This is a genomic window from Pseudoduganella aquatica (assembly GCF_020865585.1).
Taxonomy (GTDB): domain Bacteria; phylum Pseudomonadota; class Gammaproteobacteria; order Burkholderiales; family Burkholderiaceae_D; genus Rugamonas; species Rugamonas aquatica_A.
Genome location: NZ_CP086370.1, coordinates 4,161,445 through 4,386,092, shown reverse-complemented (window position 1 = coordinate 4,386,092; position 224,648 = coordinate 4,161,445). Strand labels below are relative to the sequence as shown.

The following is a 224,648-nucleotide window of genomic DNA, read 5'->3' as shown; positions in this document are numbered from 1 at the left end:
CCATGCTGATGGCTTCCCCGGCCGAGGTGATGGGGCCTGTTTCCAGGCGGGCCAGGGTGAGCAGCTCGCCCACCAGTTTGTCCATGCGCACGCTCTCGCGCTCGATGCGCTCCATGGTGGCGTGGGCCTTGTCCGGCTGCTGGTGCGCCAGGCCGATGGCGGCTTGCAGGCGTGCCAGCGGCGAGCGCAGTTCGTGGGAGACGTCGTGCAGCAAGCGGGTCTGGGCATCCATCAGGCTGCGCAGGCGGGCTGTCATGCGGTCGAAGTCGCGTCCCAGGTCGCTCAGTTCATCGCCGCGCTTGCCGGAGACCTGGGCGAAGCGGGGCGCAAGGTCGCCTTGCGAGGCGGCTTCGAATGCCTGCCGCAGCGAGCGGATGGGGCGCGCGAAGTACCAGGCCAGCAGGGCGGCGAACAGCAGGCTGGCCAGCACGGCGGCGGCGATGGGAATGAAAGGCGTCATGGGCTGGAAGCGCTGCGGCGGACCTTGCGGGCCGGCGTTGGGGCCGGCGCCGGGACCGAAGCCGGGGCCGGACCCTGGGCCAAAGCCGGGACCAGCCCCGGAACCGGACCTCGGGCCGCCGGGGCCGGCCGCCTGCGCGCCGCCGGGTGGGTCGCCGCGGCCGTTCGGGCCTGGGACCATGCCGGGCAGGGGGGCGCCGCCGTTTGATGGACCGAATGCCGGGTTGGGGCCGCGCCAGTCGTTCGGGCCTCGCCAGTCGTTTTGATTGCGCCAGTAGCCGGGGTTGCGGCCTTCGAAAGGCACGCTGGCTATGCCGGCCAGGCTGCCGAGCAGCGGCGCGCCGCCCAGGCGTTCGCCCAGATGCTCGCGGGACGGCAGGAACAGCGTGTAGCGGTGGCCGTCCGCCGCCCGCACTTCGCGCACCACGCGCTGCGCGCCGTCCTGTTTCAGCAGGCGCCGCGCCTCCAGTATCATGCCCGGCTTGACGATGCGTCCCAGCAGCTCGCGCCCTTGCTCGCTGACCGCATAGACGCGGTGCCGGTTCATATTCTCCAGCAGGCTTTGCAGCGCGCTCACGCCGCCGAATTCCAGCGTGGCGGCGGCCGATTCAATCGCGTCCTCGGCGCGCGGGCCGGTGTCGATATCCTGCTGGCGGGGCGGCGCGTTGTCGCGGTTCTTGAGCCAGATGGCGCCGCCTATGCCTACCGCCGCCACCAACTGCGCCAGCAGTATGGAGAAGAAGAACTTCCAGAACAAACGGCCCACGGCTACTCCTTGATCAGCTGGTAGCCCAGGCGGTAGACGGTCTGCAGGCAGGAGCGGCCGTCGGCGATGGTGCCGAGCTTGTGGCGCAAGCTGCTCAGGTGCACATCGATATTGCGGTCAAAGCGCGCCATGGGCCGGCCCAGGCCCTGCTCGGACAGCACGTTCTTGCTGACCGGCTTGCCCGCGTGGCGCGCCAGTACTTCCAGCAGATTGAATTCGGTGCTGGTCAGCTCCAGTGGGGCGCCGGCCCAACTGGCGCGGCGCTGCTCGGGCCACATGGTGAGCTGGCCCACGGCCAGCGGCTGGGTGCCGCCGGCGTCCATCGGTGTGCCCAGCGTGCGGCGCAGGATGGCGCGGATGCGGGCGGTCAGCTCGCGCGGCGTGCAGGGCTTGGCCACGTAGTCGTCCGCGCCCAGTTCCAGGCCCACGATGCGGTCGGTGTCGTCGCCGCGCGCGGTGAGCATCAGGATGGGCATGCGGCTGTGGCTGCGGATGCGGCGCAGCGTCTCCAGGCCGTTCATGCGCGGCATCATCACATCCAGCACGGCGATGGCGTACAAGCCGGACAGGGCGGCGGCCGCGCCGGACTCGCCGTCGTGCGCGGTGCTGACCTCGAAGCCTTCCTGCTCAAGGTATTCGCGGAACATGCCCACCAGTTCGATGTCGTCGTCTATTAACAGTACCTTGCTCATTGCCGCGTGTTTCGTGGTTGTCGATTTGCCCATCATAACAAACTCGATGCCGGCCGAAGCGTGCTTTTACCCCGATTTACACCCGCCGTCTTTACACCGATTTACGTTGTCCTAACTGCACTTTACATGGCCCGGCCGGACAATGGCTGCTCCTTACGAATCATCTGGAGCAGACATGAAAACCAAGAAAATCCACCTGCAACACCTCCTGCTGGCCGCCGCGCTGGCATTGCCGCTGGCGTCGCATGCGGCCAACGGCCTGTCCAGCGGCGACGAAGGCTTCGACGCGCCGCCGCCCGGCCCGCGCGCCGAAGGCGGCCCAGGCATGCCGCCCGGCGGCCCTGGTCCCGGCCCCCGCATGGGCGGGCGTGGCGGCCCGGATGGCGAGCGTGGCCCCCATGGCGGCCCGCATTTCATGCACGGCCTGGACCTGAGCGAAGCGCAGCAGGACAAGGTGTTCACCATTCTGCACACGCAGGAACCGTATATCCGCGAGCAGTCCAGGGCGCTGCGCAAGGCGCAGGAGGCGCTGGACGCGATGGGCAAGGCGGAGAAATTCGACGACGCCAAGGCGGTGTCGCTGGCGCAGGCCGCCGCGCAGGCCATCTCCAACATGGAATTGCAGCGCGTGCGCACCGAACAGAAGCTGCTGGGCGTGTTGACGCCCGAGCAGCGCAAACAGCTGGACCAGCGCAAGCCGCCGCGCCAAGGCTTCCCGGCACGCGAAAAACCATAAATCGAGCAAGGAGAAAAAGCATGACCATCAGTTCCCTGACTTCCAGCAGCGCAACCAGCCAGTTGAGCTATGTGAGCAAACTCGGTTCCGCCAATGCCAGCGGTGAAAGTGGCCAGGTGGGCAATGGCCCGCCGCCGCCACCGTCCGGCGGAGGCCTTATCGACGCCATTGCCAGCGTGCTGGAGTCGCTCGGCATGTCGGCAGGCGACAGCGCCACCGCCGATGGCGCCAGCTCCGACGCCAGCAGCAGCGGCAATGCCGCGCAGGCGCTGGGCAGCTTCCTGCATGAGCTGATGGGCGCCTTGCACGAGCAGGGCGCGTCGGCCTCGGAATCGTCTTCCTCGTCCAGCGACGGGCAGGCGTATGGCCCGCCGGGCGGCGCGGGCGGCCCACGCGGCCCGGGTGGCCCAGGCAAGCTGGAGGCGGATCTGCAAAGCCTTATCTCGAAGCTGGGCTCGTCCGGCGAGACCGCCGGCAGCGACGGCACGGAGGACAGCGGCAGCGCGCTGCAGTCCTCGTTCCAAAGCCTGCTCGAAGCGCTCGGCAGCGACGCCTCCAACAGCGGCAGCAAGCTGGCCAGTTTCCTGCAGGCGCTGTCGGACAAGCTGCCCAATGCCGGCACCAGCGGCAATTTGATCAACACTTCGGTATAAAGGACAGTCTATGCACACGCACGATCACAACCACGGCCTTGCGGCGGATCTGGACAAGATGATGCAAATGGCGGCCGGCCGCCGCCAATCCTTGCGCTGGCTGATGGCCAGTGCGGCGGCCTTGCCCATCCTCGGCTGCGGCGGCTCCAGCGGCACGGATTCCACGGCCAGCAGCAGCACCAGCTCCGGCAGCACCGGCACCGGCACCGGCACGGGCAGCACCGGCAGTACGGGTAGCACGGGTAGCACCGGCACCAGCGGCGCCTGCAGTGTCATTCCGGAGGAAACCGGCGGTCCGTATCCAGCGGACGGCACCAACAGCACCAGCGCCGGCATAGCCAATGTGCTGAACCAGAGCGGCGTGGTGCGCACGGACATCCGCAGCAGCTTCGCCGGCATGAGCGGCACGGCGGCCGGTGTGCCGCTCACCATCAAGCTGAAGATCATCAACGCCAACGCCAGTTGCGGCACGGCGGGCGGCATGGCGGTGTACTTGTGGCACTGCGACCGTTCGGGCAATTACTCGCTGTATTCCAGCGGCGTGACCAACCAGAACTACCTGCGCGGCGTGCAGGAGGCCAACAGCAGCGGCGAGGTGACGTTCACCACCATCTTCCCCGGCTGCTACGACGGCCGCATGCCGCACGTGCACTTCGAGGTCTATCCCACGCTGGCCAAAAGCACGAGCGCGTCCAACCGCATCAAGACTTCGCAGTTCACCTTCCCCATGGCCACGCTCACCGAGGTTTATGCGAACAGCGGCTACAGCGCCAGCGTGAGCAACCTGGCGCGCATCAGCTACGCCACCGACAATGTGTTCAGCGACGGCTATTCCCTGCAACTGGCCGCCATGACCGGCAACGCCACCGACGGCTACGTCGCCACGCTGACGCTGGCCGTGCTCGGCTAATCAAGCAAGCCGGCCCCCTCCGCGCGAAGTCCGCTTCGCGCAATTCCCCATCACGGCGGCCGCCGCGAAGCCAACTTCGGCAACGCGGCGGCCGTTCCGCCTCAAGCGCGCAGGCACGCGGCTTGCAATGGCAGGTGTACACACGCCTGACCGGAGCTTCGCATGAACCGCCTGCTCGACTATCTGCCAGAACTGGACATTGCCTTCCCATCCGCAGCGGCTGCCCCTGCGGCCCCGCCGCCGACGCAGGAAACCGACGCCGAAATGACCTATGGCGCCGAATTGCTGGAAGCCGGCGCGGGCAATGGGGCCGGGCTGGCGCCCTTCCTGGCCGGCCTGGTGGCGCGCTCCGGTGCGGCCGGGCGGGCCGCGCTGCGCGTGCCGCTGGGCCGCGCGCTGATGTCGGCGCTGCTGCAGGCGGCGACGGCGGCCATGCCTTTCGGCAGCAAGGCGGCGCAGCAGCGGGGCGCGGCCATCTTCGGCCTGGAGCTGGAGGGCCTCAGCCCGGAGGACAAGGAATTCGCGCTGGCGCGCCACTTCATCCGCCTGGCGCGCGAACTGATCAACAGCACGCTGGCGTCCGGCCCGGTCGGACCGGACGGGAACATGGCGGACGCCGAAAGCAGGGTGCAGGCGGCGCTGGCGCAGGCGGCGCGCAAGCACGCGCCGGGTCTGCTGCACAGCGCGGCACAGCAGGAGCCGGCAAGGGGACGCTGGCAGCGCAGCGGCAAGCGCATCGTGGTCCTCAACTGTTAACCACCATCGGGAGCTAATCATGCATGACATCGATCGTACCACCCTGGAATTCGGCCAGGAGATGGGCTATGAAGGCGAGCAATACGAGTTCGGCCAGGGCGAGTGGAGCGGCGAGGGCGGCCTGCTGTCCGAAGCGGACGAGATGGAATTGGCCAACGAACTGCTGTCCGTCACCAACGAGGCCGAGCTGGAACAATTCCTCGGCAACTTCCTGAAGAAGGCCGCCTCGGTGGCTGGCTCCGTGATCAAGTCGCCCATAGGCCAGGCCGTGGGCGGCGTGCTCAAAGGCGTGGCCAAGAAAGCGCTGCCGCTGGCCGGCGGCGCCATCGGCGGCTACTTCGGCGGCCCGCTGGGCGCCAAGATCGGCAGTGGCCTGGCCTCGGCGGCGGGCGGTGCGCTGGGACTGGAGGCCGAGGGCGAAATGATGGGCGAGGACCGCGAATTCGAAGGCGCCAAGACCTTTGTGCGGCTGGCGGCGGACACGGTGAACCGCGCCGCCCAGGCGCGCGGCGGCGATCCGCGCGCCGTGGCGCAGGCCGCCGCCACGGCGGCGGCACGCCAGCACGCGCCCGGCCTGCTGGCCAAGCCCGGCGCGCAGCAAGGCTGTGGCCCGCAGGGCGGCTTTGGCGGCGCGCAGCGCATGGCCGGCAACCGTGGCGGCGGCCTGGGGAACGGCGGCGGCGGGGCTGGCCTTGGCGGCGGTATGGCTGGCGGCGGCGCCGGCTCGTCAGGCCGCTGGGCGCGCCAGGGCCGCAAGATCATCCTTTACGGCGCCTGAGTGCCATGGCCATCAGCTCCTACGCCCGGTGGATGCTGGCGCAAGAGGCGCGCTCGCTGCTTACGCGCCTGCGGCGCGTGCGCCCCTTCGTGCTGATCGAACCCATGGTGCCGGCGGCGGCCCTGCTGCCGGCGGCGCAGACGGCGATCGAGACGCACCTGGCGCAGGGGCGGCGCGGGCTGCATGGCCTGGTGATGGCTTTCCTGGCATGGCTGCAAGGTCCGGGCTCGCGCCACGCGACGGCGGAAGAAGCGCAGCGCCGTTTCACCTTTTTGCGCCTGAAGTTCAACGCCGCGCTGACCCAGTTCGATCTGTTCAACGACGTCATCACGCAGCGCAGCGAAAACAAGAACGGCGTGTGGCTGTCCGGGCTGGACGTGGTGTCGGCCGACGCGCTGGCGCTGCCGGGCCGCTACTACCGCGCGCCGCCGGTGATCTGCTACCTGGACCGGGGGCCGGGCGCGGCCATCCGCCGCGCGCGCACCCGGCTGCCCGGCGGCGGCGACAACCCGGTGGCCATCGTGCGAGTGCCGCGCGAGCGCATGGTGGGCAGCAGCATCGCTTCCTCGCTGATCCACGAGGTCGGCCATCAGGGCGCTGCGCTGCTCGACCTGGTGAATTCGCTGCGCCCGGTGCTGCAGTCCATGCAGGGCGGCGGCAGCCAGGGTACGCCGGCCCACGTGTGGCGGCTGTGGGAGCGCTGGATCTCCGAAGTGGTGGCCGACCTGTGGTCGCTGGCGCGGGTCGGCGTGGTGGCCACCATGGGGCTGATAGGCGTGGTCAGCCTGCCGCGCGTATTCGTGTTCCGGGTAAACCCGGAGGACCCGCACCCGGCGCCATGGATACGGGTCAAGCTCAGCTGCGCGCTCGGCGAGCAGCTGTTCCCGCATCCGCAGTGGCGGCGGGTGGCGGCGCTGTGGGAATCGTTTTACCCGCTCACCGGCCTGCCGCCGGAGCAGCGCCGCCTGCTGCTGCAGCTCGAGGACAGCCTGCCGGCCTTCGCGGCGCTGCTGGCGCGGCACCGGCCGGCGCTGCTGCGCGGGCGCACCCTGCCGGACGTGATGGCGGTGCGCGCGCGCCAGCCGCGCCGCCTGGCCAGCCTGTACCGGCAGTGGAGCAGGGCGCCGCAGCAGATGTACGACGCCGCCCCCTCGCTGGCCTTCGCCGTGCTGGGCCAGGCCCGTGCCGACGGCCGCCTCAGTCCCGAGGACGAGAGCGTGCTGCTGGGCAGGCTGCTGACCCACTGGGCCTTGCGCAGCACGCTGGACCTGAACGCGCTGTGCGGCGACGCGGTGCAGCTGCCGCGCCCCGAATACCGTAGCACCATCCTTTAAGGAGATAGACATGGCAAACATCAAGAACGCGGCGGCCAAGGCGGATCTGCGCGGGGCGGTCCAGGTGACGGTGCGCGACAGCGTCACCGGCGCGCCGCTGGTCAACGCCGCCATCAAGCTGTACAAGGCGCACACCCTGCAGGGCGTGCCCATGGCGGACTGCGACGTGGACGAAGTGAAGAAGTGGCTGCCCGACGAGGCGCTGCTGGCGGCCACCGGCTTCACCGGGGCCGACGGCGCGGTGCTGTTCCCCGCGCTGGACGCCGGCGCCTATATCGCCGCCTATGACAACATCGTGCCGATGCGCATGGACGCGCTGTTCTACCAGTGCGCGGTGGTGCATAACAACTGCACCGAAAACGTGTGCTTCGATTTCGCCTTCAATCCCCAGGTCGACATCCAGTTCGAATCGAATTGCCGCGAAGTGGAGAACAACTGCGCCTTCGTCGGCGACAAGGCCAACGCCGAAGTGCACGTGGACGGCGACGGCCCGCTGGGCGAGGACGCGCTGCGCATCGTGGCGCGTTCGCCCTGGCAGCCGCGCGGCAACGACGGCCACCATTTCAGCACCACCATGCGCCGCGCCGGGCCGCAGCGCTTCGAGGCGCAGGTGCTGTTCGCGCGGCGCGGGCGTCCGGCCGGCGCGGCCGGCGGCGCCGGCATGCCGATGGCGCGCAGCGGCGGCCCCGGCGCCTCGCTGACGGCGGACCAGCTGGCGGGCGTGGTGGCACCGGGCTCCATGGCGTCGCTCGGCGTGAACTCGGACTTCGAGGCGGACCAGCGCGTGCCCCAGCCCATCAGCGGCAAGCTGGGCGTGTCGCTCACGCGCACCGAGACCGAGCCGACCGAGGATCTGCCGCTGTGGACCCTGATCCGCAACAGCACCGAGGCGCTGTCCTTCACCAACTACCTGGCCTTCCTGGACCAGCTGTTCTGCGACGCCAATGTGGCCGTGTCGGACTTCGAGCGGCTGCGCTTCGTGGGCAAGAACGCGGCCTTCAACGCCATCAAGTCGCGCCGCGCGCTGCCGTTCAACGATTCCGATTCCTACCGCGTGCTGAAGGCGGCCACGGAAGCCTTCGTGATGGTCAACTGCGGCGTATTGAGCCTGCCGCTGGCCTTCAACCCGGCCGAGGACGCGGCCTACCTGGACCGGCGCGACATTCCCAACGGCGGCAGCCTGGCCGACGTGCTGGCCAACGAATACCTGGAGACGGTGGACGGCAGCACGCTGGCCTTGCCCTACCTGGCGGTGATACGCCGCAAGCTGCCGGATATTCCCATCACCATCCCGGGCAGCGGCAGCGAGGCGGACCTGTGTTTCGGCATTATCCAGGAGCGGCTGTCCAATCCCTGCCTGATAGAGCTGATCTGGTCGTACTGGATGGAGGAGGGCATGCTGGTGCAGACCATGAACGCCATCACGCAGCGCTTCCAGAACCTGCGCCCGGCCGGCACCGCGCTCGGCCAGGACCCGCTGGCCAACACCGAGATCGACATGCTGCGGCCGCTGAACAATCTGCTGTGGGGCTACACGCAGGACGAGCAGCACAGGCTCACCGTGGTGCGCCGCAACTACGAGTACGACCACCACTACGGCGTGCGCCTGGACGGCAAGGCGGTGCAGCGCTTCCGTCCGGCCGACAGCCGCTCGAAATTCCTGGAGGCCTTCCACCATCTGCTGCGCCTGCTCACGTCCTTTTACCGGCAGGACGACGACACCACCGTCAAGGCGGACGCCTTCCCGGTGCTGAACGCGCTCAAGGAGGTGCACTTGATTTTGTCGCAGGGCGCGCACAACCAGTTCGGCGACCTGCCATCCACCGCGCGCATCGAAATGCTGATGCAGCAGTGGCTGCTGGGGCGGCCCGAGTTCCGCGAGTTCCTGCCCACGCGGGTGATGGTGGCCTACCCCGAGCCGTGGATGGACCGGGTGGATGCGATGAAGAAGCTGCAAGGCTGGACCGACACCAGCGTGATGCATTTCCGCTCGCTGGCCATGTTCGGCGAACAGCTGCTGCTGTCCATCCGCTACGGCAACTGGAGCGACATCTACGAATCGACGCAGGCGTTCAACTGGGCGCGCTTCTGGCGGCCGCAGGCGCAAGGCTATATCCACGCCTACCGGGCGGCCACCGGTGTCGATCTGTCGGTCGATGGCGCGGACACGGCCACCGACGCCACGCTGCCGTCCGTGCTGCTGCGCCAGCGCCTGGCGGCGCAGCAGGCCCGCGCTTGAGCCGATGCGATGCTGGACTTCACCAGCGCGCTGTATCTTGACATGCGGCACCCGTCGGCAGCGATGGAGCCGTGGGCGTCGCTCACGCTGGGCAAGCCGGCGGCGCTGGAACAGCCTCCCGGCGCCGCCGGCGTGGCGCGGGAGCTGGCGGTGCTGTTGGGCTGCGAGGCGGCGCTGCTGCTGCCGTCCACGCTGCATCTGTATTGGGACTTGTTCGCCATGCTGGCCGGGGAGGCGGTTGCGCTGCTGATAGATGGCGGCGCCTATCCGATAGCGCGCTGGGGGGCGCAGCAGGCGCTTTCGCGCGGCGCCCCGGTGCAGGTGTTCCGCCATGGCGACGCGGCGGGCCTCGCGCGCCTGGTGCGGCGCTGGCGCGCGCAAGGCAGGCGGCCATTGGTGCTGGCGGACGGCTACAGTCCCGGCAGCGAACACCCGCCGCCCCTGTCCGACTACGCGGACATCGCCGCGCGGGGCGGAGGCTGGCTGGTGCTGGACGACACACAGCCGCTAGGCCTGCTGGGCCGCCAAGGCGGCGGCTCGGTTCCGCTGCACGGCCTGGCCAGGCCGCAGCAAAGCCGGTATGGCACGCCGGTTTTGGTTGGGGCCTCGCTGGCGAAGGCGTTTGGTGCGCCGCTGGCGGTGCTGGCCGGAAGCGCGGCCATGCTGGGGCGCTTCGAGGAGCGCAGCCTGGTGCGCATCCATGCCAGCCCGCCCAGTGTGGCCGCGATCGCCGCGGCGCGGCGGGCCTTGCGCATCAACGCCGCTTGCGGGGGCGCTTTGCGGCAGGCTTTAAGGCGGCGCGTGCAGCAGTTTCGTGCCGGGCTGGCCGCCGCCGGCATTGCATGCTGTGGCGGCATGTTCCCGGTGCAGGTGGTGCCGCTTGCGCCGGAAACCAACGGCCCGGCATTGCTGGCCGCTCTGCGGTCCGATGGCGTGCTGGCGCTGCTGCAAGGCCATCGCGGCACGGCGCGGCTGACATTTCTACTGCGTGCAGGCCACAGCGCGCATGACGTGGCCCGGGCCGTGGCGGCCCTGGAACATCATATGAAGGAGCTGGCATGAATCATCAATTCGAAACACTGCCTTTCGAACGCGAGGGCGAAATGGAATATGAACGCGGCATGCGTCCTATGCGTGCCATGGGGGCCATGCGTGGCGGCGTGCGCGGCGGCGGCCGTGTCATTCCGCCGCGCGGCCGGTTCCGCCGGCCCTGGCCTTCCTGGCCCTACTACGGCCCGCGCTATGGCGGCTGGTGGCCCTACACCTCCGTCACCGTGCTGCCTCCCGATGCGGACAACCGGCCCGACGACGAGCCGGGCGAGATACCGCCCACCATCGCCGCCACCATAGGCCGCCTGCCCGCCGCGCAACGGCCTGCCTACGTGGCTCTGGGGCCCATCACCGGCGCGCTGCGCGACCCCCGTGCCACCGGGGCCGGTTTCTACCTGATTGAATTTACCGTCAACGGCGTTCAGCGCGCCTACAGCGGGCAGACCGGCAACCTGCGCCGCCGCCTCCAGCAGCATGCGCTGTGCGGGCAGATGATGGGACTGCCGCTGGCCTCTCACTCGGTCTACGTGGCGCAATCCAGTCTGCCCGAAGCCCAGCGCCGCGCCGTCGAATACCGCATCCACGACGACATGTTCCGCACCAGCGCCGGCGTGCTGACCAACCAGCGCCGCGAACTGGAAGCGGAGTTGTTTGGCCACGAATGGCGATGAACAAAGGAGAACACCATGTACTGCAAACAATGCAACTGCACTTCCTGCCGCAGCACCTCGGCGGGCGGCTTCGAAGTGATGGAATTCGCGTCCGCGCATGAGGGCCCGTTCAGCGAAGCCCGGGAAATGGAGCTGGCGATGGAATTGATGTCGGTCACCAGCGAGGCCGAGCTGGATCAGTTCCTGGGAGGCCTGTTCAAAAGCGCCTGGAAGGGACTGAAGAAGGTGGGCTCGGTGATAGGCAAGGTGGCCAAGCCGCTGGGCGGCGTGCTGAAGGGCATAGCCAAGACAGCGCTGCCCATGGTGGGCGGCGCGCTTGGCTCCTTCATCCCCATCCCTGGCGTTGGCACGGCGCTCGGTTCCGCGCTGGGCGGCGCGGTGGCCAAGGCGCTGGAGCTGGAATTCGGGGGCATGGAATATGAGCAGCAGGAGTTCGAAATGGCGCGCCGTTTCGTGCGCATAGCGGGGACGGCGGCGCAATTGGCCGCCGGCGGCGACGGCAGCCCGCAAGCCGTGCGCAAGGCCTTGAGCGAATCGCTGCTGCAGCACGTGCCGCACTACGAGGTGGCTGGCGAATTCGCCGGCGAGCAGGGCGAGGCGTATGGCGGACGCTGGCGCCAGCGGCGGGCACAGCGCGGCGGCTTCGGCTGCTGAGGCGGCGATGATTATCGACTGCCATTGCCACGCCGGCCCCGGCGACGGCCTGAGCGGCCCGTGGGACAGCGACGCGGGGCTGGGGCGCTACCTGCGCCGCGCGCGCGAAGCGGGCATAGACCGCTGCGCGCTGCTGGCCGCCTTCCACAGCGACTACGCGCTGGCCAACGCCGCTGTCGCACGCATTGTCGCCTCGCGGCCGAAGCAGTTTTATGGCTACGCCTTTGTGCACGCCGCGCGGGACCGTGGGCGGATAGCAGCCATGGTGCGCACTGCGGTGCAGGACTACGGCTTTATCGGTATCAAGCTGCACCGGCACGACGCGCGCATCAGCGGCGAAGTGTGCCAGGCGGCGCGCCTGTTTGGCGTGCCGGTGCTGTACGATCCGATGGGGGACGTGGCGGTGGCCGAGCTGCTGGCCGCGCAGTATCCGGATGTGGATTTCATCCTGCCCCACCTGGGCAGCTTTGCCGACGACTGGGGCGCGCAGCTGGCGCTGATCGACCATCTTGCGCGGCACAAGAACATCTACACCGACAGCTCGGGCGTACGGCGCTTCGACCTGCTGGAGCAGGCGGTGCGCCGCGCCGGCCCGCACAAGGTGCTGTTCGGATCCGACGGCCCATGGCTGCACCCCGGCCTGGAACTGGAGAAGATACGCCTGCTGCACCTGCCCGAACGCGACGAGGCCCTGGTATTGGGCGGGAATTTTTTGCGCCTAACCCGCCGTGCTCCAGGCCTTGCGCCGCAGCTGTAGCGCGCGGTCGGTTACGCCCAGCCGCGATGCGGCTCGCTGGTTGTTGTCGTTCTCCTGTTCGAGCACCAGCTGGATCGCCATGTCGCCCGCCGCCTGCGTGATGCGCCCCAGCCCCACGCCGAGGTCGACCGCGTGCCGGATGGCGCTGGCGAAGCAGCTGTCCGGCCAGACTGCGGCGCCGCGCGGGCGCTCGTCCGGCGGCACGTCGCCTATCGTGATCGGCCCCGGCCCGCAATGCCGGTGCCAGATGCGCGCCACGGTCTGGCGCAGGTCGCGCACATTGCCGGGGTAGTCGCGCGTGAGCAGGAATTCCTTGAGCGCCGGGTCCAGTTCGCAGCACACATCTCCCGGCGCCAGCAGGCGGATGAAATGCTGCGCCAGCGGCAGGATGTCGCTTTGCCGTTCGCGCAGCGGCGGCGGACGGCAGCGCCAGCCGGCAATGCGGTAGTAGAGATCGGCGCGGAAGCTGCCGTCCGCCACGCCGGCCTCAAGGTCGCGGTTGGTGGCGCACACCAGGCGGAAGCGGGTCGGCTGCCAGGTGTTGCTGCCCACCCGCTTGTACTGCTGCTCCTGCATGGGCAAGGGCAGTTCGCCCACTTCGTCCAGGAACAGGATGCCGCCGTCGGCCAGCGCAAAAGCGCCGTCGCGCGCGGCCGCCGCGCCGGTGAAGGCGCCGCGCTCGTGGCCGAAGAACTCGCTGCCCGCCAGCTCGGGCGACAGCGTGGTGCAGTCCACCACCACCATTTCACCCGCTGCGCCTGCCGCAGCTCCCCTGCCGAGGCGGTGTATCAGCTGCGCGATCTGCTCCTTGCCGGTGCCGGTTTCCCCGGTGATGAGCACGGACGACTGGGTGAACGCCGCCACCTCCACCACGTTGCGCACCAGCGCGCGCCACGCCGGGCTGTTGCCGACCAGGCTGGCCTGCACGGCGGCCGAGTCCATCAGCCGCTGCACCGCCTGCCAGCGCCGCAGCCGCGCTGCCGCCTGGGCCGCCACGTCGGCCGCCGCACCGCCGGCGGGCCACTGCAGCAGGTCCGACGCGCCCGCCGCCAGCGCGGCCCACATGGCGTCCGCGCTGAGGGCGGGGCCGCAGCACACGGCCAGCAGGGTGGCGCGCGCCGACAGCGCGGACAGCAGCTCGGCCAGCCCCTCGCTCCAGGCCTCGAACAGCACCACGCCCAGCGCGTTGCGCGGGGCGGCGCTTGCGTCGCCCAGGCTGGCGGTGATGCCGGCCTTGGCAAGCTCATCCACCATCGCCAGGCCAGCCTCCCGCCGGGTCTGTTCGACCAGGTGCAGCCATACAGCGAGCGCGTCCGGGCGTTCCATGACCTTAGGTGTAGGGGTGACGCAGCACTATAGATCCGCACGCGCCCGCTACGCTTGATGCACCGCAAAGGTGCGCGGCGCAGGCACAGCAACGGGCAAAAAAAAACGCCAGCCCGGAGGCTGGCGTTTCGCTGCGGCGGGACGCAGGATTATTGCTTCACGCAATCCACGAAGTAGTCGCGCTTGCCATTCACTTCGCGCTTGACCAGGCCGTGCACGTCGGTCTCGAAGCCGGGGAAGCGCTCGTTGAAGTCGCGTGCAAAGCGCAGATAGTCCACGATGGTCTTGTTGAAGCGCTCGCCAGGGATCAGCAGCGGAATGCCTGGTGGATACGGCGTCAGCAGGATGGAGGTGATGCGGCCTTCCAGCTCGTCGATCGCCACGCGCTCGATTTCGCGGTGCGCCATCTTGGCGAACGCGTCCGACGGCTTCATGGCCGGGATCATGTCCGACAGATACATCTCCGTGGTCAGGCGCGCCACGTCGTAGGCCTTGTAGAAGTCGTGGATCTGCTGGCACAGGTCGCGCAGGCCCATCTGCTCGTAGCGCGGGTTCGCTTGCGAGAACTCGGGCAGGATGCGCCACAGCGGCATGTTCTTGTCGTAGTCGTCCTTGAACTGCTGCAGCGCGGTCAGCAGCGTGTTCCAGCGGCCCTTGGTGATGCCGATGGTGAACATGATGAAGAAGGAGTACAGGCCGCACTTCTCCACGATCACGCCGTGCTCTGCCAGGTACTTGGTCACGATGGAGGCCGGAATGCCGGTTTCGCCGAACTGGCCGTCCAGCGACAGGCCCGGGTTGACGATGGTGGCCTTGATCGGGTCCAGCATGTTGAAGCCCGGCGCCAGCTTGCCGAAGCCGTGCCATTCCTGGCTTTCCTCGGTGAAGATCCAGTCCGCCTGCGAGCCGATGCCTTCTTCGGCGAACTCGTTCGGACCCCAGACCTTGAACCACCAGTCTTTGCCCCACTCTTCGTCAATCTTGCGCATGGCGCGGCGGAAGTCCAGCGCTTCCAGGATGGACTCTTCGACCAGCGCGGTGCCGCCCGGCGCTTCCATCATGGCCGCCGCCACGTCGCACGAGGCGATGATGGAGTATTGCGGCGAGGTGGAGGTGTGCATCAGGTAGGCCTCGTTGAAGGCGTCCCGGTCCAGCTTGACCGTCTCCGATTCGCGCACCAGCACCTGCGAGGCCTGCGACAGGCCCGCCAGCAGCTTGTGGGTCGACTGGGTGGAGAAGATCATCGATTCCTTGGCGCGCGGACGGTCCTTGCCGATGGCGTGCATATTCTTGTAGAAATCGTGGAAGGTGGCGTGCGGCAGCCACGCTTCGTCGAAGTGCAGCGTGTCGATTTTACCGTCCAGCATTTCGCGCAGGGTCTCGACGTTGTACACCACGCCGTCGTAGGTCGACTGGGTGATGGTCAGGATGCGCGGCTTCTTGTTCTTGGCGTCGCGCGCGAACGGGTTGGCGTCGATCTTGCGCTGGATGCTCTCCATGGAGAACTCTTCCAGCGGGATAGGGCCGATAATGCCGAGGTGGTTACGGGTCGGCATCAGGAACACGGGGATGGCGCCGCACATGATGATGGAGTGCAGGATCGATTTGTGGCAGTTGCGGTCCACCACCACGATGTCGCCCGGCGCCACGGTCGAGTGCCACACCATCTTGTTCGAGGTGGACGTGCCGTTGGTGACGAAGTAGGCGTGGTCGGCGTTGTAGATGCGCGCCGCATTGCGCTCGGACGCGGCCACGGGGCCGGTGTGGTCCAGCAGCTGGCCCAGTTCTTCCACCGCGTTGCAGACGTCGGCGCGCAGCATGTTCTCGCCGAAGAACTGGTGGAACATCTGGCCGATGGGCGACTTCAGGAAAGCCACGCCGCCGGAGTGGCCGGGGCAGTGCCAGGAGTAGGAGCCGTCGTTGGCGTAGTGCACCAGCGCGCGGAAGAAGGGCGGCGCCAGGCCGTCCAGGTAGGACTTGGCTTCGCGGATGATGTGGCGCGCCACGAATTCCGGGGTGTCCTCGAACATGTGGATGAAGCCGTGCAGTTCGCGCAGGATATCGTTCGGGATATGGCGCGAGGTGCGGGTTTCGCCGTACAGGTAGATCGGAATGTCCGAGTTCTTGTAGCGGATCTCTTCCACGAAGGCGCGCAGCGACTTCAGGGCGTGGTCGGTTTCTTCCACGGTGCCGCCGCCGAATTCCTCGTCGTCGATGGACAGCACGAAGGCCGAGGCGCGCGACTGCTGCTGCGCGAACTGGGACAGGTCGCCATAGCTGGTTACGCCCAGCACTTCCATGCCTTCTTTTTCCATCGCCGCGGCCAGGGCGCGGATGCCTAAACCAGACGTGTTCTCGGAACGGAAATCCTCGTCAATGATGACGATGGGGAAACGAAATTTCATTACTTGTCTCCAAAAAGAAGAACCGCCCCGGGCGAATATGGCCGGAGCGGGCTGGGCGAAAAAAAATAAGAACGGGATTCTCGCAGAAAATGCCGCCAACGGGGAAAAAAGTTACGTTGCTGGCAGCATAGTCTTTCATATCAGTGCTTGGTGGCGCTCTAATGGGGCAAAGCGGCTACGCCGCTGCCCGTCAGGGCGCCGATCGGATCGATGTGCAGGGCCGCGAACAGCCCCAGCGCGATCCCGGCGCCGGCCACCGCGTACGCAGTGTACAGCAGCCAGCGGCGGTGCGTCAGAAGGGTGATCGCCGCCAGCGAAATGGCGATCTGTTCGGCCGTGGTGGCCAGCGCCCACTGGTGGTGCTGGTGCAGCGCGGCGTCGGATTTCTTGTTCCATTCGGCCGACGATGCTTCCCATTTCTCGGCGTCCTTCTTGATGTCTTCCTTCTCGGAGCGGTAGCGCGCCACTTCGGCCTTGTATTTTTCCGGGTCCACGTTCGGCAGCGTCATGGCCAGCTCGGCCAGGTTCTGCTTGTTGGACTTGGCCTGGTAGTAGTTCCAGCTGTTGGCGGCCTGGGTCTTGTCGATGGCGGCGTTGTTCTTGTACAGCGCCGCTTCGTTCTGCGTGGCGCCGCCCTGGTAGCCGAACAGCGCGCCTACCGTGGCCAGGATGGCCGTGGTGACGGCGATATTGCCGGAGAATTTGTCGGCGCTGTGCGCGGCGTGCTCCACGGCGTGGTCGTGCGGGCCGTGGACGTGAAAACCGTGTCCTGACATTGATGGTTCCTTTGCTGCTTTGTTGAGATAACGAATGAGGGCTTACTGCGGCCGGCGCCGCAGGGTGACGAAGGCGTACGGCAGGCCGTTGGCGGAGGTGTACTGCTGGCGCTCCAGCTCCTGCCATTCTGCGCCCAGCGGCGGGAAATGGGCGTCGCATTGGAAAGCCCGGCCGATTTCGGTCTGGATCACCTGGTCCGCCAAGCCTGCGGCCAGCGCTTCGGCGTAGATCTGGGCGCCGCCGATGATGAAGGCCTCCTCCGCGTCCTGTACCAGCGCGCGCGCCTGTTCCAGCGACTGCGCCGTCTCCACGCCGTCGGCGCGCCATTCGGCGCTGCGGGTGACGACGATGTTGCGGCGGTTGGGCAGGGGCCGGCCGATCGACTCGTAGGTCTTGCGGCCCATGATGACGGGGTGGCCCGTGGTCAGGCGCTTGAAATGCGCCATGTCTTCCGGCAGCTTCCACGGCAGCGTGTTGTTGATGCCGATGCCGCGCTGGGCGTCGGTGGCGACGACGATGGTCAAGAGTGTCATGTGCGCTCGTGGGCAATGTTGCTTGGCCCGACATTATAGCTGGCAGCCAACAAGCCGTCTGCTTGCCGCGCGCCATTGAAAAAAAATGGCTTATTTTATAAATTTGCGTTTTAATTAATCATGCAGATTTCACCCATTTCTCGACGAACTGGAGGATACCGTGACGACGTCATGGCCAGTGGCTTGCGGGACTTGGCGTTCACCCCGTCGCCGCTGACGCAACTGGCACCGTACCAGCCGGTGCACAGCGTACTGACCGTTGAGGAGGCATGATGATCACATTGAAATGGATAGGCGCGCTCTGTGTGGCGGCCGGTATGGCGTTACCCAACGCCGTGCACGCGGTATCGGCGCGCGCCAGTGTGAGCGGATTCGGCATACAGCTGATCGACCTGAGCCCCACGGACGGCATCGCGCCGGCCATGCGGATGGACGGCGTGGCCATTGGCGCTTACATCAGCGTGTTCGGTCCCGATGGACCGGAAACCGCTCAAGTGGCGGACTATGGCGCGGTGCAGCGCGATTACCCGTTTGGCAGCGCTTTCAGTTCCGCCGCGCCCGATGCTTTCCGCAGCGAGATTACCTTGGATGTGCGCGGCTTCTACACCTCGGCGCACAGCAACCACTTTGTGCTGGAGTTCGAACTGACGCCTTACACGGCGGCCGTATTCAACGCCGACCTGGCCATCAGCACGAACGGCGAGTACGGCTACGCCAGCTACGCCGAGGCATTCATGGGGGCGCACATCTATGGGGCGGGGAACCTGGGCGGGAGTATCTCAACAGGCAATCCGGGCGGCGACGAGAGCAGCAGTGACGCGATTCGTTTTGAAGTGCGCACAGGCAGTCAGCCGACGAAGGGTGGGTTTAACGTCGGCACTTACGTCTATGCCAACGCCGTTCCTGTTCCCGAGCCGGGCACCTGGGCCATGCTGGTCGCGGGGCTGGGCATTGTAGGCACCGCAATCCGGCGGCAACGGCGCAGGCGCTGAGCAACATAATCGCCATTGCGCCATTGCGCCATTGCGCACCTGCGCCGCTTTGCGCAATGTCAAACACCGTAGTTTATTGCCGCTGGTGGACCAGGCCGGCGCCACGATGCAGGAGATCGTCACCAGCATCCAGCGCGTAACCGACATCATGAGCGAGATCACCGAGGCCAGCCAGGAACAGACCGCCGGCCTGGACCAGATCCACTCCGCCATCACGCAGATGGACGGCCTGACGCAGCAGAACGTGGCGCTGGTGGAGCAGGCCGCATCCGCCGCCGATTCGCTCAGCGAGCGGGCGCAGGGCCTGGCGCGCGTGGTCAGCGTCTTCAAGCTTGATGGCGTGCACGTCCATGCCAGCCGTCCGGCTGCTGCCGCCAGAGCGCCCGCGCCGGTGCGCAAGCTGTCCGGCGTGGCTGTCAAACCGGCGGCATCCAGGCCCAAAGCCGAGAGGCCGGTCCAGAAGCGGCGCGCAGTCGCAAACGGCGCCACCGGCGACTGGGAGGAATTCTGATCCTGCCTAGAATTTGTGGGTGATGCCGATACCCGCGCCGGACGGGTCCTGACCCGCAGCCAGCCCAGGTATCGGATTGGCTGACAGGTTGTAGGCCGCGCGCGCTTCGTTGCGCGTGCGCGTGTAGGCGGCCCACAGTTCGCTGCGCTTCGATAAGGCATAGCCGTAGCCCACCGTGTACTGCACCGCGCCCGTGTCCGGGCCGGGCTTGCCGGCGCCGCCCACGGCGCTGGCCGCATTGCCCCTGGTATCCAACGCGCGTGTCAGCGAAGCGCGCCAGATGTGCGGGCCGCTGGTATGCGTGGCGGCCAGTTGCCAGGCGTTGCGGCTCAGGTAGCGCCCCGGAGCCGGCTCGTAGCGCAAGCGCTCGAAGGCGGCGCGCAAGCGTGTTCCGCCCATGCTGTAGGCGGCGCCCAGCTTGTGGCCTATGTCTGTCGTGCCGGCGGCGAAGTAGTCGCGATGGCGCTCGACGCCATAGGCCAGGTAGAGCTTCTCGTCCTCGTATGTCACCAGTCCCGCTTCCATGCCGGGATTGCTGCCGCCACTCTTTTCCTCCCGCGCGCTGACGGCGAGGCGCGCATTCCAGCCCTGCCACGACGGCGTGGAGTACTGCACCAGATTCTTCTGGCGGCGGTCGAAGGACGCCGGCGATACAGCGTTGGCCGCCGTCGCGAAGCCGTTGCCCATGATGGCGTTGGAAGCGAAGATCCCCGCCGTGAACGGGTCCACCGCGTACACGGAAACAAAGCGGTAGGGCGATTCCCATATCCCCAGCAGCAACTGGCCGAAGCCGCCGCGCAGGCCCACCGCCGTGTTGCGCGTGAAGTCGCCGCCGCCGCCGGTATCCACAGCCACCGGCATCTCGATCTGGTAGAAGCTTTGCAGGCCGCCGCCCAGATCTTCCGTGCCCCGGAATCCCAGCACAGACAGGTCGTTCGATACCCGCTGCTGCCGCACACCGCCGGCCGCCACGCTTTCCACGTTCACTTTCAGGAAGCCATAGATGCTTACGTTGTCCGCCGCCTGCGTGGAAGCGGCGCTGCCGGCGGCCATCGCCGCGATTGCCCAAGCCTTCATTTTTCGTCTCCAGGTTGTGTTGTGGAGCCGATGATAGACCGTCTGTTTCTGTATGTATACGGATAAATACAAACGTATTTAAAAGTATACATATAAATTTCGGCTGGTTAGAATGGAAAAGCAGATCAACCACAACACTGGAGAATCCATGAGCACCAAGTTACGCCACATCGCCATTTCCGTACCCGATCCATGGAAAACGGCCGAGTTTTACGTCAACGCATTCGGCTTCCGCAAGGTCGGCGAAACCGATTCCTCGCTTGCGCGCGGCGTCTACCTGAGCGACGGCGTGATGTCGATCGCACTGCTGAACTACAAGACGGACGAAGCGGCGGGGGAGCGCGGCCGGGACTTCGTCGGCCTGCATCATATCGGCATGTGGGTCGATGAAATCGGCGCCGCGCGCGCCAGCGCAGAAGCGGCCGGCGGCACCTATTACATGGGCGAAGTGCCCGTGAAAGGCAACATTTTCTACGAGGTGAAATACCGCGATCCGAACGGCGTCATCGTCGACCTGACCGACCATGGCTGGGGCGGCGCCGTGAAGGACGTGGGCGCCGACGCAAGCGGCAGCGCCGGCCCCGCGCTGCGCCACCCGGACCTGGTGGCCGACCGCAGCGGTATCAGTTAAGCCAGCGCGTGCCGCAAAGGGCCGCCCGCGAAGTGCGCGGCGAGATTGGCCAGCAGGACTTCATGCTGCGCCAGCTGCGCCTCCGGCGAGCGGCCCGAGATATGCGGCGTCAGTATCAGCGTGTCCAGCAGCGCCGCACCTGGCGGCAGCGCCGGTTCGTCTTCGATGACGTCCAGCGCCGCGCCTGCAATGGTGCGCCGCTCCAGCGCCTGCATCAGCGCCGCCGTGTCCACCACGCTGCCGCGCGCGATATTGACCAGGAAGCCCTTGGACCCCAGCGCCTCCAGCACTGCCGCATTCACCAAGTGCCGCGTGGCCGCGCCGCCGGGGCAGGCCAGCACCAGGTAGTCGCTGGCGCGCGCCAGTTCCAGCACGTCCGGCACGTGCCGGTAGGGCAGCTCCGGCCTGGCGCCGCGCGTGGTGTAGGCTATCTCCATGTCGAACGCCGCCGCCCGCCGCGCGATCAGCGCGCCGATATTTCCCATGCCGACTATGCCCAGCCGCTTGCCGTGCACGGCGGGCCGCGCCATGCGGTGCGCCAGCCAGTGGCCCGCCTTCACGGCGCGGTCCAGCGCCGGCAGGCCGCGCGCGCAGGCCAGCATCAGCGCCAGCGCGTGGTCCGCCACCGTGGCGTTGTTCACGCCCGGCGCATGCGTTACCGCGACGCCGCGCGCATCGGCTGCCGCCAGGTTGATGTTTTCGTAGCCCGCGCCGTAGCTGCATACCAGCCGCAGCGCCGGCAGCGCATCCATCTGCGCCGCGGACAGGCCCGTGCTGCCGTTGGTGATCACCACGCGCACGCCTGCGAGCTGCTCCGGGCTGTTGCGCGCCAGCCGCTCCAGCGCGGCCGCATCCGGCAGCGCGGCCATGGGCCAGCGGCTCTGTATTTCTTCCACAAACGGCGCCGCCATGCTGATCAGCAGGAGCACCTGCGGCTTTATCGACAAGTCCATTTTTCATCCTCCCTGGTTTAAGTGAAGAAAATTTTCACACATTTAACTTGATATGTATACGGATAGAGATTATCGTATTCCTATCAACAACAAGGAGAGAGACGATGTGGCATGCAATCGCAAGATATGAACTGAAGCAGGGCGGCGCGGGCGCGAAACTGGCGCTGGTGGTGGATGAGGCCCTGTACGACATGGGCCAGCTGGTGGAAGCCGGTGCGCTGGGCGTGGTGGGCAAGCAGCCGCGCGTGGCGGCGGACCTGAACGCCGCGCTGGCGAACTGGGATGCGGCCGCGCCGCTGTTCAGCCAGATGGCGCAGGCGCTGCCGGAATTGCTGCGCGCCGGCCGCGTGGCGGCGCTGGCGCCACAGTCCTACACCATCGATGTGCCGTACACGCCAGGCCGCATCTTCGGCGCGGCATCCAACTTCTACGAGCATGCCCGCGAGATGGGCACCGAGCTGGCGCCGCGCGAAGAAAGCGCGCCGTTCTGCTTCATGAAGGCCGAGACCAGCATCACCGCCACCGATACCGATGTCGTCATGCCTGCCGATACGGAAAAGCTGGACTGGGAAGTGGAGCTGGGCGTCATCATCGGCAAGACCTGCCGCAACGTCAGCGTGGAAGAGGCTTATGACTACATCGCGGGCTATACGGTGTTCAACGACGTCACCGCGCGCGACCTGAACCGCCGCAGCGACTATCCCTTCAAGCACGACTGGTTCCGTGGCAAAAGCCACGACACCTTCGGTCCTATCGGCCCGTGGATGGTGCCGCGCGCCTGCATCGAGCGGCCGCAGGGCCTGCGCATGCAGCTCTCCGTGAACGGCGAGATGATGCAGGACGATACCGCGGACGCCATGATCTTCAACATCGCCGAGCAGATCGCCTACCTGTCCGGCATGCTGACGCTGAAGCCGGGCGACCTGCTGGCCACCGGCACGCCGAACGGCGTGGGCATGGGGCGCGGCGTCTACCTGAAACCGGGCGACGAAATGGTGGCCACCATTGAAAGCATAGGCAGCATCCGCAACCGCGTGGTTGCAGCGCCGGCGCGCAAGGAGGCTGCATGAGGTCCCGGCGCCTGCTGCGCCGCGCCGTCACAGCAACGGCGGCCGTTGCCGCACTGGCCAGCGCCGCGCCGGCGCTGGCGGCGGACACTGTGCGCTTCAACCTTGCCTGGCTGCCGCAGGGCAGCACCAGCGGCGTGCTGGTGGCCATTGCCAAAGGCTATTACGCCGAAGCGGGACTGGACGTGAGCGCCACGCGCGGCTACGGCGGCCAGCGCACCGTGAACGAAGTGGACCAGGGCCTGTTCGAGTTCGGCTACGGCGATCCGATCAGCGTGATGCTGAACCGCGCGCAAGGGGGCAAGACGGTCATGGTGGGCGCCATCAACACGCGCTGGCCCGCTGCGCTGTGCTACGTCGAGAAGCCCAACCGCAAGATCAAGACCATCGCCGACCTGAAAGGCCTGGTCATTGGCGGCGGCGCGGCGTCGCCGCTGCACAACGTGATCCCGGCCTGGCTGGCGGCCAACAACCTGCCGCCGGACTACGTGAAGCTGCTGCGCCTCGATCCGGCCGTGATCAACACCGCTTTCCTGGACGGCTCCATCGACCTGGCCGAATGCTGGGAAGGCGCGAACAAGCCGGTGCTGGAGCGCATGGCGCAGAAGAACGACATCAAGATCGGCGCGCTGCGCTACCGCGATTTCAAACTCAACCTGTACGGCAACGGCATCGTCACCAGCGAGAAGCTCATCGCCGCCAATCCGGACCTGGTGAAGCGCTTTGTGGCGGCCACGTATCGCGGCTATGAATACCAGGCGAAGAACCCCGCCGATGCCGTGGAACTGGTCGCCCGCCAGCAGAAGCTGATCGACAAGTCGGTGCTGCGCCAGCAGATCGAGGAGACCAGCGAATTGATGCACGCGCCCGAATCCTCTGCGAAGAAGACAGGCTGGATGCACGACGAGCGTATGCAGGCCACCGCCGATTTCGTGAAGAAGGCCTTCAGCGTGACCGCGCCGGTGAAGACGTCCGAAATCTATACCAACCGTTTTGTAGGAGAGTGAGATGGAAAAGCTGCGACCCAAGAAACTCGGGCACCTGGTGCTGATGGTGCGTGACATCCACAAGTCCGCGCGCTTCTACACGGAAGTGGTGGGCCTGACGGTATCGGACTGGATCGGCGACCAGATGGTGTTCCTGCGCGCCGGCCAGGATCATCATGACCTGGCGCTATCGCAAATCCCCGCCGGTTCGCCGGGCATGAACGACCTGCCGCACTATGGCCGTCCCGGCGTGGAGCACTTCTCCTACCTGGTGGAAGACCGCGCCGAGATCGACCGCACGGTGGAAGTGCTGAAGGCGCACGGCGTGGAGATCGTGCGCGGCATCGGCAAGCACGGTCCGGGCGAGAACCTGTTCCTGGTCTTCAAGGACCCCGACGGCAACAACGTGGAAGTGTATTGCGAGATGACGCAGATCCCGCCCGGCAGCGAGTACGAAGCCAAGGTCTGGGAGCGCAACATCGATTCCTTCGACCAGTACCGCTTCAAGCATTTCGTGGTGCCGCCGCCGCAAGCGGTGGTGGACGCGAAATCGGGAAAAAGCTGAGGAGGGCGCATGAAACGAACTGTGGAAACGGTACTGTTCTGGGGCGCGTTCGCGCTCCTGTGGGAGTGCGGCGTGGCGCTGAGCGGCGTGCGCAGCTATCTGATGCCGCCGCTGAGCAAGGTGCTGGCGGCCGGCTGGGAGCAGCGCGAACTGCTGCTGGCCGAGTGCTGGGTAACGCTGCTGGAAGTGCTGGCCGGCTTTGTGCTTGCGGTGGCGGGCGGCGTGGTGCTGGGCGTGGCGATCCATTTCAACGCCTTCGCGCGGCGCACGCTGTATCCCTTCATCACGGCGCTGCAAAGCATGCCGAAGATCGCATTGGCGCCGCTGATGATCGTGTGGTTCGGCTACGGTTTCGCCTCCAAGCTGGCGTCCACCTTCCTGTTCGCCTTCTTCCCGCTGGTGATCGCCACGCTGGGCGGGCTGTCGGGCATTGCCGCCAACCTGGACGAGCACTTCCGCGCGCTGGGGGCCTCGCGCTGGGACACCTTGCTGCGCCTGCAGCTGCCGTCCGCGCTGCCCAGCTTTGTGGACGGCGTGAAGATCGCCATGCCGCTGGCGGTGATCGGCGCCATCGTCGGTGAATTCATCGGCGCGGAAAAGGGACTGGGACATTTGATGACGCTGGCCACGGCCAACGCCCAGACGGATCTGATGTTTGCCGCGATCCTGGCGATTACCCTGCTGGCCAGCCTGCTGTACTGGGCCGTGGAGGTGGCGTCGCGCGCGGTGTGGTGGAGGGGGAAGTCGGCATGAACCTGAAGATAATGAACAAGCCGCAGGACGCGGCGGAACCCGGTACGGGCGCTGCGCCGCAGGCGGATGCGATACGCGTGGCCAACGTGGTGAAGCGCTTCCCCGGCAAGCACGCCGTCAACGCGCTGGAGGACGTGTCGCTGGCGATACGGGACCGCGAATTCGTCTCCATCCTTGGACCCAGCGGCTGCGGCAAGAGCACTTTGCTGCGCATCGTGGCGGGGCTGGTGCCGCACAGCGAGGGGCTGGTCCAGGTGTGCAACCGCGCCATGGTGCGGCCGGTGCCGGAGATCGGCGTGGTTTTCCAGACCAGTAATATGCTGCCCTGGCTGACCGTGGAGCAGAACATGCTGCTGGGCGCGGAGCTGCGCAAGCTGCCGCGCGAGGCGCTGGCGGGCAAGGTGCGCGAACTGGTGCGCACGCTGGGCTTGTCTGGTTTCGAGAACAGCTATCCGCACCAGCTGTCGGGCGGCATGCGCCAGCGCGCTTCCATCGGCCAGATCCTGGCCCTCGACCCGAAGATACTGCTGATGGACGAGCCTTTCGGCGCGCTGGACGCGTTGACGCGCGACCTGCTGAACGTGGAGCTGCTGCGCATCTGGCAGGAGCATATGAAGACGGTGCTGCTGGTGACGCACAGCATCCAGGAGGCGGTGTTCCTGTCCGACCGGGTGCTGGTCATGTCGGGCCGGCCGGGCCGCATCATCCACGACATCAGCATAGACCTGCCGCGCCCGCGCAAACCGGAGCATGTGAAGACCAATCCGCGCTACGGCGAATACATCGCGCAGCTGAGCCATATCATGGGGGTGTACTGATGCGGCCATTTGAAGGCCTGCCGGAGCAGGACGCGGCGGCGCTGCGGGCGATGGGGCCGGTGTGGGCGGACGACATCAACCGGCACCGCGAGCAGGTGGTGGCGGTCTACACGCCGCTGCTGGCGGCCACGGACCGGCGCGGCGTCACCGTCGACGCGGGGCTGGCCTACGGCAGCCATGCGCGCCAGCGGCTGGACATCCACCGCAGCGCGGCCACGCCGGCGCGTGGCGCGCCGGTGGCGGTGTTCGTGCACGGCGGGGCTTTCATGCGCGGGAATATGAACAGCAACGCCGAGATCTACGGCAATGTCGCGCGCTATATCGCCCGCCATGGCTACGTGGCGGTCAACCTTGAGTACCGGCTCGCGCCCGAAGCGCCGTTCCCCGGCGGTGCGGACGACGTGGCGCAAGCGCTGGCCTGGCTGCGCACCCACGTGGGCGCCTACGCAGGCAACCCGGAGCACATCGTGTTGATCGGCCATTCCGCCGGCGGCGCTCATGCGGCAAGCTACGTGCTGGGCATCGGCGAGGCGGGGGCCAGGGCGGGCACGCGCCACGGCCTGTCCGGCCTGGTCCTGGTCAGCGCGCGGCTGCGGGCGGATGCGCGCCCGGACAACCCGAACGCGGCCGGCGTGCGCGCCTACTGGGGCGACGACGAGTCGCTGTACGAGCAGCGCTCACCCGTCACCCATGCCGCCCACCTTGACCTGCCCACGCTGGTCGCCATCGCCGAGTACGAGAACCCGCACCTGGACGCCTACGGCGCCGAGTTCTTCCACCGCGCACTGCAAGCCGGCGCCAGGGGACTGCGCTTCCTGCAAGTCCCTGGCCACAACCACACTTCCATCGTCGCCCACCTGGACACGGCGGACCAAAGCTTTGGCCCCGCGCTGATCGGCTTCCTCGACAGCACGCGGCCGCAATCCAAACAGGAGACCTGAACATGGCACCACCACGGCTGAGCGGCGCCTTCGCGCCCGCCGTCACCCCTTTCACCCCCGGCCTGGACATCGACTTCGAGGCCTACGCCGCACACTGCCTCTGGCTGCAGCGCCACGGCGCAGGCCTGGCCATCTTCGGCACCAACAGCGAAGCGAACTCGCTGTCCCTGGCCGAGCGCATGATGCTGCTGGACCGCCTGGGCGGACGCGGCATCGACTTCGCCCGCACCTTGCCCGGCACCGGCTGCAGCGCGCTGCCGGACACGGTTGCGCTGAGCCGCCACGCGCTGCTGCACGGCTGCGCCGGCGTGCTGGTGCTGCCCCCGTTCTTCTACAAGGGCGTCAGCGACGACGGCCTGTTCGCGTATTATTCGGAAGTGATCGAGCGCGTGGGCGACGCGAACCTGCGCCTGTTCCTGTACCACATCCCCGCATTCTCGGGCGTGCCGATCAGCCTGGGCCTGATCGAACGCCTGGCCAAGCGCTACCCGGAGCAGCTTGCCGGCGTCAAGGACAGCAACGGCGACTGGGGCAACATCGAAGCCATGCTGCGCAACTTCCCGCAGTTGTCGATTTTCCCTGCCTCGGAGAGTTTCCTGTCGCGCGCCATGCCGCTGGGCGCTGCCGGCTGCATCTCGGCCACCATCAATGTGAACCCGGCCGCCATCTCCTCGCTGTGCGCCAACTGGGCGGAGCAGGGCGCCGCGCTGGCGCAGCAGCAGGTGGACCGGGTGCGGCAGATCTTCCAGAGGTATCCGATGATCGCCGCGCTGAAATGGGCCATCAGCCACTACCGCGACCAGAGACAGTGGCAGATCCAGCGCCCGCCGCTGTCGCCGCTGAGCGCGCAGCAGCAGGCCTCCCTGCTGGCCGAGCTGGAGGCCGCCGGATTCGCCATGCCCGCATTGGATACGCCATGAGCGCGGCCGTGCAGCACATTGCGCCGCTGGGGCGCTACCCGGCCTATTGCCGCGCCGGCGACTTTATCCACGTCTCGGGCATGAGCGCGCGCCAAGCCGACGGCAGCGTTGCAGGCGTGCGCCACCTGCCGCAGGGCGGCGTGGTGTTCGACGCCGCTCACCAGACCCGCATCGTGATCGCCAAAGTGGAGGCGGCGCTGGCCCAGGCAGGCGCGCGCCTGTCCGACTGCGTGGCGGTCACCGCCTACCTGACCGACATGGCCGACTTCCCGGCCTACAACGCCATCTACGGCGAGTACTTCGACGGCCGCGCCGCGCGCACCACGGTCGGCGTCCACCAGCTGCCGCATCCGCACATGGTGGTGGAGCTGACGGTGGTGGCCTACAAGCCGCAGGCAGCCGGGGAGGGCGCATGAACGCCGTGCCCCGCAACGCCGCGCCGGCCCGGCTGGCGGACGACGCCCTGGACCTGTTGTTCCGCCACGCGCGCTCCCACAACGCCTGGCTGGCGCGCGCGGTGGACGACGCGCTGCTGGAGCAGCTCTACGGCCTGGCCAGGCTCTGCCCGACCAGCGTGAACGGCTGCCCCGCGCGTTTCCTGTTCCTGCGCACGGACGAGGCCAAGGCGCGCCTGCTGCCTGCGCTCAGTCCAGGCAACGTGGACAAGGTGCGCGCAGCGCCCGTGGTCGCCGTCATCGCCTACGACACGCGCTTCCACGAGCACCTGCCGCAGCTGTTCCCGCACAACCCAGGCGCCGGCGCCATGTTCGAGGCCAGCGCAGCCCTGGCCGAGTCCACCGCCTTCCGCAACAGCAGCCTGCAGGGCGCCTGGCTGATGCTGGCGGCGCGCGCGCTAGGCCTGGACTGCGGCCCGTTGTCCGGCTTCGACGCCGCCGCCGTCAACCGCGCCTTCTTCCCGGACGGCCGCGTCAAGGTCAACTTCCTTTGCAACCTGGGCTACGGCGACCACGCCCAGCTCTTCCCCCGCAGCCCCCGCCTGGACTTCGCCCAGGCCTGCACACTTTTATAGAAACCATGGATATCCTCTTATATATTGCGCTTGGCGCGGGGGCAGGCGTGCTGGCCGGCCTGCTCGGCGTCGGCGGCGGCACGGTTATCGTGCCGGTGCTCACCTTCGTCTACACCGCCCACCATTTCCCGCCCGAATACACGCTGCACCTCGCGCTGGGCACTTCGATGGCTTCCATCCTGTTCACCTCCGTGGCCAGCCTGCGATCGCACCACAAGCGCGGCGCCGTCGACTGGTCTGTGGTGCGGCGGCTGTCGCCCGGCATCGTGGCGGGCACGCTGGCCGGTGTGTGGCTGGCGGCGCGCATGTCCACCAATGTGCTTAAATTGATCTTCATCTGCTTCGCCTACTTCGTCGCCATCCAGATGCTGATGAACATCAAGCCCAAACCCAGCCGCCAGCTGCCGGAGACAGGCGGCATGCTGGCGTCCGGCGGCGCCATCGGCGTGGTGTCCAGCTTTGTGGGCATAGGCGGCGGCACCTTGTCCGTGCCCTTCATGACCTGGTGTAACGTGCCGCTGCACACCGTCATCGGCACTTCCGCCGCGCTGGGCTTCCCCATTGCCGCCGCCGGCGTGGCGGGCTATGTGCTGAACGGCTGGCGCGTCGCGGCGCTGCCCGAGCACAGCCTGGGCTTCGTCTACCTGCCCGCGCTGGCCGCCATCGCCATCGCCAGCGTGCTCACGGCGCCGCTGGGAGCGCGCATGGCGCATGCGCTGCCGGTGGCCAAACTGAAAAAACTGTTCGCATGCCTGCTGCTGATCGTCGGCACCAGGATGCTCATCTCGCTGTTTTGAAAGGAATGATGATGCAAGCCCTGTTCCCCTTCCACCTGGCCTTCTTCGTGCGCGACCTGGACGAGGCGCGCGCCTTCTATGGCGGCGTGCTTGGTTTCACCGAAGGCCGCAGCACCGAACGCTGGGTGGACTTCGACTGCATGGGCCACCAGCTCTCGCTGCACCTGAAAGCGGACCTTCAGCCGGCGGCCGGCGCCGGCCTGGTGGACGGCGACGCCGTGCCGATTCCGCATTTCGGCATCGTGCTCGATATGCCGCACTGGAACGCGCTGGCCGGACGTACCCGCGCCGCCGGCGTGCACTTCGTGGTCGAGCCGCATGTGCGCTTCGCCGGCCAGCCCGGCGAGCAGTCCACCATGTTCTTCTGCGACCCGTCCGGCAACGCGCTGGAGTTCAAAGGACTGGCTGCCCTGAACCGCCTGTTCGCGATATAGTGTAGGGCGGACGATAATCACCAAAACAAAAAGATCGAGAACCATGGAAACCATTTCGATGCGGCTTTATCGCATCCTTGCAGACGAAATTATCAGCGGAACCGTTGAACCGGGTGCAAGCCTGGAAGAAAACGCCATCTCGGAGCGCTTCAAGGTGTCGCGCACGCCGGTCCGGCAGGCTTTGCGCGAGCTGGCCAACGCCGGCCTGGTCGAACTGCGGCCGCGCAAGGGCGGGGTGGTCATCAGCATCAGCCTGGACGAACTGGCCGACACGCTGGAAGCGCTGGGCGAACTGGAGGCGCTGTGCTGCCGCATCAGCGCCGAACGCATGAGCGCCGTGCAGAAAAAGCAGCTGGAGCTGTTCCACCTGCAGGGCGTGGAGTGCATGGAGCACGGCGACGAGGACGGCTACCTGGAACTGAACGCCAAGTTCCACCAGCTGATCTGCACCGGCGCGCACAACAAGAGCCTGGCCGAGAGCATAGAAAAGCTGCGCGCCCGGCTCAACCAGTTCCGCGCCGCGCAAGGCGGGGTGGAGCGCCGCCTGGCGCAGTCGCACGACGAACACGAAGCCATCGTCAACGCCATCCTGGCGTCGGACGCGGAGCGCGCCTATCTGGCCATGCGCAACCACGCCAACCGCCTCAGCGTGCACGTGCTGGAAGTGATGCGCGAACGCCAGGTCAGCCATGCGGCCTGAAGATACCGACCCGCTGCGCGCCGACGTGCCGCTGGTGGACGGCATGCTGCGCCGCCTGAAACTGAAGCCGCTGCTGATCTTCGACCGCGTGCTGGCCTCGCATTCCATCGCGCGCGCCGCCAAGGAGCTGAACCTCACGCAGCCGGCTGTCACCAAGGCCATCCAGGAACTGGAGGGGGATTTGGGCGTCGAGCTGTTCGAGCGCACCAACCGGGGCGTGGTGCCCACCTGCTACGCCACCTTGCTGGGCGCGCGCGTCAAGTCCGTGATCGCCGAACTGCGCTACCTCACCGATGAACTGAACGCCTTCCGCAGCGGCGATTCCGGCCACGTCATCGTCGGCACACTGATATCGGCATCCGCCCGCCTGCTGCCGCTGGCCATCTCCAAGCTCAAGGCAGAACGGCCCGGCATCCTCATCACCGTGCGCGAAGGCCCGCTGGACCGCCTGTTCCCGGCCCTGGCCACCGGGGAGCTGGACCTGGTGGTGGGCCGCCTGCCCGAGGCAGACCTGCCGCTGGCGCGCATGTACAGCTTCCGCCACACGGAGCTGTTCCAGGAAGCGCTGTGCGCGGTGGTGTGGAGCGAGCATCCGCTGGCCCAGCGCGCCAGCATCGACCTGCGCGAGCTGCTGGCCTGGCCCTGGCTGCTGCCGCCGATGGAGTCGCCGGCGCGCATCACCGCCGAGCGCCTGTTCACGGACGCCGGGCTGGCCATGCCGGGCAATATCGTCGAATCCTTGTCGCTGCTGACCAACATCGGCCTGATGCAGTCCATGCAGGCCATCAACCTGATGCCGCGCGCCGTGGCGCAGCACTTCGCGCAACTGAAGCTGCTGGCGATACTGGAGATGGGCGACATCGGCGCCTTCGGCCGCATCGGCTACTCGGTGCGCGAAGACCGCGCCAGCACGCCGGCCGCCGCGCGCTTCATCGCCTGCCTGACGCAGGCGGCGGGGGAACTCTAAGACCCTGGTATCAATTTCTGGAATATCCAGAGCCGAAGTATTCATTATATTTTATTGCCGTGTCTTTCTATACTCGTTTCCAAGCTGTACACGAGAACATAGGAGACCGACTTGAAACCTGCATCGCCAGCACTGCTGCGCAACTACGTCGACGGCGAATTCGTCGGCAGCGCGGCCACCTTCGATAACATCAACCCGGTGGACGGCAGCCTGATCGCCCAGGTCTGCGAGGCCGACCGCGTCACCGTGGAAGCCGCCGTGGCCGCCGCGCGCCGCGCCCTGCAAGGGCCGTGGGGCGCCATGAGCGTGCAGCAGCGCGCCGCCATGCTGCACAAGGTGGCGGACGGCATCGCCGCCCGCTTCGACGAATTCGTGGCCGCAGAAGTAGCCGACACCGGCCGCCCGCTGGAGCAGGCGCGCACGCTGGACATCGCGCGCGGCATCGCCAACTTCCGCACCTTCGCCGACCTGGCCGCCTGCGCCAACACGGACGCCTTCGAAATGGCCACGGCGGACGGCGCCGGCGCCCTGAACTACACGGTGCGCAAGCCGCTTGGCGTGGTGGGCATTATCTCGCCGTGGAACCTGCCGCTGCTGCTGCTCACCTGGAAAGTGGCGCCGGCGCTCGCCTGCGGCAACGCCGTGGTGGCCAAGCCGTCCGAGGAGTCGCCTGCCACGGCCACGCTGCTGGCCGAAGTAATGCGCGACGCCGGCGTGCCGCGCGGCGTGTTCAACCTGGTGCACGGCTTCGGCGCCGACTCTGCCGGCCAGTTCCTCACCGAGAGCAAGGGCATAGACGCGCTCACCTTCACCGGCGAATCGCGCACCGGCAGCACCATCATGAAGGCGGTGGCGGACGGCGTGAAGGAAGTGTCGTTCGAACTGGGCGGCAAGAACGCCGCCGTGGTCTTCGCCGACGCCGACTTCGACGCCGCCGTGGCGGGCGTGATGCGCTCGTCCTTCACCAACTCCGGCCAGGTGTGCCTGTGCTCCGAACGGGTGTACGTGGAGCGCCCCATCTTCGAGCGCTTCGTGGCAGCCATCAAGGCCAAGGTGGACGCGCTGAAGATCGGCTACCCGGACGAAGGCGGCGTGGACATGGGACCCCTGATTTCGCACGGCCACCGCGACAAGGTGCTGGGCTACTTCCGCCTGGCCGAGCAGGAAGGGGCCACCGTGGTGGCGGGCGGCGGCGTGCCGCACTTCGGCGACGCCCGCGACAACGGCGCCTACGTGCAGCCCACCGTCTGGACCGGCCTGCCGGACAGCGCGCGCTGCGTGACGGAGGAGATCTTCGGCCCGGTATGCCATATCGCCCCGTTCGATGCGGAGGATGAGGTAGTGGCGCGCGTGAACGCCAGCGACTACGGCCTGGCCTGCGCGTTGTGGACCACCAACCTGTCCCGCGCGCACCGCGTGGCGCGCCGCATCCACGTCGGCCTGGTGTGGGTCAACACCTGGTATCTGCGCGACCTGCGCACGCCGTTCGGCGGCGTCAAGCTCTCCGGCCTGGGGCGCGAGGGCGGCCGCTACTCGCTCGATTTCTATTCGGATGTGGCCAACATCTGCATCAAACTGTGAGGTCCGACATGCAACGCATCACCATCCAATCGCCCGCCATCGCGGCGCCGCGCTTCCGCTACAGCCCTTGCGTGCGCATCGGCGACACCGTCCAGCTGTCCGGCATGATCGCGCTGGACGCGGCCAGCGGCGAGCTGGTTGCCGGCGGCCCCGGCGCCGAAGCGGCCGCCATCCTGCGCAGCCTGCAGCGCGCGCTGCCGGACTACGGCGTGTCGCTGGACGAGCTGCTGATCGCCCGCATCTACACCACGCGGCTGGACCTGTTCGGCGAGATCAACGCCGCCTGGGAGGCCGTGTTCACGCCGGGCGTGATCCCGCCGGCGCGCACCTCCATCGGCGTGAGCGCGCTGCCGCTGGGCGCTTCGGTTGAAATCGAATTCACCTTCGTGCAGGCGGTGCAGCCATGAACGCCACCATCCAGCAGGCAGCGGACATGCTTTGGGACGCCCACCAGTACGGCGAGCCGTGCAAGCCGGTGCGCGAACTGATAGGCGACACCGACGTGGAAGCGGCATACGCGGTCCAAAAATTGAACACGGACCGCTGGCTGGTGCGCGGCCGGCGCCTGGTGGGGCGCAAGATCGGCCTTACTTCGCAGGCGGTGCAGAAGCAGCTTGGTGTGGATCAGCCGGACTTCGGCATGCTGTTCGCCGACATGGCCTTGTGCGATGGCGAGGAAGTGGCGCCGGGCCGCGTGCTGCAGCCCAAGGTGGAAGCGGAGATCGCGCTGGTGCTGGAGCGCTCGCTGCCGCATGAGCAGAACACGCTCGCCGACATCCTGCGCGCCACTGCCTACGCCTTGCCCGCCATCGAGATCGTCGGCAGCCGCATTGCCAACTGGGACATCAGGCTGGCCGACACTATTGCCGACAACGCGTCCAGCGGCTTGTTCGTGCTCGGCTCCCGGCCCGTGAAGCTGGACGCTTTCGACATCGCCGGCTGCGGCATGGTGATGGAGCGGCGCGGCGAGCAGGTGTCGGTCGGGGCGGGCGCGGCCTGCCTGGGCAACCCGCTGCGCGCGGCCATCTGGCTGGCCAACACCATGGCTCGCCTCGGCAGTCCGCTGCAGGCGGGCGACATTGTGATGACCGGCGCGCTTGGGCCGATGTGCGCGGCGCAGCCGGGCGATGTGTTCGAAGCGAATATCGAAGGACTCGGCAGCGTACGCGCCGCGTTCGGCGGCTAAAAAAAAACAGGAGACACTCATGGAACACACAACGCAAGACGATCAACGCTGGCCGGTCGCCATCATCGGCTCCGGCAATATCGGCACCGACCTGATGATCAAGGTGCTGCGCAATGCCAAGCACCTGAAAATGGGCGCCATGGTCGGCATCGATCCCGAATCGGACGGCCTGGCCCGCGCCGCGCGCCTGGGCGTGCCCATCACGCATGAAGGCGTGGCCGGCCTGGCCGCGCTGCCCGGCTTCGACAAGATCAAGCTGGCCTTCGACGCCACCTCTGCCGGCGCCCACGCCGAGCACAACCGCCTGCTGCAATGGCATGGCGTGCGCGTGATCGACCTCACCCCCGCCGCCATCGGCCCTTACGTGGTGCCGGTGGTGAACCTGGACGAGCACCTGGACAGCCCCAACGTGAACATGGTCACCTGCGGCGGCCAGGCCACCATCCCCATCGTGCGCGCTGTGTCCCAGGTGGCCAAGGTGCACTACGCCGAGATCGTGGCCTCCATCGCCAGCAAGTCCGCCGGCCCCGGCACGCGCGCCAATATCGACGAATTCACCGAAACCACCTCGCGCGCCATCGTCTCGGTGGGCGGCGCGGAGCAGGGCAAGGCCATCATCGTGCTCAATCCCGCCGAACCGCCGCTGATGATGCGCGACACCGTGTTCTGCCTGGCCGACGCCGCCGCCAATGAAGACGAAGTGCGCGCCTCGGTGGAGGCCATGGTGCAGCGCGTGAACGCCTACGTGCCCGGCTACCGCCTGAAGCAGCAGGTGCAGTTCGAGCGCATTCCCGCCGAGCGCCCGCTGAACATTCCCGGCATAGGCCTGATGCATGGCCTGAAGGTATCGGTGTTCATCGAGGTGGAAGGCGCGGCGCACTACCTGCCGGCCTACGCGGGCAACCTGGACATCATGACGTCGGCAGCGCTGGCCACGGCCGAGCAGATCGCCGCCAGCGCGCTGGCGCAGTAAAGGAGCAGACATGAGCAACAACAACCGCAAAGACGGCAAGATCTACGTCTCCGACGTGACCCTGCGCGACGGCATGCACGCCATCCGCCACCAGTATTCGCTGGAGCAGGCCGTGGCCATCGCCAAGGCGCTGGACGCGGCCAAGGTGGACAGCATAGAGATCGCCCACGGCGACGGCCTGCGCGGCTCCAGCTTCAACTACGGCTTCGGCGCCCACACCGACCTGGAATGGATAGAAGCCGTGGCCGGCGTGCTGCAGCATTCGCGCATCGCCACGCTGCTGCTGCCCGGCATCGGCACCGTGCACGACCTGGACGCCGCCTACAGCGCCGGCGCGCGCATCGTGCGCATTGCCACGCACTGCACCGAGGCCGACATCTCGCGCCAGCACATCGAGCATGCGCGCAAGCTGGGCATGGACACGGTGGGCTTCCTGATGATGTCCCACATGACCACGCCGCAGGCGCTGGCGCGCCAGGCCAAGCTGATGGAATCCTACGGCGCGCAGTGCGTGTACGTGGTCGATTCCGGCGGCGCGCTGTCGATGACGGACGTGGCCGAGCGCTTCTGGGCTTTCAAGGATACGCTCAAGCCCGAAACGCAGACCGGCATGCACGCCCACCATAACCTGTCGCTGGGCGTCGCCAACTCCATCGTTGCGCTGGAAAACGGCTGCGACCGCATCGATGCCTCGCTGGCCGGCATGGGCGCTGGCGCGGGCAACGCGCCGCTGGAAGTGTTCATCGCCGCCGTGGATCGCATGGGCTGGGAGCATGGCACCGATCTGTTCGCGCTGATGAACGCGGCCGACGACCTGGTGCGCCCGCTGCAGGACCGCCCGGTGCGGGTGGACCGCGAAACCCTGGCGCTGGGCTATGCCGGCGTGTACTCAAGCTTCCTGCGCCACGCCGAAGCGGCAGCCGCGCGCTATGGCGTGCCGGCCATCGACATCCTGGTGGAGCTGGGCAAGCGCCGCATGGTGGGCGGGCAGGAAGACATGATCGTGGACGTGGCGCTGGACCTGCTGCGCCGCCGCGGCGAGAAGGAGGCGGCATGAACGGCGCCACTGAAATGCTGCGCGGCGCGGACTGGCAAGGCGTGCGCGCCAGCCTGATCGCCGAGCTGGCTGCCACGCTGGACGACGCGGCCCGCCTGCGCCGCGAAACCGACCCGCTGGCGCCGGTGCACGGCTTCACGCTGGAGCAGGCCTACGAGATCCAGCGCGCCTCCATCGCGCTGCGCCACGGACGCGGGGAAAAGCCGGTGGGCGTGAAGCTGGGCTTCACCAGCCGCGCGAAGATGGTGCAGATGGGCGTGGACAGCCTGATCTGGGGCCTCTTGACGGACGCCATGCTGTACGAGGAGGGCGCCACGGTGCCGCTGGATCACTTCATCCATCCGCGCGTGGAGCCGGAGCTGTGCTTCCTCACCAGCCGCCCCATCGCCCGGCCGCTCACGCTGCTGGAGGCCGCAGGCTACCTGGCCGGCGTGGCGCCGGCGATGGAGATCATCGATTCGCGCTTCCGCAACTTCAAGTTCAACCTGGAGGACGTGGTGGCGGACAACTGCTCCTCGGCCGGCGTGGTGGTGGGCGAGTTCTCGCCGGACGTGGGCGATCTGGCCAACCGTGGCGTCACCATGCGCTTCAACGGCCGGCCTGTGGCCATGGGCAGCACCGGCGCCATCCTGGGCAATCCGCTGCGCAGCGTGGTGCAGGCCAGCCGCCTGGCCAGCGCCGCAGGCTTGACGCTGCCGGCCGGTTCGCTGATCATGGCCGGCGCCGCCACGGCGGCCGAGGCGCTGGCGCCTGGCCTGCATGTGAGCGTGGACATCGGCGGCCTGGGGCGCGCTGAATTTACAACCGGAGGCGCAATATGAGTACGCAAGCCCACCTGGTCGAAGGCAAAGCCCGGCCACGCGGAAAATTCCCGCACCTGAAGCGCGCCGGCGGTTTCCTGTTCGTCTCCGGCACCAGCTCGCGCCGCCCCGACAACAGCCTGGCCGGCGTGGAGGTGGACGCCATGGGCACCACGCAGCTGGACATCCGCGTGCAGACCCGCGCGGTGATCGAGAATATGCGCGACATCCTGGCCAGCGCCGGGGCAGGGCTGGACGATATCGTCGAAATCAGCACCTTCCTGGTCAACATGAACGATTTTGGCGGCTATAACGAAGTATATGGCGAGTACTTCGACTACACCGGCCCCACGCGCACCACGGTGGCGGTGCACCAGCTGCCGCACCCGCACCTGCTGATCGAAATCAAAGCCATCGCCTACAAGCCAGAATAATGGAAGCAACCATGTATAAATACGGCAAACCATTCAACTTCCAGCAGTGGATCGCGGAGCACGCGCACCTGCTCAAGCCTCCCGTCGGCAACCAGCAAGTGTGGCAGGACGCGGACTTCATCGTCACCGTGGTCGGCGGCCCGAACCAGCGCACCGACTACCATGACGACCCGCTGGAGGAATTCTTCTACCAGTTCAAGGGCAACGCCTACCTGAACATCATGAACGAGGGCCGGATCGAGCGCATCGACCTGAAAGAGGGCGACATCTTCCTGTTGCCGCCGCACGTGCGCCACTCGCCGCAGCGCCCGGAGGCGGGCAGCCTGTGCCTGGTGATCGAACGCCAGCGCCCGCAAGGCATGCTGGACGCCTTCGAGTGGTACTGCCTGTACTGCAACCACCTGGTGCACCGGGTCGAGACGCAGCTGCGGAGCATCGTCAAGGATCTGCCGCCGCTGTTCGAGCGCTTCTACGGCGACGCCAGCCTGCGCGTGTGCCCGCAGTGCGGCGAAGTCCACCCCGGCAAACTGGGGGCGAAATGACCGAGACGAACAAGGTAATCGACATCCACAGCCACTTTTTCCCGCCCATTACGCAAGCCGAAGCGGCCGCGCTGGACAAGCACAAAGCGCCCTGGCTGCGCGTGCAGGACAACGGCCACGGCATGATCATGACCGGCGACCAGCCGTTCCGCCCCGTCTATTCGGCGCTGTGGGACCCGGCGCGCCGTATCGAGGAAATGGACCGCTCCGGCGTGGACGTGCAGCTGATGTGCGCCACCCCCGTGATGTTCGGCTACAGCTACCCGATCGACCTGGCGCTGCCGTGGGCCGAGCGCATGAACGACTACGCGCTGGAGCTGTGCGCGCACAATCCGTCCCGCCTGAAGGCGCTGGCGCAGGTGCCGCTGCAGGACATCGACGCGGCCTGCCGCGAAGCCAGCCGCGCCAAGGCCAACGGCCACGTCGGCGTCCAGATCGGCAACCACCTGGGCAACCTGGACCTGGACGATGAAGGCCTGCTGCGCTTCCTCACCCACTGCGCGCACGACGGCATCCCGCTGCTGGTGCACCCCTGGGACATGATGGGCGGCGACGCCCGCATGAAGAAGTGGATGCTGCCCTGGCTGGTGGCCATGCCGGCCGAAACGCAGCTGGGCATCCTGTCGCTGATCATGTCCGGCGCTTTCGAGCGCCTGCCCGAATCGCTGAAGATCTGCTTCGCCCACGGCGGCGGCAGCTTCGCCTTCCTGCTGGGGCGCGTGGAAAACGCCTGGCAGCAGCGCGACATCGTGCGTGAAAACTGCCCGCAGCCGCCGTCGTCCTACGTCAAGCGCTTCTATGTGGATTCGGCCGTGTTCGACCAGCGCGCCCTCGGCCTGCTGGTGGACGTGATGGGCGAGGACCGGGTGATGCTGGGCTCCGACTATCCGTATCCGCTGGGCGAGCAGGATGTGGGCAAGCTGATACGCGACGCCGGCTTCGGCGCGCAGCGCACCGGCCGCCTCCTGGGCGGCAACGCCGGCGAATTTTTCGGCATCTGATCCATCCCCAACAAGAGCCGCGCGCACACCGCGCCAAGCGGCCAACCGGAGACACACATGACACACCCTAACAGCGGCTTCGCCGCGATCGCCGCGCGCGAGGACGGTTTGCAGCGCGGCCTGTCCAGCGGCCAGATGTCGATGATCGCCATCGGCGGCGCCATCGGCACCGGCCTGTTCCTCGGCAGCGGATTCGCCATCGGCTTTGCCGGTCCGAGCGTGCTGCTCAGCTATGCCATCGGCGCGCTGATCGCCATCCTGCTGATCGGCTGCCTGGCCGAGATGACCGTGGCCCATCCCACGGCCGGTTCCTTCGGCGCCTACGCCGAGCACTATGTCAGCCCCTGGGCCGGCTTCGCGGTGCGCTATGCCTACTGGGCGTCCATCGTGCTGGCGGTGGGCACGGAGGTGACGGCGGTGGCGCTTTATATGCAGTACTGGTTCCCCGGCACGCCCGCGTGGATGTGGATCGCGCTGTTCTCGGCGGCGCTGGTGTTCGTCAACGCCATGAGCGTGGACGTATTCGGCAACGTGGAGTACCTGTTCTCGACCATCAAGATCGCCGCCATCGTCGCCTTCATCGTCATCGGCTCCTGGCTGGTGTACGCGGCGCCGGCGGCGGGGCCGATCGGTTTCAAGAACTACCTGCAGCACCAGGGCTTCTTCCCCAACGGCGGATCCGGCATGTGGACCGGGGTGATCGTCTCCATCTTCAGCTACCTCGGCATCGAGATGGTGGCGGTGGCGGCCGGCGAGGCGAAAGACCCGCAGCGCGCCATCACCGGCGCCTTCAAGGCGGCCATGCTGCGGCTGGTGGTGTTCTACATGCTCACGCTGGGGCTGATGCTGGCCATCGTGCCCTGGACTTCGGCGGGCAACGGCCACAGTCCCTTCGTCATGGCGATGGAGGCGCTGCACGTGCCCGGCGCGGCGGGGCTGATCAACTTCGTGATCCTGGTGGCGGCGCTGTCGGCCATGAATAGCCAGCTGTACATCACCACCCGCACCATGTTCAGCCTGTCGCGGGCCGGGCAGGCGCCGGCGCGCTTCGGGAAGCTGAGCAAGCGCGGCGTGCCGGTGGCGGCGCTGTCGCTGTCGTGCGCCGGCATCGCCATCGCGGCGGCGCTCAGCATCCTGTATCCCAAGGGTTCCTTCATGCTGATGATGGCCATCTCCATGTTCGGCGCCATGTTCACCTGGCTGATGATCTTCGTTACCCACTACTGCTTCCGGCGGCGCTGGAACAGGGAAGGGCAGCCCGCGCTGGCTTTCCGCATGTGGGCCTTCCCGTGGCTCACGCTGCTGGGCGCGGCGCTGATGCTGGCCATTATGGCAACCACCGCCTTCACCCGCGAGTTTGAAATGACGCTGCTCACCGGCGTGCCTTTCATGCTGGTCTTGAGCGCGCTGTACTTCCTGCGCTACCGCAAGCGCTGACGCCTGGCGGGTTACGGCTGCGCCTAACCCGCCCTACGCAATGCCAACGTCCGACATAGAACGTAGGGCGGGTTAGCGCACAGCGCGTAACCCGCCGGGAGCCGCCACGTCCAAATCTGGAATAAAGAATTGGAATATCTGGAGCCGAACAATTCATTTTCGCTTATTGCAACACCTCTGCATACTAGATTCATCGATAGGAGCAACCGTAATGAAACTGACCAAGCAAGACTGCATCGACCTCGATGCCCGCGACCAGCTGGCCGCGTACCGCAGCAAGTTCACCCTGCCTGAAGGCGAGGTGTACCTGGACGGCAATTCCCTGGGCGCCATGCCCGCCAGCCTGCCTGCCCGCATGCAGGAAGCCGTGGCCAAGGAATGGGGCCAGGGCCTGATCCGTTCCTGGAACGACGCCGGCTGGATCGACCTGCCGCAGCGCGTGGCGGCCAAGGTGGCCCCGCTGATCGGCGCCACCGCCGCCGAAGTGATGGTGGGCGATTCCACCTCCGTCAACCTGTTCAAGGCGCTGGCCGCCGCGCTGCGCATCAACAGCGGCCGCAAGGTGATCCTGACCGAAAAGGGCAACTTCCCCACCGACCTGTATATCGCGCAGGGCATCGCGGAGCTGTTCGGCAGCGAGATCCGCTACGTGGACTCCGACCCGTCCGCCATCGCCGACGCGCTGGACGACAGCGTGGCCGTGCTGATGCTCACGCACGTGAACTACCGCAGCGGCGCCGTCTACGACATGGCCGCGCTCACCCGCAAGGCGCAGGCCGTGGGCGCGCTCACCATCTGGGATCTGGCGCACAGCGCCGGCGCGCTGCACGTGGAGCTGAACGATGTGAACGCGGACTTCGCGGTCGGCTGCGGCTATAAATACCTGAACGGCGGCCCCGGCGCGCCGGCCTTCGTGTACGTGGCGCAGCGCCACCTGGAGCAGGTGCGCCAGCCGCTGTCCGGCTGGCACGGCCACCAGAAACCGTTCGACTTCGTGCAGCAGTACCAGCCCGCGCCCGGCATCAACCGCATGCAGTGCGGCACGCCGCCGCTGCTATCCATGCTGGCGCTGGATGCCGCGCTGGACGTGTTCAGCGGCGTGGACATGCAGCAGCTGCGCAACAAGAGCAAGGCGCTGGGCGACCTGTTCATCCGCCTGGTGGACGAGCAGCTGTCCGAATACGGCTTCGGCATCGGCTCGCCGCGCGACTGCAACCAGCGCGGCAGCCAGGTGGCGCTTACCCATCCGCAAGGCTACGCCATCGTGCAGGCGCTGATCGCACGCGGCATCACCGGCGACTTCCGCATGCCCGACATCCTGCGCTTCGGCTTCGCGCCGCTGTATGTGCGCTATATCGACGTCCATCACACGGTGGAAACCCTGCAACAGATTATGGCCAGTGGAGAGTGGAACCAGGAGAAATTCTTGACCAAAAAAGCAGTGACCTGATTTTTTAGCTTGCCCTTGATACAAAATATAAAACGAGGAGACAAAGATGCAACTGAAAGCAACGGGATTAGCAGTACTGGCGGCGCTGTCCGCCATGGCCATCAGCGCGGAGCAGGCTGCGGCCAGCAACGTGACGATATCGGGCGTCATCGACGTCAACGTGGAGCGCTTGTCCACGCCGAAGGAAAGCGTGACGCGCGTTTCCACCGGCGGCTTGAGCAACTCGCGCCTGGAATTCAGCGCGGTGGAGGATCTGGGCGACGGCAACCAGGCCTTCTTCCTGCACCAGATGCAGTTCGCGGCCGATACCGGCACCGGCCCCACGCCGCGTGAAACCTATGTGGGCATGCGCGGCAACTGGGGCCAGCTCGCGCTGGGCCGCCAGAACACGCCGTCCTACTGGATCGTCGGCTACGCGGACCCCAGTTGGTCCGGAGACTACAGCCGCGTGAGCAACAACCAGTACTTCTACGCCCCGTGGCGCGAAAGTAACGCCATCTCCTACAACACCCCTGTATTCAATGGCTTCAAGGGCCGCTTCATGTATACGACTGGCCAGGAAACGGCGGACCACAACGGCCGCGTCGTCAGCACCGGCGTGGAATACCGCAGCGGTCCGCTGTACCTGGGCTTTGTGTCGGACCACAAGGACATCAAGAACATCGCCAGCCCCAAGATGGAAAGCTCGCGCGACAACTACGTCTCCGCCACTTACCGCTTGGACAGCGTCGAGCCGACCTTCATCTACCACACCTACAACGGCTACTACGCCTATCCTCCATACGTGGGCTTCCAGACCAAGGGCTGGGACGTGCAGCTGGGCGCGCGCTGGAAGATCGGAGGCCCGCACGGCGCCTACATCAGCGCCGTGCACCGCCACGACAACGTGGGCAAGGACCTGACGGACGCCGACAGCTTCCTGGTCGGCTACAACTACCGCTTCTCCAAGCGCACCGACGCCTATATCAATTACGGCCGTGTCCTCACCAAGGGCAATCCGAAAGTACCGTATCCGCTCACCTTCAACTACAGCGGCAGCGGCAACCCCGAACGCGGTACGCAAGTGGGCCTGCGCCACTCGTTCTGATCTCCGACCAACCTGAATAGAAAGCCCACGTTATGAAGACCAAATTTATTCCACAGCTGACGTTCACCCTGTGCGCCGCCGCCGTCGCGGGCAGCGTATTGGCCCAGCAGCCGCGCAGCGGCGCCAACCTGGGCGCGCCGGACGCGCCCGGCCCGAACGGCAAGGAGATCAAGCTGCTGCCCGGCGAACCGGCCATGCCGGCTCCGGGTTCCTGGGGCTACGACGCCAGGACCGGCAAGTTCAAAAGCCCCGACATCACGCCGGACGCCTACGGCGCCCACCCGGTCGAGGGCAGCCTGAGCTACCTGGACCAGAACCAGTACCTGAAGAACACCAAGGTGGAAAACTTCGTGCCGGAAGTGGCCGGCGCGGGCCACAGCTGGCAGGCCACGCTGGACTGGGACGGCCGCCGCTACCTGTACGACTATGAAACCTGGATGTACAACCTGTTCGACATCACCGATCCGAAGAACGTGAAAGTGGTGCAGAAGAAGACCTTTAAGACCAAGGAAGGCGAGCACCAGTTCGGCCCCTTCAACGTGAAGTTCAACAAGAAGCTGAACAAGATGATCGCGGTGCAGTGCTACGAGATATCGCGCTATGGCCTGATCTGGAACAAGTACACCAATCCGGAGCAGGTGGAGAACGCGCGCAAGAAACCCATGCTGCGCGGCTTCCGCATCTACGAGGTGACCAGCCCGCAGTGGACCGACTGGAAGCTGTTGTCAGAGACCGCACTGGATGAAAGCCATTCGGCCCAGGATCCGGTGCAGGAAGGCTCCGGCTGCCAGGACGTGCCGGTGTATAACGGCGACCAGTACCTGTTCGTGGCCGGCGCGCCGGACAACAGTTTCGCCAACACCGAATACAAGACCTATCTGCACGCCGGAGCGCAGCTGGTGTATGACGTGTCCGATCCGGCCAAGCCGAAGCGGCTGTCGATGTGGTGGGCGCCCGGCTCGCGCGTGGGCGAGGAAGAGGAATACAAGAAGAACCCGCGCGCCGGCAACAAGACTTCGTGGATGGGCGCGCGCATGCCGCTGTTCATTCCCAAGCCGGTGGAGCAGGGCGGCAAGTACGGCTACGCGGCCATGGGCGGCTTCGGCTTCTACGTGATCGACATTTCCGATCCGAAGAACATGAAGCAGGTGGCGCATATCGACATGCCGGTGAGCGTGACCGGCACCGAGGGCGACAACATCGACGTGACCAAGGTGGAATCGACCGGCATGGTCTACTACAGTGGCTATCCGATGTCCGAGGATTGCTTCGAGCCGTTGAAAGCGATCTACTCGATCGACGTGCGCGACCCGCTGCGTCCGAAGATCGTCAACGTGCTGCCGACGCCGACCCCGCCGAAGGACGCGCCGTTCACCGACTTCTGCCAGCGGCGCGGCAGCTTCGGTCCGAAGCGCAGCGGCTACGCGGCCATCCAGCCGGGCACGCCGAACCAGCGCTACATGCCGTACTCTTATTACAACGCCGGCCTGCAGATCTTTGACGTGAAGGATCCGAAGAACCCGGTGATCGCGGGCTACTTCGTGCCGAAGATGATCGATGCGGCCAAGAAGACCACCGACGGCCAGACGCTCTCCATCCGCGCGCTGCCCAATCCGGTGCACAGCATCTTCGTCGAGTGGGACCGCAACCTGGTGTGGGTGTTCTCCAACCACGGCATCTACACGGTGTCCACCGAGCTGCTGGGCAAGCCGGTGTTCGGCATGCCGCCCAAGAAGTAATACGCGGCCGGTCCTGGCGGGTTACGCGGACCGATGGTCCGCTCACCCGCCCTACGCGGTATCCCGATGCCGGGATGCCGCATTACGGGCGGCGCCGTGCCTCCTTCATATCAACTTTCCCCTAAAACCATGTTCGCTACCCTGCGCGGCCGGCTGATCGGCCTGTGCGTGTCCATCGTCGTGCTGGCCATGCTGGCCGTAGTGGCCGCCAATTACTTCACTACCCGCAGCCGCATGGCGGCTTCGCGGGACGAGCAGATGCGCCAGCTGGCCTCCAGCCAGGCCGCAGGCATCGGCGAGTGGCTCGCGGCCCGCCGCGCCATCGTCTCGTCGCTGCGAGGAGCCGCCGCCGGGGCTGACCCCTCTCCCGTGCTGAAGGCCGCCGCGCTGGCGGGAGGTTTCGACAATGCCTACATCGGCTACGCCGACAAGCGCATCGCTTCCTCGCGCGATGAGGCCGCGCCGCCCGGGTACGATCCGACATCGCGCCCCTGGTACCAGCTGCCGGTGGGCGCCGGCGGCCCCGTCATCACGGCGCCATACGTGGATTCCGGGCGCGGCGAGCTGGTCGTCACGTTCGCCGAGCCGGTGCGTGTCCCTGGCGCGGGCGAGATGCGCGGCCGTTCCATGCAGGCAGTGCTGGCTGCCGACGTGGCGCTGACTGCCGTGGTGCGCCAGGTGCGCGCCTTGCGGCCCACGCCGCACAGCTACGCCTTCCTGGCCGACCGGGAAGGCCGCCTGATCGCCCATCCCGACGCCGCGCTGGCCATGCGTCCGCTGGCGGACCTGGGCGGCGGCATCACACCGGCTGTGCTGGAACAGGCCGTGGGCGCGGCTGAGCTGGGTGTGCGGATAGGCGGGCGGGAAGCGCTGCTGCACGCCACTCCCGTGCCCGGCACGGATTGGACCCTGGCCGTGGTGCTGGACCGCGCCGACGCCACGCGCGACCTGGACGCGCTGCTGCGCAGTTCCGCCATGGCCGCGCTGCTGGCTGCAGGCGCCGCGTCTGTGCTGCTGCCTCTGCTGATCGCCCGCATGCTGCGCCGTCTCGGGCAGGTGCGCGATGCGCTGGGCGGCATCGCCGATGGGGAGGGCGACATGACGCGGCGCCTGGACGAAAGCGGCGGCGATGAACTGGCCGCGATCGCACGCGCCTTCAACCGCTTCGCCGGCAAGATCGGCACGGTGCTGCTGGAGATACGCAGCGCGAGCGACGAGGTGCGGCGGGCCTCTGCAGGTATCGCGGACGGCAATAGCGACCTGTCCTCGCGCACGGAAGTGCAGGCGGCTTCGCTGCAGCAGACAGCCGGCGCCATCCAGACCCTGGCCGGTACGGTGCGCCAAAACACAGGCAACGCGCTGCGGGCGGACAGGCTGGCGCGCAGCGCCGCCGACGTGGCGGCCAGCGGCGGCGAGGCCATGTCCCAGGTGGTTGCGACCATGGGCTCCATCAATCAGTCTTCACGCAGGACTGTGGACATCATTGCCGTCATCGACGGCATCGCATTCCAGACCAACATCCTGGCGTTGAACGCGGCGGTCGAGGCTGCGCGCGCGGGCGAACAGGGCAGGGGCTTTGCGGTGGTGGCGAGCGAAGTGCGCAACCTGGCGCAGCGCTCGGCGGCGGCGGCCAAGGAAATCAAGGCGCTGATCAACGATTCAGTGGACAAGGTGGACCGCGGCGCCAAACTGGCTGACCGGGCCGGCGCCACGATGCAGGAGATCGTCACCAGCATCCAGCGCGTGACCGGCATCATGAGCGAGATCACCGAGGCCAGCCAGGAGCAGACCTCCGGCCTGGACCAGATCCACGCCGCCATCACGCAGATGGACGGTTTGACGCAGCAGAACGTGGCGCTGGTGGAGCAGGCCGCGTCCGCCGCCGGTTCGCTCAGCGAGCGGTCGCAGGGGCTGGCGCACGTGGTCAGCGTCTTCAAGCTCGATCAATCGATTGTCTGAATTTCCAGCTTTATAGTATGCTAACTCCACGGCGTGCCGCACTGCGGCGCGGCCGTGGTTTTTCATTTATGCGAAAGGTTTTATATGCAGCAAGATCGAAAGCGCGCGGCGCGCAAGTGGCTGAACATGCTGGCCGCCTGCGGCCTGATGGCGGTGTCCGCCCTGGCCATGGCTGCCGCGCCCGTCGTCGCTGCCAGCGCCGCCAACCCTGCACCCAACGCTGCGCAGGTGAAAGCCGCGCATGACCTGATGGCCGCCATGCAGACCGAGAAGATGGCGCGCTCGGTCGGCGGCGGCAGCAAGTTCCCCAATGAGCAGCAGCGCCAGGAGTTTATGGCCAAGCTGGACAAGGTGCCCGCCGAACAGGTCTACACCCGCTTGTCGGCGCCGGTCGCCAAGCTGCTCACGCCGGAAACCGTGCTGGAGATGACGCGCTTCTACCAGTCCAGCTACGGCCAGAAAGTGCTGCAGATGGACTACAACAGCCGTCCCAGCATGTACGGCGCCATGCCCAAGCCCACGCCCGAGGAAAAGAAGGCGCTGGCCAAGCCCGCTTACGTGAAGGCCGACCAGGAGTTCCAGGCCGCCAGGTCCGCGATCAGGCATGAGGTGTTCGTGCTGGTGACCGAGGTGGCAAAAAGCAAATAGGAGTGCCCATGAAGATCTATCTGATTGTGCTCGATACGCTGGCCGACTGGGAGATTGCCTACCTGACCGCTGAGCTGCACAGCAAGCGCATGCTGGCCGATCCCGGCAAGGACTGCGAGATCGTGAAGGTGGGCGTGAGCGCCGCGCCGGTAGTGACCATGGGCGGCATGCGCATCGTACCCGACCTGGCGGTGGCCGACGTGCGCATGGAAAGCGGCGACCTGCTGCTGATGCCGGGCGCCGAAACATGGATGGCGCCCGAATCGGCGCCGCTGGTGGCGTTTGCGAAGGAAACGCTGGCGCAAGGCCACCTTGTCGCCGCCATTTGCGGCGCCACGTATGCGCTTGCGCAGAGCGGCGCGCTGGACAATCGCCAGCACACCAGCAACGACAAGGACGACCTGAAAGCCAACTGCCCCGGCTACACCGGCGAGCAGCGCTACCAGGACGCGCCCGCCGTCCGTGAAGGCAACCTGGTCACCGCGTCCGGCATTGCTCCGCTTGAGTTCTCATACGAAGTGATGAAGATGCTGGACATCTTCCGGCCGGCCACGGTCGAGGCCTGGTACCAGCTTTACAAGACCGGCCAGCCGCAGTACTTCCAGGCGCTGGTGGCGTCCATGGCCTGAGCCAAGCCGGCGCCGGCGCTATTGCCCGGCCTCGCGTTGCAGCTGGCTGGCGTCGAGCACGGACAGCCAGCGCCCTTGCACGCTGATGCCGCCGCTCTGTGTCAAATGCTGGAATTCCCGGCTGACGGTGGTGTCGCCCAGGCCCAGGAATGCGGCGATATCGGTGCGCGACATGGGCAGCCGGAAGTAGGGGACAGGGGGGCCGCCGGCCGATTCCATGCTGGCCAGTTCCAGCAGAAAGGCGGCGATTTTCTGCCGGGCGCGCGTGCTGCGCTGGATCTGCGCGATGCGATGCTGCCGGCCTATCTCCTGTAGCAATAGCGTCTGCAGCTGTTGCCGCAGCGCCTCGTCCTGTTCTGCGGCCTGCAGCACTCTGCCGATGGGGAATTCCAGCACGGTGCTGTTGCTCAGTGCGACGGCGCTGTAGCTGCGCCGCTCCGCATGCAGCTCGTCCAGACCCAGGTAGCCGCCTTTGCCATGGAAAGCGATTACGTCCTGCTCGCCATCCAGCGATACGGTGCCGCATTTCCAGTACCCGCTGTCGATGGCGTAGAAACGGTCGTAGACCGGGTCGCCCATGTGGAACAGGAATTCGTGGCGCCGCTTGTGCGTGCGCTGCATCCCCAGCGCCGCGAGCGGGCCGGTAAGCTCGGCTGGCAGCGGGCTGGGGGGAGTGGGGATGGCGGACATGCGGCGCTGCGCTCAGCTTTGCTCGGCCGGGCCATGGCGTCCCGTGTGCGCAGCCCCGCGCGCCAGTTCGCGCAGCACCGATTGCTTGTGCAGCTGGACGTGCTTGCCTTGCATGGCCAGGGTCCCGTCCTGCTTGAAGCGCAGCAGGCTGCGGCTGACCGACTCGGGCGTCATTTGCAGATAGCTGGCAATGTCGCGCCAGTTCATCGCCATGCGCAGCATGCGGTCCGAGTAGCCGCGCGCCGCCTGGCGCTGGCCGATATCGAGCAGGAAGGACGCCAGGCGCCGGCTGCAGCCGGACTGCCGCAAGAGCTGGTTGGTGGTCGCTTCCCGTTCCAGCGCCTGGTTCAAGGCCGGCAGCAAGCGCGGCGGACTGGCGCGCGGACCCTCTATCGCACACACCGTACTATCCTCGAGCGCCACGGTATAGCTGCCATGGTGCAACTGGTCCGGCAAGCATAATCCGACCAGTTCGCCGGGCAGATGGAAGGCGGTGACTTGCCAGGCGCCGCTGGGGTGCGGCGAAACGCGCTTGAAGCCGCCTGCGCGGACGATGTAGAGGCGCGTCTCGCATAGCTGGTCAGCGCGCAGCAGGACTGTCTCGCGCGGCACCCGCGTCGTCTGGACCGATCCGGCGGCCGCACTGCTGCCGGGGCACTGCGCATGCGCGCTGCACTCTGTGCAGGGCGCCGCGTGCGTTGCAGAAAGCTGAAAAACCGGTTCACGCGTTCCCATGAGGACTCCTTTCACAGGACAGTCCGCTCCGCCAGACAGGGAGGACTGCATCAAAGAAAAAAATTCATGCTGCAATGCAGTATAGCCGAAACTAGCAGGTTCTTAGTTCCTCGGTTGCAATCTCCGGCGGATTTGGCAGGCTGGCCAGCTCGGCGCAATTGCCGCCGCGCTTTTTGGCGCGGTACATGGCCTGGTCGGCCAGATCCAGCAGCCGTGCGGCATTGGCGTCCGGGGAGGGGGCAATGGCGACGCCGATGCTGGCGCCTATGCTGAGCTGCAAACCGCACAGCACATAAGGCCGGCTGATGCTGCGCGCCACGTCGGCCGCCAGCGCCAGGGCAGCCGCCGGATTGGTTATGCTGCGAAGCAGCATGGCAAACTCGTCGCCACCGAGCCGTGCCACCAGGTCGTCCTGGCGCACCGCAGCCTTGAGCCGCCGTGCCACGGCCAGCAGCAGCCGGTCTCCCATGCGGTGGCCATAGGTGTCGTTGACCGCCTTGAACCGGTCCAGGTCGATAAACAGGGTCGCGGCCAGGTGACCGTCGGTGTGGGCGCCGCGCAAGGCACGCCGTTGCTCGCGCAGGAAGCAGGCCTTGTTCGGCAAGCCCGTCATGCTGTCGTGGGTGGCCAGATGGCGCAGGCTGGCGTCGCTGCGCCGCCGGCCGGTGATGTGGTGCTGCAGCGCGATAAAGCAAGTGATCTTGCCTTCCTCGTCGCGCAGCGGCGTGATGACCTCGTTGACCAGGCGGGCGCCGCCGCGTTTGTGACGCACGATGGTCTCGCCCGACCAGGCCTTGCCGGCGCCCACGGCGTCCAGGATGCGCGCGGCGCGCGCATCCCAGCCGAGCTGCTGGCGCGATTTGCGCAGTGCTTCCCGTTCGGAATAGCCGCTCAGGCGCAGGAAGGCCTGGTTGACCCATTGCAGGCGGCCATCGGGACCGGCGATCAGTGCTGCGCTGGCGTTGGCGCTGAGCGCACGCGCCAGCAGGGACTGGCGTTCGGGGGGGGCAGTGGGCTTCGATGGCATTGTTCGGCTCCGTGGCTGGCGGGGCGGCATGGCCGCCGCTGGGGTTGTCCAAGGCAGTTCAGTCTGACTGCGCCAGTTTGCCAGCAGCACGGATGGGGGCTTTGCTTACGGTCACTTTTGATTTGAATTAATAACGTTGCGTTCCCAATATGCATTTTATTAATATAGCACAGGCCCGCGAGGGCCTGTCAGGAGTATGCTCAGACCGCCACCCGGCCGCAACAGCGCAGCGGAGCCAGCATGGACGGCGGCGGCTCGGGCGGCTGGTAGCGCGCCACGGTCGAAAAGATGCGCAGTACATCGTCGATAATTTCGCTGGCGACGTGGTCGTCCAGGCGGTCGATGTTTTGCTGCAGGGCAATCGAGGTCAGGGTCGGCGCGTCATGCAGGCGCTGGCGCAAGCCCTCGAACAGGTGGCGTGCTTCGGTGGGGACCTCGTTGGGCCGCATGCGCACCAGGCTGAGGGTGCAAGCCCGCTTGAGGCGGTCCTTCTGCGCGCCGTGGCCGGCCAGATGCCAAACGGCCACGCTGAATTCGGAAAATGCATGTGACATGGCAGCCTCCCGGTTTCATGCGCGCTTGGCGCCGTCTTGCAAGCGCCGCCGGCGCGGGCTGCGCCGCATGGCGCGCAGCGCGACCGGATCGAGTATCAATATGGTGCGGCCATTGATGCTGATCATCTCCAGGGCCTGCAGCTCGCTCAGCGTGCGGCTCACCGTTTCCATCGCCATGCCCAGGTAGTTGCCGATTTCGGCGCGCTGCATGACCAGGTTGAAGCTGCTGCCCGAATAGCCGGCGGCGGCGTAGCGCGCCGCCGTGTCCAGCAGGAAATGGGCCATTCGGGCCTGGGTGTTGAGGCCTGCGCGCATGCTCAGCAGTGCGTGGTCGCGCGCCAGTTTGTGGCTCATCACGCCCAGGATGGCGCTGGCGAACTCGCCATGGGTGCGGCCCAGCCGGGCCAGCGTATCGAGTGGTATCTCGATCAAGGTGGCGTTGGTCAGCGCAACCAGCTCCTGGTGGTAGCTGCGGTTCAGCAGGCCGTCTATGCCCAGCAGGTCGCCGCGCATGGGGAAACCCATCACCTGTTCCTTGTCGTACACATACGACGAGGTCTTCAGGATGCCGGAGTTGACCACGAAAATGCGGTCGCAAGTCTGGCCGGCCAGGTGGATGCGCTGGCAGTTGCGCACCCGCAGGCGGGGCAGGCGGTGTTCGTCGCTCAGGTCCGCGATCTGGTGCTGGATGCCGAGCAAGGCGCACAGCTCGCCGAAGCTGGCGTCCTGCTGCATCGTGCTGAGCAGCGGGCGGGCGGCCGCTGGGCCGGGGCCGGAGGTGGGATAGGGGCTCGATAACATGGTCTTCTCCTGGTGGCTACGATTTGCGTAGGTGGCGGACGCGCAGACCAATATGACTTTCTAGCAATAGTCAATCGGAAAACGCGCAAAATTCCTGTAGGAACTTTGGCCGATGTTGCTTAGGACTAATATCTGGTTATTAAGATAACAGGAGATTTGTTATTTTTTCTGCCACAGATCAAGTTGCACACCGAAAGTCGATCGTGTAAGGCCCGCTGGCCCGGCCTGTCCAGTAAAGCATGGCCGCCGCCGCCGCAGTTTGATTGCCATGCGCCCGGCGGATGTCCGCAATCAAACCGGCGCGCCCGCAGCTCGCTTATCGTGGGACGGCGCGGGGGCTGCCGCCTTCGCCTGACCTGACGACACAAAGGGCGATCTATGAGAATCACTGTTTTCGGTGCCGGCTATGTCGGCTTGGTGACGGCGGCCTGTCTGGCCGAATTGGGCAACGAGGTGCTGTGCCTGGAACGCGACCCGGCCAGGATCGCCCTCCTCGAACGGGGCCAGCTTCCGATCCACGAACCGGGGCTGGCCGAACTGGTCACCGCCAATGTGGGCGCCGGGCGCTTGCGGTTTTCGTCCGACGCCGACGGCGGCATGGCCGAGCTGCAATTCATCGCCGTGGGAACACCGCCCGATGAGGACGGCGCGGCCGACGTCGAACACGTGCTGCAGGCGGCGCGCACCATTGCCCGCCGCATGGCCGGCTTCCAGGTCATCGTCACCAAGTCGACGGTGCCCATCGGCACGGCCGAGCGCGTGCGCGCCGCGGTCCAGCAGGAACTCGATGCGCGCGGCAGCGGCCTGTCCTTCGCCGTGGTGTCGAATCCGGAATTTCTGAAGGAGGGCGCGGCGGTCCACGACTTCATGCAGCCGGACCGTATCGTGCTCGGGGTGGAGGCGGGCACGGCCGGCCGCCGCGCCGCCGCGTTGCTGACGGCGCTGTACGAGCCGCTCAACCGCCACCATCCGCGCACCGTCTGGATGGACACCCGCTCGGCCGAGCTGACCAAGTACGCCGCCAACGCCATGCTGGCCACGCGCATCTCCTTCATCAACGAAATGGCCAACCTGGCCGACCTGATCGGCGCCGACATCGAGGCCGTGCGCTGCGGCATCGGCGCCGACCAGCGCATCGGCTACAGTTTCCTGTATGCCGGCTGCGGCTATGGCGGCTCGTGCTTCCCCAAGGACCTGCAGGCGCTGGGCCGGCTGGCGTCCGAGGCCGGCCAGCCGCTGCGGCTGCTGCGCGCGGTCGAGGCCATCAACAACGACCAGAAGCTGATGCTGGGCCAGCGCATCCTGGCGCGCTTCGGCGACGATCTGCACGGCCATGTGTTCGCCGTGTGGGGCCTGGCGTTCAAACCCGACACCGACGACGTGCGCCACGCCAGCGCGCTGGTGCTGATCGGCCAGCTGCTGCGCGCCAACGCGTGCGTGGCCGTGTACGACCCGGTGGCCCAGGCCACGGCCCGGCGCGCGCTGGAACAGGACCGCTCGCTCGGGCCAGAGGCGCTGGCGCGGCTGCGCTACGCCAGCGACCCGATGAACGCGCTGCGGGGCGCCGATGCGCTGGCCATCGTCACCGAGTGGAAGCAGTTCCGCTCGCCCGACTGGCGGCAGGTCAAGGCCCTGCTGCGCCAGCCGGTGGTGTTCGACGGCCGCAATCTGTTCGAGCCGCGCCTGATGGCCGAAGCCGGCATCGAACACCACAGCATCGGACGCCCGCCGCGCGCGCGGCTGGCGATGGCCAGCGCCGGCGCGGCGCTACCGGCGCAGGGCGGCCAAAACGCATGAGCCTGGTCTTCACCTGTTCGGCCGACGACGGGCACCCGGCCGACCTGACCCTGGCGGGGCTGCTGCGCGAGCACGCCCTGCCGGGCACGTTCTACTTCCCCATCCGCAACCAGGAGGGCGGGCCGGTGCTGTCCGGCGCCGGCATGCGGCAGGTGGCGGCACAGTTCGAGATCGGTTCGCATACGCTGGACCACCAGTTCCTCACGCGCGTCGGCGCGGCGCAGGCCGGCGCGCAGATCGTGCGCGGCAAACGGGAGCTGGAGGACAGGCTGGGCCGGCGCGTGGCGGGTTTTTGCTACCCCGGAGGCCGCTACCGGCCGCTGCACATCGGGCAGGTGCGCGCAGCCGGCTTCGACTATGCGCGCACCACCCTGAACCTGTGCCTGGACGCCGGCGCGAACCGCTACGAAATGGCCACCACCTGCCAGTTCTATCCGCATGCGCGCGCGGTTTACCTGCGCAACTACCTGCGCGGCGGGGCTTGGCCCCAGCGCGCCGGCATGCTGTTGCGCGCGCTCGGCGAGCCGGACTGGGAGCGACGCCTGTATGCCATGTTCGCGGCCGCTGAACGGCGCGGCGGCGTGTTCCACCTGTGGCTGCATACGGCCGACGTGGAAGCGCAGTCCGCCTGGCCGGCGCTGGCCGGTTTCCTGGCCCATGTCGCCGCGCGCGTGCCGCCGTCGCGGCGCCTGAGCAACGGCGCGCTGGCGCTGCGGAGCTTCGGGGCGCTCAAGCGCTGAAACGCGGTGCTGCCGGCGTCGCCGGCAGGCGCCCGGTGCGCGTTGAATCTATTTCCCTTTTGTATATCGGTGTGATCATTATGCCTTTTAATATTGGCATTATTAATTTCTTGGTGGAAGCGATATTTCTTAATTTACGGGTAATTTAATAGCAGCCTCAAGCGATAGTATTATTCCATGGAAATTTCATAATGTGAAAAATTTCTTGCCTTAAGGCGAGAAAGCCTCCTAGAATTGGCGAAAATAAAAATTCGGGTAGTTAAATATTTTTATTAGTCAATTCCTAGGAGTAATTATTTTGAATATAAGATCCCTCAACCGGAACAACCAATTGTTGGCAATTCTCGGCACCGGCATATTGCTGGCCGGCTGCGGCGCCGGCGGCACAGACCAAACGCCCAAGGCCAGCGCCCAGGGCGGCCCAACGCTGCTGGCCGCCACCGCCAGCAACAGCAGTTGCAGCTTCCCGAAATTCGTCTTCGGCACCAAGTACGCGACCGGCACCATCGTCAACTTCGCCGACAACGGCAAGAACTACATCGCCACCCACGACAATCCCGGCTACGATCCCACCATCAGCACCTACTTCTGGAGCCCGTACACCGCGTGCAGTGCACCGGCACCGGCGCCCGCGCCTGCGCCAAGCTGCAGCTTCCCGAACTACGCCTGGGGCAGCAATTACGTCACCGGCAACATCGTGACCTATCCCGACAATGGCAAGTACTACATCGCCACCCACGACAACCCGGGCTGGGATCCGACCATCAGCACCTACTTCTGGAGTCCGTACACCTGCAGCGCACCCGCGCCCACGCCGACGCCCACGCCGACGCCGACTCCGGCGCCGACCGGGCCGGTCGTGACGGCCGCCAGTTGCAGCTACGCCGCCGTGTCGGCCGCGGTGAACTCGGCGGCCACCGGCACCACGGTCAGCGTGCCGGCCGGCGATTGCAGCTGGGGCACCCAGCAGCTCAACGTTCCGGCCGGCATCTATCTGCGCGGCGCGGGGCAGGACAAGACCGTGATCCGCCGCGTGGGCAGCGTGTCCAACACCAGCTATCTGGTGGCCTACAACTGCTCCAACGGCCAGCGCGCGCAGTTTTCCGGCATGACGCTGATCGGCAACGGCAATGCCGCCATCCAGGACAAGGGCCTGGGCCTGCTCAACGGCTGTTCCGACTTTTCGGTGACGAACTCGAAGTTCAGCAAGTTCGTCTTCAGCGCCGTGTATGTCGGCGATGCGCCCAAACAGCGCGGCGTTATCTTTAAAAACAACTTTATCGATAATTACAGCCCGGAATTGAAAAACCTCGGCTATGGGGTGGTGGTGTATGGCGGCGGCGCCTGGCCGGCGCTCAGCCTGGGATCGGCCGACGCGGTATTTGTCGAAGATAATTATTTCTCCGGCAACCGTCACAATATCGCCTCCAATAATGGCTCGGTATATGTGTTCCGTTATAACAAGGTGAATGGCACCGATGCGGCCAAGGATTATGCGATGACCGACGCGCATGGCCTGTCCTCGTCGCAGCGCGGCTCGCGCAGCTTTGAAATTTATAACAACACGTATTCGACCAGCATCAGCAGCGGCTTGCAGCGCACGGCCATCGGCATCCGCGGCGGCGACGGCGTGATCTTCAATAACACGGTGCCGGCCACGGTCAGCCGCACGGTGGAATTGATGGTGGAAGGCTTCGGTTGCGGCACCTACCCGGGCGCGGACCAGAGCCGCTCGGTGTATATCTGGAACAACACCGCCAATCCCCAGAACGGCTACACCACCAATGGCATCGACAACACCTGTCCTGCCTCGCTGGGCCTGAACCGGGATTACTTCCTGAACGCCAAGCCGGGCTACACGCCTTACGTCTACCCGCACCCGCTGCGCGCCGGACAGTAAGAATGCCGCGCTAGCGGCGGCCGCGCGGAATATGGCGCGGCTTGCCGGGGCGAAAGCTGCGGCGCCTGTCCCCCATCAGGCGCCGCAGTTCGGTGATGCTCAACTGGCTCACCTCGTGCATGCGCAACAGCATGCCTGCGCTGACCTTCAGCCGCCCGTGGCGGATCTTGCTGATGGTCGGCGCTTCCACTTCCAGCAGGCGCGACAGCGCCGCGTCGTTCTTCAATTGCAGCAGTTCGAGCAGGTGATCGAACAACGGGTTCGGGTCGAACTTGGGCGCATGCGGCGCCGTCATGACGGCCCGGCGCGGCGTCCGCGCAGCAACTGGCGCCCCAGTCCGAGCAGGAACAGGGTGTTGGTCACCAGGTAGCGGCGCGCCAGCCGGCGCGGTTCCGCGCCTAGCCGGTACAGCCACTCCAGTCCGTTGTGCTGCCACCACAGCGGGGCGCGGCGCAGCGTGCCGGCGTGGTAGTCGAAGGCGGCGCCCACGCCCACCAGCGGCGCGGCCACGCGGCCGCAGTGGGCCGCCATCCAGTATTCCTGTTTCGGGCAGCCCAGGCCGACAAACACCAGGTTGGCGCCGGAGCGGTTGATCGCCTCGACGTCGGCCTGGTCCTGCCCGGCGTTGACGGGGCCGAAGGGCGGCGCCAGCGCGCCGGCCACGCGCAACGCCGGAAAGGCGGCGGCGATGGCCTCCTGCAGGCGCGCCAGCGTGTGCGGCGTGCTGCCGTACAGGAACACGCTCTGGCCGTGCCGCTCGGCCGCCGCCAGGTAGCGCCACATCAGGTCCGGGCCGTTGATGCGCGGTTGCCGCGTGCGCGCGAAATGGCTGACCGCCCAGGCCACCGGGGCGCCGTCGGCGGCGGCCAGGTCGGCGTTGTTGAGGATGGTGCGGAAGTGCGCGTCGCGCGTGCTGCACACGACCGAGTGCGCATTGCACAGGCAGACATAGCGCGGCGCTTTCTGCGCGCCCCAGTCCAGCAGTTGTAGGACGGCTTCCTCCCAGCTGAGCACGTGGATGCGCGCGCCCAGTACCGCTTGACGTTGTTTATGCATAATTGAGTCCCAGGTTGGCCAGCATGGCGGTGTAATAGATGTCTTCGAGCATGGCGAGGTTCTGCTGCGGCGTGTAGCGCAGCCGGTAGCGCGCGTAGGCGCGCCGGCCCATGGCCAGCATCTGCTCCGGATGGTGGTAGGCCCAGGCCAGCTTGGCGGCCAGGTCGGCAGCGTCGCCGGGGCGCACCAGCAGTCCGGTCTCGCCGTGCTCGACCAGTTCGCCCAGGCCGCCGTGCGCGCTGGCGATGACGGGCACGCCGCAGGCGAACGCTTCCACCGCGGCCAGGCCGAAGGTCTCCAGGCAAGTGCTGGGCGCGACCAGGAAGCTGCTGCCGCGCAGCAGCGCGCGCACCTCGGCCGGGCTGCGCCGGCCCAGGCAGTCCGGGCCGAACGCGGGCGCCAGCGCGGCCGCCAGCGGCCCGTCGCCGACCAGCCGCACGCGCAGCGCGGCGGCGTCGCCGGGCAGGCGCTGCAGCGCCGCCTGCAGGACCTTCACCCCTTTTTCCTCGGCCAGGCGGCCGACGAACAGGCCGCCTGCGCGCCCTTGCCAGGCCGGCTCCGGGCCGGGCTCGACAAAGTTGGGTTTGACGTCGATGCGCATGGCGGGCAGGCCGCCGGCGATAAACTGCGCGCGGCTGAAGTGGCTCAGCGCGATGAAGCGGGTGCCGGGCCGGCGGTAGCTGCCGAGCAGGCGGTGGGTGGCCAGCGCCGCCGCCGCCGCGCCCGACTGCAGCACCGAGCCGTGGTAGCAGGCGCGGGTCACCGCGCGCCAAGGCGCGTGGCCGACGCAGTCGCGGCACACCCGGCCTTCGCGCAGCAGCATGGCTTGCGGGCACAGCAGGCGGAAATTGTGCAGCGTCTGCACCACCGGGATGCGGCGGCGCGAGCCCAGCCAGTGCGGCGCGGGCGAGATCAGCGGGAAGGTGTTGTGCAGGTGCAGCACGTCCGGCCGCGCGGCGTCGCACAGGCGCTCGATGTCGCGCACCGCGCGCGGCGACCAGAACGCGCTGAAGGCGCCCCGCAGCGGCGCCTGCACCAGTTCCGCGCTGTCGCGCTCGTAGACCTGGACCGCGTGGCCGGCCGCGCGCAGCAGGCACGCCTCGGCCTCGGCCACCACGTCCTCGCCGCCGCGCTCGCGGTAGCGGTTGTGGACCAGCAGGATGCGCAGCGGCTGCTGCGTGCGCTCAAGTTTCATGGGGCCGTCCTTCATGGTGGTGGGATATGCTCTATTTCACCAAGCTGGCGCGCGCCCGCCTTGACTGTGCTCACGCGGGCAGATGACGGCGGCCATGGCCGCGCGCGCAGCGGGTTGCCGGCCAGGGCCAGGTAGCGCTGGCCGAGCAGGCGCGAGGCCGCCAGGTTCAGGTGGTTGTCGTCCTTGTACAGCGCGGTGCGCCCGATCGCCGTCAGGCATTCGTCCGGCCCGCACATGACGCGCTTGGGATCGATGACGATCAGCGAGGGATGGGCCGCGCGCAGCGCGTCGATGACGCGGTCCATCGAGCCCTGTTCGGCCTCGACCAGGGCGCGCGGCATATTGCAGTTGCGCGCCGCCGGCAGCCAGCCGCGCTGGCGCTGCAGCACGCAGCGCGGCAGGTCGGGCGCCACCGTCGGCGTGTCCTTCAGCAGCAGCGGCACGGCGCCGGCGCGCTCGATCCTGCCCAGCGCCGTGTCCAGCGCGCGCGCGAAGTCCTGTTCGCGGCCCAGGTATTGCCAGCGGCTGGCCAGCGCCACGTAGCGGAAGTGCGGCGCCATGGCCAGCAGGTCGGCGTTGCGGCGCTGGCAGGGCGTGGGGCCGCCCGGCTCGCCCTGGTAGAGGTCGATGGCCGAGCAGGCGCCCTCGACGAAATAGGCCAGCCGCATGCCGCCGTCGCGCGCCAGCTGTTCCAGCCAGGGCTTGAAGTGGTTGGCGTGCGAGTCGCCGAACAGCAGCAGCGACGCGCCCGGCGCGCGCGGGTCGCCGGCCACGCAGCGCTGCACCAGGTAGTCCAGCGTGACGCCCTGGTAGGCGCCGGACTTGATGGCGCAGGCGCCGGCCAGGTCGCGCTCGAAGGAGTAGCTGGCCAGCAGCTCGCGCGCGGCCGGGTCGAAGCGTCCCGGCACGCCTTCGCTGCTGTAGGAGTACAGCCCCAGCGCCAGGAAGGCGGCGGCCGGCCCGGCGTAGTAGCGCGCCGCGGCGGCGCGCAGTCCCGGCGCGCCGCGCCGGTGCAGCGGCTGCTCGACGTAGCGCCAGGTCAGCCAGGCCAGCACGAAGACCAGCAATAGCGCGGCGGCGGTGGCGTGCGCGTCCAGCGCCCCGTAGCGGTAGCGCAGCAGCGACAGCACCGGCCAGTGCCACAGGTAGAGCGAGTAGGACATGCGTCCCACGGCGGCCAGCCAGGGCAGGCCGAGCAGCGCGCTGAGCGGGTTGGAACGGCTGCCGGCGTACAGCAGCAGCGCCGCGCCCAGGCACGGCGCCAGCGTGTTCAGTCCCGGGTAGGGCAGTTCGCGCCGCAGCAGGGCCAGCGCGCCCAGCGCCAGCACGGCGCCGGCCGCCGCCAGCCGGGCCGCCGGGGCCGGGCCGGCCGGGCGCCGCCAGCGCACCGCGTAGGCCGCCAGCGCGCCCATCAGCAGCTCGTGGGCGCGGCAGCTGAGCAGGAAGTAGCTGGCCACCGGCCCGGTGTGCCACTCGGACCAGGCCAGCGCGGCTACGGCCAGCGCCGCCAGCGCGGCCGGAGTGCGGCGCGGCGCGGCGCGGTGCAGCAGCAACAGCAGCAGCGGGAACAGGAAGTAGAACTGCTCCTCCACCGCCAGCGACCAGGTGTGCAGCAGCGGGAACTCCTCGCTGCGCTGGCCGAAGTAGCCCCAGCTGCTGAGCGAAAAGAACAGATTGGCGGCGAAGGCCCAGGAGGCGGCCAGCGAGGTGGTGTAGAACAGGTAGTCGTTGGGGATCAGCAGGTAGCTGGCGGCCGCCAGCACCGCCAGCGACACCACGCCGTAGGCCGGCAGCAGGCGCGTGATGCGGCGCTGGTAGAAGGCGGCCAGGCTGAAGCGGTCCTGGGCCAGCGCGTCGGCCAGCACGCCGGTGATCAGGAAGCCGGAGATGACGAAGAACAGGTCGACCCCGGCGAAGCCGCCGGGCAGCAGGGCCGGCGCGGCGTGGAAGGCCAGCACCGCCAGCACGGCCACGGCGCGCAGGCCGTCGATGTCGGCGCGGTAGGGCGGCGCCGCGTTCATGGCCGCTCCGGCGCGCTGCGCGGGCAGGCGCCCAGCAGCAGCAAGGTCAGGAAGATCACCCACATCTGGCCGCGCGGGGCGAAGAACGAGGCCTCGCTCTGGTTGTGCATCAGGTAGGCCAGGGTGAAGGCCACGCTGCACGGGGCCAGCGCGCGGGCCTGGCGGTCCGGGTGCAGATAGCTGCGCGCCCAGCCGGCCAGCAGCAGGGCGAACAGCGCCAGCGCGGCGATGCCGCCGTTGACGGCGAGGTCCAGCGCGCCGTTGTGGTAGCTGGAATACGGCATGCCGGCTGTGCTGATCAGCTCGGCATGGTCGTCGAAGCTCCAGCCCAGCCAGGGCTTGGCGCCGATGGCGCGGTAGGCGTCCTGCCACACCTCGGCGCGCCCGGTGAGCTTGCTGTCCCGGCCCAGCATGTCGTACAGCCAGTCGAGCGGCAGCGCGCTCTTGAGCAGCTGGTACAGGCCGCCGCCCAGCACGGCCAGCAGCACCGCCCCCAGGTAGAGGCGCGGCCCGGCCGCGCGCCGCTGCCAGGCGCGCAGCAGCAGCAGCAGCAGCAGCGACACGGCCGAGCACAGCTTGGAGGTGACGCTGTCGGCGCCCAGCGCGGCGGCGGCGCCCAGCAGGCAGAACAGCAAATGCCAGCGGCGCCGCCGCGCCTGCGGCAGGCACACCAGCACGCAGGCGTTGGCCCAGAAGGTGGTCAGGGCCAGCGCCCCCAGGGTGTTGGGGTGGGAGGTCAGGCCTTGCCAGCGCTGCTGCCAGTCGATGGCGTAGCCCGGCAGGACGGCGACGGCGGCCAGCTGCAGCGCCATGTTCAGGCCCAGCACCCCGGCCAGCTGCGGCACCAGGCGCCAGGGCTGGTCGCGGTAATGCAGCGCGGCGGCCAGCGCGATCAGCGTCACGCCGGTGCCGTGCACGAAGTTCATGGCCACCTTGGCCGGGTAGGCGCTCCACAGCACCCCGGCCAGCAGCAGCAGCAGCAGGGCAGGCTGCTGCCAGTGGCGGCGCAGCAGCAGCGCCGCGCTGCGCGGATAGCGCAGCAGCAGCGCGCCGGCCGTGCCGTACAGCGTGGCCAGCAGCAGCAAGTTGGCCAGCGAGCTGAGCATGTTGGAGCTGGCGGCGGCCGCCGCCGTCATCTCCGCCACGTCGGCCACCAGCATGGGCCGGGTCGGCGCCAGGCTGTAGGCGATGGGCAGGCCGGAACTGGCCATGAAGGCCAGGAAGGGCAGGGCCATCAGGCGGCGCGCGCCGGGCGCGGCGTCAGCGCGGGCGGGGTGCACGGTATTCCTCCAGGTCGCGCCGCGCCAGGCAGCGCGCCAGCTGGCCGCCGGCCCCGGCCGCGCGCAGCGCCAGCGCGGCCGCCGCGCCGCGATGCAGGCACAGCAGCAGCGGCAGCGCCAGCGCCGCGCCCAGCAGCTGCAGCAGCTTGACGGCAAACCACAGCGCGCCGCGCAGCGGGGCGTAGCGCCGCACCACCACCCGGTAATAGGTCTGGCCGCCGCGGAAGGCGCGCCGCAGCGCCCAGCCCAGGCGCAGCCGGGCCGGCGGCACCGGCTCGCTGGCTTCGGCCTCGGCGCACCACACCAGGCGCCGCCCGGCCAGGTGCAGGCGGTAGAACCAGTCGGTGTCCTCGCCGCCGGTCAGGCCGAAGGCGGGGTCGAAGTAGGGCCCGCCGCCGTCGAGCACGCGGCGGTGCAGCATCACATTGCCGGCCCCGCCGTAGGGCAGGAGGGCGCCGGTGGGCAGGACGGGCTTGCGGAAGCTGGCCCGGCACCAGGCCGGGGCGCGCGCCGGCAGCACGCTGTGCACCGGGCCGAACACGGCGTCGGCGCGGTGCGCGTGCAGGCAGTGGTACAGCGCGCGCAGCCAGCCCGGCGCCGGGGTCTCGTCGTCGTCGATGAAGACGATGCAGGGCGCGGTCGCCAGCGCCAGCGCGCGGTTGCGCGCCAGCGCGATGTTCTGCTCCGGCTCGGTCTGGTAGACCAGGGGCAGCGTGTGGCTCAGGCGGAACGCGGCCGCGGCCGGATAGGCGCTGGCGCGCGCGTCGTTGTCGACCACGATGATGCGCAGCGCCAGGCCGGGCCAGGCCTGGGCCGGCAGCGCCGCCAGCAGCGCGGCCAGCAGGCCGGGGCGGCGGAACGTGGCGATGCAGACGTCGATCGCGGCCGGCGCGTCAGGGATGGGGGGCATGGCGCAGCTCCTTCCAGATCAGGATGGACAAGGTGATTTCGCCGGCCAGCAGGCCGAGCAGGGCGCCGCTCTGGCCGCACAGCGCCGTCAGCAGCGCGGTGGCCAGCACGGTGACGGCCGCGCTCGGCACGCCGAGCAGGGTCAGCGCGCGGAAGCGGTGCTGCAGCTGCAGCAGCAGCGAGCCGCCGCTGCGCGCCACCTGGAACAGCAGGATGGCGCACCACAGGGCCGCCAGCGGCGCCAGGCCGGGCACGGCGCGTCCGGCCAGCAGCGGCGCGACCCGGTCGAAGCAGGCCAGCAGCAGCAGGCTGTAGAGCAGGGCCAGCGCGGCCAGCGCCGCGCTCAGCTGCATGGACAGGGCGCGCATGCGCTGCGGCGCCTGCACGCGCAGCGCCGCCAGGCGCGGGATGGCGATCTTCTGCACCGCCGGCAACAGGAAGGAGGCCGGGGCGATGAACAGGCGCGCCAGGTTGGCCAGGCCGGCGCCGGACGGCCCCAGCAGCACGGCCAGGGCGTAGGTGTAGCTTTGCGTCTGCAGCCACGTCACGCCCACCCCGCCCAGCGCCCAGCGCCCGTGGCCCCAGGCGGCGCGGAACTCGGCCGCCAGCGCGGCGCGGCTCTGGCGCAGCGGCAGCGGCGCGCAGGCGTAGACCAGCGCGCAGCCGGCCGCGTTGCCCAGCGCGTACAGCCCCAGCACCGCCTCGGTGCTGGGCGCCAGGCCGGCGCCGGCCCGCGCCAGCAGGCCGCCGGCCAGCACCAGCACGGCGACCGCGTTCAGGGCCAGCGCCAGGCGCTCGCGCCGCAGCAGATAGGCGTAGGCGCTGAAGAACTCGGCGGCCAGGAACAGGGCGCCGGCCAGCGCCACCAGCGGCAGCGGGGCCATCAGCGCCTGCGCCCCGGGCGGCAGCCACGGCAGCGCCAGCGCGGCGGCGCCGGCCAGCAGCAGCATCAGCGCGCCCAGCAGCAGCACCGCGCACAGCATGCGCGCCGCGTAGGGCGCGCGCGCGGCCGGCGCGCAGCCGGGCAGGGTCACGTTCATCTGGGTCAGCACCAGCGCGTTGCCGACCCCGACATACAGCATGCACAGCGCGTAGCAGGCGCCGTACACGCCGAACTGGCCCAGCGTCATGGTGCGCGCCAGGTAGACCCCGAGCAGGAAATTGCTGCCGCTGCTCAGGCCCTGGTTGGCAAAGCTGAGCAGCAGCGGGCCGCCCAGCCGGCGCAGCGCCTGGCGCTGCGCGTCCAGGCGGCGCGCGGGGCGCCGCGCCGGCGTGACGCTGGCCACCACTAGCTGCCGCGGCCGGCGGCGCCGGCGCGCACCGCGGCCAGGTCGGCCTGCATCATCTCGGCCACCAGCTGCTGGAAGCCCACGCGCGGCGCCCAGCCCAGTTCGCGGTGCGCCTTGCCGGCGTCGCCCAGCAGCGTCTCGACCTCGGTCGGCCGGTACAGCGCCGGGTCGACCCGCACCAGCACCTGGCCCGGGCGGCAGTGCGTCGCGCCGTGGCCGGGCGCCACCGCCCGCACCGTGGCCGTCTCGTGCACGCCGGCGCCGCGCCACTCGAGCACGATGCCCAAGGTGGCGGCGGCCGCGTCGACGAAGGCGCGCACGCTGTGCTGCTCGCCGCTGGCGATCACATAGTCCTCGGCGCGCGCCTGCTGCAGCATCAGCCACTGCATCTGCACGTATTCGCGCGCATGGCCCCAGTCGCGCAGCGCGTCCAGGTTGCCCAGCGCGATCCCGCTTTGCAGGCCGCAGGCCGCGCGCGCCAGGCCCAGCGTGATCTTGCGGGTGACGAATTGCTCGCCGCGGCGCGGCGACTCGTGGTTGAACAGGATGCCGTTGCAGGCGTACATGCCGTAGGCTTCGCGGTAGTTGACCGTGATCCAGTAGGCGTACAGCTTGGCCGCCGCGTAGGGGCTGCGCGGCGCGAACGGCGTGCGCTCGCTCTGCGGCACCTGGCGCACCTGGCCGAACAGCTCCGAGGTCGAGGCCTGGTAGTAGCGCGTGTGCGCCGCCAGGCCCTGGGTGCGCAGCGCTTCGAGCAGGCGCAGCGGGCCGAGCGCGTCGGCGTTGGCGGTGTACTCGGCCTCGGCGAACGAGACCGCCACGTCGCTCTGGGCGGCCAGGTTGTACACCTCGTCCGGGCGCAGCGCCGCCACCACCCGCTGCAGCGAGCTGGCGTCGGTCAGGTCGCCGTCGTGCAGGGTCAGGCCGCCGTCGGCCAGCAGGTGGTCGATGCGGCTGGTGTTGGGCAGCGAGCTGCGCCGGCGCAGGCCGTGCACCCGGTAGCCTTTTTCGAGCAGCAGTTCGGCCAGGTAGGCGCCGTCCTGGCCGGTGACGCCGGTGATCAGCGCGGTCAGGCCGGCGGGGCGGGGCGGAAGCGGGGAAGACAGGTTCATGCGGTAACTCCGGTCGGTTGGGAAAAGGGTCAGGCGGCGGCCTCGGCGCGCAGCACGGCGCCCACATGGCGCGCCAGGCGCAGCGCCAGTGCCGTCAGCGTGATGGTGGGGAAGTTGGCGCCGGCGGTGGGGAACACCGAGCTGCCGGCCAGGTAGAGATTGGCCATGCCGTGCACGCGGCAGTCGCGGTCGACCACGCCGAAGGCGGGGTTGCTGTGCATGCGGGTGGTGCCCATGTGGTGCCAGGTGCCCTCGCGCTCCAGCGTGGACGGCCACGCGCCGCCCTCGAGCGGCGGCTCCAGCGCCACCGTGGCCACGCCGCCCAGGCGCAGCTCGTCGGCGATGATGGCCAGCGTGCGGTCGAAGGTGCGCTGCACGCGCGGCCCCAGGCGCCAGTCGACGCGCACGCGCGGCAGGCCCAGCGCGTCGCGCTCGGTGGGCGACAGGGTGACGCGGCTGTCCGGGTCCGGCTCGGGCTCGACGATGGCCTGCAGGCGCACGCGGCGCACCAGGCCGCGCGGGTGGCACAGCCGGGTCAGGCCGTAGCCCAGGGTGTCGATCGGATGGGCCGCCATGGTGGCCAGGTCGGCGCCCAGGCGCCAGCCCGGCTGCTCCTTGCGCAACGCGGCCTGCTTGCAGCGGTACAGGGCGGCGGCGGCGGCCGAGCCCTCGCCGGGAAACTCGGAATTGAACCAGACCCGCGCGTTGAGCAGGCGCTCGCGCGCCAGCGTCTCCTCGCTCAGGGCCAGCTGGGCCGCCACGTGCACGCCGCCGGCCGCCACCGCCCGGTTCAGGTAGTGGTATTTGATGTCGAACAGCTTGTTGCGCTGCCAGCCGGGCGCGAACTGCACGCTGGCGCGCTGCAGCCGCGGGTGGTCCATGAAATAGCGCCCCACCACGCCGGCGCCGTTGCCCAGGCCGGCCGGGGCGATGCGGTTCGATGCCAGCAGCAGGCGCGCGTTCTCGATGCCGCCGCAGGCCAGGATGTAGCAGCGCGCGCGCACCGCCAGCCGGCGCCCGCTCAGCGTGGCCACGTCCACCTGGCGCACCTGGCGCGCGCCGGCGTCGGTGGCCAGGTTGACGGCGTTGGCGTGCAGGCACACGCGCACATGGCGCGCGCGCGCCAGGTCGGCGCGGTAGGCCTTGCCGAAGCGGACCGGCGGGCTGAACTGGGACAAGGTGTCGCGCACGCGCCCGCTCGGCAGCGGCAGGCGGCGCACGTCCGGGCGGCCGATGCGCGCCTCCCAGTAGGCCGGCGAGAAGTTGTCCGGTCCCAGCTGAAGCACGCTTTGCGCGCGCCGGTAGTAGGGCGCCAGCTCGTCGGCGCCGAAGGGCCAGCCGCTGTGCGGGATCCAGTCGCGGCGCTGGAAGTCCCAGGGGTCGAGCGGCCGGCACCAGCCGCCCCAGCAGTTCGAGCTGCCGCCCAGGTAGCGGCTGCGGCAGCCGTCGGCGAACTGGTAGGGCAGGCCCACGTCCTCGCCGCGGTACAGGTCGCGGTTGGCGTTGTCCGGTCCCAGGCCGCCGCTCTCGAGCAGGCAGGCGGGGATGCCCATGGCTTCCATTTCCAGCGCCAGCGTGATGCCGGCCACGCCGCCGCCGATGATGCAGACGGTGGTGTCGAGCAGGCTGTCCTGGTCCAGGGTGCGGGTATCGATCAGCATCATTCCTCCGGGGTGGGGGTGGGCAGGGGGCGCAAGGCGTGGCGCCAGCGCCGCAGCGTGGCCTGGGCCGCCAGCAGGCGCCGCGCCAGCGGGCCGTGCGCGTCCTTGCGGCTGTGCAGCCACAGCAGCGCGCGGCGGCCCAGGCTGTGGCGCCAGGCCGCCAGCGCCAGCGGCGCCTGGCGCAGCGCGGCCCAGGCCGAACGGTACAGCAGCACTCGGTCCAGCGCGCGCTCCTCGCCGAGCAGGGCGCGCTTGTAGTAGTAGCGGCCCCACAGGAAATGGAACTCGCGGGCGCCGCGCTCGATGCAGGCGGCGATGGTGCGGTAGCAGCACCAGAAGCCCAGGCTGTAGTCGTCGTAGGCCGGGTCGTGCGCCAGCACCAGCAGGAAGCAGTTGCCGCCGTTGGTGGTGGCCACGCCGCCGGCGCAGATGCGCCCGCCGATCCGCACCACGCCGATCACGGCGCCCTCGCGCGCCAGCAGCGCGATGCGGCGCGCCTCCTCGGCGTCCAGCGCCGAGCGCTTGTGCTTGCCGGCCATGCGCGCGTGGTTCAGCGCCACGATGGCGTGCACGGCCTCGGCGTCGTCCGGCGCGGCCAGCTCGAACACCGCGTCCGGATGGTCTTGCAGCAGGGCGCTGTGGTAGCGCCGCAGGTTGCGGCGCGCGTTCTTGCCCAGGCTGGCGTGGTAGTCGGCCTCCGAGGGCGGCAGCGTGATCACCGTGTCTTCCAGGTAGTCGTAGTGCTGGCAGGGGTGGCGCGCGGCCCAGCGCGCCACCCGCACCGCGCGCAGGCAGACCGCCTGCGCGGCAGGGAAGTGGCGGAACACGTAGTCGGCGAAGGCGTCCAGCTCCGGGCCGTCGAGCGCGATCACTTCGTTCAGCACCTGCACCCGGCCGCCGCGCAGCACGAACACCAGCAGCACGCGCAGGCGGCTGTCCTGGTGCACCGCGTAGGCGTGGCAGTCGTCCAGGTCGTGGTCGAGCGCGAAGTGCGGCAGCGAGGCGTACAGATTGCCGTACAGCCGGGTCAGCGCCTGGCCGACGCCGGCCGCGCCGCGCTGGCAGCTGACGTGGCGGGCGGCGCCGAAGGGCGCGGCGGCCGGCGCGGCGCCGGCGGCAGGGGGATGGTGGGCAGTTTGCATGGGGCTCCTGTTGCGGTTCCGGTGGAAGGGGGCTAGGCGCTCCGGCCCAGCAGGCGCCAGCGCGGGCGCGCCGCCACGGCGGCCGGGCGCCGCCGGCTGTCGTTGAAGACGATGCCTTGCGTCGCCGCGCCGCCCTGCTGCAGGCGCTTGAGCGCTTCGTTGATGTCGGCCTCGGTGGTCACGCCGGCGCCGGCCAGCAGGAACACCGCGCCGGCCAGCGCGGCGCTGGCCAGGGGGTCGGACACGGCCAGCAGCGGCGGCGTGTCGACCAGCACCCAGTCGTACTCGCGCGCCATGTTCTGCAGCAGCTCGGCGAAGCCCGGGTGCAGCAGGAACTCGGCCGGATTGGGCGGCAGCGCGCCGGTGCACAGCAGGTCCAGCCGCTCCGGGCCGGCCGGCACGATCAGGCGCGCCGGCGGCAGGCGGCCGGCCAGCACCTCGGTCAGGCCGCCGGCGCGCTCGCGGCCGAAGCGCCGGTGCAGCTGGCCGGCGCGCAGGTCGGCGTCGACCAGCAGCACGCGCTTGCCGCTCAATGCCAGCAGGGCGGCCAGGTTGGCGGTGATGAAGGACTGGCCCAGGCCGGCGTGCGGCGCGCTGATCTGCACGATGCTGTTGCGCAGATGCGGCTGCACGCTGTGCAGCGCGGTGCGCAGGCCGCGCAGGTTCTCGATGGCGGGGTCGGCCGGCGCGGCGCAGGCCAGCAGGCGCGCCACGCCGTGCCGGTCCAGCTCCTGCTCGGCCATGCTGTGCGGCACGCTGGCGTACACCACGCGCTGGCCCAGCAGGCGCTCGAGCTGGGCCGGCGTGTCTATGCCCTGGTGCAGCAGGCGGCGCAGGCAGGCGTAGCCGAGGCCGATGGCCAGCCCGGCCGCCAGCGCCAGGCCGATCACCTTGCCGCGCTCGGGGCGCGCCGGGTTTTTCGGCAGCATGGGCTGGTCCACCAGGCGCACGTTGCTGACCTTGCCCGCCTTGACCAGGCGCAGCTGCTGCGCCGAGTTCAGCAGCGTGCCGTACAGGTCGCTGTTCAGCTTCATCTCGCGGTTCAGGCGCAGCAGTTCGCGCTCCATCAGCGGCAGGCCGCGCACATGGCTGTCGGCGCGCGCGATCTCGGCGTTGGTGGCGGCCAGCTGCTGCTCCAGCGCTTGCACCAGCGGGTGGCTGGCGGTGAAGCCGACCAGCATGTCCTGGCGTTTTTGCTGCAGTTCCAGGCGCTTGGCGCGGGCGGCGGCGGCCTGCTGCAGGCTGATCTTGGCTTCCTCGCCCAGGTCGATGGTGCCGCGGCTGTTGCGGTAGCGGTAGTACTCGGCCTCGGAGCGCTCCAGGCGCTGCTGGATGTCGGGCAGCTGCTTGTCGAGGAAGTTCAGCGACTTCTCGGCCTCCTCCAGCTTGCGGGTCACGTTCTGGTGCACATACTCGCGGCCGATCTCGCTGAGCACCAGGAACACCTGCTGCGGGTCGCCGCCCTCCAGCGTGACGCCGATCAGCCCGGACTGCTTGCCGATCTCGGCCACCGTCATGGCCTTCTGCACCCGCTCGATGGCGGCCAGCTTGGGCAGGTAGCGCAGGCGGAAGCGCGCGCCGGGGCGCGCCTCGATGGCCGCCACGCGCACCGTCAGCCGGCCTTGCGGCAGGCTGAACACCTGCCGCGGGCCGACCTGGCCGCGCATGGCCAGGCCATACGCGCGCTGGGTCAGCAGGAACTGGCCGCCGTCGAGCACGGTGAGCACGAATTCGGCGTCCTGCAGCGGCTCGGGCGCATACAGCTCGTCGACGCTGATCTTCTCGGCGCCCCAGACATAGCCGCCATGGCCGAACAGGCCGGGTTCGGACAGGCCGCTGCGCTGGGCGGCGATCAGGCGCCCGACCAGCGGCAGGTACTCGGGCCGCGCGTCGATGTACAGGCCGAGCCGGTCGACCGACTTGCCGATCACCATGCGCGACTTGATCAGCTCCATCTCCGAGATGGCCGCCGCCTTCACCTCGAACAGCGAGGAGATCTCGCCTATCATGCTCTTGGCGTTGTTCGGCTTGTCCTCCTCCACGTGCACCAGCAGGCTGGCCTCGTAGACCGGCTGCGCCAGCGCCAGGTAGAGCAGGCCGGCCAGCAGGCAGGCCAGCGTGATGCCCAGGATGTGCCAGCGGCTCTCGGCCAGCAGGCGCGCGTAGGCGGACAGCTCCACCTCGGCCTCGTGGCGCGGCGGCGGCGGGGCCGGCTGCAGCGGCGCTGCGTGGTAGGGCGCCAGCGCCGGCAGCTTGGGGTCGTGGGGGCGCATGCGGTCTCCTAGCGTCCGGTGCCGGTGCCGACCGCGGCCGGCAGCGAGCCCGGGATCAGCAGGCTCAGCGTGCGGTTCCAGCTGGTCAGGCCGTTGGGCGCGACAAACACCGTGTCGCGCGCGCTCAGTTCGAAGTGCTCGGCGATGGCCAGCGCGCCGGGCTCGCGCGCATCGAGGCGGAACACCTGCGACTCGTCGCCCACGCGCCGCACCACGTAGATCTGGCGCGCGTCGCCGCTGACCGGGCTCACGCCGCCGGCCTCGCCCAGCGCCTCGTTCAATGTCAGGCGCCCGCTGTGCATGGCCACCGCCTTGGGTGTGGTCACTTCGCCGGTCAGGAAGACCTTGCCTTCCTCGCCCGAGGCCACCCGCACCAGGTCGCCGTGCCGCAGCACGATGGCGGTGGGATCGCCGCCGTGCCGTATCAGGGCCGGCAGGTCGACCCGGTAGCTGGCGCCGCCGCGCACGATGCTGATGCGGCTCTGGTCGGCGCTGGGCAGCATGCCGCCGGCGCGGTTGAGCGCCTCGACCAGGTGCATGGGCTGGTTGTCCAGCGGCTGCAGGCCGGGCGCCTTGACTTCGCCGTCGATGTAGATGCGCTGGCTGCGGAAGGCCAGCACGCGCAGCGTCACCGACGGCTGGTTGAGCACGCGCGCCAGCTTGGCCGCCAGCAGGTCGCCGGCCTGCTGTTCGTTCAGGCCGCCCACCTGCAGCGCGCCGGCAAAGGGAAACTGCAGGCGGCCGTCCGGCCCCACCAGGAAGCCCGGCACGGTGCTGGCGGCGGCCTGCTCGCCGGGACTCAGCTGCGGTCCCGGCGTGGCCAGCTGGGCCGCCGCCAGTTCGGGGTGGCCCCACACCGTGATGGACAGCAGGTCGCCCGGGCCGATGGCGTAGGGCGCGGCGGGACCGGCGAACACGCTCAGGTCCTGCAGCTGGCGGCGGCGCGCGGCCTCCTGCTCGGCCAGCAACTGCTGGGTGATCGGGATGGGCGCGACGGCGGTGGCGCCGGCCGGCGCGTGCTGCACGCCCTGCATATTGGGCAGGCTGGCGGTGCAGGCTGTGCACAGCAGGCCGGCCAGCGGCCAGGGCCAGCGCGGCGCGCGCCGCAGCGGGGGGGAAGTAGGCATAGGGACTCCTCGGCAAAGTGGCGTGCCGGCTCCGTGGCGCGGCATCTGACTGCAGTGTAGGGTCGGCTTGGCGGGCGGCTTTTGATAGCGGTCACGCCGGCGCTTGACGGCAGTGGGGTGGGGCGCCGCCCCGCTGCGGAAGTGACGGTAGTCAACACCGGCGCGCGCCGAACGGGTTCAATGAAGTGCCGGCCACCGGCCCCATTTCCCCCCCGCCATGAGGACTCCCATGCTGAGAATCGCCATCGTCACCAATATCCTGGCCCCGTACCGCACGCCGGTGTTTTCCGCGCTCGCCGCGCAGCCCGGCGTGACTGTGCGCGTGATCGCCTGCGCCGAACAGGAGGACAACCGCCTGTGGGACTATCCGCCGCCGCGCTGCGAGCTGGCCATCCTGCGCCCGCGCGTGTTCAAATACCGCGAGCGCTACATCCATTGCAATCCCGACGTGTTCCAGGCGCTGGCCGGCTGGCGGCCGGATGTGGTGGTCACCGACGGCTTCAATCCCACCCACCTGTTCGCCTTTGTTTACGCGCGCCGGCGCGGCATCCCGCATGTCACCATGACCGACGGCACGGCCGACTCCGAGCGCACGCTCAGCGCGCTGCACCGGCTGGTGCGGCGCTTCGTGTTCGCGCGCTCGCACGGCCACGTGGCGGCCAGCGCCGGCGGCCTGGCGCTGTTCGACGCCTACCGCCTGCCCGCGCAGCGCCGCTTCCTGTCCTGCCTGTGCGTCGACAACGCGGCCTACGGCGGCCCGGCGCCGGCGGCGCTGCGGCCCTACGACCTGATGTTTTGCGGCCGCATGGAGGCGGTCAAGGATCCGCTGTTCGCGCTGGCCGTGGCGCTGGAACTGGCGCGCCGGCTGCGGCGCCCGGTGCGCATGCTGTTCGTCGGCTCGGGCACGCTGGACGCCCAGGTGCGCGCCGCCGCCGCCCTCTATCCCGGCCTGGTCGAGGCCCACTTCGCCGGCTTCCTGTCGCAGGCCGAGCTGCCCGGCATGTACCGCGCCGCGCGCGTGTTCCTGTTCCCCAGCCGCTGGGACCCGTGGGGCGTGGTGGTCAACGAGGCCTGCGCGGCCGGCATGCCGGTGCTGGCCTCGCCGCACGCCGGCGCCGCGCACGAACTGGTGCGCGACGGCGAGAACGGCTATGTGTGCGGACTCGACGTGCAGCGCTGGGCCGACCGCGCCCAGGCCCTGCTGCAGGACGAGGCGCACTGGGTGCGCTGTTCCGAGCGCAGCCGCGCGCTGGTGGCGGACTACACCTTCGAGCGGGCAGGCGCCGGCCTGGCCAGCGCCTGCCGCAACGCGGTGGCCGGCAACGCCGCCGCGCAGACCGACGGGCGCTACCGTTCCTGGCCGTCGGTGGTGATCGTCGAGCGCCAGCTGCTCAACTACCGGATCGGGCTGTACCAGCAGCTGCGCGCGCTGCTGGCCGAGCGCGGCATCGCGCTCACGCTGCTGGTCGGGCAGGGCACGCCGGCCGAGCAGATGAAGCGCAACGAGGCCAGCTTGCCGTGGGCGGTGCCTATCCCGACCCACTATGCGCTGCGCTACCGGGTCTGCTGGCAGCCCTACGGGCGCCAGGCGCGCGCGGCCGACATGGTGGTGGTCATGCACGAGAACAAAATCCTGTACAACCTGTGGCTGATGCTGGTCGCCCGCCCCAGCCGGCTGGCGTTCTGGGGCCATGGCGCCAACCTGCAGTCGGAGCGGCCGGGCGGCTGGAAGGAGCGCTTCAAGCGCTGGACCGTGGGGCGCGCCGACTGGTGGTTCGCCTACACCGACATGAGCGCCAGGCTGATCGAGGCGGCCGGCTTCCCGCGCGAGCGCACCACGGTGGTCGAGAACGCCGCCGACACGACCGAGATGATGGCGCTGTGCGCCGATATCGGCGAACTCGAGCTGGCGCGCTGGCGCGCCCGGCTGGGCCTGGGGGGCGGGCCGGTGGGACTGTACCTGGGGTCGCTGTACCATGAAAAGCGGCTCGATTTCCTGCTGGCGGCGGCGCGCCGCGTGCGCGCCGCGCTGCCCGGCTTCGAGCTGCTCATCGTCGGCGCCGGCCCGGATCAGGCCGCGCTGCAGGCGGCCGCCGCGTCCGACCGCTGGATCCACTTCCTCGGGCCGCTCAGCGGGCGCGACAAATGCGTGGCGCTGCGGCTGGCCGACGTGATGCTCAATCCCGGCCTGGTGGGCCTGGGCATCCTGGATTCCTTCGCCAGCGGCAAGCCGATGCTGACCACCGACTGCGGCCTGCATTCGCCCGAGATCGCCTATCTGGAATCGGGCCGCAACGGCATCATGACGCCCAACGACCTGGACAGCTACGCGGCGGCGGCGGTGGCGGTGCTGCGCAATCCGGCGCAGCTGGCGGCCCTGAGTGAGGCCGCGCGCGCGAGCGGCGGCCGGTACACGGTGGAGAATATGGCGCGCCGCCTGTGCCAGGGCATCGAGGCGGCGCTGGCGCAGCACTGAGCGGCGGCGCGGCGCGCTCAGGTCGGCGCGCTCATGTCCTGGTAGGCGTGGTAGTGCAGCGCCTGGCCGCTGAAGGAGCGCCGCAGTTGCTGGGACAGCGCGTCCAGGCCGCGCGCGCGCGCGTGGCGGTCGCCCTCGGCGTCGGCCCGGCAATAGCTGTGGTAGGTCTCCTGCAGGCCCGCCTCCAGCCCGACCTGGGCGCGCCAGCCCAGCGCCGCCAGCTTGCTCACGTCGAGCAGCTTTTGCGGCGTGCCCTCGGGCTGGCTGGGATCGAAGCGCATCTTGCCCTGGTAGCCGACCACGGCGGCGATGGTCATGGCCAGTTCGGCTATCGTGATGTCGCTGCCGGTGCCCACGTTGATGTGCGACTGCTGCTGCGAGGTGGCGTTCTGGTAGGTCTTGCAGCCGAGTTGCATCACGTGCAGGCAGGCTTGCGCCATGTCGTCGACGAACAGGAACTCGCGCCGGGCGTTGCCGGTGCCCCAGATCGTCACTTCCTTCTGGCCGCTGATCTTGGCGGCGTGGAAGCGGCGCAGCATGGCCGGGATCACGTGGCTGTTCTCCGGGTGGTAGTTGTCGCCCGGTCCGTACAGATTGGTCGGCATCACGCTGCGGAAGGTGGTGCCGTACTGGCGGTTGTAGCTCTCGCACATCTTGATGCCGGCAATCTTGGCGATGGCGTAGGGCTCGTTGGTGGGCTCCAGGGCGCCGCTCATCAGCGACGATTCGCTGATCGGCTGCGCATTCAGGCGCGGATAGATGCAGGACGAGCCGAGGAACAGCAGCTTGTTGATGCCGTGGCGCCAGGCCTCGTGGATGACGTTGGACTGGATCACCAGGTTGGAGTAGATGAACTCGGCCGGGTAGGTGTTGTTGGCGTGGATGCCGCCCACGGTGGCGGCGGCCAGGTAGATCTCGTCGATGGCCTCGGCCTGGAAAAAGCTGCGTACCTGGGCCTGGTCGGTCAGGTCCAGCCGCGCGTGGCTGCGCGTGATGATGTTGCTGTAGCCGCGCCGCCGCAGCGCGCGCACGATGGCCGCCCCCACCATGCCGTTGTGGCCGGCGACGTAGATGCGCTTGTTCAGTTCGTTACCCATGGCTTCCTCCTGAAAAATGCCGGCCCACCGGCGCCGGCTCAATAGACATCGTTCCCGGTCCAGCCCCGCAGCGCGGTCCAGACCACTATGCGCACATCCATCCACAGCGACCAGTTGCGGATGTATTCGACATCGAACTGGACCCGTTTGCTCATCTTTTCCGCCGTCTCGGTTTCGCCGCGGCAGCCGTTGATCTGCGCCCAGCCGGTGATGCCGGGCTTGGCGCGGTGCCGTATCATGTACACCGGCAGCAGGTCGCTGTACAAGTCGGTGTGCTGCACCGCGTGCGGGCGCGGGCCGACGATGGACATCTCGCCGCGCAGCACGTTGAGGAACTGCGGCAGTTCGTCCAGGCTGGTGCGCCGCAGGAAGGCGCCCAGGCGCGTCACCCGGGCGTCGCTCTTGCTGGCCTGGCGCAGCGCCGCGCCTTCGGCCTCGCCCTGCCAGTGCATGGTGCGGAATTTGTAGACCTTGAACACCTGGCCGTTCAGGCCGGTGCGCGGCTGCAGGAACAGCGCCGGGCCGGGCGAGCTGAGCTTGACGGCGACCCAGATCCCGGCCAGCAGCGGCGACAGCAGCAGCATGGCGGCCAGCGCGAACAGCTTGTCGAACAGGTACTTGCCCAGCTTGCTCAGCTCGCTGGTGTCGGGGCAGTTCAGGGTCAGCACCGGGGCGCCCAGGAACTGTTCCATATTGAAGCGCAGCAGTTGCAGGCCTTGCAGGTCCAGGACCCAGCGCAGCTCGACCAGGGTGTTGCGCAGCAGGTGCTGCAGCGCGCGCACCTGGGCGGCCTGGCCGATGGGCAGGGCGATCCAGATCTCGTCGATGGCGCAGCAGCGCGCGTAGCCGGGCAGGGCGCTGGCGCTGGGCAGGCGCTCGGCGCCGGGCGGCAGCGGCGCGTGCGGCTCGGCCGGCAGCGTGCACACGGCCTGGATGTGGTACTCGCATTTGTCCTCGCCCTGGGCGCGGCGGTACAGTTCGACGGCGCTGGCCGCGTCGCCGACGATGACCACGCGCACGGTGTTCAGGCCGTGCCGGCGCGCCAGCGGCAGCGCCCAGCGCAGCGCCAGCCGCGCCGCCGTCAGCGCGGCCCAGCCCGCCAGCGTCCAGCCCAGCAGCCAGCGCCCTGCCAGCGGGGCGGCGGCCAAGGCGCAGGCCAGCGCCACCGCCAGCACGATGCCGCACCACGCCATGGCCACCTGGACAGCGATCGAGCGCAGCGTGCGCTGCGCGGTCGGGCCATACATGCCCAGGCGCGGAAACAGCGCCAGCGCCAGGGCGCCGCAGGCCAGCGCGGCCAGCGTGTGCAGGGGCAGCGCTGGCGCCGGGCCGAGCCGCAACAGCAGCGCACTGGCGCAGTACAGCGCGCCGGCGATGGCGGCCAGATCGGCCAGGCGCATCAGCAGCACGAGGCGGGCCGGACTGTTGGTGAGGGTCTTCAACATGGCGCCCAGGGCGCTGCTTGTGCTCTGTTTCATGGTGGTCATCCGAAGGCAGTGAACGCCGCGTTACGGTCCCGGCCAGGCAGGCCCTGGCGCTACCCAATATACGGTTAAATGCCGAGCCGGATGGACCCAAACGAGCAAGTCTTGATAGTGGTCACTTGGCGCGGGCCGTTAGCCGGACGCGGCGTTGGCGCAAGGGCGCGGCTTTGTGGTCCAATAGCAGCTGGACCGGCGGGAGGGACGAGCATGGGATCATGGGAGGCACTGAGTGCGGCGGGCGCGCTGGCGGTAACCGGCGCGCTGGCAGGCGTTATTACGGCGGCGCTGACGGTGCAGCGCGCCTGGGGCCGGCTGCAATGCTGGTGCGTGCTGTTCGGCGCCGCGATGGCCCTGGTGGTGGCCAGCAAGCTGGCTTTCCTGGGCTGGGGACTGGGCGTGCCGGCGCTGCACTTTCGCGGCATCAGCGGCCACGCCGCGCGCGCGGCCGCCGTGTTTCCTGTGCTGGCCTGGCTGCTGCTGGGCCCCGGCCGCCGGCGCGGCGCGGCGGTCGCCGCCGGCGCGCTGCTGGGGATGCTGGTGGGCGTGGCGCGGGTGCAGGTGCATGCGCACTCGGCTTCGGAAGTGGTGGCCGGCTGCCTGCTCGGCTGGGGTGTGGCGGCCGGCTTCATCTGGCATGCGCGCTGCCGGGAGGCGCCGCAGCTGGGGCGGGCGACGGCGGTGCTGTGCCTGCCGCTGGTCTGCTTGCTGGCGAGCGCCGGGCCGGTGCCTACCCAGGTCTGGCTGCGCTCCGCAGCGCGCTACTTGTCCGGGCAGGAACACGCTGCCTTGCATGCGCCGGCCTGGCCCTCGCGGCCGGCATCAAAGCCGGCGGAGATGGTCAAGCCGCAGGCTAGACGGCCATCGGCGCGGTTAGCGGCGCGTGGTGCTGGTAGCCTTCCAGCGTGAAGTCGGACGGCTCGATCTTCTCCAGCCATTCAGGCTCGTACTTGCCGGTGACGGCGTAGTCCGGCACACGGTCGGAAATCACCAGCTTGGGCGCGGGGAAGGGCTCGCGCTTGAGCTGTTCCTGCACCATGTCCATATGGTTTTCGTAGATGTGCGCGTCGCCGATAAAGTAGGTGAACCAGCGCGGCGTATAGCCGGTCAGGCGGCCCACGATGGCCAGCAGCGCCGCGCCTTCGGCCAGGTTGAAGGGCGTGCCCAGGCCGATGTCGTTGCTGCGCACGTAGAGGCACAGCGAGATCTCCTTGGTGCTGGCGTTCGGAATGAACTGGTACAGCAGATGGCATGCCGGCAGCGCCACCTGGTCCAGCACGGACGGGTTCCAGCCGTGGAACAGGATGCGGCGGCTGCCCGGATTGTTAACGATGGTGTCGAGGCATTCGCGCAGCTGGTCGATGGCTTTGTACATCAGCACTTTGGCAACGCCGCCTTCTTCCAGCGGGGCGACCTGGCGGTAGCCTTGTTTCTGCGCGTCGGCGATCTGCGCGGTGGCGGACGCGTCGAGCAGCTTGTAGCCCGGCCATTCGCGCCACTGCACGCCGTACACGGGGCCGAGGTCGTCGGTGCCGGTGCGGTAGGGATTGTCCAGCCATTGCTGGTTTTCGTTGGCGTTCTGGTCCCACACCTTGCAGCCCAGCGCGCGGAAGTCGGCCGCGCTGCGCGAGGCGCGCAGGAAGGCGCACAATTCGCCCACCACGGATTTGAACGCGAGCTTCTTGGTCGTGACGGCCGGGAAGCCGTCTTTCAGCAGGTCGAAGCGCATCATGGCGCCTGGCATGCTGAGCGTGCGGATGCCGGTGCGGTTGTCTTGCCAGCTGCCGGTTTCCAGGACAGTGCGGATCAGATCAAGGTATTGCTGCATATGTTCTCCAACGTGGTGCGTATTAAAGGTGGTGCCTGCGGCGGTTTAGCGTTTCACGCTGCCACGGCCGGTTTTCCTGCTTGGCGCAATGGCTTGCGCGCGGCCTTCCGCGCGGGCCGCCGACTTGGCGCCGCGTCCGCCGGCGACGATCACGCTGCCTTTGGGCGCGGACGGTCCCTGCTGCGCCGCGCCGCGGCCACGGGCCTGGCCTCGGCCCGTCGTCTGGCCGCCGCCATGCGCTTCAGCCAGCGCGCGCAGGGCGGCCGCGTTGCTGCCGCGCGATCCTGGCGCCGGCATTTTCGGTGCGGCCGCCCGGCCGCCGGCGTTGCCGCCTGCACCTGCGCCAGCTTTGCCGCTGGCGCCCGTGCCGACCTGCGCGCCTGCACCGCGCGGTTTGCCCGCCGGGGCGCTGCCCGCCGCCTGCGCCGCCAGTGCAGCTTTGCCGCCCGCTGGCCCGGTGAATGGGCGTTTCTTCTTGCCCGTAGCAGCTTGCTTGGCGGCGGGTTTGGGTGTGCCGGTTTCGGGCACGCGGTGGTCCGCTTCAAAGCCGGGCTCCTCCTCGCGGCGCAGCACCTGCTTGGTCAGCTTCTCGATGGCGGCCAGCAGGTCCACCTCGTCCGCGCACACCAGCGAAATCGCCACGCCGTCGGCGCCCGCCCGGCCGGTGCGGCCAATACGGTGCACATAATCCTCGGCCACCGTGGGCAGGTCGAAATTGACCACCAGCGGCAGCGCCTCGATGTCCAGGCCGCGCGCGGCCACGTCGGTCGCCACCAGCAGCTGCACTTCGCCGGCCTTGAAGCGCTCCAACGCGCGCAGGCGGGCCGGCTGCGGCTTGTCGCCATGGATGGAATCGGTGCTGATGCCGTGCGCGGCCAGCGTCTTCACCAGCGCGTCCACGCCTTTGCGCGTCTTGACGAAGACCAGCACCTGGCCCCAGCGCTGCTTCTTGAACAGGTGCAGGAACAGTTCCGCCTTGTGCGCCTTGTCCGTGGTGATGATCCACTGCTTGACCGACTTGGCGGCGATATTGCGCGGGCTGGCCTGGATGGACAGCGGATCGTTCAGCAGGATCTCCGCCAGGCTGCGCACGTCCTCGGAATAGGTGGCCGAGAACATCAGCGTCTGGTGCTCGTCGGGCAGGGCCAGCAGGATGGCTTCCAGATCGTTCGCAAAGCCCAGGTCCAGCATGCGGTCCGCCTCATCCAGCACCAGCGACTCCAGCTGCTCGAACTGCACCGCGCCCTGGCGGAACAGGTCCAGCAGGCGGCCCGGCGTGGCCACCATCACGTCCAGGCCCTTGTTCAGCTTGGCGATCTGCGGCTCGATCGGCACGCCGCCGTAGGCCACGTGGCAGCGCATCGGAATATTGCGGCCGTAGCTGCGGAAGCTTTCGTACACCTGCTCGGCCAGTTCGCGCGTGGGCACCAGCACCAGGCAGCGCACCTGGTTGGGCTCCGCGCGCTCGCCCTCGCTAAGGCGCTGCAGCAGCGGGATGGCAAAACCGGCCGTCTTGCCGGTGCCGGTCTGCGCGGCGGCCATCAGGTCGCGGCCCGCCAGCACGGCGGGGATGGCTTGCTTCTGGACCGGGGTGGGCGTGGTGTAGCCTACCGTGTCCAGCATGCGCAGCAGGGGATCGATGAGGCCTAGGGATGCGAAAGTCATGGGAATCTTTATTGTTATTGGTCGGGAGCGGCCAGTTCGGCGCTCCACAGGGTAAGGATGTCGTGCAGGCGCTGGTCGCTGATGGCGAGCAGGTTGTCGCCCACATACCATTCGGTGGCGCTATGGCCCGGCAGCTGTGCGTGGCTGACGCGGTTGAACAGCCACACGCCATGCTGTTCGGCGAAGGCGTTGCGGATGGCGAGCGCGCGTTCGCGGCTCACGGGCATATGCAGGTGCAGCAGGTTGGCGTGCGGCCGGGACGGATTCGGCGTGAGCAGCGGGTGGCTGCGCAGCGTCTCGAACAGCGCCTCGGTGCGCTTGAAGTATTGCGGCATGGCGGCCAGGCGCGCGTCGAACTGCATGGCGGCGGCCACCACGTAAGGCGTGCGGTGGATGACGTTGCCGCCCTGGCGCTTGAACCACTCCTGCGCCTTGGCGACAAAGGCGGCGCCGCCCAGCAGCACCGCGCCGCCAAGACCGCCTATGCCTTTGTAGAGCGAAACGTAGACCGTGTCGAAGCCGGCGCAGATTTCGTGCAGCGGCTTGCCGTAGGCGGCTGCGGTTTCCCACAGGCGGGCGCCGTCCATGTGCAGGTGGATGCCGCGCGCGCGGCAGTAGTCCTTGATGGCTTGCAGCTCGGTCCAGCTTGGGCACTGGCCGCCGATTTCGCGCGCCGGCAGCTCCAGCGACACGGCGCCGATATGGTCGGGCAGGGCTTGCAGGTCGTCCAGCGTCCAGGGGCGGTTGGGATCGCCGATCTGTAAGGCCTGGAAATGACCCAGCAGCTGGTGGTTGCCGCGTTCGTGCTTGAAGATGTGGGCGGTGGGATGCAGCGCCGCCAGCGGACTGCCGCGTTCCATGCAGGCCAGGCGCAGCGCCGTCACCTGGGTCATGGTGCCGGTGATGCAGAAGGTGCCCGCCTCGAAGCCCAGCAAATCCGCCACCTTGCGCTCGAAGGACTGGATCAGCGGGCCTTCGCCGTAGGTGTCATGCGCCACGTCGTTGGCGGCGCACCAAGCGGCCATGGCGGCAAAAGTCTCCGCCGGCGCGGGCTGGCGATGGCCGGGCAATACGGTATGGCACATCTGGCGCAGTTCGGCGTCCGTCACGGGCAATCTCCTGAAAGAACGTGATTTTACAGGACTGGCGCAGGATCGCACGGCGAATAGTCCGGCGTGCAATGGAATGGGATATAATTGCCTAAAGCTAAATAATGTTATCAATAAGAAACTAAGGCAAAAGATGAACAAACTGATGAAGGCGCTCTTTGTGGTCGCCTTGCTGGCCTCCAGCGCGGCCCAGGCGGTGGTGGTGCGCGGCGCCGGTACCGGCGCGCTGATCGGCGGCGACCTGACGGACCCCGAGAACAACGGCAATCCGGAAGCGGATATCGGCTATAACGCCACTTTCCGCTCGTCGGTGGAGCCGGGCTTTGGCGGCGGCGAGTATGCCTTCAACGTGTTCGACAACCGCGTCGGCGGCGGCAACGACAAGTGGTGCTGCGACGGCGGCACGGTGTGGGTCGAGGCCAACTTCGGCAGCAAGCGCTACAACCTGACCAAGTTCACTGCCACATCCGGCAACGACGGCCCGGAACGCGATCCGGACATCTGGCAAATCCTGGGCTCGAACGACGGCATCAACTACACGCCCATCTTCAGCTATAACAACAACGGCGTGTCGGCATGGGGCTCGAATCGCCTGCAGGTCAATGAATACAGCAAGGCTGGCGGGGACTTTACCTCCAATGCCGCCTACAGCATCTTCCGCTACCAGGCCACGTCCACGGTCTATGAGGGCGGCATGCACCAGCTGAACGAACTGGAATTCTTCGGCACCGCCGTGCCGGAACCGGGGACGCTGGCATTGAGCGGACTGGGTTTGATGGCGCTGCTGCTGAGCCGCCGCAAAAAGCGCGCTTAAATCTCAAGCCAAAAAAAAAGCCGCATCATCATGCGGCTTTTTTTTTACGTCGCAGCGTGCACGCTGTGGACGTGGTGGAACTGCAGCGCCGCCAAGTTGGCGTAAATCCCGCCCAGCGCAACCAGCGATGCGTGCGTGCCGGTTTCCACGATCTTGCCGTCTTCCATGACGATGATGCGGTCCGCGCGCTGCACCGTTGCCAGGCGGTGCGCGATGATGACGGTGGTGCGGCCCTGCATGGCCGCTTCCAGCGCGCCTTGCACCAGGCGCTCCGATTCCGCGTCCAGCGCGCTGGTGGCTTCATCCAGCAGCAGTAGCGGGGGATTTTTCAGCAGCGCGCGCGCGATAGCGATGCGCTGGCGCTGGCCGCCGGACAGGCGTACGCCGCGCTCGCCCAGGAAGGACTGGTAGCCGTTCGGCAGGCGTTCGATGAACTCGTGCGCCGCCGCCAGCTTGGCGGCCTGGATCACTTCCGCGTCGGTGGCGCCGGCGCGGCCGTAGCGGATGTTTTCCATCGCGTCGGTCGAGAAGATCACCGTATCCTGCGGCACGATGCCGATGGCGTCGCGCAGCGTGTGCAGGTCGAGCTGGCGGATGTCCACGCCATCGAGCTTGATGGCGCCCAGCTGCGGGTCGTAGAAGCGCAGGAAGAGCTGGAATAGCGTGGTTTTGCCAGCGCCCGAAGGTCCCACCACGGCGACGGTCTCACCGGGCTTGATGTCCAGCGACAAGTGCGCCAGCGCGGCGGTGTCCGGACGCGAAGGGTAGTTGAAGGTGACGTCGGCCAGCGTCAGCGAGGCGCCGTTGGCGGCGCGCGGCGGCAGGGCGACCGGATGCGCGGGCGACTGGATCTGGGACTTGACCGACATCAGTTCCAGCAGGCGTTCGGTGGCGCCGGCCGCGCGCTGGGCTTCGCCCATCACTTCCGACAGGGCGCCGATGGCGCCGGCAACAATGGAGGCGTACAGGATGAACTGGCCCAGGTCGCCGCCGGTCATGGCGCCGTCCAGCACCGCGTGCGCGCCCAGCCACAGCACAAACACAATGGTGCCGAACACCAGCACGATGGCCAGCGCGGTCAGCATGGCGCGTGCGCGGATGCGCTTCATGGCGGTGACGAAGGCCCCTTCCACCGATGCGCCAAAGCGCTCGGTTTCAATCTTTTCATGCGTGAAGGCCTGCACGGTGGGCATGGCGTTCAGGATTTCGCCCGCCACGGCGGAGGCGTCCGCGATGCGGTCCTGCGAGTCGCGCGAGAGCTTGCGCACGCGGCGGCCGAACATCACGATGGGCAGCACCGTCAGGATCAGCAGGCCGATGATGATGGACGACAGCTTCACGCTGGTGACGAACAGCATGGCCAGGCCGCCAAGGAACAGCAGCACATTGCGCAGCGCCATGGAGATGCTGGTGCCCACCACCGCCTGGATCAGCGTGGTGTCGGTGGTGATGCGCGACAGCACCTCGCCGGTCTGCGTGGTTTCGAAGAATTCCGGGCTTTGCGTGACCACGTGGCGGTACACGGCGCTGCGGATGTCGGCCGTGACGCGTTCACCCAGCCAGGACACGGTGTAGAAGCGCGCCGCCGTCGCCAGCGCCAGGATGGTGGCCACGCCGAACAGCGCCAGGAACACCAGGTTTACATGCTGGATGCTGCGCACCCCGGCCGAGGCGCCGAAGCCCAGGTCTATCATCTGCTTGAAGGCGGCCGGTATGGCCAGGGTGGCGCCGGCGGCCACCACCAGCGCCACGCCGGCCATGGCGAACTGCGCGCGGTAGGGGCGCAGGAAAGGCATCAGGCCCTTGAAGGCGGCCAGGCTGCCTTTCTTCAGTTCGCGGGATTCGCTCGGTGTGGATGGCGCGGCGGCGGTGCTGGTCTTGCTGTTGATACTGTCGGTCATCGTATTGTTATTCGTAAGCGTATTCATAATTTCATGGGACTGGCGTAGCCCGTTAGCTCCAGGTAGCCGCGCCCCGCGCGCGCGCCGTCACGGTTCACCGTGGCCGCGCCTTCCCAGTACACCGCGCCCGTGCTGCGGCGCGAATCGAGCTCCTGGTCTTCCTGCAGGGGCGCAATCTGCCACAGCGTGCTGCCTGTGGCCAGCTGGGTGGCGACGGGATACTCGGCATTGGTGCGGGGCGAACGCCACCGCCGTTGCGGGGTAAAACTGACCTGGTCCGGCGAGTAATGCGTGATCTTACCGGATGCATCGCGCCATGTCGCGTGCGCCCATAGTTTAGCACCGGTTTTGCTGCGGATCTGGAAAGCCATCAGGGCGCCGCCGTCGTCGAGGTTGGCGCTCATCCAGTCCCAGCCCGCCGCGTCGGCGCCCAGCACCTGCTGCGACCATTCGTGGTCCAGCCAGGACACGCCGCTCACGGCCTGCGGCTTGCCCCCGCTGCGCGTGATGGCGCCGCTGGTCTTGAGCTGCGGTTCGCTGTAGTAGTAGCTGGCCTGCTGCGGGTCCGGGCCTTTGCGGGAATAGCCGTTTTCGCCCTGCAGCAGCACCGGCTGGGTGGGGGCGAGCGTGAGGTTCAGCGTGAAGCTGGCGGCGGCCAGCGTGACCTGGTACGTGCCGTCCGGGCTGCGCACCATGCGCCAGTCGTCCAGTTTCACGTCGGTGCCGCCAGCCCTGGCGTAGGCCAGGCCGAAGCCCTCGCGGGCGCTGCGCTGGTCGTGCAGCAGCTTGCCCTGGGCCGGGTCCGACAGGGCGGCGTGGCCGATGATGAGCTGCCGCGGCGCGAATCTGCTGGGGTTGGCGCTGTCCGCGCCGGTGGCGCGGCGGAAGAAAGTGACCTGGTAGCCGAGGTCCTTGCCGTCCGGCGTTTTCAGCCAGCCGGTGACGTACCACCATTCGGTCTGGTAGTCGGGATGGGCGCCGAAGGACTGGGGGAAGGGCAGCGCGGCGCCAGCGGGCAGGGGCGTGACCTCGGCATGGCGCGGCGGCCCGGCCAGCGCCGGCATGCCCATCATGGCGGCGAACATCAGCAGCGCGCGCAGCGCAATGGCCATCATCACCAGTCCTCCCGCACGGCGCGGATGGGCGCGCCGGACAGCGCTTGCCGGCCCGCCAGCAGCGCAGTCAGCGCGGCGGCGGTCAGCAGCGCGGCGGCCACGGTGCCCAGCAGCGGCCAGGGAAGATGCATCTGCATGGTCCAGTGGAAGGACTGCGGATTCACCACAAACACCAGCACCAGGCTGATGACCCAGCCCAGCGCCGCACCGGTGGCAATGCCCAGCCCCGTCAGCGCGCTGCCTTCCAGCGCCAGGATGGCAAGGATCTGCCTGCGCGTCACGCCGATATGGCGCAGCATGCCGAATTCCTTCGAGCGCGCCAGCGTCTGCGCCGAGAATGTGGCGGCCACGCCGAACAGGCCCACAATAATCGCTATAGCCTCCAGCAGATAAGTCACAGCGAAGCTGCGGTCGAATATCTTCAGGCTCATGGCGCGCAGCTCGGACAGCGCGCTCAGTTCCAGCGCGCCGCCGAAGGGCAGCGCCTTCAGGGCCGATTTAAGCTGCGCCATGTCCCCATCCTTTGCCAGCCACATGGCCGTGCTGTTGACATCCATATCGCCCGTGATGGCGCGGTAGTCCGCCAGCCGCATCTGCACCGCGCCCGAGGAACGGGCGTAGTCGCGCCACACGCCGGCCACGAAGAATTCATGCAGGCCGCCCTGCAGCGGCAGTTTGAGCAGGCTGCCCGCCGTCACGCCGTACAGGTCGGACATGGGCTCGGACACCCACACCGGCCGCCGCCCCTGGGGCACGGCCACGGTGGGGCCGGCCATGGCCAGAACCTTCTCGGCGTTTGCGGCATCGATATCGCGCGCCATCAGTAGTACGGGGGGGCGTTCCGGCGCCAGGCTCACGCCGCGCATGCGCAGGAAATCGACGCGGGCCACGCCGGGCAGGGCGCGCAGCTGCTCCTGTTCACGCAGGCCCAGCCCCGCCGTGCCGCCGCCGCTGGCGCTGCTGGCGTACAGGTCGGCCGGCAGGATTTGCAGCAGCCAGTCGTCCAGCGACACGCGGAAGCTGGACACCATGATGGCCATCGCCACCATCAGGCTGAAACTGGACAGCACGCCGCCCAGCGCAATGCCGGCCTGGCCGGAGGCGTTCGCCAGCCGCGCCAGCGTGAGCGCCAGCACGGGCGAGCTGTCCACGCGGCCCGCCGTGGCGGCGCTCCAGCGCGCGTGCAGGAAGCGGAACACCGTGGACGACAGGCGCGGCATCAGGGCGATGGCGCCCACCAGCATCAGCGCAATCGACAGATAGCCGAAGATGGGCAGCTCCCACAGCGGCGGCATTTGCGACAGCAGCGCCGCCAGCGCCAGGCAGGCCAGCCCCGGCGAGGCACGCGCCAGGCGCGCCATGGCGGTTTCCTCGCTGCCCGACTTCAGCGCCACCGCAGGCGTGGCGCGCGACGCCTCCACGGCGGGCGCCGCGCAGCCCAGCATGGCGACGCCCACGCCCAGCGCAAAGTAGACCAGCGCAGCGACGGGCGTAAACTGCACCTGCGGCTGCACCCCGGCGAAATAGCCCGCGCCCAGGTCGCCGCCGAAGAGGCTGAGCGCGGCGGCCGCCATGCCGTAGCCCGCCGCGATGCCGATCACCGAACCGGCCACGCCCAGCATCCAGCCTTCCAGCAGGATCTGGCGCAGCAGGCGGCCGCGTTCCATGCCCAGCACGCGCAGCAGCGCGAACTGGCTGCGCCGCCGCATGACCGACAGCGCCTGCGTGGAGAACACCAGGAAGGCGCCGGTGAACAGCGCCACCAGCGCCAGTACGCTCAGGTTCACGCGGTAGGCGCGGCTCATATTGTTGTTGCGGCTGTTCTGGTCTTCGTCGTTCGGGCTGCCGACGTGGAAGCGGCCAGGATATTGGCGCTCCAGGTCGCGCGCCAGCGCCGCTTTGAAGGCTTCGCGGTCCACGCCGCTGCGCAGCTTCAGGTCAACGCGCGACAGCTGGCCCAGGCGGTTCAAGCGCCATTGCAGCGCGCCGATGTCCATCACCCCCAGCCGCTGCCCGGCACGCACGCGCTGCAAGGGACCGGCCACGCGCAGCTGTACCGTCCGCGTGCCCGATTGCAGCGCCAGTACGCCGTCCTGCGGCTTGAGCCAGGCCTGGGCGGCGGGGGAGAGGAAGATGGCGTCGTCCGCCAGGGTGTCCGTCCGGTTCTCCGCTCCGGGCGCGCCCAGCAGGTCGGGCGTGACATGGCCGGCGCGGAACGGGTCCAGGCCGATAATCTGCAAGGCCGAGCGCTGGCCCGGCACCGAAGCATGCACGTCCAGCACGGGCGATGCCACCGCCACGCCATCGCGCTCGGCCAGCAGCGGGTAGATTTGTTCGTCGAAGGTGGCTTCGGCACCGCTCACCTGCACGTCGGCCTGGCCGGACAGGCTCTTGATGGCGGACGAGAATTCATTGAAGGCGGCCGCGTTGATCAGGTGGATGGCGAAGCCCAGCGATACGCCGATGGCGATGGCGGCAATGGCCGTGATGGCCCGCACCGGATGCGCGCGCCATTCGCCCAGCAGCAGCCAGCGCGACAGCCTGGCCCAGGAGCGGCGCAGCGCCGGGCCGGCGTCCTGCCGCGCAGCGTTCAACTGGAACACGCCAGCTTGACTTTGTCCGCAGCGCGCTGCGCCTTGATGCGGGCGCCTTCCTGGCGCTGGGGCTGGGCGCGGCGCAGGTCTTCGTCAGCCCATTTTTGGTCGAGCTTGGCCTTGTCGCATTTCTGGCGCCTTGCCGCTGCTGCGCGGTTGATCGCCGCGTCTTCCCGCTCGCTGGCCGCTTCGCGCTTGCGGCGTTCCTTTTCCAGCGCGGCTGCCTGCTTCTTCATGCCGGCCAGTTCGGCGGCGGCCGCCTTGTCCGGCGCCGGCGCGTCCGGCACGGCGATCACGCTGGCCGTGCCGCCCTGGCAGGGCAGTTCCGTGTATGTGACCTTGCCGTCCACCGTGCATTTGTGGACCGTCTGCGCTTGCGTGGCAGCAGAGCACAGCATCAGCAAGAGGGCGAAGGCGCGCGGTGTCATAGTATTTTCCCGGGGTTCATTATGCCCTGCGGGTCCAGCGCCGTTTTGATCGCGCGCATCAGGTTCAGTTCCAGCGGCGATTTGTAGCGCGCCAGTTCCTCGCGTTTCAGCGCGCCGATGCCGTGTTCGGCCGAAATCGAGCCGCTGAAGGCGGCCACGCTGTCGTGCACCACGCGGTTCACCGCATCCTGGTTCTCCAGGAAGGCTTCGTTCGAGATACCTGCCGGCGGCGCCACGTTGAAGTGCAGATTGCCGTCGCCCAGGTGGCCGAAGCACACCAGCTGGCAGCCGGGGAAAGCCTGCTGCAGCAGTGGCGCGGTGCGTTCGATAAAGGCCGGAATGCTCGATACCGGCAGCGAGATATCGTGCTTGATGTTCTTGCCCGCCTTGGCCTGGGCCAGCGGGATATGCTCGCGCAGCTGCCACAGCCTGAGCGACTGCGCCACCGAGGCCGCCACGACCGCATCCTTGATGGCGCCTTGTTCCAGCGCCGCGCCTATCGCCCGCTCCAGCAGGCCGACGCCGTGCGCCTCCGATTCGCTGCTGGACAGTTCCAGCAGCACGAATTGACCATGGGACGGTCCATGCTGCGCGTCGCTGAAAGGGCGCGGCAGCTGCGGGAACTGCGTGGCCACCAGCTCCAGGCAGAAGGCGGACATCAGCTCGAAGCCGGTCAGGCTGGCGCCGCAATAGTCCTGCATCAGCGCCAGCAGGCGCAGCGCATCGGACGGGGACTCCATGGCGGCCAGCGCGGTGACGCTGGCTTTCGGCTGCGGATACAGCTTCAGCACGGCGCCGGTGATGATGCCCAGCGTGCCTTCGGCGCCGATATACAGGTCGCGCAGGTCGTAGCCGGTATTGTCCTTGCGCAGGCCGCGCAGGCCGTTCCAGATGTCGCCCTGCGGCGTCACCACCTCCAATCCCAGGCACAGCTCGCGCGCGTTGCCGTAGCGGAGCACGGCGGTGCCGCCCGCGTTGCTGGACAGGTTGCCGCCTATGGTGCAGCTGCCTTCGGACGCCAGCGACAGGGGGAACAGGCAGTCATGCGCCGCTGCCTCGTCCTGTATCTGCTGCAGGATGCAGCCCGCGTCCACGGTCATGGTGCGGTTCAGCGCATCGGTTTCGCGGATGCTGTTCAGGCGCGCCAGCGACAGCACCACGGCCGCGCCGCTGCCGTCCGGCACACCGCCCAGCACCAGGCCCGTATTGCCGCCTTGCGGCACCATCGGAATCGACCAGCGCGCGCAGGCGCGCACCACGTCCGCCACCTGCTGCACGCTGCCGGGACGCAGCACGGCCATGGCCAGGCCGGTGTGGCGGCCGCGCCAGTCGGTCAGGAAGGGCGCCATATCGGCGGCCGAGGTGTAGACGTGGCTATCGCCCAGCACTATCCGGCAGTGGGCCAGGAAGGCATGGCGCATGGCGGAGGACAGCACGGTCATTTCGCCGAATTGACCCGGTTGACCTTGTCCAGCAGGTCTTTGGTAAGCTGCTTGGCAGCTTTTTTATAGGGCCGCACATACATCACGGCGCAGATGAAGTAGACCGTCACGATCAGGGCCTCGCCCCAGCCCAGCCAGGCGGACAGCGTGCCGATGTCGCTCCAGCCGCGCACCACGCCCTCGGTGAAGTACAGCAGTATCACCATCGAAGTCCATTGCAGCGTGTAGACGTCGCGCTTGATGATGCCGGCCAGCGGGAACAGCAGCGGCGCGGCCTTGAGCGCGAGCCAGGAGCCGCCCGGCTTGAGCGGCGCCAGCCACACTTCCCAGGCGATGCACCAAAGGATGAGCAGCATCATGCTGGCGATGGCGCCCCGGTGGAAGAATTTTTGCGACTTGGTTTCCATCATGTCCCCTGCAGCTTGCGGGCTGTTTCTGCCAGCCGGCGGCCCTGCGCCGTGGCCAGGCGTTTTTCATCTTCCGTCAAGGGCTTGTTGCCGTCAAGGCCGGACCAGTGGGTGGGGCCGTAAGGCGAACCGCCGCTTTCTGTGGTCATCAGTTCGGCGTGGGTGTAGGGCAGGCCCATGACCAGCATGCCGTGGTGGAGCAGGGGGATCATCATGGTCAGCAGCGTTGACTCCTGGCCGCCGTGCAGGCTGCCGGTGGAGGTGAACACGCAGGCCGGCTTGCCCGCCAGGGAGCCGGACAGCCACTCGGCCGAGGTGCCGTCCCAGAAGTACTTCATGGCCGAGGCCATGTTGCCGAAGCGGGTGGGCGAACCCAGTGCCAGCGCCGCGCACTCGCGCAGGTCCTCCAGTTCAACATAGGGCGCCCCTTCCGACGGCACCGCCGGCGCGCTGGCCTCGGCCACGGTGGACACCGCCGGCACCGTCCGCAGCCGCGCTTCGCAGCCCGGCACCGCGTCGATGCCCTGGGCAATCAGCTCCGCCAGTTTGCGCGTTGCGCCGTGGCGCGAATAGTACAAGACGAGAATAATCAGATCGGGTGTGCTCATCCTGGTATTTTATGCGAGTTTAGCCCGTGGGCTAGCATAAGAATTATCAGCTGCCTCCAGCGATATTTTGAGGACGTCCGAAGCCCACTGATTCAAGCTCTTGCCGTCCGCGGCAGCGGCCAGTGCTGCAGCTTCGTGGACAGCCGGGTCTACACGAAGAACAAATTTGCCTGAAAAGCTCTTGAACGGTTCTATGCCCCGTTCTTTGCATGTCCGCAGGAATACGGCGAGTGAAATAGAACCCTCGCGCTGCAGTCCCGCTACGTCTGGCGCGTAAAAGTCTGCGCCTCCATTCAGTCCGATAAATTCGCCCCTAAAGAGTTCAATCTCGGGATCGTATGCAATGACAGCCTGCTGGCCATCGATTTTCATAATGTTATTCATGGTTTCACTCCGTTTTCTTCAAGCCACTTCCGGATGGATGCAACAGCACCTTTGTCGATGTCCGGGGAAGGATGCGGCCGATGCAGTACTTTCACCTGCCCAAAAAGACACACGGCTACACGTGAGCCTTCGGCCTCGGAAATATCTGCCCCGCGTGCCTCAAGTAATGCAACAGCATCCAGCCACTTGACACCGGCCGGTGTAGGCCTGGAAAAGATCAGCTGCAATGTCCTTTGGTGTTTTGCTTTCATAGCTAATGGTACTAAAAAATAGTACTGCTCGCAAATCTCGCAAGGCAAGTTGGCCGGCGGCCATAGCGGCTGCCTAAGTAATTGATTTGTAGGTAAAAAGTGTCGAAAACATGAAACATTGGTATCATAGGGCGCTTTGGCGTCCGGCGGACTTGCCGCGTGCCTGCAACAAGTGCATTTTCAACACAGGATTCAATGTTTTCCAAGTATATCTACCCGTTTTTGCAGTACATTTTCCGCACCTGTAACGTCGGCGTGGCGGTGCTGCGCGCCTTGTCGTGGCACGAGATCCGCGACATGTTTTTGTTCGCCCGCCGCCGCCTGAGGGAGGAGAGCCTGCAGCAAGTGGCCGGCAGCCTCACGTTCACCACGGTGTTCGCGCTGGTGCCGCTGCTGACCATCGCGCTGGCCATCTTCACCACCTTCCCCATGTTCACCACTTTGCGCAAGGCGCTGGAGGTGTATTTTGCGCAAAGCGTGATGCCCAAGCAGATCGCCACGCCCATCCTGAACAACCTCACCATGTTCGCGGCCAAGGCTACCCGCCTGTCCGCCGTGGGCGCGGTGGCGCTGGTGGTGACGTCGGTGGCCATGATGGGCATGATAGAGCGCGTGTTCAACCGCATCTGGCGCGTGAAGGCCGAGCGCAGCTGGACCCGCCGCATCCTGGTGTACTGGGCCATCCTCACCCTGGGGCCGGTGCTGGTGGGCGTGTCGCTCAGCATGTCGACCCACGTCTACATCGCCACCAGCGACCTGGTGGGGGACTTGCCGGTGCTGGGCGCGCTGCTCTACACCACGCTGTCGGTGCTGGCCACCACGGCCGGCTTCACGTTGATGTACGTGGTGGTGCCGAACCGCCAGGTGGACTGGCGCGACGCGCTGTGGGGCGGCTTGATGGCGGCGCTGTTCTTCGAGCTGGCCAAGCGCGGCTTCGCGGTCTTCATCACGCAGTTCCCGACCTATTCGCGCATCTACGGCGCACTGGCGGCGCTGCCGCTGTTCCTGCTGTGGATCTACCTGTCCTGGATGATTACGCTGGTGGGCGCGCTGTTCACGGCGGCGCTGCCGGTGGTGAAATACGAGCGCTGGTGGCACGAAGCGGTGCCGGGCGGCGAGTTTGTCGATGCGATGGCCATCCTCAAGGTGCTGCACGTGGCCGGCCATTGCGCCGATACTGCGCTGGTGAACTCCGCGGCCATCCGCCAGTTCACGCGCATGGGCTACGACGAAATGGATGCGCTGCTCGAGCGCATGCAGCAGCAGGGCTGGGTGGGCAAGGTCAAGGCCGATGCGCCGTCGCGCGTGCAGTGGGGCAAACGCGTCAGCGAGGGCGCGGACAACTGGGTGCTGCTGGCCAACCCCGAGCGCCTGACCCTGGCCGATGTGTACCGCGTGTTTGTGTTTGGCGGCGTGGCCGTCAACAGCGGCGTGCCGGACGACGAGGAGGACGAGCGTGACCGCCAGGCCGCGCGCGATGCCGCCAGCCTGGCGCGCCAGGTGGAGGAATCCGTCGAGAAGGGATTGGGGCGGACGCTGGCCGAGCACTTCGGCCCGCTGGATTGCCGCTGAAACTGCCGCTGGAAAAACTTAGTGGGTCTTGCGTTTTTCTTGCTGTACCAGGATGAAGGGGCTGACCACGCTGGCCCACAGGCTGGCGCCGGTGTCCAGCCAGTGCTGGGCTTGCTCGTCGGAGACTTTGGCGATCAGGCCGGCCGCCATCCATTGGGTGATGCTGGCCTTGTCGTCGTGCGAAATGCGCACGGCCACATCGACCAGGTCCAGCTCGTCGGCGATCCACACCACCGTGCCGGAGGCAAAGTGCTTGATCAGCTCGGACCACGGCAAGCGCGCCGTTTCACGGTTGATCTTGTCGCGCAGTTCGGTGTCTTTTTCAGGTTTGGTTTGCATAGTGAAGCTCATAGGGTGGAGATGCGCGGTTGCGGCGCTCCCTGCCATGTTAACCGATAGGCCGCTCCTTTGCGAACATTGCCCACCAGGGCCGGCCTGAAACAGGCCAGATTGGTGCCGCCGGGGCGCCGCACGCTGGGGAAAATCACGCCGGTCGAGCCCTCGTCCAGCAGCCGTTCCGCCAGCCGCTGCGACTGCACATAGCTGGCCGGGTCCAGGCAGTTGGCATAGTCTCCGCTGCCGCGCAGGTCGTGAAACGGGGCGGTGAAGTCGGCCAGCATGCACTGGTAGCTCACGCTGTCGTGGAAATAATCGATCTCGGCGTACTCCACCGTCTTGTGAAACGTGATTTCAGCCAGCGCCGTGTCGATGTCGAAGGCGCAGTACCACGCGCCGCGCTCGCCGTCGTTGAAGCGGCTACCCTCGGGACGCGCGTAGGTAAAGGCGGCGTTGACGATGCGGTAGTTCGGCACCCGGAACACCAGCTCGTCTATGCCTATGCCGGGCGCGCCGCCGTGCTCGGCGATCAGGCGCGCATTGGTGGCGTTGTCCAGATCGAACAGGTCAAGCAGCTCGGCGTCGCTGCCGGCCAGCGGGGCCAGCACGGAGTCCTCCACGTCGGCAAAGCGCGACTGGATCAGGCGGCAGGTATCGAACTGGCGCAGCTGTGCCAGCGGTGGCAGGGGCGCCGCCATCAAAGCCCGCCGCGCCGCGCATCGACCAGCTTGCGCACCGTCTGCATGGCCAGCAGGCCGCCGCCCAGCATATAGGCCAGCGGCGTGCGGCCGCCGAAGATGATGTTCTTGTTGGGCAGCGTCACCCAGCGGTCGGCCAGCTCGTCGCCGTACAGGATGTGCAGCGACTTGTAGATGCCCACCAGATAGGAAATGCGCGTGATGCGGTCCACTTCCAATACGCGTTCCGGTTTCTTCTTCCAGTCGTAATAGCTGCTGCTGGACAGGCCGCCCAGCAGTTCGCGGGCGTCCTCGTCGCGCACCGACCAGGCTTCCACCAAGCGGAAAAAGGCGGCCAGCGCGGACTTGGACAGGCGCTCGCGTTCTTCGCGCGCGTTCAGGTCGACCGGAACGGCGGGTTCAAAGCGGCTGCGGGGGTAGCTCAGTGCGGTTTGCATAAATCCTCCGTTTCTGGATTATTTATACTCCGATTTCACTGAAAGTGCAATTTCGAAAATTTCGATAGTAGACCGGCAATTTTTCCGTTTTTCTTTTCAATCCAGCAGGTTCATACTTCATTTCATCGGCACTGCACACACTGCAGACATTCGAAAAAACTGATTCATAACCTAAAGGAACTATCATGCCTATCGCCAAAGCCCAACCAGGTAAAGAACTGCTGAACGCCAACGACCACACCCTGATCATGATAGATCACCAGTCCCAGATGTCCTTCGCCACCAAGTCCATCGACATCAATGTGCTGCGCAACAATGCGGCGCTGGTTGCCAAGGCGGCGCGCGAATTCAAGGTGCCGACCATCCTCACCACGGTGGCAGCGAAAAGTTTCTCCGGCCCCATTTTCGACGAAATCCAGTCCGTATTCCCCGAGCAGCAGCCTATCGACCGCACCAGCATGAATACCTGGGAGGACCAGCGCATTGCCGACCGCGTCAACGAAATCGGCCGTGGCCGCATCGTGCTGGCGGGCTTGTGGACCTCGGTGTGCATCGTCGGCCCCGCACTGTCGGCGCTGGACCAGGGTTTTGAAGTGTATGTGATTGCCGACGCCTCCGGCGACGTGAGCGACGAAGCGCATGAGCGCGCCATGCAGCGCATGATACAGGCCGGCGCCAAGCCCATCACTTCGCTGCAATACCTGCTGGAACTGCAGCGCGACTGGGCGCGCGGCGAAACCTACGATGAAACCGTGGCCACCTCGATCGCGCACGGCGGTGGCTATGGCCTGGGCCTGATCTACGCCAAGTCCATGTTCAACGCTTCCGAAGGCCATTAAACCGGCGTAGTATCGAAGGCTCGCCGACCCTGTGAGGAGTATCGATGAGCCTTCGACAAATTGCCGCCTTGCCGGCGCTGGCCTTGTGTTTCGGGCTGGCGCCCGCAGCCGCGTGCGCGGCGCCTTCCAACGCCGAGCTGGTGCAGCAGGTTGCGGACACGGAACGCGCTTTCGCCGCCACCATGCGCCAGCGCGACCTGGCCGCCTTCACCAGCTTCCTCTCCGACGAAACCGTGTTCTACTCCGGCCCCACGCCCTTGCGCGGCAAGGAGCAGGTGGCGGCTTTCTGGAAGAAGTTTTACGACGGCAAGGAAGCCCCGTTTTCCTGGGAGCCGGACCAAGTGGACGTGACCGATTCCGGCACGCTGGCCCATTCCTCCGGGCCGGTGTACGACGCCAGGGGCAAGCTGTTTGCCCGCTTCAACTCGGTTTGGCGCCAGGAGGCGCCGGGCAAGTGGCGCATTGTGTTCGACAAGGGGCAGGATCTCTGCGACTGCAAGAAGTAGGGGGGCAGTGTAGGACGCCGCCCCGCCGTGCCCGTGTGGGTGCGGCGACGCACAGAGCCGGTCCAGGCAGTAGGCAATCATGGGGCCATTCGATCAGGAGGCCCACCATGTACTCATCTATTGCACGCCATTCACTGCTTTGCCTGGTACGCGCCGCAGCCTTCGCAGCCACCCTGGGCGCCGCGCATGCGCAGGAGCAGCCGGCCGAGCCGGCAGCCCTTCCAGGCGCCGAGGCGGTGGTGCAGCCGCAAGTCCGGCCGCACGGCATCACGCGCATTTCGCTGGCGCCCGGTGAGCTGCCGGTGGCACGTCCGCAGCAGGCTTACGCTGCACAGCAGCGGGCTCCGCAGCGCCAGATGGAACGCGACGCCATAACGTTGCGCGCCGCCCGCGTTGCCATGCAGCTCAATGACGCCAGCCACCATCAGCAAAAGCTGGCCTCGCGTTAATCCCTCTCAGAATCCATAGCTGGCGTACACCGCCGCCGTGGGTGATGTCGTGCGCCGCGTCAGCGGGCTATTCGCCGCGTCGCGCAACAGGCCGCTCACGCCCAGCATGCCGGTGACGGCCCAGCGTTCGTCCACCTTGTGCTGCCAGCTCATCGCCACGTCGGCCTGATACATACCCGCCTTCGGTTTGTAGACCTTGTAGCCCGACTTGAGCGCCTGCTGCGCGCTGACGCCGTAGTAGGTCTGCGCATACTTCTTGTCCGCCATTTCAAATCCCAGGCTCAGCGTGACCGTGTTGCCCGCGTCCTTGAACAGCGTGCCGGTCAGGCCTGCGCCATAGGTGCCGCCGGTTTCGCGCGCGCTCAGCGCCTGCGCCGTATGCAGATTCACAGTGAGGCCCTCAAAGATGGCATAGCCCGCGCTCAGGTTGGCCGTGGCGCTGCCTTTCACGTCGCCCATGCCGCGCAGGTATTTGCTGGCCTTGCCACCGAAGGGCAGCTCGCCGTTCTCCTTGCGCGGCGCGCGGAAGCCCAGCGCCGCGCTGTAGCTGAAGGGACCGGCGGATCCGCCGTAGCCCAGGCCGCGCATGGTACTGGCGTAGAAGCCGCTGGCAGTGGAATAGTCCAGCAGCAGCATGGGCAAGGCCATGTTTTCGTCCGAGCCGGAGTAGCGCGGCGCCAGCGCGGCTCCGCCGCCTATGGTCAGGACGGCATCGCTGCCGGCGAAAGCGCCGCCGCTCAGCAGGACGAACAGCGAGGGAGCCAGTTTCAGCGTGAATATCGATTTGCAGGTCTTCATCAGGTTTCCAATGTTGTGATTGAGTTGGGAAGGCCTGCAGTGTGCTGCGCGGGCATGAAGCAAATCTGAGCCTTTCATGAAGATTCCATGAAGACAATGCTTTAGCTGATCTTAAGATCGCCATGCTCTAATAGAGGCATGAAAATACTGCTGATAGAAGACGACCTGGACCTGGGCAACGGCGTGCGAATAGCACTGGCGGACCAGGGCATGGAGGTGGTGTGGACGCGCCAGCTTGAAGACGCCGCGCGCCACCTGGACGCCGGCGGCTGCGACCTGGTGCTGCTGGACCTGGGTTTGCCGGACGGCGACGGAATCTCCCTGCTGAGCCGCTTGCGGCGGGAGCGGCGCGACTTGCCGGTCCTGATACTGAGTGCGCGCGACGCGCTGAGCGACCGCCTGCGCGGCCTCGATTCCGGCGCGGACGACTACCTGGTGAAGCCCTTCGAACTGGCCGAGCTGCTGTCGCGGGTGCGCGCGCTGGCCCGCCGCAGCTATGGCTTCGACGGTGAAACGCTGGAACTGCGCGGACTGGAACTGCATGCGCCCACGCGCCGCGTGAGCGTGGCGGACAAGCCCGTGGACCTGACCGCCAGCGAATACGAGCTGCTGAAAATGCTGCTGATGCGCGCCGGCCGCGTGGTGACGCGCCGCATGCTGGAGGAACAGGCTTTGCCCGGCGCGCAGGCCAACGCCAGCAACTCGCTGGACGTGCACATGGCCAATCTGCGCCGCAAGATAGGGGAAGGCTATGTGCGCACCGTGCGCGGCGTGGGCTATGTTATCGACGTGAAGGCGCCGGGCGCGGCGGGGCCGGCATGATCGGCGCCGCAGCCGGCGCCGCCGCGCCATGGTGGCGCCGCATATGGGTCGCCATCGTGCAGCCCAGCCTGGTGCGCCGCCTGATGGTGGCCCAGATGGCGCTGCTGACCCTGTTGTGGACCATATTTCTCGGCTATATCAGCTACGAGATCGGCCACGACCAGGAATTGCTGCGCGAAGACCACATTTACCACACCATCCTGGCCGTGGCGGACGACCTGGCGGACCACCCGGACCGCCAGGCCCGCAGCCTGAAACTGATCGACCTGTCGCTGAGCAAAGGCTACGGCAGCGGCGATCCCAAGCTGTCGCCGTCTCTGGTGCTGATACAGGGCGGGCGCGAGATTTTCCGTTCGCCGCATGCGCCGGCGATCGATGTCAGCCATCTGCCGCTGTACCGCACGGAACTGGTGAGCCTGGGCGACCGCAAATGGCGGTTGCGCAGCGTGCAGGCCGAGGGCAGCGGCACCCGCGCGGTGATGATGGTGCCGGCCGGCGGCTGGTATATCTTCGTCACCATCAGCATGCGCGGCTACTACCTGTTGCCTTTGCTGATCAACCTGCCGTTCCTGCTGCTGCCCGCCTGGCTGTCCATCCGTCTGGCCTTGCGGCCTTGGAGCAGCGTTGCGCGCGAAGTGGCGGCGCGCGGTCCGCATGCGCTTACGCCGCTGGTCTACACCTCGCGCCACCGCGAGCTGGTGGCCATGGTGGACAGCATCAACGCGCTGATGCAGCGCGTGGCGGAAAGCGCGCAGCGCGAGCGCAGCTTTATTGCCGACGCGGCGCACGAGCTGCGTACCCCGCTGGCGGCCATGCGCGTGAACGTGGAGGCGCTGCACAGCCAGGCGGTGGACGAACGCGAACGGCAGCTGCTCACAGGTATCCTGAGCAGCGGCAACCGGGCCACGCGCCTGGTCGGCCAGTTGCTGATGCTGATGCGCAGCGAAGCCACGGACGCGGGGCAGGATGCGCAGGAACGCGTGCCGCTCGACGAACTGCTGCAGGACAGGCTGGCCGTGCTGTCCGGCCTGGCCGCCGCGCGCGGCGTGGAGCTGGAACTGGCGGCCGCGCAGGCGGTGGCGGTGCAGGGCCAGCGCGAGAGCCTGATTTCGCTGGTGGACAATCTGGTGGAAAACGCCATCAAGTACGGTCCGGACGGCGGCACCGTGCGGGTGGGGCTGGCGCTGGAGCGCGGCGCGGAGGGCGCGCCGGCGATGGCGCTGCTGACGGTGGAGGACCAGGGGCCGGGCATTCCGCTGTCGCTGCGGCAGCGCGTGTTCGACCGCTTTTTCCGCGATCCTGCGCAAACCCAAAGCGGCAGCGGCCTGGGCCTGGCGATCGCGCAGGCGGCCGCTGCCCGGCACGGCGGCCGGATTGCACTGCTGGACGGGGAAGGCGGCGGCCTGCTGGTGGAAGTGAGATTGCCGCTGGCGGCTTGAACTTGCGCTGGGGTCAGCGCTTTTGGCGGGAGTTCATCTTGTCGATCAGCTTGGCCAGGTCGTCCTGCATGGTGGCGGACATGTTCAGGAACTGGCAGCCGATCTGCACCTGCTCGCCGAGCAGGAAGGAGCGGTAGGTGCGCGACAGGCGGATTTCCAGGTCGGCGATAATCACCGCGTCCGGCCCCAGCTCCAGGCGCACGCGCTGCAGTTTGCGGCCCACGTGCAGGCCCTGCGAGTCACGCGGTGCGCAGCGCATGCCCACACCGCCTTGCGAAAAGTCGTATAACTGCAACTCGTAAGGCTTGCCGTTCAGGACAAACGAGGCCGTGAAGTACACCCCCAGCGGCGTTTCCAGCCGCGCCGTGGCGCGCCGGTTCAGCACCTGGCAGCGCTCGGGAAACTCCAGCGGGATCAGGTGCGGCTGCTCGGGCAGCGAATTCCAGGCCGGGCCGGGCAGGGTAAACTGGATTTTGGCGCTGCGCAGCCAGGCCACAAACGTGGCGCCGCCGGGGGGAATGGTTTCGCCCTCGTTCAGCTCCAGCACGAAATGCGGCTGGTCCGGCGACACCGACAGGATGCGCGCCATCACCACTTCCGTACTCATGGCCGGGTAGACGGAGACCGCGTCGCCGTTTTCCGCCAGTACGGTCAGCGAATCGCCGATGTCGTCGACATCCGTTATTTCGTGCGGCTTGGAGCCCGCAGCAATGGGCTCGACCGCGTCTTGCAGCGCGGGTGGGCCTTTACGGAAGTCGTTAGGAATTGGATCATTCACAGCAGCAAGTCTCTATAAGGGCGGTTCACCGGCCGGTCCCGGTAGTTTACAAGCATATCAGGACTTTGGCTTGCCAAATAGCAAGGAAATATAGCGTACACGGCACGTTGTGGTTAAAATTGCTCGTCAGCCTTCAGATAGCGCCACTGGCCTTCCGGCAAGTTGCCCAGCTTGACCTTGCCGATGCGCACACGCTTCAGTCCGACTACGCGCAGCCCTACCATATCGCACATGCGGCGGATCTGGCGCTTTTTACCTTCGCGCAGGGTGAAACTGAGCTGGTCGTCATTCTGCCAGCGCACTTTGGCCGGCAGCAGGGGCTTGCCGTCCATCCATAGGCCGTGATTCAGCTTCTTCAGGTCCGCGTCCGGCAGCTTGCCTTCCTTGGTGTACTGTACCCGCACCAGGTATTCCTTGTCGACGCTGGTATGTTCGCCGATCAGGGTCTTGGCCACGCGGCCGTCCTGTGTCAGCACCAGCAGGCCGACCGAATCGATGTCCAGGCGGCCGGCGGGGACCAGGCTGCGCAACTGGGTGGGATGGAAATTCTCGGGCGCGTCGCACTCGGCCCAGCGGTTCTCCGGCTTGATCAGCGCCACGGCGGGCGTGTAGCCGTCCTCAGCCTGTCCGCTGACGTAGCCGACAGGCTTGTTGATCAGGATGGTGACGCGCTTGGACTGCTCGGCGGCAGCCTGGCGCTCGACGGTGACGCGCTGGCTCGGATAGATCTTGGTGCCCAGTTCGGACACCACCTGGCCGTCCACGCGCACCCAGCCGCGCGCGATCCATTCATCGGCTTCGCGGCGGGAGCACAGGCCCAGTTCGGACATGCGTTTGGACAGGCGTAAGAGTTCTTCAGACATTGTTCTTGTTTCGTTCGTTGTTGGCGGGTTACGCTGCGCTAACCCGCCCTACGGAATTATTATTTGCTCATTGTAGGGCGGGTTAGGCGCAGCCGTAACCCGCCATGGTTTTAAACCTTGAGCGCTTCCAGTAAATCGGTTTCCAGCTGGAGCTGGTTGCGTGCGTTGTTGAGCGCGGCGCCATCGACGAGGAACACGTCCTCGACCCGCTCGCCCAAGGTCATCACCTTGGCCGTGTGCAGGTTGATGCGGTATCTGGTCAGCACATTGGCGATCGAATACAGCAAGCCGGTGCGGTCGTTGGCCGCCACCGACAGCAGGTAGTACTGGCCCCGTTCGTCCGGCCGCAGGTCCACGGTCGGCTGGATGGGGAAGGTGCGCGACAGGCGCGACAGGCGGCCCTTGGTGGGCGACGGCAGTTCGGCCTGCGACTGCAGCAGCTCGCACAGCTCGTGTTCGATCAGGCTGATGATATCGCGGTAGCTCTTGGCGAAGTTCTGCTCCGTCACCAGGAAGGTGTCCAGCGCGTAGCCGTGGCGCGTGGTGTGGATCTTGGCGTCCAGGATGCTGAAGTTCTTGCGGTCGAAATAGCTGCAGATGCGCGCGAACAGGTCGGGCTGGTCCTGCACATACACGGCCACCTGCAGGCCTTCGCCTATCGGCGCCAAACGGCATTTCACCACCGGCTTGGCGCTGTCCAGGCGGTCGTACAGGGCGCGGGTCTGCCAGGCGATGTCGGACGCGTCGTGGCGCAGGAAGTAGGCCATGTCGAGCTGCTTCCACAGCGGCTCGTGCGCGTCCGGCGGCAGGCCGTACAGGCGCAGCGTGGCCAGCGCTTCCTGCTGGCGGTTCTTCAGTTCGCGGTCGGCCGAATGCGGCTCGCCGCCCAGCACGCGCAGCGTGATGCGGTACAGGTCTTCCAGCAGCTTGGCCTTCCAGGCGTTCCACACTTTCGGGCTGGTGCCGCGGATGTCGGACACGGTCAGCAGGTAGAGCGCGGTCAGGTGGCGTTCGTCCTTCACCAGCTTGGCGAAGGCTTCGATCACGTCCGGGTCCGACAGGTCCTGCTTCTGCGCCACCTGCGACATGGTCAGGTGCTGCTCCACCAGGAAGGTCACCAGTTCGGTGTCCTCGGCGCTCATGCCGTGGTCCTGGCAGAACTGCGCGGCGTCGGCCACGCCCAGCTTGGAGTGGTCGCCGCCCCGGCCCTTGGCGATGTCGTGGAACAGCGCCGCCACGTACAGCAGCCAGTGGTTGGGGAAGTTCGCCATCAGCTGGCTGCAGAACGGGTATTCGTGCGCATGCTCGGTCATCGTGAAGCGGCGCATATTGCGCACCACCATCAGGATGTGCTGGTCCACCGTGTAGACGTGGAACAGGTCGTGCTGCATCTGGCCCACGATCTTGCGGAAGTTGGGCAGGTAGCGGCCCAGCAGCGACTGCTCGTTCATGCGCCGCAGCGCGTGCAACATGCCCACCGGCGCCTGCAGGATGCGCAGGAAGTAGGCGCGGTTGACCGGATCGTGGCGGAAGGCCGCATCGATCTTGAAGCGTTCGTGCCACAGCGCGCGCGTGGTGCGGGCCGTCATGCCTTTCAGGGCAGGGCGCTCGGTCATCAGCACGAACACTTCCAGCATGGCCGACGGCGTTTTTTCAAACGTGTCGTCCGCCACCATGTCGATAAAGCCGTTCACTTCGTTGAAGCGGGCGTTGATGGGCGTGGGCTCGCAGGGCTGCGGGAACAGGCGTGCCTCGATGTTCTGCAGCAGGATGGAATTGAGCTGGGTCACCGTCTTGGCGGCCCAATAGTAGCGCTGCATCAGGAACTCGCTGGCGCGGCGCATGTTCGGGCCGCTGCCTTGCGTGGTCAGGCCCAGCGTTTCGGCGATGGCGGTCTGCACGTCGAACACCAGGCGGTCCTCGCGGCGGCCGGCGTGCAGGTGCAGGCGCACGCGGATGTCCTTGAAGGCGCGCTCCTTTTCCATCAGCTGCTTCGCTTCGGTCTGGGTGATGAAGCCGCCGGTGGCCAGCGTGCGCCAGGAACTGGCCAGGCCCGCCGCCTTCACCATCCACAGGATCACCTGCAGGTCGCGCAGGCCGCCGGGGCTTTCCTTGCAGTTGGGCTCCAGGCTGAAGGGCGTGTCCTCGTACTTGGCGTGGCGCTGCTTCATTTCCAGCATCTTCGCGTGGAAGAAGGCTTGCGGGTCCATCTGCGCGTTGTAGCGCGTTTGCATTTCCTCGAACAGCGCCTGGTTGCCGCACACCAGGCGCGATTCCAGCAAGCTGGTTTGCACCGTGATGTCGGCCTGCGACTCGCTCATGCACTCGTCCACCGTGCGGATGCTGGAACCGATTTCCAGGCCCAGGTCCCACAGCAGCTGCACCAGCTCTTCCAGGCGGGCGCGGGTGTCCGCGTCCGGCGCCTGGTGCAGCAGGATCAGCAGGTCGACGTCGGAATAAGGGAAAAGCTCGCCGCGCCCGAAGCCGCCCACCGCCACCAGCGCGGATTCGGGCGGCAGCGCCGCTTCCTGCCATGCCGTTGACAGCACGCCGTCGACCACCTGGCGCAGGTTGCGCAGCAGTTTCTCGGGCATGCCGTCCTCGCGGAAACCGGCGATGACGGTCTGGCGGCCAGATTTGAGCTGGCTTTTCAGCTGCTCACGCAGCTCCTTCTTCATGGCGGCAGCGGGCATGCTGGGATCAGGCAGCGGCGGCGGCGGCGGTTTGCGCGGCGATGAACGCCGGCGGCGGCGGGCTGCCAGCAGACAAGGTGAGGATTTCGTAGCCGGTTTCGGTTACCAGCACGGTGTGTTCCCACTGCGCGGACAGGCTGCGGTCCTTGGTCTTGATGGTCCAGCCGTCGTTCATTTCGCGGATTTCGCGGCGGCCGGCGTTGATCATCGGCTCGATGGTGAAGATCATGCCGGCCTTCAGCTCGTCCAGGGTGCCGGGGCGGCCGTAGTGCAGCACTTGCGGCTCGGTATGGAACACTTTGCCGATGCCGTGGCCGCAGAACTCGCGCACCACGCTGTAGCCGGCTTTTTCAGCGTGCTGCTGGATGGCGTGGCCGATATCGCCCAGGTGGGCGCCCGGCTTGACCTTGGCGATGCCCAGCCACATGCATTCGTAGGTGATGTCGGACAGGCGCTTGGCCAGGATGGACGGCTCGCCGATGAAGAACATGCGGCTGTTGTCGCCATGGTAGCCGTCCTTGATGACGGTGATGTCCAGGTTCACCACGTCGCCGTTTTTCAGCACCTTGTCGCCAGGAATGCCGTGGCAGATCACGTCGTTGACGGAAGTGCAGATGGCTTTCGGATAGGGGGTGTAGCCGGGCGGGCAGTAGTTCAGGGGCGCAGGGATGGAACCTTGCACGTTGACCATGTATTCGTGGCACAGGCGGTCGAGTTCGCCGGTGGTGACGCCGGGTTTGACGAAGGGAGTGATGTAATCCAGCACTTCGGAGCCGAGGCGGCCGGCAACGCGCATGCCTTCGATGTCTTCGGCGGAATTAATGGTAATAGCCATGGGGTAGGGAATCTGTGAGAAATGTATAGGTGAAATTATAAACGACCCACCATCTTCTCGCGGGATTCATGTCGTTGCCGTATAGGCAAGCCCGGATTGCCCAGCCCCAGGCCGCTGGATGCTACTGAAACACGTAGCCGGACACCTTCAATGTCCCATCGCATTTGTTACTTATACATGCTGGTCGAGGAAGACCGGGTTGCCATCCGGGTCCAGCAGGATGGCGTAGGCCGGGCCGGTGGTGGTTTCGTCGGCTTCTGCGGTGAAGGCGACGCCCTGCGCTTTGAGCTGGCGCTGGATCTCGCGCACGTCGGTGAACTCGCCGAGCTGCTGCGCGTCCTGGTCCCAGCCGGGATTGAAGGTGAGGGTGTTTTTGTCGAGCATGCCCTGGAACAGGCCGATGATGTGCTCGCCATTCTTGAGGATGACCCATTTGTTGGCAACGTCGCCGCCAAAAGGCTTGAAGCCCAGCTTTTCGTAGAACGGCAGCGATGCCTCGATGTCTTTAACCGCCAGGCTGAGCGAGAATGCGCCGAGTTTCATGTCGTCTCCAAGGATGTGGTTAAGCTGATAATACTACAGCCAAGCCGGGCGTCTATGGCATGATGGAATACTTTAATTTGCGAGAGTAGTCATATGCGCATATATGCAGCCGCGCTGGGCATGGCCTTGCTGATGTTGTTGGGCCGGGCGCAGGGCGCCGAATCCGCGCCGCCGATCGAGCTGACGCCGCTCCAGGTCGCGCCGCAGGTCTATTATTTCCAGGGCCAGGCCGGCATGGCAAGCGCGGCGAACAAGGGCTTTATGTCGAACGCCGGTTTTGTCGTCACCCGCGACGGGGTGGTGGTGTTCGACGCGCTGGCCACGCCGGTGCTGGGCGCGGCCATGCTCAAGGCCATCGCACGCGTGACCGCGCAGCCGGTGCGCCGGATAATCGTGAGCCATTACCACGCCGACCATTTCTACGGCCTGCAAGCCCTCAAGCAGCCCGGCGTTGAAATCTGGGCGCATGGCGCGGGCAAGACCACGCTGGCGTCCGACTTTACGCAGACCCGGCTGGCGGAGCGCCGCACGTCGCTGGCGCCGTGGGTGGATGCCGATACGCGGCTGCTGCCCGCCGACCGCTGGCTGGACTTCGGCAAGGACAAGACCGTCAAATTCGAACTGGGCGGCACGCATTTCACGCTGCTGGACGTGGGCGGTGCGCACTCGTCGGAAGACCTGATGCTCTACGTGGAGGACGCGAAAGTGCTGTTCGCGGGCGACCTGTTCTTCACCGGCCGCATCCCTTTCGTCGGCGACGCCGACAGCAAGGCCTGGCTGCAGGCGCTGGCGCGCTTCCCCGCCGGCCCCAAGGTGGTGATCCCCGGCCACGGCCCGGCGTCCACCAATCCGCAGGCCGACCTGGCGCTGACCACCAGCTATCTGCTCTACCTGCGCGAGCAGATGGGCAAGGCGGTGGCGGACATGCAGACCTTCGACGAAGCCTACCAGGCGGTGGACTGGCGCCGCTTTGAGCAGTATCCTGCGTTCAAGGAAGCCAATCGCATCAATGCCTACGGCACCTATCTGCTGCTTGAGCGCGAAAGCCTGGGCAAACAATAAAATCAACCTGAGGAGAAGTTCATGAAGCTGTTGCGTTCTTTTGTCGCCGTACTGTTTGCGCTGTTCGCCGTGACCGGCATGGCGGCAACGCCAATCAAGGTGGTCTACCACATCAACAATAGCGACGCGGCCACCGGTGCGCTGAACAACATCCGCAACCACCTGAACGCCAGCCCCGGCGCGAAGATCGTCGTGGTCACGCACGGCCCCGGCATCGATTTTTTGCTGGACGGCGCGAAGAACGCCAACGGCAATCCCTACGATATCCCGGTGCAGGAGCTGGCCGACCGGGGCGTGGAATTCCGCGTCTGCAAAAACACGCTCGATGCGCGCAAGCTGGACAAGTCCAAGCTGCTGCCGGAAGCGAAGATTGTGCCGTCCGGCGTGGCCGAGGTGGCGCGGCTGCAGGCGGAAGAGGGCTTTGTCTACCTGAAGCCTTGATATAATTGCTCTCCCTACCGTCGATGAGATTTCCGTGGATAACAGCTTAAGCAAAGAGCAGATGGCCGAATTGTTCGAGGAAGTGTCGAACGTCTTCTTTTTGCTGTCCGAACCCACGCGCCTGAAAATCCTGCATAGCCTGTGCCACGGCGAACGCGCCGTGAATGACATCGTGACCGAGATCGAAGCCAGCCAGGCCAATGTGTCGCGCCAGATCAATATGCTGTTCCGCGCCAAGATCCTGGCGCGGCGCAAGGAAGGCACCCAGGTCTACTACCGCATCGACGATCCGGCCACGCTGGGCATTTGCCAGAGCGTGTGCGCCCGCGTGAGCGCCGACATCCTGGCCCGCAGTGCAAGCCGGCCGGAAGCGCAAGCCCCCCTCGCTACAGCCAGCGCCTGAATCCGCTGCATTTTTGCCACACTGCAAAAACGTTTCGCAAATATGCGTGATTAGTCATATACTCCAGTTTGACGCGGTTATAACCGACGTGAATAAGAACAAGGAGACGGCATGACCGGCGAAGTAGCGAAGGCGGGACGCATCCTGCGCGCCCCCGAGAATTTTGTGGACAGCCAGCTGGCGCTGGATATCACCAGCAAAGGCCTGGACGAGCAGCGGCGCGGCTTCCTGCGCAAAAGCTTCCTGGCGGCCAGCGCGGCCCTGGCCAGCGGCACTGCCTACGGCCAGGCGGCCGGCGGCGATCCTGCCATCCTGACCCTGCCCGAGCATTCCAGAACGCTGGGCAAGCCAGTGGCGGCCAACCCTTACGGCATGCCGTCGCGCTTTGAAGGCGCGCTGCAGCGCCGCGAGTCGCCGGGGCTGACCCGCGTGAATGCGGCCTCGGTCTCGTTCACGCCGCTGCAAAGCCTGTTCGGCATCATCACCCCCAGCGGCCTGCATTTCGAGCGCCACCACCAGGGCTGGCATGACATCGACCCCGCCCAGCACCGCCTGATGGTGAATGGCCTGGTGCGCCAGCAAAAGGTCTACACCATGGACGACCTGATGCGCTTGCCGTCGGTCTCGCGCATGCACTTCATTGAATGCGGCGCCAATACGGCCATGGAGTGGGGCAATGTGGCGGTGCCGTCGGTGCAGTACTCGCACGGCATGCTGAGCTGCAGCGAATTCACCGGCGTGCCGCTCTCGGTGCTGCTGGACGACTGCGGCTACGACAAGAAGACCGCCCGCTTCGTGCTGGCGGAGGGGGCGGACGGTTCCGGCATGACGCGCACCATTTCCATCGACCGCGCGCTGGACGACGTGCTGGTGGCCTGGGGCATGAACGGCGAGATGCTGCGTCCCGAAAACGGTTATCCGCTGCGGCTGGTGGTGCCGGGTGTGCAGGGCGTGTCCTGGGTGAAGTGGCTGCGCCGCATTGAAGTGGGCGACCAGCCCTATGCCGCCAAGGACGAGGCCATACACTATGTCGACGCCATGCCGGACGGGATGTACCGGCAGTACACCTCCATCCAGGAGTGCAAATCCGTTATCACCACGCCCTCGGCGGGCCAGCGCCTGCTGGATACGGGCTTCTACAACATCACCGGGCTGGCCTGGTCCGGGCGGGGCAAGATCAAGCGCGTGGACGTGTCCACGGACGGCGGCCGCAACTGGCGCACGGCGCGGCTGGAGTCTCCGGTGCTGTCCAAGTGCCTGACGCGCTTCAATATCGACTGGACCTGGGACGGCGCGCCGGCCGTGCTGCAAGCGCGCGCCATCGACGAAACCGGCTATGTGCAGCCGAAGATCAACGAGCTACGTGCTGTACGCGGCACGCGCTCCATTTATCACAACAACGCCATCCAGTCGTGGCAAGTGGCTGCGTCCGGGGAGGTGTCGAATGTCCAGGTTTATTAAAGCCGCCGTGGCGCTGCTGTGCGCCGCCGCTTCGTGCACGCTGCTGGCCGCGCCGCCTTACGCGAACGTGGGCCGCAGCGCCACGCCGCAGGAGGTGGCTGCGTGGGATATCGACGTGCGGCCGGACTTCAAGGGTTTGCCCAAGGGCTCGGGCAGCGTGGTCAAGGGCATGGAAGTCTGGGAGGGCAAGTGCGCTTCCTGCCACGGCACGTTTGGCGAATCGAATGAGGTGTTTACGCCAATTGTGGGCGGTACAAGCAAGGAAGATGTCAAGTCCGGCCGCGTGGCGTCGCTGCGCGACAACAAGCAACCGCAGCGCACCACCATGATGAAGGTGGCAACCGTCTCCACACTGTGGGACTATATCAACCGCGCCATGCCCTGGACTGCGCCCAAGAGCCTGACCACCGAGGAGGTTTATGCGGTGACCGCCTATATCCTGAACATGGCGGAAGTGGTGCCGGACGATTTTGTCCTGTCGGATAGGAATATCGCCGATGTGCAGGCGCGCATGCCGAACCGGAATGGCATGACGCAGGCGCATGGCATGTGGGAAGTGAAGGGCAAGGCCGATGTGCGCAGCACCGCCTGCATGAGCAACTGCGGCGAGGTCAAGCTGCGCTCGGAACTGCCGGCGGCGGCGCGCAATGTGCATGGCGATTTGTCGGCGCAGAACCGCAGCTTTGGCGCGGTGCGCGGCGTGGATACCACGCAGCCCTCGCCGACGGCGGCGCTGGTTGGCAAGGCTCCGGTGGCTGCAGGCGCTCCGGCTTCCGCCGTCGCCGCGGCTGCGGCGGCACCCGCAAAGGCGAGTGCTGGCGCTAGTGCGCAGGCGCTGGCCAAGCAGAACGCCTGCATGGCTTGCCACGGCGTGGGCAACAAGATAGTCGGCCCGGCGCTGCGCGACATCGCGGCCAAATACAAGGGCGACGCTGGCGCTGCGCAGCGCCTGGCGGGCAAGGTGAAGGCGGGCAGTTCCGGCGCCTGGGGACCGGTTCCCATGCCGGCGCAGGCTCATTTGAAGGACGAGGACATTGCAGCAATCGTCGGCTGGATACTGGACGGCGCAAAGTAAGCGCAATCAGGTACCTGCCGGATTTATAACAACGGAGACAACTATGAATCAGAACCGACGTGATGCCCTGCGCATTGCTTCCATCTTCGGCCTCGCGGTGACCGCCGGCCTGCTCAAGCCGAGCGACGTCTTCGCCGCCGACTGGCAGGCGAGCATGTTCGACGCCAAATCGCTGGACGCGGCATTGAAAGCCATGGGCGGCGACTCCTTCAGCGCAAGCACCGACGTGGCCATCACAGGCCCGGACATCGCCGAAAACGGCGCCGTGGTGCCGGTATCGGTATCGAGCAATGTGCCGAACACCGAGATGATCGCCATCCTGGTTGAAAAGAACCCCAATCCGCTGTCGGCCAGCTTCAAGATCCCGGCCGGCACCGAGGCTGCCGTGAGCACCCGCGTCAAGATGGGCAGCACCTCGAACGTGCACGCGCTGGTCAAGGCGGACGGCAAATGGTTCGTCGCCAGCAAGGAAATCAAGGTCACCCTCGGCGGCTGCGGCGGCTGATTAACCCAATATAAGGAAGACATCATGGGCAATCCAATGCGCATCCGCGCCAACGCCACCGGCGATACGGTGGAAGTGAAAGTACTGATACGCCACGACATGGAAACCGGCCAGCGCAAGGACGCGGCAGGCCAGGCCGTGCCTGCGCACTTTATCCAGACCCTGGTCGCCACCTGCAAAGACAAGGTCGTGCTGGACGCGCAGTTCGGCACCTCCATCTCCAAAGATCCTTTCCTGTCCTTCAAGTTCAAGGGCGGCGCCAAGGGTGACAAGGTCGCCATCAAATGGACCGACAACAAGGGCGACAGCCGCACCGACGAAGTAGTGGTCGCCTGAGCGAGCATTAGACGCAGCACGAGCAAGTGGCGCAGACCACCCACCTGACAAGAAACGGAGATGCAATGAAACGGACGAGCTCCTACCTGATGGCCGCACTGGCCCTGTCCGCGCTGGGCACCGCCCTGGCGCAGACATCGGCCACCGATGAAATCGCGAAGTACCGGCAGCTGCTGGCCGACGGCAATCCCGCCGAGCTGTGGGAAATGCGCGGCGAGGAACTGTGGAACAAAAAGGACGGCCCGCGCGAGGCCACGCTGGAAAAGTGCGACCTGGGCAAGGGGCCTGGTGTGCTGAAAGGCGCCTACGTTGAATTGCCGCGCTACTTCAAGGACGTCAACAAGGTGATGGACCTGGAGCAGCGCCTGGTGCACTGCCGCGTCACCTTGCAGGGGCTGACGCTGGAGCAGGCCACCAAGACGCCGTTCGGCTCCACCGCCAACCAGTCCGATATCGAAGCGCTGGTGTCCTATATCACCGCGCAGTCCAAGGGCATGAAGATGGCGGTTTCCACGCGCCACCCGCAGGAAAAGGCGGCCTACGAGATCGGCAAGAAGATGTTCTTCTACCGTGGCGGCGCGCACGACTTTGCCTGCGCCACCTGCCACTCGGCGAACGGCCAGCGCATCCGGCTGCAGGAGCTGCCGAATATCCTGAACAAGTCCAACGCGCAGGCGGCTTACACCACCTGGCCGGCGTACCGCGTGTCGCAAGGCGAAGTGCGCACCATGCAGCATCGCCTCAATGACTGCTTCCGCCAGCAGCGTTTCCCGGAGCCGGTGTACGGTTCGGACCTTATCACCGCGCTGACCATGTTCCTGGCCAAGAACGCCGACGGCGGCACCTACAACGCACCAGCGCTGAAGCGCTAAGGAGACCAGCATGATCCATAGCGTAAACCGCAGCGCAAAACACGGCATCCTGTTGCTGGCCGCCGCCTTCGGACTGGCAGCCCAGCCGGTGCAGGCCGCCGACTACGGCAAGCAGGCGCACGAGCTGATGAAGGCGGACTTCCGCTCCAAAGGCCCGGCCACCGTGGAAGGCGTGTTGCAGCAGGACGAGGCGCAGCGCCTGTGCAGCGAATACCCGGCGCAGGACAAGCGCCCCAAGAAACTGGCGGCCAAGCTGGAGGCCGACCAGCTCAAGCTGGTGAAGTATCCGTCCGACGACAAGTACCTCGGCCGCTGGCAGGAAGGCGAGAAGATCGCCCAGAGCGGCCGTGGCATGCAGTCCTCCGACAAGGTGGGCTCGCCGAACGGCGGCAATTGCTACGCCTGCCACCAGTTGAGCAAGCAGGAAATCTCCTTCGGTAACATCGGCCCCTCGCTGTACCAGTACGGCAAGCTGCGCGGCCAGAGCGAGGCGATCCTGAAATACACCTGGGCCAAGGTGTACAACTCGCAGGCCTATAACGCCTGCTCCAACATGCCGCGCTTCGGCCACAAGGGCATCCTCGACGAGCAGCAGCTGAAAGACGTGATGGCGCTGCTGCTGGATCCGGAATCCCCGGTCAACAAGGACTGACGCGCATGGGCATGAATCGACGCGACTTCGTCCAGGTGCTGGGCATTGCCGCCGCCGGCGGCATGGCGATCAATTCCCGGGGCGCGCTGGCGGCGCAGTCGGCCGACGTGCTGTACAAGCTGCCGCGCTACGGCAATGTGCACTTCATGCACTTCACCGATTGCCACGCGCAGCTCAAGCCGGTCTACTTCCGCGAGCCCAGCGTGAATCTGGGCCTGGGCGATGCGCAGGGAAAAATGCCGCACCTGGTGGGCGACCACCTGCTGCGCGCGGTGGGCGTGCAGCCGAACACGCCGGAAGCCTATGCCTTCAGCAGCCTGAATTTTGAACGCGCCGCAGCGACTTATGGCAAGGTGGGCGGCTTCGCGCACCTGGCCACGCTGGTCAAGCGCGTCAGGGCGTCGCGCCCCGGCGCGCTGCTGCTGGACGGCGGCGACACCTGGCAAGGCTCGGCCACCGCTCTGTGGACCAAGGGCCAGGACATGGTGGACGCCTGCCTGGCGCTGGGCGTGGACGTGATGACTGCGCACTGGGAAATGACGCTGGGCGACAAGCGGGTGCAGGAAATCGTCGACAAGGACTTCAAGGGCAAGGTGGATTTTGTCGCGCAGAACATCAAGACCAATGATTTCGGCGATCAGGTGTTCAGCCCCTACACCATGAAGGAGATGAACGGCGTGCAGGTGGCCGTGATAGGCCAGGCCTTCCCGTACACGCCCATCGCCAACCCGCGCCACTTTATTCCCGACTGGAGCTTCGGCATCCAGGAAGAGAATATGCAGAAGAACGTGGACGATGCGCGCGCAAAAGGCGCCAAGGTGGTGGTGGTGCTGTCGCATAACGGCATGGACGTGGACTTGAAGATGGCCTCGCGCGTGCGCGGCATCGACGCCATCATGGGCGGGCATACGCACGACGGCATGCCTGCGCCTGTCATCGTCAGCAATGGCGGCGGCAAGACGCTGGTGACCAACGCTGGCAGCAACAGCAAATTCCTCGGCGTGCTGGACTTCGACGTGCGCGGCGGCCAGGTGCAGGGCTATCAATACAAGCTGCTGCCGGTGTTCTCGAACATTCTGCCGGCGGACAAGGACATGGACGCGCTGATTAACCGCATCCGCGCGCCATATGAAGGCAAGCTGAATGAGCGGCTGGCGGTCACCGAGGGCACCTTGTACCGCCGGGGCAATTTCAACGGCAGCTTCGACCAGCTGATCGTGGATGCGCTGATGGACGTCAAGCAGGCTGAAATCGCGTTCTCGCCGGGCTTCCGCTGGGGCACGTCGCTGCTGCCGAACAGCCCCGTGCTGATGGAGCATCTGATGGACCAAACCGCCACCACGTATTCGCACACCACGGTGTCCGAGTTGAGCGGGGCGACCATCAAGACCATCATGGAGGACGTTGCGGACAATTTGTTCAATCCGGACCCGTACTACCAGCAGGGCGGGGACATGGTGAGGGTAGGGGGCATGACCTATGCCATCGACCCGAATGCGAAGATGGGCGGGCGGATACAGGACATGCGCCTGAACGGCAAGCCGATAGACGCGGCCAAGGTGTACAAGGTGGCCGGCTGGGCGCCGGTGGCAGAAGGCGCCAGCGGCGAGCCTGTGTGGGACGTGGTGGCGACCTGGCTGCGCAGCCAGAAGACGGTCAAGCCGCGCAAACTGAACGCGCCGCGCCTGATCGGCGTGCAGGGCAATCCGGGCTTGCTGTCATGATGCGGACGCTGGCCGCTTGCATGCTGGCCGGCTTGCTGATGGCGTCTGCCGTCGGCGCGCATGCCGCTGTGAGCCTGCCGGCGTTCAAGACGCTTGGGGGCAGGGTGGTGACGCCCGGAAGTTTGGCGGGGAAGACCACGGTCGTTGCGCTCTTTTCCAGTACCTGCCCGTTCTGCGCGAACGAGGCGCCCAAGCTGCAGAAGCTGTACCGCGAGAATCGGCAGGTGCTTGAGGTTGTCGCCGTCAATATCGAGGCGGGCGATCCTGCGCAGGCTGCCAAGGCTGCCGCGTGGGTGAAGAGGTTTGGGCTGACCCACCCGGTTACGCTGGACTACCGGGCCTTCGAGGCCGTGCTTGGCAAGCTCAAAGGCATTCCGGCGTTGTATGTGTTCGACCGGCAGGGCAAGCTGGTAAGGAGCGAAATTGGCGAGATGCTTGATGAGGATTTCGACGACATCGCCCGCGAGGCGCAGCGTGCAGCAGCCGGCGCCGCAACCGCCAGCGCCGCCGCCCATGCCGGTGAGCCAGCCGTCTCTCTTGCATTGGACCTGCGGCGCGACGCGCAGCTTGCCGCGCGCGCGGGCATGCCGCTGGTGCTGTTCTTCACGCTGCCGGACTGCCGCCATTGCCATACCGTCCGCCACAGCTACCTGGCCCCTTTGCCGGGCAGCGCCTACGTAATCAGGGAAATTGAGGTCAACGGCAGCCGCGCCGTGACCGCGCTCGATGGCGCGGCCACTACCCACGCCGCGCTGGCCAAGCGCTTGGGCGTCCAATTCGCGCCGACCGTCCTGTTTGTCGGCCCCGCTGGCGAGGCGCTGGCGCCGCCGCTGAAAGGCGGCGACACCGCCGGCATGTACGGCGCCTATCTGGACGCCCGTTTCGCCACGGCCAAGCAAGCCATCACTGCCTCCGCCACCCCCGCCAAGGAAAGAAAAGCCCCATGAAGAACGCCATCGCCAGCATGCTGGCCGCCGCAATCCTGCTGGGCGCGCACTCGGCCGCATCGGCCAGCGATGCCAGCTTCGCCATTCGCTTGATGACGCCGGAAACCGCGCTCAAGGCCGCGTCGGCGGCGCTGGCGTCCTGCCGCAGTGCGGGTTTCCAGGTGGCGGTGGCCGTGGTGGACCGCAGCGGCTTGATCCAGGCCGTGCTGCGCGACCGCTTTGCAGGCGCGCACACGCCGGAGACGGCCATCAACAAGGCCTGGACCGCCGCCAGCTTCAAAATGAACACCACCGCGCTGGCACAGGCCACGCAGTCCGGCACGGCCTCCAGCGGCATCCGCCAGATACCGCGCGTGACGGCGGTGGGCGGCGGCTTGCTGATCGAAGCGGCCGGCGCGCCATACGGCGCCATCGGCGTTTCCGGCGCCCCTGCCGGGGACCTGGACGACAAGTGCGCCCGCGCGGGTCTGGACGCCGTTCTGGACGACCTGAACCTCTGATTGCGCGGCGCGGCGCTTGCGCAGTTCGCGTCCAGCCACTATTCTCGCTGTTTGCTAGCCAGATAAGGGCGCGGACATGCGCAGCTCCATCCGAATTCATGCCATTTTCCTGGCGGCCGCTTGCTGCCTGGCCGCCGCCGCGTGTACGACCGGCACGGCCACGACCGGCGCCGCAGCGAGCCCTGTAGCCATGCCGCCCGCCCAAGCCGCCAGCCAAGCGGGTACGGCAGCGGGCATCACCTGGGCGCGCAAGGTGCAGCCCGGCGTGACGGTGACCGAAATCGAAGAAGCCTTCGCCAGCGTCGCTGCCGAGGATAATATCCGTGCGGTAGGCGAGCTGGCGCTGTCGAAGGAACTGGAACTGCGCTCCGGCCAGCCCGGCAAATTCCTCAAGGTCTATTCCTACTGCGACCCGGCCGCAGCCCGCCTGATGGTCGACTTCAACCCCGCCATGTCCGCGCTGCTGCCATGCCGGATCTCGGTGGTCGAGCAGGAAGACGGCCTGTGGATCTACACCATGAACATGGATATGCTGATCGGCATGCAGGGCACGATGCCGCCGCCGGTCGCCGAGACTGCCCGGCGCGTGCGTGCCAGCATCCTGAAAATGCTGGACCGCGCCGCGCGCGGCGAATTCTGACGGAAGTCCTGACATGTATATACCAGCCCACTTTGAGGAGTCCCGCCCGGACGTGCTGCACGACTTTATCCGCCAGCACCCATTCGGCATGCTGGTGACACACGGCGCAGCGGGGCTGGACGCCAACCACCTGCCGTTCGAGCTTGACCCGGCCGCCGGCGGAAAGGGCGTGCTGACCTCGCACGTGGCGCGCGCCAACCCGGTCTGGCAGGAACTGTCCAGCGGCGGCGAAGTGCTGGTTGTCTTCCGCGCAGGCGACGCCTACATCTCGCCCAACTGGTATCCCAGCAAGCAGGAGACCCACAAACAGGTGCCAACGTGGAATTACATGGTGGTCCATGTCCACGGCAAGGTAACGGTGCGGGATGACGAGCGCTTTGTGCGCGGCGTGGTCGGGCGCCTGACCCGCACCCATGAAGCCGCCCAGCCCCGGCCCTGGAAGATGGCCGACGCCCCGAAAGACTATCTGGACCAGATGCTCAAGGCCATCGTCGGCCTGGAGATAGAAATCACCCGCATCGAAGGCAAGTACAAGCTCAGCCAGAATAAAGATATCAAAGATATAAGCTCGGCCGCCGAAGCGCTGCAGGCCCAGGGAGAGCGCCAGGTCAGCGCGGCCATGCTGGCCGCCGTCAAAGACTAGGACAGCCGCCCAAAGGTCAGGAACAGCCACGCCGCCGTAATCACCACCATGCCGGAAATGGTGACGCAGGACCAGGTGAAGAACCAGGCCGACAGCAACGTGGCCTGCAGCGCGCGCTCGAACAGGAAGCCCAGCGCGAAATCGAAGGCCGCCACCACCGACCAGCGCCGCAGGTAGACCGGCAGATAGCGGCTCATAAAGCGGTTATGCTGCAGCGCGGCGTGCCGCTCGAACAGATTGCGGGCGGCGCTCACGTCCCTGAACAGCCAGTCGAAGAACATGAAGCGGTAAAGCAGCGTCCGGAAGGGCATCGCAGGACTTGCGGCTTCTTCTTGCTGCGGCGCGTCGTTAGGCATGTGTCCTCCAATGCAATGAAGTTCGGCATCTGTCGACCATAATGCCAGCGTATCACGAAGCTGGCCGCTGCCGGGGTGCGCAAGCCAACATATCCGGCCAGCAGTTGCGAATTTGCGCTACCGTATTAAACATTGCCAAATTCACCAGCCGCCCCGTCTCGCCATGCCGCGCCGCGCTTGCCAAAAACCCCGTTTTCAGAGTAGAATTTCGGGTTGCTTGAATTTGGTTTTTGAGCAACGTAACAAATCCTTAATTTTTTAAACGCGAATCCGGTCGCCAAGGGTGCCTGTCAAAGGGTGACTGATCGGATTCCAGACCCAAACCCTGGAGCTAATATGTCCGTAACTATGCGTGAAATGCTGGAAGCCGGTGTCCACTTCGGTCACCAAACCCGTTTCTGGAACCCAAAGATGGCTCCGTTCATCTTCGGCCACCGCAACAAAATCCACATCATCAACCTGGAAAAAACCATGGGCATGTACCAGGAGGCGATGAAGCACGTTCGCCAACTGGCATCGAGCCGTGGTACCATCCTGATGGTGGGCACCAAGCGTCAAGCGCGCGAAATCATCGCTGCTGAAGCGCAACGTGCCGGCGTTCCTTACGTTGACCAGCGTTGGCTGGGCGGCATGCTGACCAACTTCAAAACGATCAAGACCTCGATCAAGCGCCTGAAAGACATGGAAGCGCAAGTCGAAGACGGTTCCGTTGAGAAGCTGTCGAAAAAAGAAGCGCTGATGTTCAGCCGCGAAATGGTCAAGCTGCAAAAGTCCATCGGCGGTATCAAGGAAATGGGCGGCGTTCCTGACGCAATCTTCGTCGTGGACGTTGGCTACCATAAAGGCGCCATCACCGAAGCCGCTAAACTGGGCATCCCAGTTATCGGCGTGGTCGATACCAACCACTCCCCAGAAGGCGTAACCTACGTCATTCCAGGCAACGACGACTCCTCGAAAGCGATCACGCTGTACGCTCGCGGTGTTGCCGATGCAATCCTCGAAGGCCGCGCGAATTCGAGCGCCGACGTGCTGGAAACGATCAAGGCCGCAGCTGGCGACGAGTTCGTAGAAGTCAGCGAACAAGCCTAATTGGCCGCCTGCCGCAAGGCAGGCATCCAAGCAGCAAATCAGTAGTTTAAAAGGGGTGGCATCTGCTCCCCCTTTTTTTTAACGACAGCGTATGGGCGTGCCGGCTTGCGAGCCACCCCATACCACTCACCGAACACACAGGAGAATTACATGGCAGCTATTACTGCAGCGATGGTAGGCGAACTGCGCGCGAAAACCGACGCGCCTATGATGGAATGCAAAAAAGCTCTGACCGAAGCCGAAGGCAATATGGACAAAGCGGAAGAGCTGCTGCGCGTTAAGCTGGGCGGCAAGGCTTCCAAAGCATCCTCGCGCATCACCGCCGAAGGCGTGGTGGCAACTTACATCGCCAACGGCGTTGGCGCGCTGATCGAAGTGAACTCCGAGACCGACTTCGTTGCCAAAAACGACGACTTCCTGAACCTGGCCAACACCGCGGCCCGCCTGGTTGCTGAAAACAACCCAGCCACCGTGGAAGCCCTGCTGGCCCTGCCAGCCGGCGAAGGCAAGACCCTGGACGAAGTGCGCACCGCCCTGATCGGCAAAATCGGCGAAAACATGTCGATCCGCCGCTTCCAGCGTTTCGAAACCACCGCCAAGCTGGCGTCGTACCTGCACGGTACCCGCATCGGCGTGATGGTTGAGTTCGAAGGCGCGGACGATCAGGTTGGCAAAGACGTGGCCATGCACATCGCTGCAATGAAGCCAGTGTCGCTGTCGGCCGACCAGGTTCCTGCCGAACTGATCGAAAAAGAGCGCTCGGTTGCGCAAGCCAAAGCTGACGAAGATGCAGCCCAGGCCGCAGCCGCCGGCAAGCCAGCCCAGTCGGCTGACATCGTTGCCAAGCGTCTGGAAGGTTCGGTACAGAAGTTCCTGAAAGAAGTGTCCCTGCTGAACCAGGCCTTCGTCAAGAACGACAAGCAAACCATCGAAGCCATGCTGAAAGCCAACAACGCATCCGTGAAAGCGTTCACGATGTACGTGGTAGGCGAAGGCATCGAGAAGAAGGTAGACGATTTCGCTGCTGAAGTTGCAGCGCAAATGGCTGCCTCCAAAGGCGCATAATTAAAAGCGGGCCGCAAGGCCCGTTTTTTTAAGCCCAAACCACTCGCTGGTAAGCTAGCGGGTGGTGCAGTAACCGGCGGTACAGGTATCATAATGTTATCAGCCGGCAGAACGACCCGAATAAACCCAACTAAGGAGCCCCAGCTCATGTCAAAACCAGCCTACAAGCGCGTCCTCCTCAAATTGTCCGGTGAAGCCCTGATGGGCGACGATGCCTACGGCATCAACCGCGGCACGATCGAGCGCATGGTGGCCGACGTGGCCGCTGTCGCGAACCTGGGCGTGGAAGTGGCGGTGGTGATCGGCGGCGGCAATATCTTCCGTGGCGTGGCGCCCGGCGCCCAAGGCATGGACCGCGCCACTGCGGACTACATGGGCATGCTGGCCACCGTGATGAACGCGCTGGCCCTGGGCGACGCGCTCAAGCACGCCGGCGTGACCGCGCGCGTGATGTCGGCCATCGGCATCGATCAGGTGGTCGAGCCCTATGTGCGCCCGAAGGCGCTGCAATACCTGGAAGAGGGCAAGGTTATCGTGTTCGCCGCAGGCACCGGCAACCCCTTCTTCACCACCGATACCGCCGCAGCCCTGCGCGGCTCGGAAATCAGCGCCGAAATCGTGCTGAAAGCCACCAAGGTGGATGGCATTTACACTGCCGACCCGAAAAAAGACCCGAACGCGACGCTGTACCATACCATTTCGTTCGATGAAGCCATCGCCAAGCACCTGCAAGTGATGGATGCCACCGCATTCGCACTGTGCCGCGACCAGAAATTGCCGATCAAAGTGTTCTCCATCACCAAGCCAGGCGCGCTGATGCGCGTGATTATGGGCGAGGATGAGGGTACACTGGTTCACGTTTGATTATTATTCAAGCTTATTTTCAAGATACTGCTTTAAATACAGGAGCACAGCATGTCCGTAGCTGACGTTAAAAAGAACGCGCAAGACCGCATGATCAAGTCGATCGAGACGCTCAAGGCCGACCTGGCCAAAGTGCGTACCGGCCGCGCCCACACCGGCATTCTCGACCACGTGATGGTGGAATACTATGGCAACCCAACCCCGCTGAGCCAGGTGGCCAACCTGACGCTGGTTGACGCCCGCACCATCGGCGTAACGCCGTTCGAGAAGAAGATGGGCGCCACCATCGAGAAAGCCATCCGCGATGCGGACCTGGGCCTGAACCCGTCCTCGCAGGGCGACCAGATCCGCGTGCCGACCCCGGCCCTGACGGAAGAGCGCCGCAAGGAAATGGTCAAGCTGGTCAAGAGCGAAGGCGAAGACGCCAAGATCGCCGTGCGCAACATCCGCCGCGACGCCAACGAATCGCTGAAAAAGCTGGTGAAAGACAAGGCCATCTCGGAAGACGACGAGCGCCGTGGTTCGGACGACATCCAGAAGCTGACCGACAAGGCCATCGTCGACATCGACAAGCTGCTGGTCGAAAAAGAGAAGGAAGTGCTGACCGTTTAAGCAGCACGGCAGGCCGGGGTCAGACCCCGGCGGGTCTGACCCCAGGTTTCCGCCTGGGGTTTTTGCGTTTGACACATACTTGGCTTTAGAGTTCATGAAATATTCGAGTTCGACGACTGCGGTTCCGGATGCGCCCAAGGTGCCCCGCCACGTTGCCATCATCATGGATGGCAATGGGCGCTGGGCCACCAAGCGCTTTCTGCCGCGTGTCGCCGGCCACGTCAAAGGCGTGGAAGCGGTGCGCAATGTGGTGGAGGGCTGCGCGCTGCGCGGCGTGGAATACGTGACCCTGTTCGCCTTCAGTTCCGAGAACTGGCGCCGGCCGGAAGAGGAAGTGTCGCTGCTGATGCGATTGTTCGTCACCGCGCTCGAGCGCGAGGTGTCCAAGCTGCACGCCAATAACATCCGCCTGAAGGTGGTGGGCGACCTGAGCCGCTTCGACGAGAAGCTGCGCGGCATGATCTCCGCCGCCGAACGCAAGACCGCCAACAACACCCGCCTGACCGTCACCATCTGCGCCAACTACGGCGGCCGCTGGGACATCATGCAGGCCGTCGGCAAAATGGTGGCGGCCCATCCGGGCGCGGCCGACTTCAGCGAAGAACAGCTGGCGCCGCACCTGGCCATGGCCTACGCGCCCGAGCCGGACCTGTTCATCCGCACCGGCGGCGAGGAACGCATTTCCAACTTCCTGCTGTGGCAGCTGGCTTACACCGAGCTGTACTTCACCGACACCTACTGGCCCGATTTCACCATCGAGAGCCTGGACGCGGCCATCGCGTCTTACCAGAACCGGGAGCGCCGCTTCGGCCGCACCGGGGACCAACTGGCTGAAAAGACCACCTGATGCTGAAAACCCGCATTATCACTGCCGTCCTCCTGCTGGCCGTCCTGCTGCCGGTGCTGTTCTTCAACTACTACCCGGCCGTGGCCGTGGTGGTGCTGGCCTTCTTCGGCGCGGCGGTGTGGGAAAGCTTCCGCCTGTTCAAGTCGCCCCGTCCGCTGCTGTCGGCCGTGGTCTGGGCCGCCGCCTTCGGCTACACCTTCCTGCTGCACGGCCTGAGCGGCCCGGTCACGTTCTGGCTGCTGCTGGGCTTCGCCATCTGGCTGCTGCGCTTCACGCCCACGCTGTACACCGGCCTGCCGCCGCTGGAAGGCATGGGCAACACCATGCTCAGCCTGGTGTACCCGATTACGCTGGTGAGCTGCTTCGTGGCTATCCTGGCGCTGTACCTGAAGTCGCCGCTGTTCCTCATTTCCGCCATGGCGCTGGTGTGGATCGCCGACATCGGCGCCTACTTCAGCGGCAAGGCTTTCGGCAAGCGCAAGCTGGCGCCGTCCATCTCGCCGGGCAAGTCCTGGGAAGGCGCCATCGGCGGCGCCATTGCCGTGGTGCTGCTGTCGGCGCTGACGGTGCTGCTGGCGCCGTCCGTGGGCTGGCTGCAGGATACCTTCGTGGTGTACCTGCAGGCCAAGCGCGGCTGGGGACTGACCGTTGTGATCCTGGTGGTGATTTGCGCGTTCAGCGTGATCGGCGACCTGTTTGAATCCATGCTCAAGCGCCGCGCAGGCGTCAAGGACAGCAGCAAGCTGTTGCCGGGCCACGGCGGTGTGCTGGACCGTATCGACGCGCTGGTGCCGGTGCTGCCGCTGGCCGCGCTGATTGCCGGCTGGGCTTGATGGGCTCGGCGGGTTACGGCTGCGCCTAACCCGCCCTACGAATATACACGGGTGAGAGTGCATCCGTAGGGCGGGTTAGCGCGCCGCGCGTAACCCGCCAAGATTGGCCACAGAAGGAAGAAGTATGCAACGCATCACCATATTAGGCGCCACCGGCTCCATCGGCGTGTCCACGCTGGACGTGCTGGCGCGCCACCCCGAGCGCTACTCGGTCTACGCGCTGAGCGCGCACAGCCGGGTGGAAGAGCTGGCCGCGCAGTGCGCGCAATTCAAACCCGCGCGCGCCGTGGTCGGCACCGCCGCCGCCGCCGCCCAGCTGCAAGCGCTGCTGCAGGCGCAAGGCCTGCGCACCGAAGTCGAATACGGCGAGGCCGCCTTGTGCGCCATCGCCAGCGCCGCTGAAACCGATACCGTCATGGCCGCCATCGTCGGCGCCGCCGGCCTGGCCCCCACGCTGGCCGCCGCCCGCGCCGGCAAGAAGGTGCTGCTGGCTAACAAGGAAGCGCTGGTCATGTCCGGCCAGCTGTTCATGGACGCGGTGCACGAGAGCGGGGCGGTGCTGCTGCCCATAGACAGCGAGCACAACGCCATCTTCCAGTGCTTGCCGCAGCACTACAGCCGCGTGCCGGGCGCTTCCGGCGTCACCAAGATTTTGCTGACCGCATCCGGCGGCCCATTCCTCAAGCGCGCCGTCGATACGCTGGACACGGTCACGCCGGACGAGGCCTGCAAGCACCCGAAATGGTCCATGGGCCGCAAGATTTCGGTCGACTCGGCCACCATGATGAACAAGGGCCTGGAAGTGATCGAGGCGCACTGGCTGTTCGGCGCCAGCGCCGAGCGGATCGAAGTGGTGATCCATCCGCAGTCCGTGGTGCATTCCATGGTGTCCTACAACGACGGCTCGGTGCTGGCCGAGCTGGGCAACCCCGACATGCGCACCCCGATCGCGCACGCGCTGGCCTACCCGGAGCGCATCGCCTCCGGCGTGGCGCAGCTGGACCTGGCGCAAGTGGGCACGCTGCAGTTCGAGCGCCCCGACTTCGTGCAGTTCCCCTGCCTGGCGCTGGCGTTTGACGCGCTCAAGGCCGGCGGCACCGCGCCCGCGCTGCTGAACGCGGCCAACGAGGTGGCGGTGGCCGCCTTCCTCGACGGCCGCATCGGCTTCCGCCAGATCGACCGCGTGATCGCGCGCGTGATGGACGAGCTGCCGCACGGCGCGGCCGCCAGCATCGCCGCCGTGATGGAGCAGGACGGCCTGGCCCGCGCCGCTGCGGAACGCTTTATCGCCAGTCTGCGCGCACAATGACCTTCCTCACGACCCTGCTGGCTTTCGCGGTCGCGCTGGGATCGCTGATCATCTTCCATGAGCTGGGCCACTACTGGGTGGCGCGCTGGTGCGGCGTGAAAGTGCTGCGCTTCTCGGTGGGCATGGGCAAGGTGGTGTGGTCGCGCCGCATCGGCCCGGACCAGACCGAATGGGCCGTGTCCGCGCTGCCGCTGGGCGGCTACGTCAAGATGCTGGACAGCCGCGAGCCCGACACCGGCCCGCTGTCCGAGGCGGACAAGCTGCGCGAATTCACGCGCCAGAACGTGTGGAAGCGCATCGCCATCGTGGCGGCCGGCCCGCTGGCCAACTTCCTGCTCGCCATTTTCCTGTTCGCAGGCCTGTACATGGCCGGCATCGCCGAACCTTCCTCCAAGATTGCGCCGCCCGCCAGCGACAGCGCGGCCTACGCGGCCGGCCTGCAGGGCGGCGACATCGTCACCGCCGTGAACGGCGAACGCGTGCGCGTGTGGTCCGACCTGCGCTGGGCCGTGATCCAGGCCGCCATCGACAAGCGCGGCATGGAGCTGGACGTGGACCGTCCCGGCAGCGGGCGCCGCACGCTGCGCATGCCCGCCAGCGCCATGGCCGGCATGGACCTGGAGTCCGACGTGGCCGGCAAGCTGGGCTTCGGCCTGGCGCGTCCGCCCGCGCTGCTGGGCGAGATCCTGCCGGGCAGCGCCGCCGAGCGCGCCGGCCTGCGCAGCGGCGACCTGATTACCGCCATCGACGGCAAGCCGCTGCAGGACTGGGTGGACTTCATCACCGTGGTGCGCGCCTCGAATGGCAACACCTTGATTATGCAGGGCCTGCGCGGCGGGCAGCCGTTTGAATTGCGCGTCACGCCGGACGTGGAGCGTAAAGGATCTGTAACAGTCAGTAAGATCGGCGCTTACGCCGGACAAGGCCCGGATATGATCGAAGTGACCGCCGGTCCGGTGGAGGCGGTGGGCAAGGGCGCCGCCAAGGTGTGGGACACCAGTGTGCTGACCCTGAAAATGATAGGGAAAATGGTGGTGGGCGAGGTCTCGTGGAAGAACGTCACCGGCCCTATCACGATCGCCGATTATGCCGGGCAAACCGCGCGGATAGGCGCTGCCAGCTACCTGAGCTTCATCGCGTTTATTAGTATCAGTCTCGGGGTGATGAATTTGCTACCGATTCCCGTTCTTGATGGTGGACTTTTACTGTATTATTCGCTGGAAGTTTTAACCGGGCGTCCTGTGCCGGAGCGTTTCGGCGAGATAGCGCAGCGACTGGGCGTTGGCCTGCTGGTGACATTAATGGCACTGGCGGTATTTAACGACGTGGTGCGCCTGCTTTAAATGTAGTTCCGTGATTTGAGCCATTGAATACCGCCAATGAAATTATATTCTGACCGTTTTGCCTTGCCTTCCTTTCGCCGCAGCCTGATCGGCGCCGCCGCCCTGGCACTCTGCTCCGGCAGCGCGTTCGCCATCAATCCATTCGTCGTGAAGGACATCCGTGTCGAAGGCATCCAGCGCACGGAGGCAGGCACGGTGTTCAGCTACCTGCCTGTGCGCGTGGGCGAAACCTTCGACGACAAAAAGAGCGTGGCCGCCATCAAGGGCCTGTACGGCTCGGGCATTTTCAAGGACGTGCGCCTGGAGCAGGACGGCGACGTGCTGGTGGTGATCGTCGAGGAACGTCCCGCGATCGCCAAGGTGGATTTCACCGGCACCAAGGAATTTGAAAAAGACATGCTGGTCAAGGCGCTGAAGGACATCGGCGTGGGCGAAGCGAAGACTTTCGACAAAGCGTCGGTGGACCGCGCCGAGCAGGAGCTCAAGCGCCAGTACCTGTCGCGCGGCCTGTACGGCGTGAAAGTGACCACCACCGTGACCCCGATCGAGCGCAACCGCGTGAACATCGTGTTCGCCGTGGACGAGGGCGAGATCGCCAAGATCAAGCAGATCAACATCGTCGGCAACAAGGCCTTCTCGGACAAGGAACTGCGCGAGAACCTGGCGCTCAACACCGGCGGCTGGTTCAGCTGGTACACCAAGGCCAACCAGTACTCCAAGACCAAGCTGACCGGCGACCTGGAATCGCTGAAGTCCTTCTACCTGAACCGCGGCTACATCGAGATGCAGGTCGAATCGACCCAGGTGTCGATCACCCCGGACAAGAAGGACATCTACATCACCATCAACGTGAGCGAAGGCGAGAAGTACAAGGTCGCCGACTACAAGTTTGAAGGCGAGATGTTCGGCCGCGAGGACGAGCTGCGCCAGCTGGTGCTGCTGCGCAAAGGCGAAATCTATTCCGGCGAGCGCCTGACCGCCACCAACAAGCTGATCACCGACCGCCTGGGCACCTTCGGCTACGCCTTCGCCAACGTGAACGTGGACCCGCAGATCGACCGCGAAAAGCGTGAAGTGAGCTTCACCTTCCTGATCGACCCGGGCAAGCGCGCCTATGTGCGCCACATGAACATCGCCGGCAACACCAGCACCCGCGACGAGGTTATCCGCCGCGAGTTCCGCCAGTTCGAGTCGTCCTGGTACGACGCCAACAAGATCAAGCTGACCCGCGACCGCGTGGACCGCCTGGGCTACTTCAAGGACGTGACCATAGACACGCCTGAAGCGCAAGGCACCTCGGACCAGGTGGACGTGCAGCTGACCGTGGTGGAAAAACCGACCGGCAACTTCCAGATCGGCGGCGCGTTCTCGCAGGCGGAGAAGTTCACCTTCTCGGCGTCTATCCAGCAGGCCAACTTTGCCGGTTCGGGCAACACCGTCGGCATCAACCTGAACACCAGCAAGTACAGCCGCACCATCGAGTTCTCGAACACCAATCCGTACTACACGGATGATGGCGTGAGCCGCTCGTTCGACCTGTACATCCGCACGCTGAACCCGCCCGCGCTGAACATCGGTTCCTACACGATTAAACAGCACGGCGGCCGTATCAGCTGGGGCGTGCCGTTCTCCGAAGTGGACACCGTGTTCTTCGGCGCAGGCCTGGAACGCTCGTCCATCACCACCGACGAGACCAGCCCGATCCGCTACCAGGACTATGTGCGCGACATCACCGGCAGTCCGGTGGGCACCGCCAAGACCATCGCCGTGCCGCTGACCGCCGCCTGGGCGCGCGACAGCCGCGACAGCGCCTTGACCCCGACCATCGGCCAGTACCAGCGCGTCAACCTGGAACTGGACGTGGTAGGCCAGTCGAAGTACTTCCGCGCCGTGTACGAGCACCAGCTGTTCAAGCCACTGCACCCGAAAGTCACGCTGGCCCTGAAGGGCGAGATCGACTACGGCCACGGTATCGGCGACAAACCTTACCCGGTGTTCAAGAACTTCTACGGCGGCGGTATCGGTTCGGTGCGCGGCTACCTGAGCTCCTCGCTCGGTATCGTGGACACCCGCTACGGCGACGCCCTGGGCGGCGCCTCGCGCCTGATCGGCAATGCCGAACTGCAGATGCCGTTCCCGGGTTCCGGCCAGGACCGCAGCCTGCGCTGGTTCGGCTTCCTCGACGGCGGCCAGGTCTACCAGGAAGGCCAGAAGATGCGCATCTCCGAGCTGCGCTTCTCCACCGGCCTGGGCGTGAACTGGATTTCCCCGGTGGGCCCGCTGAAGTTGAGTTATGCTAAGCCTTTGAATGCCAAACCCGGCGACCGCCTGGAACGTTTCCAGTTCCAGATGGGTAACGGGTTCTAATACGGAGAAACACCTTGAAGACTGCTTCCGCTACCGCATCGGCCAAGGCCGCCAAATACCTTGCCGTGCTTGCACTCGGCTTGAGTGCTTTGGCGCCGGCGCAAGCGCAGTCGTCCAAGATTGCGTGGCTTAGCACCGAGCGGATTTACAACGAGTCGCGCCTGGCCAAGCTGGCCGGCGACAAGCTGGCCGAGGAGTTCAAAGGACGCGAGAAAGCCATGCAGGACCTGGCCTCGCGCCTGAAAGCCGCCTCGGAGAAGCTGGAAAAAGAACTGCCCGCGCTGGGCGAAGCCGACCGCGTGAAGCGGCAGCGCGAGTACTTCGAGCTGGATAAAGAGTTCCAGCGCCGCCAGCGCGAGTTCCGCGAGGATTTGAACCAGCGCACCAACGAGGAGCGCGCCGTCATTTCCGACAAGGCGACCCTGATCATCAAGCAGCTGGCGCAGACCGAAGGCTTCGACATCGTTCTGCAGGACGCGGTGTGGGCCAGCCCGCGCATCGACATCACCGAGAAGGTGCTGGCGGCGCTCGACAAAAACAAATAAACATAGATTGGAACACCCCGATGGGCACTCGACTAGGAGAATTGGTCGAACGCTTGGGCGGGCAGCTGGTAGGCGATGCGGCGCTGGAAGTATCCGGCATCGCGCCACTGGCGGACGCCGGCGTTTCGCACATCAGCTTTCTCAGCAATAGCAAATTCCGCGCGCAGGCCGGCCAGAGCAAGGCCGCCGCGCTGATCGTCTCCGCACAGGACGACGAGACCGTGGCCGCGACCTACCAGGGCGCGCGCATCATCGTCAAAAACCCCTATGTGTACTTCGCCCGCGCGGCGCAATACTTCGAGTCGCTGACGGCCATCGTGCCCGAGCCGGGCGTGCACGCCATGGCGGCGGTGCATGCCACGGCCAAGGTGGACCCGACGGCGCATATCGGTCCCTTCGTGACGGTGGAGGCGGGCGCGGTGATCGGCCCCGGCGCCGTCATCGACCACGGCTGCTTCGTGGGCCGCGACGCGCAGGTGGGCGAGGGCACGCACTTCTTCGCCAACGTGACCTTCCATGCGCGCTGCATCATTGGCAAGCGCGGCATCATCCATTCGGGCGCCGTGATCGGCACCGACGGCTTCGGCTTTGCCAACGAGGGCGGCGTCTACATCAAGATCCCGCAGACCGGCCGCGTGGTCATTGGGGACGACGTGGACATCGGCGCCAACACCACGGTGGACCGCGGCGCGCTGGCAGACACCATTATTGAAGACGGCGTGAAGCTGGACAACCAGATCCAGATCGGCCACAACTGCGTGATCGGCGCGCACACCGCCATGGCCGGCTGCGTCGGCGTGGCGGGCAGCGCCATCATCGGCAAGTACTGCACCTTCGGCGGCGCCGCCATGGTGCTGGGCCACCTGAAAATCGTGGACGGCGTGCATGTCTCGTCCGGCAGCATGGTATCGCGTTCGATACTGGAGCCGGGCCAGTACACCGGCTTCTATCCGTTGGCAAAAAACGCCGATTGGGAAAAATCTGCCGCCATAGTCCGCAATTTGCCGGGAATGCGCGATAAAATCCGCGCTCTCGAAAAAAATATTAAAACCAAAGACGAATCATGACCACTACCGAAAACAAAACGATGGATATCTGCGAGATCAAGGCCTACCTGCCGCATCGCTATCCGCTGCTGCTGGTTGACCGCGTTCTGAACTACGAAGAGAACAAGTCCATCACCGCCATCAAGAACGTCACCGTCAACGAAGAATTCTTCAACGGCCACTTCCCGCACAAGCCGGTCATGCCGGGCGTGCTGATGATCGAAGCGATGGCGCAGACCGCCGCGCTGCTGTCGTTCAAGTCCATGGGCATCAAGCCGGACGAGAACTCGGTGGTCTACTTCGTCGGCATCGACGGCGCGCGTTTCAAGCGCCCGGTCGGCCCTGGCGACCAGCTGAAGATGGACGTGGAAATCCTGCGCGTGGCGCGCGGCATCTGGAAATACAAGGCGGTCGGCACCGTCGATGGCCAGACCGCGGTGGAAGCTGAACTGATGTGCACCATCCGCAGCACCGCCGACGCGAGCCAGCCAGCGGGGCAGTAATGAGCAACATTCACGCAACCGCCATCGTTGACCCGAAAGCGCAGCTCGACAGCAGCGTGACGGTCGGCCCGTACTCGGTGATCGGCCCGAATGTGAGCATCGCTGCCGGCACCAAGGTGGGGCCGCACGTGGTGATCGAAGGCCACACCACCATAGGCCGCGACAACGTGCTGTTCCAGTTCTCGTCCATCGGCGCCGCGCCGCAGGACAAGAAATGGGCCGGCGAGCCGACCCGCCTGGAGATCGGCGACCGCAACACCATCCGCGAATTCTGCACCTTCAACACCGGCACGGTGCAGGACAAGGGCGTGACCCGGCTCGGCAACGACAACTGGATCTCGGCCTATGTCCACCTGGCGCACGACTGCGTGGTGGGCAACAACACCATCTTCTCGAACAACGCCCAGATCGCGGGCCACGTGGAGATTGGCGACTGGGTCATCATGAGCGGCTTCGCCAATGTGCACCAGTTCTGCAAGATCGGCGCGCACGCCTTCGTCGGCATGAGCACCAGTCTGACCCAGGACGTGCCGCCTTTCGTGCTGCTGAACGGTAATCCGGCGGCGGCGCACGGCGTCAACATCGAAGGCCTGAAACGCCGCGGCTTCACCCGCGAGCAGATCAACGCCATCCGCGCCGCGTACAAAACGCTGTATCGCTCCGGCCTGACGCTGGAGGAGGCCAAGGCCGCCATGATCGAACAGGAGAATGCCCTGGCCGAGGACGTGGCAGTGCACGCGCGCGCCATGCGCGAGTTCCTCGATACGGCGAATCGTGGCATCGTCCGCTGACATATCGGTAGCCATCGTCGCCGGGGAACCGTCCGGCGACGTGCTGGCCGCGCGCCTGCTGTCCGGGCTGCGGCCGCAGCTGCCGCAGGCGCGCTTCCACGGCATAGGCGGCCCGGCGATGATGGAGCACGGCTTCGAGTCGCAATGGCCCATGGACAAGCTGACCGTGCGCGGCCTGCTGGCCGTGATTCCCCGCTACCGCGAAATCAAGGGCATACAGAACATGCTGCGCGACCAGCTGCTGGCCCAGCGGCCGGACGTCTTTATCGGCGCCGACTACCCGGGCTTCAACCTGGGGCTGGAAATGCAGCTGAAGGCGGCTGGCATTCCCACCGTGCACTACATCGGGCCTCAGATATGGGCCTGGCGCGGCGGACGCATCAAGAAAATCATCAAGGCGGTGTCGCACATGCTGGTGGTATTCCCCTTCGAGGAGGAGATCTACCGCAAGGCGGGCGTGCCGGTGAGCTATGTGGGCCACCCGCTGGCCGAGCTGGTGCCGCTGGTGCCGGACGAGGCGGGCGCGCGGCGCCTGCTGGGCCTGCCGGAAGACGCCAACGTGGTCACCATTATGCCGGGCAGCCGCATGTCCGAGATCAAGTACAACACGGTTGCCTTTATGAAGGCGGCACGTTTGCTGCAGAAGCGTGACCGTTCGCTGAAGTTCGTGGCGCCGATGGCGGGCGAGAAGCAGCGTCAGTATTTCCTGCAACTGGTGTCCGAAGCCGGCCTGCAGGACGTGGAGATCAAGCTGCTGGACGGCCAGTCGCACACCGCCATTGCGGCGGCGGACGCGGTGATGGTCGCCTCCGGCACGGCGTCGCTGGAAGTGGCGCTGTTTAAAAAGCCGATGGTGATCGCTTATAAGATGATGGCGCTGGAATGGCAGATTTTGCGGCATTTTGGCTACCAGCCGTGGATAGGCCTGCCGAATATCCTGGCGCGCGACTTCCTGGTGCCCGAGCTGCTGCAGGACGCGGCCAGTCCGGAAAACCTGGCCGAAGCCATGTGGCGCCAGCTGAGCGACGCGCCGCACCGCCTGCACCTGGCGGAGCGCTTTACGGAAATGCACCACAGCCTGCTGCGCAACAGCGCGCAGGAAAGCGCGGCGGCAGTCATGAAAGTATTGAAGAAATGAAGACCCAACAAGCCGGCCTGTTCGACGATCTGCCCCGTTCGCTGGAAGAAATCATCTGCGGCGTGGACGAGGCAGGGCGCGGGCCGCTCGCCGGCCCGGTCTACGCCGCCGCAGTCATCCTGCACCCGGACCGCCCGATTGAAGGCCTGCGCGACTCGAAAAAGCTGACCGAAGCCAAGCGCGACGCGCTGGCGCCGCTGATCAAGGCGCAGGCGATGGCCTGGGCCATCGCCGAGGCGTCGGAAGCGGAAATCGACAAGATCAACATCCTGCAGGCCAGCATGCTGGCCATGAAGCGCGCCGTGGAGGCGCTCAGCGTGCCGCCCACGCTGGCCCTGATCGACGGCAACCGCTGCCCGGTGCTGAAAATCCAGGCCATCGCCATTATCGGCGGCGACGACAAGGAAGACGCCATTTCGGCCGCCTCCATCCTGGCCAAGACCGCGCGCGACGCGGCGCTGGTGCAGCTGCACGCCGCCTACCCGCAGTACGCCTTCGACCAGCACAAGGGCTACGGCACCGCGCTGCACCTGGAGCGCCTGCGCGAGCACGGCCCGTCGCCGGTGCACCGCCGCTCCTTCGCGCCCGTGCGCGAACTGCTGTTTGTTAAAGATTTGCTATGAAAACCATCACCTCGCGCGACAACGCGCAATACAAAGACCTGAAGCACCTGGCCACCAGCTCGCAGGCGCGCAAAAAGGCCGGCCAGACGCTGCTGGACGGCGTGCACCTGTGCCAGGCCTACCTGGAGCTGCGCGGCCTGCCGGTGCAATGCATCGTCAGCGAAACTGCGCTGAACAACCCGGAAGTGGCGGACATCGTCGGCAAAATCGAACATCAGCGCGGCCACACCATCGCCTTGCCGGACGCGCTGTACAACGCCGTCAGCCAGGTTGAGCATGGCGTGGGCGTGATGTTCCAGATCGACACCCCCGAACGCGCCGTGCCGGACGCCATGACGGTGTCCGCCGTCCTGCTGGACAATGTGCAGGATCCCGGCAACGTGGGTTCCATCCTGCGCAGCGCGGCTGCCGCCGGCATCAAGCAGGTTTATTGCAGCGGCGGCACGGCGTTCTGCTGGTCGCCGAAAGTGCTGCGCGCGGCCATGGGGGCGCACTTTGTGCTCGACATCTTTGAAAACGTGGACCTGGCGCCGCTCATGGCCGCCTCCAGGATCCCCACGCTGGCCACCAGCGGCTATGCCCGCACCCGGCTCTATGACGCCGACCTGAGCAAGCCTGTGGCCTGGATATTCGGCCACGAAGGGCAGGGCGTGGCCGACGACTTGCTGTCGCTGGCGACGCAAACCGTGGTCATTCCCCATCTCGGCCAGGTGGAGTCCCTGAACGTGGCCGCATGTGCGGCAGTATGCTTTTTCGAGCAAGTCAGGCAGAATCAGCAGTAATTAAAAAGTTTCTCTGGAGCAGGCATGGACATCGCGCAGTTGCAGTTTCTGGTAGCTGAAGGGGAGCCCGGCCAGCGCCAGGCGCTGGTGGATATGCTGCGCCGCCTGGGCGCCACCCAGGTTGCCGACGCCCCGGACGGCCACGCAGCCCTGCGCCACCTCAGCACCGGCTTCGTTCCGGCAGTCAATATCGCCATTCTGGACCTCGCTTTGCCGGGCATGGACGCGCTTGAATTGATACGCCGCCTAGCCGAAGCGGGCAGCCGCGCCGGTATTATTGTTGCAGGCGCGCAAAAATCCGATGTGCTGTTCTCTGTCGAAACCATGGCCCAGGCATATGGCGTCGATTTATTGGGCGCCATAGCGAAACCGGTGGGCGAGCAGCGGCTGCAAACCTTAATCTCCAATTACAGCGTTCCCGGCGTATCCCCGCATGGGCATGGCGGCCCGAGTTTCGGTTTTGCCGAAGTGGGACGCGGACTGCAGGCGCGTGAATTCGATCCCTTCTTCCAGCCGAAAATTGAATTGGAAACCGGCCAGGTAAAAGGGCTGGAAATGTTTGCCCGCTGGCGCCATCCGGAACTCGGCGTATTGGGACCGGCGGCATTTATGCGCGCACTGGAAGAAAATGGTCGCATCGATTTTCTCGACTGGAGCATGATAGAGAAATCGGTCGCCGCCTGCCGCTCGCTGCACGATAAAGGCATTCCCATTTCTGTTTCCATTAATGTGGACCAGGCGACATTGGCGCACCCGCAATTCGTCGCGCAAATGGAAGCCTGCCTCGCACGCCACCGTATTCTGGCCGATTATATTACTTTCGAAATGACCGAATCGGCAGTGCTGTCGGCCGAGCCGCATTTCCTTGAGCGCCTTTTGCGTCTTCGCATGCAGGGTTTTGGATTGGCTATCGACGATTACGGCACGGGCCGCTCCAATCTTCAATTGCTGGCGGCCGTGCCATTTACCGAATTGAAAATCGACCGCAGTTTTGTCGATGGCGCGTCGCGCAAGCGCGCCATTAGCACGGTATTGAAATCCTGTTTAACCCTGGCGCGCAGCCTGGACCGCCGTTCTGTTGCCGTCGGCGTGGAAACCAAACAGGATTGGGATTTCCTCCAGGGCCTGGGCTGCACTTATGCCCAAGGTTATTACATCGCAAAGCCCATGCCGGTCGAGGAATTCCCCGATTGGCTGAACGACTGGCGCCAGTTCTTCTGATCCCCAAGTAGTTCCAGGTATTGTCCGAGCGGCCGCAGAGATGCGGCCGCTGTCGTTTCATAGGCAGATCAAGCCAGATTCTGGCGCGAACAAGCCAGATTCGGGCGTGCGGAGGACAAAACGGTGCACCGTGCGCGCGAGCACAGCCTTTAACGGCGCTTTCGCGGCGTTATGGATTTGGCAGGGGGATACTACGGAGGGCGCTGCTGAATGGCGCCGTCCGCTGCGACGGCGCCGGGTAATGCGGATTAGTACTCGCGCCGGTTAGGCTTGATTTCTTGCAGTATGGTGGTCGAAATCTCTTCGATCGATTTGGTGGTGGAGGACAGCCATCGTATGCCTTCGCGCTTCATCATCATTTCGGCTTCATTGACTTCGTAGCGGCAATTCTCAATGGACGCGTATTTACTTCCGGCGCGGCGTTCATTGCGGATTTCAGCCAGTCGCTCCGGTGTAATGGTCAGGCCGAATATCTTCGATTTGAATTCATAGAGCGACGACGGCAGTTTGCCGCGCTCGAAATCGTCCGGAATCAGCGGGTAATTTGCCGCTTTGATCCCGTATTGCATCGCCAAATATAAACTGGTCGGCGTTTTGCCCGAGCGCGACACGCCCACCAGGATGACATCGGCAGACGACAGGTTTTTATGCGACTGGCCGTCGTCATGCGCCAGCGAGAAATTAATCGCCTCGATACGGTTTTTATATTCTTCGCTGTCGACGATATTGTGCGAGCGGCCGATGGTGTGCGTCGACTTCACGCCCAACTCTTGCTCCAGCGGCGCCACAAAGGTCTGGATCAAATCCATGTGCATGCCGTTGCACTTGCGGATGACCTCGGACAAATCATTCTTCACCAGCGTGGAAAAGATAATCGGCCGCTGGCCGTCGGCCGCTGCGGCTTCATTAATCTTGCGGGCCGCCTCATACGCCTTGTCCAGCGTATCGATGAAGGGCAGGCGGATCTGGCGGAAGCGCAGTTCAAACTGGGTCAGCACCGAGTGGCCGAAAGTTTCGGCGGTAATGCCGGTGCCGTCCGAGACGAAAAAGACGGTACGCGCGGCGGCGGGTAGGGGCGGACGTTGTTCTTGTGTCATGGGGGAGTGCTCAGAGCTATGTTGTGAATCGTCAATTTGCGCCGCAGGCTGTAGAATGCACAGCAACAGTAAGATTGTGCTGCACGATGCCAAGAATAACAAGAATCAATATCGGCCAGCCTGCGTCAAGATTTCTATCATCAGTAAGGGTGTCACTATGACTAACGCAGCATTGAAGGAGCAGCAGAACGGCGATGCCGTCTACGTAGCCTCGTTTGAAAACTTGCGCATGACGGATGTTGAATCCGTTGGCGGCAAGAACGCCTCCCTGGGCGAAATGATCAGCCAGCTGGCTGGCGCAGGCGTCCGGGTTCCGGGCGGCTTCGCAACGACGGCGCAAGCCTTCCGCGACTTCCTGTCGCACAGTGTCGACGGCGGCAAGCCGCTGGCCGAACGCATCGCCGACCGCCTGGACGGCCTGAATATCGACGACGTGCGCTCCCTGGCGCAAGCCGGCGCCGAAATCCGCCAATGGATCGTGGACACTCCGTTCCAGCCTCGCCTGCAGGCTGAAATCGAGCAGTTCTACGCCCGCCTGGTGGCCGACTCGGAAACCGAGATGTCCTTCGCCGTGCGATCCTCCGCCACCGCGGAAGACTTGCCGGACGCGTCCTTCGCTGGCCAGCAGGAATCCTTCCTGAACGTGGTCGGCATTGAAAACGTGCTGGACGCAATGAAGCACGTGTTCGCTTCCCTGTACAACGACCGCGCCATCTCCTACCGCGTGCACAAAGGCTTCACCCACGCCGAAGTGGCGCTGTCGGCCGGCGTGCAGCGCATGGTGCGCTCGGACGTGGGCGCCGCAGGCGTCATGTTCACCATCGACACCGAATCGGGCTTCAAGGACGTGGTCTTCATCACCTCCAGCTACGGCCTGGGCGAGACGGTGGTGCAGGGCGCGGTCAATCCGGACGAATTCTACGTGCACAAGCCTATGCTGGAGCAGGGCAAGTCGCCTGTGATCCGCCGCAACATCGGCTCCAAGCTGATCAAGATGGAATTCACCGCCGAAGCGAAAGCCGGCCGTTCCGTCAAGACCGTGGACGTGCCTATCGAAATGCGCAACCGCTACTCGCTGAACGACGCCGAAATCGTCGAGCTGGCGAAGTACGCGGTCATCATCGAGAACCACTACCAGCGTCCCATGGACATCGAGTGGGGCAAGGACGGCCGCGACGGCAAGCTGTACATCCTGCAAGCGCGTCCGGAAACCGTGAAATCGCAGCAGAAATCCACCGATGCGCAGCAGCGCTTCAAACTGAAGTCCACCGGCACCGTGCTGACCTCCGGCCGCGCCATCGGCCAGAAGATCGGCGCCGGTCCCGTGCGCGTGATCCGCGACCCGTCCGAAATGGAACGCGTGCAGCCGGGCGACGTGCTGGTGGCCGACATGACCGACCCGAACTGGGAACCGGTCATGAAGCGCGCTTCCGCCATCGTCACCAACCGTGGCGGCCGCACCTGCCACGCGGCGATTATCGCGCGTGAACTGGGCGTGCCAGCCGTTGTGGGCTGCGGCGACGCGACCGACATCCTGAAAGACGGCACCTTCGTGACCGTGTCCTGCGCCGAAGGCGACGAGGGCAAGATCTACGACGGCCTGCTGGAAACCGAAGTGTCGGAAGTGGCGCGCGGCGAACTGCCGGCGCTGAAAACGAAGATCATGCTGAACGTGGGCAACCCGCAGCTGGCCTTCGACTTCCAGTCGGTGCCGAACGCCGGTGTGGGCCTGGCCCGCCTGGAGTTCATCATCAACAACAACATCGGCGTGCACCCGAAAGCCATCCTGGAATACCCGAACATCGACGCCGACCTGAAAAAGGCCGTGGAGTCGGTGGCGCGCGGCCACGCTTCGCCGAAGGCGTTCTATGTGGACAAGCTGGCCGAAGGCATCGCCACCATCGCCGCCGCGTTCTGGCCGAAGAAAGTGATCGTGCGCCTGTCGGACTTCAAGTCCAACGAGTACAAAAAGCTGATCGGCGGTTCGCGCTACGAGCCGGACGAGGAAAATCCGATGCTGGGCTTCCGGGGCGCGGCGCGCTACCTGTCGGCCGACTTCGCCGGCGCCTTCGAGATGGAATGCGCCGCCATGAAGCGTGTGCGCAACGACATGGGCCTGACCAACGTGGAAATCATGGTGCCCTTCGTGCGCACCCTGGGCCAGGCTGAGAAAGTCATCAACCTGTTGGCCGCCAACGGCCTGAAGCGGGGCGAAAACGGCCTGCGCGTCATCATGATGTGCGAAGTGCCGTCGAACGCCGTGCTGGCCGACCGCTTCCTGGAGTACTTCGACGGCTTCTCCATCGGTTCCAACGACCTGACCCAGCTGACCCTGGGCCTGGACCGCGATTCCGGCATGGAGCTGCTGGCGGCCGACTTCGACGAGCGCGATCCTGCCGTGCAGGCGCTGCTGTCGCTGGCCATCCAGGCTTGCCTGAAGCAGGGCAAGTACATCGGCATCTGCGGCCAGGGCCCTTCGGACCACCCCGAGCTGGCCGTGTGGCTGATGGAGCAGGGCATCGAATCGATGTCGCTGAACCCGGACTCGGTAATTGATACCTGGCAGAAACTGGCAGCATTGCAATAAAACAAGTTGACGTGAAGGCGATTTGAGTTAGACTGGAGTTATTGGAACGTTTAGCAAAAAATCATCAAAACCTTACACATTGCAGCAAGAACCCTCGTCGCCTTCGCAGGCAGCGGGGGTTTTTTATTTTTCACAACGAGGAGGCATCATGTCTGACTGGAGTATGTGGCTGCTGGCCGCAGGCGTGCTGGTGGTGCTGGAGCTGCTTACCGGCACCTTCTACCTGCTGATGATCGCCATCGGGCTGGCTGCCGGCGCGGCGGCGGCGTTCGCGGGCGCGTCCGGCCCGCTGCAGACGGTGATTGCGGCCGTGGTGGGCGTGCTGGCCACCGGGCTGCTGTACCGCAGCAAGTACGGCCGTCATACCGGCGTGGACGCGGCGGTGGACCCGAATGTGAATATGGATATCGGCCAGACCGTCAGCGTGCCCGCGTGGCAGGACGGCGTGGCGCGCGTGATGTACCGGGGCGCGCTGTGGGACGTGGAACTGGCGCCGGGCGCGACGCCGCTGGCCGCGCCTGGGCTGTACACGATACGCGAAGTACGGGGCAGCCGGCTGATCGTCGGCGCCTGAACCTTGAATCTGCTTGTCAACAACGTGGAGAATTAAATGGAAATCGGCATAGGCAACGTCAGCTTTGTCATCTTTATCCTGGCGCTGGTATTCGTCTTCAAGACCATCAACGTGGTGCCGCAGCAGCATGCCTGGGTGGTGGAACGGCTGGGCAAATACCACGCCACGCTGGGGCCGGGGCTGAACATCGTGGTGCCCTTCGTGGACCGTATCGCCTACAAGCACGTGCTCAAGGAGATCCCGCTCGACGTGCCGCCGCAGGTCTGCATCACGCGCGACAACACGCAGCTGCAGGTGGACGGCATCCTCTACTTCCAGATTACCGACGCCATGCGCGCGTCCTACGGCTCGTCCAACTACATCGCCGCCATCACGCAGCTGGCGCAGACCACCTTGCGTTCGGTGATCGGCCGCATGGAGCTGGACAAGACCTTCGAGGAGCGCGAGCACATCAACACCGCCATCGTCAACGCAATTGACGAATCGGCCGCCAACTGGGGCGTGAAAGTGCTGCGCTACGAGATCAAGGACCTGACGCCGCCGGCCGAGATCCTGCACGCCATGCAGGCGCAGATCACCGCCGAGCGCAGCAAGCGCGCGCTGATCGCCGCATCCGAAGGCCGCAAGCAGGAGCAGATCAATATCGCCACCGGCGAGCGCGAGGCGTCGATCGCCCGCTCCGAAGGCGAAAAACAGGCCGCCATCAACCGCGCGCAGGGTGAAGCGGCCGCGATCATCGCCATCGCTGATGCAACCGCCGGTGCGTTGCGCGAAGTGGGCGCCGCCATCCAGTCGCCGGGCGGCTCGGACGCGGTGAACCTGAAAGTGGCGGAGAAATACGTCCAGGCCTTCGCGGAACTGGCCAAGACCAACAACTCCCTCATCGTCCCCGCCAACCTGGGCGACATGAGCGGCCTGATCGCCACCGCGATGCAGGTGGTGAAGACGCAAAAGAGCTAGGCCGCCGGCGTGCTGTCCGTATTGGGCTGGCTGCTGCGAGCGGTGTTTCTCTTATATGCGCAATCGTATATCGAACCTGTAGCCGCCAGCCCCGAGCCAGAGTTGCAGCAGCGCTGCCGGAAAGCGCTGAGCACCCAGCGCACCCCTTAGACGCAATGAATCCTGATTTCATGCTGGCCTGCTTTTTCGCCTTTGCTATATGTAAATGAGCAGGATTTCAGCTTGTCCGGGAGCGGCTTAGAGAGCGTGACTTCATTGTGGGCGCCGTAGCCGCACTCTAGCCACTTCCCGTTTGGAAAGGGTCTATCAAGGTCATACGTGTATGACCATTCCTGTTTGCCGGGCTTGCTGGTAAATTCAGCAAGATCCCCGCGCATTTCGGGCGGGCCGCTGATTGGGGCTGCAGAGTTTAGAAAGAGCTCGGATCTTACGCTGGAGGTCCAGCCGGGGACCTGCGTCGTAGAGATAGAAACGGATGACGGGCAGCGGACCGGTGCCGGCGCCGCGATGGCAGCGTGAGCCGTCGCGACGACGAGGAGGCTGAAGATTGTCGGCGTGTTCATATCGCTCATTCGATTACAAAAAAGGCGTCGGCATTATCGCTTGGGGAGACAAATCTTCCTTTTTTGTCCTTTCCGAGAGAGGGGATGAATCGGGATGATATTTTTTTGTCCTTTTTGTTTTTCCACTGGTCCATCACGTAAATGCCATTGATTCCTTGCCGCAAGTACAGTGCTGCATGGTTGCCATGGTTAAGGTTCTGGTATCGGCCATTGACGAAAGTAGCTATTGCCGTTCCCTTTTTTAGTGAGGTGTTGCCTAAGACGGCCTTTCCTGGCTTCCAGCTCAATGTCCGTGGCGCACCCGCATATAGCTGTACGAGAGCGACACATTGATGCGAGCCTACTAGCTCATGCTTTTCCAGATCATCTACTTTCCCGTATTCGTAGGCCATTTGAGTTCCCCTTAGTTTCCCGGTTCGAAGCGAACCTGAGTGAGTTTGGGTCTCAGCGCGGCGGTCGGTTTTGGTGAAAGTCAATGAAGATGCTTGGTCTCTGTCTCTGTTTGACCGACGTCATGTGGTGAAGACACAAGGGACTGACCGATAGCGGTCTGCTCGTGGGAGCGGGCCATGCCGGCATGGGGGCGCCGGCACAGCCTGGTAAGCCTATCTTATTGCGGAAGACCTTCGACGATGCGGAAATCGCGTTCGGCGCCGTCGCCCAGTGCTACCAGCGATGCCGCGTAAGCGGGACTGGCATACGCTTCCCGCGCCGCTTCGATGGAGGGGAACTCGATCACCACCGTCAGCTGCTGCACGCCGGCCTCCTGCACCTCCGGCCGCGCGTTGAACACCAGCGCGCGTCCGCCTGCTGCGTCAATCGGTGGCCGCGCCAGCTCGGCGTAGGCCTTCACTTTTGCCTGGTCCGAGATGGACCGGTAGGCGACGATCCAATATCCTTTATTCATACTGCCTCCATGGTTACCATTTTCCATTGTGGGCGCCGCCATCGACGCGCAGCACTTCCCCGGTGACTTGTTTTGCTTCTGTCAGATATACCACGGCTTGGGCGATGTCTTCAACGCCGGCGGTGGCGTTGTTCGGCGCCAGCGATTTGAGAAAGTCGGCTGGAATCCCATTGGTCAGCGGGGTGTCTACGATTCCGGGCGCCACCACGTTGACGCGGATGCCTTGCGGCGCGAATTCGGACGCCAGGCTGCGCGTCACGGCCTCGATGCCGCCTTTGGTGATCATCGGCACTGCGGCGGTCAAGGCGCGGTTCGGGCTGCCGACCAGCGTGCTCGAGATGCCGACTATGCTGCCGCCGCGCCCCTGCGCCAGCATCTGCTTGATGGCCAGCTGGCTGATGTACAGGTAGCCTTCCAGGTTGGTGTGCGACAGCGCGGCGAAGTCTTCCGGCGTGTAGTCGAGGAAGGGCTTGGCGATGAAGATACCGGCGTTGTTCACCAGGCCGTCGATGCCGCCGAATTGTTCGATGGCGGCGGCCACCACCTTGGTGGCGGTGGCGAGTTCGCCAATGTCGCCATCCACCAGCCCCAGATTGGCGGACGGCTTGAACGCTTCGGATTTGCTGATGCTGCGCGAGGTGGCCACCACGTTGTAGCCGCGCGCCAGGAATGCTTCAACTATGCCTGCGCCTATACCTTGAGATGCGCCGGTCACGATAATGGTTTTCTGCTGTTGGGTCATGCTGTGCTCCTGGTGGGTGGTTGATGAGATGAACTTTACTTCCAACGCTGCGGCCGATAAAGGCGGCACCAGGAGCTTCTATTATTACATCGTGTAATGAATTGGCTGGGTGGTGCAGCGGCTGGCCAGGTATTCGGACATCCAGTACAGCAGCGCCAGGCCCGGGAAGGCCGCGCCGGTAAGCAGGGCGGCGTACCAGCCGTGGCTGGCGTAGACCCAGCCTCCCAGCGCGGAACCGAGCGCGCCGCCGGCGAAGAACAGGGCGAAGTACAGGCCGTTCAGGCGGCTGCGCACTTCGGCGCCCAGGCTGAAGATGGCGCGCTGGCCCAGCACCAGGTTGGCGGCCACGCCCATGTCGAGCACGATGGAGGCCACGGCGAGGATGGCCAGCGATACGTTGCGCATGGCAGCCGAGTCCGGCGCAAACAGCGGCAGCAGGAAGCTGACCAAGCCCAGCAGCAGCGCGGCGGCGGTTGCCATCAGCGTATGGCCCGAATCGGCCAGCTTGCCCGCGATGGGCGAGGCGATGGCGCCTGCCATGCCGACCAGGGCGAACACGGCCACGCCGGTCTGCGACAGGTGGAAGGCGGGCGTGGCCAGCATCAGCGGGGCGACGGTCCAGAACAGGCTGAAGGCGCCGAACAGGCCTGCGTGGTAGGCGGCGCGGCGGCGCAGCACGGGCTGCGTGAGGAACAAATGCCACAGCGACGCCATCAGCTTGCGGTAGGGCACGGGCGAGGCCGGCACGCGTTCCGGCAGCTGGCAGCGCAGTACCGCCGCCAGCGCCACGATGGCGACGGCGGCGCCGCCAAAGACCACGTGCCAGCTCGATGCGTCCGCCACCAGGCTGGCCACCGGCCGCGCCAGCATGATACCCATCAGCAGGCCGCTGACGACCTTGCCCACGGTCTGGCCGCGCGTCGCTTCGAGCGACAGGTGTGCTGCGAACGGCACCAGCACCTGCGCGGCGACCGAGCCCAGGCCGATGGCCAGCGCGGCGGCGAGGAAGGTCCAGGCGCTGGTGCTGCTGGCGGCTGCGGCCAGCGCGGCGGCGGTGAACAGCAGCGCGCCAACCACCAGCTTGCGGTTCTCCAGCAGGTCGCCCAGCGGCACCACGAACAGCAGCCCCAGGGTATAGCCCGCCTGCGTGAGTGTGACGATGAGGCCGGCCGCCTCGGGCGAGAGTCCGGTGGCGGCGCTGATCGGCCCCACCAGCGTTTGCGCGTAGTAGAGATTGGCGACGATCAGCCCGCAGGCGATCGCCAGCAGCCAGACCATGCCTTTGGAAATGTCCTTGTTCATTTTTGCCTCTCAGAATGGATATGCGATACAACCCATTCTAGGGAGAAGCCGTCTTCAGATAATTAGGGCATAATCCTCATACACTTTTCACTTAATCTGAACAATGGACAGGCTAAAAGCCATGCAAACCTTCGTCCGCATCGTGGAAGCGAACAGCTTCACGAAGGCGGCGGAGACGCTGAACCTGCCGCGCGCGGCGCTGACGGCCACCATGCAGAACCTGGAGGCCTTCCTCGGCACCAGGCTCTTGCAGCGCACCACGCGCCGCCTGTCGCTCACGCCCGACGGCGCCGACTACTTCCGCCAGTGCGTGGATATCCTGGGCGCGGTGGAGGCGGCAGAGGCGGGCTTCCGTGGCGCCAGCGCTGGCCAGCCCAAAGGCAAGCTGCGCATAGACCTGCCGGGCACGCTGGGCCGCCGCATGGTGATGCCGCGCATCGGCGAGTTCTGCGCGGCGTATCCCGAAGTCGAGCTGGTGCTCAGCCTGAGCGACCGCATCGTGGACCTGGTGCAGGAGGGCATAGATTGCGCGCTGCGCGTGGGCCAGTTGCAGGACTCCTCGCTGGTGGGGCGCCAGATCGGCAGCATGCGCTTCCTCACTTGCGCCGCGCCTGGCTATCTTGAGCGCCACGGCGTACCGCGCACGCTGGACGACCTGGCTGCGCACAAGGCCGTGGTCCACTTTTCCGGCCGCACCGGCCGCGCCTTCGACTGGGATTTCCAGGTGGGCGGCAAGGTGGTGAAGGCCGATATGGCGGGCGCCATCTCCGTCAACGACGCGGACGCTTACCTGAGCTGTGCCTTGCAGGGCATGGGGCTGGCGCAGGTCGGCGCCTACCAGGCGCGCCCGCATTTGCAGGCCGGCGAGCTGGTGGAAGTGCTGCAGGCCTGGCCGCCCGTGCCCATGCCGATTTCCCTGCTGTACCCGCAGGGCCGCATGGCCGCCCCCAAGCTGCGCGTGTTCGCCGACTGGCTGAGCAGCCTGTTTCAGCAAGAAGCGGATCTCCAGCTGTGGGAAGTGTAATAACATGGCGCCTATCGCAAACTTGGGCAGACAGGAAAGAATATGGGTACTTGGGCGGTAGGCGCATTCGGCAACGACTTCGCGCTGGATTGGGCGCAGGATCTGCAGGAATCGAAGGACTTGTTCTTCATCGAGGACACGCTGAACAACGTGCTGTCGCCGGACAGCGCGGACTACCTGGAGGCGCCGTTCGCGGCGGAAGGCCTGGCGGCGATCGAAGTGCTGGCGCGGCTGTACGGCAAGCCGGGCGAGGATGACGAAAACACCGCCGACGTGGCCGCCTGGGTGGCGGAAGTGAGCCAGAAGACCACCAAGCGCCGCGCGGACCTGATCGAGAAATCGCAGCGCGCCATCGAGCATATCCTGTCCGAGCGCTCCGAGCTGCGCGAACTGTGGCAGGACAGCGAGCACTACGAGGACTGGCGTGCTGCCGTCGCGGACCTGCAGGCACGCATACTGCTGACGCCGTCTACGTCCGCACCATAATGCGACGCTTTATATCGTAATGTTTGCCATTGCCCCAGCACAATGGCAAAGTGTAGCTTGTCGACAATAGAAACAGAGAATATCGTGGGGACCACGCTTTACACGGCCAGCGTGCCGGTGTTTATACATTATCTGCAGCAGTTGCATGCAACGCTGCGCGTGGGTGAAAATCATGAGCGGCGCACCGGCCGGGCGCTGGTGGGCGCGGCGCTGGCGGAAGGGATGTTCCCCTTCGCCCAGCAGGTGACGACCGCCTGCTCCTTCGCCGTGCGCGCCTGCTGCCCCCTGCTGTCGGCGGACCTGCCGGTGCTGGGCGGGGGCGGCCAGGACTGGGACCAGCTGCGCGCCCGCATCGCCGCCACGGTCGATTTCCTGGAGGATGTGCCCGAAGACCGCATCGACGCGGCCGAGGACATGCAGGTGGTCACCACGGCCGGCCTGGTGTCGCCGGTCTTCTCGGGAAGGGACTACGTGCTGTCCTATGCGCTGCCGAACTTCTTCTTCCACCTCGTCACCGCGCACGCCATTCTGCGCAGCCAGGGCGTCCCTGTCGGCAAAGAGGACTTCGACGGCTACCACCAGTACCAGGCCGGTTTCAGCTTCCCTCAGGCGAAATAAAGCGCCTTGGGTTAGCATGACGGCATGCAGATCTATTCCGAACACGAAGCCAGCGCCGGCGTCGCCGCGCTGGACGGCTTCCTGGCGCGCCACAGCAAAGTGCTGGTGCTCACAGGCGCCGGCCTGAGCACCGCTTCCGGCATTCCCGATTACCGCGACAAGGACGGCGTGCGGCGCGGCCGCGCTCCCGTGCAGGGGCCGGAGTTCCGCCGCTCGGACGCGGTGCGCCGCCGCTACTGGGCGCGCAGCATGGTGGGCTATCCCACGCTGGCGCAGGCCGCGCCCAACGACGGCCACCGCGCCCTGGCGGCGCTGGAGCATGCGGGCAGGGTGGGTGGCGTGATCACGCAGAACGTGGACGGCCTGCACCAGCGCGCGGGCAGCCGCAATCTGATCGAACTGCACGGGAATATACACGGCGTGGTGTGCCTGGCATGCCAGGCGCAGTACGCGCGGGCGGAGATCCAGCACCAGCTGCTGCGCGAGAATCCGCAACTGGCCGCCGCCGACGCCCAGCCGCTGCCGGACGGCGACGCGCAACTGGAGCCGGAGGCGCTGGAGCACTTCCTGGTACCGCACTGCGCCCGCTGCGCAGGCGTGCTGCAGCCGGACGTGGTGTTCTTCGGCGACACCATCCCCAAGCCGCGCACCGAAGCAGCCTTGCAGGCCATGGCGGACGCGGACGCGCTGCTGGTGGTGGGCTCGTCGCTGATGGTGTTTTCCGGCTTCCGCTTCTGCAAGCTGGCGGCCGAAACGGGCAAGCCCATCGCCGCCATCAATGCGGGCGTGACGCGGGCGGACCATCTGCTGTCGCTGAAAGTCGCCGCGTCCGCCGAGACGGTGCTGCCGATGCTGGTGTGACGCCGCAGGATCCTGTAGGGCGGGTTAGGCGAAGCCGTAACCCGCCAATTTGGCCGCGCCGGCGCGTCCTACAACCGCATCATCGGCAACGGGCTTAGCGGATGGCTGAGCAGCCGCCGCCAGGACAGCTGCAGCAGCCGCTTGTGGAAGCCCGCATCGGGAAACGCGGCGAACACTTCACCCAGGAAGGCGCGCGGCAGGCCGTGGGAAATCACGCCGTGCGTCACGTCCACCCAGTCCGCGCGGCGGAAGGTTTCCACCAGCGCCGGCGTGCCCGGCTCGCAGCGGGTGATCTTGTGGTGCTGGCCTATCATGCCCAGCACTTCGCCGCGCCAGGCGTTCAAGCCCTTGCTGTCCAGATAAGCGGCGGCCAGCGCCTCGGATGGGGGCAGATAGTCGAAGGTGCGCGCGGTCCAGATGCCCAGGTCGTGGAAGGCCACGGCAATGGCCAGCTTGGGCGTGCGGTCCGGCTGCGCGGGCGACAGGGCATTGCAAAAATTGAGTACGCGGTAAGCGTGGTTGCGGTAGGCCTGGAGATCCAGGCCCAGCGCGGTTTCATGCTCTTGCAGCAGATCGTCCAGCAGCTCAACCCGGGTGGCGATCATGGGCGGCGCTGCCTAGTGCTGCATCAGCATCGAGCGGACGATGCCTTCCTTGGCCAGCGCGTAGTCATGCGCCGCCAGCACCAGGTTGGTGTTGGGCTGGATGACCTTCACATTGACGAACACCATGTCGCTGGTCTCGGCGTAGGAGCCCACTACGATGGCCTGCGCATTGTGCTGCTGCGCCACCTGGCCGATTTCGCGGGTGAGCATCAGCTCGCCCTGGCCGCGCTTCAGGTAGACGCTGTTGCGCAGCTTCATTTCCACCATGTTCAGGTTGCCCTGCGACAGGCGGGTGGAAATCTGCTCGGACACCAGGCGGCCCAGCGTGGTGGTCTGCTCCAGCGCGTCGATATTGACCACGGTGGCCATGATCAGCGGCTTGTCCGCCAGCAGCTTGCCGTTCAGCTGCGACAGCAGCGTGTCCGCCGCCTTGTAGTTGGACGCGATGAACTGGTTGGACGACACCGTGGCGTAATTGGTTTCTTCCTTGGCCGGGGTGCTGGAGCAGGCGCCCAGCAGCAGCGGCAGTGTTGCGGCGCACAGCATGGCGCACAGCGGCGCGAGTTTGCGCATTATCGGTCACCCTTGACTTGGAACGTTTTCAACAACTTCGATTCTGGCGGCGCTTCCGGCGGAATGCCGTACAGGGTGCGGTCGCTGTCGGCCACGTAATAGGCGGAGCTGTTGCGCGCATAGTAGCGGTACTGGTCGGACACGGACACGGTCACCAGCAGCTCCGTCTGCGGCGTGGCGCCCGCGTCGAACTTGGCGTGCTGGTACTGGTAGGCGTCGTAGGCGGCCACGCCGGCGATCACGCCGGCCACCGGCTTGATCGCGGTGAGCGCCAGCACGCCGGCGGCGATGGCGGTTGGTTCGCCCGGATAGCGGTACTGCGTGCGGCCGGGCGCGAAGGTCAGCGCCTGCACGTCGATATCGATCTTGAAGGAGCCGGCCGGCGTGCGCGACACCACGTGGCCGTCGCGCACCAGCGCCGACACCAGCTGCGCCGACAGCGCGCGCTGGAACGGCGAGGCCTGCGGCGGCGGTTCGGCGATGAAGAAGGGGCGGGTCGGGCTCTTTTTCAGGTCCGCCGCCAGGCCCTGCTCGATATGCTGGGCGATGGCGGCCCAGTGCGCCGTCGCTTGCAGCGTGTACTGGTTGCTGGTGGGGAAATTATTGGCGACCGGGACCGGGCTGTACGGCGTCTGGGGAATCTGCCGCCCGGCGCAGCCGGCCAGCAGCGCGCCGGAAATCAAGATTGCTGCCGTTTTCGTCACCATATTGTCCTCGCGTCGTGAATTAGTGCTGCCACGCCAGTTTACCATGACAGTTTCTAGATAGAAATGTCTGCGGCGGTGAAAACCGGCGCGGCGGCCACGCCGTGGCGCATTAGCGACGGTGCTGTTTCATGGCCGAGGCCACTTCACGCGAGGCATCGCGGTCTTTCTCGGTGGCGCGCTTGTCGTGCTGCTTCTTGCCCTTGGCCAGGCCGATTTCGCATTTCACGCGGCCGCCCTTGTAGTGCAGGTTGAGCGGCACCAGGGTGTAGCCGGAGCGCGTGGCCTTGCCGATCAGCTTGTCGAGCTCGTTACGGTGCAGCAGCAGCTTGCGCGTGCGCACCGCTTCCGGGCTGATGTGGGTGGACGCGGTGGGCAGGGCGCTGATATGGGCGCCGAACAGGAACAGCTCGTCGCCCTTGATGGTGACGTAGGCTTCCTTGATCTGCACGCGCGCGTCGCGGATTGCCTTCACTTCCCAGCCTTCGAGCACCAGGCCCGCTTCATAGCGGTCCTCGATGAAGAAATCGTGAAAGGCTTTTTTGTTATCGGCAATAGTCATGGGTGGTGGGTAAAACAGTGCGGGTCGGTTAAACTACGGTTTCGCCGCGCGCGGAGCGCGGATAAACCAACATCATAGCAAACGGTAACACAATGGCAGTAGTGCACAAGTCGGTTATCCTGGGCTACAGCGCGGAACAGATGTTCGAGCTGGTGGCCAAGGTCGAAGATTATCCCAAATTCCTGCCTTGGTGTGGCGGCGTTGACGTGCGCGAGCGCGGCGAGAACACCGTGGTGGCCAGCCTGGCCATCCATTACCACGGCATCCACCAGAGTTTTACCACGTCCAACGTGAACACGCCGCCGCACAGCATGAAGATGCAGCTGGTGGACGGCCCTTTCAAGACCCTCGACGGCACCTGGACCTTCAAGCCGCTGCGCGAGGACGCCTGCAAGGTCGAACTCGACCTGCACTACGAATTTTCCAGCCGCCTGCTGGAGCAAGTGGTCGGCCCCGTGTTCGGCATTATCGCCAACAGCATGGTTGACTCCTTCTGCAAGCGGGCCGACACGGTCTATGGCGGCTGAACAGATCAACGTCGAGGTGTGCTACGCCACCAGCACGCTGCAATTCCGCCGCGCGCTGCGGCTGGAGGCCGGCGCCTCCATCCAGCGCGCGCTGGACGTGAGCGGGCTGGCGCTGGAAGTGCCGGGCGTCGACCTGGCCGCGATGGCGGTCGGCATCTACGGCAAGAAGAAGACGCTGGACACGGTGCTGCGCGAGCACGACAGGGTGGAAGTCTACCGTCCGCTGATCGCCGACCCCAAGAACGCCCGCCGCCGCCGCGTGCGCAAGCCCGAATAGCGCGCCGCCCGCATGCGCCTCGCCATCCTGCTGTTCCTGCTGCCGCTGCTGCTGATCGGCGTGGCCTTGTGCATCTACCGCGTGTGGTTCAAGCTCTCCTGCGTGCGCACCGAGGGACGGGGGGTGGATACCGTGGCGCGGCCCTGGAAGAGCACCGACCCGGACGCCGAAGGCATCCACTACCACAGCGTGATCGAATTCACGGCGGGGCGGCAGAGCCACCGCTTTGAAAGCAGCTGGCAGCACAATGAGCCGCAGCCCGCCGGTTTGACGGTGAAGGTGGAGTACCGCGCCGCGCGGCCGGAGATGGCGCAGGAGAACGGCGGCTGGCTGATGTCCGCCATCGCCTTGCTGATGGGCGCCTGCATGGCCAGCTTCGCCGCCCGCGTGCTGTCGGACCTGCTGCGCTGACAGGCCTCAGCGCGGAATGCGCGCCGTGAACACGGTGCCGTGCGCGCTGTCCGATTCCACTTCCAATGTGCCGCCGTGGCCGGCCGTGATTTCGCGCGCGATGAACAGGCCCAGGCCTATGCTGCGCAGCGAACGGCCATTGCCGCCGTCGTCGCCGGGCAGGCGCACCATGGGATCGAAAATGGCCTGGCGCGCCTCCGGCGGAATCAGCAGGCCGTGGTTCTGCACCGACACCACCACCGCATCCTGTTCGCCCACGGCCGCCATGACTACGGGCGCGCTCTGGTCGCGGTACTGGGCCGCGTTGTTCAGCAGGTTGGACAGCACTTGCTGCATGCGGTGCTTGTCCAGGCGCGCGTGCAGATCGCCCGAGACGGCGAATTCGAAAGGGCAGTTCGGATGCACCGCGCGCGCATTTTCCAGCGCTGCCTGGCAGATCTCGGCCAGGTCCATCAGCTCGGCGGCGATGGGAATTTCGCCGTCCAGCTGCACGCGCGCGTATTCCAGCAGATCGTTGATCATGGACGTCATCGACGCCACGCCGCGCTGCACCCGTTTGCCCACTTCGCGGCTTTTGTTCGGGTCCACTGCGGAAGTGGTCAGGTAGGAGCCGGCCAGGGAGATGGTGGCCAGCGGGCTGCGTAAATCATGGCCGAGTATGGCCAGGAAGGTGTCGCGCGCGGCAGCCGCGCGGCGGGAGTAGGTGACCACGGATTCGGCCTGTGCCTGGTCTATGGCCTCGTTGAAGCGCACCATGTCGCTGGCCGTGGTGTCCGTCACGGCCGACACATGCGGCAGCCACAGGCGCAGCACGGTGGCGCGCAACGCACGGAATTCGGCCGTCAGCTGGATCAGCGAAAAGCCGCTCAGCTGGCGCAGCGTGCCATGCGTGGCGGCGGCGCTCTCCTGGCCCAGCGCCTCCGGCGCCAGGCCGCGAGACTTCTCCTGCTGCTGGTGCGGCGTCTGGGCCGTTTCGATCTCGGCGGCGATGGCTGTAAGGATGAGTTTCGCGTGGTCTCTGAGAGCCAGCGAGGACATGTGACTGGCGGACGGCCCCTGGGTACGGGCGAATGCTTCCCATTCAGCGAGTATGCCCTCCAGGTGCTGCGTGATAAACAGGGAAAGTCGCATGAAGGGGCATTGAGGCGTTTAGTTGAGGAATCATAACCTATATGTGAAGTCGCGCACCGAAAGCGGGTGCGGACCAGGCTAGGGTGGCCGATTCAGAACCCGGGAGACTGCCATGGATCAGCTCAAACCCGCCGCCGAACTTGCCTCAGCCGCAAGCAAGCCCTATCCGAACGACAGCGCCGAGTACCGCGCCGCCCGCACGGCGCTGCTGGCCGAGGAGATTGAGCTGCGCCGCCACATCGAGCGTGTGGCGGCGCAGCGGCGCGCCTTGCCGGCGGGCGGCGAAGCGCCCGATTATCTTTTCAAGAATGAAGACGGCGCCACCGTGCCGCTGGCCGCGCTGTTCGGCCGGCACGACACACTGGTCACCTACTTCTGGATGTACGGCCCGCAGCGCGAGCGCCCATGCCCCATGTGCACCGCCTTTCTCGGCGCGCTGGACATTCCCGTGCGCGACATCTCGCAGCGCGTGGCGTTTGCGGTGCTGGGCCGCTCGCCGGTGGAGCGCCAGCTCGCCTTCGCGCGCGAGCGGGGCTGGCGCAACCTGACGTTCTACGCCACCGCCGGCGATGATTTTGCGCGCGACTATCGCGGTTTGGCGCCGGACGGCAGCGAATGGCCCGCGCTGGACGTATGGGTGAAGGACGGCGCGAAGGTCCGCCATTTCTGGGGCGCCGAGATGGGCGGCACCGAAGACCCGGGCCAGGACGCGCGCGGCGCGCCCGACCCCACGCCGCTGTGGAATATTCTCGACCTCACGCCGGCCGGGCGGGGCAGCGGCTGGTATCCCGCGTTGGCCTACGATTAACGGCGCAGCTGGCCACGCACATCGACCGTGAATGCAGGCAAATGCAGCTGCACCGCGGCGGCCGGTGCGTCGGCGGCGCTGGCCAGCGTGACCAGGTAGCCGCCCTCGGCCACGCGCCAGGTCTTGCTGGCGCTGTCGTACACGCCCAGCAGGCGCGGATCGACAGTCACCGTGGTCGTCGCGCCGGCGCCCGGCTGCAGCGCCACCTTGTCCCAGGCGCCCAGGCGCTGCGGCGCTTCCCAGCCGCCCGCCAGCGGCGCGACGTAGATCTGCGGCACCGCCTTGCCGGCGCGCGCGCCGGTGTTCTTCAAGCTGAACGTGACCGACAGCACGCCGTCCTTGAATTGCGCCGTCAGGCCGCTGTAGGCGAAGCTGGTGTAGGAGAGGCCGTGGCCGAAGGCGAACAGCGGCTTGCGGCCGGTGAGGTCGTGCCACTTGTAGCCGACCGCCGCGCCTTCGATGTTGTAGTCCGCGCGCGGCTGGTCCGCCTCGATGGCGGGACGCGGCAGCTGGGATTCGGAGGCGGGGAAGGTGGCGGGCAGGTGGCCGGAAGGATTCACTTCGCCGCTCAGCACGCGGGCGATGGCCACGCCGCCGCGCGTGCCGGGATACCAGGCCTGCAGCACCGCGCCCACGTCCGCCAGCCAGGGCATGGCGACGGGGCCGCCGGTTTCCAGCACCACCACGGTGCGCGGATTGGCGCGCGCCACGGCGGCGATCAGTTCGTCCCGTCCGCCCGGCAGCGAGAGCGAGGCCGCGTCCACGCTCTCGGCGGTCCACTGCGTGGCGAAGACAATGGCGATGTCGCTCGCTGCGGCCAGCGTGGCGGCCGCGGCGATATCCTTGCCGTCCAGGTAGGCCAGGCGGGCCTTGCTGCGCGCGGCCAGCGCCTGCATGGGCGACGAGGGATGGTAGACCATGGGGCCGGGGAACTCGGCCGGGCCTTCGTTGGGCACCGCCATGCCGCCGTGCGCGTGGACCTGCGACGAGCCGCCGCCGGACAGCACGCCCTTGTCCGCATGGCCGCCGATGATGGCGATGGAGCGCGTGCCCGCGCCCAGCGGCAGCAGCGCGCCGCTGTTCTTGAGCAGCACCATGGCCTCCTCGCTGCCCGCCTGCGTGACGGCGGCGTGCGCGCTGAAGTCGATGCTGGCTTCCGGTTCGATTGCCACCGGATGGTCCATCACGCCATGCTCGAACATGGCGCGCACGATGCGGCGCACCATGTCGTCCAGCCGTTGCTGCGGCACATGGCCGTTGGTCACGGCTTCGCGCAAGGCGTCGCTGAAGTAGGCCGAATGGTCGAAAGGCCAGCCGGACTGCTGGTCCAGGCCCGCGTTGGCGGAAGGGATGGTCGAATGCACCGCGCCCCAGTCCGACATCACATAGCCCTTGTAGCCCCAGTCCCGCTTGAGCACTTCGTTGAGCAGGTAGGGGTTTTCGCAGGAATACACGCCGTTCACGCGGTTGTAGGCGCACATGACGGAACCCGGATCGCCGCGTTCGATGGCGATCTGGAAGGCCAGCAGGTCCGACATGCGGGCGGCCGCGTCGCCCAGCTCCGAGCTGACGGTGAAGCGCTTGGTCTCCTGCCCGTTGTAGGCAAAATGCTTGACGGTGGCGATGATGTGGTTGGACTGGATGCCGCGTATCTGCTCGCCGGCCATCACGCCGGCCAGCAGAGGGTCCTCGCCCGCGTATTCGAAATTGCGGCCGTTGCGCGGGTCGCGCATCAGGTTCACGCCGCCGGCCAGCATGACGTTGTAGCCGGACTGGCGGGCTTCCTTGCCTATCATGGCGCCGGCCGCGTAGGCCAGCGCGGGGTTCCAGGTGGCGGCGGTGGCCAGGCCGGAGGGCAGGGCGGTGCGCTCGTACGGCTGTTTGGAACTGCTTTGCGTGGCCACGCCCACGCCCGCATCGGCCTGCCATTGCGGCGGCAGGCCGACCCGGGCCACGCCTGGAACGTAGCCGGCCGAGTCGCGCCGCGCTTCTTTAGGGGCAATATGGTTCTTAGGTTTGAAATCGGTGGCGAAGTAGCCGAACACGGTCTGGATTTTTTCCTCCAGCGTCATGCCCTCCACCAGGCGGGCGGCGCGCTCGTCCGAGCCGGGCGCGGCCTGCGCGGGGCAGGCCAGCGCAAGCGTCGACAACAGCGCCAGCAGGCCGGCGCCTGCGCTTGCCGCCCGGAGCGTCATGCCGGCACGAACACGTTGAGGTTGTAGGTGGCGCCCGGCGCGATGTCCTTGATATGCGCGGACGGCAGGAACTGGCCGGCATGCGTGACCATCACTTCCTTCACGTCGGTGCGGCGGATGTCGAGCACGAACTTGGCGCCACGGAACAGGCGCGTCACCTTCATGCTGTTCCAGCCCTTGGGCAGCTGCGGATTGATGCGCAGGCCTTCGGCGTCGCCCTGCAGGCCGCACAGGCCCTCGATAAAGCAGCGGTAGGCCCACGACACTGTGCCGGTGTTGAACAGCTGGCTGGAGCGGCCCGCCTGCTTGGGATACTGGTGCCAGGCGCCGCGATAGTAGTTGGGGATGAACACCGGCAGCTGGCCGCGCTGCAGGTAGTCCGCCTCGGTCGGGCCGGGTATCATCTGGCGCAACAGCTTGTAGGCGCGGTCGGACTCGCCCACCGTGTACAGGCTGTAGATGTAAAACACGGACGCGTGGTTGTACACGGCGCCGTTTTCCGCCGAGCCGGGATGCTTCTGCGTGACGCGGCCCACGTCCTCGCGCATGGCGCTGAACGGCGGCGCAAACATGGCCACGCCATACGGGGTGCTGAGCTGCTCATCCACCTGCGCCAGCATTTTCCCGCGCTGCTCCGGGCTGGCCGCGCCGCCGAGGATGGACCAGGCCTGCGGATTGAGCCAGATGCGGCCTTCCTTGTCCTTCTTGGTGCCAAAGGTGACGCCGTCGTCCGTGATGCCGCGCGAGAACCAGTCGCCGTCCCAGAAGTGGGTGTTGGCGGCGGCGTTCACCTCGGCCGCGCCTTCGCGGTAGTGCGCTGCGCGGTCTTCGCGGCCCAGCTGGGCGCACATGTCCGCCCACAGGTTCAGCGCGTAGGCGGTGGCCACGGTGAGCCAGCCGGACACGCCCTTGCCCTTGTAGCCCACCATATTCATCGGGTCGCACCAGTCGCCCTGGGCGATGAAGCTCAGGCCGCGCTCGTCGCGCGCTTCCAGCAGCCAGTCCATGGCGCGGCTGATGCGCTCGAACACCGTCTGCTCCACGCCGTCCTCCGCGCCGCGCACCAGTGTGCGCAGCATGGCGTAGTCGCCGGTTTCGTCCAGATAGGTTTTCAGGCACACCGGCAGCCACACGCAATGGTCGGTGTGCGGCACCTGGTTGATATACTTCAGCTCAGCGCCTTCCACCAGCAGGATCCCGTCCGGCATGGCGCCGTTGGCTTCCTGCTGCGACAGCGCGTGCATGAAGGCCGCGCGCGCCACCTGGGGCTTGATGAAGCTCATGCCCATATTGTCCTGCAGGTAGTTGCGGGTCTGCGGGTCGGTGGTCAGGCGATTCACGTCGCCGTGGTAGTAGACCTGGCGCGCCAGCCAGTTGTTGACGAAGTTGTCCAGTTCCGCGTCCGGCGTTTCTATCTGCAGCACGCCACGGCCTTGCTCGATATACCAGGCGTAGTCGCGTTTGGCATCGGCAAAGCCGGACTGGCTCAGGTACTTGCCGCGCATGGCGCGGATTTCCGCGTCGTCGAAGGCCGGGCCGAAGATGAAGCGCAGTTCGCGCTCGGCGCCTGCGTCCAGCGCCAAGCGGTACTGCACGGCGGCCGTGGGCGTTTCATAGCGTGCGTCGCTGCGTTCCAGTTCTGCGCGCTGGATGCCGGACGGCGCATGCAGGCCGCCTTCGCCCTCGAAAGCCTGCTGCATGGTCTCCCAGGAATCCGGCGGCGTCTCGCACAGGAAGTAGGTGCGGTCCTTGAAGAATTTGTTCTTGAAGTAGTCCGCAACCTTTTGATACGGCGTGATGCAGCTGGCCACTACGCCACCCAGGTCCAGGCGGTATTCGGCGGACTGGTTCATCCACGACATATAGCCGATGGGGAAGTAGGGGTAGACGCTGATCTTGCGCGGACGGCCGGACAGGTTCACCACCTTGACCGACCACAGCTCCACCACGTCCTGCGTTGGCAGGCTCAGGGTCAGCTCCACGCGTATGCCCAGGTGCTCCACCGCCCATTCGATATCGCTCTTGCCGACCGAGAAGCGGAAGCTGTCCACCGGCGCGCGGACCGGCTCGTAGGGCGCGGAAAACAGCTCGCCGCTTTCCTCGTCCTTGATGTACACGAAGCGGCCCGGATGGTGGGCGTAGTAGTTCTGCTCCGGCTGCATGAAGGTCTTGGCCTCCAGGTTGGGCGCATAGGCGTACTTCGCGGGCTCCGGCTGCATGAACTGCGCGGTGGCGTAGCCCCGGCAGGTCACTTGTATCATCATTTTCTGGTTCCACAGGAAGCCGCCTGCTTTCGGCATGGCCGTCGGGCTGGTCAGTTCATAGCGGTCGCCATCGTGGGTTGGGCGTAGCATTGGGTATCTCCGGTATATCTGTAAGCTTAAACTTCCGCCTTGCGGGCGGCCAGTTCAGACTGGATCTGCTCCAGCTTTTGTTGATCAAGGTTGTAGAAGAACATCACGGCCACGGCCAGCACGGCGAAGAAGGCGGGAATCAGCGACATCAGCCAGACGATGCCCGCCTGCGAGCCGGTGGACTGCGCGGCGTTCGGCACATAGCCCAGCGCCGTGAACAGCGAGCCGATGACCGCCACGGCCAGCGCGGTGCCCAGCTTCTGCGAGAAGGTGGCGGCGGCGAAGGTCATGGCGGTGGCGCGGCGGCCGGTGCGCCATTCGTTGTAGTCGGCGGTGTCGGCGTACATCGAGAAGGCCAGCGGCGACTTGGGGCCGAGCACGAAGCCCAGCGCGATCTGCAGCGCGAACATCAGCCAGACCTGGTCCTTGCCGACGAAGAAAAAGGCGCTGGACAGCACGGTGGTGCAGCTCATGAGGATGATGAGCAGCTTCTTCTTGTCGATAAAGCGCGTCATCAGCGGCGTGAGCGAGGCGCCCGCCGCAGCGGCCAGCATATAGGCCGGGACGAAGCTGGCCATCAGCTCGGGGCGGCCGACGAAGTACTTGAAATAGTAGGCGGCGGTGGACGTACGCAGCGTGATCGTCATCATGATGACCAGGGCCAGGAAGAACAGCACCAGCCAGGGGCGGTTGCGGCTCAGGTCCTTGATGTCCTGCGCCACGTTGCTCTTTTGCGCGGCGGCGGGCGCGATGCGTTCGCGCGTGTTGGCGAAGGTAAGCACGAACAGCGCCGTCGCGGCGATGCCCCAGGCCAGCATGGTGAGCTGCCATCCCTGCTTGTCGTCGCCGCCGCCCAGCAGGCGCACCATGAAGGGCGTGGCGGCCGTCACCAGCGTGCTGCCGGCGAAGGCGAAGATGAAGCGCAGGCCGTTGATGGTGGAGCGCTCCTGCGGATCGCCGGACATCACGCCGGACAGCGCGTTGTAGGGGATGTTGATGGCGGTGTAGCACACCATCATCAGCAGATAGGTGCCGTAGGCCCAGGCGGTTTTGCCGTCGTGGTCCAGGTCAGGCGTGGTGTAGGTCAGTACGGCGGCGGCGGCCAGCGGCACGGCCATCCACACCAGGTAGGGGCGGAACTTGCCGTAGCGGGTGGTGGTGCGGTCGGCCAGCGCGCCGATCAGCGGATCGGTGAAGGCGTTGACGATCTTGATCATGAACAGCATGGACGCCGCTGCGGCGGCCGAAATGCCGAATACGTCGGTGTAGAAGAACAGCAGGAAGGTGGCGATATTGGTCCAATAGAAATTGAAACCCATATCGGCAATGCCGTAGCTGAACTTCTCGCGCCACGACAAGGGAGTGTTGAGTACTGCAGCCACGGAGTGCTTTCGGTGATGGGGGACGGGCAGTTTAATCCATAGGCGGAGCTTGGCGGGTTACGCTCTGCTAACCCGCCCTACGATCCAATAGTGACAATTGCTGTTCGTAGGGCGGGTTAGGCGGAGCCGTAACCCGCCGTGCCGGAGCCGATCAGAAGTCGGCGGTCAGGCGTGCGCCGAAGGTGCGCGGCGCCAGGTACATCGCTTGCCACACCGGACGGTCGCTCGCTGCCGGCGGCAGGTTGACGATGTTGACGGTGGTCTTGACGTTCTTGTTCTCCAGATTCTGCACGAAGGCCTCAACCTGCCAGTGCTTGTCGCCCGCCGGCTTGTAGCGCACGGTGAAGTCGCTGCGGGTGTAAGCCTGCTGGCGGTCCGGCGCGCCGTCGTTGAACACATCCAGCCAGCTCGCGGTCTCGTAGTGCGTGTTGATGCGCGGCGAGATGCGGGCGCCGCTATCCAGGTTGAAGTGGTGCTGGTAGCCCACGTTCAGCGAGAAGTGCGGAGCGTGCGGCAGCTCGTTGCCCTTCAGGTCGCGCACCTTGCTGCCGTTCGGGCCGGGCAGGGTATTGTAGCTGGAGTTGTTAGGGTCCGCCGTCAGCAGCGTATCCATCTCCGTGCGCTGCACCGACATGGCCACGTTCAGCGTATCGACCGGCGTGACGCGCGCCGTCAGCTCGCCCTCGATGCCCTTGGCCGTTGCGCCTTTCGCATTGGCGGTCAGCAGGAAGCTGGCGCCGTTGGGGAAGGTGGTCGGCACCGAGATCTGGTAGCCCTTGAAGTCGGCGAAGTAGATCGAGGTGGCCCAGGTGACTTTGCCGCCCATCAGCTTGCCCTTGGCGCCCAGCTCGTAGCTGGTCAGCGTTTCAGGCTCGGTGTGCACGCCGCCGTCGGTCAGCACGCCGGACTTGTAGCCGGTGCTTACGCTGGCGTAGGCCATGATGTCCTTGGTCACGTCATAGTCCGCCTTCAGCAGCCAGGTCGGCTTGCTCCACTTCTGCTGGCCTTCGTTGTTCAGCGCAGGCTTGCCGTCCGGGCCGATGACCGACGGGTTGGGCACGAAGCCCACCGTGCGCGGATCGTCCTGCGGCGTGATCGGCAGGCAGGCCTTGGTGGTGCCGGGCTGCGTGGTGGGGCAGTAGAAGTTCACGCCGCCTCGGTTGTGCTTCTCGTCGAAGGTCTTGCGCAGGCCGCCCGTGATGCGCAGGACGTCCGACACGTTCCAGGTATCCTGCGTGAAGAAGGCGTGCGACTTGACGTCCTGGTTAGGCTGGACGAAGCTGTTCTGCGTCAGCGCAGGCCAGCCGCAAGTGGTGCAGCCGTAGCCGACCTGGGTGCCGGACCATGCCGGCTGGTCCAGGCGGATGCCGGCCTTCTCGTGGAACACGTAGGCGCCCACCAGCCAGTCCACGGTCTTCTTGCCGGAGGACTTCAGGTTCAGCTCAGCGCTGGCGTTGGTGTAATGCTCCCAGTTGATGCGCGTATTGCGCAGCACGCCGCCGGTGGTATTGCTGGTCGGGACGGTGTAGCCGCCGCGCGCGTCGAACTGCATGGCGCCGTCGGTGCGCTGGGCGCCGGCGATGAAGGCCAGGTCGATGTCCTGGTTCACGCTCCAGTCGGTGCGGGTGCGGATGGTATCCACTTTGCGGTGCAGGTATGGCGCGATCTGGATCAGCGCAGACCACAGCTTCTCGCCCGGACGCGGTTCCTGGTTCAGGTTCATGGACGGCGTGCCGTCGTCGCGGAAGGTTTCGAAGGACAGGTCGGTGCGCAGGTTGCTGGTCGGCTGCCAGGCGGCGGACAGGCGCAGCGCCTTCTGGTCCTGGGCGTTGTACTTGTCGCCGCTGGTGACGAAGGCGTTCTTGTCCAGGCCAGGCGTGTTCGGCGGCTGCTGGTAATCCACATAGCCGTTGTGCGACTCGCCGGCGTAAGCCACGCGCAGCGCGAAGGTATCCGATACCGGAAGGTTGTACATGAAGCGCGTGCCGGTGCGGTTGTAATTGCCCAGCGTGATCTCGGCGCTGCCCTCGGTCAAGCCGAACTTCGGCTTGGCGGACACCATGTTCACGGCGCCGGCGGTGGAGTTGCGGCCCCACAGCGTGCCCTGAGGGCCGCGCATCACTTCCACGCGGTCCATATCGTAGAGCAGGGCGGTGGCGCCTTCGGCGCGCGGCGAGTAGACGCCGTCCACGTAGACGGACACTTCCGGATCGGCCTGCTCGGTCTTGGCGCCATCGTTGCCTATGCCGCGCATGGTCAGCAGCAGCACGGCGTGGTCGCCCTGGCTGGTGGCCTGGAAGCTCGGGGACAGGTGGGTCATGTCCTCCAGGTTCTTCACGTGCGCGTCGTCCAGCGCGGCGCCGCTCAGGGCGGTGACGGCCAGCGGGGTTTTCAGCAGGGAGGTGGAGCGCTTGGTCGCGGTGACGATCACTTCAGCCACGTTGCCGCTGTCGGCAACGGCCTTGGACGCGGCGGGCGCGTCGTCGGCAGCGTAGGCGCCGGAAACGTGGGCGGCCATAGCCAGCAGGGAAGTGGTCAGGATTTTGTGGCGTGAAATATGCATGTTGTCTCCTTGTTGGATGTAGTTATGGATTGCTGTTGAGAATGTCGGTGATGAGCTGGGGCGGGTCCTTGCGGATATCCAGCGTGATGCCGGCCTCGTCCGCTTGCAGCGGCTCGAGCACGTTGAGCTGGCTGTCCAGCAGCGACAGCGGCATGTAGTGGTTGATGCGGGCCAGCATGCGGTTGGCGATCAGCTCGCGGTCGCCGGCCAGGTGGGCGAAGCGCAGTTCCGGATCGCCCTCGCGCAGCAGGTCGCGGTAGCGGCGTTTCAATGCCGAGCACGACAGCACCAGGCTGGCGCCGGTCTCGCGCGCATTGCGGATCTCGGCCATGAGCTGCAGCAGCCACTCGGCGCGGTCGGCGTCGGTCAGCGGCGTGCCGGCCGACATCTTGGCCACATTCGCCGGCGAGTGAAAGGCATCGCCCTCCAGGAACTTGGCGCCGAGGCTCTCGGCCAGGCGGCCGCCCACGGAGCTCTTGCCACAGCCGCAAACCCCCATCACCACCCAGCGCGTCGATTTCGTTTTTTCAGTCATAGTAGGCCCTATTTGGTAGCGCTATCTGTTAGCGCTATCAGTGGGCCGAAGTTTAACGTCGTGCAAAAAAAAGTAAAGAAAATTCGATGCTGCGTCGCACAAAATTTCAGCCGGACTGAGCCGCATGTCCTACAACCGGGGTCAGACCCCGAATGTAGGACGTGCGGCTCAGCTCGCTTCTAGGAGGAAAGGGGATTCAGGCGCTTTCGCGGGCCATGAGGGTGAAGCCGAGGTCGATCTGGGTGGCGGGCGGCTGCTCGCCGCGGATGACGCCGCGCAGCAGGCTGGCCGCTTCGAAGCCGACCCGGTAGCGTGGCGTGCCGATGGTGGTGACCGATGGGTTCATCCAGGCGGAGGCGGGCAGGTCGTTGAAGCCGCAGATGGCGAGCTGCTCCGGCACGCTGATGCCGCGCCGTTGGCATTGGTAGATGGCGCCGTGCGCCAAGTCGTCGTTGCAGCAGAAGATGGCGTCGCAGTCGGGCGTGACGGCCAGCATGCGACCGACCAGCTCGGCGCCCAGGGCAATCGTCGACGGGTCCGCCACCATGAGCTCCAGCTTGGGGTCGGCCAGGCCGGCTTCTTCCATGGCCTTGCGGTAGCCCTCGGCGCGCTTGATCGTGCGCTCGTCCAGCTGCGCGCCCATGAAGCCGATGCGCTTGTAGCCTTTGTCTATCAGGTAGCGCGCCATGGTGTAGCCGGCTTGCACCTGCGAGAAGCCGACCGAGAGCTGGCCCACGTTGGCCGACAGGTCCATCATCGACACCACCGGCACGCGCGAGGTGTCCAGCATCTTCTGCACGCCCTTGCTGTGCGACAGGCCGGACAGCAGGATGCCGTCCGGATTGGATTGCATATAGACGTTGAGCAGCTTTTCCTCCTCGGCGTCCGAATAGCGCGTGTTGCCGATGAGGATCTGGTAGCCGTAGGGGTCGAGCGCGTCCTGGATGCCGGCCAGCACGGCCGTGAACACGGCGTTCGACAGCGACGGCACCAGCACCACGATGACATTGGAGCGGGCCGAGGCCAGCGCGCGCGCGGCGCGGTTGGGCACGTAACCCAGTTCCTCCACCGCCAGTTCCACCCGCGCGCGCAGCATGGGCGACACGAGTTCGGGCTGGCTGAGGGCGCGCGATGCGGTCATGGTGGCAACGCCTGCGCGTGCTGCAACTGCTGCAAGGGTGACGCGGCCGCTGGCGCGGCTCTTGCTGTTGTGAGGTTTGGTCATCCGGTATTTTTCTTGGTTTTTGGTAGCGATAACATTATTTTATACTGCGGCGGGCCATTTATTTAGAGCAATTTGCCAAAGTTTTCTGTGCCCGCTTGGCGCGCTCGGCGCGCTGCTCGTCGGTGAGGAAGATGCGCTCGCCGTTTTTGTCGTATTCGGTCATGCGGTTGCCGGAGTTGAGCGCGGCCTGGTTGCTGCGCGCTGCTTCGCAGTTGGCGCTGCGTTCGGCCTGCTGCGCCGCTTCCTGTGCGGCCTTTTGCTCGGCCGCCTGGCTTTCGGCCTTGCGCTTGGCGAACTCGGCATTGCGCTCGGCCAGCGTGGGCGGGCGCTTCACTTTCGGTTCGGCGCCTTCCGGTGCAGGCTCGGCCGATGCGGCCGTGGCGGACGCAGCTGCCGGCGCGGCCTGCACGGCGGCGTTGCCGACGCCCTGGCCGCGCGGCTGTTTCAAGATGCGGTTCTGCGGCACCGACGGCGGCGGCGGCTGGTCGGACAGCTGCTTCAGGCCTTTGTCGTCCAGCCACATATATTGGGCCTGGGCCAAGGCGGGCAGCGCCAGCACGGCCAGCAATCCCATCAGCGGCGCGCAGGCCAGTCGGTACTGTTTCATAGTGGCTAGATCCCTTTCTCTCTTGCGGCAGATTCTCCATGTATTCCAAGCACTGTCAACCCGCGCCGCCATTTTTCCCAGGGGTAAAGACGTAGAGCGTGACTTACTGTATAATCGACTTTTGCGCCTATAGGAAATCGTACTATGCGTTTACTTCAAAAAGCACTCACGTTCGATGACGTGCTCCTCGTCCCTGCGTACTCCAATATTCTGCCTGCGGATACGTCTCTCAAAACTCGCCTGACCCGCAACATTTCGCTGAATATTCCGCTGCTGTCGGCCGCGATGGATACCGTTACCGAAGCCCGCCTGGCCATCGCCATGGCACAGGAAGGCGGCATAGGCATTATCCACAAGAATCTGAAGCCGAAAGACCAGGCCCGCGAAGTAGCGCGCGTAAAGCGTTTTGAAGCAGGCGTGCTGCGCGACCCGATCACGATCCCGCCGGACATGAAGATCCGCGAAGTCATCAAGCTGACCGAACAGTACGGCATTTCCGGTTTTCCTGTGGTCGAGGGCAACCAGGTGGTGGGCATTATCACCAACCGCGACTTGCGCTTCGAGCAGGAGCTGGACGCCGAAGTGCGCGCCAAGATGACCCCGCGCGACAAGCTGGTCTACGTGAAAGAGGGCGCCGAAACGGCCGAGGCCAAGCGCCTGATGAACAAGCACCGCCTGGAGCGCGTGCTGGTGGTGGACGACGCGTTCAACCTGCGCGGCCTGATCACCGTCAAGGACATCCAGAAATCGACCGAACACCCGAACGCCTCCAAAGACCAGCACGGCAAGCTGCTGGTGGGCGCGGCCGTGGGCGTGGGCGCGAAAGATGAAGAACGCATCGAGCTGCTGGTTGCCGCCGGCGTGGACGTGCTGGTGGTCGACACCGCCCACGGCCACTCGCAAGGCATCCTGGACCGCGTAAAGTGGATCAAGACCCGCTTCCCGCACGTGGACGTTATCGGCGGCAATATCGCCACCGCAGCGGCCGCCAAGGCGCTGGTGGAATACGGCGCGGACGCGGTCAAGGTCGGCATCGGCCCAGGCTCCATCTGCACCACCCGTATCGTGGCCGGCGTGGGCGTGCCGCAGATCACCGCGATCTCCAACGTGGCTGAAGCGCTGGCCGGCACCGGCGTGCCTTGCATCGCCGACGGCGGCATCCGCTTCTCGGGCGACATCTCCAAGGCACTGGCGGCGGGCGCATCGACCGTGATGATGGGCTCCATGTTCGCCGGCACCGAAGAAGCGCCGGGCGAAGTGATCCTGTACCAGGGCCGTTCCTACAAGTCCTACCGCGGCATGGGGTCGCTGGGCGCGATGTCGGACGGCTCGGCCGACCGCTACTTCCAGGACGCCACCATGAAGGCCGACAAGTTCGTGCCTGAAGGTATCGAGGGCCGCGTCGCCTACAAGGGCAGCGTGCTGGCGATTATCTTCCAGCTGGTCGGCGGCGTGCGCCAGTCCATGGGCTACTGCGGCTGCGCCACCATCGACGAGCTGCGCGAGAAAGCGGAATTCGTCGAGATCACGTCGGCCGGCATGCGCGAGTCGCACGTGCACGACGTACAGATCACCAAGGAAGCGCCGAACTACCGTTCGGGCGAATAAAGCTTCCCTCAAACGCCGGCGGCATGCTCCGCCGGCGTTTTCATATTTACTCCTTAGTTTCTAGCGCTCATCCATGCACTCTAAAATCCTCATTCTCGATTTCGGTTCCCAGGTTACCCAGCTGATCGCCCGCCGCGTGCGCGACTCCGGCGTGTTCTCCGAAGTCTATCCCTACGACATCGGCGACGACTTCGTGCGCAACTACGGCGCCGCCGGCGTGATCCTGTCCGGCAGCCACAATTCCACGCTGGAAGGCGACTCGCCGCGCGCGCCGCAAGCCGTGTTCGAGCTGGGCGTGCCGGTGCTGGGCATCTGCTACGGCATGCAGACCATGGCGGCCCAACTGGGCGGCAAGGTCGAGAACGGCCTGGTGCGCGAATTCGGCTACGCCGAAGTGCGCGCCCGCAACCACACCAAGCTGCTGGACGGCATCAACGACTTCGTCACGCCGGAAGGCCACGGCATGCTGAAAGTGTGGATGAGCCACGGCGACAAGGTGCTGGACATGCCGCCAGGCTTCAAGCTGATGGGCGACACGCCTAGCTGCCCGATCGCCGCCATGGCCGACGAAGAGCGCAATTTCTACGGCGTGCAGTTCCACCCGGAAGTGACGCACACCGAGCAGGGCAAGGCCATGCTGGGCCGCTTCGTGCACGAAATCTGCGGCTGCAAGTCGGACTGGAACATGCCGGACTACATCACGGAAGCGGTGGAGAAGATCCGCGCGCAAGTGGGTACGGACGACGTGATCCTGGGCCTGTCGGGCGGTGTTGACTCGTCCGTGGCCGCCGCGCTGATCCACCGCGCCATCGGCGACCAGCTGACCTGCGTGTTCGTCGACCATGGCCTGCTGCGCCTGAACGAAGGCCAGATGGTGATGGACATGTTCGCCAAGAACCTGGGCGTGAAAGTCATCCGCATCGACGCGGAAGACCAGTTCATGGGCCACCTGGCCGGCGTGACCGATCCCGAGCAGAAGCGCAAGATTATCGGCCGCGAGTTCGTGGAAGTGTTCCAGGCCGAATCGGGCAAGCTGGTCAACGCCAAGTGGCTGGCGCAAGGCACCATCTATCCGGACGTGATCGAGTCCGCAGGCAAGGGCAAGAAGGGCCAGACCATCAAGTCGCACCACAACGTGGGCGGCCTGCCGGACACCATGAAGCTCAAGCTGCTCGAGCCGCTGCGCGAACTGTTCAAGGACGAAGTGCGCAAGCTGGGCGTGGCGCTGGGCCTGCCGCATGACATGGTCTACCGCCATCCATTCCCGGGCCCGGGCCTGGGCGTGCGCATCCTGGGCGAAGTGAAGAAGGAATACGCCGACCTGCTGCGCCAGGCGGACGCCATCTTCATCGAAGAACTGCGCAACACCCCTTACGAGTTCGTGGCCGGCCAGGCTGTGAACACGGAAGAGCTGCCGAAGAACTGGTACGAGGCGACGTCGCAGGCGTTTGCCGTGTTCCTGCCGGTGAAGTCGGTGGGCGTGATGGGCGACGGCCGCACCTACGAATACGTGGTGGCGCTGCGCGCCGTGCAGACGCAAGACTTCATGACCGCGCACTGGGCGCACCTGCCGCATTCGCTGCTGGGCAAGGTGTCCAACCGCATCATCAATGAAGTACGCGGACTCAACCGTGTCGTCTACGATATTTCCGGCAAGCCGCCAGCGACGATTGAGTGGGAATGATTTCAGATCCGGCAGCGTAACGCAGTTGCCGGCATCCCGCAGAGACTAAGCCCCTGATTTCAGGGGCTTTTTTTTCATCTGTTTGGCGAAATTCGGCAGGAGTTGGCAACGTCAAGCAAATTTGTTTGATGGCACTCAAGTTGGTACGAGCTGGGAAGCTCATGATTGACGGTGGCATACCAGCATCACGGTTTTTGCCTGTTTGTTGGTATTTCTGCTGGTATTTTTGATGCTAAATGATTGATTTTATTGTGAAAATTGGCGTTCATTTCTGACGATTGAAATGCTGGTACTGGAGGTGCCATGCTAACCGACACCAAGCTAAGAAATTTGAAACCGGCGGAGAAGATGTACAAGGTGCCCGACCGCGATGGGCTGTACGTGGCGGTGCTGCCAAGCGGCGTGGTCTCCTTCCGCTACAACTACCGGATCAACGGACGGCAGGAGACGCTGGTACTGGGGCGCTATGGCGCGGATGGCCTGACGCTGGCAGAAGCGCGCAGCAAGCTCGATACTGCGCGCAAGGCGGTGGCTGAGGGGGAATCCCCGGCCAGGCTGAAAGCGCAGGCGCGCAACAAGCTGGCGGGGGAGGAGACGTTCGGCACATGGGCCGAGCGCTGGCTGGAGAAGTACCGTATGGCGGAGTCCACACGCGACATGCGGCGCTCGGTGTACGAGCGCGACTTGAAAGGGCCGTTTGGCAAGCTGCTGCTGCGCGAGATCACGGACCACGATCTGCGGACGCTGTGCGACCGCATTGTGGAGCGGGGCGCGCCAGCCACGGCCGTGCACGCGCGCGAAGTCGTGATGCTGGTGTTCCGGCATGCGGAGCAGCGCGGCGACCGGCACCAGAATCCGGCCGACCTGGTGCCGCCGTCGTCCATCGCGGTGTTCCAGCCGCGCGACCGCGCCTTGAGCAGCGGCGAGATCGCCTTGTTCTACAAGTACCTGGATCATGTGACGTGCTCGCCCACGCTGCGCATCGCCTGCAAGCTCCTGTTGCTGACCCTGGTGCGGAAATCGGAACTGACGGACGCCAAATGGGAGGAGGTCAATTTCTCACAGGCGCTGTGGACCATCCCGGCCAAGCGCATGAAGCGACGCAATCCACACAACGTCTACTTGTCGCGGCAGGCGCTGGATATGTTTGTGGCGCTCAAGACATGTGCCGGCACCTCGCCCTTCGTGCTGCCGTCGCGCTACGATCCCGACATACCGATGTCGCACGCCACGTTGAACAGGATCACGATGTCGCTCTTGGATGAGGCGGAGAAGGGCGGCGAAAGCCTGGCGAACTTCACGCCACACGATTTGCGCCGGACTGCATCGACCATGCTGCATGAGGCGGGGTACAACACGGACTGGATCGAGAAGTGCCTTGCCCACGAACAGAAGGGTGTACGAGCCGTGTACAACAAAGCCGAATACGCGGAGCAGCGGCGCGTGATGCTGCAGGACTGGGCAGACATGGTGGAGACCTGGACTCGTCCTGGTTATCAGCACGATGCCTAGCTCCGCTTGCCGCCGGGGGACGGTGCTTGCGCGGCGGCGGTGCGTCGGAGATTGATCCATGCCTCGACTTCATCCAGATCCCATGCAACCATGCGAGAAGTGATGGCAAAGCGTCGCGGAAACTCGCCGCGCTTTTCCATATCCAGTATGGTTCTTTCGCACAACGGCACCTTCTGCAGCAGGTGCTTGCGTTTGATAAGCACCTTCCCCGGCGTCTTCAACTCGCTATCGGATAGTGTTCGTGCATTCGACGGATCATGGCGATTCATTTTGGCACCTCCACAATCGCGTGATGGCAATCCTTAGCCCCGCACGATGCGAATCGGTCGCGCTCGTGTATGGCTACGCGCAAGGCAGCAGCGAAATTCGCGACTGCGTATAGCGGCACAACCTCACGCAGTGAACGCACCGGTGCGACTTCATCGGCATAAGCGGTCTGCACGTTCCACATGTTTTCCTCGAGCGCTACGGCTAGTGCGTAACCCTCTCCGTCCGAACTGAACAGGAAGGCTCCTCCCCCGCCGGTTGAGAGGGCCATATCCACCGCTCGCCTGAGCGCCAGCAGTGCGAGGCGGTCTCCTACAATTGCGGCGGTGTCGTCCCAACGCCCCGGGCTCCTTAGATGCAGCATTTGTTCGCTCACGATATCCTCCTTGTCACTGGTGTTGACCCCGATTCCTAACAACCCTCCAGCCTTCTCGGCGCAGCTGACCGTGTCCAGTCGAAGTTCGCTGAACGTCATGAAGGCGCTGTTAGCGACTTCTGCCAGTTTTGTCGCAAATAGTTTTTCTTTGCGTGCGGTCTTTGTGGGAAGCGTTTGTGTCATTCTGCGCATACGCTTCTCGGTGCCATCGGGCCTCTCTGCTGAGGGCCTTGGCAATTGCTTGCTCTTGTGTGGGGAAGGCTTCATATTGGCAATTCGGGGTGCAGTCGCCACCGCCGTAGGAGATTTCCAAGCCCGTATGGAACCCTCTTGTCGATTGGACGACACGGGGCCGCGTTTCGCACTCACCGTAGTCTCTGGACTGCCACTCGCCGATCCAGACCGTGTTCTCCCAGTCGGGGTATTGTGCGCCGTCATCCGTGTCGGACCGCACCCTGGCCATTGGCTGTTCAGCGCTCTTCATTTGTCGCCCCCTGTCCTTGCAGCACTTACACATTGGCACGAGGATGAGCGCGCAGCGGCGTTGCACGAAGCCTGATTCTTTGCCCTGTCGTGACGCTGACCTGGCGTCAAAACCTGCAGCATTTGCGCGCCCACGATGCCCTCCCTTTCGCTTACAGCGGTGTGAACAACCGATATTCCGAATTTCCACTTTCAGTTTTAGGCGACTGCGGCGAAGTTTGAAAGCACGATTCGTCGTTCATATCGAATTGATCAAATGTCTGTCAACTTGGTTTTCCGATAGGTACTTGCTCGCGCATCGGCTGCGCTTTAGCTGCTAAAGGCGGCTTTGAACGGTGGGTTCGTTTGATCTGGATCAATACGCGCTGGTGTAGTGGTGTGACCATGGCGTGAGCGCGATGCGCGCGCAAAGGAGCGGCGACCATGGCTCGAATTTTTCAGTTTCCCAAAATGCCTCGCGCGCAAGGCGGGCGGACCTCCCAGTCTCCGTTGGGTGGCATGGCACACCCGTGGCGGGAGCTGTGGGAAAACCCGATCACGCAAGCGCTCTACCGCCTGTTTATCGCCTTCATCGCTTGCACCTGGCCGGTGCTGCGCTGGTTCGTCGGCCTGGACCTATTCATCCAGTTGCTGCGTTTTGCCTTCATTGGCGGGCTGACTGGTTTTGCCGCGTTGATGCATATCCTGCTAATCGGCGCCGTGGCCTATCTGGTGCTGTACGTGCCGCCGTTGCCGCGCCACTGAGGCAGGCGGACCTGCCATAAAAATTCGAGGACTCAAGCATGATGGGTTTGGTTGAATGAATAGCGTTTTCAAAGAGCGATCCAAATCGGACACGTTACCGCGCTTGGCGCCGGCGGATCAAGTGAACAAAGGTGATGGCGTGGCAGGCAAAGTGCAATTGCTGGCGGCCGAGGCGGCGCGGGGCGGTCCGCTTGCCTTGCCTCTGGATCTGATCGACGAGGATCCGGCGCAGCCCCGCACGAGGGACAATCCCGGCTTTTCCCCGAAGAGCCTGACCGAGCTCGCCGCCGCGATCAAGTTGCGTGGCGTGAAAACGCCCATTTCTGTGCGTCCCAACCCGGCCGCGCCGGGGCGCTACCTGATCAACCACGGCGCGCGCCGCTACCGCGCGTCACGCCTGGCGGGAATGGCCACCGTCCCCGGTTTCATCGACGCCAACTACAATATGGCCGACCAGGTAGTGGAGAACCTGCACCGCAACGAACTCACCGCGCGCGAGATCGCGGACTACATCGGCCGGGAACTGGCGAAGGGATTGAGGAAGGGGGAAGTCGCGCGGCAGATCAGCAAGTCGGCAGCCTTCGTGACGCAGCACGCGGCGTTGCTGGACCTTCCCGAACCCGTTGCGGAAGCCTTCAGCGGCGGCCGCGTGCGGGACGTCACGCTGGTCAACGAACTGGTGTTCGTGCATCGCAAGGCGCCGGCCGATGTCGCGGCCTGGCTGTCGGACGAGACGCAGGAAGTGACCCGGCGGTCGGTGCGCATGCTGCGCGCTTTCGTTGAACAGAAGAGCAGCTTGCGAAAAGGCGCCGAGGCGCCCAGCGCCCCCAGTCCGCAGGTGGTCATCGCTGGTGCGCCGAAGCACGGGATTGGTGACACGCACAACGACAAGCCGACATCTTGGGTGAACCCGGTGCTGGCGGTGCGGCATGATGGCAGGGAGGGGCGCTTGCTGATACGGCGCCGTCCCACCGCTGTGGGCAAGGCATGGCTGCGCTATGACGACGATTGCGAACTAGCCGAAGTCGATTTGGCCGATGTCCAGTTGGTGTCGCTGATCGAAGGCTAATCCCTTGGACTTTTCGGGGCGCGATCCGGTACCGCCGATGCGCCGCGAAATGCGCTACCGGCCCCGTCCCCGCACCGACAAGATGAAGGCGCCGTTAATGCCGGGATGGGCAAGCAAGGCCTGCAGCCGTTCGCCCACCGCGTCCGCCGGAAGCTGGAGCACGACGGCAGCACGAACGGCCGCCGCATGCGCCTCCAGTACGTCGGCCGCAGTAATGTCGTAGCCGTAGCCCTGCGCGATACCCTTGAGCGCTTCCATGGCCGCGTCCAATGCGAATTCAGGCTGGCGCTCGGCGAAATCGCGCGCCGCGCGCGCCAGCGTGCGCGGATCGGCCGGGCTGCGGCGTGCAAATTCGATGGCGAGCCGGTACTGCCCTGCGTCCTTGGCGGCGGCGAACCACTTTCCTTGCTGGCCCGGCTGGCTGGCGGCCAGATCGCGCAGAATGGTGTCGGCCGCTACGCCCGGATACTTTTTGCGGACCGACCTGAATACCGCGAGATTGGTGCCGCCCTGGGCGGCAGCCATGGCATAGCGGGCATACGCCTCGTCCACCTGGCCGGCATTGAGCAGCGCGCTTTCACAGAAGCTGGCGATGGCGCCCATCGGCGCGTTGAGGCCTTTGGATGCTTCGGCGTAGACAATCGCGTCCGCTACTTTTCCTTGCGCCAGCAGCGCTTTGGCGCCCCAGCGGTGATCGTGCCACCATTTGAACGGTGCCCGTTCCAGTAGCGCCAGCAATTCGTCGTGCCTGCGCGCGGCGTACAGGCAGGCCAGGCAGGCGGTGGTCTCCTTCAGATATCTCGTACGGGGCGCTCCGGGCTGCCAGGCCGCTTGAACCGGGGGCAGCATGATGTCCGCCCACTCCGAAGCCGTTTCCGGCGAACCGCACAGCTCGCCCCAGAACTCCGTCAAAGACTCCAGGTAAGGGACATCATCGTCCTCGACAGCAGCCCATAGGCGCTGCAGCCAGCGATGCCTGACCAAGCTTGTACTGGGGGCTGCGGCGATCAGCGGCACCAGCGTCTCGATGGCGCGGGACACCGCCGAACCTATGGCACCGGACGAGCTGTCCACCTGGCTGATCGCTGGCGAGAGCTTTTCCAATAGAATTACCGCCCCGTCGGCAGCGAGAAGCGGATCGGCCCGTGCGGCCGACTTGATTTCGGCCAGGGCTTCCTTCAGCCGCAGGATGGGGGTATCGGATTTCCAGCCGAAGGCGTTGCGGCGGAAGCGGGCGGCGAATTGCCATTGTGGAGAGGACATGCGAGCCAAGTCAGTAATAAGAATAAGAATAAGAATAATACTATTCCTACCAGGCGGGTGGCCCCAGGTTTTCGGCGAGCATAGGAATTGCCCGTACGTTTGATCTGTCTCAAGGTCGATAAGAATAGTAGTCGTATTATTCTTATTATGACTTCCACCGGAGCGGCGATCATGAGACCTGCCAGCGACACCATGGAGCGCATCAGCGCGGCGGCGGATGAGCTGTTCGAGCAAAACGGACGCGCCACGTATCCCACCGTCGATGCGGTCCGGAAGGCGGCGCGCGTGAACATGAACGATGCCAACAGCGGCATGCGGGAGTGGCGGCGCAACCAGATGGCGCGCGCCGTCCCCGCAGCGGTGCAGATACCGGCGGCAATCACCGAGGTACAGGCGACGCTGGTGGCGCAAGTATGGCAAGTTGCGCAGGCAGTTGCCGGCGAATCGCTTGGCGCTGCACAGGCCACTTGGAACGCCGAGCGTAATCAGCTTGAAACGCTGAACAAGGAAATGGCCGATGCCTTCGAAGCGCAGGCGGCAGAGCTTGAGAGCCTCCGCAGCGGGCTGCGTGCCGCCGCAGACCAAGCCGAAAGCGCGGCCGTTACCGTCAGGGCACTGCAAGGCGAGGTTGACAGCCTGCGTGCGCGATTGGCCTCCTCAGAATCAGATGCGCGCCGCGACGCCGCGCGAATGGAAGAAGTGGAGCGGCGCGCCAGCGAGCTGTGCCGCGAACTCGATCATGCCCACCAAGAGCTGGCCGCAGCCCACGCCGGCGGCCGCGAGGCGATGCGAGCCCATGCTTTGGAGCTGGCAGCCGTGCGGGCCGACGCGCGGCAGGCAGAAGCCGTGCTGCGCGGGGAGCTGGACGTCTCCCGACAGCAACAGCGGGAATTGATGCAGATCGTGTCCGCCGCTGCGGTGCCTGTGATCCCGGGTGATGCCCGCTACAATGTGAAGGAAGGCCCATGACGGTCCCAAAGCGGAGAGGCGGCTGATGAAGCAGCGCATACTGGTGATGAACGGACAGCGCCTCGTCCAAAGCGAATACGACAATGAATGGGTGACGACGAAAGTCGGCAAGGCGGGCCAGATCCCGCCTGGGATTTACAACATCAGCGGGGCGGTTGCAGCGAGCAAGGATAAGTCCTACGATGGTGTCGTGCTGCACACGGATCAGGAGCATGTCTACCAGCAAGTTGGCAAAACCTGCGTGCGGCATTCCTCGCACGACCTTCCGAAAATTCCGTCCGTGGGTGCCAATATCGCGGTTCGGTATGACGCAGACAGCGCCTTCGCCAGCGAGGCTGCGGTCAAGCAGGGGAAGGGTGTTAAGCGCTGAACGCGTTGTTTGATGGGCCGCATTAACCGCGTTGGAGGTCCGTATGACCGAACCGAGATTGACCAGGGCGCAGGCCGAGGTCATTGCCGAGGGATTGCTCGCCAGCGAGCGCCAAGTTCGCCGTCCGCTGGCTATGCATCCCATTGCGCGCTTGTTGAGGGCCGTGACATGGTGCCGGTGTGGGGCGGGCTCGCTGTACGGTAACGAACCAAGTATCGAATCTCCTGCATCTCCCCTCTATCATATATTTCATCGGGACACTGACACGTTCAAGTAAGCTGCCCGGCGTGCTGATAACTTGCCAGGTCACCTTGATCGCTCGCCGGGTGACCCCGGCAGATCCGCACCGCTGTATGGGCCTGCCGGGCTAGGCCGACGCCGCCGGCTTTTCCGGGGGAGTCTACTCGCCAATCGCGGAGGGACGTAGGGTGATGTGAATGTGATTGTCGTGGATATGATTGTGCGTCAGTTTTCCGTTGGCGTAGGCTCCGGCTCCCAAGTTCAGCGTACGCGGCGGCACGCCTGCGAGCTCGTGCACGACGGCGCCGGTGAGCAGCAGGTCGCGGCACCACCCTGCTTGGAATCCCTGGGAGCTTTGTCCGAGGCAGTAGTAGACCTGGGATACTGCCGGGTTGCCGGTGAGTGTACTGATGCCTGCGCGGCTGCTGTCTATCCAATCCCGTATCCTTGCCTGTGAGGCCGCTGCATTGGTCGTAGGCTTGCCGTCCGATGTCAGCTGGAAAGCGGTCACGACGTTCGACAGCAGTTGGACATAATTTTCCGTTCCGGCCCCCGCGCCGGTGCCTACGCCAGGAAACAGATAGAAATGGTGCATGTCGATGTCAGTGCCTTTGGCGTGGGTATCGTGGCCAAGGTTCCTTCCATGTTCGCCAGACACATCGTTGATTTCGCGCAGCAGGGAGCGGTGGTCGTCCATCCAGGTGTGAGCTCCTTTCGCGGTCCAGTCGTCGCCGCCCGCGTCCCTGCCGCCGAATCTGCCGAGTCCGTCCGGCATGCGCCACAGGGCGCGCTTGCCCGCCTCATCGCGCTGGTCCGAGACCTCTGCGTCGTTTTGCCTGCCTGTCACCGTAAAGCGATATCCCAGGTCGCGGGTCTCCGGCGGCGTACCCGAGACAGCCGAAGGGGGAGCGAGTACGGTGACGCGGACTTTCAGCACCACCTTGGTTGCGGTCTCGCTCACAATCTGCACGCCAGGCTGGCCTGGCGCCGTTTCCGGCAACGGCGTCATAAGAGGGTTGCCGCCGCCGTCGAGCATGTCGACCTTCACGTTGTTGACCGTCGTCTCTTCCCCTTTCGACAGCTCCATGACAAAAGTGCGCTGCAGCAGGTTGGCTTGGCCGCTCCGGGGGACGCTGTAGAACGTGCCGTTGTTGTTGGCGGTGATGGTGTCCGGGGTCAGTTTGTCGATCAAGAGGGGCAGCAGGCCTTCGAGCTTTGCCGTCACGTAAGTCGCCAGTTGCGCGTCGCCGATGTTCATCGCGCTGACCCGCAGCGAGATCGTAGTGTCGGCCTCTTCGGCCAGCGACGCGACATCCAGCTCTTTCGAAATGTTGCCGGTGGTGCCGTCGCTGCGCCATACCGGTGCGCCTGCCAACTGGGAATTGACCTGACGCGTGATGTCGAACAGCGGCGCGCCATTGCTGGCGGTGACATGCACGCTCCAGACGTCGTTGTAGATGCTTTGTTCGGTAACCCAGTATGGGTATTCCGTTGTTGCCGCCAGATACGTGAGGCGGATCTTCTTGGTACCCTTCGGAATGGTGAGCTGGGCGGTACCCTCCACTTGGGTGTTTTCGGGGCCGGCGCTGGCGCTGGCTGCCACGCTGGCGGCACCGGCAGCCTTGCCGAGCGCGCTACGGGACGGGAAGATGCGTTGGACTGCGCGGTCCTGCTCCGCCCGCAGCTCTGCCGCCTCCGCCTTCGCCGGTGCGGCGGCCTGTCCGGCAGCAGCCAGTCCGTTCGGCAGCGGCGCGTCGGCAATTGGGGGAACGCCGTTCAGGATGTCGGCCGGCGCGCGCATGGTCATCTTGATGAGCGTGGGGTGGCTGATGGCGACCGTGCCGCTGCCGACATAGACGATACCACCGGACTCGTGGAGCGCGGTCAGTCCGACGTTGCCGGCGGGCAGTTCCGGAAAGTCGATGGCGCCGTGTGCGTCCGCCTTGGCGGTGAAGCGTACCGGACTGTTCAGCACTTGCCCGTCGACCACGATGCCGTCCAGGTTCAAACCCGGCGCAGAAGGCGGGGCGAGCAGTTGCAGCTTGGCCTTGTACTCGCTGAAATAGAACGCGACCGTGCCGTCGTGAGGTGCGCCGTCGGCATCCGTGCCATCGGCGCGTATGCGTATCTGTCCCGTCCATGCTGCGAAGCGGTCCCGGAACCGATTCACGTCCGCGACCAGCGTCCCGTCGGATTGCAGGGTGAAGACGTCGCCGATGTGGACGATGTTGTCGAAGGAATCGATTGCGTGGATGAAAGAGACGCTGGCCAGCCTCACGGGCTGCTCGTGACGGTGAAACGTGAGGGTGACGCGGGGTTCGTTACGTGCTAGCAGGGCGCCGCGTACCTGGTCCAGCCTGAGCGTGCTGTCGGCATACACTTCGCCGCCGTCGCCGACCAGGATTTGCACGGAGCGTGTTTCCTGCGCCCGCAAGGGTTCCGCGAGCACATGGCTGCCCACCGCGTTCGGCGGCCGGGAGACGGTGACGGTCGCCGCGTCCAGTGGCACCGACACAAGGCGTTCCCCTTTGGCGTCCGTTTCCCCGCGCCGCTGGCCGTCGACCGCGATGGCGTATCCGGCGCCGACAGGTTGTCCGCGTTCAAGGCCGTCGGCTCCGGCCGCAAAGTAGGCCTGGATGCGCAGCGTGGCGGTGCCTTCCTGGCGCAGCATGTTCCCCAGCACCGCGAGCCCGACATTTAGCGGAACCTTCAAAGGGTTGAGCAGCTTCAGCGCGACGGTCGTGCTTGCGCCGGGGGGCAGCAAGCCCTCGCGCAACGGCAGCGACACGTATTCCAGGTCGCTTGCCGTGCGTCCGGCGGCGTTGTAGGCCGAAACGCGCGGGGGAGCATTGAGGATGGCCAGTTGCATCGGGCCCGAGATTGCGACCTGCGCCACGTTCCTGACGGTCACCAGCGTGTCGTAGGTTCCGGTGGTCCGGTTGTAGAGGAATCCGGACTTTGCTATCGACACGGACGCGGTCACGTCGGTGGGTTCGGCCTGCGCGGCACCTGCACAGGTCCAGATCGCCAATGCGCCAAGGATGGCGGAACAGGGCCGGATTGTAAGAACGCCCCGCTTGCGCGTCCACGCCAGGACCGCCAGTCCGATGGCCACCAGCCAGGCACTGGACGGCAGGGGGATCGCCGCCACGGCGACAGTGCCGACGGTCCACAGCAAGCCGGAGGGCGCGACCAGGGAATGCACGTTGGGCGCCTGGTTTGCGCTGCCGTCGAACAAATAGGTAAACAGCGCGTCCGAAAAGGTCGGATCGTCGGTTCTGACCAGTGCGAGGCCGGTCGACACGTCGATCACGTGCAGGGATAGGCTGTCGAGAAAGGCCCCGGCTGCTGGGGGCGCATCCGTCGGCGTGAACTGGAAACTGAAGCTGTCTTGGCCGTTCAACGCGATGAGCACGCTGGACATGAAGGCGTTGTCCCGCATGACGGTGGGTGCCGGCGGTACGCCGACAACATCGCCGCCCAACTCGGCGACCGACCAGGCGCCGGTCGACGCGAAGTGGGACAGGCCGACAAGGTTGGACGGACCGTCGCCATCAATCAGGTCGATGGCTATCGCAGCGTGGGGACCGGTCTGCGTCAGACCGCTGATGGTGAACGCGAACGTGGCCGCGCTGGCAGGACCGGTCAATAGCATGACCAGGTAGAGCAGGAAACTGAGCAGACGTCGGGATCTCATGATGTCCTCACGGTAGGTGGATGTGTAGGGAGCAGTCGTCGGCGCCATTGCTGCGCTTATATCCGAGCTCTTCAAAAACATACAGCAGGTTTCGTTCCTGCTGGCCGTGCGCAGGAAATTGCCATTTCGTTTCATGCACTTGGAAACGGGCAGGGTCCGCCGGAAATCTATTTCACCCAAACTGTCAGTATTGTCGACAGGTGTTCGCTAGCTCAGCAGCCAGGCCGAGACGGCGACGGCACATACGGTCAGACAGGAGGCTGCCAAGTTGAGCAGGGCGGTGCGGCGCGCTTCGCGCGCTTGGCCGGACACGGTTGCGAGCGCGCTTTCCAGTTCGGCGCTGAGCAGCTTCGCGGTGGCACGCGCACCGTCAAGCAGGATTTGGTCCATCGCACTTTTGCTGGCCGCGAGCGCGGCATTGAGCACACGCTCAGCTTTGTCCTTCGCGTCAGCCTTCCAGCGTAGCGAGACGCCTTCCAAATCCTCCTTGAACTGGTCGAGCTGGGCTTGCTGGGCGGCAGCGCTCTCTTGTAGCAGCCGGTTGTTGATGGTCTGCAGCACCAGAATGGGGTCGTCGCGCGCCACGGCAATACCGTGCTTAGCAGCGATTTCCTTTATGAGTTCTTCGATTTTATCGGACATCAGATCACCATCGCATGGTCGAGTTGGCTGAACAGCAGGCTCTTGATGATTTTGAGCCTTTGGCGCGTCATGATCGTGAGTGCGCTCGATGCGAGCGCTTCATCGAAGGTCAGTCGCGACTGCAGCATGTCGCCCAGGTCGCGGCCGTAGGTCTCGTCTTTCAGATGCGGAATGCGCGCGATGGCGGAGACCCGGTCCCTGTTAGCGAGATAGGCTTTCATGTGCTCGAAGCCTTTGCCCTCATGTTCGACCGGCCCCCAGTAAGGATTGAGCCAGGCGACGAAAATGGCCTGCGCTGGAAACTGGCTGGTGAGGTGGGCGAAGCCGCTGACCGTGTCGAGCAGGGCTTGCCCGCCGGTGATGACGGTGTGGACCACCAGTTCGTGGCCCATCTCGCCCAACAGGGCCGGCACCTGATTGCTGATTAGATAGTGCGACAGCGGCACGAAGGAACTGGCGCCGCTGTCGATGATGGCCGCGCCGGAGAGCGGTGCCAGCAACTCGATCAGCGCGTCGAATTTGCGGGAATTGATCTCGTCGTCCTCCATGATCTGCAGGCGTTGCACGTCCAGCGCCTGGTAGCCGTGAAAGGTGGCGTTGACAGGGTCTATGTCGATACATATGGGCATCGTCCCTTTGCTGGCCAAGTATTGGGCCAATACCGTCGCGACGACGGATTTTCCGACGCCACCTTTTCCTTGCAGTGTTATGTGGATTTTGGCCATCACAGTAACTCCTCTTTCTTGGGTGTTGGATTGAAGACGAAGCCGGCCGGTTTGATAGGCGGGGTGATGTTGCGGGAACTCGCGTCTGGCGGGGTGGATTGGTCCTGCGAGGAGCCTGGGGTGACCGCAGCTTGGTCGAGGAATTTGCGCACGTAGCGCAGGAAGGCTGTGTAGCTGACAGCGATGCGCTTGGATTCGTGCAGGTTGGACCAGACAGTCTTTGCGGCGAATCCGGCCTCTAGCGCCGCCCGCACATCGTCGCGCACGGCCAGGAACGCGACCAGATTCTTGTCGCGCGTGGTCGCAGCGCGATGTGTGACCCAGTCCCCCAGTTGCTCAGGATAGTTCTTGGCCATGCTGGTCTCTTATCGCAATTTGAACGCCACCGAAACGCAACAGGAGCGCGATTCTTTCGCCACTGAGCGCCACCGAGTGCCTTTAAACGCAACCGAATCGCCACTAAGCGCGATTGCCACGCCACTTCCCGCTTTTCGATATATTGGACCTTCCAGTTGCGTTCAATTTGACATTTCGCAAAGGTTAAATCGAAAGTCCGGGCGCACAATTTCGTGGCGTAATAGCCCCGCGAACGCGGGCAGGATATGTGAAGTTAGCTAACCGGCGGGCCGGTTACCTATCTTCACTTCCCTTATTCGCGCCTTCGGCGCTCAACGGGAACCTGCTCTGCGAGGCCAGGCGGCTGCCGCCGCCAAATGCGCGAACCAGAGGAGTGGACGCCATGGACCCGAACAGCAAACCGCCAACAAGGAAGTCGCACCAACTGCGCGTGCCCGTCCTGCCGGAGGAGGCTTCGGAGATCCGCCGGCTGGCAACGACAGCCGGCCTGCCCGTAGCGGCTTATCTGCGCAGCGTCGGCCTGGGCTACCGGCTGCACGGCATCCTCGACCACCAGCGCGTGGAGGAGCTGGCGCGCATCAATGGCGACCTTGGCCGGCTCGGAGGCCTGCTCAAGCTGTGGCTCACCGACGATCCGCGCACGGCCAAATTCGGCGAGACAACGATACTTGCCGTGCTGTCCAAGATCGAAGACTCGCAGCGGGAGATGCAGCGGATCATGCGCGAAGTGGTCCTGCCCGTTGCCGGGCGCAAGCATCTTTAGCGGCTAAAGCGGAATAGGGGCGGCCATGATCGCCAAGCACATGTCCATGCGCGCGCTGAAACAGAGCGACTACGCAGGTCTGATGCAATATCTGCTTGGGCCGCAGAACAAGAACGAGCGCGTGGGCGAGGTGCGCGTGACTAACTGCCAATCGATGGACCCGACCGTGGCCACCATCGAGGTCCTCAACACCCAGTCCCTGAACCAGCGCGCCACCGGCGACAAGACCTATCATTTGATGCTGAGCTTCCGCGCCGGCGAGCAACCGGGCGAGGCGACCCTGCGCGCCCTGGAAGCCCGCGTCTGCGCTGCCCTCGGCTACGCGGAGCACCAGCGCATCAGCGTGGTCCACCACGATACCGACAACCTGCACGTCCACATCGCCATCAACAAGATCCATCCGACCCGGCACACGATACACAGCCCCTACAACGACCACCTCACGCTGGGCAAGGTCTGCCAGAAGCTGGAACAGGAGTTCGGCCTGCAGCGCGACAACCACACGGCGCGCAAGCACCGCGCGGACAACCAGGCGGACGACATGGAGCAGCACGCGGGCGTGGAAAGCCTGCTGGGCTGGATCAGGCACGAATGCTGGGACGAGATGCGCGTGGCCACCAGCTGGGCGGCGCTGCACGAGACCATGTCAGCCAATGGCCTGCGATTGCGCGCGCGCGGCAACGGCTTGGTCATCACGGCCGAAGACGGGACCACGGTCAAGGCCAGTTCGCTGGACAGGCTATTCTCCAAGACCCGGCTGGAGGAGCGCTTCGGTCCGTTCCAGCCTGGCGCGGAAGCCGGCGGCGACGAGCCGGCCAAACGGTATGAACGCAAGCCATTCCGCTTCGGCGCCGATACGACGGAGCTTTACAAACGATACAAGGAACTGAGAGAACAGGATCGACAAGGCAGCACGCGTGCCGAGGAGTGGGCGGCAGCACGCGAGCGCAAGAACCGCCTGGTTGCCGCCGCCAAGTACAAAGCCAAGTTCAAACGCTCGGCAATCAAGCTGCTGTCCTGCGACCGATTCAGCAAGCGCTTCCTGTTCGCAGCCGTTGGCAGAACGCTGCTGTTGGAAATCAAGCAGATCAATCAGGCGTATTTCAAGGAGCGCGAGCGCATCTACCAGAAACACCAGCGCGGGACCTGGGCGGACTGGCTTCATTCGGAGGCCAAGCGGGGAAACGACGAAGCCCTGTCCGCGTTGCGCTCGCGCGAGGGGGCGGGCGGACTTTATGGAAACACGTTGACGGGACGGCGGCGCAACAAATCGCCGCGCGCGGACGGCATCGACGGCGTTACCAAGCACGGCACGATCATCATCTGCGCCGGGACCACAGTGTTGCGCGACGACGGCAGCAAGCTTGCCGTCACGCGCGGGCTCGAGCAGGCGGGTCTGCAGACGGCGTTGCGTCTCGCGGCGGAGCGCTATGGCACTTGCCTGCGCGTGAACGGCACGGCCGAATTCCGGGAGCGGATCGCGCGCGCGGCCGCCAGCGCAAGGCTCTCCATCACGTTCGACGACGCGGCTCTGGAGGCGCGTCGGCTCGAACTCATTCAAGCGGCAACCACCAAGGAGGAAAAAGATGAAAACCGACAGCACCCCCGGCAGGGACGACCTGCTGACAGCGGCATTCAGACAGGTGGAGGAGGCGGACCCGCCGTCAACACCGCACGCGGCGGCGCCGACGGCAGAAAGCCGAACGTTGACGGCATTGGAAGGAAGCCGCCGCCCGAATCCAAAGACCGTCTGCGAGGGCTGTCCCAACTCGGTATGGTTCGCATCCACGGTGGAGGTGAGGTGCTACTGCCGGGTGATGTACCTGGTCACATGGAGCAGCAAGGACCCGCAGCAAATCACCGCGTGCGACGGCCTGTTTCTGGGACAGGACGATTAGCGGAGAATGACGGCCCCCCCAAAGCGCAAACGGCTAGCGCCGCGCGTCCGCAGGCGAAGGCGGCACGCCATCGCACGGGACGAAAGCCACCGCCAGCGGGACGCAATCGCCTGCGCAGTCTGCAAGATGCTGGTGGCGCCGCCGATTCCCGCGCGGCGCGGTGGAGCGATCCCCAGGGCGGCGCGATTGCGGCTCGCGCGCCGGTGTCCAGCACCAAGCCGCCACTTGTTTCGCAGCACGAAATCTCAGCAATTTCAGCCTCCACGAAGTATGTGTTTGAGCGGGAGCAAAGAAGGCTCACTTTTTCCGATATACCGAAACACCTTGCCTATGATGGATTTCAAGGCCAGGCCGCTTTCGCAGGGCTGCGGACCGTCGATGACCAGGTGCTCGCCCTGCTCAAACGCGGGGGCGAGATCGTGGTCGTTCCGATTGACGACGCCACGGCGCGGCGGCTCAAGCGCCTGGCGCGCGGCGACACGGTGACGGTCGCAGGCAACGGCGTCATCAGGACAAAAGGGAGGAGCCGATGAAAGACCGCTTCAACAACGCCGTCGGGCCGCAGGTGCGGCTGTCAACCAAGCACGCGAACCTGGCCATACCGATCCTGGCACTGCTGGTGCTCGCCGCCGGACTGCAAAGCGCGACCCAATTTTTCGCGCACAGCTTCAAGTACCAGCCGGTGCTGGGCCACCACGTCAACCAGGTCTACGCCCCATGGGACATTTTCAAGTGGGCGGCAAGGTGGTACGGCACCTACCCGGACGCCTTCATGCGCGCGGGCAGCGTCGGCATCTGCGTCGCCGGCGTGGGGCTGATAGTGCTGGTGGTGGTCAAGATGGTGCTGGCGAACACCGCCAAGGCCAACGAGTACTTGCACGGCTCGGCGCGCTGGGCCAACGGCAAGGACATCCGCGCGGCCGGATTGCTGCCGAAAACGCAGACCATTCTGCAGCGGCTGACCGGGAAGCGGCCGCCCAGCCATGGCGGCGTCTATGTCGGCGCGTGGATAGATCGCAAGGGACGCATGCACTACCTGCGCCACGACGGCCCTGAACATGTGCTGACCTACGCGCCCACCCGTTCCGGCAAAGGCGTGGGCCTCGTCGTTCCCACCTTGCTGTCCTGGAGCCGCAGCGCCGTCATCACTGACCTGAAGGGAGAGTTGTGGGCGTTGACTGCGGGCTGGCGCCAGAAGCATGCGCGCAACAAGGTGCTGCGCTTCGAACCCGCCACGGCGAGCGGCAGCGTGTGCTGGAATCCGCTGGACGAAATCCGCGTCGGCACCGAGCAAGAAGTGGGCGACGTGCAGAACCTCGCCACGCTGATCGTCGACCCGGACGGGAAAGGGCTGGAAACGCACTGGCAGAAAACCAGCCAAGCGCTCATCGTCGGCGTCATCCTGCACGCGCTGTACAAGGCACGCGCCGAAGGCACGCCCGCAACGTTACCTGCGGTGGACGCGATGCTGTCCGATCCCAACCGGGCCATCGGTGAGCTCTGGATGGAGATGATCACCTATCCGCACGTGGACGGCAAGAGCCATCCGGCCATCGGTTCGGCGGCGCGCGACATGCTGGACCGGCCTGAGGAAGAAGCAGGATCGGTGCTGTCCACCGCCAAGTCCTATCTGGCCCTGTACCGCGACCCCATCGTGGCGCGCAACGTAAGCAAGTCCGAATTCCACATCAAGGACCTGATGAACCACGACAGCCCGGTAAGCCTGTATATCGTCACGCAGCCCAACGACAAGGCGCGGCTGCGCCCACTGGTCAGAGTGATGGTCAACATGATCGTGCGCCAACTGGCCGACCGGATGACGTTCAAGGAAGGGCGCTCGGTGGCGCACTACAAGCACCGCCTGCTGGCCATGCTGGACGAATTCCCCAGCCTTGGCCGGCTCGACATCATGCAGGAGTCGCTCGGCTTCCTGGCCGGCTACGGCATCAAGTGCTATCTGATCTGCCAGGACATCAACCAGCTGAAAAGCCGTGAGACGGGCTACGGGCACGACGAGAGCATCACCTCCAGTTGCCATATCCAGAACGCCTATCCGCCGAACCGCGTGGAGACGGCGGAACACCTGTCCAAGCTCACCGGCCAGACCACCGTGGCGAAGGAGCAGATCACCACCAGCGGGCGCCGCACCAGCGCTTTGCTCGGCCAGGTATCGCGCACCATACAGGAAACCCAGCGTCCCTTGCTGACGCCGGACGAATGCCTGCGCATGCCGGGCCCGGTCAAGGACGCCAACGGCGATATCAAGCAGGCGGGCGACATGGTGATCTACGTGGCGGGCTATCCGGCGATCTACGGGAAGCAGCCCTTGTACTTCCAGGACCCCATCTTCAAGGCGCGCGCCGCCGTCCCCGCCCCGGAAGTGAGCGACAAACTGCGCGGCATGTACGACACGGGAGGGATCAAATTATGAAAGGGCTGGCAAGAAAAGTCGGCATCGGCATCGCCATCTGTGCGTTGGCGCTGCTGGTCCAGAGTGTCTTCCTGTATCTGCTCGGCGCGCGCGTCAACACGACGTTGAGCATTCCGGTCGGCCTGTACTGGCGTGTGAGCGAACCGGTGGAGAAGGGCGCGTATGTGATGTTCTGCCCGCCGCCGGTGGAAGTCTTCGATCAGGCGAAGCGCCGGGGCTATCTTGGCGCTGGTTTTTGCCCCGGTGGCTACGGTTACATCATGAAGCAGGTGGCCGGCGTGACGGACGACCAGGTGGAGATTGGCAACGACGGCGTGCGAATCAACGGCCGCTTGCTGGACATGAGCGCACCGCTGCAAGCGGATGCAGGCGGCCGGACCATGCCGCGCTTTCAGGCGGATAGGTATGTGCTGAGCGAACACCAGCTTCTGCTGATGGGCGACAGCAACCCGCGCTCGTTCGACGCGCGCTATTTCGGACCTGTGCAGCGCGGCCAGGTGAAGGACGTCGTTACCCCGGTTTTCACTTGGGGAAAACCATCAAAACCAGAGAGGTAGGGCATGGACGAATCCGGCAAAAAGGCGGCGGGCAGTGCCGACCCGGTGACGGCGGCGGTGCTGAACGAAAAACTGGCGGACGCTCAGACGCCCGGTTTCTGGGCCGAGTTCGCGCCCGACGAGGCCGAGCTGGCGGGTGCGTTCGAGGAATCGGCATTGGGAGAAGCGGAGGCAGAGGAAAGCGACATCGATCTGCCACCGCCGGAAAAGAGCGAAGCGAAGGAGTGAAAATCATGAGCCAATTGAACAAGTCATTCGTGGAAACGGTGGCGGAAAGGCTGATAGATCAACTGAAGGAAGGCGTGGCGCCTTGGCAGAAACCCTGGCAGCCCGGCGAGGCGGGCGCTGCGATGCCGACCAACCCGGTGACGGGTAACCGCTACAAGGGCATCAACGCCCTGCATCTGATGAGCCAAGACCACGAGGACCAGCGCTGGATGACCTACAAGCAGGCCGCATCCATCGGTGCGCAGGTGCGCAAGGGTGAGAAGGGCACGCCGATCCAGTACTGGAAGTTCAGCGAGGAGCAGACGCAGACCGACGCGAACGACAAACCGATGCTGGACGCGGACGGAAAAGCCGTCAAGCACACCGTGAGGCTGGAGCGCCCCGCGCTGTTCATGGCCACCGTGTTCAACGCGGAGCAGATAGACGGCTTGCCGCCGCAGCAGCCGCGCAAGGAGCAGGCGTGGGCCTCCAGCGAGCGCGCCGAAGGCATCCTGCAGGCAACCGGCGCCAACATCCGGCACGGCGACCAGGACCGCGCCTTCTACCGTCCGGCCACCGACACGATCCATTTACCGAACAAGGAGCAGTTCGACAGCGCTGACCGGTACTATGCGACCGCGCTGCACGAACTGGGGCACTGGACGGGCCACCAATCGCGGCTCGACCGGGACATGGCGCACCCGTTCGGCAGCGAAGGCTACGCGCGCGAGGAGTTGCGCGCCGAGATAGCGAGCATGATCATGGGCGACGAGCTGGGCATCGGGCACGACCCGAAACAGCATGCTGCCTATGTCGGTTCGTGGATCAAGGCCATACAGGACGACCCGCTGGAGATATTCCGCGCGGCCGCCGACGCCGAGAAGATCCAGGACTACGTGATCGGACTCGAACAGAAGCAGATGCAGGAACAGGCCGAGGCACAAAAGGTGGCCGAATTCGTCGCTGCGAACCAGAGCCTGTTGCCTGGCAAGGTAGTCCGGAACACGCTGGACGCCGATCCACAGCTGAAGGCCATCCTGGCCGACGAGGTAAAAATGAAGGCATTGGACGCGCGCGTCAACGCGCTCCTGCAGGGCATCAATCGTTCCTATATCGAGGAAACCAAGGCGGTGATCGCCTCCACGCTGGGAAGGGACGACGCAGGGCTTGCATCGGTGACGGCACAGTCCGTGCGCGCGGCCTACCCGGCGGTGCCGGATTCCGACCTGGACGACGCGCAGATGGTTGCCGATTTCATCGCAGCCAACATGAATCTGCTGCCGGAAAAGGTTGCGGCCAACACCGAAGCGGCACCTCCGGCATTGAAAGCGCTGCTTGCCGACGATGTGAGGATGAAGGCGCTCGACAAGCAGGTCGACCAGCTGCTGCATAACCTGAACCAGGCCTATATCGACGAGACGCAGGCCATCATCTCGTCGACCCTTGGACGCGGAGACGCCCACGAGCGGGCGGAACGTGCCAACCGTTCGCGCGCCGCGCTGCCTGCTGCCCCCGGCCTCGAAAGTGAAGAGGCCCAGATGCTGGCGGACTTCATCGCGGCGAACCACAACTTGTTCCCCGAGAAGGTGGAGGAGCACGCTCGGGAGGCGCCGCCCGAGCTACGCAAGCTGCTAGGCGACGAGCAAAAGGTTCAGGGCCTTATGCCTCGAGTGTCCGGCATGCTGGAGGGGATAGTTCCCGCCTACGTCGCGCAGACGTTGGCTGCGGCCACTGCAGGAGTGCGACGTCCTTCGGAATCGATACTAGCCGAGGTGGAAGGTGTCGTGATGGGTGAACAAAGCCAGACGGAGGTGAATATGAAAGCCGGAACCATGCGCCAGACGCCTGCGGAGGAGGCTGCGCGCCGGCCTGCGGCAAATGACAGCGAGGCGACGCAGTTGACTGAGGGGGAAGCCGCAGTGGTGCGCGCACGCCTTGGCGACAGCGGCAATGTTGGTCCCCTCGATGCCGCCGCGATGCGCGAATTCGGGTTTGAGCTGCCGCTCGACTGGAATGGGCGTGTCCGGGTGCAGGAGAGCCTGGAGGCAGCCGGCATGGATGGCCACAGCGCGTCAGAAGCGGAGGCTACATCCTGGAGCATCTTTGCCGCGCGTGCGGATGGCAGGGAACAATGGCTCACCGATGCGCCATCGCAGCAGGATGCCAACCGGCTTGCCAGCCGCTTGGAACTGATCGACGCGCACTCGGAGGAAAACGCGTTCGAGAAGGCGGCGAAGCTGGCCCGCATCCGAGAGGAGGCCGTGCGGCGAGATCCACAGAGTACGGCGGAAGATATTTCCGCCGCGCGCGAAGCCCGCAAGGACGCCGAATTCAACGCCACCCAGAACGATGCCGACTTGCTGCGCCGCATAGCGGAACAGGAGCGGGCCCGGGCGGCGCTGCCGGACACGGTGGCGCAAAGCCCGCAGACGCAAGCTGGAGCGCTGACCTATCTTGATGTGGCCTATCAGGGCAAGGACGAGGTTAAGGCACTCGGCGCAAAGTGGGACCGCCGCGAGCAGGCGTGGTATGTGCCGTCCGGCGTGGACCCGGCGCTCTTTGAAAAATTTGCCCGTCAAGGCGTCAGGGAGGCCGATGGTGCGCAGCATATCGGCCGAACGTCCGAGACTTCGGCGCAAGCCGATGACGCCGTAGCGAGCCGCATCTACCTCGCTGTGCCCTACGGCGAGCGCATGGCTGCAAAGGCGGCCGGCGCGGAATGGGACAAAACGGCCAAGTCCTGGTATGCGGTACCGGACGCGGATGCGGGAGCGCTGGCTCGCTGGAAGGTCGACAACCACGCCGTCCAGCAGAATCCCGCCATGACGCCGCGCGACGAGTTCGCAGACGCGTTGCGGGCCGTGGGCTGCGTGGTGGCCGGCGAGCATCCGATCATGGATGGGCAGAAACACCGGATCAGCGTCGCAGGAGAAAAACACAGCGAAAACAGCGGCGCCGGTTTTTACGTCGGCCACCTCGACGGGCATCCCGCTGGCTACATTAAGAATAACAAGACCGGGGTGGAGATGAATTGGAAGTCGAAGGGCTACGCCCTCGATCCCGAACAGAAGGCGATGCTGCACGCGCAGGCCGCTACCAAGCTGCAGGAGCGCGGCGAGGAGCAGGCGCGCCAGCACGAGCAGGCTGCCGACCGGGTGTCACGGCAGATGGCGGAGCTGACGCCCATCGCAAAGCCGACGCCCTACATGCAGGCAAAGGGACTCGATCCCATGCCCGGCGCGCTCACGGACAAGGATGGGAAGACGACGTATATACCCGCCACGGACGCCGACGGCAAGCAGTGGACGACCCAATACATACAGGAGGACGGCACCAAAAGGTTTGCCAAGGACAGCCGCAAAGCCGGATGCTTCCACGCGGTCGGCGGGCTGGTAGCTCTGGCCAAGGCGCCGGCGCTGGTGATCGCCGAGGGCTACGCCACTGCCAGCAGCCTGGCGCGCTCGCTTGGCCACGCCACGGTTGCGGCCTTCGACTCAGGCAATTTGCCGGACGTGGCCATGGCGCTGCACAAGAAGTTCCCCGACAAGCCCATCGTGATCGCCGGGGACAACGACCAGCACCTTGAGGCCACGCAAGGCATCAATCCGGGCAAGAAGAAGGCGCAGGAAGCGGCGCGCATCACCAATGGCCGCGTGGTGCTGCCGATTTTCGCGCCTGGGGAAGTGGGGCAGGACCCCAAGGGCTACACCGACTTCAACGACCTTGCCCATAAAAGCAAGCTAGGAATGGATGGCGTGGACCGGCAGGTCCGGCCGGTCGTCGCCGATGCCATCGAGAAGCACCAGGCAGCGGCGGAACGCCTCGCCCATGAGCAGCGACAGGAGCTGGGGCAGCGTCACGCGATCAAGATGGGGTAGGCCGGTCGGCCGGTGACGTAGGGGGCGGAAAATCTGTGCCCACGCGTGCGTCGGCCAAGCTAACGACGACACGTGGGTTGCGCTGGTGTAGTACTCACTGAGAGGAGAAATGTCATGCATCCCGTTATCCAGAAAACCTTCGGGGGCCTAACCCCCAGCTACTACGGCCGCCAGCTGTTCTTCGGCTGCATCTTCTTGGGCATCTACTTGCTTGCGACGGTGAAAGGCGGTTCAACGCCATTCAGCGGCTGGCTGTGGGCGTTTGCAACTACCTTCCTCTATCCGTACTCGCGGTTCGCTTACGAGGGAGTAGTCGATTTCATTGTCGGGAAGAACTTGTTTATCCTGCCTGCGCTCTTGCTTATCGGCTTCAAATTCATGACGATGCTGATGTGCTGGTTCCTCGCGATCTTCATTGCGCCCGTGGGTCTGGCCTATCTGTACTTGCACCACAGCGGAAAGCTGTCTTGAGGGGGGAGCATGGAGTCAGCGCTGGACAGCGTCACAGGCGAGGTTGTCGAGGCCGAGCAGCTCTGGCTGCTCGACCAGGTGGACAGGGAGAGTTACGCGTGCCGGGGCTGCGGCGTAAAGGTGCTCCCGGCATCCTACAGGCCAACGAATCTGGTTCGGCCGTACTTCACCGTGGGAAGCGCCGGTGCGCACCGTCCCGGATGCGATGTGGATGGCGAGCAGCGTCTGGTTCAGCGTGGCCGCCAGCAGCGGGTAACAACCTCGCACGATGGATTTCCGGTCCCATATCCTTCCAGGCTGGTGCTGAATGATCGTCGCGAAATAGCGGACAGGGCAACCGATGCCTCGCGCGAAGGACGGCGCGATGCGCCGGTACCGCCTTCGCACAGCGCGCCGGGCATGCCGCGCAATCGCACGGCCGGGACCATTCGCCAGATATGCCGGACCTTCATCAATTTCCCTTACGATCGCGACCTGGGACTGAGCTTGCCTGGCGTTGAAGCCGACAAGTACTATGCCGCGTTCAAGAAGCTGAAGTGGGATGACATGCTGCGCTATCCCGAGCCAAGGGTCTTTTACGCGGCGCTGCGCTGGGCGAAACCGGTTGAGGGCGACGCCTACATGGAAATCGGATTGGATGCCGGTCAGCGCGAAGGCGGAAAGTTGCTCGTCGGGCACCGGGTGCGCATCGAATGGGCTGGCTGGAGCGACGCCAGGAAGACCGCTGTGCGCAAGGAGATCGAAGCGGCCCGCGAGGAAGCCAAGCAGGCGTTCGAGGCTGGCCAGAAGCAGAAGAAGGCCTTCGTGTTCTTCCTTGGCGATCAGGACGGGGCCGATGCTGCCCTGTTTCGCGTGCTCGACCACCGGCTGATCTGCTGCATTGTGGACGAGATCAGCTATCCGAAATTCTGATTGGCGAACTGCCTTACAGGATGAGCCTGATTGTTCTGTTCGGAGGCCCACAATACAGCCCGCTCCTTCCCGAAGGTCACTTGGCTGATCTGGTCGGGGATCGGGATGTAGAGTTCAAAGAGTCCACTCTTGCCCGGACGGACTGCCAGCGCCATTGATACGAGTATGTGTACGGCATGCTTTTCATGATGCAGGTCAATGTGATCGGCGACAACCGAGCTATGCATGATCAGGCCCTTGATCCACAAGAGACGCGTTCCGTTCAAGTTCACTTCGGCGATATTGTGGAAGTGAACATCGGCGGATTCGGCAAAACGAATATGGCTCATGACGATTCTCCTTTCGCTTTTAGTATAGTTCTCTAGTGGCGGCGCGGATGCCGTTTTCGCGGAGAGTCCGGTTTGCTTGACTTGTTGGATGCCCCGGTGGGTCGGTTTTTCGGCTTCGTCTCCGGCGTCCTTTTGGGCGCGGATCTGGCAGGCCTATCCAGGATGTTTGCCTCGGCAATTGACCGCACGAGCCGCCCAGGATTGCTAACTAGCGCGGTCTGATGTGCCAAGGTTTCGCCGGTAACGTATTCCCATGCCTCGGCTGCGAAGGTGGAGCATGGCCTCAGCAGTGTCCATGCTTGCTCGCCTCGCCCTCTGTAATCCTGAATGAATTCGAACAGCCGTCGCTCTTGTTCAAGGTCGACGATGCGGCTACGTGTGGCATGTGGTTGGAACTCAGCCTCTGCGTTCTCCAGCAGGCCGTTGCCTTGGCCGGTGGGATTGTTGCCCCATGTTCCGAATGTGACCGGCTTGCCATCAATGGGACAATACTCTATCCAGCTGTGTCCGAGGCGGCCCGCCTCAGCGGCACGCGAATGGATTTTGAGTATGCCTGTCATGACGTCAGCGTGCAGGGATAGCGACGATAGCGCGAGGCACGTAGCCGGGCCGAGCCACGGTTTGTTGCGGCTGTTGCGCTGAATGGCCTGGTGTCGCGAATGAAGTCAGCCGTTGCGTGGGCACGTATCCGCAGGAGCCTGCCGTGCAGCGCTCCAGCCATTCAGCCCAGCGTGCGGACTTCGTTATCAGGGCCTGGCGGTAGCGGACATTATGGATGGGCGTGCGCGAATGATAGTTCGCAGCTTTGGTCCACAAGTCGCCTTGATCTTTTTGTATGTGCTGTCGCAAGCGCCATGCCGCCAACTCGTAGGCATAGCAGCCGGGCGCGGCCACCGCCTGCGGCGTGATTCCGTATTTGCCAAGCGTGGCCAGATAGGCGGTGTTGAACTGCATGGAGCCTACATCGCTTGTGCCGTTGCGGTTTTTAACCCACAGCCCCGGCGAGCCTGCCTCGCTTTCGGCGACCGCCAGCATGATATTGGCGGGAATGCCGTAGCGGGCGGCCGCCGCAATGCTGCAGGACACGCTGTCGTGAAGCTGTGCTGGAAAGTCGGCGGGGGGCATGGCTTCGCCTTGGTTTGGTGCCTACTTTTTTGGCGGTTCAGAGTCGTCGCCATCTTTCTTGTCACGGTCGCGGAACGCGGCAACTTCCGCTTTCGGATCGAAGTCGCCTTGCTTGCCAGCCGAGAGAGAGTTCCCACCGCCGTCAGCTTTGTCCCCGTCGATGCTTGCGCGAATGGTGTTCGCGAGCCTGCCGCCGTAAGTGTAGGAGATACGTTCACTCATTGAATCCTTGGCCATTTTAGCCATGCCCCTTACCAAACTATCGACAGTCCCTGCAGCAATCCTTGCTGCTTTTGCGCCTGAGCTGCCGGTAGCACTTTTATGGCCAGATGACGACGCAGTACCGCCTTTACTCGTGCTCCCGGCTGTCGTTTTGCGTGAGTCCGAACTGCTTGCCTGCGAGCGTCCTTGGTTTGCTGCGTCTGAAAAGCTGGAACCGGAAGAAGCCGGGGCGTCATTTCCCATCGCTTGTGCAAATGAGCTCTCGCCGGTTGCTACTCCAGCAGTGCCTGCACCCGACTGGCCTGAGAGAAAATCTCTTGAGCTGCCGCCGGATGACTCCTCCAACGCGCTGCTTTTTGAAATGGCCGCCATAAGCGCTTGTACACCCCCGCCTACGTTGGCCGCCGCGCCCATCAATGCGCTTCCAGCAGTCGATACAGCTGCGGCCGTCATAGCTGCTCCGGCCATGACGGAACCGGCACCGAATCCGTTTCCGAGTGCCCCGGTTCCGCCGCCCATCGCAAGACCGCCAACCAATCCGGGAAGCTTATTCACCAGGACCAGTAGCACGACTGATATGACGAGAATAACTCCAAGTTCGCGAAGCTCCAGTCCAGACATATTCAAGTGGTACGCGTCAAGGAACGACTTGCCTATGCCGACTAGCAGTACCATTGTTAGCAACTGAGCGCCGGTGCTCAAAACAGTGCGGAAGTAGTTCAGCGCCATGTCGGAAGTCCAGCGTGCTCCGCCAAAGCCCAGGAAGAAGATTCCGGCGTATGCCAGTATCCAACTGCTTATCAGGAGCAGCATCATGTTCACACTGATTAGTGCTAACACAACCAAGATGACTGCGCCAATAATGATCGCAACTGCGAAGTCGACAGGGTGCCATATCGACGATTTATCGGAAATGTTGATGAATAGGTGGAATCCGACGTCCACAATCCCGGATGGAGACATGGTGCTGCCAGTCCCCGCAGCCGCGCCGCCTATTTGCCGCATTGAATCCATAATGGCTATCGCCATACGCGGCCCGTTTGTGAGCAGCCACCAAAAGAATCCGGTGAAAATTGTGAAGCGGATGAACTCTACAAAGAACTCAGTAATGTCGGCTTGCCTTAAAGCCATTAGTCCGAACGTCCAGACCATGCTGATCAGGGCCAACGTCCAGAATAGCCAGCTGGCGTATCTGGAAATGGCCGCCTCCCATGTCGCCGCTACGCTATAGTAGCGAAGGAGGATATCGTCCATTACGCCCTTACTTGTGATTTCAGCGCGTGCCTCTCCGACGTAAAGCGTCAACAACAGGAATATGCCAAGCATCCACAGGTTTTCTTTTTGAAACCGGCTCATTTCGCTCACCTCTTGCTACCAAGATTTGGCCGCGCTTGGCTCGAATGTTCCTCGCCGGAAGCACCTGGAACCAAGGGCCTCTCGGGTTGCCTTGTCAGCTATTTTCTTTATGTTCTCTTCTTTGCAGTTTTCTGCTGTGGCTTCAGGGACGTTTTCACTACCTGCTTCGTTCGAACATCCCAGCAGGACCATTAGCATGCAGAACAATGAAGCTAGCACTGTGCAGAGCGAATTTGCTTTCATGGCAGTTCCTCACCAGGCGCGAACCGGACTGGGTTCGAAAGTACCCTTCCGAAATTTCACCGATGCCGCCGACTGGAGCGCTTCGCGGTCAGCAAGCGCTTGGTACCGGGTGGCGATGATATTCTGTTGTGCGATGAGTAGGGCTCGGATTTGGAGCAGCTGGTTGGCCTGCTGGCTCGCGAGTTGGTTGGCGAAGCCCAGCGCCTGCATCTGGCCGCCTGCGCCCTGCGCGCCCGATTGCAGCCGCTGCAACTGGCGCGCGTCCAGTTCCATCGCCTCCTGTTGTTTGTCGAGCGCCATCAGAAGAGCGTCATTCGCTTTTTTCTGAGCTTCCGAGGCTAGGTCTTGAGATTGCCCCAGAGCTGCCCAGTCGTGGTCAGAGCATCCACGCGAAGTGAAGCATGGGGAACTGCGGTAGCCGGCTGTATTCTTGAATTTGCCGAGGTAGGCGTTGATGCTGCCTAGTCGGCTTTTGTAGTACTGCAGAGTGTCAATGGCTGTACGGAGGTCGTTCATGGTCCTGGTGGCCATGTCCCAAATGTACATCGGCGGCGCCAGGGTATTGCGCAGCATATTCTGGTACTGCTCCAATTGGGTTTTGTATTGCTGGATCTGCTTCAATGTATGAGCCACATTCTCCAGTGCTGTCACCATGTTTTGTGACAGGTTCGCGCCGTCAATGACCGGCAGGCCGCCGCCGGCGGACGGGCCGGGAACGAGTGCTACAACAAGCGCGAGTGCGGGCACAAGTACCCTGGTGTTGAAATTCTTCATGATGCATGCCTCTTTCAAGAAATCTAATAGTCGAAGGCCCTGTAGGGCTTCGAGAAGGTCAAATCCTTGGTGACGACCACGTTGAACCGGTAGCCGGGCCTGATTTCCAGCGTCGGCGAGATCCCCATGTTCCGGGCGATCATCTGCGCGGTGACGTGGCCCAACTGCTGGCCCAGCGCCTCGCTCATTGCGCTGCGCGCGGTTTGGCGGTTTCCGTAAAGCGACTCGGGCTGGCTAAGCGCGATCCCCGCCGTGACGCCGGACATCAGCAGCGCCGAGCCGAATAGCCGGAAATAGTGGTTGTTGACCTTGTCGTGGAATCCGGCGTACCCCGCGCTGTCGGCTCCAGGCATGGCGCCAATGTCGAGCGCTTTACCGTCCGGGAAAATAATGCGCTGCCACGCGATCAAGACCCTCGCTTGGCCGTAAGCTATGTCGCTGGAATACTGGCCCACAAGACGCGAGCCTTGGGGGATTAATGTCCATTTGCCAGTGGCGGTGTCGAACACGTCCTGACTGACCTGGCCAATGACCTGCCCCGGCAAATCGGAGTTGATACCGGAGATGAGGATGGCGGGGAGAACGAATCCGGCGCGCAGCTCATACGGAGAGCGGGGCGCTTGAACCTGCGAGTCGAGGCGCCAGCGGTCCTGCTGCGCGCTGCCGTCGAACTGTCCGTAGCTCTTGCCGTGGGATGCTGCCGGCTGCGGGCCCTGCGCCGCCTGGGCCTGTTCTGGCCCGCCAGCAGAGGCAGTCGCGGCCCCCATCACGCCAGCTTGCTGGAGCTGCTGCAGGCGCGCCTGGAACACGGCAGTCGGATCGTCCGTATTCTGCATGTCGATCTGTTGCTGCGCGGCGGCGATGCGCGTGATGGCTTCCTCTCTCGAAAGCGGAGCATCGACCTTTTGCAATCCAGCGGGCGCCGACCCTGAACTGCGCGGCGCGGCCGCCTGTACGTTGGTGCGCGCCTTGATCGCTTCTTCAAGCATGTGCATCTTCTCCATGGCTATCCGCACACGCGGATCCTGATCCTGCTGCGGCGCCGATGGCGTGGCCGTTGAAGGTGGGACCGGCGGCGCTTCGAGCGTGTCGGGACGCACTACGGTGATTGCAGGGGAGTCGATAGGAACGTCCGGCGCTACCAGCGGTGCTGCTTTCGCGGCAGGGATGATGCCGTCCTTTTGCTGACCGGCCAGTTCGGTGGCGAACATGTTGGTGCTGGTGGTGTTGGTGTCTTTGACTTCGGGCGGCCGACGCTGCTTCTCCGCGCGATCAGCGGCCACCAGCGCCATGATCGCCAGGAACGCGGCCATCAAGCCGCAGAGGATGTAGATCGGCAGATTGTTCACCCTGCGCACGCCGCTCTTGCCGGTAGGCGTGCCGGGGGAGGCGTCCGGGGACATGTCTAAGGACTGGCTCATGACGGCTACTCCTTGCGCACCCACGCACCGGCCGGGTGGACAGCTTCGCTTTGCGGTACGTAGGCGCGGGTCATGGTCTGGCTGCCCAGGACCAGCGTAACTCGGTATAGCTTCGGCGACGTGATGGAGTCCAGCACATAGTTGAACGAAACGCTGGAACCTGCGTCCGGGGTTGAGGCCGCAGGTGCTGCATGGCTGTCGGCGGCAGTAGATCCAACTGCTGGTGGTACTTCCTGCACGGCGTATCCCTGGCTTCGTAGCGTTTCCACCAGTTGCTTGCCAAATCCATCCGGTGCCGACTGCCTGAGGTCCAATCTGGTGCTGGCTGGTGGGTACAGCAGCTGTAGCTGACGCGCCGCATCGTCGGCCAGTTGCTTCTCATGCGCAGCCGGCGCGCTTGGGATGAAGTTGCCGTAGCCACCGCTCGTGCTGGTGATTGTGGTGCCGCAGCCCGTGAGGCAGGACAGGATGCCGATCAGGGAGAGAATGGCGCGCATAATCATTTCTCCCGCGTGATCGTGATGCGGTCCTGGTTGCTGCCGACGCCTGCCACCAGCAACGCCTTGTCGAACACGGTGTCCACGATATAGCGATCCCCTTGGACACGGTAGTTCACCATCACCATCTCGGCATCGGTGAACCAGCCGCCGTCCTCGCGCACGACCAGCAGCGTTGGCGCCTCCGTCTGTGCCATGGCGGCGGGCATCTGGATAATGGTCTTCGTCCCGTTGTTGTAGACCCTGATGGGCTTCCACGCCGCATTTCCCGCGACTTCATAGCTGAAGTTCAGGTCGCCCAGGTACTCGCCTGTTTGCGGAATTGTGCGTTCCTGCTTTTCCTTGACTTCGCGGGTTTTGATGGTATTCCACTTGGCGAGCGCGTCTTCGGTGTAGGTGAAGGCGACACGGGACATAAATTCAGTGCGGTGTGAGCGCAGCCGGAAGTGGTAAGTCCGGCGGTTCGTGGTGACGATCAGCGAAGTTTCGAGGCCGATGTCCATCGGCTTGATGATCAGGTGCTGCACCTCTGTTGCGCTGCTGCCGGTGATGGCCGGTTCCACAACCCAGCGGACAGTGTCGCCAAGGTGAATTGAGTTCACCAATTCCCCAGCTTGCAACTCCACGTCGCAGACTTGCAGCACGGCGCATACGATGCTGGGCTGCTGCGCACCGAACAGATAGCGGATGGTTCCATCGGTGCCGACCACCGGCTGCATGCCGGAGGGACTGGCATTGCGCCACTGCTGCGACACCGCCAGCGCGTCGCGCTCCTGCTGCGTCAGCGTCAGGTTCTTGCCAGAGAAGTACAGATCGGCGAGCTTCTTTTCCGCCGGCTGCGCTGCAGCCGCCATTGCGCATGCAAGCAAGGCCAGGGACACAGCGATTCGGTTTTTCATGTTCAATCTCCTTACAACTGCTTCGACCACGAGTAATCGCGGACGTAGATGCTGAGCGGGTTGTTGCGTAGCTGTTCCTCGGTGGTCTGAGGCGTGGTCGGCACCGTGTACACGGTGAGCAGTGCCCGCATGCGGAAGGGTTTACCTTTCAGCGCACCCTGGCGGTCGCGCACTGTCTCGATCCAATCGACCTGCCAGGTATCAGCGGTCTGCGGAATCACTGAGGCGATTTCGGTGTTGACGGTTTCATTGGCCGCGCGCTTGAATGGGCTGCTGTCTTCGGTGCCGTTCAGCCACTCGTTGGTCTTGGCCGTGGCAGGGTCTTTTGCCGAGAGCATGGAGTAGATGCGGAAGACCGCCTTGCGTTGCAGCGAAATGTCTGGCGTGACCAGTCGCATGTCGCTAACAAAGGAGGCAACGGCCGCGTGCACGACGCGCTCGTTCAGAGCCGGCGCCTGCTGCGCCGGTGCCACGGCAGCGGGCTGCCCCAGCTTGTCCACTTCGACCACATAGGGAACGAATTTTGACTGGCTGCCGATATGGATAACGCCGCCTACGCTGGCGAGAGCGATCAACAACGACAGGACGGCCAGCAGTTGCCAGTTCCGGCGCGACGCGATGACGCCGCCGACATGGTCATTCCACGTCCGCCGTGCGGACAGGAAGGGGTTTTCGTTCTCGCCCTTCCTGCGGCCGCCGTCGACAAAAGAATCGGCGCTTTCTTGGGGCCTATCGCCTTTATCTTTACCTAGCTTGAAATTTGAAAACAGGTTCATAGGTTCACCCCATAGTCATGAAGATCCAGTCCCCGGCTCGCCAGCCACTCGTGAACCCACCATTCTCCGTGCTTGGCCTCCAGCGCCTTGATCGTTGCCACGGATTCCTTGTCGGTGGCGCCGATAAACGCGAGCGCCAGCGGGCCGAGGGCCAACTCGTACAGGCGGCGCCCTTGTTCTGATACGAAGTAGTACTGCTGCTTTGGGATTGCCGAGGCAAGGATGTCGATCTGGCGATTGTTCAGCCCCATGCGACGGTACAACGCCGCCGTGTCCTCATCGCGCGCGTAGATATTCGGCAGGAAGATCTTGGTGGCCGTCGATTCGACGATCACATCCAGAATGCCGGAGTTCGCCGCGTCCGATATGTTCTGGGTTGCCAGTAGTACCAGGCAGTTTGCCTTGGCGAGCGTCTTCAGCCATTCGCGTATCTTCGCCCTGAAGGCTGGATGCCCGAGCATCAGCCAGGCCTCGTCCAGAATGATCGCTGCTGGTTGACCTTTCAGGCTGCGCTCGATCCGCCGGAAAAGGTAGAGCAGGACAGGTAGCGCGCACTTCTCGCCCCGGCCCATCAGCTCCTCGATCTCGAAAACGGTGAAGTCGCTCAGTGACAAGCCATCGCCCGCCGCGTCAAGCAGGCTGCCCATGCTGCCATCCACCGTGTACTGCCGGATGGCTTCGCGAATGGTCTCGTCCTGAATCGTCAGCGAGAATTCCGACAGGGTCCGCGCACCGCTGGCGTGCATGTTCATGATTGCATCGCCGATCTCGTTGCGCTGGCCTGGCGTCGTTTCCACGCTGTTCAGCGCGAGCAGGGTGTCTATCCATTCCATCGCCCAGGCCCGATCTGCTTTCGATGCCAGAAATTGAAGTGGACAAAACGACAGCTGATCGTCGTCCCCTGCGATAGTGAAGTGCCGCGCGCCGATGGCCTTTGTCAGCGGGTAGATCGACATACCCTTGTCGAAAGCATAGACCATCATGCCCGGGTAGCGGCGCAGCTGCGTCGCGATAAGGCCCAGGTGCGTGGACTTGCCACTGCGGGTGGGACCAAACATCAGCGCATGGCCAAGGTCACGCACGTGGAGGTTGAACCTGAATGGCGTGGCGCCCTGCGTCACGCACTGCATGAGGGCTGGAGCGCTGGGCGGGTACAGAGGGCAGGGCGCGCGATCCAGGCCTGTCCAGATCGAGCTCGTAGGAAGTAGGTCGGCCAGGTTTAATGAATTCAGCAGCGGCCGACGGACGTTCTCGACGCCATGCCCGGGCAGGCTGCCGACGTAGGCGTCCATGGTGTTGATGGTTTCCACGCGCGCCGCAAAGCCCAGACGGTTTATCGTCTTCTCGATTTGGCGTGCGGCGATGGCGATCCGCTCCCTGTCTTCATCCATCAGCACGACGACGCTGGTGTAGTAGCCTTCCACGACCTGGCCGCTGTTGACTTCCGCAATAGCAGATTCGGCGTCGGCCACCATGGCTACGGCATCCTGATCAATGGGGCCGGTATGCGTGTTGAAAACCTGATCGAAGAAGCCCCGGATCTTCTGCCGCCATTTCTTCCTGAATTTGTCCAGGTGCGCGACCGCCTCGTGCGTGTCCAGGAAGATGAAGCGGGACGACCAGCGGTACTCGCAGGACAACTCCCCCAGCGCCGTGAGCATGCCCGGCGTTGACTCCAGAGGGAATCCTTCGATGGCAACGACCTGGATGAATTTGCGGCCGATCTTCGGGACGACACCGGGCTGCAGTTCTTGGCCGCCGAGGATGGCGTCAAGGTACATCGGGTTGGTGGGCAACTGCATGGGGTGGTTCAGTCCTGTAATGCAGAACTGCAGCCACCTCAGGAAGTCATCATGGGTCACATTCGATCCGTCTTCATTCGCCACCTTATTGCCAACAAGTCTTTCGAGCTTCAAGGCTGACGACAGGCGAGACTGGATGTTCGCGCACTCGCGCTGGAAGTAGTCGATGAGCGCGTGTGTGCGGGCCCTGTGATCTGGCGCGCGGGCCTCGTCGTCGAACATCAATTCGACAAAACGGCTTTGCGCCAGGAGCGGCGCGAAGTATGTGACCGTCAGCACGAAGTAGCCCTCGTACATCGTTCCAAGACGCTCGAAGAGACGGCGGCGCTCTTCGTCAATGGCGGCCGATACCGGGTCGGGGAAGTTGGACAACCCAGCGTCCGCGTATCCCGGAGCCGGCCGGCGCACGGCATCCACGTGGATCATCCAGCCACTGCCAAGGTTCGACAGCGCCTGGTTGATGCGCAGCGACGTCATCTCCCGGTACTGGTCGGTGCTGCTCGCATTGTCTTCGCCCTTGTACGCCCACGCGGCCATCAGAGAGCCGTTCTTGCCTACGATGACGCCGTCCGCGACCATGGCCGCGTACACGAGTAGGTCCGTCAGTGCAGGGCCCGTGGCGCGATGCTTCTTGAGCTGGGCGTCCGCGTTGACAGCCTGTATGCGGCCATACAAGATTGCCAGCATCGCGCTGCCGAGGGCAGACATGCCGATTGCGATTCCTTCGATCATTTGTATTGCCTCCCCTGGCTGCTGGAGTTGGCGCGGAACGGCGTGCTGCGCGGCGGATAGAACCGTTGGTACCGGCGGTGCCGCAGGTACACCTGCCGCATCTTCGGATCGTGCTTGGCCATCAGGCGGCACGCGTACAGGGTGGTGAACCACAGAGCGAGGCCGAAGACCGTTGCCCGCAGCTCCTGCGCGCTGAAAATCAGCGCGAAGGCCAGCAGGCCGGCAAACATCACCAGCTCACGGTCGCCGCCCATGAACAGGTTGGTGCGGTTGCCAGCCCGCCGAATCGGGATTTTGCGCAGGGCCATGGCTATGCATTCCGATAGCCCGCCGCGATCATTTCCGAGGCTGTGCTGCTCGGCGCATGATCGTCCAGCATGGCGACGACGGCGCCACGTGCGAAGAAGGTGCTCATGACGTTCTGTGCACCGACTATCAGAGCCATCACGAGGACCAGGAAAATCAGCGTGCGGAAGAACCCATTCAGATCGCCGCCGAAGATCAGGACACCGCCTGCGATGACGATTCCCGTGATCGACAACGAAAATGCCACCGGACCTGTGACAGAGTTCCGCAAATTCTCCAGCCAGGATTCATAGGGCAAGGAGCCGCCAGTGCCGACGCTGGCCGATGCGCTCATGGGCGCGAGCAGAGCCAGCGCAATGGCGAATAGCAGTATGGCGAATGCCAGGGTGCCTTGTTGACGTGCTGGAATCGGACGAAAGGATGCATGGTTCATGATCGGTATTCCTCAAAGGTTATCGGTTACGTACTGGCCGTCCCGGTATCCCGAAACGGCGAGGACTTCCTGTACGGCCCGGCCTTCAGGAGTCCGGGCTATATGGACGACAAGGTGAACCACTTCGCCAATCAGCGACTCGATGTCGGTTGGTGCGGATTCGTTGCGGGTGATGAGCGACTTAAGGCGGATTAGCCCGGCGGCTGGGTTGTTCGCGTGCAGAGTGGCGGCGCCGCCCTCGTGGCCCGTGTTCCATGCGTCGAGTAGATCCAGCGCTTCTGGTCCGCGCACTTCGCCGACAAAGATCCTGTCGGGCCGCATGCGCAGGGTGGTGCGGAGTAGGGCTGTCATCGAGATGTCGGACGTCGTGTGGTACTGCACGTAGTTCTCGGCGATGCACTGGATCTCGCCCGTGTCCTCGATGATGAAGATTCGCTCCGAAGAATCATGCGCCACCATCTCATTGATGATCGCATTGACCAGCGTGGTCTTGCCGGAGCCGGTGCCGCCCACGACAAGGATGTTGCGGTGATTTGCTACGGCTTGCCGGATAGCGGTGCAGTGTTCGGCCGACATGATGCCGGTCTTCACATAGCGGTCCAACGTGAAGATCGCGACGGCCTTCTTGCGGATCGCGAAAGTTGGGGAAGAAACGATTGGAGGAAGCTGCCCCGCGAATCGGGAGCCATCCAGCGGCAGTTCGCCTTCCAAGGTTGGCTTGCCGCGTGTGACTTCTTTGCCGTGGTAGCCAGCGACCGTCTTGATGATGGCCTCCGCCTGGGCGGCGCGAAGCGTGCCGATGCACTTCATGGGCTCGGCCAACCGCTCCTGCCACAGGCGGCCATCGGCGTTGAGCATGATTTCAACGGTTCTCGGATCGTGCAGGGCAGCCAGGAGCTGCGGCCCCATGTCGCGTTCGAGCTTCTTCTTAGCCCGATCCTTCAGCGTCGAGAAATCTTCAACCTCTGCCATGATCGATATGCCCCTGTTGTGCGATGCATTGCCACACAATCAAAGGCTATACCGTAAAAATCTGAGCGATTTGATTTTAAACAAACGTTATGCTGGTTCCAAAGAGGTAACCATGACGGCGGGGAAAGAGGGGCTATCGCTTTTGTGAAGTGGCAATCTGGGCTCGGTTGGCGCTGTCCCATTGCTCGACAGTAAAGGCCTGAAATTCTGTAAGAATTGCCGACACTCTCACGTAGCCTTCGGGGAGGGAAGGAGCGGTGGCGTGCGGTGAGATGATCGCCAGTGAGTCTTGGTCCAAGTCAGTTTTTTCGAGCAGCGCCGGCAACGGCTCGCCCAGCGCTTGCGCGATGGATTCCATGATCTTTAAAGAAGGGTTGGCCTTGCCGTTCGTCAGATCCGAAAGAAACGATATAGATATACCGGACCGGTCAGCCAGCTCATATTTAGTAATTCCACGCTCGTCGAGCAGTCGAAGTACGTTGGTTAGAAAAATCAGGCTGTACACGTGAAGGGTTCCGATCCTTTAGCGGCTAAATTCTTGCGGGCATCTCATTGAGATTACCATATGCGCGCCCCTCCTGTGCCACAGTCGTTGACGTCTTGCTGCGTACAGTAGACATCACGAAGCTTCTTCTCGCAGAATTCTCGAGAACCGGTGTTCGCCATGATAGCCGGCCTTGCAAGTCCCCATTTTTCCGAAAACTCCTTCCAAGAGCAGTTCCACGCAAACGGCGGCGTACTTTCTCTTGACGAGCTTGTTTTTTACGGAGTCCACCTCGCGAAAATCCTGCCGCACGATCTGCACGTTCAGCTTCTGTTCTTCGAAGAAGTGCTGTATCAGGGCCGCTTCGGTAATTTTTACCGCCGAATCGGGGTCAATATCGGAGTCCTGGAGTTCCTCGAACGAGTAATACGGTCCAATCCGCCTCTTGCGAACCGTGCGCGTCGCTATTCGCATGAAATACACTATGGCCACTTCATCGGGGCCGAGATCGGTAGTGATCTTGCCCCATTTGTTGTGATTTCGCGCGCGCATCAGCACGCCGTTCTTGCTCTTGCCGACGTAAATTACCTCGAGGGGGGCGAGGAGGTCCCAGTCGAACGAATGAGCGAGCTGCACCGGCGAGACAATCGTCCGGAGCGCGAGGTTGCCGCCGGCCATGCCTTGCCAAAGCTTGCAGTCGATCCAGAGCAGCTCTTCCGTGGACCGCTCGAGGTCGATGCTGCTGTTTTTGCGATAAGCTTCGGCTGCCGTATCTTGGCCGGTGCAGGGAAAGCCCCACCCGGCCATGACTTTCTCGGCCCAGTCCTCCCAAGATGCACAGCCGCTTCTTGCGCCGTGGCGTGGGAACAGGAACTTCGCGACATTGAAGGTCACGAGCTCCGTGCGGTCCCCCACCGTGACTATTCCCGTTATGCGGAATCCGGCTCCGATCCGAAATGACCCTGGAAGAAAGCGAATGCGCCGGGTCTTCACGATCAGGTAAAGAGTCGACTTCTTCCGGTGGAATTCGTCGAAGTGGTTCTTGGACAGCTCGTGATAGAGCAGGTCCTTTTCCAGCGGATGGTATTCCGTAACGTATGACGAGAAAAGAAGCCCGTCCGGAAATTCGTATATTTTTTGCATCTTGATCAGTTTGCGGGCCCGGCCGCCTTGATTTCCGTTGCCGATAATGTATCTTACTGGAAACTTGCCGCGACGGCGCGCGCCTTTGCCATACGCTCTCGGGCGAGGCTTCGGCCGACGGTACTCGATAACAATGGGGAACGTATGCAGATCAAGAAAGTAGGCGTCAAGAATTTCCGGCTGCTCAGGGACGCGGAACTGTTCCTGGACAACAGAACCACGCTGGTAGTCGGGCGTAACAACAGCGGCAAGACGTCGCTCGCTGAGCTTTTCAGGCGGCTCTTGTCCGACGGGACGCCCAGCTTCAGGCTTGAGGACTTCTCCCATGCCGCCCGTGTCGGATTCCGCGCAGCCTACGAACTTGCGCGCGCCGGCAAGGATGATGTCGATGTGAGGGCTGCTTTGCCGGTCATTGAAGTCACGCTCGTCCTCGACTACGAAGCCAGTGCGGCCTCTCTGGGAGTCCTCAGCGAATTCGTCGTGGATCTCGATACCGCTTGCACTGAGGCGCGTGCCGATATCCGGTACGAACTCGAGCCGGGCAAGCTCAAGTCGTTCTTCGATTTCGACGGGCCCGGAGACAACGCCGGCGAGGAGGAGTTCGCGGCAGCGTTCCTGAGGGCGATGAAGGAGGCCGTCCCGAAGTACTACAAATGTGCCCTCAAGGCAACGGACCCGAACGATCTCACGAACCAGAAGGTGCTCGACTGGTCGAGGCTGCGTGCGCTGATCCAAGGGGACCTGGTCACGGCGCAACGCGGCCTCGACGACATCACGGACAAGGACAACGACTCGCTGGGCAAGATCCTCGGCGTTCTGTTCGATACCGCAGGGGCTGAGCTCGCGGACGAGACCGAAAGGGCGAGGGTGGCCGCGCTGAAGACGGCAGTCAGGGTCGTGGAGAAGGACATCGACGATAGTTTCAACGGACAGCTTACGGGACTGCTGCCAGCTTTGGACCTCTTCGGATACCGGCTTCCAGATCCCAAGCTCAGGACCGAGACGACGCTCGACGTCGGGCGCCTGCTGAAGAACCATACGAAGATCCGTTACTCCGGAGCCGACGGGGTGCACCTGCCCGAAGCCTATAACGGCCTCGGCGCGAGGAACCTTATCTACATGCTCCTGAAGCTCTACGAGGCGTTCAAGTCGTTCAGGGCGAAAGAAGTCGCGCCTTGCGTGCACGTCATCTTTATCGAAGAGCCTGAGGCGCACTTGCACCCGCAGATGCAGGAAGTTTTCATCGGCAAGCTGCAGGAGATGGCCGCGCTGTTCGCCAGGGACCACGGCGGCGGCACCGCGTGGCCCGTCCAGTTCGTAGTCACCACGCACTCCGCCCATATGGCGAACAAGGCGAGCTTCGACGCGATCAGGTATTTCCTGTCCGCGCCGGACGAAGGGGACGGCGGAACCCTGCGGACCCATATCCGGGACCTGAAGCGGAATTTCGGCGACAGGAGCGACGGCGACAACGAGTTCCTTCACCAGTACATGACGCTGACGCGCTGCGACCTCCTTTTCGCGGACAAGGTCATCCTGATCGAAGGCACCTCCGAACGCCTGCTGTTGCCGAAGATGATCGAGAAAATTGACGCGGGTCTGTCGCTCGGGGACCGGCTCGGAAGCCAGTACCTTGCCGTGCTCGAGGTCGGAGGCGCCTACGCGCACCTGTTCTTCAAGCTGCTGGATTTCCTTGAGCTGCCCGCTTTGGTGATTACGGATCTGGATTCGGTCGATGCCGTAAAGAGCGGGGAGGCCTGCATGGTTTCGGCTGGAGCTTGGACCAGCAATGCCACCATCCGCGCGTGGTTTGACAGCAAGGGCTGTTCGCCCGCCGAACTCGTCGCCAAGGATGCGAAGGAAAAGACCAAGGGCGCGCGGCGGCTTGCCTACCAGGTCCCGGAAACGGACGGCGGCGCTTGCGGACGCAGCTTCGAGGCGGCGTTCATGCTCGCCAATTCCGGCAAGTTCGGACTGGACGCCACGAAGGCCGAGCAATCGGCATGGGACTTGGCCGCGAAGGCGAAGAAATCGGAGTTCGCGCTGAAGCACGCCATCGTGGATACCGCATGGGCGGTGCCGAAGTACGTCGCCGACGGCCTCACCTGGCTTGGCGCCGTTGGCAGGCCGGCGGTCGCCCCGGCGGCTGCCGCAGCATCGGCCTCCCCGGCCAAGAAAGCCCCAAAACGGCGTGGGGGCAGGCGCGTTGCCTCTCCGGTCGAAGCGGCCGAAGCGGTGACAATCGAGATATCCATTCCTAAGGATGATGGCCATGGCGAGTAACGTGCGCGGTCCGAATCCGGCAGTGGAGGCGGCGGAGGAGTCCCTCCGCGCCATTTACGCGTGCCTCGACGGCGGGCGCAGCTTCCTGCTGGAAGCAGGGGCCGGGGCCGGGAAGACGCATTCCCTGGTCATGGCGCTGCGCCACCTGATATCGAAGCGAGGCAGGGACCTGGCAAAGCGCAATGAAATGGTGGCGTGCATAACCTTCACTAACGTCGCCAGCGACGAGATAGCCTCGCGCACGGACGGCCACCCGGCAATCTACTCGTCCACAATCCATGCCTTCTGCTGGTCTCTTCTCAAGGACTTCCAGCCCCACCTGCGGGAGGAGCTCCCGTCGTTGCCGAGGTGGCAGGAGCGGCTTGACGAGGGAGGTGGCATCGCCGGACGGGAGGTGGAGTACGACCTCGGCTACCCGTCCGCGAAACGTAACGACCGCAATATATCGCTCGGGCATTCGGACGTGCTCGCGCTCGTCGTGAAACTGCTGGAGAAGCCGAAATTCCGGCGCTTGCTGGCCGCGCGGTATCCGGTCCTGTTCATCGACGAGTACCAGGACACGGACAAGGACTTCGTCGGCGCGCTTATGAAGCACTTCCTCGGAACCGGCGAGGGGCCGGTGCTCGGCCTTTTCGGCGACCACTGGCAGAGGATTTACGGGTCTTCAAGCTGCGGGCGCGTGGCTCACGGCGCGCTCGAGATCATCGAGCAGAAGGCTAATTTCCGCTCCGTCCGCCCCATCGTCGAGGTCCTCAACCGCATGAGGCCCGAGCTGCCTCAGGCTTTCCGCGATCCGAGCAGCACTGGGACCGTTTCCGCTTTCCATTCCAACGGCTGGACCGGCGGCCGGCGTTCCGGTCCCGGCGGTCACTGGACGGGAGACCTTCCGGAGGATGCCGCTCACGCGCACCTCGAGGCGCTCGTGGCGAAGCTGCGAGGCGAGGAATGGGACTTCTCCGCGAACAGGACGAAGATCCTCATGCTGACGCACGGCGTCCTGGCCACAGAGCAGGGGTACGCGCGCATCGCGGCGCTGTTCAGCTCCAACAACGCCGCCTACCTGAACAAGGAGGACCGGCATCTCAAGTTCCTGCTCGAGACCGTCGAGCCCGTATGCGCGTCGTACGAGAAGAAACGGTACGGGGAAATGTTCGCCGCCCTTGGAACGGGCACTCCCAGCATACAGGCGCATTCGGACAAGGCGGAATGGGCGCGCGACATGGCAAGGCTCTCGGCGCTGCGCGCGAGCGGGACGGTCGGCGAAGTCATCGACCACTTGAAGGCTTCGGGCCGGCCGAGGCTGCCGGAAGCCGTGGCGAGAAGGGACGCCGAATTGGAAACCCAGGCGCGCGAGGGCTTGCCGGAAGGGGAGGCGGAGCGGTCTTCGATAACGCGGCTTCGGGAACTGAGGACGTTCCCTTACGCCGAAGTGCGGTCGCTGGCAGCCTTCCTGGACGAGCACACTCCTTTCTCGACGAAGCACGGCGTGAAGGGGGCGCAGTTCGAGAACGTCTTGGTCGTCGCCGGACGCGGCTGGAACCAGTACGACTTCAACAGGCTGCTGGAGTGGCTTGGCAATCCGGCTGGCATTCCTGCCGAAGGCACTGCCGACCGCGCCGCTTTCGAGAGGAACCGGAACCTTTTCTACGTTGCTTGCTCGCGTCCGGAAAAAAGGCTTGCGGTGCTGTTCACGCAGCAGCTTAGCGAACCTGCGCTCGCGATGCTTTCGAAGCTTTTCGGAGACGGCAACGTGCAGGCGTTCGCGCCTTAGCGCCGAACGTTCCGCACGCTGCTGGCGCATCGGGTGGCCGTACGGATGCCTTAGAACGGAATCGGGTCTTCGGCGTGCGTTGCCGGAGGCAAAGCCTGCGGCGAAAGCGCCCTGTGTATCTCGACGAGCCGCCCGAGCAGCTCGTCGAACGTAACGACCATCACGTCGGCAAGCGAGTTCCTGACAAGTTCCAGGGATTTTTTTTCTCTCGCGGACTGAGGGACCGTTCCGGCGATCACGATACAGCGCATGGAGTAGGCATGGATGTCGTGCAGCCCGCTTTCCTCCTTCAGGTTCACCAAGTTCTTGTGAAGCTTGAAGCGCTGGTCGAGGATCTGCACGATAGTCGCGCTCAGTTCGCTGGAAGGCGCGTGGACCCCTTCCCGATAGGCAGTCTTCGTCAGCAGTTCGGTGTCCGGCCTCTTTATTTCGATGATCGCGAGATTGCCTGTCGATGCTGTCGCCAGCAGGAAGTCAGCTATCTTCGCGCCCTGCCCACCAAATCGCATGCCGCCGACGTATGGGGTGGATTCGATGAGGAGGGCAGGCACGGAAAACGCCAGGCTCAGTATGAACGGGTTCGCTTGAAAAAATGCCTGCTAATGCTTTTCGGTGAGGTTTTTGGACAGCTTTGCTTCGAACTCCCCGATCAGCTCTTTCAGGGTCACGCGCTCGATGTCGGCCTTGAGGCTGAGCAGCGCCTGCGGCTCCGCTTTCGCGAGTTCCTCGACGTTCTCGTTCACCAGCTTCACGACGCTGCGGCGGTACCGCTTCGAGAGCTTGGTCCGTTCGCCGCCAACGTTGGTCATATCTGCAATGGCGTCAGCCTGCAGCCTCTTAGTTTTTCGTGGGAACGCGTCACGGTCTGCCGCATGGAGCAAGTGCTGGTACGCAAGCAGCTGCTTCTCGCTGCGGGCGGCCCTCTGATGCCGTGACGCGCTGCGCGCGAGTTCCCTTCGAAGTTCGTGGAAGCGGCCTAGCCCAAGGATATAAAGCGAAGAGTCTATCCTTGCCGTACGGACGGCGGCCCCCCCGTGCAGCACGAGCGAATCTATACCGGGGATATCTGCGATGGCTTCGCATATGAAGCGGTTTTCCCACAAGAGTCCGAGCCCGAATTCGAATTGCTTGGAAAAACCGTCGGGCAGGCCCTCAAGCAGGGCAATTACGTCATCCCTGCTTTCCGGGAGTTCGTAGGAAGTCCGGGCCGGCTTAGTGAGCCTGATTCGTTCGAGGGTTCCGTATTTCGGTAGGAGGTAGTCATCCTTGTCAGGCCGGACGTTGATGGGCCAAATCGTTAGATGGTCCGGCTGTACATTGAGGATGCGTTCCCGTAGGGGAATTAGAACCGGCATGGTTAGAGTTGAGCCTGCAGGCGCCGAGTGGAAGAAGAAAACGTCAACTCCGCCGTCGTTGGACTCCTCGATCTCTATTTCCGGTTCCGGGACTCCGGCCGGAACCAGGCGGGACTTCATCTTAAATTCGGATGGGCGTAGGGAGCTCATATTGGCTTGTTATCTTCCTAGAGGAGGGCGTTCAGACGCTTCGCCCATGGGTGTTTAGAAAGTGGCTGACGCGTCTCTCAGCTCTTGGTCGTGTGACCTGGCGGGTTTGCAGCAGCATCAGACGACGATATTTACAAACGGATCATCGTCGCCCGGGTATAACGTAATGTATTTGGGCCATGCTAAGGGGCGTTGCTTCCACTTGGCCGTTGAAGGTGTGCGGTAGTTGAAAATCAGCTCTGCGTTACTTGTTGAGCCGATAAGCCTTGCAATCAACGCTTGATCCGGATGCGCGTGTATTCTCCCATTCGTGCTGATAGCAAAACGACGGCATGAGACGTGGCCGAGCATTGCCGTTGATGTGTTTGACTGGCTGCCGTGGTGAGAGACTTTCAATAGATCGACAACTAATTTTTGTCCGGGCCAGCGTGCTGCCAGCGAAGTTCTGATCACTTCGGAGTGGGCATCACCGCTTAGTAGGACCTGCTTGTGTTTGAACTGCAACAGCAAAGCAATGCTGCTTGCGTTTGACACAGACGTATCTGGTGGAGATCGTTTATCAACCAGACTGAAAAACGATGGAGGTGGCCAGCTGTCGTTGCGACCGAGTCTGTCCCGTGGCGCTGAGTCGGCGTCGCCAGCTACCACCATTGGCCATTGCTTCGCCAGCGCAGATAACTCCTTTGCCGTGGGAGATAGGACCCACGCCACCATTCCGTCGGGCAAGCAAATACCACCGCCGTTCAGGACGGTAACTGCCTTCCCAACGAACGCCGAATTCCATGGCAGGTGGCTGCGCTCAATGAGGTCGGATAAGGCATCACCGTGGTGTGGCCCTAGTACATCGCGGGGCAAGAGGTGTTTGTGCCCGTTGAACCAGATGTCGTTGATCCGCAGCCAGCCTGGTCGCTGTTTCAGCAGCGCGATAATTCCGCCAATATGATCGAAGTCGTAATGAGTGACTACGAGTGCCTCTAGCGTCAGTACTTCGTCTACACGCGCCGCTGCCAGCACTTCCAGCAGACTCGGCAGCGCATGCGCTGGCCCGCCATCGACTAGGATATGTCGAACCGGGCTGTGGCCGTAACTCACGAGGATGGCGTCGCCGTGTTCGACCTGAATCAGCTTCACCTGCAACAAGTCGCTCATGCAGGTGATTCCCCGAGGCATGCGTCCGCATCGCCGAACGCAATCAATACCATGCCTAAGGCATTATCTTTCGCTAGGAATTCACGACGCAGGCGGGTGATCAATTCCCCGATCGTGATCGGTGTGGTGGAGACCGCTGCGGCCATCAATTGGGCTGTGAGATCGGCGGCTGCGATATTCGCATAGCGGCCCAAGACACTGGTGAGCGCGGCAATCACCACCTTGGCTCCCTCGCGCAATAATCTGGCAGGCAAGCTAGAATTTGCTGTGAGACCGATGGCGGTGTTGCAGCCAATCGCAACCACGATTGGACCAGCGTCACCAATATATGGCCGCTGCAGCGATCCCAGCGCGAGCTTGTCGTCGTTGCCAATATAGAGGTGATCGTTCTCGAAGTGCGGTACTAGAACCAGCAACTTTGGTTTGACGGAAGCAATTGTGTGAGCCCAATCCTGCCATTTGTATTTACGATGTCCATTGAACAGTACCTCTATATCTGCAGTGCGAGTCGGGGTAAATGGCGGTTGAACTTCACTGTCATCGAATTCATCAGCCCGGTCAGAGGCGGCAAACAACGCGCGGCGTAGATCGGTGAAGTGATTGCGCCCCTCGAGGTCGCCAGCTTGCCGCAGCCATAAGGTCCTGTCCATGGTCTTGTCCCAAGTCTGCCGTTCAATCACAGAGGTGACGCCGAGGAACCCCATTGGGCATAGCTGCTGGCGCGCAACCCTAATCGGGCAATTTTCGATGGCAACACCTGAAGTCAGGCAACCCGAGCGCTGATCGCACAAACCAGCATCCTCGTTAGCCGGAAGGTTGCCGTCGTAGAGATACTCGACCGGAAAATATACGTTGGATGGTGTGGTCAACTGTACTCTGGTGATTGTACTAGGCCATTCCGGGGCCAAGTCTCGCAATTCATCCATTAGGATCTTGCCGTAATTGGCTAGATTGAAGAGGGAGGAGCTGAAAATGCTGGTGGGCTCGACACAGTCTCTGAGGGTTGAGCGCAGTTGCTCGCGTGTTGCACCAATGTCACGTACATCCAGCTCTGCGAGGCGAATGCCTTTGCTGGTCAGAACCGTTGCGCTTGGCGTGTTCCCGAGACTGTTATTGACGAGTAGGGAAACATCGAATCCCTGCTTATGGTGCTCAAGTGGCGAATTAAAAGCCTCAACAAAAAACTGAATAGACTGACCGGGAGCACCCTGCAGCCGGGCGGTCTGCAAAACGCAGGCGCCGTCGCACACCAGAAAACGTATGTCGATTGCATGGTCAAACGCTACTTTATAAGTAAAAACCACCGGCGTCGAGGGGCCGCTGCGAGGCAGCACCAAGGGTGCCGAGCGCGGTGCAGCACCCACCTCGGTTAGATGCACCTGCAAAGCTTTCTGATCATCATGCCACGTGAGGCTTTGTTCTGGGAAAGCGGGGGCGCCGAATTTCAGTGGTGACATGGGCTGAATTCGGATTTGAATTTCAACGCTGCCGAGCAGCGGGAACGTACTCACGACTTCTCCATTGTGTTCAATCCGCGCATCCATGACTCGGACGATAGGCGGCGGCGCCTCCATGCGCATCCCCGCAATTTCCAGATTGGGGGGCGGCACCATCCGGCGTCGCATTGCGGGCCTTCCCACCTCAGATGAATGCACCGCTGCAGGAGCTTTCTGCTGCTCATTGCGTTCCCTTGCCCGGGGCGGACGAGGAAAGAAAGTACGCGCAGACTGCACCATGAATATCTGGGTTGACGCTAGAAAAACTGCGTCCATCGAGACTTCTTCGTTAGCCTCTTTTAAGGCCAAATCAAGCGCTTTCTGCCCCGCTATCCGGGTGCCGAAGACCTGCAGCCAGCGGTCGATATTGGGCTGCCCCGCTGGCAAAAAGATTGCGCATTGGGAGCCGGTGGCCGTGCGTATCATGTCGAGGTGCGGCAACAGCGCCTCGCGCGAGGTATCCACGATGATCAACAATTCGCTACGGAACTGGTGTGTCAAGAGATCATTCAGGGTGGCCACGGTGATCGTGGCGGACTGTTCTGGTGGCCCCCATCTTCCTCCGTTCAGTGAGTTGACGAGTGGCGTTACGGTCTGCTGCAGGTGCTGCGTGGAAGTCACGCTGACGCCTTGGATAGAAGATGCTGGCGCACGGCGGGGGCGGCGATCAGTAGGCCATTCGACGAAGATTCGCTCACGACCAAAAGCGCGGCCTAGATCATCGCAAATCTCATGGATTGAGAGGGCGCTGCCCCAAGCATATACAGCGCGCTGGACTTTGAGATGGAGGTCACCCTGGCGGCGCGCGACCATTACCCTGAAAGCTTCAGCAATCGCCAGCGCGGTATTCACATCAAGCCATTGCGATGCATCTAATACGGCAGGATCACCGCCCCATTCGACAATGCCGGACGGCGCGACAGCGGCAAGCATGAGGGTGGATGCTGCACCTGGGTGATGCCACCACGTCCAATCTCCGAGTGGCAATAATATCCCTAGGCCTGCCCGGACCCTTGGGGCCTCTGCTGAATAATCGCCCAACCACTCCTTATCGCCAATAAGCATTTATCACCCGTTTTATTATCACAGTTGTTATGTTATCACCGGTCTCAAGATTTATTTTTGGAATTATAGTTGTGCAATTATTAAACTCTTTCGTCGACTGGCACGGAAGGCGGTGTGCGCCGTGGCGTAGCCATTGCCGGTATAGCGGTGCTGTTACAAAGAGTGAGTTTTGTGATTCAGCACCTGGTCAGCTAAGCGGCTGACGAATCTTTTTGGCATTCGCACGGGCTGCACGCGTGTGAAGCTTGCATAGCATGACCCTCAAATACATGGCTTGGCTCAAGAGGTCCCCGGGTACGCTTAAGACGGTGGACGGCACGGAGGTAAGCGTTTTCGAGCAGGACATCGACCGATCTGACGGGGCCCAGTTTCGGCATTCCGGGCGGACTATGGGCGTCAAAACGCCTCGATCTTGGCCTCCTTGAGGTAGGAAAGGCGGCGCAAATTATAGGCTGCGACCTTCCAGTTCAGGTGCAGCGTGGCACGCGCCGAGCCTATCGAACGCAACACCTTGCCGCCCAGTTGGGCCAAGCCGGCAAAGACTTGCTCGAGGCGGGTGCGCGGCTTGGCGATGCGGCGGTTGCGCCGCTCTTGCGCCTCCGACAGCGGCTTCTCTTTGCTGCCTTTGCTCTGGATATGCATGCGCCAGCCTTCGGCCTTCAGCCGCGCCTCGCGTTTGCCGTTGACGTAGCCTTTGTCAGCGTAGATGTCGCGGCTGGTATTGCATGGATCGAGCACGTCCTCAAGATGCAACGTGTCGTGCTCGCTCGCGGTGCACCTTGATTTTGCGGATCAATTTGTAGCGCTTGTCGGCACTGGCAGAGAGCTTGTAACCGAAGAAGGACTTGTTGTGTTTCTTGGTCCAGCGCGCGTCGGTGTCCTTCTGGCGCCGCTTGGCCGGCCTCCAGTCGATGGGCATCGCGACATCTTTTACGATAGCCTTTTCTTCCTTGCTCAGCGATTGCTTTGGCACCTGCACGAAGCTCGCGTCGATCATCTGGCCGCCGCGCGCAATGTAACCGTGCTTGGCCAGTTGGCGGTTGACCGCGTCGAAGATACTTTCGCTGGCGCCGGCCTGGATCAGGCGTTCCTTAAAGGTCCAGATCGTGGTCCGGTCCGGGATCTTGCTGCTGGCACGCAGTCCGGCAAAGCGCTGGAAGCTCAGCCGGTCCAGCAGCTGGAACTCCATCTGTTCATCGGAGAGGTTGAGCAACTGCTGGATCAGCAGCACCCGCACCATCAATTCGGTCGGGAACGGCGGGCGACCACCGCGTTCACGGCTGGGACGCGGCGCAGCAAGATCGACTTCGACAGCCAGCGCTGCGAAGTCCACATACTGCTCCAGCAACCGCAGCGCGTCGCTAAGCTTGTTCAGCTTCGCTTCGCGCTCCTGGTCTGCAAACAGGCTGGTTTTGATCATCGGAAGAAGGTCAGTGTTGGCTCAACGACATCATGCCATTCTCGGGGCGGTTTTTCGAGATCCCCTGTAGTCACACTGGTCATGGATTCGTGACTTCTTGCATCTCCACTTTACCCAGTACATTCGTCGACGAATTTCCCGAGGCGGCAGTTGGAAGGCGATAATGTTACTTGCTTCCCTGATAAATATTTCCTCTAAGCCACCTAAAAAGGTATGATGGTCGCTCGATGTCGTATGCGCGGTCAAACGAACAAACATGAGTTTGGGAGGAGGGTAAGATGGGGCAAGTGGTAACGGTCATGAACATGAAGGGTGGTGTTGGGAAAACTACTGTTTCTATGCAGCTAGGTTCCATGGCGGCCAGCGTGATTTACCCGAAAACAGCGCCCAGAAAAGTCCTTCTTATTGACTACGATCCTCAGTTTAATTTATCTCAAGCACTACTTCCTCCGAAGAGGTATTTTGAGCTGGAGGCTGAAAAAAAGACTATTCTCCAAGTGCTTGTGGAGGATGATGTAGGGCTGGATCCGTATCATTTGCAAGTGCCTGGAAACGAGAATCCGCCGAAGCTCGCAGATATCAAAACAAATATTCTGACTTTCAAAAATGGCGGAATTCTAGACTTGATACCATCGACACTAGATTTAATGTATGTGGCCCTCGGCCAAGCCAACGCGAGTACTAAGCCAATGGAGGCTCGATTTGATAAATTCATACAAGAATGCAGAAAGGAATATGATCTCATTATAATAGATTGTCATCCGGCAGGTTCTGTGTTTACCAAAACCTCCCTTCGTAATTCAGATCATGTCTTGATTCCGGTTGCGCTGCAGCGTTACGCACTACGTGGTATTGGCCTGATGATGACGTTTATAGAAGCGAAGAAGCAAGGCGCGAAAGGCCCATCGCCGCATATCTTGTTTAATTTAACAAGCAGGTCAGGTATTGCAAAGGAAGAGTCTCAAATAAGAGAAAATAAGAAATACGAGGCTTTCTGTATGCAAAATACATTAAAACGATACAGCGCGTTTAACGAACTGGATGGTGGAAAAGGATACCTTTGGCAAAATAAGAAATCCTATAGTACGGAGGCTTGGCGAAATGCTTCTATAGTTACTAAGGAGTTTCTGATTCGTATAGGAGTAATAAAGTGAGAAGTAAGTTTATTGGCCAATCGGTCTTAAGAAGAATAGTTGGATCGATTTTATCCTCGAACTTAAGCTCCCGTGAGATACTTGATATTTCACGGGAGTTGACGCAAAGTCCAGAATTGGCCTTCGATCTTTCACGTGCTTTAAGACTTTCGATGCAGGCTCTGGACGAAGAACCTGATATGCATTTTGAGTCCATTGCGTCTGAGGCGCCTTGGTTGCCAATGCTTATTGATCGAATTCAAAGAAGCAAAATTCCAAAGAAAGAAATTATTGGGATGCTGCCTCAGAGACATATTGATCGTATTTCTCCTGCGACGCTTCAAAAAATGTCACTAAAAGATTTGCTGCTGCGAGCGTTTGAAAATTCTTCACCGGCAAATATTAATTCTTTCATAAAGAAGATTGGCATGGGCACTGAGCCTGACCCCTATTTGACAGGCATTGAGAAAAAAAACTGAGGAAAATTCATGGCGGCTACCAGCCTGATTGCGGCAATGAAGGCCGTTGACTGGAATAAAAATGTTTTGTCTTTTTTAAAAGAGGAAGATTTGTTGACGGAAATTGATAAATCATGTCAACGAATAGCAATTTGGGCAAAACAATTGGAAAACGTGGATTCCGATAACCCCGCATTGAGCTTTGTGCGAGCTATGCAAATTTCTTCTCATCATGCTGTCGCAACAATGGGGCTAGCTATTTATAAGGCCACAGCTGCTTCGATCCGCGGTGTTGTTGAGAATGCGCTCTATTATACTTACTTCAGAAGTCATCCGATGGAGTTAGCGTCTTTGGTTAGAGATGCTAATTACTATGTATCAAAGAACGATATATTGATTTTTCATAAGCTTCATACTCCTGGATTCAAGGAGTTGCAAGAAAAAATGGGTTTGGTTTCCCGAATGGAGAACTGGTATAGTGCGATTTCTGCCATCGTTCATGGTCAAGTGCCTGGTACTTGGGTTGAGCAAAAAGGATTGGCTGATACCAAAGAAAATTTGAATACGCTACGACTTGCTGTAACGGAGTTTTGTGAAGGCGAGCGTATTGTCCATGAACTATTTTTGCTAACTATTGGCCAGCAGTTCTGGGATGATTTTTCACATACAGCGAAAAAGGCGCTTTTGGCAGGTATGCCAGGAGAACAAAAAGCGATCATAAAATTGGATAAGCATTAAGTTTTTGCGCATGGAACCGGTCCGATGCCAATGACCGTAAGCGGGTGCATCGTAGATAACCTGGATGATCGGCCCAAGCAATCCTACATGCGCGACGCGTGCGGGTTCCCTTCAAGCGTCTGAGCTTCGCCCGGACTCACATCCTCCACATGGGCTTGTTTCGGTCTGGAGGAGCGCTCAGATAAGACAGGGGCTAGGTTACTCCGCTCGAGCTGAGCCCAGCCCCTGTCACATTGCAAACTACTCGTGAGGGGCGTTTAGGATGTAGTCAAACGAAGTGCCCATGACAAAGATCTGTGAGGAACCGTGGCGTTTGATTAACTTCCTTGCCAAGGCTCTCCGCCCGCAATTGCTCACATCAACCAAGTGGCCGATGTGCGCGCCAGCGTTAGTTTCATGCGGCAAAATCTCGGCGTCATCCAACTCTTCAGCCTCGTGCAGCGGGATTCCGAGTTCGCTGGCCAGTGCTTCCGCGCGGCTCAACTGCGGGGTGAATTCGTCTTGGTCTTCGGTAATTGTTGAGCCGCCAACTGCCCAAGACCCATCCACCTGCGCGTCCAATATTTCGAAAACTGGAGCGCCGGTCAGTAGTTGGCTCGGAGACTTTATGCGAAGGATCATAACAAGGAAGTAAGTGAAATCAAGAGAGGGGAAGGACGCGGCGGCCGCTGGTACGGATTGAGAAACTGAGCAGGACAGGTACTTCCGGTCAATTTGGGGCAAATTTGGGGCAATGGAAAATCATTTCAGATGCCTTCAGCGCATGCTCCACCAGAAGTAGGGCGGTTTTGCCCCGCGCTATCGTAGGCGATGGTGATCTATGGTTACACCGGTGCCGGTTCGAAACTTGCACTTCCCACCAAGAATTATTTATAGTTCAATGACTTGCGCGGGAAGTGCAAGTGTTGATAAAAAATCTGAGCCCATGGTAAATTACCAAGCCCAGAGTATAAACCGGCGAAAGCCGGTTTTTTGCGTTTACGTAGCTTTATTTCGTCACGGTGCCGATAGCGCGACCGGGCGCTTCACGCTTGGCGCGCGGGCGCGACGAAGCCGATGCCTTCCTCGAAGGAAGGGCAAGAAGAAGGGCGGTGCCGCATGACCGCCGAGCCGAAAAGTTGCCCCTTCTGCAGCTGGGCCATGCGGGTGCAGACGATCGGCATGGGCCACCAACTGGTAGCAAAGAGCAGTCACGAGCCTTATTGTATCCTTTTTCACAAAGAACTTTTCAGCCAGAAACCTTGGGTGATGATGACGCGAAGGATGCAATGGTCGATGCATGGAACCTTCGTGTCCACGACGTAGGCGCCGTGCGCGCAAGCCTGGCCACCGCCGAGCAACTGCTGGCCGAGCGCGACAAGCGCGTTGCGCAGCTGGAGCGCCGCATCAGCGAGGATGCCAAGATGATCAACGACCTACTGGTCAGCAATCAGGCCGCCTGGATCGAATGGCAGCGAGGTAAAGGTGCGGAGGAGGCGATGGCCAGGGTGCAAAGCACCCTGATGGGCGTCGGCGTCCCGGGCGCGGACGAGCCGTGGGCGACAGACCCACAGGCATGGTATTCAGCGAATAAGGTGGATCCTTTCCCGACCTGCTACTGCGGCCGGCCGTCGAACATCGCGACAATGGATGTGGTCTTCTGCTGCGACGAGCACCTCGATGCGTGGCGCGTTGCGCTGGGCCGATCCGCGCGATCTCGCCGGCGTGCTGACCGACCAGCCTTCGTGCAGGACCCTCGCTGGCACAAGGCGTTGTTCGATCTGCCTGATACTGAAGGAGGCGCCTGTGACTAAGGTTCCATTAAATGTCCAGACGCTGCCCCGTGAGTTCGTTGTACCGCTGATCCAAAAACGTCTGCGCGCCGAGAATTGTCGCCGCGCTACTGGTCACCACAACATGCAGGTCTTTGGCTGGGTAGCTCGAGGGCACGCCCGTTCGGCCAAAACGCACACGAACACGATGGTCGGCAGCTTCGGCTGCCTCGACGCAGGCAAGAACGTTGCGGCAGGCGGCAATCCCCAAGCGAATTTCAGCAGCTTCGTCGAGTGCATTTTTCCATATGGGGATTGTAGAAATGCTTGCCAATGCCGATTCGAGGCGGTCTACCAACACTTGGGACTTGTCACGTGGGACTGCTCCATCCTCGACCAGTGCAACTGCGGTCTTCAGCAGAATTTGGGTCTCGGCAAAGAAGAATGCAAGGGCGGCGATGACGCTGGCACGCTCCGTCACCGCTTGTTGTTGCTGCGCGCTCTCAGTGCGCGCGTGTTGCGCGTTCATTACGAAAATAGCGACGAGGATAGCGCCAACAGATCCTGCCGCCTGCAACCAGGCTGCCGCCTCAGCAGAGGCAACGCCCTTTTCGCTAATCGCGAATATCAAACCGACGATCAGCAGGGTACTGGTTGCTGCGAGCGATACAGCGGACGCCCATTGCTTTCTGGAAAATTTCTTCATTGCGCGATGTTACATCAACAAGCGCGAGTGGGCCACTCATGACGACCACCAATTCCATCACTATGACCGATACCAAAAAGCAGGCGGAATTCGACCGCCGGGTGGTCGAGCTGGCCACCATCACCAAGTTCATCACTGACCGCGAGCAGGTCACCAGCGCCGACGTCCAGCACATGCCCGGCTGCGCGCGCAGCACGGCCAGCCGCCGCCTCAACCTCCTGCGCTTGGCCGGCGCCATCCACCGCATCGCAAACCACACCGGCAAGTTCGGCGGCTTTGCCGTCTACGCCCCTGGCGCCGGTTGACGCCGACGGCGAGGAAGTGGACGGGGACGTCCGCCTGTGCAGCCCGGCTGCCGCGACCAGCTGCGCTACTCGTGATCCGATTGTGGCGGCACTGTTTGGCGCGCCGGCAGGCAACTGCTTGGCGGCAGAGTTGGAGGCTGCATGAGTGGGAAGCTAACCTGTGGGACTACTAAGCCCCCAAGGGCTGCCCTATTCAGCGCTTTTTACAGCGTCATGCACCACCTTTAGAATATCCCAAAGCCTTGCGTTTTGCCTCTCAATAATACCAATTGGGAGGCTCATCTGATCCCAATCGACTCCGCTATATCGAGGGGCCCCGGTATATGCCGGTGTGAAAAACTGAACTTTGTTAATTATGCCAATCGTATTACCGAGTGCACTCTGGACGCCGGCCAATTTCAAAGCGCAGTTCATCCCCAGCGGGACAAGCTCGACAACTTCTTCGCTAGTGAATTTGGGGAGTGCATTCAGATTTTTTGTTGCGCCTCGAACAACATCTTCCGGAATGAAAACGCCGGAGTATTCGCTAAGGTCTTTGCATATTTTCTCGACTCGTAGTCGCAATTCTTGAAGCCGGTGCTGCATGTTCGCAGCATGAATTATGGCCGTGGACCTTGCATCATGTTCACGGATTCTTGCGTCTCGATGGGCGAGCCAAATCGCACCCATAAGTGTGCCGGCTGTCCCAAATGCACCAACCCAAGTGCCCCAATCGGATGGCGTGAGCTTTGCCCAACCAATACTGTCGTAGAGGAATGCGCCCGCCCACCCGGCAGACGCACCGGAGGTGGCAAAGCACGCCGCATATCTCAGCCATGTCTTGTTATACATCTGCAGTTCCATTGTCAAAAGGAAATAATAGCATGGGGGCCATCGATCTATTCGCCGGAGCTTCCGGCTTCTCGACCGGCGCGCGCATGGCTGGTGTCGACGTAGTTTGGGCCGCCAACCACTGGCCAGCACGCGCAGAACCATCCGGATGCCGAGCACGCCTGCCAGGACCTTCACCAGACGAACTGGCGCGACGTACAGGCGCATGACCTGCTGCTTGCATCGCCGTGCTACCAAGGTCACAGCAAGGCGCGCGGCAAGGCGAACAGCGATCCGCAGCACGATGCCAGCGGCTCGACCGCGTGGGCTGTCGTATTAGCTGCCGAGTACCACCGGCCGGAGTTTTTGTCGTTGAGAACGTGCCCGGGTTCGTTTTGTGATTGCTCTACCCGGCCTGGCGCGTAGCGATGGAGGCACTCGGCTACAGCATGACACCGATGATCATCGATGCTGCCGACCACGGCGCTCCACGGCACCGCAGCCGCCTGTTCATCGCGGGCGTTCGCGCCAAGCACCCTCTTTGGCTGGCTGTATCGAAACGCGCGCACATTCCGGCGAGCAGCTTCATCGACTTCGCAACCGGGAGCTGGCAGTTAATCGAGAAGCCGGGTCGCGCCAGTGCGACTTTGGCGCGAATCGCAGCAGGCCGCGCCCAGCACGGGGAGCGATTCATATCGAGCTTCTACGGGAATTCAACCGGCGGTCATTCTATAGCGCGCGCGATTGGGACCATCACGACTAAGGACCGCCACGCGATTACACCCTGCCGGCTGCGCACCGTGAGGCAGTGCACATGCTTGGCAACGTCGTATGCTCACCTGCCGTGCGCGAGGTTATCACTTCGATGCTGGCGGCGGCATGAATTTAATCCGTCTCCCCGTAGAGATCTGTGTGTGTGGGTGGGGCAGCGATCGCGTCGGCCACTTCAGTGCATTGGCGCGACAACACTTCCACGCGACCAGCAAGGTCAAAAATCCATACTGATCAGACCTGCGCCACGTTGTCGCTAAGTGGGGTGCGCTTCTCCTGAACGTGGGTAACATAGCTCGAGATCTGGCTTCGAATAGTTTCAAATCGACTCTGCGCGTACGCGATTTTCTCGGCCAAATTGTTGGGCAAAACCGCTAGCGCCAGCAACTCATCAGTTGTTGCTGGAGTGTATTTAAATTGCAAGAAGGCTCGCGTCTCAGCTTCGGGCGTGGCGTGCTTGCCATTTTCCAAATTATGAAAAGTGATCCGCGCCTGGAACGACATAAGTTCGTCGCGAAGCAGTTGGATCTTTGGCGCAATTGCCGCTGCGACCAAGTGTGCATTGGTATTTTCGATCCGCTCTGCGCGGCGGGACTGCCCGGACGAAATCCAAATTGTGCCAGCTAATGTGCACACAGTCCCAATTGCCCCAACCCATGTACCCCAGTCGGGCTCGCCCCAGCCAAGCCACCGCACGGCGCCGAGTATTCCCCAGCGAGCTTCTGTAATCGCACAACACGTGAAGAATACCCAGCACAGCCGTTCGATGAATTTCATTGCAACTCCGCCAATTTCCACGGAGGAATCCTACCATGATCCAAAACCCAGCCTACGCCGACCAGCTGCACCGTGCCAACCAGGCCGCACGCCCGGCTGTCGCCAGCAACATGGTCATGCGCAAGTGCGCCTGCGCCTGCGAGAGCCTCCGCTCTATCGGCCAGTTCGCGGCCGGCAGCACGGTGTGCCTGCGCTGCGCGCGGAGGGGGCTGATACGCACGCGAGACGCTGTCCCTCGCCGCCTCACCGGCGCAACCGGTGACCACTTGACTGCTGATTCCGTTTGCCAGAATTGGTCTATTGGTTCTTGCGTCAGGCATGGGGAGATCAGCCGATTAACCCTGTAACGGGTGATCTTGAACGTTTCAACGCGCCTCACAGAAAGATGCTTGCCGTTGCAGGTTTTACTCCGCTGCTTGAACTGAAGGGGCTTGCATGCGTGGTTACGCTTGAGCGATTGGCTGCTACTGAAGGTCGGACGGTGTTGAATACTTTTGCGGAAGGGGCCGCATTTGTTCATCCTGGCCGCTTGGCCGCAGAGGCAGCCGACGTCTCGCAAGCATCAATTCTGCGAGCTTTGCGCCAGTATGCCGGTTCGGCCCGACGCTGTCGTAGGCTATAGTGATCTATGGTTACACCAGTGCCGGTTCGAAATTTGCACGCATTGTCTTCGCGGAAGCGTGGGTGTACGATCATATGACCGAATCGAGGGCCATCTCCCACAATCTACCCGCCGCTCCCCGCTGGTATGGCGGATGGTATTGCTGGGATGGAATGCGAGAAATTCTTTTGCTTTCAACTGGTTACCTCAGCGGGCGACCATCGAGTGGGAATGATGTAAGCCTCCGAAAGCCCGTGACTGCACGGGCTTTTTTTTGGCTCTTCACGGATTGCTGTTGAGGGCATAGTAGAAATGAGAAAGCGGTGAAGAAAAGTTAGACTTGTTGTGCGACCAACAAAACTGAACTTTACCCACCGCTTTCATGCATGATAATAATCTCGAGCTCCCGTTCTGGGAAGGCTTCTCCATTTGGAATTTTGATCGACGCAGCGATGGCATCTGGATTTCGCTCGTGCCTGTTCCTGGCAACGATGCACGGTGTTCCAATTGTTCCGCGATATGCCCGCGCCTGCATGGGCGCTATTGGCGCACAGTACGGGACATGAGCTTGCTTGGTGAGCCGGTATGGTTGCAGGTCAATTTGCGCCGTGTCCGGTGTGCTGATTGCGGCACCTGCGCCGAGCAAATTGACTGGCTTGACCGCCATGCGCGAGTGACGCGTAGGCTGGCCCAATTTGTCGGCTTGTGGTGCGAGAAACTACCGGTCGCCCACGTTTGCCAGCTTACTGGCCTCCACTGGGAAACCGTGCGGCGAATCGAGCGAGCAAGGCTTATCGAACAATTGGCGACGCTGCCTGCCGCGCAGCCCAGCAAGTTGGTCATGGACGAGTTTGCGCTATTCAAAGGGCATCGTTACGCCACGGTGGTTCTTGATGCCGACACACGGCAAGTACTCTGGGTTGGCGAAGGGCGCAGCCGTGGAGCCGTGCGCCCTTTCTTCGAGTGGCTCGGTGCTGAGCGTTGCCAGCAAATCGAAGCTGTCGCAATGGATATGAATACAGCCTTCGACTTGGAAGTACAGCTGCATTGCCCGCGAGCCCGTATCGTTTATGACTTGTTCCACGTCGTTGCCAAGTACGGCCGAGAAGTGATCGACCGCGTGCGGGTCGATGAGGCCAATGGCTTAAAGCACGATAAATCAGCGAGGCAGAAAGTCAAGCGTGGCCGCTGGCTGCTGCTGCGCAATCCAGAAAACGTCCCGGAAGAGCAACGGCCCAAGCTTGAAGAACTACTGGCAGCGAACAAAGCCTTGATGACCACATACATCATGAAGGCTAGTTTGAAGGAACTATGGCAACCCAGCGGGGCTTGGCAATGGCGCTGCCGCTGGAAAACTTGGCTGCGCATGGCTGCTGAGAGTGAGATTGAGTCACTGAGCCGCTTCGCAAGGCGCTTGAAGACCTACTGGAGAGGCATACTGGCCCGCGTGCGCTGGCCTATGCATACCGGCCAGCTTGAGGGTATCAACAACCGGATCAAGGTAATGAAACGGATGGCCTATGGCTACCGCGACTCCGACTTCTTTTTCCTGAAGATCAAAGCCGCGTTTCCCGGAAATCCGTGAAGAACCTTTTTTTTGCTGTAGCTTGCTAGCGCCAGGTCGGTGTCCCCATGGTCGAAGAATAGCTTCGGGCCTGGCCGCGCCGGCCCAGCCAGCCCACCACACCCAAGCCAATCAGCAGCATCCCATATGTCGCCGGTTCCGGCACTGCTGAAGGAATCATCAAGGCAAGTGTGCAACCGAGGTCGCCGCAGATTTCCCCTCCGACCGTACCGTTGTCGCTGATAGCAAACACCTGGGTGAGTGTGGAGCCGGTTGTCTGCGAGACGACGAGACTCAGATCCACCACCTGGCCGAGCCTGTTGTATAGCATGAAGCCTTCTTCAGACTCCCCGAGTATGGTACAGGTGCTGTTCATGTCGGCCACCGAGCGCGTGAAAATCCCGCTCAGGTCCGTCGTCACGCCGTCGTGGTAAAGGAAACCCTTGGCCGTGCCATTGGGGAGATAAGCTGTCCCGAGCACCGATCCGTCGTCGGCGACGCTCAACGCGGCGCTGGCTGTGGCGCCCGCCGGCACGCCGAGGTCGGTCATAACGCCGTCTTTGTAAATAAAGGCATGCGTGGCGAAATTGGAGTCGCTGGTATGTGAATTCCCAACGATCACGCCAGCGTCGTTGATGTCGGTGGCAAACGAATCGCGGCCGCCCAGCGTCCCCAGTTCGGTTACAGCGCCATTGTTGTACACCATGGCATGGTAGCTGAACACGCCGGTATTCATGGCGTAGCCCACGGCCACGCCGTGGTTGTTGATGGCAAGCGCTGTGGATGAGCGGCCATCGTTGAGCAGGGTGCTTGTCTGTCCATTGGCCAGCAGCGCGGCCGTGCCGCCGGGCGCGGTGCCTGCCATGACGCCGGCATCGTTGATGTCATGGATATTGGCAAGCTGGCTTCCGAGGTAAGCGGTCCCGTGCTTATCGAACAGAAAAGGGGCGCCTGGCAATTCCGGCCCGAAGCTCACATACCCGGTTACCTGGTTGCTGTTGTTGATGGCGGAGATCGTGCCACCGGAGCTGTACTGCCACTCCGTCATGATATTGATGTAGTTGAACGTGTAGGGGTCGGCCTGGGCTATGGCTGGCAATAACAAGGCCAGCACTACTGCTTGCGCACGCGCGGCGTAACTTGCGAGTTTCATGTCCATCTCCTGTTCAGGGGCCCCTCACGGGTGGACTGGCCATAGTAGCGCGCCGGACAAGCGCATGATTGCTTTGTTGCCCGGTTTTCCTATTTATTCGCGATGTGATTTTCTGTGATAAGTGTGCGCATCAAACAGTGCTATCGATATTGCCCCATCGGCCGGCGGTTCTTGCTCAGCCTGGCCAGGCGTTCCTAGCCGCGCAACGAGCAAGGACGAGAAGCTGCTTACTCCGACCCGGATGCTTTCTTCGTCCACTTGAAAATCCGGAGCATGGTTCATCGCAATAAGACCTTTCCCGGCATTTGATCCGCCGAGGAAAAAGTACACACCCGGAATTTTCTGTTGAAAGTAGGCGAAGTCATCATTGAAGAACGGTACCTGCCCAACAGTTGGCCTGACAGCACCGACGCTGCGGCTTCGCTGCAGTGTGCGGATGGCAAAGCGCGTCAGTGCGGCGTTGTTGAGCACAGTGGGATTCTCCTGTACGTACGACACGGAAACTAATTGGCGCTTGTGGCCGCTGGCATCAATCACGCGCTCGACGCGAGAAATGATGCCCCCCAACTGCGATGCGGTTGTCTCATATAAATTGAAGTCGAGAACAAGGTCTCCGTTTTCGGTGCGAGCGTCGAAGGTCGCATCCATGATCAGGTAGTCCTGGAACGCATTACTCGGCGACGTCAATCCGATCGCAGGATCGCTAATATCCTGAAGCTGCCAAGGCTTCGCGCCAGTCCGGCTCCGGGACAGCTCACTGTTCAGGTTCTTCGTCAACTGCACGATGTCCACCTTCGACAATTCGTTTTTCAGCCTGATGCTGACTCGCCGCGCATATGCATACATCTCGTCCGCCCGGACCACTATCTGTCCAACGGGCAATGGCGCAACGTGCAGGCCGTAGATCTCATCCGGTGTGATGGACGAGAAAATGCCCCGGTCCATCAGGGCCTTTGCGCCCTTGAAGGTCTCCTCTTCCGGCTGGAACACGAAGACAACCGTTCCATGCAAGGAGTCCCGCTGCTTCGCAAGGACCTCTGCGATGCCTAGAGCAATCGCGATGTGGACATCGTGTCCGCATGCATGGTGAACACCGGGATTC

At 64.6% G+C, this 224,648-nt stretch carries 219 protein-coding genes and 2 pseudogenes (2 of these 221 only partly in view); 121 read left to right on the top strand and 100 right to left on the bottom strand.

Annotated elements, in window-relative coordinates; translation table 11 throughout:
* Positions 1-1,225, bottom strand: partial view of a HAMP domain-containing sensor histidine kinase gene (locus tag KT882_RS19540; protein WP_161074185.1) — the 5' portion only. The gene continues 470 nt to the left of window position 1, outside the view; 1,225 of the gene's 1,695 nt are visible here — the first part of the coding sequence; it begins with the start codon at positions 1,223-1,225; the stop codon falls past the left edge of the window.
* Positions 1,226-1,227: 2 nt separating this feature from the next.
* Positions 1,228-1,917, bottom strand: a complete 690-nt coding sequence (locus tag KT882_RS19535; RefSeq protein WP_228893095.1) for a response regulator — start codon at positions 1,915-1,917, stop codon at positions 1,228-1,230.
* 175 nt (positions 1,918-2,092) lie between these two features.
* On the opposite strand from KT882_RS19535, the gene KT882_RS19530 reads away from it, so the two are divergent.
* The 11 genes from KT882_RS19530 to KT882_RS19480 all read left to right on the top strand — a co-directional run bounded on the left by KT882_RS19530 (position 2,093) and on the right by KT882_RS19480 (position 12,455).
* Entirely contained in the window at positions 2,093-2,653 is a 561-nt protein-coding gene (locus tag KT882_RS19530) for a Spy/CpxP family protein refolding chaperone (protein WP_161074183.1), read from the top strand.
* Between the two features lie 20 nt (positions 2,654-2,673).
* A complete protein-coding gene (locus tag KT882_RS19525; RefSeq protein WP_228893094.1) occupies positions 2,674-3,306 on the top strand; it encodes a hypothetical protein in 633 nt (210 codons plus the stop codon).
* A gap of 10 nt (positions 3,307-3,316) precedes the next feature.
* Positions 3,317-4,216, top strand: a complete 900-nt coding sequence (locus tag KT882_RS19520; RefSeq protein WP_228893093.1) for a peptidase associated/transthyretin-like domain-containing protein — start codon at positions 3,317-3,319, stop codon at positions 4,214-4,216.
* A 162-nt stretch (positions 4,217-4,378) separates the two neighbouring features.
* The gene (locus tag KT882_RS19515; RefSeq protein ID WP_161074180.1) at positions 4,379-4,972 is read left to right on the top strand and encodes a hypothetical protein; all 594 of its coding nucleotides are present in this window, start codon (positions 4,379-4,381) and stop codon (positions 4,970-4,972) included.
* A gap of 19 nt (positions 4,973-4,991) precedes the next feature.
* Positions 4,992-5,750 carry a hypothetical protein gene (locus KT882_RS19510; RefSeq protein ID WP_228893092.1) on the top strand — a complete coding sequence of 253 codons (759 nt, stop codon included), beginning with the start codon at positions 4,992-4,994 and terminating at the stop codon, positions 5,748-5,750.
* A gap of 5 nt (positions 5,751-5,755) precedes the next feature.
* Positions 5,756-7,084, top strand: a complete 1,329-nt coding sequence (locus KT882_RS19505) for a hypothetical protein (RefSeq protein ID WP_187358900.1) — start codon at positions 5,756-5,758, stop codon at positions 7,082-7,084.
* A 10-nt stretch (positions 7,085-7,094) separates the two neighbouring features.
* On the top strand, positions 7,095-9,323 hold the full coding sequence (locus KT882_RS19500) for an 8-amino-7-oxononanoate synthase (RefSeq protein ID WP_228893091.1): 2,229 nt from the start codon (positions 7,095-7,097) through the stop codon (positions 9,321-9,323).
* A gap of 9 nt (positions 9,324-9,332) precedes the next feature.
* A complete protein-coding gene (locus tag KT882_RS19495; RefSeq protein WP_161075693.1) occupies positions 9,333-10,385 on the top strand; it encodes an aminotransferase class I/II-fold pyridoxal phosphate-dependent enzyme in 1,053 nt (350 codons plus the stop codon).
* Positions 10,382-11,044, top strand: coding sequence for a GIY-YIG nuclease family protein (locus KT882_RS19490; protein ID WP_161075692.1), 663 nt, complete (start codon positions 10,382-10,384; stop codon positions 11,042-11,044). The genes KT882_RS19495 and KT882_RS19490 overlap by 4 nt, the downstream gene beginning before the upstream one ends.
* Positions 11,045-11,059: 15 nt before the next feature.
* A complete protein-coding gene (locus tag KT882_RS19485; protein WP_161075691.1) occupies positions 11,060-11,698 on the top strand; it encodes a hypothetical protein in 639 nt (212 codons plus the stop codon).
* Complete coding sequence (locus tag KT882_RS19480) at positions 11,646-12,455, top strand: amidohydrolase family protein (protein ID WP_228893090.1); 810 nt, start codon at positions 11,646-11,648, stop codon at positions 12,453-12,455. Before KT882_RS19485 ends, KT882_RS19480 begins: the two co-directional genes overlap by 53 nt.
* On the opposite strand, the gene KT882_RS19475 is transcribed toward KT882_RS19480, so the two are convergent.
* From KT882_RS19475 to KT882_RS19460, 4 genes are all read right to left on the bottom strand, one after another.
* Complete coding sequence (locus KT882_RS19475) at positions 12,417-13,781, bottom strand: sigma 54-interacting transcriptional regulator (protein ID WP_228893089.1); 1,365 nt, start codon at positions 13,779-13,781, stop codon at positions 12,417-12,419. The genes KT882_RS19480 and KT882_RS19475 overlap by 39 nt on opposite strands.
* A 149-nt stretch (positions 13,782-13,930) precedes the next feature.
* Positions 13,931-16,186, bottom strand: coding sequence for an arginine/lysine/ornithine decarboxylase (locus KT882_RS19470; protein WP_228893088.1), 2,256 nt, complete (start codon positions 16,184-16,186; stop codon positions 13,931-13,933).
* A 158-nt stretch (positions 16,187-16,344) separates the two neighbouring features.
* Positions 16,345-16,962: a DUF4337 domain-containing protein gene (locus tag KT882_RS19465; protein WP_161075092.1), complete on the bottom strand. Its 618-nt coding sequence runs from the start codon at positions 16,960-16,962 to the stop codon at positions 16,345-16,347.
* Positions 16,963-17,004: 42 nt separating this feature from the next.
* Complete coding sequence (locus KT882_RS19460; RefSeq protein WP_161075091.1) at positions 17,005-17,496, bottom strand: dihydrofolate reductase; 492 nt, start codon at positions 17,494-17,496, stop codon at positions 17,005-17,007.
* A gap of 269 nt (positions 17,497-17,765) precedes the next feature.
* On the opposite strand from KT882_RS19460, the gene KT882_RS19455 reads away from it, so the two are divergent.
* A complete protein-coding gene (locus tag KT882_RS19455; RefSeq protein WP_161075090.1) occupies positions 17,766-18,488 on the top strand; it encodes a PEPxxWA-CTERM sorting domain-containing protein in 723 nt (240 codons plus the stop codon).
* Positions 18,489-18,537: 49 nt separating this feature from the next.
* Positions 18,538-18,999, top strand: coding sequence for a methyl-accepting chemotaxis protein (locus tag KT882_RS19450; protein ID WP_228893087.1), 462 nt, complete (start codon positions 18,538-18,540; stop codon positions 18,997-18,999).
* A 6-nt stretch (positions 19,000-19,005) separates the two neighbouring features.
* Here the strand turns inward: KT882_RS19450 and KT882_RS19445 are convergent, their stop codons facing one another.
* A complete protein-coding gene (locus KT882_RS19445; protein ID WP_228893086.1) occupies positions 19,006-20,076 on the bottom strand; it encodes a porin in 1,071 nt (356 codons plus the stop codon).
* A gap of 148 nt (positions 20,077-20,224) precedes the next feature.
* Between KT882_RS19445 and KT882_RS19440 the strand changes: the two genes are divergently transcribed.
* Positions 20,225-20,707: a VOC family protein gene (locus tag KT882_RS19440; protein ID WP_161075089.1), complete on the top strand. Its 483-nt coding sequence runs from the start codon at positions 20,225-20,227 to the stop codon at positions 20,705-20,707.
* Here KT882_RS19440 and KT882_RS19435 read toward each other — a convergent pair.
* Positions 20,704-21,660: a 2-hydroxyacid dehydrogenase gene (locus KT882_RS19435; protein WP_228893085.1), complete on the bottom strand. Its 957-nt coding sequence runs from the start codon at positions 21,658-21,660 to the stop codon at positions 20,704-20,706. The genes KT882_RS19440 and KT882_RS19435 overlap by 4 nt on opposite strands.
* 104 nt (positions 21,661-21,764) lie before the next feature.
* Between KT882_RS19435 and KT882_RS19430 the strand changes: the two genes are divergently transcribed.
* The 29 genes from KT882_RS19430 (at position 21,765) to KT882_RS19285 (ending at position 48,161) form a co-directional block, all read left to right on the top strand.
* Positions 21,765-22,730: a fumarylacetoacetate hydrolase family protein gene (locus KT882_RS19430; RefSeq protein WP_228893084.1), complete on the top strand. Its 966-nt coding sequence runs from the start codon at positions 21,765-21,767 to the stop codon at positions 22,728-22,730.
* Positions 22,727-23,734: an ABC transporter substrate-binding protein gene (locus tag KT882_RS19425; RefSeq protein WP_161075087.1), complete on the top strand. Its 1,008-nt coding sequence runs from the start codon at positions 22,727-22,729 to the stop codon at positions 23,732-23,734. The genes KT882_RS19430 and KT882_RS19425 overlap by 4 nt, the downstream gene beginning before the upstream one ends.
* Before the next feature lies 1 nt (position 23,735).
* Positions 23,736-24,278: a VOC family protein gene (locus tag KT882_RS19420; RefSeq protein WP_161075086.1), complete on the top strand. Its 543-nt coding sequence runs from the start codon at positions 23,736-23,738 to the stop codon at positions 24,276-24,278.
* 9 nt (positions 24,279-24,287) lie between these two features.
* Complete coding sequence (locus KT882_RS19415) at positions 24,288-25,031, top strand: ABC transporter permease (RefSeq protein ID WP_228893083.1); 744 nt, start codon at positions 24,288-24,290, stop codon at positions 25,029-25,031.
* Positions 25,032-25,042: 11 nt separating this feature from the next.
* Positions 25,043-25,849, top strand: a complete 807-nt coding sequence (locus KT882_RS19410) for an ABC transporter ATP-binding protein (protein WP_371869404.1) — start codon at positions 25,043-25,045, stop codon at positions 25,847-25,849.
* Positions 25,849-26,790 carry an alpha/beta hydrolase gene (locus KT882_RS19405; RefSeq protein WP_228893082.1) on the top strand — a complete coding sequence of 314 codons (942 nt, stop codon included), beginning with the start codon at positions 25,849-25,851 and terminating at the stop codon, positions 26,788-26,790. Before KT882_RS19410 ends, KT882_RS19405 begins: the two co-directional genes overlap by 1 nt.
* Positions 26,791-26,792: 2 nt before the next feature.
* Positions 26,793-27,710, top strand: a complete 918-nt coding sequence (locus KT882_RS19400; protein WP_161075082.1) for a dihydrodipicolinate synthase family protein — start codon at positions 26,793-26,795, stop codon at positions 27,708-27,710.
* Positions 27,707-28,126, top strand: coding sequence for a RidA family protein (locus KT882_RS19395; protein WP_161075081.1), 420 nt, complete (start codon positions 27,707-27,709; stop codon positions 28,124-28,126). Before KT882_RS19400 ends, KT882_RS19395 begins: the two co-directional genes overlap by 4 nt.
* Positions 28,123-28,740: a malonic semialdehyde reductase gene (locus KT882_RS19390; protein WP_161075080.1), complete on the top strand. Its 618-nt coding sequence runs from the start codon at positions 28,123-28,125 to the stop codon at positions 28,738-28,740. Before KT882_RS19395 ends, KT882_RS19390 begins: the two co-directional genes overlap by 4 nt.
* A gap of 5 nt (positions 28,741-28,745) precedes the next feature.
* Positions 28,746-29,537, top strand: coding sequence for a sulfite exporter TauE/SafE family protein (locus KT882_RS19385; protein WP_228893081.1), 792 nt, complete (start codon positions 28,746-28,748; stop codon positions 29,535-29,537).
* Between the two features lie 5 nt (positions 29,538-29,542).
* On the top strand, positions 29,543-29,971 hold the full coding sequence (locus KT882_RS19380; protein WP_223149402.1) for a VOC family protein: 429 nt from the start codon (positions 29,543-29,545) through the stop codon (positions 29,969-29,971).
* 43 nt (positions 29,972-30,014) lie between these two features.
* Complete coding sequence (locus KT882_RS19375; RefSeq protein WP_161075078.1) at positions 30,015-30,671, top strand: GntR family transcriptional regulator; 657 nt, start codon at positions 30,015-30,017, stop codon at positions 30,669-30,671.
* Positions 30,661-31,638: a LysR substrate-binding domain-containing protein gene (locus KT882_RS19370; protein WP_228893080.1), complete on the top strand. Its 978-nt coding sequence runs from the start codon at positions 30,661-30,663 to the stop codon at positions 31,636-31,638. Before KT882_RS19375 ends, KT882_RS19370 begins: the two co-directional genes overlap by 11 nt.
* A gap of 111 nt (positions 31,639-31,749) precedes the next feature.
* Positions 31,750-33,219 (top strand): 2-hydroxymuconic semialdehyde dehydrogenase, encoded by a 1,470-nt coding sequence (locus tag KT882_RS19365; RefSeq protein WP_228893079.1) that lies wholly within the window; start codon positions 31,750-31,752, stop codon positions 33,217-33,219.
* A gap of 8 nt (positions 33,220-33,227) precedes the next feature.
* Positions 33,228-33,626 (top strand): RidA family protein, encoded by a 399-nt coding sequence (locus KT882_RS19360; protein WP_228893078.1) that lies wholly within the window; start codon positions 33,228-33,230, stop codon positions 33,624-33,626.
* On the top strand, positions 33,623-34,405 hold the full coding sequence (gene mhpD / locus KT882_RS19355) for a 2-keto-4-pentenoate hydratase (protein WP_228893077.1): 783 nt from the start codon (positions 33,623-33,625) through the stop codon (positions 34,403-34,405). The genes KT882_RS19360 and mhpD overlap by 4 nt, the downstream gene beginning before the upstream one ends.
* 19 nt (positions 34,406-34,424) lie before the next feature.
* Positions 34,425-35,378: an acetaldehyde dehydrogenase (acetylating) gene (locus tag KT882_RS19350; RefSeq protein WP_228893076.1), complete on the top strand. Its 954-nt coding sequence runs from the start codon at positions 34,425-34,427 to the stop codon at positions 35,376-35,378.
* 10 nt (positions 35,379-35,388) lie between these two features.
* On the top strand, positions 35,389-36,435 hold the full coding sequence (gene dmpG / locus KT882_RS19345) for a 4-hydroxy-2-oxovalerate aldolase (protein ID WP_228893075.1): 1,047 nt from the start codon (positions 35,389-35,391) through the stop codon (positions 36,433-36,435).
* A gap of 14 nt (positions 36,436-36,449) precedes the next feature.
* Positions 36,450-37,256 carry a 2-keto-4-pentenoate hydratase gene (locus KT882_RS19340; RefSeq protein WP_407682053.1) on the top strand — a complete coding sequence of 269 codons (807 nt, stop codon included), beginning with the start codon at positions 36,450-36,452 and terminating at the stop codon, positions 37,254-37,256.
* Entirely contained in the window at positions 37,253-37,669 is a 417-nt protein-coding gene (locus KT882_RS19335) for a RidA family protein (protein WP_161075071.1), read from the top strand. The genes KT882_RS19340 and KT882_RS19335 overlap by 4 nt, the downstream gene beginning before the upstream one ends.
* An 11-nt stretch (positions 37,670-37,680) precedes the next feature.
* Positions 37,681-38,211, top strand: coding sequence for a 3-hydroxyanthranilate 3,4-dioxygenase (locus KT882_RS19330; RefSeq protein WP_161075070.1), 531 nt, complete (start codon positions 37,681-37,683; stop codon positions 38,209-38,211).
* Entirely contained in the window at positions 38,208-39,212 is a 1,005-nt protein-coding gene (locus tag KT882_RS19325; RefSeq protein WP_161075069.1) for an amidohydrolase family protein, read from the top strand. Before KT882_RS19330 ends, KT882_RS19325 begins: the two co-directional genes overlap by 4 nt.
* A gap of 57 nt (positions 39,213-39,269) precedes the next feature.
* Positions 39,270-40,649, top strand: a complete 1,380-nt coding sequence (locus KT882_RS19320; RefSeq protein ID WP_161075068.1) for an amino acid permease — start codon at positions 39,270-39,272, stop codon at positions 40,647-40,649.
* Between the two features lie 211 nt (positions 40,650-40,860).
* The gene (gene kynU, locus KT882_RS19315; protein ID WP_228893073.1) at positions 40,861-42,099 is read left to right on the top strand and encodes a kynureninase; all 1,239 of its coding nucleotides are present in this window, start codon (positions 40,861-40,863) and stop codon (positions 42,097-42,099) included.
* Between the two features lie 46 nt (positions 42,100-42,145).
* A complete protein-coding gene (locus KT882_RS19310) occupies positions 42,146-43,186 on the top strand; it encodes a porin (RefSeq protein ID WP_228893072.1) in 1,041 nt (346 codons plus the stop codon).
* Positions 43,187-43,218: 32 nt separating this feature from the next.
* Positions 43,219-44,925 (top strand): LVIVD repeat-containing protein, encoded by a 1,707-nt coding sequence (locus tag KT882_RS19305; protein WP_228893071.1) that lies wholly within the window; start codon positions 43,219-43,221, stop codon positions 44,923-44,925.
* 129 nt (positions 44,926-45,054) lie between these two features.
* Positions 45,055-46,884, top strand: coding sequence for a methyl-accepting chemotaxis protein (locus tag KT882_RS30815; protein ID WP_321170272.1), 1,830 nt, complete (start codon positions 45,055-45,057; stop codon positions 46,882-46,884).
* Positions 46,885-46,968: 84 nt separating this feature from the next.
* Entirely contained in the window at positions 46,969-47,532 is a 564-nt protein-coding gene (locus KT882_RS19290; protein WP_228893070.1) for a hypothetical protein, read from the top strand.
* A gap of 8 nt (positions 47,533-47,540) precedes the next feature.
* Positions 47,541-48,161, top strand: a complete 621-nt coding sequence (locus KT882_RS19285; protein ID WP_228893069.1) for a type 1 glutamine amidotransferase family protein — start codon at positions 47,541-47,543, stop codon at positions 48,159-48,161.
* Between the two features lie 18 nt (positions 48,162-48,179).
* Here KT882_RS19285 and KT882_RS19280 read toward each other — a convergent pair whose 3' ends face one another.
* From KT882_RS19280 to KT882_RS19260, 5 genes are all read right to left on the bottom strand, one after another.
* On the bottom strand, positions 48,180-48,851 hold the full coding sequence (locus KT882_RS19280) for a Crp/Fnr family transcriptional regulator (protein WP_161075062.1): 672 nt from the start codon (positions 48,849-48,851) through the stop codon (positions 48,180-48,182).
* Between the two features lie 12 nt (positions 48,852-48,863).
* Entirely contained in the window at positions 48,864-49,463 is a 600-nt protein-coding gene (locus KT882_RS19275; RefSeq protein WP_161075061.1) for a helix-turn-helix domain-containing protein, read from the bottom strand.
* A gap of 214 nt (positions 49,464-49,677) precedes the next feature.
* Entirely contained in the window at positions 49,678-50,613 is a 936-nt protein-coding gene (locus KT882_RS19270) for a diguanylate cyclase domain-containing protein (RefSeq protein WP_228893068.1), read from the bottom strand.
* A 200-nt stretch (positions 50,614-50,813) separates the two neighbouring features.
* The gene (locus tag KT882_RS19265) at positions 50,814-51,167 is read right to left on the bottom strand and encodes a hypothetical protein (protein ID WP_161075059.1); all 354 of its coding nucleotides are present in this window, start codon (positions 51,165-51,167) and stop codon (positions 50,814-50,816) included.
* Positions 51,168-51,182: 15 nt separating this feature from the next.
* The gene (locus KT882_RS19260; protein ID WP_161075058.1) at positions 51,183-51,968 is read right to left on the bottom strand and encodes a Crp/Fnr family transcriptional regulator; all 786 of its coding nucleotides are present in this window, start codon (positions 51,966-51,968) and stop codon (positions 51,183-51,185) included.
* Positions 51,969-52,346: 378 nt separating this feature from the next.
* On the opposite strand from KT882_RS19260, the gene KT882_RS19255 reads away from it, so the two are divergent.
* From KT882_RS19255 to KT882_RS19245, 3 genes are all read left to right on the top strand, one after another.
* A complete protein-coding gene (locus KT882_RS19255; protein WP_228893067.1) occupies positions 52,347-53,765 on the top strand; it encodes a UDP-glucose dehydrogenase family protein in 1,419 nt (472 codons plus the stop codon).
* The gene (locus tag KT882_RS19250) at positions 53,762-54,505 is read left to right on the top strand and encodes a polysaccharide deacetylase family protein (protein ID WP_228893066.1); all 744 of its coding nucleotides are present in this window, start codon (positions 53,762-53,764) and stop codon (positions 54,503-54,505) included. The genes KT882_RS19255 and KT882_RS19250 overlap by 4 nt, the downstream gene beginning before the upstream one ends.
* Positions 54,506-54,836: 331 nt before the next feature.
* On the top strand, positions 54,837-56,405 hold the full coding sequence (locus KT882_RS19245; RefSeq protein WP_161075055.1) for a hypothetical protein: 1,569 nt from the start codon (positions 54,837-54,839) through the stop codon (positions 56,403-56,405).
* Positions 56,406-56,415: 10 nt separating this feature from the next.
* Here KT882_RS19245 and KT882_RS19240 read toward each other — a convergent pair whose 3' ends face one another.
* Genes KT882_RS19240 through KT882_RS19185 form a run of 12 tightly spaced genes read right to left on the bottom strand, consistent with a single transcriptional unit; the run spans position 56,416 to position 71,470 of the window.
* Complete coding sequence (locus tag KT882_RS19240; RefSeq protein ID WP_161075054.1) at positions 56,416-56,700, bottom strand: hypothetical protein; 285 nt, start codon at positions 56,698-56,700, stop codon at positions 56,416-56,418.
* Positions 56,697-57,461, bottom strand: a complete 765-nt coding sequence (locus KT882_RS19235) for a WecB/TagA/CpsF family glycosyltransferase (RefSeq protein WP_228893065.1) — start codon at positions 57,459-57,461, stop codon at positions 56,697-56,699. Before KT882_RS19235 ends, KT882_RS19240 begins: the two co-directional genes overlap by 4 nt.
* Positions 57,454-58,656, bottom strand: coding sequence for a glycosyltransferase family 4 protein (locus tag KT882_RS19230; protein ID WP_228893064.1), 1,203 nt, complete (start codon positions 58,654-58,656; stop codon positions 57,454-57,456). Before KT882_RS19230 ends, KT882_RS19235 begins: the two co-directional genes overlap by 8 nt.
* An 11-nt stretch (positions 58,657-58,667) precedes the next feature.
* Positions 58,668-60,677, bottom strand: coding sequence for an acyltransferase family protein (locus tag KT882_RS19225; RefSeq protein ID WP_228893063.1), 2,010 nt, complete (start codon positions 60,675-60,677; stop codon positions 58,668-58,670).
* On the bottom strand, positions 60,674-61,957 hold the full coding sequence (locus tag KT882_RS19220) for an O-antigen ligase family protein (protein WP_228893062.1): 1,284 nt from the start codon (positions 61,955-61,957) through the stop codon (positions 60,674-60,676). The genes KT882_RS19225 and KT882_RS19220 overlap by 4 nt, the downstream gene beginning before the upstream one ends.
* Positions 61,938-62,867 carry a glycosyltransferase family 2 protein gene (locus tag KT882_RS19215; RefSeq protein WP_228893061.1) on the bottom strand — a complete coding sequence of 310 codons (930 nt, stop codon included), beginning with the start codon at positions 62,865-62,867 and terminating at the stop codon, positions 61,938-61,940. The genes KT882_RS19220 and KT882_RS19215 overlap by 20 nt, the downstream gene beginning before the upstream one ends.
* Complete coding sequence (locus KT882_RS19210; RefSeq protein WP_228893060.1) at positions 62,851-64,152, bottom strand: lipopolysaccharide biosynthesis protein; 1,302 nt, start codon at positions 64,150-64,152, stop codon at positions 62,851-62,853. Before KT882_RS19210 ends, KT882_RS19215 begins: the two co-directional genes overlap by 17 nt.
* A gap of 2 nt (positions 64,153-64,154) precedes the next feature.
* A complete protein-coding gene (gene gmd, locus KT882_RS19205) occupies positions 64,155-65,267 on the bottom strand; it encodes a GDP-mannose 4,6-dehydratase (protein ID WP_161075648.1) in 1,113 nt (370 codons plus the stop codon).
* Between the two features lie 29 nt (positions 65,268-65,296).
* A complete protein-coding gene (locus tag KT882_RS19200) occupies positions 65,297-66,928 on the bottom strand; it encodes an FAD-dependent oxidoreductase (protein ID WP_161075649.1) in 1,632 nt (543 codons plus the stop codon).
* On the bottom strand, positions 66,928-68,070 hold the full coding sequence (locus tag KT882_RS19195; protein ID WP_161075647.1) for a GNAT family N-acetyltransferase: 1,143 nt from the start codon (positions 68,068-68,070) through the stop codon (positions 66,928-66,930). The genes KT882_RS19200 and KT882_RS19195 overlap by 1 nt, the downstream gene beginning before the upstream one ends.
* Positions 68,071-68,102: 32 nt before the next feature.
* Positions 68,103-70,343 carry a GNVR domain-containing protein gene (locus tag KT882_RS19190; RefSeq protein ID WP_228893059.1) on the bottom strand — a complete coding sequence of 747 codons (2,241 nt, stop codon included), beginning with the start codon at positions 70,341-70,343 and terminating at the stop codon, positions 68,103-68,105.
* Between the two features lie 8 nt (positions 70,344-70,351).
* Positions 70,352-71,470, bottom strand: coding sequence for a polysaccharide biosynthesis/export family protein (locus KT882_RS19185; protein ID WP_228893058.1), 1,119 nt, complete (start codon positions 71,468-71,470; stop codon positions 70,352-70,354).
* 229 nt (positions 71,471-71,699) lie between these two features.
* Between KT882_RS19185 and KT882_RS19180 the strand changes: the two genes are divergently transcribed.
* Positions 71,700-73,946, top strand: a complete 2,247-nt coding sequence (locus tag KT882_RS19180) for a glycosyltransferase family 4 protein (RefSeq protein WP_228893057.1) — start codon at positions 71,700-71,702, stop codon at positions 73,944-73,946.
* A gap of 17 nt (positions 73,947-73,963) precedes the next feature.
* Here KT882_RS19180 and fcl read toward each other — a convergent pair whose 3' ends face one another.
* Both fcl and KT882_RS19170 read right to left on the bottom strand, forming a co-directional pair.
* The gene (fcl, locus tag KT882_RS19175) at positions 73,964-75,043 is read right to left on the bottom strand and encodes a GDP-L-fucose synthase (protein ID WP_161075643.1); all 1,080 of its coding nucleotides are present in this window, start codon (positions 75,041-75,043) and stop codon (positions 73,964-73,966) included.
* A gap of 38 nt (positions 75,044-75,081) precedes the next feature.
* A complete protein-coding gene (locus tag KT882_RS19170; protein WP_228893056.1) occupies positions 75,082-76,521 on the bottom strand; it encodes an undecaprenyl-phosphate glucose phosphotransferase in 1,440 nt (479 codons plus the stop codon).
* A gap of 213 nt (positions 76,522-76,734) precedes the next feature.
* Between KT882_RS19170 and KT882_RS19165 the strand changes: the two genes are divergently transcribed.
* On the top strand, positions 76,735-77,433 hold the full coding sequence (locus KT882_RS19165) for a phosphatase PAP2 family protein (protein WP_228893055.1): 699 nt from the start codon (positions 76,735-76,737) through the stop codon (positions 77,431-77,433).
* On the opposite strand, the gene KT882_RS19160 is transcribed toward KT882_RS19165, so the two are convergent.
* From KT882_RS19160 to KT882_RS19150, 3 genes are read right to left on the bottom strand one after another with little or no spacing between them, the layout of a single operon-like run.
* Positions 77,378-78,352 carry a thymidylate synthase gene (locus KT882_RS19160; protein ID WP_228893054.1) on the bottom strand — a complete coding sequence of 325 codons (975 nt, stop codon included), beginning with the start codon at positions 78,350-78,352 and terminating at the stop codon, positions 77,378-77,380. The two genes, KT882_RS19165 and KT882_RS19160, sit on opposite strands and share 56 nt — an antisense overlap.
* A 45-nt stretch (positions 78,353-78,397) precedes the next feature.
* Positions 78,398-80,017, bottom strand: a complete 1,620-nt coding sequence (locus tag KT882_RS19155) for a DEAD/DEAH box helicase (RefSeq protein ID WP_228893053.1) — start codon at positions 80,015-80,017, stop codon at positions 78,398-78,400.
* Positions 80,018-80,031: 14 nt separating this feature from the next.
* Positions 80,032-81,126 (bottom strand): threonine aldolase family protein, encoded by a 1,095-nt coding sequence (locus KT882_RS19150; RefSeq protein WP_228893052.1) that lies wholly within the window; start codon positions 81,124-81,126, stop codon positions 80,032-80,034.
* 133 nt (positions 81,127-81,259) lie between these two features.
* On the opposite strand from KT882_RS19150, the gene KT882_RS19145 reads away from it, so the two are divergent.
* Positions 81,260-81,940, top strand: coding sequence for a PEP-CTERM sorting domain-containing protein (locus KT882_RS19145; RefSeq protein WP_161073108.1), 681 nt, complete (start codon positions 81,260-81,262; stop codon positions 81,938-81,940).
* A gap of 44 nt (positions 81,941-81,984) precedes the next feature.
* Here the strand turns inward: KT882_RS19145 and KT882_RS19140 are convergent, their stop codons facing one another.
* The 9 genes from KT882_RS19140 to KT882_RS19100 are packed head-to-tail and all read right to left on the bottom strand — an operon-like array spanning position 81,985 to position 91,070.
* Positions 81,985-83,841, bottom strand: coding sequence for an ABC transporter transmembrane domain-containing protein (locus KT882_RS19140; RefSeq protein WP_161073109.1), 1,857 nt, complete (start codon positions 83,839-83,841; stop codon positions 81,985-81,987).
* A gap of 23 nt (positions 83,842-83,864) precedes the next feature.
* On the bottom strand, positions 83,865-84,953 hold the full coding sequence (locus tag KT882_RS19135; protein ID WP_228896714.1) for a lipocalin-like domain-containing protein: 1,089 nt from the start codon (positions 84,951-84,953) through the stop codon (positions 83,865-83,867).
* A 2-nt stretch (positions 84,954-84,955) separates the two neighbouring features.
* Positions 84,956-87,550, bottom strand: coding sequence for an ABC transporter permease (locus tag KT882_RS19130; RefSeq protein WP_228896712.1), 2,595 nt, complete (start codon positions 87,548-87,550; stop codon positions 84,956-84,958).
* Positions 87,547-87,978, bottom strand: a complete 432-nt coding sequence (locus tag KT882_RS19125) for a DUF4124 domain-containing protein (RefSeq protein ID WP_161073110.1) — start codon at positions 87,976-87,978, stop codon at positions 87,547-87,549. The genes KT882_RS19130 and KT882_RS19125 overlap by 4 nt, the downstream gene beginning before the upstream one ends.
* Positions 87,975-89,420 carry an FAD-binding oxidoreductase gene (locus KT882_RS19120; protein WP_228893051.1) on the bottom strand — a complete coding sequence of 482 codons (1,446 nt, stop codon included), beginning with the start codon at positions 89,418-89,420 and terminating at the stop codon, positions 87,975-87,977. Before KT882_RS19120 ends, KT882_RS19125 begins: the two co-directional genes overlap by 4 nt.
* Entirely contained in the window at positions 89,417-89,827 is a 411-nt protein-coding gene (locus KT882_RS19115) for a DUF2069 domain-containing protein (protein ID WP_161073220.1), read from the bottom strand. The genes KT882_RS19120 and KT882_RS19115 overlap by 4 nt, the downstream gene beginning before the upstream one ends.
* On the bottom strand, positions 89,827-90,435 hold the full coding sequence (gene wrbA, locus KT882_RS19110; RefSeq protein ID WP_161073111.1) for an NAD(P)H:quinone oxidoreductase: 609 nt from the start codon (positions 90,433-90,435) through the stop codon (positions 89,827-89,829). Before wrbA ends, KT882_RS19115 begins: the two co-directional genes overlap by 1 nt.
* A 9-nt stretch (positions 90,436-90,444) precedes the next feature.
* Positions 90,445-90,819 carry a type II toxin-antitoxin system HicB family antitoxin gene (locus KT882_RS19105; protein ID WP_161073112.1) on the bottom strand — a complete coding sequence of 125 codons (375 nt, stop codon included), beginning with the start codon at positions 90,817-90,819 and terminating at the stop codon, positions 90,445-90,447.
* Positions 90,816-91,070, bottom strand: a complete 255-nt coding sequence (locus KT882_RS19100) for a type II toxin-antitoxin system HicA family toxin (protein WP_228893050.1) — start codon at positions 91,068-91,070, stop codon at positions 90,816-90,818. Before KT882_RS19100 ends, KT882_RS19105 begins: the two co-directional genes overlap by 4 nt.
* A gap of 195 nt (positions 91,071-91,265) precedes the next feature.
* Between KT882_RS19100 and KT882_RS19095 the strand changes: the two genes are divergently transcribed.
* The gene (locus KT882_RS19095) at positions 91,266-92,642 is read left to right on the top strand and encodes a YihY family inner membrane protein (protein ID WP_161073114.1); all 1,377 of its coding nucleotides are present in this window, start codon (positions 91,266-91,268) and stop codon (positions 92,640-92,642) included.
* Positions 92,643-92,660: 18 nt separating this feature from the next.
* Here KT882_RS19095 and KT882_RS19090 read toward each other — a convergent pair whose 3' ends face one another.
* Genes KT882_RS19090 through KT882_RS19080 form a run of 3 tightly spaced genes read right to left on the bottom strand, consistent with a single transcriptional unit; the run spans position 92,661 to position 94,113 of the window.
* A complete protein-coding gene (locus KT882_RS19090; RefSeq protein ID WP_161073115.1) occupies positions 92,661-92,981 on the bottom strand; it encodes a DUF2288 domain-containing protein in 321 nt (106 codons plus the stop codon).
* Positions 92,982-92,989: 8 nt separating this feature from the next.
* Complete coding sequence (locus KT882_RS19085) at positions 92,990-93,676, bottom strand: RES family NAD+ phosphorylase (RefSeq protein WP_187358736.1); 687 nt, start codon at positions 93,674-93,676, stop codon at positions 92,990-92,992.
* Positions 93,676-94,113: an MbcA/ParS/Xre antitoxin family protein gene (locus KT882_RS19080; protein ID WP_161073117.1), complete on the bottom strand. Its 438-nt coding sequence runs from the start codon at positions 94,111-94,113 to the stop codon at positions 93,676-93,678. Before KT882_RS19080 ends, KT882_RS19085 begins: the two co-directional genes overlap by 1 nt.
* A gap of 185 nt (positions 94,114-94,298) precedes the next feature.
* Here KT882_RS19080 and KT882_RS19075 point away from each other — a divergent pair, with 185 nt between their 5' ends.
* The 3 genes from KT882_RS19075 to KT882_RS19065 all read left to right on the top strand — a co-directional run bounded on the left by KT882_RS19075 (position 94,299) and on the right by KT882_RS19065 (position 95,907).
* Positions 94,299-94,952, top strand: a complete 654-nt coding sequence (locus KT882_RS19075) for a hydrolase (RefSeq protein ID WP_161073118.1) — start codon at positions 94,299-94,301, stop codon at positions 94,950-94,952.
* Between the two features lie 44 nt (positions 94,953-94,996).
* Entirely contained in the window at positions 94,997-95,458 is a 462-nt protein-coding gene (locus tag KT882_RS19070) for a YybH family protein (protein WP_228893049.1), read from the top strand.
* 107 nt (positions 95,459-95,565) lie between these two features.
* A complete protein-coding gene (locus tag KT882_RS19065) occupies positions 95,566-95,907 on the top strand; it encodes a hypothetical protein (RefSeq protein ID WP_228893048.1) in 342 nt (113 codons plus the stop codon).
* Between the two features lie 6 nt (positions 95,908-95,913).
* On the opposite strand, the gene KT882_RS19060 is transcribed toward KT882_RS19065, so the two are convergent.
* Positions 95,914-96,705 (bottom strand): MipA/OmpV family protein, encoded by a 792-nt coding sequence (locus KT882_RS19060; RefSeq protein ID WP_228893047.1) that lies wholly within the window; start codon positions 96,703-96,705, stop codon positions 95,914-95,916.
* A gap of 138 nt (positions 96,706-96,843) precedes the next feature.
* Between KT882_RS19060 and KT882_RS19055 the strand changes: the two genes are divergently transcribed.
* On the top strand, positions 96,844-97,527 hold the full coding sequence (locus KT882_RS19055; RefSeq protein ID WP_228893046.1) for a response regulator: 684 nt from the start codon (positions 96,844-96,846) through the stop codon (positions 97,525-97,527).
* Positions 97,524-98,966, top strand: coding sequence for an ATP-binding protein (locus KT882_RS19050; RefSeq protein WP_228893045.1), 1,443 nt, complete (start codon positions 97,524-97,526; stop codon positions 98,964-98,966). Before KT882_RS19055 ends, KT882_RS19050 begins: the two co-directional genes overlap by 4 nt.
* A gap of 13 nt (positions 98,967-98,979) precedes the next feature.
* On the opposite strand, the gene KT882_RS19045 is transcribed toward KT882_RS19050, so the two are convergent.
* From KT882_RS19045 to KT882_RS19025, 5 genes are all read right to left on the bottom strand, one after another.
* Positions 98,980-99,744, bottom strand: a complete 765-nt coding sequence (locus tag KT882_RS19045; RefSeq protein ID WP_321170271.1) for a flagellar brake protein — start codon at positions 99,742-99,744, stop codon at positions 98,980-98,982.
* Positions 99,745-99,857: 113 nt separating this feature from the next.
* A complete protein-coding gene (locus KT882_RS19040; protein ID WP_187358737.1) occupies positions 99,858-100,607 on the bottom strand; it encodes a pseudouridine synthase in 750 nt (249 codons plus the stop codon).
* A 110-nt stretch (positions 100,608-100,717) separates the two neighbouring features.
* Positions 100,718-103,300: a [protein-PII] uridylyltransferase gene (locus KT882_RS19035; protein WP_228893044.1), complete on the bottom strand. Its 2,583-nt coding sequence runs from the start codon at positions 103,298-103,300 to the stop codon at positions 100,718-100,720.
* A 7-nt stretch (positions 103,301-103,307) separates the two neighbouring features.
* Entirely contained in the window at positions 103,308-104,135 is an 828-nt protein-coding gene (gene map / locus KT882_RS19030) for a type I methionyl aminopeptidase (RefSeq protein WP_161073124.1), read from the bottom strand.
* A gap of 171 nt (positions 104,136-104,306) precedes the next feature.
* Positions 104,307-104,678 (bottom strand): VOC family protein, encoded by a 372-nt coding sequence (locus tag KT882_RS19025; protein ID WP_228893043.1) that lies wholly within the window; start codon positions 104,676-104,678, stop codon positions 104,307-104,309.
* Between the two features lie 93 nt (positions 104,679-104,771).
* Between KT882_RS19025 and KT882_RS19020 the strand changes: the two genes are divergently transcribed.
* From KT882_RS19020 to KT882_RS18955, 14 genes are all read left to right on the top strand, one after another.
* The gene (locus tag KT882_RS19020; RefSeq protein WP_228893042.1) at positions 104,772-105,740 is read left to right on the top strand and encodes an MBL fold metallo-hydrolase; all 969 of its coding nucleotides are present in this window, start codon (positions 104,772-104,774) and stop codon (positions 105,738-105,740) included.
* A 21-nt stretch (positions 105,741-105,761) separates the two neighbouring features.
* Positions 105,762-106,181 carry a DsrE family protein gene (locus KT882_RS19015; RefSeq protein WP_228893041.1) on the top strand — a complete coding sequence of 140 codons (420 nt, stop codon included), beginning with the start codon at positions 105,762-105,764 and terminating at the stop codon, positions 106,179-106,181.
* A gap of 34 nt (positions 106,182-106,215) precedes the next feature.
* Entirely contained in the window at positions 106,216-106,584 is a 369-nt protein-coding gene (locus tag KT882_RS19010; RefSeq protein WP_228893040.1) for an ArsR/SmtB family transcription factor, read from the top strand.
* A 111-nt stretch (positions 106,585-106,695) separates the two neighbouring features.
* The gene (soxC, locus tag KT882_RS19005) at positions 106,696-108,045 is read left to right on the top strand and encodes a sulfite dehydrogenase (protein WP_228893039.1); all 1,350 of its coding nucleotides are present in this window, start codon (positions 106,696-106,698) and stop codon (positions 108,043-108,045) included.
* Positions 108,029-109,120 (top strand): c-type cytochrome, encoded by a 1,092-nt coding sequence (locus tag KT882_RS19000; protein WP_161073129.1) that lies wholly within the window; start codon positions 108,029-108,031, stop codon positions 109,118-109,120. Before soxC ends, KT882_RS19000 begins: the two co-directional genes overlap by 17 nt.
* 43 nt (positions 109,121-109,163) lie before the next feature.
* Positions 109,164-109,625 (top strand): thiosulfate oxidation carrier protein SoxY, encoded by a 462-nt coding sequence (gene soxY / locus KT882_RS18995; RefSeq protein ID WP_161073130.1) that lies wholly within the window; start codon positions 109,164-109,166, stop codon positions 109,623-109,625.
* A gap of 24 nt (positions 109,626-109,649) precedes the next feature.
* Positions 109,650-109,961: a thiosulfate oxidation carrier complex protein SoxZ gene (gene soxZ, locus KT882_RS18990; protein ID WP_161073131.1), complete on the top strand. Its 312-nt coding sequence runs from the start codon at positions 109,650-109,652 to the stop codon at positions 109,959-109,961.
* 65 nt (positions 109,962-110,026) lie between these two features.
* Entirely contained in the window at positions 110,027-110,833 is an 807-nt protein-coding gene (gene soxA, locus KT882_RS18985) for a sulfur oxidation c-type cytochrome SoxA (protein WP_161073132.1), read from the top strand.
* A gap of 10 nt (positions 110,834-110,843) precedes the next feature.
* Complete coding sequence (gene soxX, locus KT882_RS18980) at positions 110,844-111,485, top strand: sulfur oxidation c-type cytochrome SoxX (protein ID WP_161073133.1); 642 nt, start codon at positions 110,844-110,846, stop codon at positions 111,483-111,485.
* Between the two features lie 11 nt (positions 111,486-111,496).
* Positions 111,497-113,209, top strand: coding sequence for a thiosulfohydrolase SoxB (gene soxB, locus KT882_RS18975; protein WP_228896706.1), 1,713 nt, complete (start codon positions 111,497-111,499; stop codon positions 113,207-113,209).
* Entirely contained in the window at positions 113,206-114,156 is a 951-nt protein-coding gene (locus tag KT882_RS18970) for a redoxin family protein (RefSeq protein WP_228893038.1), read from the top strand. Before soxB ends, KT882_RS18970 begins: the two co-directional genes overlap by 4 nt.
* Positions 114,153-114,656, top strand: a complete 504-nt coding sequence (locus KT882_RS18965; RefSeq protein WP_228893037.1) for a GlcG/HbpS family heme-binding protein — start codon at positions 114,153-114,155, stop codon at positions 114,654-114,656. Before KT882_RS18970 ends, KT882_RS18965 begins: the two co-directional genes overlap by 4 nt.
* A gap of 76 nt (positions 114,657-114,732) precedes the next feature.
* Positions 114,733-115,296, top strand: coding sequence for a DUF302 domain-containing protein (locus KT882_RS18960; protein ID WP_161073135.1), 564 nt, complete (start codon positions 114,733-114,735; stop codon positions 115,294-115,296).
* 13 nt (positions 115,297-115,309) lie between these two features.
* Positions 115,310-115,939 (top strand): FMN-binding negative transcriptional regulator, encoded by a 630-nt coding sequence (locus tag KT882_RS18955; protein ID WP_161073136.1) that lies wholly within the window; start codon positions 115,310-115,312, stop codon positions 115,937-115,939.
* Here KT882_RS18955 and KT882_RS18950 read toward each other — a convergent pair.
* Positions 115,936-116,295, bottom strand: a complete 360-nt coding sequence (locus KT882_RS18950) for a hypothetical protein (protein WP_161073137.1) — start codon at positions 116,293-116,295, stop codon at positions 115,936-115,938. The genes KT882_RS18955 and KT882_RS18950 overlap by 4 nt on opposite strands.
* Positions 116,296-116,631: 336 nt before the next feature.
* Here KT882_RS18950 and rpsB point away from each other — a divergent pair, with 336 nt between their 5' ends.
* From rpsB to KT882_RS18865, 17 genes are all read left to right on the top strand, one after another.
* A complete protein-coding gene (rpsB, locus tag KT882_RS18945; RefSeq protein WP_161073138.1) occupies positions 116,632-117,384 on the top strand; it encodes a 30S ribosomal protein S2 in 753 nt (250 codons plus the stop codon).
* Positions 117,385-117,534: 150 nt separating this feature from the next.
* Positions 117,535-118,449: a translation elongation factor Ts gene (tsf, locus tag KT882_RS18940; RefSeq protein WP_057157158.1), complete on the top strand. Its 915-nt coding sequence runs from the start codon at positions 117,535-117,537 to the stop codon at positions 118,447-118,449.
* Between the two features lie 147 nt (positions 118,450-118,596).
* A complete protein-coding gene (gene pyrH, locus KT882_RS18935; RefSeq protein ID WP_161073139.1) occupies positions 118,597-119,313 on the top strand; it encodes a UMP kinase in 717 nt (238 codons plus the stop codon).
* Between the two features lie 51 nt (positions 119,314-119,364).
* Entirely contained in the window at positions 119,365-119,925 is a 561-nt protein-coding gene (frr, locus tag KT882_RS18930; RefSeq protein ID WP_161073140.1) for a ribosome recycling factor, read from the top strand.
* 94 nt (positions 119,926-120,019) lie between these two features.
* Positions 120,020-120,772 (top strand): polyprenyl diphosphate synthase, encoded by a 753-nt coding sequence (gene uppS, locus KT882_RS18925; RefSeq protein ID WP_161073141.1) that lies wholly within the window; start codon positions 120,020-120,022, stop codon positions 120,770-120,772.
* Complete coding sequence (locus KT882_RS18920) at positions 120,772-121,605, top strand: phosphatidate cytidylyltransferase (protein WP_228893036.1); 834 nt, start codon at positions 120,772-120,774, stop codon at positions 121,603-121,605. The genes uppS and KT882_RS18920 overlap by 1 nt, the downstream gene beginning before the upstream one ends.
* A 124-nt stretch (positions 121,606-121,729) precedes the next feature.
* Positions 121,730-122,914, top strand: coding sequence for a 1-deoxy-D-xylulose-5-phosphate reductoisomerase (gene ispC, locus KT882_RS18915; RefSeq protein WP_228893035.1), 1,185 nt, complete (start codon positions 121,730-121,732; stop codon positions 122,912-122,914).
* A complete protein-coding gene (rseP, locus tag KT882_RS18910; protein WP_228893034.1) occupies positions 122,911-124,257 on the top strand; it encodes an RIP metalloprotease RseP in 1,347 nt (448 codons plus the stop codon). Before ispC ends, rseP begins: the two co-directional genes overlap by 4 nt.
* A 36-nt stretch (positions 124,258-124,293) precedes the next feature.
* Entirely contained in the window at positions 124,294-126,624 is a 2,331-nt protein-coding gene (gene bamA, locus KT882_RS18905; protein ID WP_161073145.1) for an outer membrane protein assembly factor BamA, read from the top strand.
* 14 nt (positions 126,625-126,638) lie between these two features.
* Positions 126,639-127,169, top strand: a complete 531-nt coding sequence (locus KT882_RS18900) for an OmpH family outer membrane protein (RefSeq protein ID WP_161073146.1) — start codon at positions 126,639-126,641, stop codon at positions 127,167-127,169.
* A 20-nt stretch (positions 127,170-127,189) separates the two neighbouring features.
* Positions 127,190-128,236 carry a UDP-3-O-(3-hydroxymyristoyl)glucosamine N-acyltransferase gene (gene lpxD, locus KT882_RS18895; RefSeq protein ID WP_161073147.1) on the top strand — a complete coding sequence of 349 codons (1,047 nt, stop codon included), beginning with the start codon at positions 127,190-127,192 and terminating at the stop codon, positions 128,234-128,236.
* Positions 128,233-128,718 carry a 3-hydroxyacyl-ACP dehydratase FabZ gene (gene fabZ, locus KT882_RS18890; RefSeq protein WP_161073148.1) on the top strand — a complete coding sequence of 162 codons (486 nt, stop codon included), beginning with the start codon at positions 128,233-128,235 and terminating at the stop codon, positions 128,716-128,718. Before lpxD ends, fabZ begins: the two co-directional genes overlap by 4 nt.
* Entirely contained in the window at positions 128,718-129,509 is a 792-nt protein-coding gene (gene lpxA, locus KT882_RS18885; protein ID WP_161073149.1) for an acyl-ACP--UDP-N-acetylglucosamine O-acyltransferase, read from the top strand. Before fabZ ends, lpxA begins: the two co-directional genes overlap by 1 nt.
* Positions 129,493-130,647 carry a lipid-A-disaccharide synthase gene (gene lpxB, locus KT882_RS18880; RefSeq protein WP_228893033.1) on the top strand — a complete coding sequence of 385 codons (1,155 nt, stop codon included), beginning with the start codon at positions 129,493-129,495 and terminating at the stop codon, positions 130,645-130,647. Before lpxA ends, lpxB begins: the two co-directional genes overlap by 17 nt.
* Positions 130,644-131,270, top strand: a complete 627-nt coding sequence (rnhB, locus tag KT882_RS18875) for a ribonuclease HII (RefSeq protein WP_228893032.1) — start codon at positions 130,644-130,646, stop codon at positions 131,268-131,270. Before lpxB ends, rnhB begins: the two co-directional genes overlap by 4 nt.
* Positions 131,267-132,052 (top strand): TrmH family RNA methyltransferase, encoded by a 786-nt coding sequence (locus KT882_RS18870; RefSeq protein WP_161073152.1) that lies wholly within the window; start codon positions 131,267-131,269, stop codon positions 132,050-132,052. The genes rnhB and KT882_RS18870 overlap by 4 nt, the downstream gene beginning before the upstream one ends.
* Before the next feature lie 24 nt (positions 132,053-132,076).
* Positions 132,077-133,273, top strand: coding sequence for an EAL domain-containing response regulator (locus KT882_RS18865; protein WP_161073153.1), 1,197 nt, complete (start codon positions 132,077-132,079; stop codon positions 133,271-133,273).
* Positions 133,274-133,521: 248 nt separating this feature from the next.
* Here the strand turns inward: KT882_RS18865 and ppsR are convergent, their stop codons facing one another.
* A complete protein-coding gene (gene ppsR, locus KT882_RS18860; RefSeq protein WP_228896704.1) occupies positions 133,522-134,370 on the bottom strand; it encodes a posphoenolpyruvate synthetase regulatory kinase/phosphorylase PpsR in 849 nt (282 codons plus the stop codon).
* A 157-nt stretch (positions 134,371-134,527) separates the two neighbouring features.
* Here ppsR and ppsA point away from each other — a divergent pair, with 157 nt between their 5' ends.
* From ppsA to KT882_RS18845, 3 genes are all read left to right on the top strand, one after another.
* Entirely contained in the window at positions 134,528-136,957 is a 2,430-nt protein-coding gene (ppsA, locus tag KT882_RS18855; RefSeq protein ID WP_228893031.1) for a phosphoenolpyruvate synthase, read from the top strand.
* A gap of 148 nt (positions 136,958-137,105) precedes the next feature.
* Positions 137,106-137,531 (top strand): NfeD family protein, encoded by a 426-nt coding sequence (locus tag KT882_RS18850; RefSeq protein WP_228893030.1) that lies wholly within the window; start codon positions 137,106-137,108, stop codon positions 137,529-137,531.
* 36 nt (positions 137,532-137,567) lie between these two features.
* Positions 137,568-138,491 (top strand): SPFH domain-containing protein, encoded by a 924-nt coding sequence (locus KT882_RS18845; protein WP_228893029.1) that lies wholly within the window; start codon positions 137,568-137,570, stop codon positions 138,489-138,491.
* Between the two features lie 146 nt (positions 138,492-138,637).
* Here the strand turns inward: KT882_RS18845 and KT882_RS18840 are convergent, their stop codons facing one another.
* The 5 genes from KT882_RS18840 to KT882_RS18820 form a co-directional block, all read right to left on the bottom strand.
* On the bottom strand, positions 138,638-139,063 hold the full coding sequence (locus tag KT882_RS18840) for an STY0301 family protein (RefSeq protein WP_228893028.1): 426 nt from the start codon (positions 139,061-139,063) through the stop codon (positions 138,638-138,640).
* A complete protein-coding gene (locus KT882_RS18835) occupies positions 139,060-139,446 on the bottom strand; it encodes a BPSL0067 family protein (protein WP_228893027.1) in 387 nt (128 codons plus the stop codon). Before KT882_RS18835 ends, KT882_RS18840 begins: the two co-directional genes overlap by 4 nt.
* Positions 139,447-139,664: 218 nt before the next feature.
* On the bottom strand, positions 139,665-139,961 hold the full coding sequence (locus KT882_RS18830; RefSeq protein ID WP_228893026.1) for a DUF1330 domain-containing protein: 297 nt from the start codon (positions 139,959-139,961) through the stop codon (positions 139,665-139,667).
* A gap of 13 nt (positions 139,962-139,974) precedes the next feature.
* Complete coding sequence (locus tag KT882_RS18825) at positions 139,975-140,703, bottom strand: SDR family NAD(P)-dependent oxidoreductase (protein ID WP_228893025.1); 729 nt, start codon at positions 140,701-140,703, stop codon at positions 139,975-139,977.
* Positions 140,704-140,787: 84 nt separating this feature from the next.
* Positions 140,788-142,005: an MFS transporter gene (locus tag KT882_RS18820; RefSeq protein WP_228893024.1), complete on the bottom strand. Its 1,218-nt coding sequence runs from the start codon at positions 142,003-142,005 to the stop codon at positions 140,788-140,790.
* A 121-nt stretch (positions 142,006-142,126) separates the two neighbouring features.
* On the opposite strand from KT882_RS18820, the gene KT882_RS18815 reads away from it, so the two are divergent.
* The 4 genes from KT882_RS18815 to KT882_RS18800 all read left to right on the top strand — a co-directional run bounded on the left by KT882_RS18815 (position 142,127) and on the right by KT882_RS18800 (position 144,994).
* A complete protein-coding gene (locus KT882_RS18815) occupies positions 142,127-143,029 on the top strand; it encodes a LysR family transcriptional regulator (RefSeq protein ID WP_321170269.1) in 903 nt (300 codons plus the stop codon).
* A 42-nt stretch (positions 143,030-143,071) separates the two neighbouring features.
* Positions 143,072-143,515 (top strand): DUF4259 domain-containing protein, encoded by a 444-nt coding sequence (locus tag KT882_RS18810; protein ID WP_161073162.1) that lies wholly within the window; start codon positions 143,072-143,074, stop codon positions 143,513-143,515.
* 84 nt (positions 143,516-143,599) lie between these two features.
* Positions 143,600-144,133 carry a DUF1993 domain-containing protein gene (locus tag KT882_RS18805; RefSeq protein ID WP_161073163.1) on the top strand — a complete coding sequence of 178 codons (534 nt, stop codon included), beginning with the start codon at positions 143,600-143,602 and terminating at the stop codon, positions 144,131-144,133.
* Between the two features lie 24 nt (positions 144,134-144,157).
* A complete protein-coding gene (locus KT882_RS18800) occupies positions 144,158-144,994 on the top strand; it encodes an NAD-dependent protein deacetylase (protein WP_161073164.1) in 837 nt (278 codons plus the stop codon).
* 68 nt (positions 144,995-145,062) lie between these two features.
* Here the strand turns inward: KT882_RS18800 and KT882_RS18795 are convergent, their stop codons facing one another.
* The 4 genes from KT882_RS18795 to smpB all read right to left on the bottom strand — a co-directional run bounded on the left by KT882_RS18795 (position 145,063) and on the right by smpB (position 147,438).
* On the bottom strand, positions 145,063-145,599 hold the full coding sequence (locus tag KT882_RS18795; protein WP_161073165.1) for a hypothetical protein: 537 nt from the start codon (positions 145,597-145,599) through the stop codon (positions 145,063-145,065).
* A 12-nt stretch (positions 145,600-145,611) separates the two neighbouring features.
* Entirely contained in the window at positions 145,612-146,172 is a 561-nt protein-coding gene (locus KT882_RS18790) for a FlgO family outer membrane protein (RefSeq protein ID WP_161073166.1), read from the bottom strand.
* Entirely contained in the window at positions 146,172-146,924 is a 753-nt protein-coding gene (locus KT882_RS18785) for a hypothetical protein (protein WP_228893022.1), read from the bottom strand. The genes KT882_RS18790 and KT882_RS18785 overlap by 1 nt, the downstream gene beginning before the upstream one ends.
* 64 nt (positions 146,925-146,988) lie before the next feature.
* The gene (smpB, locus tag KT882_RS18780) at positions 146,989-147,438 is read right to left on the bottom strand and encodes an SsrA-binding protein SmpB (RefSeq protein WP_161073168.1); all 450 of its coding nucleotides are present in this window, start codon (positions 147,436-147,438) and stop codon (positions 146,989-146,991) included.
* 92 nt (positions 147,439-147,530) lie between these two features.
* Here smpB and KT882_RS18775 point away from each other — a divergent pair, with 92 nt between their 5' ends.
* The 3 genes from KT882_RS18775 to KT882_RS18765 are packed head-to-tail and all read left to right on the top strand — an operon-like array spanning position 147,531 to position 148,653.
* Complete coding sequence (locus tag KT882_RS18775; protein ID WP_228893021.1) at positions 147,531-147,965, top strand: type II toxin-antitoxin system RatA family toxin; 435 nt, start codon at positions 147,531-147,533, stop codon at positions 147,963-147,965.
* On the top strand, positions 147,955-148,242 hold the full coding sequence (locus tag KT882_RS18770; RefSeq protein WP_228893020.1) for an RnfH family protein: 288 nt from the start codon (positions 147,955-147,957) through the stop codon (positions 148,240-148,242). The genes KT882_RS18775 and KT882_RS18770 overlap by 11 nt, the downstream gene beginning before the upstream one ends.
* A gap of 12 nt (positions 148,243-148,254) precedes the next feature.
* Entirely contained in the window at positions 148,255-148,653 is a 399-nt protein-coding gene (locus KT882_RS18765) for a DUF3592 domain-containing protein (RefSeq protein ID WP_228893019.1), read from the top strand.
* A 6-nt stretch (positions 148,654-148,659) separates the two neighbouring features.
* On the opposite strand, the gene KT882_RS18760 is transcribed toward KT882_RS18765, so the two are convergent.
* Positions 148,660-149,784 carry a sensor histidine kinase gene (locus tag KT882_RS18760; RefSeq protein ID WP_228893018.1) on the bottom strand — a complete coding sequence of 375 codons (1,125 nt, stop codon included), beginning with the start codon at positions 149,782-149,784 and terminating at the stop codon, positions 148,660-148,662.
* A gap of 112 nt (positions 149,785-149,896) precedes the next feature.
* Between KT882_RS18760 and KT882_RS18755 the strand changes: the two genes are divergently transcribed.
* Positions 149,897-150,592: a DUF899 family protein gene (locus tag KT882_RS18755; RefSeq protein WP_161073173.1), complete on the top strand. Its 696-nt coding sequence runs from the start codon at positions 149,897-149,899 to the stop codon at positions 150,590-150,592.
* Here the strand turns inward: KT882_RS18755 and KT882_RS18750 are convergent.
* The 7 genes from KT882_RS18750 to KT882_RS18720 all read right to left on the bottom strand — a co-directional run bounded on the left by KT882_RS18750 (position 150,589) and on the right by KT882_RS18720 (position 161,453).
* Positions 150,589-152,787 carry a beta-glucosidase gene (locus KT882_RS18750; protein ID WP_228893017.1) on the bottom strand — a complete coding sequence of 733 codons (2,199 nt, stop codon included), beginning with the start codon at positions 152,785-152,787 and terminating at the stop codon, positions 150,589-150,591. The genes KT882_RS18755 and KT882_RS18750 overlap by 4 nt on opposite strands.
* A complete protein-coding gene (locus KT882_RS18745; protein ID WP_228893016.1) occupies positions 152,784-155,141 on the bottom strand; it encodes a GH36-type glycosyl hydrolase domain-containing protein in 2,358 nt (785 codons plus the stop codon). Before KT882_RS18745 ends, KT882_RS18750 begins: the two co-directional genes overlap by 4 nt.
* Positions 155,142-155,167: 26 nt before the next feature.
* A complete protein-coding gene (locus KT882_RS18740; RefSeq protein WP_228893015.1) occupies positions 155,168-156,523 on the bottom strand; it encodes an MFS transporter in 1,356 nt (451 codons plus the stop codon).
* Positions 156,524-156,674: 151 nt separating this feature from the next.
* A complete protein-coding gene (locus KT882_RS18735; RefSeq protein WP_228893014.1) occupies positions 156,675-159,086 on the bottom strand; it encodes a TonB-dependent receptor in 2,412 nt (803 codons plus the stop codon).
* Positions 159,087-159,108: 22 nt separating this feature from the next.
* Positions 159,109-159,621 (bottom strand): gluconokinase, encoded by a 513-nt coding sequence (locus KT882_RS18730; RefSeq protein WP_228893013.1) that lies wholly within the window; start codon positions 159,619-159,621, stop codon positions 159,109-159,111.
* Positions 159,622-159,817: 196 nt separating this feature from the next.
* A complete protein-coding gene (gene gntR / locus KT882_RS18725) occupies positions 159,818-160,846 on the bottom strand; it encodes an HTH-type transcriptional regulator GntR (protein ID WP_161073177.1) in 1,029 nt (342 codons plus the stop codon).
* Between the two features lie 58 nt (positions 160,847-160,904).
* Complete coding sequence (locus KT882_RS18720) at positions 160,905-161,453, bottom strand: DUF4124 domain-containing protein (RefSeq protein WP_228893012.1); 549 nt, start codon at positions 161,451-161,453, stop codon at positions 160,905-160,907.
* Between the two features lie 144 nt (positions 161,454-161,597).
* Between KT882_RS18720 and guaB the strand changes: the two genes are divergently transcribed.
* The 3 genes from guaB to KT882_RS18705 all read left to right on the top strand — a co-directional run bounded on the left by guaB (position 161,598) and on the right by KT882_RS18705 (position 166,257).
* The gene (guaB, locus tag KT882_RS18715) at positions 161,598-163,061 is read left to right on the top strand and encodes an IMP dehydrogenase (protein WP_161073179.1); all 1,464 of its coding nucleotides are present in this window, start codon (positions 161,598-161,600) and stop codon (positions 163,059-163,061) included.
* A 73-nt stretch (positions 163,062-163,134) separates the two neighbouring features.
* Positions 163,135-164,745, top strand: a complete 1,611-nt coding sequence (gene guaA, locus KT882_RS18710; RefSeq protein ID WP_161073180.1) for a glutamine-hydrolyzing GMP synthase — start codon at positions 163,135-163,137, stop codon at positions 164,743-164,745.
* Between the two features lie 303 nt (positions 164,746-165,048).
* On the top strand, positions 165,049-166,257 hold the full coding sequence (locus tag KT882_RS18705; protein WP_228893011.1) for a tyrosine-type recombinase/integrase: 1,209 nt from the start codon (positions 165,049-165,051) through the stop codon (positions 166,255-166,257).
* Here KT882_RS18705 and KT882_RS18700 read toward each other — a convergent pair.
* Both KT882_RS18700 and KT882_RS18695 read right to left on the bottom strand, forming a co-directional pair.
* On the bottom strand, positions 166,254-166,526 hold the full coding sequence (locus tag KT882_RS18700) for a helix-turn-helix transcriptional regulator (RefSeq protein ID WP_161073182.1): 273 nt from the start codon (positions 166,524-166,526) through the stop codon (positions 166,254-166,256). The genes KT882_RS18705 and KT882_RS18700 overlap by 4 nt on opposite strands.
* A complete protein-coding gene (locus KT882_RS18695; protein ID WP_228893010.1) occupies positions 166,523-167,092 on the bottom strand; it encodes a hypothetical protein in 570 nt (189 codons plus the stop codon). The genes KT882_RS18700 and KT882_RS18695 overlap by 4 nt, the downstream gene beginning before the upstream one ends.
* Positions 167,093-167,806: 714 nt before the next feature.
* Between KT882_RS18695 and kleE the strand changes: the two genes are divergently transcribed.
* Both kleE and KT882_RS18685 read left to right on the top strand, forming a co-directional pair.
* On the top strand, positions 167,807-168,127 hold the full coding sequence (gene kleE / locus KT882_RS18690) for a KleE stable inheritance protein (RefSeq protein WP_228893009.1): 321 nt from the start codon (positions 167,807-167,809) through the stop codon (positions 168,125-168,127).
* Positions 168,128-168,248: 121 nt separating this feature from the next.
* A complete protein-coding gene (locus KT882_RS18685; protein ID WP_228893008.1) occupies positions 168,249-169,196 on the top strand; it encodes a ParB/RepB/Spo0J family partition protein in 948 nt (315 codons plus the stop codon).
* A 54-nt stretch (positions 169,197-169,250) separates the two neighbouring features.
* On the opposite strand, the gene KT882_RS18680 is transcribed toward KT882_RS18685, so the two are convergent.
* Entirely contained in the window at positions 169,251-170,459 is a 1,209-nt protein-coding gene (locus KT882_RS18680; protein ID WP_228893007.1) for a hypothetical protein, read from the bottom strand.
* A 99-nt stretch (positions 170,460-170,558) separates the two neighbouring features.
* Between KT882_RS18680 and KT882_RS18675 the strand changes: the two genes are divergently transcribed.
* Both KT882_RS18675 and KT882_RS18670 read left to right on the top strand, forming a co-directional pair.
* A complete protein-coding gene (locus KT882_RS18675) occupies positions 170,559-171,428 on the top strand; it encodes a DNA-binding protein (protein WP_228893006.1) in 870 nt (289 codons plus the stop codon).
* A gap of 25 nt (positions 171,429-171,453) precedes the next feature.
* On the top strand, positions 171,454-171,798 hold the full coding sequence (locus KT882_RS18670) for a KfrB domain-containing protein (RefSeq protein WP_228893005.1): 345 nt from the start codon (positions 171,454-171,456) through the stop codon (positions 171,796-171,798).
* Positions 171,799-172,198: 400 nt separating this feature from the next.
* On the opposite strand, the gene KT882_RS18665 is transcribed toward KT882_RS18670, so the two are convergent.
* The 4 genes from KT882_RS18665 to KT882_RS18650 form a co-directional block, all read right to left on the bottom strand.
* On the bottom strand, positions 172,199-175,870 hold the full coding sequence (locus KT882_RS18665; protein WP_228893004.1) for a hypothetical protein: 3,672 nt from the start codon (positions 175,868-175,870) through the stop codon (positions 172,199-172,201).
* Positions 175,871-175,942: 72 nt separating this feature from the next.
* Entirely contained in the window at positions 175,943-176,377 is a 435-nt protein-coding gene (locus KT882_RS18660; protein ID WP_228893003.1) for a conjugal transfer protein TraM, read from the bottom strand.
* A complete protein-coding gene (locus tag KT882_RS18655; protein ID WP_228893002.1) occupies positions 176,377-177,102 on the bottom strand; it encodes a nucleotide-binding protein in 726 nt (241 codons plus the stop codon). Before KT882_RS18655 ends, KT882_RS18660 begins: the two co-directional genes overlap by 1 nt.
* A complete protein-coding gene (locus KT882_RS18650; protein ID WP_228893001.1) occupies positions 177,102-177,458 on the bottom strand; it encodes a TraK family protein in 357 nt (118 codons plus the stop codon). The genes KT882_RS18655 and KT882_RS18650 overlap by 1 nt, the downstream gene beginning before the upstream one ends.
* A gap of 383 nt (positions 177,459-177,841) precedes the next feature.
* On the opposite strand from KT882_RS18650, the gene traJ reads away from it, so the two are divergent.
* The 8 genes from traJ (at position 177,842) to KT882_RS18610 (ending at position 188,576) form a co-directional block, all read left to right on the top strand.
* Entirely contained in the window at positions 177,842-178,222 is a 381-nt protein-coding gene (gene traJ, locus KT882_RS18645) for a conjugal transfer transcriptional regulator TraJ (RefSeq protein ID WP_228893000.1), read from the top strand.
* A gap of 25 nt (positions 178,223-178,247) precedes the next feature.
* A complete protein-coding gene (gene traI / locus KT882_RS18640; RefSeq protein ID WP_228892999.1) occupies positions 178,248-180,653 on the top strand; it encodes a TraI/MobA(P) family conjugative relaxase in 2,406 nt (801 codons plus the stop codon).
* Complete coding sequence (locus KT882_RS18635) at positions 180,650-182,551, top strand: type IV secretory system conjugative DNA transfer family protein (protein ID WP_228892998.1); 1,902 nt, start codon at positions 180,650-180,652, stop codon at positions 182,549-182,551. The genes traI and KT882_RS18635 overlap by 4 nt, the downstream gene beginning before the upstream one ends.
* Complete coding sequence (gene traF, locus KT882_RS18630; protein WP_228892997.1) at positions 182,548-183,108, top strand: conjugative transfer signal peptidase TraF; 561 nt, start codon at positions 182,548-182,550, stop codon at positions 183,106-183,108. The genes KT882_RS18635 and traF overlap by 4 nt, the downstream gene beginning before the upstream one ends.
* A gap of 3 nt (positions 183,109-183,111) precedes the next feature.
* The gene (locus KT882_RS18625; RefSeq protein WP_228892996.1) at positions 183,112-183,336 is read left to right on the top strand and encodes a hypothetical protein; all 225 of its coding nucleotides are present in this window, start codon (positions 183,112-183,114) and stop codon (positions 183,334-183,336) included.
* 5 nt (positions 183,337-183,341) lie between these two features.
* Complete coding sequence (locus KT882_RS18620; RefSeq protein WP_321170266.1) at positions 183,342-187,193, top strand: zincin-like metallopeptidase domain-containing protein; 3,852 nt, start codon at positions 183,342-183,344, stop codon at positions 187,191-187,193.
* Positions 187,194-187,307: 114 nt separating this feature from the next.
* Complete coding sequence (locus KT882_RS18615; RefSeq protein WP_228892995.1) at positions 187,308-187,664, top strand: hypothetical protein; 357 nt, start codon at positions 187,308-187,310, stop codon at positions 187,662-187,664.
* A gap of 9 nt (positions 187,665-187,673) precedes the next feature.
* On the top strand, positions 187,674-188,576 hold the full coding sequence (locus tag KT882_RS18610; RefSeq protein WP_228892994.1) for a hypothetical protein: 903 nt from the start codon (positions 187,674-187,676) through the stop codon (positions 188,574-188,576).
* Here the strand turns inward: KT882_RS18610 and KT882_RS18605 are convergent.
* From KT882_RS18605 to KT882_RS18540, 15 genes are all read right to left on the bottom strand, one after another.
* Positions 188,561-188,905, bottom strand: coding sequence for a hypothetical protein (locus tag KT882_RS18605; protein ID WP_228892993.1), 345 nt, complete (start codon positions 188,903-188,905; stop codon positions 188,561-188,563). The two genes, KT882_RS18610 and KT882_RS18605, sit on opposite strands and share 16 nt — an antisense overlap.
* 564 nt (positions 188,906-189,469) lie before the next feature.
* Positions 189,470-190,030 carry a transglycosylase SLT domain-containing protein gene (locus KT882_RS18600; protein WP_228892992.1) on the bottom strand — a complete coding sequence of 187 codons (561 nt, stop codon included), beginning with the start codon at positions 190,028-190,030 and terminating at the stop codon, positions 189,470-189,472.
* A gap of 21 nt (positions 190,031-190,051) precedes the next feature.
* Complete coding sequence (gene trbL, locus KT882_RS18595) at positions 190,052-191,608, bottom strand: P-type conjugative transfer protein TrbL (protein ID WP_228892991.1); 1,557 nt, start codon at positions 191,606-191,608, stop codon at positions 190,052-190,054.
* Between the two features lie 15 nt (positions 191,609-191,623).
* Positions 191,624-191,800, bottom strand: a complete 177-nt coding sequence (trbK, locus tag KT882_RS30915; RefSeq protein ID WP_407682052.1) for an entry exclusion lipoprotein TrbK — start codon at positions 191,798-191,800, stop codon at positions 191,624-191,626.
* A gap of 60 nt (positions 191,801-191,860) precedes the next feature.
* Positions 191,861-192,625, bottom strand: coding sequence for a P-type conjugative transfer protein TrbJ (gene trbJ / locus KT882_RS18590; protein ID WP_228892990.1), 765 nt, complete (start codon positions 192,623-192,625; stop codon positions 191,861-191,863).
* 23 nt (positions 192,626-192,648) lie between these two features.
* Complete coding sequence (locus KT882_RS18585) at positions 192,649-194,046, bottom strand: TrbI/VirB10 family protein (RefSeq protein WP_228892989.1); 1,398 nt, start codon at positions 194,044-194,046, stop codon at positions 192,649-192,651.
* Positions 194,047-194,051: 5 nt separating this feature from the next.
* Complete coding sequence (locus KT882_RS18580) at positions 194,052-194,543, bottom strand: conjugal transfer protein TrbH (RefSeq protein WP_228892988.1); 492 nt, start codon at positions 194,541-194,543, stop codon at positions 194,052-194,054.
* Positions 194,544-194,545: 2 nt separating this feature from the next.
* Positions 194,546-195,442 carry a P-type conjugative transfer protein TrbG gene (trbG, locus tag KT882_RS18575; protein ID WP_228892987.1) on the bottom strand — a complete coding sequence of 299 codons (897 nt, stop codon included), beginning with the start codon at positions 195,440-195,442 and terminating at the stop codon, positions 194,546-194,548.
* An 11-nt stretch (positions 195,443-195,453) separates the two neighbouring features.
* On the bottom strand, positions 195,454-196,218 hold the full coding sequence (locus tag KT882_RS18570) for a conjugal transfer protein TrbF (protein ID WP_228892986.1): 765 nt from the start codon (positions 196,216-196,218) through the stop codon (positions 195,454-195,456).
* A complete protein-coding gene (locus KT882_RS18565) occupies positions 196,215-198,752 on the bottom strand; it encodes a VirB4 family type IV secretion/conjugal transfer ATPase (protein WP_228892985.1) in 2,538 nt (845 codons plus the stop codon). Before KT882_RS18565 ends, KT882_RS18570 begins: the two co-directional genes overlap by 4 nt.
* Positions 198,749-199,060: a conjugal transfer protein TrbD gene (locus tag KT882_RS18560; RefSeq protein WP_228892984.1), complete on the bottom strand. Its 312-nt coding sequence runs from the start codon at positions 199,058-199,060 to the stop codon at positions 198,749-198,751. The genes KT882_RS18565 and KT882_RS18560 overlap by 4 nt, the downstream gene beginning before the upstream one ends.
* A gap of 2 nt (positions 199,061-199,062) precedes the next feature.
* Positions 199,063-199,491 (bottom strand): conjugal transfer system pilin TrbC, encoded by a 429-nt coding sequence (gene trbC, locus KT882_RS18555; protein WP_228892983.1) that lies wholly within the window; start codon positions 199,489-199,491, stop codon positions 199,063-199,065.
* A 12-nt stretch (positions 199,492-199,503) separates the two neighbouring features.
* A complete protein-coding gene (gene trbB, locus KT882_RS18550; protein WP_228892982.1) occupies positions 199,504-200,463 on the bottom strand; it encodes a P-type conjugative transfer ATPase TrbB in 960 nt (319 codons plus the stop codon).
* A 133-nt stretch (positions 200,464-200,596) separates the two neighbouring features.
* On the bottom strand, positions 200,597-200,968 hold the full coding sequence (locus KT882_RS18545) for a transcriptional regulator (RefSeq protein WP_228892981.1): 372 nt from the start codon (positions 200,966-200,968) through the stop codon (positions 200,597-200,599).
* 114 nt (positions 200,969-201,082) lie between these two features.
* The gene (locus KT882_RS18540) at positions 201,083-202,090 is read right to left on the bottom strand and encodes a hypothetical protein (protein ID WP_228892980.1); all 1,008 of its coding nucleotides are present in this window, start codon (positions 202,088-202,090) and stop codon (positions 201,083-201,085) included.
* Positions 202,091-202,234: 144 nt separating this feature from the next.
* Here KT882_RS18540 and KT882_RS18535 point away from each other — a divergent pair, with 144 nt between their 5' ends.
* Positions 202,235-204,373: an ATP-dependent nuclease gene (locus KT882_RS18535; protein WP_228892979.1), complete on the top strand. Its 2,139-nt coding sequence runs from the start codon at positions 202,235-202,237 to the stop codon at positions 204,371-204,373.
* On the top strand, positions 204,363-206,144 hold the full coding sequence (locus KT882_RS18530) for a UvrD-helicase domain-containing protein (protein WP_228892978.1): 1,782 nt from the start codon (positions 204,363-204,365) through the stop codon (positions 206,142-206,144). Before KT882_RS18535 ends, KT882_RS18530 begins: the two co-directional genes overlap by 11 nt.
* 50 nt (positions 206,145-206,194) lie before the next feature.
* Here KT882_RS18530 and KT882_RS18525 read toward each other — a convergent pair.
* The 5 genes and pseudogenes from KT882_RS18525 to KT882_RS18505 form a co-directional block, all read right to left on the bottom strand.
* Positions 206,195-206,731: pseudogene (locus tag KT882_RS18525) on the bottom strand (Shedu immune nuclease family protein); the annotation flags it as partial.
* Positions 206,732-206,743: 12 nt separating this feature from the next.
* Entirely contained in the window at positions 206,744-207,619 is an 876-nt protein-coding gene (locus KT882_RS18520; RefSeq protein ID WP_228892976.1) for a hypothetical protein, read from the bottom strand.
* A gap of 147 nt (positions 207,620-207,766) precedes the next feature.
* The gene (locus KT882_RS18515) at positions 207,767-208,798 is read right to left on the bottom strand and encodes a ComEC/Rec2 family competence protein (RefSeq protein ID WP_228892975.1); all 1,032 of its coding nucleotides are present in this window, start codon (positions 208,796-208,798) and stop codon (positions 207,767-207,769) included.
* Entirely contained in the window at positions 208,795-211,227 is a 2,433-nt protein-coding gene (locus KT882_RS18510) for a hypothetical protein (RefSeq protein WP_228892974.1), read from the bottom strand. The genes KT882_RS18515 and KT882_RS18510 overlap by 4 nt, the downstream gene beginning before the upstream one ends.
* 528 nt (positions 211,228-211,755) lie before the next feature.
* Positions 211,756-212,779 (bottom strand): annotated as a pseudogene (locus KT882_RS18505) (IS5 family transposase).
* 278 nt (positions 212,780-213,057) lie between these two features.
* Between KT882_RS18505 and KT882_RS18500 the strand changes: the two are divergent.
* Genes KT882_RS18500 through KT882_RS18490 form a run of 3 tightly spaced genes read left to right on the top strand, consistent with a single transcriptional unit; the run spans position 213,058 to position 215,108 of the window.
* On the top strand, positions 213,058-213,933 hold the full coding sequence (locus KT882_RS18500; protein WP_228892973.1) for a ParA family protein: 876 nt from the start codon (positions 213,058-213,060) through the stop codon (positions 213,931-213,933).
* Entirely contained in the window at positions 213,930-214,391 is a 462-nt protein-coding gene (locus tag KT882_RS18495) for a hypothetical protein (protein ID WP_228892972.1), read from the top strand. Before KT882_RS18500 ends, KT882_RS18495 begins: the two co-directional genes overlap by 4 nt.
* A gap of 9 nt (positions 214,392-214,400) precedes the next feature.
* A complete protein-coding gene (locus KT882_RS18490) occupies positions 214,401-215,108 on the top strand; it encodes a hypothetical protein (protein WP_228892971.1) in 708 nt (235 codons plus the stop codon).
* Between the two features lie 240 nt (positions 215,109-215,348).
* Here the strand turns inward: KT882_RS18490 and KT882_RS18485 are convergent, their stop codons facing one another.
* Positions 215,349-215,669: a hypothetical protein gene (locus tag KT882_RS18485; protein ID WP_228892970.1), complete on the bottom strand. Its 321-nt coding sequence runs from the start codon at positions 215,667-215,669 to the stop codon at positions 215,349-215,351.
* A gap of 641 nt (positions 215,670-216,310) precedes the next feature.
* On the opposite strand from KT882_RS18485, the gene KT882_RS18480 reads away from it, so the two are divergent.
* Positions 216,311-216,901, top strand: coding sequence for a hypothetical protein (locus KT882_RS18480; protein WP_228892969.1), 591 nt, complete (start codon positions 216,311-216,313; stop codon positions 216,899-216,901).
* A gap of 7 nt (positions 216,902-216,908) precedes the next feature.
* On the opposite strand, the gene KT882_RS18475 is transcribed toward KT882_RS18480, so the two are convergent.
* A complete protein-coding gene (locus KT882_RS18475; protein ID WP_228892968.1) occupies positions 216,909-217,565 on the bottom strand; it encodes a hypothetical protein in 657 nt (218 codons plus the stop codon).
* Between the two features lie 38 nt (positions 217,566-217,603).
* On the opposite strand from KT882_RS18475, the gene KT882_RS18470 reads away from it, so the two are divergent.
* Complete coding sequence (locus KT882_RS18470; protein ID WP_228892967.1) at positions 217,604-217,870, top strand: hypothetical protein; 267 nt, start codon at positions 217,604-217,606, stop codon at positions 217,868-217,870.
* Positions 217,871-218,059: 189 nt separating this feature from the next.
* Here KT882_RS18470 and KT882_RS18465 read toward each other — a convergent pair whose 3' ends face one another.
* Entirely contained in the window at positions 218,060-218,701 is a 642-nt protein-coding gene (locus KT882_RS18465) for a hypothetical protein (RefSeq protein ID WP_228892966.1), read from the bottom strand.
* A 407-nt stretch (positions 218,702-219,108) separates the two neighbouring features.
* On the opposite strand from KT882_RS18465, the gene KT882_RS18460 reads away from it, so the two are divergent.
* Positions 219,109-219,711 (top strand): DNA cytosine methyltransferase, encoded by a 603-nt coding sequence (locus tag KT882_RS18460; RefSeq protein WP_321170263.1) that lies wholly within the window; start codon positions 219,109-219,111, stop codon positions 219,709-219,711.
* Here KT882_RS18460 and KT882_RS18455 read toward each other — a convergent pair.
* Positions 219,686-220,228, bottom strand: coding sequence for a hypothetical protein (locus KT882_RS18455; protein WP_228892965.1), 543 nt, complete (start codon positions 220,226-220,228; stop codon positions 219,686-219,688). The two genes, KT882_RS18460 and KT882_RS18455, sit on opposite strands and share 26 nt — an antisense overlap.
* A 983-nt stretch (positions 220,229-221,211) precedes the next feature.
* Between KT882_RS18455 and KT882_RS18450 the strand changes: the two genes are divergently transcribed.
* Positions 221,212-222,414 (top strand): ISL3 family transposase, encoded by a 1,203-nt coding sequence (locus KT882_RS18450; RefSeq protein WP_228892964.1) that lies wholly within the window; start codon positions 221,212-221,214, stop codon positions 222,412-222,414.
* A 25-nt stretch (positions 222,415-222,439) separates the two neighbouring features.
* Here KT882_RS18450 and KT882_RS18445 read toward each other — a convergent pair whose 3' ends face one another.
* Positions 222,440-223,546 carry a PEP-CTERM sorting domain-containing protein gene (locus KT882_RS18445; RefSeq protein WP_228892963.1) on the bottom strand — a complete coding sequence of 369 codons (1,107 nt, stop codon included), beginning with the start codon at positions 223,544-223,546 and terminating at the stop codon, positions 222,440-222,442.
* Positions 223,547-223,639: 93 nt separating this feature from the next.
* Positions 223,640-224,648, bottom strand: the 3' portion of a protein-coding gene (locus KT882_RS18440; RefSeq protein WP_228892962.1) for a M20 metallopeptidase family protein. Its footprint extends 362 nt past the window's final position; only the last 1,009 of its 1,371 coding nucleotides appear in the window; its start codon lies off the right edge, out of view — the gene reads right to left on this strand; the stop codon is at positions 223,640-223,642.

Bases quoted from the DNA above. Each gene is read 5' to 3' on its own strand.
- kleE (WP_228893009.1), top strand. From the start codon at position 167,807: ATGGCTCGAATTTTTCAGTTTCCCAAAATGCCTCGCGCGCAAGGCGGG.
- KT882_RS19465 (WP_161075092.1), bottom strand. From the start codon at position 16,962: ATGTCAGGACACGGTTTTCACGTCCACGGCCCGCACGACCACGCCGTG.
- trbC (WP_228892983.1), bottom strand. From the start codon at position 199,491: ATGAACCATGCATCCTTTCGTCCGATTCCAGCACGTCAACAAGGCACC.
- KT882_RS19000 (WP_161073129.1), top strand. From the start codon at position 108,029: ATGTCCAGGTTTATTAAAGCCGCCGTGGCGCTGCTGTGCGCCGCCGCT.
- KT882_RS18800 (WP_161073164.1), top strand. From the start codon at position 144,158: ATGCAGATCTATTCCGAACACGAAGCCAGCGCCGGCGTCGCCGCGCTG.
- KT882_RS18745 (WP_228893016.1), bottom strand. From the start codon at position 155,141: ATGCTACGCCCAACCCACGATGGCGACCGCTATGAACTGACCAGCCCG.
- KT882_RS19095 (WP_161073114.1), top strand. From the start codon at position 91,266: ATGTTTTCCAAGTATATCTACCCGTTTTTGCAGTACATTTTCCGCACC.
- KT882_RS18730 (WP_228893013.1), bottom strand. From the start codon at position 159,621: ATGACTGAAAAAACGAAATCGACGCGCTGGGTGGTGATGGGGGTTTGC.
- KT882_RS19260 (WP_161075058.1), bottom strand. From the start codon at position 51,968: ATGTTATCGAGCCCCTATCCCACCTCCGGCCCCGGCCCAGCGGCCGCC.
- KT882_RS19145 (WP_161073108.1), top strand. From the start codon at position 81,260: ATGAACAAACTGATGAAGGCGCTCTTTGTGGTCGCCTTGCTGGCCTCC.
- KT882_RS30815 (WP_321170272.1), top strand. From the start codon at position 45,055: ATGTTCGCTACCCTGCGCGGCCGGCTGATCGGCCTGTGCGTGTCCATC.
- KT882_RS18625 (WP_228892996.1), top strand. From the start codon at position 183,112: ATGGACGAATCCGGCAAAAAGGCGGCGGGCAGTGCCGACCCGGTGACG.
- KT882_RS19105 (WP_161073112.1), bottom strand. From the start codon at position 90,819: ATGAATAACATTATGAAAATCGATGGCCAGCAGGCTGTCATTGCATAC.
- KT882_RS19235 (WP_228893065.1), bottom strand. From the start codon at position 57,461: ATGCATAAACAACGTCAAGCGGTACTGGGCGCGCGCATCCACGTGCTC.
- kynU (WP_228893073.1), top strand. From the start codon at position 40,861: ATGAAACTGACCAAGCAAGACTGCATCGACCTCGATGCCCGCGACCAG.
- KT882_RS19070 (WP_228893049.1), top strand. From the start codon at position 94,997: ATGAGCCTTCGACAAATTGCCGCCTTGCCGGCGCTGGCCTTGTGTTTC.
- KT882_RS18865 (WP_161073153.1), top strand. From the start codon at position 132,077: ATGGACATCGCGCAGTTGCAGTTTCTGGTAGCTGAAGGGGAGCCCGGC.
- gntR (WP_161073177.1), bottom strand. From the start codon at position 160,846: ATGACCAAACCTCACAACAGCAAGAGCCGCGCCAGCGGCCGCGTCACC.
- traI (WP_228892999.1), top strand. From the start codon at position 178,248: ATGATCGCCAAGCACATGTCCATGCGCGCGCTGAAACAGAGCGACTAC.
- KT882_RS18680 (WP_228893007.1), bottom strand. From the start codon at position 170,459: ATGTCCTCTCCACAATGGCAATTCGCCGCCCGCTTCCGCCGCAACGCC.
- pyrH (WP_161073139.1), top strand. From the start codon at position 118,597: ATGTCAAAACCAGCCTACAAGCGCGTCCTCCTCAAATTGTCCGGTGAA.
- KT882_RS18490 (WP_228892971.1), top strand. From the start codon at position 214,401: ATGGCGGCTACCAGCCTGATTGCGGCAATGAAGGCCGTTGACTGGAAT.
- KT882_RS18750 (WP_228893017.1), bottom strand. From the start codon at position 152,787: ATGACGCTCCGGGCGGCAAGCGCAGGCGCCGGCCTGCTGGCGCTGTTG.
- KT882_RS19470 (WP_228893088.1), bottom strand. From the start codon at position 16,186: ATGAAATTTCGTTTCCCCATCGTCATCATTGACGAGGATTTCCGTTCC.
- KT882_RS18635 (WP_228892998.1), top strand. From the start codon at position 180,650: ATGAAAGACCGCTTCAACAACGCCGTCGGGCCGCAGGTGCGGCTGTCA.
- KT882_RS19460 (WP_161075091.1), bottom strand. From the start codon at position 17,496: ATGACACTCTTGACCATCGTCGTCGCCACCGACGCCCAGCGCGGCATC.
- KT882_RS19390 (WP_161075080.1), top strand. From the start codon at position 28,123: ATGAACGCCGTGCCCCGCAACGCCGCGCCGGCCCGGCTGGCGGACGAC.
- KT882_RS18965 (WP_228893037.1), top strand. From the start codon at position 114,153: ATGAAGAACGCCATCGCCAGCATGCTGGCCGCCGCAATCCTGCTGGGC.
- KT882_RS18500 (WP_228892973.1), top strand. From the start codon at position 213,058: ATGGGGCAAGTGGTAACGGTCATGAACATGAAGGGTGGTGTTGGGAAA.
- guaA (WP_161073180.1), top strand. From the start codon at position 163,135: ATGCACTCTAAAATCCTCATTCTCGATTTCGGTTCCCAGGTTACCCAG.
- KT882_RS18580 (WP_228892988.1), bottom strand. From the start codon at position 194,543: ATGCGCGCCATTCTCTCCCTGATCGGCATCCTGTCCTGCCTCACGGGC.
- KT882_RS19270 (WP_228893068.1), bottom strand. From the start codon at position 50,613: ATGCCATCGAAGCCCACTGCCCCCCCCGAACGCCAGTCCCTGCTGGCG.
- KT882_RS19060 (WP_228893047.1), bottom strand. From the start codon at position 96,705: ATGAAGACCTGCAAATCGATATTCACGCTGAAACTGGCTCCCTCGCTG.
- KT882_RS19425 (WP_161075087.1), top strand. From the start codon at position 22,727: ATGAGGTCCCGGCGCCTGCTGCGCCGCGCCGTCACAGCAACGGCGGCC.
- KT882_RS19120 (WP_228893051.1), bottom strand. From the start codon at position 89,420: ATGACCGTGCTGTCCTCCGCCATGCGCCATGCCTTCCTGGCCCACTGC.
- lpxD (WP_161073147.1), top strand. From the start codon at position 127,190: ATGGGCACTCGACTAGGAGAATTGGTCGAACGCTTGGGCGGGCAGCTG.
- KT882_RS19395 (WP_161075081.1), top strand. From the start codon at position 27,707: ATGAGCGCGGCCGTGCAGCACATTGCGCCGCTGGGGCGCTACCCGGCC.
- KT882_RS19075 (WP_161073118.1), top strand. From the start codon at position 94,299: ATGCCTATCGCCAAAGCCCAACCAGGTAAAGAACTGCTGAACGCCAAC.
- KT882_RS19335 (WP_161075071.1), top strand. From the start codon at position 37,253: ATGAGTACGCAAGCCCACCTGGTCGAAGGCAAAGCCCGGCCACGCGGA.
- KT882_RS19510 (WP_228893092.1), top strand. From the start codon at position 4,992: ATGCATGACATCGATCGTACCACCCTGGAATTCGGCCAGGAGATGGGC.
- KT882_RS19405 (WP_228893082.1), top strand. From the start codon at position 25,849: ATGCGGCCATTTGAAGGCCTGCCGGAGCAGGACGCGGCGGCGCTGCGG.
- traJ (WP_228893000.1), top strand. From the start codon at position 177,842: ATGGACCCGAACAGCAAACCGCCAACAAGGAAGTCGCACCAACTGCGC.
- KT882_RS19350 (WP_228893076.1), top strand. From the start codon at position 34,425: ATGGAACACACAACGCAAGACGATCAACGCTGGCCGGTCGCCATCATC.
- KT882_RS18455 (WP_228892965.1), bottom strand. From the start codon at position 220,228: ATGAAATTCATCGAACGGCTGTGCTGGGTATTCTTCACGTGTTGTGCG.
- KT882_RS19500 (WP_228893091.1), top strand. From the start codon at position 7,095: ATGGCAAACATCAAGAACGCGGCGGCCAAGGCGGATCTGCGCGGGGCG.
- KT882_RS19420 (WP_161075086.1), top strand. From the start codon at position 23,736: ATGGAAAAGCTGCGACCCAAGAAACTCGGGCACCTGGTGCTGATGGTG.
- KT882_RS18840 (WP_228893028.1), bottom strand. From the start codon at position 139,063: ATGAGCGATATGAACACGCCGACAATCTTCAGCCTCCTCGTCGTCGCG.
- KT882_RS18660 (WP_228893003.1), bottom strand. From the start codon at position 176,377: ATGTCCGATAAAATCGAAGAACTCATAAAGGAAATCGCTGCTAAGCAC.
- KT882_RS19140 (WP_161073109.1), bottom strand. From the start codon at position 83,841: ATGACCGACAGTATCAACAGCAAGACCAGCACCGCCGCCGCGCCATCC.
- KT882_RS19360 (WP_228893078.1), top strand. From the start codon at position 33,228: ATGCAACGCATCACCATCCAATCGCCCGCCATCGCGGCGCCGCGCTTC.
- KT882_RS19085 (WP_187358736.1), bottom strand. From the start codon at position 93,676: ATGGCGGCGCCCCTGCCACCGCTGGCACAGCTGCGCCAGTTCGATACC.
- KT882_RS18790 (WP_161073166.1), bottom strand. From the start codon at position 146,172: ATGCGCAAACTCGCGCCGCTGTGCGCCATGCTGTGCGCCGCAACACTG.
- KT882_RS19080 (WP_161073117.1), bottom strand. From the start codon at position 94,113: ATGCAAACCGCACTGAGCTACCCCCGCAGCCGCTTTGAACCCGCCGTT.
- KT882_RS18770 (WP_228893020.1), top strand. From the start codon at position 147,955: ATGGCGGCTGAACAGATCAACGTCGAGGTGTGCTACGCCACCAGCACG.
- KT882_RS18850 (WP_228893030.1), top strand. From the start codon at position 137,106: ATGTCTGACTGGAGTATGTGGCTGCTGGCCGCAGGCGTGCTGGTGGTG.
- KT882_RS18460 (WP_321170263.1), top strand. From the start codon at position 219,109: ATGGAGGCACTCGGCTACAGCATGACACCGATGATCATCGATGCTGCC.
- KT882_RS19290 (WP_228893070.1), top strand. From the start codon at position 46,969: ATGCAGCAAGATCGAAAGCGCGCGGCGCGCAAGTGGCTGAACATGCTG.
- wrbA (WP_161073111.1), bottom strand. From the start codon at position 90,435: ATGAGCACACCCGATCTGATTATTCTCGTCTTGTACTATTCGCGCCAC.
- KT882_RS18605 (WP_228892993.1), bottom strand. From the start codon at position 188,905: ATGAGCCATATTCGTTTTGCCGAATCCGCCGATGTTCACTTCCACAAT.
- KT882_RS18650 (WP_228893001.1), bottom strand. From the start codon at position 177,458: ATGGCCAAGAACTATCCTGAGCAACTGGGGGACTGGGTCACACATCGC.
- KT882_RS19485 (WP_161075691.1), top strand. From the start codon at position 11,060: ATGTACTGCAAACAATGCAACTGCACTTCCTGCCGCAGCACCTCGGCG.
- KT882_RS18820 (WP_228893024.1), bottom strand. From the start codon at position 142,005: ATGAACAAGGACATTTCCAAAGGCATGGTCTGGCTGCTGGCGATCGCC.
- KT882_RS19160 (WP_228893054.1), bottom strand. From the start codon at position 78,352: ATGCAGCAATACCTTGATCTGATCCGCACTGTCCTGGAAACCGGCAGC.
- KT882_RS18815 (WP_321170269.1), top strand. From the start codon at position 142,127: ATGCAAACCTTCGTCCGCATCGTGGAAGCGAACAGCTTCACGAAGGCG.
- soxC (WP_228893039.1), top strand. From the start codon at position 106,696: ATGACCGGCGAAGTAGCGAAGGCGGGACGCATCCTGCGCGCCCCCGAG.
- soxY (WP_161073130.1), top strand. From the start codon at position 109,164: ATGAATCAGAACCGACGTGATGCCCTGCGCATTGCTTCCATCTTCGGC.
- KT882_RS19240 (WP_161075054.1), bottom strand. From the start codon at position 56,700: ATGACGGCGCCGCATGCGCCCAAGTTCGACCCGAACCCGTTGTTCGAT.
- KT882_RS18700 (WP_161073182.1), bottom strand. From the start codon at position 166,526: ATGAATCGCCATGATCCGTCGAATGCACGAACACTATCCGATAGCGAG.
- KT882_RS18735 (WP_228893014.1), bottom strand. From the start codon at position 159,086: ATGCATATTTCACGCCACAAAATCCTGACCACTTCCCTGCTGGCTATG.
- KT882_RS18465 (WP_228892966.1), bottom strand. From the start codon at position 218,701: ATGTATAACAAGACATGGCTGAGATATGCGGCGTGCTTTGCCACCTCC.
- KT882_RS19310 (WP_228893072.1), top strand. From the start codon at position 42,146: ATGCAACTGAAAGCAACGGGATTAGCAGTACTGGCGGCGCTGTCCGCC.
- KT882_RS19190 (WP_228893059.1), bottom strand. From the start codon at position 70,343: ATGCGCCCCCACGACCCCAAGCTGCCGGCGCTGGCGCCCTACCACGCA.
- KT882_RS18785 (WP_228893022.1), bottom strand. From the start codon at position 146,924: ATGGTAAACTGGCGTGGCAGCACTAATTCACGACGCGAGGACAATATG.
- KT882_RS18515 (WP_228892975.1), bottom strand. From the start codon at position 208,798: ATGAGCGACTTGTTGCAGGTGAAGCTGATTCAGGTCGAACACGGCGAC.
- KT882_RS19380 (WP_223149402.1), top strand. From the start codon at position 29,543: ATGATGATGCAAGCCCTGTTCCCCTTCCACCTGGCCTTCTTCGTGCGC.
- KT882_RS19035 (WP_228893044.1), bottom strand. From the start codon at position 103,300: ATGCCCGCTGCCGCCATGAAGAAGGAGCTGCGTGAGCAGCTGAAAAGC.
- KT882_RS18825 (WP_228893025.1), bottom strand. From the start codon at position 140,703: ATGACCCAACAGCAGAAAACCATTATCGTGACCGGCGCATCTCAAGGT.
- rseP (WP_228893034.1), top strand. From the start codon at position 122,911: ATGACCTTCCTCACGACCCTGCTGGCTTTCGCGGTCGCGCTGGGATCG.
- KT882_RS19320 (WP_161075068.1), top strand. From the start codon at position 39,270: ATGACACACCCTAACAGCGGCTTCGCCGCGATCGCCGCGCGCGAGGAC.
- KT882_RS18970 (WP_228893038.1), top strand. From the start codon at position 113,206: ATGATGCGGACGCTGGCCGCTTGCATGCTGGCCGGCTTGCTGATGGCG.
- KT882_RS18450 (WP_228892964.1), top strand. From the start codon at position 221,212: ATGCATGATAATAATCTCGAGCTCCCGTTCTGGGAAGGCTTCTCCATT.
- KT882_RS18535 (WP_228892979.1), top strand. From the start codon at position 202,235: ATGCAGATCAAGAAAGTAGGCGTCAAGAATTTCCGGCTGCTCAGGGAC.
- KT882_RS18570 (WP_228892986.1), bottom strand. From the start codon at position 196,218: ATGAACCTGTTTTCAAATTTCAAGCTAGGTAAAGATAAAGGCGATAGG.
- KT882_RS19280 (WP_161075062.1), bottom strand. From the start codon at position 48,851: ATGTCCGCCATCCCCACTCCCCCCAGCCCGCTGCCAGCCGAGCTTACC.
- KT882_RS19015 (WP_228893041.1), top strand. From the start codon at position 105,762: ATGAAGCTGTTGCGTTCTTTTGTCGCCGTACTGTTTGCGCTGTTCGCC.
- KT882_RS19455 (WP_161075090.1), top strand. From the start codon at position 17,766: ATGATGATCACATTGAAATGGATAGGCGCGCTCTGTGTGGCGGCCGGT.
- KT882_RS19330 (WP_161075070.1), top strand. From the start codon at position 37,681: ATGTATAAATACGGCAAACCATTCAACTTCCAGCAGTGGATCGCGGAG.
- guaB (WP_161073179.1), top strand. From the start codon at position 161,598: ATGCGTTTACTTCAAAAAGCACTCACGTTCGATGACGTGCTCCTCGTC.
- KT882_RS19115 (WP_161073220.1), bottom strand. From the start codon at position 89,827: ATGGAAACCAAGTCGCAAAAATTCTTCCACCGGGGCGCCATCGCCAGC.
- mhpD (WP_228893077.1), top strand. From the start codon at position 33,623: ATGAACGCCACCATCCAGCAGGCAGCGGACATGCTTTGGGACGCCCAC.
- rpsB (WP_161073138.1), top strand. From the start codon at position 116,632: ATGTCCGTAACTATGCGTGAAATGCTGGAAGCCGGTGTCCACTTCGGT.
- fcl (WP_161075643.1), bottom strand. From the start codon at position 75,043: ATGGGTAACGAACTGAACAAGCGCATCTACGTCGCCGGCCACAACGGC.
- KT882_RS19340 (WP_407682053.1), top strand. From the start codon at position 36,450: ATGCTGCGCGGCGCGGACTGGCAAGGCGTGCGCGCCAGCCTGATCGCC.
- ppsR (WP_228896704.1), bottom strand. From the start codon at position 134,370: ATGACACAAGAACAACGTCCGCCCCTACCCGCCGCCGCGCGTACCGTC.
- KT882_RS19515 (WP_161074180.1), top strand. From the start codon at position 4,379: ATGAACCGCCTGCTCGACTATCTGCCAGAACTGGACATTGCCTTCCCA.
- frr (WP_161073140.1), top strand. From the start codon at position 119,365: ATGTCCGTAGCTGACGTTAAAAAGAACGCGCAAGACCGCATGATCAAG.
- KT882_RS19135 (WP_228896714.1), bottom strand. From the start codon at position 84,953: ATGGCCATTGCGCTGCGCGCGCTGCTGATGTTCGCCGCCATGATGGGC.
- KT882_RS19430 (WP_228893084.1), top strand. From the start codon at position 21,765: ATGTGGCATGCAATCGCAAGATATGAACTGAAGCAGGGCGGCGCGGGC.
- KT882_RS19505 (WP_187358900.1), top strand. From the start codon at position 5,756: ATGGCCATCAGCTCCTACGCCCGGTGGATGCTGGCGCAAGAGGCGCGC.
- KT882_RS18665 (WP_228893004.1), bottom strand. From the start codon at position 175,870: ATGAAACGAAATGGCAATTTCCTGCGCACGGCCAGCAGGAACGAAACC.
- KT882_RS18835 (WP_228893027.1), bottom strand. From the start codon at position 139,446: ATGGCCTACGAATACGGGAAAGTAGATGATCTGGAAAAGCATGAGCTA.
- KT882_RS18775 (WP_228893021.1), top strand. From the start codon at position 147,531: ATGGCAGTAGTGCACAAGTCGGTTATCCTGGGCTACAGCGCGGAACAG.
- KT882_RS19530 (WP_161074183.1), top strand. From the start codon at position 2,093: ATGAAAACCAAGAAAATCCACCTGCAACACCTCCTGCTGGCCGCCGCG.
- KT882_RS19050 (WP_228893045.1), top strand. From the start codon at position 97,524: ATGATCGGCGCCGCAGCCGGCGCCGCCGCGCCATGGTGGCGCCGCATA.
- gmd (WP_161075648.1), bottom strand. From the start codon at position 65,267: ATGAACCTGTCTTCCCCGCTTCCGCCCCGCCCCGCCGGCCTGACCGCG.
- trbJ (WP_228892990.1), bottom strand. From the start codon at position 192,625: ATGAAGAATTTCAACACCAGGGTACTTGTGCCCGCACTCGCGCTTGTT.
- KT882_RS18445 (WP_228892963.1), bottom strand. From the start codon at position 223,546: ATGAAACTCGCAAGTTACGCCGCGCGTGCGCAAGCAGTAGTGCTGGCC.
- map (WP_161073124.1), bottom strand. From the start codon at position 104,135: ATGGCTATTACCATTAATTCCGCCGAAGACATCGAAGGCATGCGCGTT.
- ppsA (WP_228893031.1), top strand. From the start codon at position 134,528: ATGACTAACGCAGCATTGAAGGAGCAGCAGAACGGCGATGCCGTCTAC.
- KT882_RS19040 (WP_187358737.1), bottom strand. From the start codon at position 100,607: ATGTCTGAAGAACTCTTACGCCTGTCCAAACGCATGTCCGAACTGGGC.
- KT882_RS18705 (WP_228893011.1), top strand. From the start codon at position 165,049: ATGCTAACCGACACCAAGCTAAGAAATTTGAAACCGGCGGAGAAGATG.
- KT882_RS18610 (WP_228892994.1), top strand. From the start codon at position 187,674: ATGGAGTCAGCGCTGGACAGCGTCACAGGCGAGGTTGTCGAGGCCGAG.
- KT882_RS19090 (WP_161073115.1), bottom strand. From the start codon at position 92,981: ATGCAAACCAAACCTGAAAAAGACACCGAACTGCGCGACAAGATCAAC.
- KT882_RS18755 (WP_161073173.1), top strand. From the start codon at position 149,897: ATGGATCAGCTCAAACCCGCCGCCGAACTTGCCTCAGCCGCAAGCAAG.
- KT882_RS19400 (WP_161075082.1), top strand. From the start codon at position 26,793: ATGGCACCACCACGGCTGAGCGGCGCCTTCGCGCCCGCCGTCACCCCT.
- KT882_RS19525 (WP_228893094.1), top strand. From the start codon at position 2,674: ATGACCATCAGTTCCCTGACTTCCAGCAGCGCAACCAGCCAGTTGAGC.
- KT882_RS19020 (WP_228893042.1), top strand. From the start codon at position 104,772: ATGCGCATATATGCAGCCGCGCTGGGCATGGCCTTGCTGATGTTGTTG.
- ispC (WP_228893035.1), top strand. From the start codon at position 121,730: ATGCAACGCATCACCATATTAGGCGCCACCGGCTCCATCGGCGTGTCC.
- KT882_RS19535 (WP_228893095.1), bottom strand. From the start codon at position 1,917: ATGAGCAAGGTACTGTTAATAGACGACGACATCGAACTGGTGGGCATG.
- KT882_RS19370 (WP_228893080.1), top strand. From the start codon at position 30,661: ATGCGGCCTGAAGATACCGACCCGCTGCGCGCCGACGTGCCGCTGGTG.
- KT882_RS19250 (WP_228893066.1), top strand. From the start codon at position 53,762: ATGAGCCTGGTCTTCACCTGTTCGGCCGACGACGGGCACCCGGCCGAC.
- KT882_RS18920 (WP_228893036.1), top strand. From the start codon at position 120,772: ATGCTGAAAACCCGCATTATCACTGCCGTCCTCCTGCTGGCCGTCCTG.
- KT882_RS19520 (WP_228893093.1), top strand. From the start codon at position 3,317: ATGCACACGCACGATCACAACCACGGCCTTGCGGCGGATCTGGACAAG.
- KT882_RS18475 (WP_228892968.1), bottom strand. From the start codon at position 217,565: ATGAAGAAATTTTCCAGAAAGCAATGGGCGTCCGCTGTATCGCTCGCA.
- trbL (WP_228892991.1), bottom strand. From the start codon at position 191,608: ATGAGCCGGTTTCAAAAAGAAAACCTGTGGATGCTTGGCATATTCCTG.
- KT882_RS19415 (WP_228893083.1), top strand. From the start codon at position 24,288: ATGAAACGAACTGTGGAAACGGTACTGTTCTGGGGCGCGTTCGCGCTC.
- KT882_RS18510 (WP_228892974.1), bottom strand. From the start codon at position 211,227: ATGCTTGCCGCTGTCGCGCCGTCCGGCATTGTCGAATGGGGCGGTGAT.
- KT882_RS19200 (WP_161075649.1), bottom strand. From the start codon at position 66,928: ATGCTGATCGATACCCGCACCCTGGACCAGGACAGCCTGCTCGACACC.
- KT882_RS18870 (WP_161073152.1), top strand. From the start codon at position 131,267: ATGAAAACCATCACCTCGCGCGACAACGCGCAATACAAAGACCTGAAG.
- smpB (WP_161073168.1), bottom strand. From the start codon at position 147,438: ATGACTATTGCCGATAACAAAAAAGCCTTTCACGATTTCTTCATCGAG.
- KT882_RS19195 (WP_161075647.1), bottom strand. From the start codon at position 68,070: ATGCAAACTGCCCACCATCCCCCTGCCGCCGGCGCCGCGCCGGCCGCC.
- KT882_RS18560 (WP_228892984.1), bottom strand. From the start codon at position 199,060: ATGGCCCTGCGCAAAATCCCGATTCGGCGGGCTGGCAACCGCACCAAC.
- KT882_RS19495 (WP_161075693.1), top strand. From the start codon at position 9,333: ATGCTGGACTTCACCAGCGCGCTGTATCTTGACATGCGGCACCCGTCG.
- KT882_RS18670 (WP_228893005.1), top strand. From the start codon at position 171,454: ATGAAGCAGCGCATACTGGTGATGAACGGACAGCGCCTCGTCCAAAGC.
- KT882_RS19490 (WP_161075692.1), top strand. From the start codon at position 10,382: ATGAATCATCAATTCGAAACACTGCCTTTCGAACGCGAGGGCGAAATG.
- KT882_RS18470 (WP_228892967.1), top strand. From the start codon at position 217,604: ATGACGACCACCAATTCCATCACTATGACCGATACCAAAAAGCAGGCG.
- soxB (WP_228896706.1), top strand. From the start codon at position 111,497: ATGAATCGACGCGACTTCGTCCAGGTGCTGGGCATTGCCGCCGCCGGC.
- KT882_RS19225 (WP_228893063.1), bottom strand. From the start codon at position 60,677: ATGAACGCGGCGCCGCCCTACCGCGCCGACATCGACGGCCTGCGCGCC.
- soxX (WP_161073133.1), top strand. From the start codon at position 110,844: ATGATCCATAGCGTAAACCGCAGCGCAAAACACGGCATCCTGTTGCTG.
- KT882_RS19305 (WP_228893071.1), top strand. From the start codon at position 43,219: ATGAAGACCAAATTTATTCCACAGCTGACGTTCACCCTGTGCGCCGCC.
- KT882_RS19325 (WP_161075069.1), top strand. From the start codon at position 38,208: ATGACCGAGACGAACAAGGTAATCGACATCCACAGCCACTTTTTCCCG.
- KT882_RS19285 (WP_228893069.1), top strand. From the start codon at position 47,541: ATGAAGATCTATCTGATTGTGCTCGATACGCTGGCCGACTGGGAGATT.
- KT882_RS18720 (WP_228893012.1), bottom strand. From the start codon at position 161,453: ATGAAACAGTACCGACTGGCCTGCGCGCCGCTGATGGGATTGCTGGCC.
- KT882_RS19475 (WP_228893089.1), bottom strand. From the start codon at position 13,781: ATGGAACGCCCGGACGCGCTCGCTGTATGGCTGCACCTGGTCGAACAG.
- KT882_RS19215 (WP_228893061.1), bottom strand. From the start codon at position 62,867: ATGCCCCCCATCCCTGACGCGCCGGCCGCGATCGACGTCTGCATCGCC.
- KT882_RS18830 (WP_228893026.1), bottom strand. From the start codon at position 139,961: ATGAATAAAGGATATTGGATCGTCGCCTACCGGTCCATCTCGGACCAG.
- bamA (WP_161073145.1), top strand. From the start codon at position 124,294: ATGAAATTATATTCTGACCGTTTTGCCTTGCCTTCCTTTCGCCGCAGC.
- KT882_RS19185 (WP_228893058.1), bottom strand. From the start codon at position 71,470: ATGCCTACTTCCCCCCCGCTGCGGCGCGCGCCGCGCTGGCCCTGGCCG.
- KT882_RS18795 (WP_161073165.1), bottom strand. From the start codon at position 145,599: ATGATCGCCACCCGGGTTGAGCTGCTGGACGATCTGCTGCAAGAGCAT.
- KT882_RS18530 (WP_228892978.1), top strand. From the start codon at position 204,363: ATGGCGAGTAACGTGCGCGGTCCGAATCCGGCAGTGGAGGCGGCGGAG.
- KT882_RS18955 (WP_161073136.1), top strand. From the start codon at position 115,310: ATGTATATACCAGCCCACTTTGAGGAGTCCCGCCCGGACGTGCTGCAC.
- trbK (WP_407682052.1), bottom strand. From the start codon at position 191,800: ATGGTCCTGCTGGGATGTTCGAACGAAGCAGGTAGTGAAAACGTCCCT.
- KT882_RS19480 (WP_228893090.1), top strand. From the start codon at position 11,646: ATGGCGGACGCTGGCGCCAGCGGCGGGCACAGCGCGGCGGCTTCGGCT.
- KT882_RS19025 (WP_228893043.1), bottom strand. From the start codon at position 104,678: ATGAAACTCGGCGCATTCTCGCTCAGCCTGGCGGTTAAAGACATCGAG.
- KT882_RS19165 (WP_228893055.1), top strand. From the start codon at position 76,735: ATGGGATCATGGGAGGCACTGAGTGCGGCGGGCGCGCTGGCGGTAACC.
- KT882_RS19230 (WP_228893064.1), bottom strand. From the start codon at position 58,656: ATGAAACTTGAGCGCACGCAGCAGCCGCTGCGCATCCTGCTGGTCCAC.
- KT882_RS19055 (WP_228893046.1), top strand. From the start codon at position 96,844: ATGAAAATACTGCTGATAGAAGACGACCTGGACCTGGGCAACGGCGTG.
- KT882_RS19375 (WP_161075078.1), top strand. From the start codon at position 30,015: ATGGAAACCATTTCGATGCGGCTTTATCGCATCCTTGCAGACGAAATT.
- KT882_RS18765 (WP_228893019.1), top strand. From the start codon at position 148,255: ATGCGCCTCGCCATCCTGCTGTTCCTGCTGCCGCTGCTGCTGATCGGC.
- tsf (WP_057157158.1), top strand. From the start codon at position 117,535: ATGGCAGCTATTACTGCAGCGATGGTAGGCGAACTGCGCGCGAAAACC.
- rnhB (WP_228893032.1), top strand. From the start codon at position 130,644: ATGAAGACCCAACAAGCCGGCCTGTTCGACGATCTGCCCCGTTCGCTG.
- KT882_RS18565 (WP_228892985.1), bottom strand. From the start codon at position 198,752: ATGATCGAAGGAATCGCAATCGGCATGTCTGCCCTCGGCAGCGCGATG.
- traF (WP_228892997.1), top strand. From the start codon at position 182,548: ATGAAAGGGCTGGCAAGAAAAGTCGGCATCGGCATCGCCATCTGTGCG.
- KT882_RS19100 (WP_228893050.1), bottom strand. From the start codon at position 91,070: ATGAAAGCAAAACACCAAAGGACATTGCAGCTGATCTTTTCCAGGCCT.
- uppS (WP_161073141.1), top strand. From the start codon at position 120,020: ATGAAATATTCGAGTTCGACGACTGCGGTTCCGGATGCGCCCAAGGTG.
- KT882_RS18845 (WP_228893029.1), top strand. From the start codon at position 137,568: ATGGAAATCGGCATAGGCAACGTCAGCTTTGTCATCTTTATCCTGGCG.
- KT882_RS19385 (WP_228893081.1), top strand. From the start codon at position 28,746: ATGGATATCCTCTTATATATTGCGCTTGGCGCGGGGGCAGGCGTGCTG.
- KT882_RS18695 (WP_228893010.1), bottom strand. From the start codon at position 167,092: ATGCGCAGAATGACACAAACGCTTCCCACAAAGACCGCACGCAAAGAA.
- fabZ (WP_161073148.1), top strand. From the start codon at position 128,233: ATGACCACTACCGAAAACAAAACGATGGATATCTGCGAGATCAAGGCC.
- trbG (WP_228892987.1), bottom strand. From the start codon at position 195,442: ATGAAAAACCGAATCGCTGTGTCCCTGGCCTTGCTTGCATGCGCAATG.
- KT882_RS19255 (WP_228893067.1), top strand. From the start codon at position 52,347: ATGAGAATCACTGTTTTCGGTGCCGGCTATGTCGGCTTGGTGACGGCG.
- KT882_RS18585 (WP_228892989.1), bottom strand. From the start codon at position 194,046: ATGAGCCAGTCCTTAGACATGTCCCCGGACGCCTCCCCCGGCACGCCT.
- lpxA (WP_161073149.1), top strand. From the start codon at position 128,718: ATGAGCAACATTCACGCAACCGCCATCGTTGACCCGAAAGCGCAGCTC.
- KT882_RS18960 (WP_161073135.1), top strand. From the start codon at position 114,733: ATGCGCAGCTCCATCCGAATTCATGCCATTTTCCTGGCGGCCGCTTGC.
- dmpG (WP_228893075.1), top strand. From the start codon at position 35,389: ATGAGCAACAACAACCGCAAAGACGGCAAGATCTACGTCTCCGACGTG.
- KT882_RS18520 (WP_228892976.1), bottom strand. From the start codon at position 207,619: ATGAAGTCCCGCCTGGTTCCGGCCGGAGTCCCGGAACCGGAAATAGAG.
- KT882_RS19065 (WP_228893048.1), top strand. From the start codon at position 95,566: ATGTACTCATCTATTGCACGCCATTCACTGCTTTGCCTGGTACGCGCC.
- KT882_RS19265 (WP_161075059.1), bottom strand. From the start codon at position 51,167: ATGTCACATGCATTTTCCGAATTCAGCGTGGCCGTTTGGCATCTGGCC.
- KT882_RS19125 (WP_161073110.1), bottom strand. From the start codon at position 87,978: ATGACACCGCGCGCCTTCGCCCTCTTGCTGATGCTGTGCTCTGCTGCC.
- KT882_RS18760 (WP_228893018.1), bottom strand. From the start codon at position 149,784: ATGCGACTTTCCCTGTTTATCACGCAGCACCTGGAGGGCATACTCGCT.
- KT882_RS18600 (WP_228892992.1), bottom strand. From the start codon at position 190,030: ATGCCCCCCGCCGACTTTCCAGCACAGCTTCACGACAGCGTGTCCTGC.
- KT882_RS19155 (WP_228893053.1), bottom strand. From the start codon at position 80,017: ATGACTTTCGCATCCCTAGGCCTCATCGATCCCCTGCTGCGCATGCTG.
- KT882_RS18950 (WP_161073137.1), bottom strand. From the start codon at position 116,295: ATGCCTAACGACGCGCCGCAGCAAGAAGAAGCCGCAAGTCCTGCGATG.
- KT882_RS19445 (WP_228893086.1), bottom strand. From the start codon at position 20,076: ATGAAGGCTTGGGCAATCGCGGCGATGGCCGCCGGCAGCGCCGCTTCC.
- KT882_RS18615 (WP_228892995.1), top strand. From the start codon at position 187,308: ATGCATCCCGTTATCCAGAAAACCTTCGGGGGCCTAACCCCCAGCTAC.
- KT882_RS19180 (WP_228893057.1), top strand. From the start codon at position 71,700: ATGCTGAGAATCGCCATCGTCACCAATATCCTGGCCCCGTACCGCACG.
- KT882_RS19410 (WP_371869404.1), top strand. From the start codon at position 25,043: ATGAACAAGCCGCAGGACGCGGCGGAACCCGGTACGGGCGCTGCGCCG.
- KT882_RS19435 (WP_228893085.1), bottom strand. From the start codon at position 21,660: ATGGACTTGTCGATAAAGCCGCAGGTGCTCCTGCTGATCAGCATGGCG.
- KT882_RS18620 (WP_321170266.1), top strand. From the start codon at position 183,342: ATGAGCCAATTGAACAAGTCATTCGTGGAAACGGTGGCGGAAAGGCTG.
- KT882_RS19170 (WP_228893056.1), bottom strand. From the start codon at position 76,521: ATGAAACAGAGCACAAGCAGCGCCCTGGGCGCCATGTTGAAGACCCTC.
- soxZ (WP_161073131.1), top strand. From the start codon at position 109,650: ATGGGCAATCCAATGCGCATCCGCGCCAACGCCACCGGCGATACGGTG.
- trbB (WP_228892982.1), bottom strand. From the start codon at position 200,463: ATGGCAGAGGTTGAAGATTTCTCGACGCTGAAGGATCGGGCTAAGAAG.
- KT882_RS18540 (WP_228892980.1), bottom strand. From the start codon at position 202,090: ATGCAAAAAATATACGAATTTCCGGACGGGCTTCTTTTCTCGTCATAC.
- KT882_RS19440 (WP_161075089.1), top strand. From the start codon at position 20,225: ATGAGCACCAAGTTACGCCACATCGCCATTTCCGTACCCGATCCATGG.
- KT882_RS18810 (WP_161073162.1), top strand. From the start codon at position 143,072: ATGGGTACTTGGGCGGTAGGCGCATTCGGCAACGACTTCGCGCTGGAT.
- KT882_RS18655 (WP_228893002.1), bottom strand. From the start codon at position 177,102: ATGGCCAAAATCCACATAACACTGCAAGGAAAAGGTGGCGTCGGAAAA.
- soxA (WP_161073132.1), top strand. From the start codon at position 110,027: ATGAAACGGACGAGCTCCTACCTGATGGCCGCACTGGCCCTGTCCGCG.